The organism is Micromonospora sp. WMMD723 (genome assembly GCF_049863385.1).
In the GTDB taxonomy this organism is placed as follows: Bacteria; Actinomycetota; Actinomycetes; order Mycobacteriales; family Micromonosporaceae; genus Micromonospora; species Micromonospora wenchangensis.
In genome coordinates this window covers 2,581,681-2,807,414 of record NZ_JBMKNR010000001.1, presented here as the reverse complement: position 1 = coordinate 2,807,414, position 225,734 = coordinate 2,581,681, and the positions used below count along the sequence as shown (strand labels likewise).

Sequence of the window (225,734 nt, the reverse complement as noted above, 5' to 3'; positions counted from 1 at the left end):
GCCTTGAGCGACCGCATGACCGTGAGCAGTTCCTCGGTCTCCTGCGGGGTGAGCACGGCGGTCGGCTCGTCGAGGATCAACAGGTCGACGTCGCGGGTGAGCGCCTTGACGATCTCCACCCGCTGCTGGATGCCGACCGGCAGGTCCTCGATCACGGCGTCCGGGTCGACCCGCAGGTTGTACCGCGCGGAGACCTCGGCCACCTCGCGGCGGGCCCGCCGCCGGTCGAGGAAGCCGACGATGCCGCCCCGGACCTGCTCCGCGCCGAGCATGATGTTCTCGGCCACGGTGAAGACCGGCACCAGCATGAAGTGCTGGTGCACCATGCCGATCCCGGCCCGGATCGCGTCCGAGGGGCCCTTCAGCTTCAGCGGCTTTCCGTCGACCAGGATCTCGCCCCCGTCGGGCTGGTAGAGCCCGTAGAGCACGTTCATCAGGGTCGACTTGCCGGCGCCGTTCTCGCCGAGCAGGGCGTGGATCTCTCCAGGCTCCACCGTCAGGTCGATGTGATCGTTGGCGACCAGATCACCGAACCGCTTGGTGATGCCGCGCAGTTCGAGTCTCAGCGCAACCTCCTGGGGTGCGAGCGATGGTGCAGCCTAGCTGCCGGGTCGGCCGGTCACCGGGGTGCCGGCCGACCGGTGCGCGGACCGGCCGCCCCGACGCCCGTGGGGTTGCCCACGTACGCCGGGACGGCCGGTCGTCATGCCTGGTGCCCGCCGGCCGCCGCTGCCGATGATCCCATCGCGGCGGCCGACGCGGCGGTCACTTGGTCGGCTGGGCCTTCGAGGTGACCGTGATGGTGCCGGCGGCGATGTCCGCCTTGAGCTTCTCGACCTCGGCCTTGAGGTCCGCCGGGACCTTGCTGTCGAAGTCGTGGTACGGGGCGATCGAGACACCGTTGTTGGCCAGGTTGCCGACGAAGCCCGGGGTGGCGGCGAGCTTCTCGCCACCGGCGGCCTTGAGCACGGCGTCCTTGACGGCGTCCGGGATGTTCTTGACCACGGTGGTCAGCAGCGCCGCGCAGTCCGGGGTGCTCTCGCAGCCGTCGACGTCGACCCACACGACCGAGTACTTGCCGCCCGACGCCTTCGCCGCGGCGGTGGTGCCGAGGCCCGCGCCACCGGCGACCGGCATGACGATGTCCGCGCCCTGGGCGACCAGCGCGTCGGAGACCTTCTTGCCCTCGTCCTGCTTGGCGAAGTCGTTGGTGAAGGAGCCCTTCTGGGTCTCCTTGTTCCAGCCGAGCACCTGGACGTTCTTGCTCTTGGTCTTGTTGTAGTGCGCCACGCCGTCGGCGAAGCCGTCCATGAAGATGGTCACGGGCGGGATCGGCAGGCCACCGTAGGTGCCGACCTTGCCGCTCTTGCTCATCCCGGCGGCCAGGTAACCGGCCTGGAAGGCGGCCTGGGCGGTGTCGAACTGCATCGGGTAGACGTTCGCCGTGGCCGGGTTCGCGTCCACGATGCCGAACTGCTGGTTCGGGTTGGCGGCGGCGATCTTCTTGGTGGCGTCCGACATCAGGCCACCGACGGCCAGGATGAAGTCGCACTTCTGGTTGACGTACCCGGTCAGGTTGACCTCGTAGTCCGCCTCGGCCTTCGACGCGACGTACTTGATGTCGATGTTGTCGTTGGCCTTCTTGGCCTCCTCCAGGCCCTTCCAGGCGGAGGTGTTGAACGACTTGTCGTCGATGCCGCCGACGTCGGTCACCATGCAGGCGCTGTACTTCTTGTCGCCGCTGCCACCGGCGTTGTTGTCGTCGTCCGGCGCCTCACCACACGCGGCAGCACCCAGCACGAGCCCACCCGCCGCGATGGCAGAGGCGATCCGCATCCCACGCACAGAGCGCAAGACGTCTCCTTCCATTGCTCACCGCCTCGTGCGGTGGCAGCCCTTGAACCGACGAGCGTTGTGCCGCCGGCATCCCACGTTACGGACGGGAGCGTAGCCCGACGTCCACCCACCGGCCGCCAATCGTGCACGACTGTTGAACGCTCGTTATCCCGGCGTAACCCTCGGGTGGGGCACATCACTCAGCATGCCGGTTCCGGCGGGCCAGGTGCGGCGAACGTCCCGTTCCCGGCGACCCCGACGGCTACCGCCAGAACACCGCCACAGCGGCCGTGACCAGGGTCAACCCGATGATCGCCAGGAAATGGCCACGGGCCACCTGCGCCCGCTTCCGGGAGAAGAAGACCATGACGAAGATGAGCAGGGCCAGCACCAACTTGGTAACAAGCTTCGCGGGGGCCGGCTCGTCGCCGTCGCGCAGCGGCGCGGACAGGCCCACGCCGGTCAGCAACTGGATCACCGAGCCCCAGAGCATGGCCGCGTTGATCCGCAGCCGGCCGCTGACGTACTGGGCGACGGCACCGCCGAGCAGCAGCGCGAACCCGATCAGATGGACATAGAGAAGGACCAGTCGGAGAGCTTCCACGCCGGCCATCCTCCCCCATCAACGACAGTTTGTAGTAGGTGGCCCGCCGGCTGAGTTCAATCCGTGATCTCGCCGTCCCCGCCGACGGGCCGCCCGTCAGAGCCGCCAGACCTGGAAGGTCGGGCCGTCACCGGGCAGGGTGATCCCGCCGTCGGGGGCGGACCGCAGGGCCGGGGCACCCCCGTGGAGGTTCTCCCCCGTCGGGCCGGAACCGGTGGCCGGCAGGCCGGTCAGCCGCACCGGCGGGCCGGCCGCCCGGCGGGCCAGCACCAGCACCGCGCCGGTGGTCGCCTCGCGCAGGAAGACGAGCGTGTCGGCGTCGACGTACACCCAGCGCAGGCCGCCGTGCCGCAGCTCCGGGGTGTCCCGGCGCAGCGCCAGCAGCGCCCGGTAGGCGGCGAAGGTGCCGGCGTCGCGTTGCTGCGGCCGGTGCCACGGCATCGGGGTACGCGAGGACTCGCCGTTGCCGCCGGTCAGGCCCCACTCGTCACCGGCGAAGACCACCGGGGTGCCGGGCAGGGTGACGAGCAGCCCGGCGGCCACCTCCTGCCGGGCGGCGTCGCCGACCACGGTGCGGATGCGGGCCGAGTCGTGCGAGCCGAGCAGCTGCCACGAGTGGACGTACGACCGCCAGGAGACCAGCGACCGGAAGCTGTCCATGGTGGCGAGCACCGCGTGCGCGTCCCGCCGCCGCACCCCGCCCGGCGTGCCGAGGAAGTTCGGCAGCGGCACCTGGTCCCCGGCGTCCCCGGGCCCGGTGCGCAGCCAGGACCAGACCGGGTCGGTGAAGCCGACGTAGTTCATCGTGCCGTGCCAGCCGTCGCGGTCCAGGTCACCGGTGTGGTCGTGACCGTGCTCGGCGAGCAGCAGCCCGTCGGCCCGGGTCTGCGCGACCACCTCGCGCAGCAGCCGCGCCACCTCGTGGGTGTACGCGTCCGCGCCCCGCCGGCCGGTCATGTTGGCCACGTCGACCCGCCACCCGTCCAGCCCGTACGGCGGGCGCAGCCAGCGGCGCAGCAGCGAGTCCGGGTCGGTGGCGAAGCGGCGGCGCAGCTCGGCGCTGCCCCAGTTCAGCTTCGGCAGCGACCGCACCCCGTTCCACGACTCGTACGTCGGCTCCCCGCCACCGGTCGGCACGTCGAAGTAGTACAGCTCCCGTTCGGGGGCGTCGGCGTCGGCCCGGGCGCGGGTGAACCACTCGTGCGCGTCACCGGTGTGGTTGCTGGTGATGTCGCCGATCAGCCGCCAGCCCCGGGCCCGGACGGCGTCGGCCAGCCGGACCAGCGCCGCGTCGCCGCCGAGCAGCGGGTCGACGGTGTCGAAGCCGGCGGCGTCGTAGCGGTGGTTGGAGCGGGCCGGGAAGATCGGCGTCAGGTAGACGGTGTTGACGCCGAGCCGGTCCAGGTGGTCGAGGCGTTCGGTGATGCCGTCGAGGTCGCCGCCGTAGAACTGGCGGGGGGTCTGCGGGCCGTACCCGATGACCGGGGTGTCCCAGTCGCACGGGACGGCCCAGTCCGGCGGGGTGCGCCCGTCGGCGGCGGCGGACCGGGCGAACCGGTCGGGGAAGATCTGGTAGACCAGCGCGTCGCGGGCCCAGGCCGGCGGCGGGGCGTGGCTGACCAGCCTGAAGTCGCCGTGGTCGGGCACGTCGTGGTCGACCTGCCCGGCGGCGTTGAGCCAGCGGTAGCCGGTCGTCCCGGTGAGCATGAACCGGTAGTTGCTGACCGGGTTGCGGACCTCGACGTCGGCCCGCCACCACACGTCGTGGCCGTCCCGGCGGTCGACGGTGGCCTCGACGAAACGCGGCTCACCGTCGCCGGTGGTCCGGACGTGCACCTGCCGGACGTCGGTGCCCTCGGGCACCCGGACGAAGACCGGCACGGTCTGACCGAGGGTGGGTTCCTGCTCGGGCACGTACAGCGCGGAGCCGTCGTGGTGCGGTGACAGGGACATGGCTGCCTTCCGATTCATCCCTTGACGGCCCCGGCGGTGAGGCCGGAGACGATGTAGCGCTGGAGGAGCTGGAAGACCAGCACGGTGGGGATCGCGGTGAGCAGGGTGCCCGCCGCGAAGATGCCGAAGTTGTTGTTCCGCTCCCCCGCCACCAGGCCGAACATGCCGACCGCGAGGGTCTTGGACCCGGTGTCGGTGAGGAACACGTTGGCGATCATGAATTCGTTGATCGTGCCGATGAACGACAGCAGCGCGGTCACCGCCAGGATCGGCGCCACCAACGGCAGCATGATCCGGAAGAAGACCTGTGCGTGGCTGGCGCCGTCCATCGTGGCCGACTCGTCCAGCTCGCGGGGCAGGGTGTCGAAGAACCCCTTCATCAGCCAGGTGTTCATGCCCAGCGCGCCGCCCATGTAGAGCAGGAACAGGCCCCACGGGGTGTTGAAGCCGATCGACGGCCACAGGTCGGTGACCCGGGTGAAGATCAGGAAGATCGCCACGATCGCCAGGAACTGCGGGAACATCTGGATCAGCAGCAGGGTCAGCAGCCCGATCCGCCGCCCGGCGAAGCGCATCCGGGAGAACGCGTACGCCGCCAGCGAGGACAGGAAGATCGACGCGAAGCTCGCCCCACCCGCGATGAGCAGCGAGTTGAGGAACCAGCGGCCGAACTCCGTCCGCTCGAACAGGTCACCGAAGTTCGCCAGTGACGCCCCGGTGGGCAGCAGCTCGGTCGACGAGAGGGTGCCGAGCGGGTTGAGCGCGGCGGAGAGCACGAACAGGATCGGGAAGAGGCTGAACGCCACCGCCAGCACGCCGACCGCGTGCCGCCAGCCGACCTGGGTGAACCACCGGCCCGGGCGTCGAGCGCCGGGTACCGCGGCACCCGGCCGACCGGCGCGCGGCCCGGCGGCATCCGACCGGACGGCGGGCGCGGCGGCGTTTGGACGGGTCGTCACGAGTAGACCTCCTCCTGCTGGCGGGTGCGCCGGAAGCTGACCGCCGAGACCGTGGCCACGATCGCGAAGATGAAGATCGACACCGCGGCGGCCAGGCCGAACTCGGCGCCCTGCGCGCCGAAGGCCAGCCGGTAGGTGTACGTGATCAGCAGGTCGGTGGCCCCGTTCGTCGGGTTGTCCGGCGCGAACGGGCCACCCTCGGTGGTCAACCAGATCGCGTTGATGTTGTTGAAGTTGTACGCGAACGACGCGATCAGCAGTGGCGAGAGCGCGACCAGCAGCAGCGGCAGGGTGACCGCCCGGAACGACTGCCAGGGCGACGCGCCGTCGACCGAGGTGGCCTCGGTCAGCTCCTTGGGGATCGCCTGGAGCGCGCCCGTGGTCACCAGGAACATGTACGGGTACCCGAGCCAGAGCTGCACCAGCAGCACCGCCAGCCGGGCCGACCAGGCCTCGCCGAACCAGTCGACACCGAGCCCGAACAGGTTGTTGACCAGGCCGAAGTCGGTGTTGAACATGTCCCGCCAGACCAGCAGCATGGCGAACGACGGCATCGCGTACGGCAGGATCAGGAAGACCCGGTAGAGGTTGGTGCCCCGCATCCGGGGCGAGTGCAGGGCCAGCGCGATCGCCATGCCCAGTAAGAAGGTGAACCCGGTGGAGCCGATCGCGAAGGCGAAGTTCCACAGCAGGGTGCCGAAGAACGGGCCGGAGATGTTCGGGTCGGTGAGCACCCGGGCGAAGTTCTTGAAGCCCACCCCGACCTGCCAGCCCTGGGCGAGCCGCTCGCCGTCGGCGGCGACGAAGGCACCGGTGTCCGGGTCGGCCGTCCAGGTCCTGCCGGTCTCGCCGTCGGTGACGCAGTCGCAGCCCCGGTCGTACGCCCGGACGGCCTTGCCCTCGTAGGCGCGGGACAGGCCGTTGGAGCGCACCGCACCCCCGGAGGTCGGCACCACCAGGGCGGTGATCTCCTCGCTGCGGACGCTGGCCTGGCCGACGTTGAGCACGGTGTAGCCCTTGGCGGCGGTGACCCGGCCGCTGCCGGCGACGGTCACGTCGGCGGCGTCGAGCGGGCGCAGCCCGTCGGCGTCCCCGGCGGAGACCCGGCCGGTCCCCGGGTCGGTGAGCAGGAAGACCAGCGGCCCGGTGGCCGGGTCGCCGGTGGTGGCGATGGCGAGGGCGTACTCGGCGGAGCCGGGGACCTGCTTGACCGAGGAGGTCTCGATGGCGACGATCGCGTCGTCCTTGGAGCCCCGGTGGCCGTCGCCGAAGTTCGTGAACGCGGTGCTCGCGGTGTAGAGCACCGGGAAGACCTGGAAGGCGATCAGGAAGATCGTTCCCGGCACCAGGTATTTCGCCGGGATGTGCCGGCGGGTCAGGTAGAGGTAGCACAGACCGACGGTGGTGACCGCCAGGACGGCGAGACCGACCCAGAGCCGGGCGGCGACGAGCGGGAAGGCCGCCCAGATCGCGATCCCGGCCACCAGGCCGAGCAGGACCACCTTGACGGCGAGACCGGTCGCGGTGATCGGCGCGTGGCGCGCGGTACGGGAGGTTTCCGGGGGCCCGGAACGCGCAGGCCCCCGGCCCGGGGCCTGCGGGGCAGGTCCCGGGCCGGACAGCGTGCTCATTACTTGATCTGACCCGAGATCGTCTTGCCGGCGGCGGTGACGGTCTTCGCCGGGTCGGCGCCACCGATGACGGCGGCCTCGGCCTTGCCGAACGGGTCCCAGATCGCGGCCATGGCCGGGATCGCCGGCAGCACCTGGCCGTCCTTGCCCGCCTCGGAGAACTTGGCCAGATCCGGGTCGGTGCCCTTGACCTGGTCGAACGCGGCGGTCAGCGCCGGCGGGCGGGGCTCGGCCTGGTAGAGCGCCACGGCCAGTTCGGGGGTGGTGACGTAGTTGGTGACGAACTCCTGGGCCAGCGCCTTGTTCTTGCCCTTGGCGGCGACGTAGAACGCCTGGACGCCGACGAACGGCTGGGCCGGCTTGCCACCGGCGAAGCCGGGGACCGGGGAGATGTCGTAGGAGATGCCTGCCTTCTTGGCGTCGGCGATCGCCCACGGGCCGGAGACCAGGAAGGCGCACTTCTTACCGGTGAAGGTGGCGATCGAGTTCTCGCCGGTGATGGAGCGCTTGAGCGCGCCGTCACCCTTCTCGCCGAGCTTGCCGATCTTCGTGAACGCCTCGATCGACTCCGGCTTGCCCACGCCCAGGTCCTTCGGGTCGTAGTCGCCGTTGGCGGCGGTGCCGAAGAGGTAGCCGCCGGCCGAGGTGTACAGCGGGTAGATGTGGTACGCGTCGCCGTTCTGTCCGGACTGGAGGCAGAGGATCTCGCTGGCCTTCTTGTCGGCCTTGAGCTTCTTGCCGGTGGCGACCAGGTCCTCGATCGTCTTGGGCGCCTCGGGGGCCAGCGCGGTGTTGCGGATCAACGCGACGTTCTCGGTGGCGTAGGGGACGCCGTAGAGCTGCCCGTTGAAGGTGACCGCCTTGATCGCGGTCTCGTTGAAGCCGGACTTCTGCTCGGCGGCGAGCTGCACCGGGTCGATCGCCCCGTTCTGCACGAGGTTGCCGATCCAGTCGTGCGCGCCGACCACCACGTCCGGGCCGCTGCCCTGCTGGGAGGCGGTGACGAAGTTGGTCTGGAGGTCCTTGGAGACGGCCTGCACCTCGACGGTGACGCCGTTCTCCTGGCCGAACTTCTCGGCGAACGGCTTGAGCGCCGCGGTCCGCTTGTCGTCCGCCCAGATGACGAGCTTGCCGCTCGCGGCCGGGGAGGTGGCCTTGGCCGCCGGTTCGTCCTTGCTGTTGCCGCCGCCGCAACCCGAGGCGGCGAGCGCCAGGCCGAGAACGGTGACCACACCCGCGGTACGGATGCGCATCGGTACTCCTGTCGTCATGACGGGTCGCCGGGGGACGGGCGACCACACCGGGGAAACACTGAAAGTTCTTGCTGACCGACGCCGGGCAGGCCGCGTCGCTGCTGTCACGTGTTGCCGGGACGTTAGCAAGAGGTTGCATGCAATGGAAGGGCTTGCAGAGGCGTACGCAAGAACTTGCCCGTGAGCTAGAGTGCCGCCATGCGCGCTCGACTGTCCGACATCGCCCAACAGGCCGAAGTCAGCGAGGCCACGGTGTCGCGGGTGCTCAACGACCGCCCCGGTGTGGCCCCCGAGACCCGCCAGGCCGTACTGACCGCCCTCGACGTGCTCGGCTACGAGCGTCCGGCCCGGCTGCGCAAGCGCAGCGCCGGCCTGGTCGGGCTGGTGGTGCCGGAGCTGGACAATCCCATCTTCCCGGCGTTCGCCCAGGTCATCGAGTCGACGCTGGCCCAGAGCGGGTTCACCCCCGTGCTGTGCACCCAGACCCCGGGCGGGGTCACCGAGGACGAGTACGTGGAGATGCTGCTCGACCGGCAGGTCTCCGGCATCGTCTTCGTCTCCGGCCTGCACGCCGACACGGCCGCCAACCACGACCGGTACCGCGCGCTGATCGCCCGGCCGCTGCCGGTCGTCATGATCAACGGGTACGCCCCGGGCATCGCCGCGCCCTTCGTCTCCTGCGACGACCGGGAGGCCACCGAGCTGGCCGTGGCGCACCTGGTCGCGCTCGGGCACCGGCGGATCGGCCTGATCACCGGGCCGGACCGGTTCGTGCCGGTGCAGCGTCGGGTGGCCGGCTTCCGGGCCGCGATGACCCGGCTCGGCACCACCGGCGGCGACCTGGACGCGCTCGCCGAGCTGTCGCTGTTCGGCGTCGAGGGCGGCGAGGCCGCCGCCGGCCGGCTGATCGAGCGCGGGGTCACCGGGATCGTCTGCGGCTCCGACCTGATGGCGCTCGGCGCGGTCCGGGCCGCCCGGCAGCGCGGCATGTCCGTGCCGGGCGACCTGTCGGTGGTCGGCTACGACGACTCGCCGCTGATGGCCTTCACCGACCCGCCGCTGACCACCATGCGGCAGCCGGTGGCCGCGATGGCGGTGGCCGCGGTCCGCGCCCTGGTCGACGAGATCAACGGGCACGCCGCGCCACACTCGGAGTACCTGTTCCGCCCGGAGCTGGTGGTCCGCGGATCGACCGCGGTCGTCCGACAGGCGGACGCCGGCCGGCAGCGCCCGGTGCCGCCCGCCCTCGCCGTCCCCGCCTGACCCGCTGCCGCCTGCCGGCCCGCGCTCCCCGTCGACCGGGTCCGCCTCCCGTGGACCGCACGCGTCCACGAAAAACCTGCCCCGGCTACCGGTGACGGACGTCATTTCTTGCGCAAGCCGTGCTTGACTCTTGCAGCATTCGGCCGGCATTCTCTCCACACCCGCGTCCGTCACCCACCGCCGCGCGGGCGCCGCCGTCCCGCCACAGAACGGGGATCTCCGCCCATGACCGCCACCGACCCCACGCCGCTGGCCTCCGACGACGACTGGTGGCGCGCCGCGGTCGTCTACCAGGTGTACGTCCGCAGCTTCGCCGACTCCGACGGTGACGGCGTCGGCGACCTCGGGGGCATCCGGCAGCGGCTGCCCTACCTGCGCGACCTCGGGGTCGACGCGCTCTGGCTCACCCCGTTCTACACCTCGCCGCAGATCGACGCCGGCTACGACGTGGCCGACTACCGCGACGTCGACCCGCTCTTCGGCGACCTCGCCGACTTCGACGCCATGATCACCGATGCGCACGCGTTGGGCCTGCGGATCATCGTGGACCTGGTGCCCAACCACACCTCCAGCGCGCACCCGTGGTTCACCGCCGCCCTCGCCGCCGGCCCCGGCTCCCCCGAGCGGGAGCGTTACCTGTTCGCCGACGGCCGGGGCGTCGACGGCGAACAGCCCCCCAACGACTGGGAGAGCATCTTCGGCGGCCCCGCCTGGACCCGGCTGCCCGACGGCCAGTGGTACCTGCACCTGTTCGACCCGGCCCAACCTGACCTGAACTGGCGGCACCCGCAGGTACGCGCCGAGTTCGAAGACGTCCTCCGCTTCTGGCTCGACCGGGGCGTCGACGGGTTCCGGATCGACGTGGCCCACGGGATGATCAAGGCCGAGGGGCTGCCGGACGTCGGCTTCAGCTCGATGACCACCGGCCGCCGCCAGTCGGAGCTGCTCGGCAAGGGCCGGCTGCCCTACTTCGACCAGGACGAGGTGCACGACATCTACCGCGCCTGGCGGCCCATCCTGGACAGCTACCCCGGCGGCCGGATGGCGGTGGCCGAGGCGTGGGCGGAGACCCCGCAGCGGCTCGCCCGCTACATCGGCCCGGACGAGCTGCACCAGGCGTTCAGCTTCGACTTCCTCGACGCCACCTGGTCGGCCGACTCGTTCCGCAAGGTGATCGACACCGCGCTGGCCGAGGCGACGATCGTCGGTGCGCCGACCACCTGGGTGCTGTCCAACCACGACCGGCAGCGGCACGTCACCCGCTACGGCGACGGCGAGGTCGGCCTGCGCCGGGCCCGGGCCGCCGCCCTGCTGATGCTGGCCCTGCCCGGCTCCACCTACCTCTACCAGGGTGAGGAACTGGGCCTGCCGGAGGTGCTGGACCTGCCCGACGCGCTCCGGCAGGACCCGGCGTTCCTGCGGACCGGGGAGAGCCGCGACGGCTGCCGGGTGCCGGTCCCGTGGGGCGGCGAGCTGCCCCCGTACGGCTTCGGGCCGCAGGGCAGCGAGCTGAGCTGGCTGCCGGCCCCGGCCACCTGGCGGGCCCTCTCGGTGGCCGCCCAGACCGGAACGCCCGGCTCGACGCTGGAGCTGTACCGGGCCGCGCTGCGGGTCCGGCGCACGCACCCGGCGCTGTCGGCCACCGCCGGCCCGGTGCTCTGGCAGCAGACCGGGCCGGGGGTGCTGGCGTTCCGCCGCGACGGCGACGCCGCCTCCCTGACCTGCGTGGTCAACCTCAGCGGCGCCCCGGTCCGGATCGACGGGTACGGCCGCCCCCTGGTGGCCAGCGCCGACCTCACCGAGCAGGACGCCGGACACGTCCTGCCGGTGGACGCAGCCGCGTGGTTCGAACGGCGCTGAGCCGGGTAACCCGCCTTTGACCTGGTCGTCCGTTGTGCCCCGCGCCGACGGGCGGCTGGGCTGCCGACCCCTTGTGGTGGGGGGTGAAGGTGGCACCGGCGTCCCGGGAGGTCCGCTTCCCGGGGTGCCGGTGCACCACCGCGTACCGACGTCGCCCGACCCGTCACCGCCCGCGCAGCAGCCCCGCGATCCGCCCGAACGCCGCCCGCACCTGCGCCTCGGTCGGTACGGGCGGCGGCTGCGGCCGGTCGGGCCCGGTGACCGCCTCGTCCTCCTGCTCGTCGAGGACGTCGTGCTCGTCAAGAACGTCCTGCTCGTCGAGGACGTCGTCGAAGTCCCCGTAGAGGTCGGCCGCCTCGATCCGGGCCTCCTCGTCGGCGGCGGCACGCCGGGACGCGGCGATCTCGCCCCGGATCTCCTCGGCCGACAGCGCCGGCACCAGCGGCTCGACCACCGCCATGAACCGTTCGTCGGCCACCACCGCCTCGGCCAGGGCCAGCGCGTGCGGTCGCTCGTACGGGCCGCAGACCACCGGTTCCCACTCGGCCGGATCGGCGAGCGGGCCGAACGTGATGATCCAGGGCAGGGTGATCAGCGGCGAGTCGTCCGGCAGGTCCAGCGTCACGAGTGCGCCCACCGGCTCATCATGTCGGCCCGACCCCGAACGTGGGCAGCATTCGCCTCAACCCGTGGTGACCCGACTCAGCAGCGGCGGAGGCGACCGACCGGTCCTGACGTCGTGCCGCCTCGGATCAGCGCGCGTTCAGGCTGAGCATGAGATTCTCGTCGGCATTGTGGATCGCGAGCAGTTCGAACCGGGTGGACTGCCGAATATGATCACTCGGAGCGGAGAAATCCGCCTTCAGTAGCCAGTCGAGCGTCGCCGTGCGCTCCTTGGCAGTGAGGACCGGACCGAGGCAACCCTCGACCAGGTTCTTCAACAGAAGCCGCTGCACGGAACCACGGAGCTTCACCCTGCAGAAGATGTGCGCCACTTCGTTCCGGCGGTACTTGTCCGGCTGACCGACCGCAGCCGCCAGCTCGTCCCGCGTGCCCGGCAAGGTCACATTGACGATGCGCAGCGCGCCGTCGACCGTGACCGGGCCGGACCAACGCTCGACCCAGGCGTCCGTGACCTTGGCCGGGGTGATGCCGGCGAACGCCGGAACGGGTCCGGTACGGGTGGCGGTGGGGGTCGGTGGCGGCAGGGGTTCGCCCCTGTCTCCCTGCGTGCCGGGGGGACGCTGGGGGGCCGCGCTCCTGTCGCGCCACACCACGGCGGTCAGGATTAGGGCCAACACCACGACAGGCACCGTCAACAAGAGCCACCTTCTTGAGGTCTTCGACGTCGTCCCGCCATCCGCCGGGACCGATCCGGCTTCCCGTTCGAACTCGTTCACTATTGTGCCCCCCGTGTCACATTTAATCGGCAATGATGCCACCACACATTGCCAGCCATCATGGATGAATAGCCGCACAATGAACATTTGTCAATATTGCGCATTCAGATCGACCTCTGCAACTATCAAAGTCGCGGCAATCGCCGCAGATATCCACGGGGAGGATTACTTGAGAAAGCTGCGAACAGCGACGCTGGCCGCACTGACCTGCGTGGGCCTTGTCGCAACCCTGTCACCGACAGCACCTGCGGCAGCCGCGAGCTGCAGCCGGAACGGATGCAATGGCAAGATGGCGTCCGCCAATGGGTGCATCACCGGCGCCTATGCCATCTCCAGCTTCAGCCGCGTGGACGGAAATGATCCGGACGGCACCGTGGCGCACGGCGACCTCTACTATTCACCAGCCTGCGGCGCAATGTGGGGCGACTACACTGCCACCTATTTTGCCGACGGTTCCACCGTTCGCCTGGACTGGCAGCCCACGTACGGTGGCCTGACGCAGACAGCGGCCTCACTGAGCGTGAACGGTAGCGGCAACTACGTCACCAAGATGTTCAGCTGGGAGTACTCGCTGCAACTGTGCGCGTCGTCGCCATCGGGCAACCCGGAAGGCAATGAAACCTGCACCGCATGGCGATGACCACTTATCCGGCATGGCAACACCCTGCCAACGACAGACGCTTTTTTGAAACGGGGGAAGTTGAAAAGAACCAGTAGGAAAACATGTGCGGCCATAGCCGTACTGGTCGCCCTCGCCGGCACCGCGAATGCGGCGCCAGCTGCGGCGCAGGGGCGGCCGGCCGGAGCCTCCGCCACAGATCCGTCAGCGGTCCGCGACCCCGACACAGCACTCGGGAGGAACTGGTCCGCCTCCTCTGACGTCCTGGTCACCGGGGTGGGCGACAGTAACGGCTTCCACCTCTATATCGCCCGGGAACGCAACGCCTTCGCCTGGTCCACGTTGGCCACCCTGTCGGCCTCGTCGCTGGACATGGGTCCGTGGATGGGTGAGACCTGCGTGACCGGCTCCGGCCGTTACGCGGTAGCGGTGTTCGCGCCGAAGATGGCGGCCAACAAGCCCAATCTGGTGCGGGCCGGAGGGATCGCCGCAGTGGTCGACATCGCCAGCGGCAAGTCGACCACCGTGGCGACAGGTTTGCAGCTGGCCTACTTCAACCCCGCTTGCGGACCGGACGACCGGGTACTGCTCACCCGTGCGGTCGGGGAGGACATGCAACTGACCGATCTGCTCACCGTGGATGCGGCCGCTCACCGGGTCACCCGCACCCGGCGGATCGCGGCCCAGCTCACCACACCGGCGCCGTCGGCCGACGGCGACTACGGCATCGCCCGGGGACATCTGGTGAAGGTCGACCCGACCGGGGCACTCACCGAGGTGGCCCGCCCGGCCGGTCCGGTCTCCACTCTTCGCGGCACCGCGCGCAGCGGCGTCGATCTGGTCGCCATCTCGGGCGAGCGGGCCGTGGCCCAGCGGTACCAGGCAGACCGGCTCCGGACCGTCGTCGTCGGCGGCAAGGGTCACCTGCAGCTGATGGGCCAGGCAGGCGGACGGAACGTGCTCGTCGGCACCGCACCCGCCCCCGACCGCAGTTGGCCGGATCTGACGGTGATCAGATCGGACCGTCAAGTCCGAGCCGTCTCCGCACGGGGTCACCTGTTGGCCGAGGACGTCGCCACCGCACAGGGCCAGCAGGCGATACGCGCACCTTTGTCGCCCGCAGACCGGGCCGACGCCGGCCGGGTACAGGTGGCAGTCCAGGCGACCGCCAGCGGCCGCCGCTCCACCGTCACCTTCGACACCTCCCGGACAGCGCCTCGGCTCGATGCGATACCGACCCGCGCGGCGGCCGCGCCGACCGCGAGCGCACCGGCCGTCGACCCGACGATCTCGAGCCCGAAGTGCGCCGTCCGGCGCAACGACCCGAAGGTTCAGGCGCAGCAGGCAAGCGCCGGCATGGTCGAATGGGCGGTGGACCGGGCGGTACACGGGACCCTCACCACCTCCCGTCCGGCCAACTACCTGAAGTCAGGGTTGCCCTCCTACAGCCCGCAAGGGCTGTTCCCGAGGCGTGCGGTGGCCGGCGGCGGTGAAGTGCCGGCACAGCTCATGCTGGGCATCCTGGCCCAGGAGACGAACCTCTCCCAGGCCTCCTGGCACGCCGTCCCCGGCGACCTGGGCAACCCGCTGATCGCCGACTACTACGGCAACGCCGGAGCCAGTATCGACGTCATCAACTACCCGAAGGCCGACTGCGGGTACGGCATCGGCCAGGTGACCACGGGAATGAGCGTCGGCGACACGGTCTACAGCCGCAACCAGCAAATCGCGATCTCAGTCGACTACGCGGCGAACATCGCCGCCGGGCTCAACATCCTGATCGACAAGTGGAACCAGATCTACAACGAACCGCTCGGTCGGAGCACCCTCAACAACAACGATCCCACCTGGATCGAGAACTGGTTCCTTGCCGTCTGGGCGTACAACAGCGGCTATCACCCGAGTAGCGAGGCCAGCAGCAACAACGGCCGATGGGGTATCGGTTGGCTGAACAACCCGGCCAATCCGACCTACGACCCGGCCCGGGCGGGATTCCTGCGGAACTCGTACGCCGATGCAGAGACGCCGGGCCACTGGTCGTACCCGGAACGCATCATGGGCTGGGTGGAAACCCCGCAGCTGAAGGGCTACCCGATCGCCACGGAGGCGTACGCCCAGCCGACATACGGTGCCAAATCTCCGACCTACCCGGGCCGCTTCACCAAGGTGCTGTCGCTGCCGGGCATCTACACGTTCTGCTCGCCGACCATCAACAACTGCACCCCGAACACCGCGAGTCCGTGCCCGGCCGACAGTGAGGCCTGCTGGTGGCACGGCAGTGCCAGCTTCGCCAACTGCATCGCCGCGGCATGTGCGAAGGAAAAGCTGACCTACGGCTCGACGTCCGCAGAGCCGGGGGTACAGCGGGTCTACGACCGGGACTGCTCGGTCTTCACCGGCAACTCCGATCCGGACAAGGACGCCACCCGTAAGAGCAGCATCGTGTACACCACGATCGAATCGTCACAGTACGCGCTGGGCTGCACCAGCGACCCGAACGACGGCAAGTTCACCCTCCGTGCCGGTTCGCCGACGGGCAGCACGAACGCCCTCTACGCGGACATTGACCTACATCAACTGGGTGCCGGCTACCAGGGGCACATGTGGTTCAGTCACGTCTATCCGACGGTCAACGGAAGCGCCAACCCCAAGCACAACCTGGTCGGCGCCTGGACACCTAACCTGGACCTGCAACCGGGAGAGCGGATGCGCTTCGACATCGTCGCGCACCTGCCCAGCCATGGGGGCGAGTACGAGAACGCAGAATACGTCATCCGCGGCGGCAACGACGGCAGCGAGTACACCTGCGAACTGGATCAGGGCACCGGGCTGCCCGGGATCAACGGTCACGACAAGTGGGTTTACCTGGGTGCCTACAATCTGGGCCGTGGATCGTATGTGCTGCTGAACAATTCAGGGCCCGGCACCAACGTCGACATCGCCTGGGACGCCATGGCGTTCGTCCCCATTGCCAACCGCACCGGCCACGATTGCAAGGATCCCTACTAGCAGCGCCGGCATCGGACCGACCAGCCGATGCGCAATGTCAGCAAGCGCCCCCGGTGACGAGTACCGCGTCACCGGGGGCGTTTACCCTGTACTCGGCCCGGTTCTGTCAGGGTGTGTCCAGGGCGGCACGGACCAGGGCCAACGCGCGGTCCGGCGGCACGCCCAGCCGGGTCGCCTCCTCGGCGTAGCGGGCCGCCGCCCGCTGCAACCGGTCGACCGCGTCGTCCCGGCCCGGGGCGACGAAGCTGCCGTGCCGGCCCCGGGTCTGCACCAGCCCGGCCGACTCCAGCTCCCGGTAGGCGCGGGCCACCGTGTTCACCGCCAACCCCAGCTCGGCGGCGAACTGCCGGACCGGGGCCAGCCGGGTGCCCACCGCCAGCCGGCCGTCGCCGATCATCGCGGCGAGCTGCGCCCGCACCTGCTCGTACGGGGGCACCGGAGAGCCCGGATCGATCTCGACAGACATCAGCCCGCCCCTCCCGGCGTACCCGGATCGGTCTCGGTGTCGACGTCGGCCTCGACGTTGACCTGCCGCATCACCGCCCCCTCCGACAGGTCCACCACCCGGCCGTGCCGGCTGGTGGCGGCCAGCGCCGCACCGAAGAGCACCAACTGGTTGAGCAGGTAGAGGTAGAGCAGCACGGCCACCGCACCGGCCACCACGGCGTACGCCGGGTTGCGCTCCGTCCGCACGATGTAGAACCGGCCGACCGTGTTGAGCAGGGTGATCCCGACCGCGACCAGCAGCACCACCGGGCGCAGCCGGCGGCGGCTCATCCGCAGCCGGGGCACCGCCACCAGCAGCGCCGTCGCCAGCACCGCGTTGACCAGCACGCTGAGCACCGCGCTGATGGTGGTCAGCCCCACCGAGCCGGTGGCCCGCAGCAGGAACCGCAGCACCGACTCCAGCGCGTCCACCGCCGCCACCGAGATGCCCAGCATGACGAAGACCAGCAGCAGCACCCCCAGGTCCACCAGCCGGCGGACCACCAGGTTGCCCGGCTGCTGGTTGAAGCCGTACATCAGCCGCTGCGACGACCGGATCGCCTCCACCCAGCCGATCCCGGTGAAGAACAGGATGACCAGGCCCACCACGCCCACCGCGTTGCTGCTCTCGGCGATCTGCTGCGGGTCGAGGAAGGGCAGGTTGTCCCGCAGGAACTCCGCCACCGCGTCGGAGACCTCGTCGTTGTCCTCCAGGATCGCCCCGAAGACCGAGTAGGCGACCAGGGCGAGGGCGAACACGGCGAAGAACCCGTAGTAGGCGATGGCGGCGGCCAGCCGGCCGCCCAGCACCTCGCCGTAGAGGTCGACCGCCCGCCAGAGGTGGTCGAGCCGGGGCCACCGGTGCCGGGCCACGGTGAACCGGCGGTCGATGCCGGCCGTCCAGCGGCCCCACGCGTCCACCACGTCATCCTCGCCGATCTGTCGTCACCGGTGCCGGCCAACCGGCGGTCGGCGGGAGCGGGTGCCGGCCACCAGCGTGCCACCGGCGGGTGAGGTGCCGCACCGGGGGCCCCTCGCCCGACCACGGGACGGGTCAGCCGCCGAGCCGGAAGTCCCGGCGCGGCTGCCACCGGGTCGCGCCGCTGTGCGAGAAGAGGGTGAAGCCCTCCACCTCGAACACCGCCGAGAAGTCGGCGAGATCCTCGTACGCCCGGTCCAACGCCTCCGGGGCGACGTCCTGCGCCACCGTGACGTGCGGGTGGTACGGGAAGCGCAGCTCCCGGTGCAGGTGCGGGGCGGCGCTGATAGCGGCGGCGAGCAGCTCGCACTCGCTGATCCCGGCCGCGACGGCGACGAAGACCACCTGGGTCACCGGCCGGAACGTGCCGGTGCCCCGCAGGTGCAGGGTGAACGGCAGGTGGGCGGCGGCCACCTGCGCCAGGTGCGCCTCGACCGGCTCCAACGCGGCCAGGGGGATCTCGGTCGGGCCGAGCAGGGTCACGTGCGCGGGGACGACCTGCGGGTCACCCGTCTGCATCCGGCGTCGGGTCAGCAGCCCACCCCACGGCTCCGGGATGTCCACCGCGATCCCGATCTGGATGGTGTCGCCGGCCACCGGTATCCCGTCGCTGCGATCCACGCTCCGCGCCACCCCTCCGGCCATCGTCTCGACCCGTACCGCCGACCCGCCCACCGTTACGCCACGGGGGCCGAGGCCAGGAACCCGACCCGCTCGTACGCTGTGCGCAGCGTCGGCACGGTCACCGCGCGGGCCTTCTCCACCCCGACGGCGAGCAGCTTGTCGAGCTGCGCGGGGTCGTCGAGGTAGGCCCGGGTGCGTTCCTGGATCGGGGTGACGAACTCGCGGACCACCTCGCCCAGCTCCTTCTTGAGATCGCCGTAGCCCCGGCCCGCGTACGCCGCCACCAGGTCGTCGATGCTCCGGCCGGACAGGGCGGAGTGGATCGTGAGCAGGTTGGACACCCCGGGCTTGGTCTCGGTGTCGAAGACGATCTCCCGGCCGGTGTCGGTGACCGCCGAGCGGATCTTCTTGGCCGAGCGGGCCGGGTCCTCCAGCAGGTCGATGATGCCGGCCGGGGAGGACGACGACTTCGACATCTTCGCCGTCGGCTCCTGGAGGTCGGTGATCTTGGCAGTGTCCTTCACGATGTGCGGAGCGGGCACCGTGAAGGTCGGCCCGAACAGCGAGTTGAACCGCTGGGCCAGATCCCGGGAGAGCTCCAGGTGCTGCCGCTGGTCCTCGCCGACCGGCACCGCGTCGGCCTGGTAGAGCAGGATGTCGGCGGCCTGGAGGATCGGGTACGTGAACAGGCCGACGCTGGAGCGGTCACTGCCCTGCTTCTGCGACTTGTCCTTGAACTGGGTCATCCGGCTCGCCTCACCGAACCCGGTGATGCAGCCCAGCACCCACGCCAACTGCGCGTGCTCGGGCACCTGCGACTGGACGAACAGGGCGCTGCGCTCCGGGTCGATGCCGACCGCGAGGAGCTGCGCGGCGGCCACCCGGGTGCGTTGGCGCAGCACCGCCGGATCGTGCCCGGCGGTGATCGCGTGCAGGTCGACCACGCAGTAGAACGCCTCGTGGGTGTCCTGCAACGCCACCCAGTGCCGCACCGCGCCCAGGTAGTTGCCGAGGTGGAACGAGTCGGCCGTCGGCTGGATGCCGGAGAAGACGCGGGGGCGGGCGGGAGCGTCGGACATGCCGGCAATTCTGTCAGCAACCCCGGGCGTCCGTCATGACGGGCCGGCGGGTCGACTCGCCGCCGGTCGGGCCGGGGCGGTGACCTCGCGTACCGACGCCTGCGCGACGTCGGCCGGTACCGCGGCAGCGGCGGCCTCCCGGCGCGGCTCCGGCAGGCGGGCGGCGGACACCGCGACCCGGGACACCCGACGCCCGTCGAGGGCGAGCACCCGCAACAGCCACCCGTCGGCCGGGGACGGCTCGTCTCCCGGGGTGACCGGCACCTCGTCACCGGCCACCGGGAGCCGGCCGAGCGCCGCCATCACGTACCCGCCGACCGTCTCGTAGGGGCCGGCGGGCAGCGGCACCCCGGTCCGCTCGGCGAAGTCGGCCAGGTTGAGCCGACCGTCGACCACGGCGGGCAGGCCCGCCGACGCCGGCTCGGGTGGGCCGGCGTACTCGTCGTGGATCTCCCCGACCAGTTCCTCGATCAGATCCTCGCAGGTCACGATGCCGGCGGTGCCGCCGTACTCGTCGACCACCACGGCGAGGTGGTGGCCCTCGCGGCGCATCTCGGTCAGCGCGGCGAGCACCCGCTTGCTGCCGGGCAGCCGCTTGACCTCCCGGCTCAGCCGGCCCACCGTCGTCGCCGGGTCCAAATCGGGGCGGAGCAGCACGTCCCGCAGGTGCACGAAGCCGACCACGTCGTCGTGGGTGCCGTCGACCACCGGGTACCTGGTGTGCGGGTCGATCCGGACCAGCCGTTCGGCCTCGGCGAGGGTCAGCCCGGCGGCGAGGAAGACCACCTCGGTGCGGGGCATCATCACCTCGCGCACCAGGCTGGCCCCGGCGACCAGCACCTCGTCGATGATCCGCCGTTCGTCCGGGTCGAGGACGGTGTTCGCGGCGACCAGGTCGCGCAGCTCGTGCTCGCTGATCCGTTCCCGGCCGGCGGCGGGGCTGGCCCCGAGCAGGTCGGTGACGAGCCGGGTCGCACCGTCGGCGGCCCGGACGACCAGCCGCGCGACACTACGGGCCACCGGCCCGGGTACGCGCCGGCTCCGCCCCGGCGCGCGTCTCCGGGGCCCGGGACCACCCGCTTCCCGCATGGAAGTGATGGTAGGGCCGGCGGACCCGACCGGTGGGCAATGTGCGGATCTGTTCAATCATGAACGTTCATGATGGAATAAGGGTGACCCCGCGACGCACAGCGCGGCGACAGCACCCGGCCGTAGGGTGATCACGAACGGCCGCAGCGGGCGCGGCCCAGGCAGGAGGACCGACGTGAAACTGCTCGTCACCGGCGGTGCCGGGTACATCGGCAGCGTGGTGACCCGGATGCTGCTCGACGCCGGCCACCGGGTGACCGTCCTGGACGACCTGCGCACCGGGCACCGGGCGGCGCTGGCCCCCGACGCCACCCACGTCGAGCTGCCCGTGCACGAGGCCGCACAGGTGCTCACCCCCGACGCCGGCTTCGACGGGGTGCTGCACTTCGCCGCGCTGATCGCCGCCGGCGAGTCGATGGTCCACCCCGAGCGCTACTGGCACGCCAACACGGTCAGCTCGATCGCCCTGGTCGACGCCGTCCGGGCCGCCCGGGTGCCGCGCCTGGTCTTCTCCTCCACCGCCGCCGTCTACGGCAACCCGGTCGAGCTGCCGATCCCGGAGACCGCCGTCAAGGCCCCCACCAACACGTACGGCGCCACCAAGCTCGCCGTCGACCTGGTGCTCACCTCCGAGGCGACCGCACACGACCTCGCCGCCGTGTCGCTGCGCTACTTCAACGTCGCCGGGGCGTACCTGCGCGACGGCCTCGCCATCGGCGAACGGCACGACCCGGAGACCCACCTCATCCCCATCGCCCTCGACGTCGCCGCCGGCCGCCGGGAGAAACTCCAACTCTTCGGCGACGACTACCCCACCGTCGACGGCACCTGCGTGCGCGACTACATCCACGTGGCGGACCTGGCCCGCGCCCACCTGCTGGCGCTCACCGCCGCCGTGCCCGGCCGGCACCGCATCTACAACCTCGGCAACGGCAGCGGCTTCACCAACCGGCAGGTCGTCGACGTGGTCCGCGAGGTCACCGGCCACCCGGTGCCGGTCGAGACCGCCCCCCGCCGCGAGGGCGACCCGGCCGAACTCGTCGCCTCCTCGGCGCTGGCCCGCCAGGAACTGGGCTGGGTGCCCGAGAAACCCACCCTCACCGACATGGTCGGCGACGCCTGGGCGTTCTACCGCGCGCACGTGCTGGAGCAGTCGTGACGGGCCGCCCGGACGTCGCCGACCGCGCCACCGCCGGCTTCACCTCCGGGTACGACGCGACGCCCGCCGGACGCTGGGCGGCACCCGGACGGGTCAACCTGATCGGCGAGCACACCGACTACAACGACGGATTCGTGCTCCCCTTCGCCCTGCCGCTGCGTACCGTGGTCGCCGCCGACCCGCAGCCCGGCGAACACTGGACGGTCCGCTCGGAGATCGCCGACCGGCCCGTCGACTTCGGGGCCGCCGAGGCCGACACCCCCGGCCGGGTCACCGGCTGGGGCGGCTACGTCGCCGGGGTGGTCTGGGCCCTGCGCGAGGCCGGGTACGCCGTCCCCGGTGCCCGGCTGGCCATCGCCTCGGACGTGCCGCTCGGCTCCGGGCTCTCCTCGTCGGCGGCCCTGGAGGCGGCGGTGCTCGCCGCCCTGGCCGACCTGGGCGGGCTGGACCTGCCCGCCGAGCGCCGGCCCCGGCTGGCCCAACGCGCCGAGAACGGCTACGTCGGTGCGCCGACAGGCATCATGGACCAGTCGGCGGTGATCCGCTGCCGCGCCGGCCACGCCCTGTTCCTCGACTGCCGGGACGAGTCCGTCGACCACGTCCCGTTCGACCTGGACGCCGCCGGCCTGGCCATCCTGGTGATCGACAGTCGTGCGCCGCACCGGCACGCCGACGGCGAGTACGCCTCCCGCCGCGCCGCCTGCGAACGGGCCGCCGACCTGCTCGGCGTGCCCGCCCTGCGCGACGTGCCGGTCGCCGACCTCGACGCCGCACTGGCGCGGCTACCCGACGACGAGACCCGACGCCGGGTCCGGCACGTGGTCACCGAGAACCAGCGGGTACTCGACACCGTCGCCCTGCTGCGCGCCGGCCGGGTCGCCGAGATCGGGTCACTGCTGACCGCGTCGCACGCCTCCATGCGGGACGACTTCGCGATCACCGTCCCCGAGGTCGACACCGCCGTCGAGGCGGCACTCGCGGCCGGCGCGCTCGGCGCCCGGATGACCGGCGGCGGCTTCGGCGGCTGCGTCCTCGCCCTGGTCGAGGCGGCGGCTGCGGAACCGGTGGCGGCAGCCGTCCGGGCCGCCTACGCCGAACGCGGCTTCACCGCCCCCGACACCCTCACCGTTCTCCCCGCCCCCGGCGCCACCCGCCTCCCCTGACCCGCCACCCCGGTCCTGGTCCGCTCCCGGTCCGGCCTGCCCCGGTCCGGCCTGCCCGGGTCCCGCTCCTGCGCCGGTGATCAAGAGGTTTGCGTCAATCCGCCAGCGAAACCTGACGCAAATCTCTTGATCACCGAGAGCCGACGGGGCGAGGCAGGCCGGGCGGCGGGAGGAGAAAGGGAGGGAGGTGGGTCAGGCGGTGTCGACGATCATGCCGGCGGCCACGGTGCGGTTCGTAGCCTCGTCGATGATGATGAAGCCGCCCGTGGTGCGGTTACGCCGGTACTCGTCGGCCAACAGCGGGACGGTGGTCCGCAGCCGCACCCGGCCGATCTCGTTGAGCCGCAGCTCGCTGGCCGTCTCGTCGCGGTGCAGCGTGTTGACGTCGAGGCGGTAGTAGAGGCCGCGCACGATCGTCCGCGCCGAACGCGTGGTGTGCTTGATCGTGTACTTGCCGCCGACCTGAAGCGGGCGGGTCTCGTCCATCCAGCAGACCATCGCCTCGATGTCCTGCGAGACGGTCGGGGCGTTGTTCGGCCGGCAGATCATGTCGCCGCGCGAGATGTCGATCTCGTCGTCGAGGCGGACGGTGACCGACATCGGGGGGAACGCCTCGTCGACGGGGCCGTCGGCGGTGTCGATGGCGGCGATCCGGCTGGTGAACCCCGAGGGCAGGACCATCACCTCGTCGCCGGGCTTGAGCACGCCGGAGGCGACCTGCCCGGCGTAGCCCCGGTAGTCGGTGACCGTGGTCGACTGCGGGCGGATCACGTACTGCACCGGGAACCGTACGTCGACCAGGTTGCGGTCCGAGGCGATGTGCACCCGCTCCAGGTGGTGCAGCAGCGACGGCCCGTCATACCACGGCATGTTCTCCGACCGGGTGACGATGTTGTCGCCGCGCAGCGCCGAGATCGGCACCACCGTCAGGTCCGGCGCGTCGAGCTTGGCCGCGAAGGCGGTGAACTCGTCGGCGATGCGTTCGAAGACCTCCTGGGAGAAGTCGACCAGGTCCATCTTGTTGACGCACAGCACCAGGTGCGGCACCCGCAGCAGCGAGCACAGGAACGCGTGCCGCCGCGACTGCTCCACCAGCCCCTTACGCGCGTCCACCAGGATCAACGCCAGATCGGCGGTGGACGCCCCCGTCACCATGTTGCGGGTGTACTGGGTGTGCCCGGGGGTGTCGGCGATGATGAACTTGCGCCGGGGCGTGGCGAAGTACCGGTACGCCACGTCGATGGTGATGCCCTGTTCCCGTTCGGCCCGCAGGCCGTCGGTGAGCAACGCCAGGTTGGTGTACTCGTCGCCCCGGGCCGCGCTGACCGCCTCCACCGCGGCCAACTGGTCGGTGAACAACGACTTCGTGTCGTACAGCAACCGACCGATCAGGGTCGACTTGCCGTCGTCCACACTGCCCGCCGTGGCGAACCGCAACAGGTCCATCGGCCGGGCCTCGACCTCGGGCGACACCGTTTCGGTGCTCATCAGAAGTAGCCCTCCCGCTTGCGGTCCTCCATGGCGGCCTCGCTGACCCGGTCGTCGCCCCGGGTGGCACCCCGCTCGGTGATCCGCGTCGCGGCCACCTCGTCGATCACCTTCTCCACCGTGTCGGCGTCCGAACGCACCGCCGCCGTGCACGACGCGTCGCCCACCGTCCGGTACCGCACCCGGGCCTTGAACTGCTGCTCACCGGCCCGGGGCCGGAAGAACTCGTTGACGGCGTAGAGCATGCCGTCGCGTTCGATCACCTCACGGTCGTGCGCGTAGTAGATCGACGGCAACGGCACCCGCTCCCGCGCGATGTAGTGCCAGATGTCCAACTCGGTCCAGTTCGACAACGGGAACACCCGGATCGACTCACCCGGATGATGCCGACCGTTGTACAACGACCACAACTCCGGCCGCTGGTTCTTCGGATCCCACTGCCCGAACTCGTCCCGGAACGAGAACACCCGCTCCTTCGCCCGCGCCTTCTCCTCGTCCCGCCGCGCCCCACCGAACAACGCGTCGAACCGGTGCTTCTCCACCGCGTCCAACAACACAGGCGTCTGGATCCGGTTCCGCATCCCGTCACCCGACTCACGGACCGTTCCGGCCGCCAGGGCGTCGGGCACGCTCGCCACCACGAGGTGCAGACCAAGCTCCGCGACCCGCTGGTCGCGGTAGTCGAGCACCTCGGGGAAGTTGTGCCCGGTGTCCACGTGCATCACCGGGAACGGGATGTTGGCCGGGGCGAACGCCTTCTGCGCCAGCCGCAACATCACGATCGAGTCCTTGCCGCCGGAGAAGAGCAGCACCGGCCGCTCCATCTCGGCGACCACCTCACGCATCACGAAGATGCTCTCCGCCTCCAACTCGTCGAGGTGGGAGACCTGGTAGAAGCGGCCGGGGGCGGTCATGCCACGGGCTCGATCGGCGCGGATCCGTACATGGATTCCAGACCTTTCCGGTCGGACAAATCAAAAACAGCGCTCAGGTTACCCGGAATGCCTCTGCAGCGCTGCAAGCAACCGGCTGGCGAGATCCTTGCGGCAGACCAGCAGGTCAGGCAGGCGCGGATCCGCCTCGTTGTATCTCAGCGCAGAACCGTCGATTCGGGAAGCGTGCAGTCCGGTGGCCGTCGCCACAGCGATCGGCGCCGCCGAGTCCCACTCGTACTGGCCACCCGCGTGGATGTAGGCGTCCACGTCACCTGTCACCACCGCCGCGATCTTCGCCCCCGCCGAACCCATCGGCACCAACTGGGCGCCCACGTCCTCGGCCAGCGCGGTCAGGAACGCCGGCGGCCGGCTCCGGCTCGCCGCCAACCGCAGCGTACGGTCGCCCGTCGTGGCCGCCTCCACCGTCATCGGCGGGTACGCCGGCGGGTAGTCCGTGCCCAGCACCCGGTGCTGTGCCGGCAACCCCACCGCCCCCGCCACCAGACCGTGCGGCGTCGGCGCGTTACGCGCCCAGAGCGCCACGTGCACCGCCCAGTCGGCGCGCCCCTCCTCGGAGAACTCCCGGGTGCCGTCCAACGGGTCGATGATCCACACCCGGTCGGCGGTCAGCCGGGACACCCCACCCGCGGTGTCCACCAGCCGCGACCCCTCGTCCTCCTCGGAGAGGACCGCGTCACCGGGCCGCCACTTCGCCAGCTCGCTGCGGATCAGGTCGTGCGAGACCTTGTCCCCGGCCGACTTCAACGCCGCCGCGTCCGCGAACCCCATCTCGGCGCGCAGCTCCAGCAGGGCCTGCCCGGCCCGGTCCGCCAACCAGCGGGCGAACGCGCCGTCGATCATCGGAGGACTGCCCACGAACTCGCTCCCGTCGCCTACCACGGCCCGCGCGCGGTCGCGCCACGCCAGAACGCGCAGACTACCGCCAACGCGGGCGCGCCACGAGTACGCCCCCGCGCCTCAGACCCCGTGGTACGCGTTCTGGGTCGGCTCGACCCCCTTGGTGACCACCGACTCCACCACGTCAGCGGCCCGGTCCACCAGAAACTCCAACTCCTTGCGCTCCGCGGTGCTGAAATCCGACAGCACGAAATCCGCCGGATCCTGCCGCCCCGGCGGCCGGCCGATGCCGAACCGCACCCGCACGTAGTCCTTCGTCCCCAGCGACTTCGACATCGACCGCAGACCGTTGTGCCCGCCCTCGCCGCCGCCCAGCTTCACCCGCAACTGCCCGTACGGGATGTCCAGCTCGTCGTGCACCGCGATCACCCGTTCGGCCGGGATCTTGTGGAACTGCGCCAGCGCGGCCACCGGCCCACCCGACAGGTTCATGTACGTCTGCGGCTTGAGCAGCACCAGCTTCGGCCCACCGAAACCGATCCGCCCCTCGGCGACGTCCGCCACCACCCGCTTGTAGCGCCCGAACCGCCCACCCAGCCGTACCGCGAGCAACTCGGCGACCATGAAGCCGACGTTGTGCCGGTTCCCGGCGTACTCCCGACCCGGATTACCCAGGCCGACCACCAGCCACGGCCCCGTCTCGTCCGTCACGTCCCGTACCCTCCGCTCGCCGTCTGCGCGCGCCGACCGTGCCCCGATACGCCGGCAGGCGCCCCCCGCGACGGGAGCGCCTGCCGTGAACGATGCGACCGGTCAGGCCTCGGTCTTCGCCTCGGTGCTCTCCTCGCCCTCGGCGGCCGGAGCCTCGGCACCCTCGGCGGACTCCGCACCCTCGGCCTCCTCGGCCTCCGCAGCCGGGGTCTCGACCTCCGGCAGGGTGGCCTCCAGCTGCTCCGCGGTCGGAGCGGCGGTCACCGAGGCGACCGTCTGCTCCGCGTCGGCGGCCAGTTCGACACCCGAGGGCAGCTCGACGTCGGCGGCGGTGACCTGACTGCCGGCCTCCAGGCCCTCGATCGACGCCTCCAGGTGGTCCGGCACCTTGGTGGCGTCGGCGGTCACCGAAAGGGTGTCGTGGTCGTGCACGATCAGGGTGTCCCGTGCGGCCTCACCGGTCAGCTGGACCGGGACCTCGACGGTGACCTTCTCGCCCCGACGGACCAGCAGCAGGTCCACGTGCTCGAAGCTGTCCCGGATCGGGTCACGCTGGATCGCCTTCGGCAGCGCCAGCACCTGGGTGCCGTCACTGACCTCGATCGCGAAGAGCTGGTTGGCGCCGCCCTTACGGATCGCGGCGGCGAACTCCCGCGCCGGGAGCGCGATGTGCTTGGGCTTCTCGCCGTGACCGTACAGCACGGCGGGCACCTTGCCGGCCCGACGGGTACGACGGGCACCACCCTTGCCGAACTCCGTACGGGGCTCGGCGCTGATCTTTACCTCGGACACGGGAAAACTCCTGATGCTAACGCTACGGCGGCTTGTCGTCTGGCGGTGCTGGGGCGAGGGGCTCGCTTGGGGCTCATGCGTCATGAACGACTGCCCGGAGCACCGCGTCGATGACGGTGCCTCCGTGCGGCGCTCGATCAGCGGCCCGCCGGGCACCCTCGCCGTGGCAACCGCACCAGTCTACCCGAGGTCTTTCCGCGCCTTCCGGCAGTCCCCGCCATGCGCTACCGCCCCGCGCGTCGGACCCGGCGACGCCGGGCCGGTCGCACCCCGACCGGCCCGCGCGTGCCCCGGGACGGGCGTCAGCTCAGGCCACCGAAGAGGGTGGTCACCGACCCGTCGTCGAAGACCTCCCGGATCGCCCGCGCCAGCAACGGCGCGATCGACAGCACGGTGAGCTTGTCCAACTGCTTCTCCGCCGGCAGCGGCAGCGTGTTCGTCACCACCACCTCGGTGATCGGGCTGTTCTTCAACCGCTCCGTCGCCGGGTCGGACAGCAGGGCGTGGGTGGAGGCCACCACGATCTCCGCCGCACCGGACTCCTTGAGGATGTCCGCCGCCTTGGTGATCGTCCCACCGGTGTCGATCATGTCGTCGACGATCAGGCAGACCCGGCCCTCGACCTCACCGACCACCCGGTTCGCCACCACCTGGTTGGGCTTCAACGGGTCGCGGGTCTTGTGGATGAACGCCAACGGACAACCACCGAGGCGGTCCGTCCACCGCTCCGCCACCCGCACCCGGCCCGAGTCCGGCGCCACCACCGTCATCGGCCGACCGGCGAACTTGTGCTCCACGTACTCGGCGAGGATGTCCATCGCGAACAGGTGGTCCACCGGGCCGTCGAAGAAGCCCTGGATCTGCGCGGTGTGCAGGTCGACGGTGAGGATGCGGTTCGCCCCCGCCGTCTTGAGCAGGTCGGCCACGAGCCGCGCCGAGATCGGCTCCCGACCGCGGTGCTTCTTGTCCTGCCGGGAGTACGGGTAGAACGGCAGGACCACGGTGATCCGCTTCGCCGAACCCCGCTTCAGCGCATCGATCATGATCAGGGTCTCCATGACCCAGGTGTTGACCCCGTGCGTGACGGACTGCACCACGAAGGCGTCCGAACCACGCACCGAGTCCCGGAACCGTACGAAGATCTCACCGTTGGCGAACTCGTACGCGTCGGAAGGGGTCGGCGCTACACCGAGCACCTCACCGATCTCCTTGGCCAACTCCGGAAAGCCACGTCCGGAAAAGAGCATCAGGCTCTTGCGGTTTTCGGCGACGATGCTGCCCATGGGCCCGTCTGCTCCCGTTGGTCGGTGGTGCCCGGCGGCGGTGGGCCGGGGCTGCTCGGTTGCAGTATGCCCCGACCACGGCGACCCTCACACCGTCTCGGCACCCCCGTGGATTGCCTCACCTTCACTTGCCGACGCCGGCCCACCCGACGCATCCTCACCGGCCGTCCGGGCCTGCTCGGCAGCCCGCGCGGAGACCGTGCCCGGCCGGTTACGCAGCACCCACCCCTCGATGTTGCGCTGCGGCGCCCGGGTCACCCCCAACGCCCCCGGCGGCACGTTCTGACTCAACGCGCTACCCGCCGCCACGTACGCTCCCGCGCCCACCTCGACCGGCGCGATCAGGTTGGTGTCACAGCCGACGAACGCACCGTCACCGACCACCGTGCGGTGCTTGTTCACCCCGTCGTAGTTCACGAAGATCGTCGCCGCGCCGATGTTCGCCTTCGCGCCGATCGTCGCGTCCCCCACGTACGACAGGTGCGGCACCTTCGCGCCCGGCCCGACCTCGGAGTTCTTCACCTCGACGAACGTGCCCACCTTCGCCTTCTCGGCCAGCCGCGCCGCCGGCCGCAGGTAGGCGTACGGGCCGACGCTCGCCCCCGCGCCCACCTCGGCGCCGGTGGCGTGGCTGCGCAGCACGGTCGCCGCCGGGCCCACCACCGTGTCGATCAACGTGACGTCCGGCCCGACCACCGCCTCGGCCCCCACCACCGTGGTCCCCCGCAACTGGGTGTTCTGGTCGAGCACCGCGTCCCGTTCGACGGTGGCGGTCACGTCGATCCAGGTGGTCGCCGGGTCCAGGATCGTCACCCCGGTCCGCATCCACGCCTCGTTGACCCGGTCGCGCAGCAGCCGGCGCAGCCCGGCCAACTCCACCCGGTCGTTGCAGCCCAGGGTCTCGACGTGGTCGGCGGCCACGTGCACCCCCACCGGCTCGCCGGCCGAGACGAGCAGCCCGAAGACGTCGGTGAGGTACTCCTCGCCCTGGTCGTTGTCGGTGGAGAGCTTGCCCAGCGCGGCCCGCAGCCGGGCCAGGTCGAAGGCGTAGATGCCGGCGTTGATCTCCCGTAGCGCCCGCTGGGCGGGGCTCGCGTCACGCTCCTCGACGATCTGCTCCAGCCGGCCGGCGGTGTCCCGCACGATCCGGCCCAGGCCGGTCGGGTCGGGCACCTCGGCGGCGAGGACCGTGGCCGCCGCGCCCTCACCCTCGTGCGCCGCGACCAGCGCGTCCACCGTCTCGGTGCGCAGCAGCGGCACGTCCCCGTTGATCACCACGACGGTGCCGGTGGCCTCCGGCACCGCGTCCAGCGCGATCCGTACGGCGTGCCCGGTGCCGAGCTGCTCGGCCTGGAGCACCGCCGTGGCGTCCGGGGCGACCTCGGCCAGGTGGGCGCGGACCTGCTCGGCCCCGTGCCCGACCACCACCACCGTCCGGTCCGCGCGCAACGGCCCGGCCGCGGCCAGCACGTGACCGAGCAGCGTCCGGCCGAGCAGTGGGTGCAGCACCTTGGGCAGCGCCGACTTCATCCGCTTGCCCTCCCCCGCGGCGAGCACGACGACGGTACGGCGGTGGGGCTGGGACACGGGTGGGCTCCCGTCGGGGAAGGTGACAGTCTCGCCGCCATGCTAACCAGACTGCGGGGACACTTCGCCCCTTACCCCGATCAGGGAGGAGGTGACGGACGGCTCGGCCGCCAGGGTTCGAACCTGAAACACGGGTACCAAAGACCCGGGTGTTGCCAATTACACCACGGCCGAATGTGACGCAAGACAGCTTAGCGCCTCCCCCGGGCGACCCCCACCCCTATGTGATCGCTCCGGTGAGTGCCGCGACGACACCCTCGATCTTCCAGTACAACTCCCGGCTCTTCGGCACGTCGACCACGAGGCAGCCGTGGTAACTCTCGCCGGTGTTGTGCCGCGTCGTCGGCTGATGGCGCTTGAGGGTGGGCCGCCGGAACCGGTCCGGTGGCAGATCCAGGGTTTCGGCCCACCAGCGCTGCGCCGCCGCCGCATCGGCCGACTCGTGGATGCTCACCCGGTAGGTGGGCACGTCCCGTTCGACCCCGCAGGCGGCGAGGAAGCGCAGGAACAGCCGGAGCAGCCCGGCATCGGTGTTGACGAACTGCACGTGGTCGTGACGACGCCAGGGCTTGGACTTGGTGCCCTCGCACCAGTAGAGGGCCGCGCCGAGCAGCAGCACCTCGCGGTCGGCGAGTCGCCCCACCGTCTCCCGCATCCGGCTGTGCACCTCGGCCTGCGCGGCGTCACGTGTCGCGCGGTGCGTCGCCCACCGGTCGTCGTTCATCGCCCTGGCCCGCGCCCGCCGTCGCGCGGCGACCTCCTCGTCCGGGTCGAGGGGGAGGTGGCGTACCCAGAGGTAGGCGGTGGACTTCGCGACGCCCAACCGGGCCGCGATGTCGCCGACCGAGCGGCCCTCGCCGCGCAGTGCCACCGCCGCCGCGCGCAGGTCGTCACGCGCGGCGGGTCGTCGGGTGCGGGCCGGGGGCGCACCGTCGCGCAGCCGGCGCACCTCGGCGGCCGTCGGATCGGTCATGGCCGGCAGGTTAAGACACCCGTATGACACTTGACTCATTCACGTGCGCCACTATTCACTCCACTGTGGCCGGACCGTAGGTTACGGTGACGTAGGCGTATCCGACCGCTGCGAGGTGCCATGTCGACCACCCTGCGGGACGCCGGTGCCGCCGGCCCGAAGCCGCTCACCCAGGGCCCCCAGTCGCGGGGCATCCTGATCGCCCTCTGGGCGTTCGTGGTGGTGCCGTTCCTGGCCCTGCTCGCCGCCGTGCCGGTGGCCTGGGGTGGCTGGCTGCACCCGACCGACGTGCTCGTCGCGGCCCTCTGGTACGTGGTGTCCGGGCTCGGCATCACCGTGGGTTACCACAGGTACTTCACCCACGGCGCGTTCAAGGCCCGCCGCCCGGTCCGGGTGGCCCTGGCGGTCGCCGGGTCGTTCGCGGTGCAGGGCGAGATCATCCAGTGGGTGGCCGACCACCGGCGGCACCACGCCTTCGCCGACCTCGACGGGGACCCGCACTCCCCCTGGCGGTACGGCGAGAGCGTGCGGGGCCTGGCCAAGGGGCTGTTCCACGCGCACCTGGGGTGGTTGTTCGGCCGGGAGCTGTCCAACCGGGAACGGTTCGCGCCGGATCTGCTCGCCGACCCGGACACCCGCCGGGTGGACCGGCTCTCGCCGCTGCTGGTGGCCGTCTCGCTGCTCGGCCCGGCGCTGATGGGCGGGCTGCTGACCTGGTCGTGGTCCGGCGCGCTGAGCGCGTTCTTCTGGGGCGGGCTGGTCCGGATCGCCCTGTTGCACCACGTGACCTGGGCGATCAACTCGGTCTGCCACGTCTACGGTGAGCGTCCGTTCGCGATGCGGCCGGGCGACCGGGCGGCCAACTTCTGGCCGCTGGCCCTGCTGTCGTTCGGGGAGAGCTGGCACAACCTGCACCACGCCGAGCCGACGAGCGCCCGGCACGGGGTGCTGCGTGGGCAGTGGGACCCGTCGGCCCGGGTGATCTGGTTGCTGGAGCGGGCCGGCGCGGTGCACGACGTGCGGTGGCCGAGGCCGGAACGGGTGGCGGCGAAGCGGGTGCGGGAGCCGCTGCCGCGTTGAACCCGGCGGTGCCCCGGGGCGTCACCTGGCAGGATGGCCGGGTGACCGAGACAGACGGGCACGACCGGAGCATTCCACGACAGGGCGTCACCGAGCGCCGGCGAGGTGACGAGATGGGGCAGCCCCCGGCTGGGGAGAACACCGGCACACGACGGGCCGTGCCGGCGGCGGGCGCGAAGCCGGCCGCACGGGTACGGATGTCGGCCGCGCAGCGGCGCGAGCAGTTGATCGCGATCGGCCGGGAGGTGTTCGCCGAGAAGGGCTTCGACGCGACCTCGATCGAGGAGGTGGCGGCACGGGCGCGGGTCTCCAAGCCGGTGATCTACGAGCACTTCGGCGGCAAGGAGGGCCTGTACGCGGTGGTCGTCGACCGGGAGGTGCGGGCCCTGCTGGACCGGATCGCCGCGGCGTTGACCGCCGGTCATCCGCGGGAGTTGCTGGAGCAGGCGGCGCTGGCGCTGCTGGGCTACATCGAGGAGGAGACCAGCGGGTTCCGGGTGCTGGTGCGGGAGTCGCCGTTGATGTCGGCGGCCGGCAACTTCAGCAGCGTGATGAACGACGTGGCGCACCAGGTGGAGCACATCCTGGGTGCCGAGTTCTCCAGCCGGGGTTACGACCCGAAGCTGGCCGAGCTGTACTCCCAGGCGCTGGTGGGGATGGTGGCGTTGACCGGGCGCTGGTGGTTGGAGGTCCGCCAGCCGGGCAAGGAGACGGTGGCGGCGCACCTGGTGAACCTGGCCTGGAACGGGTTGTCGCACCTGGAGGCGGCGCCGGGCCTGATCACCGTGCGTCCGGGCGGCTGAGCGGCGGGTCAGCGGGCCGGGTGGAGCCGGTCGGCGCGTTCCCGGGCTGCGTGCTCGTCGGTGCCGATCTTGTCGTAGAGGCCGGTGGCGAGGAGCAGCAGGCCGAACAGCAGCGAGACGATCACCGTCGACATCGAGAAGTTGAGGATGTTGGCGCGGGTCTGGAGCACGCTCATCATCGCGATGCCGGTGACCATGAAGACCACCCCGGCGGTGAGGTTCATGATGTGCCCGAGGTTGCCGCGCCGGGACGCCCCGATGATCAGGACGACCCCGAAGACGACCGAGACCAGCGAGAACGCCAGGTTGGTACGCAGGCCCAGGGCCCAGTGGCTGCCCCGGGCGAACAGCGGTTCACCCCAGGTCTGTACGACGCCGAACGCGCCGAAGACCAGGATGTAGAGGCCGACGAGGCCGGCGAAGACCCGGTACAGCGGGCGGGCCGGGTGGTTGACCGGAAAGTGCGCCATGGCCCCTCCTGCGCGGACGACGTGTCGGGACGATTGTCTCCCGTCGCGTCGTCCGGCGGGGGCGAAACGCCGGGCACCCGGCCCACCCCGCGGGCCGGGTCAGAGCACCAGGCGGGCCTTCTGCCAGGCTTCCTTCTCGTCCTCGGTGCCGACCTTGCCGTACATGCCGACCATCAGCAGGACGAGGCTGAGGGTCATCAGCACGATCACCGTGAGGATGCTGAAGTTGACCACGTTGGCGTCGGTCTGGAGGAAGGCCAGGCCGGCGAGGCTGATCACCATCAGGGTGTAGGCCAGCCACTGGTTGATCGCCACGTCGAGGTTGCGGCCGATCACCGTGCCGACCAGGATGACCACCCCGAACAGCACGGACAGCAGCGAGAACCCGAGGTTGGTGCCCTGGCCGAGGACCTTGGTGTCGTCCTGGGCGAAGAAGTCGTTGCCGGCGCTGGCGATGACGCCGAGCGCGCCGAAGACCACGAGGTAGAGACCGATGAGCCCGCCGATCGCCCGGTAGACCGGCCGCGCGGGGTGGTTGACGGGGGTGTGGGCCATGACTGTGTCTCCAACGCCGTTCGGGTGAGGGTCGCCGACGATTGTCCCGTACGGCGGGGTGTGACGCCGCACACGGGGTCGTCCCTGGTCTACAGGGGCGGGATCTCGTCGGCGAGGGTCAGCCAGGTCTCCTCGGTCCGTTCCCGTTCGGCGCGTACCTCCTTGAGCTGCGCGTCGAGGTCGGCGACCCGGGCGTAGTCGGTGGCGTGCGTGGCGAGCTGGTCGAGGAGGGTGGCCTCCTTCTGGTCGAGCTTGCCGATCTGCCGTTCCAGCCGGGTCAGCTCCTTGCGGGCCTGCCGGGCCTCGGCGGCGGACATGCCTCCCGTGGCCGGGGACTCGGGGCTTTCGGCGGGGGCGGTCGTGGTGCGGGCCGGACCCGGGCCGGCGGCGCGGGCCAGGTACTCGTCGACGCCGCCGGGCAGGTGCACCAGCCGGCCGTCGCCGAACATCCCGTACGCGGCGTCGGTGACCCGTTCGATCAGGTACCGGTCGTGGCTGGCCACGATGATCGTGCCGGGCCAGGAGTCGAGCAGGTCCTCCAGGGCGGCGAGGGTGTCGGTGTCCAGGTCGTTGGTGGGCTCGTCGAAGAGCAGCACGTTGGGTTCACCGGCGAGCAGCCGGAGCATCTGCAGGCGACGGCGTTCCCCACCGGAGAGGTCGCCCACCGGGGTCCAGAGCCGCCGGTCGTCGAAGCCGAACACCTCGGCGAGCTGGGCGGCGGAGATCTCCCGGTCGCCGAGCTGCACCCGGCGGGCGACCTCCTCGACGGCTTCCAGGACGCGCAGGTGGCCGGGGAGTTCGGCGAGTTCCTGGGAGAGGAACGCCGGCTTGACGGTGGACCCGGTGTGGAAGCGGCCGCCGTCGGCGCGGGTGATGCCGGCGAGCAGCCGCAGCAGGGTGGTCTTGCCGGCCCCGTTGCGCCCGAGGATGGCGATCCGGTCGCCGGGGCCGACCTGCCAGGTGGTGTCGTGCAGGATCTCCTTGGGACCGGCGTGCAGCCGGACGTGCTCCAGGTCGTACACCTGCTTGCCGAGCCGGGCGGTCGCCATCCGCTGCAACGACATGGTGTCGCGCGGCGGCGGCACGTCGTCGATGAGCGCGTTGGCCGCGTCGATGCGGAACTTCGGCTTGGAGGTGCGGGCGGGCGGGCCGCGCCGCAGCCAGGCGATCTCCTTGCGGAGCAGGTTCTGCCGGCGGGCCTCGGTGGCGGCGGCGACCCGTTCCCGTTCGGCGCGGGCCAGCGTCCAGGCGGCGAAGCCGCCCTCGTAGGCCCGGACGGTCTGGTCGGCGACCTCCCAGGTGGTGGTGCAGACCGCGTCGAGGAACCACCTGTCGTGGGTGACCACGACGAGCGCGCCCCGGCGGCCGACGAGGTGCCGGGCGAGCCAGTCGACGCCGCCGACGTCGAGGTGGTTGGTGGGCTCGTCGAGGATGAGCAGGTCGGATTCGCGGACCAGCAGGGCGGCCAGCGCCACCCGGCGGCGCTCGCCGCCGGACATCGGGCCGACCGGCTGGTCGAGGCCGAGGTGGGGCATGCCGAGGCCGTCGAGGATGGCGCGTACCCCGGCGTCGCCGGCCCACTCGTGTTCGGCGCCCATCCCCTCGGCGAGCCAGGCGGTGCCGAGCACCACGTCCCGGACGGTGGCCTCGGGGGTCAGGGTGAGGGCCTGCGGCAGCCAGAGCACCCGCAGGTCGCGGCGGTGGGTGACCCGGCCGTCGTCGGGGTCCTCCTGCTTGGTGAGCATCCGCAGCAGGGTGGACTTGCCGGCGCCGTTGAGGCCGACCACGCCGATCCGGTCGGCGTCGTCGAGGCCGAGCGAGACGTCGGTGAGCAGCGGCCCGGCGGCGCCGTACCCCTTGGACACCCGGTCCAGGTTGACGATGTTGGCCACGGTCCCACCTTTCATGATCAAGGCGTCCCGGTGCCGGCGGGCACCTCGGGACGCCTGGGGCAAGGGTACGCGGACATCCGCGCCGCCCCACCCGCCCGTGCCGCAACCGGGGCCGGGCCGCCCCGGACAGCAGGTCGAGGCACGTTGATCACCTCATCGGGGCCGATGGTGCGGGTTCCCGGTCGCCGGATACCGCAACCCCCGCCCACGGGAGTCGATCTCCACCCGGGGAGAGCTCAGCCGACGCGGGCCCCGGGCACCGGGCCGTGGGCGACCCGGGTCTCCCGGCACACCCCGGTGGCCTGCACCTCGGTGGCGATCCGCTGCGCGTCGGCGGCGTCGCGGGCGAGGAAGACGCAGGTCGGACCGGAGCCGGAGACGATCCCGGCGAGCGCGCCGGCGGCCTCCCCGGCCTTCAACGTGTCGGCCAGGGCCGGGCGCATCGACAGGGCGGCGTCCTGCAGGTCGTTGCCGAGACAGCCGGCGAGCACCCGGGGGTCGCGTTGGCGCAGCGCGCCGAGCAGGCCGTCGGTGCTGCCCAGCGGGGTGCCGGCGGTGCCGGCGGCGCGCAGCCGGTCGAGTTCCCGGTAGGCGGCGGGGGTGGACAGGCCGCCGTCGGCGACGGCCACCACCCAGTGCCAGGAGGTGGGGCGGGCCAGCACCGGGCTGACCGCCTCGCCCCGGCCGGTGCCCAGCGCGGTGCCGCCGTGGATCAGGAACGGCACGTCGGAGCCGAGGTCGGCGGCGATCCCGGCCAGCTCGTCGCGGGACAACCCGGTGCCCCACAGGGCGTCACAGGCGACCAGTGCGGCGGCGGCGTCGGCGCTGCCCCCGGCCAGCCCACCGGCGAGCGGGATCTGCTTGCGCAGGTGCAGCCGGGCGTGCGGCAGCACCCCGGCGTAGCCGGCGAGGGCGTGGGCGGCACGGATGGCCAGGTTGGAGTCGTCCAGGGCCAGTTCGCCGGCGCCCTCGCCCTCCATGGTCAGGGTGAGGGTGTCGCCCCGACGGGCGGTCAACTCGTCGTAGATCGAGATCGCGTGGTAGACGGTGTTCAGCTCGTGGTAGCCGTCCCGACGCAGCGGGCCCACCCCCAGATGCAGGTTGACCTTCGCGGGCACCCGGACCCGCACCGGGCCACTGCTGCCCCGGCGCTGGTCGTCATCGTCGTCCGGTCGCCATGCCTCGGTCACCGGGTGACGTCCCACCGGCACGGGCGGATGTCGAACGGCATCTCCACGATCAGCTCCTCGGCGGCGTCGGCGGCCGGCGGCGTACCGGCCGGCAACCAGGTCGTACGCGCAGGTGCGGCGTGTCCCTCGGCGGGCACGGCGTCAGCCTACTGTGCGGTGGCGGCGACGGTCGGAGCCGACGCGGCGATCGCGGCGAACTGCTCCACGGTGAGTGACTCCCCGCGTGCGCCCGGGTCGACCCCGGCGGCGGTGAGCGCCGCGGCGGCCCGGTCGGGGCTGCCCGCCCAACCCGCCAACGCGGCCCGCAACGTCTTGCGGCGCTGGGCGAACGCGGCGTCGACCACGGCGAAGACCGCCTGCCGGGGCACGTCGTCGCGGGGTGGTTCGCGGCGGGTGAACGCGACCAGTCCGGAGTCGACGTTCGGCACCGGCCAGAACACGTTCGGTGGCACCCGACCGGCGGCGCGGGATCGGGCGTACCAGGCGAGCTTGACCGACGGGATGCCGTACACCTTGGAGCCGGGGCCGGCGACCAGCCGGTCGGCGACCTCCTTCTGCACCATCACCAGGCCGTGCCGCAGGGTGGGCAGCTCAGCGAGCAGGTGCAGCACCACCGGGACGGCGACGTTGTAGGGCAGGTTCGCCACCAGCGCGGTGGGCGGCGGATCGGCCAGGGCGGCGGCGGTGATCCGCAACGCGTCGGCCCGGTGCACGGTGAGCCGGGCGGCGTCCGGGCCGGCGTGGGTGGCGGCGGTCTGCGGCAGCGCGCCGGCCAGCACCGGGTCGATCTCCACCGCGTGCAGGTGTGCGGCGGCCGGCAGCAGGGCCAGGGTGAGCGAGCCGAGGCCGGGGCCGACCTCCAACGCCACGTCGTCTCCGGTGAGCCCGGCGGCGGTGACGATCCGGCGGACGGTGTTCGAGTCGTGCACGAAGTTCTGGCCGAGCTTCTTGGTCGGGTTGACGCCGAGGCGCGCGGCGAGTTCCCGGATCTCCGCCGGGCCGAGCAGGCCGGTCACGCCCCGAAGCGTAGTCGCGGGTCGCGGGTCGGTCACCACGGCCCGAAGACCCGGTCGCCGGTGGCGGAGATGGCGGCGCACAGCTCGTCGAGGTCGGCCCCGGTGGTCTCGGCCAACGACCGGACCGTCAGCGGGATCAGGTACGACGCGTTGGGCCGGCCCCGGTGCGGCATCGGGGTCAGGTAGGGCGCGTCGGTCTCGACGAGGATCTGGTCGATCGGGGTGAGCGCGGCGGCCTCGCGCAAAGCGGTGGCGCTGCCGAAGGTGACCGTGCCGGCGAAGCTGAGCAGGTGGCCCCGGCGGACGCACTCGCGGGCGAAGTCGGCGTCGCCGGAGAAGCAGTGCAGCACCACCGTGTCCGGGGCACCCTCGTCGTCGAGGATGCGCAGCACGTCGGCGTGGGCGTCGCGGTCGTGGATGACCAGGGCCTTGCCGTACCGCTTGGCGATGGCGATGTGGGCCCGGAAGCTCTCCTCCTGGGCGGCCCGGCCGTCGTCGCCGGTGCGGAAGAAGTCCATCCCGGTCTCGCCGACGCCCCGGACCCGGTCGCGGGCGGCCAGCTTCTCGATCTCGCGCAGCGCGGCGTCCAGGTCGGCCAGCCGGGGTGCCTCGTTGGGGTGCAGCGCCACGGTGGCGAGCACCGCCGGGTGCCGGTCGGCGACGTCGGCGCCCCAGCGGGACGAGTCGACGTCCACGCCGACCTGCACGAGCCGGTCCACGCCGACGGCGGCGGCCACCTCGATCGCGGCGGCCACCGGGTCGGCGGCGTCGCCCCCGCCGGGCACGCCGGCCTCGCTGACGGTGATGTCGAGGTGGGTGTGGCTGTCCAGCACGGGGCGGGGCAGCGGCGGCGGGGCGGGCGGGAACTCGCCGGCCCGGCGGGCGGCACGCTGCTTGCGGGATTCGGTCCGTTCGGTCATCGCGGCCAGCATCACACACCGGAGGCGACCGGGGGCACCGACCCGTGCGGGGTGGGGTGTTCCCGGGCGGCCACCGGACGTTCACCGGGGTGGAACCTGGCCGGCCTAGTCTCGCCCGGATGAGCGTCACCGATCGGGCCAGCGGCGCGGCCTCCGGGCGGACCGCGTTGCGTGTGACGTACGGCGGGGTGGTCCACCCGGCGGAGGAGCTGGCCCGGGGCGCGGCCTACGAACTGTTCAGCGCCGAGGCGGCACCCGGTTTCGAGTGGGCGCCCCGGCCGGGTGTCAGCTGGCCCTGGCGGCGGTTCGTGCACGTGACCGAGGTCACCGAGGTGAGCGGGGGCGGCCCGCCGGTCGAGGAGCCGGAGGCGGCGCTGCTGATGCCGGTGCACCGCGACCGGGGCTGGTCGTACGTGCACCAGCTCAGCCAGCAGCCGACGGCGGCCGGCGATCCGACGCTGGCCGCGGTGCGCGCCTCGGCGGTGCTGCGGCGCGGCACCCGGATGGTCAAGGTGCTCTCCGCCCGGCAGCTCGCCGGGTACGTGCGGGGGTGGCTGCCGCACGGGTTCTGCTACCGCGAGCACGACGTGGCGCACCTGCGCACGCCGGCCGCGCTGGCGGTGCTGCGCGGCGACGGCACCGGTGGCGACGGCACCGAGGTCGGGTACGCGCTGCGCTGGCGGGCCGCCGACCCGGGCGACTACGACGTGCCGGTCGGCGGGGCGCACCGGGGCCTGCTGGAGCTGCCGCCCCGGGACCGGCTGGGCCCCCCGGTGCTGGGTACGGGGTTCGTGCCGAGTTCGGCGCAGTTGATCCCGGAGTTCGTCACCCGGGACTTCGCCGACCTGCCGATGCCCGCCAACGCCAGCCTGCTGGCGTACACCCCGGACGGGGCCGAGGTGGTGCTCTACAGCTACCAGGCGGAGCAGCGGGGCTGGTTGCGGATGGTGGGCCCGCAGTGGCGGCACCTGCTGGCGGCGGTGCCGGGGCTCTCCCCCGACCAGGAGTACGTGCCGACCGGTGAGGTGCCGCGGTCGACGCAGCTGGTCGGCGGGTTGGCCGGCGGCGAGTACGAGGCGGTGGCGGACCTGCCGGGCGGGTTCCGGGTGCTGGCGATGACCCGGGCGGCCCGCTATCCGGTGGAGTCGGTCGGCCGGCGGCTGCGGCGCGCCCGGTGGCGGGGCGTGGCGTGCCTGGTGCTCCGGGAGGAGGCGGGCTGGCTGCGGTTGCGTCTGCGGCAGCCCGATCCGGACGGGGTACACGACACCGGGGCACAGTGCCACGAACGGGGCGTGTACGAGACGTGGGCGCCGGTCGCCGAGGTGACCGACGACCGGGTGGTGGATCTGCCGTACGCGCTGTGAAGGCATGACGGTGGCCGGCCGGGGAAAGCGCGACGGGTCCGACACCGACGGATCAGGAGAAGAGCATGCCCTTCATCACCGTGGGTACGGAGAACTCCGCCCCGATCGACCTGTACTACGAGGATCACGGGCAGGGTCAGCCGATCGTGCTGATCCACGGCTTCCCGTTCAACGGGGCGACCTGGGAGAAGATGTCGGGTCCGCTGCTCGCGGCCGGGTACCGGGTGATCACCTACGACCGGCGGGGCTTCGGCAGCTCGGCCCAGCCGGCCATGGGCTACGACTACGACACCTTCTCAGCCGACCTCGACGTGCTGATGACCGAGTTGGACCTGCGTAACGCGATCCTGGTGGGCCACTCGATGGGCACCGGCGAGGTGACCCGCTACCTCGGCACGTACGGGTCCGGCCGGGTGGACCGGGCGGTGCTGATGGCGCCGCTGGCGCCGTACCTGTTGCAGACGGCTGACAACCCGGAGGGCGTCGAGAAGAGCCTCTTCGACGGGTTCCAGCAGGCGATCCTCGCGGACCGGTTCGCCTACCTGACCCAGTTCTGCGACGCGTTCTTCAACTACAGCGAGAACCGGGGCCGGTGGGTCAGCGAGGAGGCGTACCGGGCGCACTGGCAGATCGGCGCGCAGGCGTCGGCGAAGGGCACCCACGACTCGGTGGAGGCCTGGCAGACCGACTTCCGGGGCGACGTGCCGAACATGGACGTCCCGGTGCTGATCATCCAGGGCGACAAGGACAACGTGCTGCCGTTTGCGAAGACGGGTCAGCGGTTGGCGTCGATGCTGCCCAACGGCACGCTGGTCACCCTGAAGGGGGCGCCGCACGGTATCCCGTGGACGCACCCGACCGAGGTGAACCGGGCGCTGATGGAGTTCATCGGCGCGCCGGCGATGGCCCGCGCCTGACGTACCGCGCACTGCGGCCCCGGGGGGTTCCCCCGGGGCCGCCCGCGTCGGGTCAGCTCTCCAGCCTGGCGAGTTCCTCGTCGACGATCGACGGGTCGAGCTTGCGGAAGACCGGCTTCGGCGCGGCGAGCGGCCGGCCGGCCGGCAACGGTACGGACTCCCAGCGCGCGCCGACGGTGTAGTCCCCGGTGAGCACCGGGTAGCCGGGCCCACCGTCGAGGTCGTCGACCTCCTGCAGCACCGGCATCGGGGCGTGCACGCCGGTGCCGCCGAGCAGTTCGTGGATCTTTTGCGCCGAGTGCGGCAGGAACGGCGTGAGCAGCGTGTTGGCGTCGCTGACCACCTGGAGGGCGACGTGCAGGATGGTGCCCATCCGGGGCTTGTCCGCCTCGGTCTTGAGCTTCCACGGGGCCTGCTCGGACAGGTAGCGGTTGGCCTCGGCGACGACCTTCATGGCCTCGCCGATGGCCTGCTTCTGCCGGTGCCGGGCGATCAGGTCGCCCACCGTGGCGAAACCGGCGCGGGCCACCGCGAGCAGCGCCTCGTCGGCTTCGGTGAGCCCGGCCGGGTCGACCGGGGGGATCGCGCCGAAGTTCTTCGCCGCCATGGAGACCGACCGGTTGACCAGGTTGCCCCAGCCGGCGACGAGTTCGTCGTTGTTGCGGCGGAGGAACTCGGCCCAGGTGAAGTCGGTGTCGTTGCTCTCCGGGCCGGCGACGGCGATGAAGTAGCGCAGCGCGTCGGCGTCGTAGCGTTCCAGGAAGTCGCGGACGTAGATGACCACCTTGCGGGAGGAGGAGAACTTGCGTCCCTCCATGGTCAGGTACTCGCTGGAGACGACCTCGGTGGGCAGGTTGAGTCGGCCGAGGTCGCCGGGCTGACCGTCGCGGCTGCCCGCCCCGGAGTAGCCGCCGAGCAGCGCCGGCCAGATCACCGAGTGGAAGACGATGTTGTCCTTGCCCATGAAGTAGTAGCCCGGGGAGTCCTTGCCCTCCCCGTCGGCCGACCACCACTTCCGCCACGCGTCCGGGTCGCCGGTGCGCCGGGCCCACTCGATGGACGCGGAGAGGTAGCCGATCACCGCGTCGAACCAGACGTAGATCCGCTTGTCGCCGCGCTCCTGCCAGCCCTCCAGCGGAATCGGCACGCCCCATTCGAGGTCCCGGGTGATGGCCCGGGGCTGGAGGTCGTCGAGCAGGTTGCGGGAGAAGCGCAGCACGTTGGGCCGCCAGCCCTCCCGGGTGTCCAGCCACTGGCGCAGCGCGTCGGCGAGGGCGGGCAGGTCGAGGAAGAAGTGCTCGGTCTCGACGAACTCCGGCGTCTCGCCGTTGATCTTGGACTTGGGGTTGATCAGGTCGATCGGGTCGAGCTGGTTGCCGCAGTTGTCGCACTGGTCGCCACGGGCGCTGTCGTAGCCGCAGATCGGGCAGGTGCCCTCGATGTAGCGGTCGGGCAGGGTCCGCCCGGTGGACGGGGAGATCGCCCCGGTGGTGACCTTCGGGACGATGTAGCCGTTGCGGTACAGCCCGGTGAACAGCTCCTGCACCACCGCGTAGTGGTTGCGGGTGGTGGTGCGGGTGAACAGGTCGTACGACAGGCCCAGCGCCAGCAGGTCCTCGGCGATCACCCGGTTGTACCGGTCGGCCAGCTCGCGCGGGGTGACCCCCTCGGCGTCGGCCTGCACCTGGATCGGGGTGCCGTGCTCGTCGGTGCCCGAGACCATGAGCACGTCGTGACCGGCCATCCGCATGTACCGGGCGAAGACGTCGGAGGGTACGCCGAAGCCGGACACGTGGCCGATGTGGCGCGGACCGTTGGCGTAGGGCCAGGCGACCGCGGCGAGAACGTGACTCATGACCAGCAAGCCTAGTGACCCGGGTCGGCGGCCGGCGAACCAATAGGGTCACCGCGCCACGCCGACGTCGAATCGCCGTTGCCGGGAATTGCCCACCGACACGCGGAGTCAGCTCACGGACACCGAACGCCACCCGGTGTCCAATGGCTGACGTGACGGGCAGACGATCGGGGCACGACGAGTCGACGGCGGGCACCCGGCGACCACGCCCCGGCCCCGGGGACGCTCCGCCGGCACGCGGCTCGGCCGTCGCGCCGCAGCCACGCCCCGGTCCCGGCCCGGACGACGCGGCCGTGGAGGTCGAGCCGACGACGGGCGCGCCGGTCGACGCGGTGCCCCGGCGGGTGCCGGTCCGCCAGCCACGGGCCCTCCGGCGGGCCGGGGAGAAGCCTGACGACGACGGGTTCTTCTGGGCGCCGATCGAACAGGTGCACTGGGACGGCACCCCGCTGCGCAAGGAACCGAAGCAGCGGCTGCGGACCCCGCGCCGACGTCGCCCCGCCCGCACCCCCGTCCCACCGGACCCGATCCGGGGGCTCGCCGTGCTGCTGGCGTTGAGCCTGGTCGCGGCGTTCTTCGCCTGGGTGAGCGCGGGGCCGCTCTGGCTGGCCGTCGGGCATTCCACGGCGGGGACGGCGGTGGTCACCGACTGCTCGGGCGGTGGGCTGACCCAGCGCTGCCGGGGCATCTTCACCGCCGACGCCGACCGGTTCCGCACCCACGGGGTACGGGTCAGCGGGGTGCCGGCCGAACGCACCGCCGCCGGCTCGACCCTGCCGGCGCGGGTGACCGGACCGGACGCGGACACCGCGTACGCCGACACCGGGGTGGGCCGGCACCTGCGCTGGCTGCTCGGCCTGCTGGCGGTGGCCGGCTGCGCGGCGGGGATCGTCAGGTGGACCGGGGCGACCCGGCTGGCCGACCCCCGGCAGCGCCGTTGGGCGACCGGCGGCGGCTACGCCGGACCGGTGCTGATCACCCTGGGTTTCCTGGTCGCCGCCTGGTGAGCGCCGGCCCGGCCTACCGGTGCACGACGGCGTAGACGTCCCGGCGACGCAGCCCGTACCCGGTGGCGACGTCGCTGATCGCGTCCCGGCGGGACATCCCGGTGGCCTCCCGCTCGGCCACCTGGGCCCGCAGGGTGTCGTCGTCGGGGCGTTCGGCGGGGGTCTGCGGCGCTCCGGCGACGACGAGGGTGATCTCGCCGCGCGGTTCCTCCTGCGCGGCCCAGTCGGCCAGCTCGCCGAGCGGCCGGCGGACGACCTCCTCGTAGGTCTTGGTCAGTTCCCGGCACAGCGCGGCCGGCCGGTCCGCGCCGAACGTGGCGGCCAGGTCGGTCAGCGCGGCGGCGATCCGGTGCGGGGCCTCGAAGAGGACGAGGGTGCGGGGTTCGGTGGCGAGGGCGCGCAGCCGGGCCCGCCGGCCGCCGGGTGAGCGGGGCAGGAAACCCTCGAAGCAGAACCGGTCGCAGGGCAGCCCGGACAGGGCCAGGGCGGTGGTGACGGCGCTCGGGCCGGGGGCCGCGGTGACCGGCACCCCGGCGTCGAGGGCGGCGGTGACCAGCCGGTAGCCGGGGTCGGAGACGCTGGGCATGCCGCCGTCGGTGACCAGGGCGACCAGGTAACCCTCCCGGAGCACGTCGACCAGTTCCGGGGTACGCCGCTCCTCGTTGCCCTCGAAGTAGGAGACGATCCGCCCCTCGACGGTGACGTCGAGGTCGCGGGCGAGCCGGGCGAGCCGGCGGGTGTCCTCGGCGGCGACCACGTCGGCGGTGGCGAGGACGTCGCGCAGCCGGGCGGACGCGTCGGCGGGGTTGCCCAGCGGCGCGCCGAGCAGAATCAGGCGCCCAATCTCGGACATTTCACCCACGTGGCGCGCTCCTTCATCGATACTCGTACCAATCTCGGGGACGACGGGCGCCACCGGGCACCTTCGCAGCCTACGATCGCCGGGTGACGAGTGCGTCGACAGCACAGAGTGCGAGCGCGGACCGGACCGACCCGGAGGCACCCCCTCCCGAGGCCGGAGGGGGCGGCGTGCCGGCGATCGTCAGGCGACGACTCGCCACCGTCGAGTCCCGGCTCGACGTGAACTCGTGGATCGCCACCGCCGTCGTGGTGACGATCGCCGCCGTCCTGCGGCTGCTCGGGCTCAGCAGCCCCAAGGGCAAGATCTTCGACGAGATCTACTACGCCCGTGACGGCTACGGCCTGATCGACAAGGGCGTCGAGTGGAACTACAAGGACAACGGCCCGTCGTACGTGGTCCACCCGCCGCTGGGCAAGTGGCTGATCGGGCTCGGCGAGTGGGCCTTCGGCTACCAGGACGCGGAGACCAACATCTCCGTGCCGGGCCACCTGATGACCACCGCCCCGGAGTTCGGCTGGCGGATCGCCTCGGCGGTGGCCGGCATCCTCACGGTGCTGATGATCACCCGCATCGCCCGCCGGTTGTTCCGTTCCACCACGCTCGGCTGCGCCGCCGGCCTGCTGCTCGCCCTGGACGGCTTCCACCTGGTGCTCTCCCGCACCGCGCTGCTCGACATCTTCCTGCCGCTGTTCATCCTGGCCGCCTTCGGCGCGCTGGTGCTCGACCGGGACGCCCGCCGACGGCGCTGGGCCCACGCGCTCGACGCCGGCCTCGACCCGACCGCAGCCGGCCGGGCCGGTCGCCCCGCCGGCGGCTGGCGGAACTGGCCCTGGTGGCGGCTGCTCGCCGGGGCGCTGCTCGGGTGCGCGTGCGCGGTGAAGTGGAGCGCGATCTGGTTCGTGCCGGCCTTCGGGCTGCTGGTCCTGCTCTGGGAGGTCGGCCTGCGCCGGTCGGTCGGGGTCCGCCGGCCGTGGCGCGACACGCTCCTGGACGAGCTGCCCTGGCTGGTGCTCGCCGGGGTGCTGGTGATCGGCACCTACCTGGCCACCTGGTCGGGGTGGCTGCTCTCCGACGAGGGTTACTACCGGATCGCGTCCCGGTACCCGAACGTGCCGGGGCTCAGCGACACCCCCGTCATCGGCGCGCTGACCAACCTGTTCCAGTACCACAAGGCGGCGTTCGAGTTCCACACCGGCCTGGAGACCGCGCACAAGTACCAGTCGTGGCCCTGGCAGTGGCTGCTGCTCGGCCGGCCGGTGGCGTTCCACTGGTCCGGCGACGGCGCGTGTGGCGCACCCACCTGCGCGTCGGAGATCCTGCTGCTGGGCACGCCGCTGCTCTGGTGGTCGTTCCTGCCGGCCCTGGCCGCCACGCTCTGGCTCGGCATCGCGCGCCGCGACTGGCGGGCCGGGGCGTTCCTGGTGGCCGTGGCCGCCGGCCTGCTGCCCTGGTTCTGGTACGCCCTCGACGGCCGGACGATGTTCTCCTTCTACGCCGCCCCGGCGCTGCCGTTCCTGGTGCTGAGCGTGGTGTACGTGCTCGGCGCGATCGCCACCCCCGCCGTCGGAGAGCGCGCCGCCCCGGCCGGTCGGGTCGGCACCGCACCGGACGATGCGGCGCGCGACGGCACGGGACCGGACGGCGGCACACCGGACACCGGCGAGCCCGCCGAGCCGAAGGCCACCGTGGTCGTCGCGGAGGCTGACGCGGCGGCGGCGGAACAGCTCGCCGACCGGCGACTGGTCGGCGGGGTCATCGTCGGCGCGTACGTGCTGCTGGTGGCGCTCTGTTTCGCCTACTTCTACCCGATCTTCGTGGGCAACATCCTGCCCTACGACGACTGGTCCGCCCGGATGTGGCTGGACGGCCGCTGGATCTGACCGCCCCCGCACCCGCCGCCCGCCCCACCGCCCTGCCGCCGCCCGGATCCCGAACCCCGGCGGCGGGAGCCGGTGGGGCGGACGTCGTTGAGGGCACCCCGCCCGTCGATGCTCCCCAGTGGAGGCGACGCGGGTTGCCGGCATGACCCGGGGCCGGGTGGAGGGAGCAGGAGCGACGCCGGCAGGGGCGCGTAGGGGGCCACGCTGACGGGGCGGAGGCGTGGGCGGTGGGGATCGACGACGCCGGGAGGTGTCCCATGCGTGTGCCGGGACAAAAGGGCGCGCCCCGATCGCCTGCCACGGGGGAAGCGGGCGATTGGGGCGCGCAAGGAGAGCTTAACCACGTTGTGCCACCGGCACAACGGGTCGACTTGGGTCAGATTTCCGACCGATGCATCGCGCGGCAAATGGTTTACATCTAGCATCTAACGGACGGTCATCGCCCCCTCCCGGGCGACGGGCCGGAGGGTCGAACGACCACCCGGCGTGCCGACCGGGCAATCCCGTGGTCGAGACTCCCGCCGCCACACCCCGGTGGGGCTCCACTGTGGATCTCACTACACTTCGCCCGGTGATCAACACGAGACGACGATCGACGGCCGTCCTGATCGGAGTGTTGGCGGCGACCACGCTGACCGGCCCCGCACCCGCCCACGCCGAAGGCGAGGAGCCCGCCGAGCCGCCCAAGGTCGAGCTGGTGCTCGACGTGAGCGGCTCGATGCGGGCCAACGACATCGACGGACGCAGCCGGATCTCCGTCGCCCAGCAGGCGTTCAACGAGGTGGTCGACGCGCTGCCCGAGGAGACCCAGCTCGGCATCCGGGTGCTCGGCGCGACCTACCGGGGCAAGGACAAGAAACAGGGCTGCCTGGACACCCAGCAGATCGTGCCGGTCGGTCCGGTCGACCGGACGGCGGCCAAGGCGGCCGTGGCGACGCTGCGACCGACCGGCTTCACCCCGGTCGGGCTGGCCCTGCGGTCCGCCGCCAGGGACCTCGGCACCGGTACGACCGCCCGCCGGATCGTGCTGATCACCGACGGCGAGGACACCTGCGCCCCGCCCGACCCGTGCGAGGTGGCCCGGGAACTGGCCGCACAGGGCACCAAGCTGGTGGTCGACACGCTCGGCCTGGCCCCGGACGAGAAGGTCCGCCGGCAACTGCTCTGCATCGCCACCGCCACCGGCGGCACCTACACGGCGGCACAGAGCGCCGACGAGCTGACCGGCCGGATCAAGCAGCTCGTCGAACGGGCGAAGGACACCTACACCGCCGCCCCGACCGTCGTCACCGGGCGGGGCGAGTGCGCGGACGCGCCACTGCTCGCCCCCGGCGTCTACGCCGACCGGGAGGCGTTCTCCGAGCACCGGTGGTACCGGGTGCCCGTCCGGCCGGGCCAGGAGTTGCGCGCGTCGGTCAGCGTGGCGCTCGACCGCCCGGTGAACCCCGACCACGCCGTGCTGCTGCGGGCCACCGCCACCGACGGGCGGGAACTGGTCCGGGGCGTCGACGCCGGCAGTGGCCGTACCGACGTGGTGTCGGCGGGGCTGCGCTGGTCGCAGACGGAGGACGGGGCGTCGCCGAGCCCGTCGGCGACCGACACGCCGGTGCCGGCCACCACCGTCTGCCTGGTGGTCAGCAACGCGTTCGCGCCGCGTCCGGGAACCCGGGCCGAACCCGGCATGCCGGTCGAGCTGACCATCGACGTGGTCGCCTCGTCACCCGCACCGGCCGCGCCGGACCTGGGGCGCGGCTGGGTGCTGCTGCTCCTGCTCACCCTGGCCGGCCTGGTCACCGGCCTGGTCGTCGGACTGCTCACCCGCTGGTGGGTGGCGACGTGGAGGACGAACTGATGCGTACCCCGATCATCCGGGGCGGCGCGGCGCTGGCCGCCGCCGGCCTGACCCTGCTCGCCGCCCCGGCCCCGGCCACGGCCGCGCCCACCCCCTCCCCCGGGGCCACCCCGGTCACCCGGGCCGGGACGTCGTTCCTGACCGCCACCGGCATCACGGCCGGCCAACCGGTCCGGGTCGACGCCTCCACCGGCGACTTCCTGTACTGGTCGTTCCCCGCCTCGGCCGGGCAACGGCATGAGATCGCCGCGACGGTGTCGCTGCCCAAGGCCCGCACCGGCGCGTCCACCTGGACGGTGGAGGTGTTCGACGGGCTGCGCCGCCGGCAGGCGTGCACGGCCGGGGCGCAGACCCCGACGGTGGCCGCCTCGGCGGGCAGCGTGGCGCTGGGCTGCACGCTGCGGCAGGTGCGCTCGTGGGCGGAACCGTGGTCGGCCGACCCGCTGCCGGGCACCTACTACGTCCGGCTGTCGGTGACCGACCTGCCCGAGGCCGACCTGGGACAGCCGGTCGACGTCGAACTGCTGCTCTCGGCGCAGGGCGGGGGTTCCCGCGACGACGGCGAGCTGAAGGCGCCGCTGGTGCCGAACACCCGGGCCGGTGCGGTGCTGACCGGCGATCCGGCGGCGGCCCCCGCCGAGGCCGACGACGACTGGTTCGACGGCGACTGGCTGCCCGCGCTCGGCTCACGCTGGGCGTGGAGCACCGTCGGTGGCGCGCTCGCCGCCGTCGCCGGGGTGGTCGGTTTCGCGCTGACCCGCCGGCCCCGCCGCCCCTGACCCACCCGGTGCCCGGTCCCGTCGGGCGTGGCCGTCGCCGCGCCGGAGGGGACCGGGCCGCCACGGGACCCTGCCGTGTCGCCCGGTTGCGGTACGTTCACCAGCCATGGCCGTTGGTCCGCGCACCGGGCGGACCGGGCGTGGTCGTACCGGAAAGGGGTGGGTTGATGCGTGACCTGCTGCCGGCGGCCGTCTCGGTGGCGGTCGCCGGGACCGCCGACTGGGTCGGTGAGCTGCTCCCGGAGGAACGGGCCGGGCTGGGCGAGCGGGCGGTGGAGCGCCGACGGCGGGACTTCACCGCCGGTCGGGTCTGTGCCCGACGGGCGATGACCGCGCTCGGCCTGCCGGCCACGCCCGTCCCCACCGCGCCGAGCCGGGCACCGGTCTGGCCGGCCGGGTTGATCGGCACCATCACCCACACCCGGGACTACTGCGCCGCCGCGGTCGCCCGCAGCAGCGACCTGCGCGCGGTCGGCATGGACGCCGAACGGCAGCGCGACCTCGACCCGGGGGTACACCGGATGATCCTGCACCCCGAGGAGAAGGACCGGCTGGCCCGGCTCCCCGGCGGGGTGAGCTGGCCGATCGTGGTGTTCAGCGCCAAGGAGACCGTCTACAAGGTCTGGCATCCGGTGGTGGGCTCCTGGTTGGACTTCCTGGACGCCACCGTCGACCTGGACCCGGACTCGGGGGTCTTCACCGCCCGGATCTCCCCGGCCCGGGTGTCGGCGGCCACCGTGGCGGACCCGCCCACCGTGGTCACCGGCCGGTTCGCGGTCGAGGACGACCTGGTCCGTACGGCGGCCGTGCTGCACCTGCCCTGACCCGTTGCCGCCACCCCAGCTTCCCCGAGTGCCGACCGTCGAACGAGGAGTACGGTGAACCAGCCCCAGCCCCCCTACGGGCCCCAGGACCCGCACCAGCCGCCCCCCGGGCAGTACTACCCGGTCGACCCGACCGCTGCGCCACCCCCGGTCCCCGACCCGCCCTACTCCGACCCGTACGCCCCGCCGTCACCGTACGCGCCGCCGCCGGTGTCGGGGGCGCCGCAGCCGTCGTACGAGCCCGGGGGCACGCCGCCGGTCTCCGGTGCGGGCTATCCGCCGGTGTCGGGCGCGGGCTATCCGCCGGTGTCGGGCGGGGGTTACCCGCCGCCGCCCGGCGGGGGTTACCCGCCGCCGCCCGGCGGGGGCTATCCGCCGCCGCCGGGCGGGCCCGGCTATCCGTTGGGTCCGGCGAAGCCGGCCGGCTCGTCGGCCAGGAACGTCTGGATCGTCGTCGGCCTGGTGGTCGCCCTGGTGGTGCTGCTCTGCTGCGGCGGCATCATCGCCCTGATGGTCGTCGGGGGCAAGCAGTCCGACGACGCGGGCCGGGAGTACCGGCCCTCGGTGCCCACCCCCGGTGTCACGGCGGCGCCGGGGCTGCCCGGTGACCCACCGTCGGCGGCGCCGTCGTCCACCGACCAGGCGTTCAACCTCAGGGCCGGCCAGACGCTGGTGATCAGCGACGACGACGGCACCATCGAGATCACCCTGCGGAGCTTCAGCACCTCGACCAAGGGCTGCCGCTCGTTCGCGCCGCCGCCCAACAAGGGCATGTACCTGATCGCCGACGTCACCGCCACGGTGACCAAGGGCACCTCGTCGATCAACCCGTTCTACTTCCAGTGGGTGGCCGACGACGGGACCACGGTCAACGGCCTGGCCGGCGCGTTCTCCGGCTGCGGCGGCGACCTGCTCGACTCGGGCAGCGGCATCCCGGCCGGCAGCAAGCGTGCCGGCTCGGTGGTGTTCGACGTGGCTGACAAGAACGGCGTGGTCGAGTACCAGCACAAGTTCAAGGCGGCCGGTTCCTGGAAGCCCTGAGCACCGATCCGTCCGACGGGCCGGCCCCCTGCCAGGGGGTCGGCCCGTCGGCGTCGTGAGGGCCGGGATCGCTGCCGTGCCTTGAATCGGGTCCGGCACCGGCGGATGCTTGACGCATCGACCCACAGCGATCGATTTGGAGGTGGGGGATGCGTCGTCTCTCGCTCGTCGCCCTGACCCTGGCCGTCACCCTGCTGCCGGCGACCCCGGCCGCCGCGTACGCCGGCGTCGACCACCCGGCTGCCGCCGACCCCGGCGTCAGCGGCCCACCGGCCGCGGCGGGGCTGGCACAGGTACGCACCGTCGGCACCGCGTGGGGCCCGGACCCGACGACCGGGCGGCCGACGCTCACCGTCGACGACACCGTCGCACCGGAGCAGCTACACGCGCTGCGCGCCCTCGCCGCCCGGGAGGGCGCGGACGTGCGCCGCGAACCCGGCCGGCTGCGCCTGCTCATCGCCGGTGGACAGAGCATCTACGGTGGCGGTGCCAAGTGCTCACTGGGCGCGAACGTGCACAGCGGCAGCACGTACTACTTCCTCACCGCCGGCCACTGCACCGCCACCGCCACCACCTGGTACGCCGACAGCGGTCAGACGACCGCGCTGGGCACCCGGACCGGCAGCAGCTTCCCGGTCAACGACTACGGCCTGGTCCGCTACACCGGCAGGGTCAGCCACCCGAGCGCCGTCTACACCTATCCGGGGCTGCTCACCCTCAACGGCGTCGGCACCGCGTACGTCGGGCAGGCCGTCTGCCGCAGCGGTTCCACCACCGGCGTGCGGTGCGGCACCGTCACCGCCCTCAACCAGACGGTCAACTATGCCGAGGGCAGCGTGTCCGGGCTGATCCGCACCAACATCTGCGCCGAGCCGGGCGACAGCGGCGGCCCGCTCTACGTCGCCGCGACCGGGGTGATCATCGGCATCCTCTCCGGCGGCAGCGGCAACTGCACCAGCGGGGGCAGCACCTACTACCAGCCGGTCGCCGAGATCCTGGCCGCCTACGGCGTCACCCTCCCCTGAGCGGCCCCGTCGACCCGGGTTACATGATCAAGGGCGGGCCTCCCGCTCGGAGACCCGCCCTTGATCATGAACTTCCTGGTGGAGCTGTGGGGATTCGAACCCCAGACCCCCTCGATGCGAACGAGGTGCGCTACCAGACTGCGCCACAGCCCCTCCGCCGGTGGACCGGCTTCGGTCCCACCCGGCTTTCACCGGGCGGGCCGGCGCCAAGACTAACAGCCCACCCGCCTCCCGGGCGAATCACCCCTCCCGCCGCGCCCACCGACGATCCGCCCGCGCCCGTGGGCCCAGGTAGCGGCATCAGACCGCCCGGAAGCCACTGTTTCGGCCCAGGCGGGTCGACCACCGGGACGCCCGGCCAGGCGGGGCACCCGGGCGGGGTCAGCGGGGGTCGCGGCCGGACTGGTAGGGGCGGCCACGCAGGCCGCCGGAGCGGCGGTAGGACACCGAGCCGCCCCCGCTGGCCGCCGCCGGCAGATCGGTCGGCCGGTCCAGGCCCATCGCGGTACGGCGTACCGCCTCGCGTTGCGCGGCGAGACGGCGCTGCGCCTCCCGGCGGGCCGCCGCCCGACGGGCCTGCTCCCGGCGTACCTCGGCCTGCCGGGCGGCCAACCAGGCGGCCTCCCGGGCCCGGATCCGTCGCCGCCGACGCTCGGCCAGCGCCCGCCGCCGCAGGTGTACGACGTACACCGCGAGTAGCGTGGCGGTGACCGAGAAGCTGATCCAGAAGCCGGGGCTGACCACGACCACGCCGACCAGCTCGACGAAGTTGAGCAGCAGCAGCGCGGCGAGCACCCGACGCCGCCGGTAGACGGCCGGGGTGTGGTGCCGGGGCGGACGGCGGCGGGCCTGCCGGGCGGCGGGCGGCACGGCCCGCAGGCGACCCGACCGACGCGTGGCGGGCGGGGTGGCGCGGCGGGCCGGCGGCGCGGAGACGGGAACGCCGAGGTTCCCGGTGGCGGCGTCCTCGGCCAGGGTGACCACGAGCGCCCGGGGCTGGTTGACCGGCCGCCGGCCGGGGACAGTACGACGCCGCCGACGGCGCTGGAGCACCCGCGCCGTCGACTGCGCCCGCTCCGCCACCAGCCGCTCGGTGGCGTCGTACCGGCGGACCAGGGCCGGCGCGAGGGCGAGCAGACCGGCGGCGGCGAGGACGGCGAGGAGCACCGAGGTCGGCACCCTCACCCCTCCCGTCACCGAATTCGGGGCAACCGCCGGTCGACAGCAGGATCTTCCCCGAAATCTCGCCCTGGGCGCAGATCCTGCGGCCGGGCAGCGCTTGCCGCAGCTTGCAGTTACTTGAGGTTACGGGCCACCGACCGGGATGCCGACACGCCGCGCCGCATCCCACGCGTGGGACGGTTCACCCGGCGTCGTGACGCATCCGGTGCCAGCGGGCCAGCAGACCGCCCTCGGCGGCCACCTCCTCGCTGGTCATCGCATATCCGATGTGGTCACGCCAGGCCCCGTCGATGTGCATGTAGCGGACGTGGTACGCCTCCTCGCGGAAGCCCAGCTTCTCCACCACCCGCCGGGACGGCTTGTTCTCCGGCCGGATGTTCACCTCGACCCGGTGCAGTCCACCCGGGCCGAACGCGTGGTCGACGGCGAGCGCCATCGCGGTGGGGATCACCCCGCGCCCGGCCACCCGAGAGTCCACCCAGTAGCCGACGTACCCGGAGCAGAACGCCCGCCGGACGATGTTGCCCACGTTCAGGTGCCCCACCAACTGCTCCCGGCCGTCCTCACGCAGGCAGACCGCGAACGGCATCCCCTCGCCGGTACGCGCCGAGCGCCGCTGGTCGGCATGCACGTAACGGAACGCGGCAGGCGAATTCGTCTCGTCCCAACTGCCCGGCAGGTGCGACTCCCAGGGCGCCAACCAGGCCTGGTTCGCCCGGCGCACCGACGACCAGGCGCCGGCGTCGGAACGGCGGTACGGCCGCAACACCACCGGACCGTCCATCAGCACCACAGGCCATCCCGGTGCCCGCCCGAACCAGCTCACCGCGCCGACCTCCCGTCCGCCACCGGGGCGTCGGCACGCCCGGACCGGCTCACCGCCGCCGGTCCAGCAGCAGCACGTCCACGGTGGAACCGGCCGCCGCCGTGGTCACCCGCTCGCCGAGCACCATCAGGCCGTTCGCCTCGGCCAGCCCGGACAGGGTGTACGGCCCACCGCTGAGCGGCTGCACCGTGTAGCCCCCGCCGCGCCGCTCGGCCACGTGCGCGGGGCGGAACTCCCGCAGCCCGCCGGGCGACGAGATGGTCTCCAGCAGGTGCGCCCGGACGCTCGGCCGGAACACCGGCTCCGCGCCGGCCAGCAGCTGGATCGCCGGCCGGGCCAGCACCTCGAAACCGATCAACGCCGCACCGGGCTCACCGGGAAGACACACCACCGGCACCTCCTCGGCGCCGACGGTACCGAACCCGAGGGCAGTGCCGGGGTACAGCGCCACATCGGTGAAGGTCACCGGCCCGGCCCGGCCACCCTCCCGACGGGACAGGATCCGCCGGACCATGTCGCCGGGGCCGGTGCCGGTGCCGCCGGTGGTGATGATCAGATCGGCCCGCAGGGTCTGGTCCTCCAGCAGGCCGCGCAACCCCTCCGGGTCGTCGTCGCAGATCCCCACCCGGTACGCCAGCGCGCCCACCTCGGCGGCGGCGGCGGTCAACGCGTGCGAGTTGGCGTCCACCACCTGACCGGGCTGGCTGCCCCGGCCCACGTCGACCAGCTCGTCACCGGTGGCCACGATGACCACCCGGGGGCTGGGCCGGACCACCACGTGCCCGATGCCGGTGGCGGCGAACACGGCCACCAGCGCCGGGGCGACGTAGGTGCCGGCGCGGGCGAGGACGGTGCCGGCGGGCAGTTCCTCACCGGCGCGGCGGACGCCGTACCCCCGCTTGGGGGTACGGAAGATCTCCACCGCGGCCATGCCCTGGTCGGTCCACTCCACCGGCACCACCACGTCGGCGGCGATCGGCATGGGCGCACCGGCGGCCACCGAGAAGCACGAGCCGGGGGTGAGCCGGACCGGTCGCCAACTCGCCGCCCCCAGGTCACCGACCACGTTGAGGCGTACCGGACGGCCCGGCCCCTGGGTGGGGACCGGGCCGTACCCGACGAGGTCCTCCCAGCGCGCGGCGTACCCGTCCACCGCCGCCTGGTCGAAGGCGGGGAACGAGTGCGGGGCGACGACGTCGGACGCGAGGACGTTGCCGTACGCCTGGGTGAGGTCGAGGTCGAGCGGAGGCAGCGCGCGCAACCTGCGCAGCACGCTGCCCAGGTAGTCGGCGAGCGGCGTCAACTCGTTCGCGGCCGCCTCGGCGTCGGCCGTCGAGGTCATGTACCGGAGCCGCCCGCCGCGTCGCGTACCCCGTTGAGGACCGCCGCCGTGACCGTCTCGTCGCCGTTGTTGACGAACTCGGTCAGCCAGGCGCGGAACTCGGTGCCGAGGTCCTCCCGCTCGGCGGCGATCTGCACGACTGTCTGGAGGTAGCCCAGCGGCATGCCGGTGTCGTAGCGGGTGCCCCGGTAGACGATCGCGTGCACCGGCACCCCCTCGCTACGCAGCAGTTCCATCGCGTCGGTCAACTGGATCTCCCCGCCGCTGCCCGGTTCGGTACGCCGGATCGCGTCGAAGATCCGCCCCGGCAGCACGTACCGGCCGAGGACGGCCAGGTTGCTCGGGGCGTCCTCCGGTTGGGGCTTCTCCACCATGCCGGTGACCTTCACGACCTCGCCGATGTCGGTCAGCTCGGCCCCGGCCGGCTCGACCGAGGCGATGCCGTACCGCTTGGTCTCGGCCGGGTCGACCTCGAAGAAGGCCAGCACCACCCCGCCGGTACGGGCCTGGAGCTCCAACATGGCCGGCAGCAGCGGCTCGGACGGCTTGACGAACTCGTCGCCGAGGAGCACCGCGAAGGGCTGGTCGCCGACGTGCGACTCGGCGTACCCGACGGCGTGGCCGAGGCCGAGCTGCTCCGGCTGGCGGCAGGTGTAGATCTCGGCCAGCTCGCTGGGGCGCTTGACCGCGGCGAGCCGGTCCGCGTCGCCCTTGGCCTCCAGCCGGGCCTCCAGGTCGGGGCGACGGTCGAAGTGGTCCACCATCGACGTCTTGCCCCGCCCGGTGATCAGCAGCACGTCACCGATGCCGGCCTGGGCGGCCTCCTCGACGATGTACTGGAGCACCGGTCGGTCGATCACCGGCAGCAGCTCCTTGGGCACCGCCTTCGTGGCCGGCAGGAACCGGGTGGCCAGGCCGGCGGCCGGGATCACGGCCTTGACCGCGCGGGCGCGACCGGTCGCGGCGGTCGTTGAGGGGTTCGCTGAGTGCTCCGACATGCCGCGAGACTATCGGCCACGGCTCTGCCGCGGCGGGTGAGGACCGGAAGACGCGCCGCCCGGCTGCGTCACACCGGGAGCGCCGACGGCGTGCCGACCCGTCGACCCGTCGGCCGGCAGGTCGTCGACGGGACCCCGGTCGGGGGACGGCCGGTGGGCGGGCGGCCGGTCGACGGGGGGCGGCCCGGCGCGGGGCAGGCCGTCGTCCGGGCTGGTCGCGCCCGCCGGTACGGCGATCCCGGCGGCCGGACCGTCCCCGGGCGGGGCCGGGCGGGGCCGGGCGGTCGCCACCCGGTAGCCGTCGCGACCGGCACCCTTGGCCGCGTACAACGCCTCGTCGGCGGCGTCCAGCACCTCCACACCGGTGCTGGCGTGGTCGGGATAGACGGCGATGCCGATGGAGACCGACACCGCGATCGTCGTCGGCGCTCCCGCGTGGCCCGGCACCACGACCGGCGTGTCCCGCACCGCCGCGCCCAACCGCTCGGCCACGGTCGCCGCGCCCCGGGCGTCGGTCTCCGGCAGCAGCACCACGAACTCCTCGCCGCCCTGCCGGAAGGCGAGATCCACCTCGCGGATCTCGCCGCGCACCCGGCGGGCGAACTCGGCGAGCACCGCGTCCCCGGCGGCGTGCCCGTAACTGTCGTTGACGGTCTTGAAGCGGTCCAGGTCGAGGACGAGGATGCTGAGCATCCGACCGAACCGGCTGGCCCGCTCCACCTCCCGACGCAACGACTCACGCAGGTAGCGGTAGTTCCACAGCCCGGTCAACGGGTCGGTCAGCGACAGCCGCTGCGCCTCCTCGTGCACCCGGACGTTCTCCACCGCCACCGCCGCGTGCCCGGCGAAGGTCCGCAGGGTGGCCAGGTCGTCGTCGTCGAACTCGTCGCCGCCCAGCCGGTCGTAGAGGACCAGCACGCCGACCGCCGGCTCCCGACCGGTGGCGTCCCCGCCGGGTGCGGTGAACGGCACCGCCACGTACGTCTCGCACCACGGTTCGCCGGGCGGCGTCGCCCCGGGCGACACCCGGCCCCGCTGCGGTTCGCCGGTGGCGGCGACCGCACCGGCCACCCCCGCGCCGACCGGCACCCGCAGCTCCTCCGGTTCGGTGCCCGCCGGGCAGCGCCCGGCCAGCCCCTCGGCGCACTGCCCGACGAGCGTCGCCCCGTCGTCGCGCAGCAGCACCGCCCCGGCCCGCGCCCCGGTCGCCGCGATGGCGCTGTGCAGGATCACCCGCAGGATGCGTTGCAGGTCGTGGGTGCTGGCCAGGGTGTCCCCGAGCACCCCGAGATGCCCGCGCAACTGGTCCCGGCTGCTGGTCAGCGCGGTCACGTACCCCGCGGTCTCCCGGATCATCCGGTTGAACGCGGCGGCGAGCCGGCCGATCTCGTCCCGGCTGCGCACCGGCACCCGGGTGGTCAGGTCGCCCCGGGCCACCCGGTCCACCGCCCCGGCCAGCTCCACCAGCGGCCGGGTGGTGACCCGGGCCAGCCGCCACGCGGTCAGCACCGCCAGCACGGCGGCCAGCAGCACCGCCCCGACCAGCGCCGCCGGCAGACCCGACGGCCGCTCACCGGCGACCGAGAGCACCAGCGGCAGCGGCTGCCCGGGGGCCGGTCCGAGCCGCCTGACGTACCGGCCGTCGGGGGTCGCGGTGACCCGGTCGCCGTCGAGGGAGCCGGCGGCGGCGAGCACCGCGTCGCGTACCCGACGGGTCTCGGTGGTGTGGGTGATCCGGTCGGGGCCGTCGGCGTCGTCGAGCAGGGTGACCGCGACACCGGTCGCGGCGGCCAGCCGGGCCACGAACGCCGGGTCGACCACCTCGGCGGCGGCCACCGTGCCGAGCGGCGTGCCGGCCGGGTCGCGCAGGTCCACCCGGGCGCTCAGCGCCCGCACCGGCCCGCCGCTGCGGGCCGTTCCCGTGCAGTCCCGCCAGGGGGTCGCCGGTCCGCCCGGAGTGGCGTACGTGGTGCCGCCGGCCACGTCGGTGACCAGCACGGCGGCGGCCAGGCCCCGGCTGACCACCTGACCGGCCGCGCCCGCCCGGGTCGCCGGGTCGGGGCGCAGGGCCACCGCGTCGGCGGCGGCCCGCAACTGCTGGCAGAGCGCGTCGATCGAGGTACGCACGGCGGACGCGGCCAGGCCGAGGCGCTCGGTGGACCGGCTGCGGTCCACCGTCGACAGTGTGGTGCCGACGAAGACCGCGCCGAGCAGCACCGGACCGAGCACCACCGTGAGGAAGGCCGCCGTCAACCGCCCGCGTAGCGTCAACGCTGTCCCCCCGGAAGTTCCAGGCCCGTTCCTGCGATGCTGACACAGAGCAACCGCGTTGACAGCGTTGCGTCAGGAGTGTTGCGTGCCCGATTTTTCTGATGAAGCGGAAGCCGTCCACGCGGCGAAACGCGAGACGCGGGTCGCGCTGCTCGCCCGCCGTCGGGCGCTCACCGCCCCCCGGCGGGCCGCCGCCGCGGCGCGCGTCCAGGCGGAGCTGACCGCGCTGGTACGCCGGCTGCGGCCGGCCCGGATGACCGGGTACGTGCCGGTCGGCTCCGAGCCGGGCGGTCCCGACCTGCCCGACGTGCTGCGGGCCGCCCTGCCGGCCGGGGCGGAACTGCTGCTGCCGGTGCTGTGCGACGACCTCGACCTGGACTGGGCCGCGTACGCCGGGCCGGGCACCCTGGTCGCCGCCGGCCGGGGCATGCGCGAGCCGGACGGCCCCCGGCTCGGCCGGACGGCGATCGTCGGAGCCACCCTGGTGGTGGTGCCCGCGGTGGCGGTGGACCGGCACGGTCTGCGGTTGGGGCGGGGCGGCGGCTCCTACGACCGGGCCCTGGCCCGGGTGCCGGCGGCCACCCTGACCGTGGCGCTGCTGCACGACGGCGAACTGCTCCCGGCGCTGCCCGCCCAGCCGCACGACCGGGCGGTGGGCGCCGCGCTCACCCCGGCGGACGGGCTCCTCGCGCTTCCGGTGCCCGACTCCGTTGATCATTCGATGGGTTGACGCTGCGGGCCGGGGACGCCCGGTGGACGGAGGACGATCACGTCCGCTGGACGAACCCGGGTCCGATGACGCACCATTGGCACTCGAATACGTCGAGTGCCAACCGGCCGTACCAGATCCGGAGGAGAACGTGCCCACGTACCAGTACGCCTGCACCGCGTGCGGCCACCAGCTCGAGGCGGTGCAGTCGTTCTCCGACGAGCCGCTGACCGAGTGCCCCACGTGCGAGGGGCGGCTGCGCAAGGTCTTCAACTCGGTCGGGGTCGTGTTCAAGGGCTCCGGCTTCTACCGCACCGACTCCCGGGCCTCCGGCAGCGAGGGCAAGAGCGGCGGGGCGAAGCCGGCGAAGTCGGAGGGTTCCTCGTCCGGCGGAGACTCCTCGGGTTCCGGCTCGTCGTCCAACTCGGGTTCGTCGTCCGGCTCGGGCGGGTCCTCGTCGTCCGGCTCGGGTTCGGCATCCGGCTCGGGCGGGTCCCCGTCGTCCGGCTCGTCCAGCTCCACCAAGTCCCCCGCCACCAGCACCTCCTCCTGACCCCCGCCCCGCCTCCCGCACCCGCCCCCGCAAGCCCGCACCCCCGCCAGCCCGGGTTGATCAAGAGGTTTGCGTCAAGTGGATCTCGGCGGATGACGCAAACCTCTTGATCACCACCCCGGGGCGGGGGTGGGTCGAGCGGGGAGTGGGGGTGGTTGGGTGGGTGGGTGGGGTTTTCCACAGGGGGAGCCGTTGTCCACAGGTTGTGGACGACGGCTCGTGAGGGGTGTGGTTTCCGCCTAGCCTGCTGAGCCGGGAGGTCATCGGGGCATCCCGGTGGACGGGCGGAGGTGGGTCATGGCGGCCAGGGGCACGGGCGGCGACGGCTCGCTACGACCGTTCCGCCGGCCGCGTCGGCCGGGTGGGGCGACCCTGCTGCGCACGGTACTGGTCGCCGTCCTGCTGGGGCTGGCGGTGATCGTCCTGGACGCCGGCCGACCCGCCCCCACCACACCGGGCACCAGCGCGTCGGCCGCCGACGGGGTCGCCACCCCGCACGGGCAGGACGCCGGCCGGTCCGCTCCGGCCCGTGATCGAGCCGCCGACGGGGAGACTCCGGCCGCGCTGCCGCTGCCGAGCGGCTTCGTCGGAGTGCCCGTCCGCCTGGCCGAGCCGGCCGCCCTCGCGGTCCTGCGCCCCGGCGCGCGGGTCGACCTGCTCGTGCTCCCGGCGGGACGCAACGCCGGTGAGACGGTCCTGTTGGCAGCCGACGCGCTGGTGCTCGACGTGGTGGGTGGGAACGCGGTCGACGGCTCGTCCGCGCTCTACCTGGCGGTCCGACCCGACCAGGCCCAGCGCTCGGTCGGCCAGCCGGAGGGTAGCCGCTTCAGCGTCGTCATCCGGGGATGATCCACTCGTCGGGCGCGGTTCGGGGCGCGCAGCGGGGCCGATGTTGCGGCATCGCCCACCCCGGATACCGCAACATCGGCACCAATGAGTGGATCTTGCCGGCGATCGCGCCGGTCGGGCGGCCCCGGGGTCAACTCCAGTGCGGGGGACGCTCGGCGAGCAGCCAGTCGTCGTTGCCGCCCCGGCGCTCACCCCAACCGAAGTCGGTGTCGTCGGTGGTCTGCTCGGGCAGCACCACGAAGTCGTCGCTGAGGTCGACCGTACGGTCGTCGTCGCCGGGCACGCCATGCCCGGCCGGGTCCTCGGGGCTCACGATCGGCAACACTACCCCGCGCCGGCCCCACCCCGGCGCACCGCCGAAGGCCCTTCTCCGGCACCCACCCGGAGACCAGCGGGCGGGAGGCAGCCGACCGCACCGCCACCAGCGCCGGGGACACCGGTCGACGACCGCCGCGTCGGACCGGCCGACGGGCTCCTCACGTTGGTAGCGTCGGACGGCGTGACGACGCCCAGCGGTGCCAGCCCCGAGGACGAGTACTGGCGACGCCCGCCCACCCCCTCCCCCACCGGACCGCCGCCCCCGTCGGGCGAAGCGGGTACGGCGGAACAGACGGACCCCGCCCCGCCATCCGCTTCCTCCGCCCAGCCGCACCCGCCCGTCGCGGACCGGTCGAGTGAGGCCGGCACGACAGAGACAGAGTCCGTAGCCGGCTCGGAAGGCGCAGCCGCCCAACCCGGCCCGACGCCCGGCCAGCCCGCTCCGGGCGTGCCGTCCGATGCGGGACCCGGCCCGGGGCCGTCCGGACCGACGGCAGGCCCGGGGGCACCGGGAACGGATGAGCCCTCACCCAGGACAGGCGGGCCGGTACCGCAATCGGGCGGGCCGGTACCGCAATCGGGCGGGCCGCCACCGGGAACGGGCAGGGCGGCATCAGGCCCGGGAGGGACGGGCGCGGGACAGGCGGGGACGGCTGGTTACGCCGGGCCACCGCCGACCACGCCCCCGCCACCGGGCTGGCGTCCCCCCGTACACCTGGCGGCGACCCCGGCCCGCACCCTGCCGGCGCAGGACATGGAGGCGATGGACGCCGCGGAGCAGCAGGCGCAACGGATCACCTGGAGCGTCGGCGCGGTGGTCGGGGTCGTCCTGCTGGTGCTGCTCTGCCTGCTCTGCTCCCGGGCGCTGTTCTGACCGCCGCCCGACGGGGGTCACCGGTCAGAACGTGTTGCTCCACACCGAGGCGGCACCGCTGTCCCCGGTGAGATAGACGTAGACCAGGGCGAACACGGCCAGCACCACGGTGATCGCGGTCAGCACCCAGGTCGTCCAGGCGGGCAGGTCCGGGGTACGCACCCGGTTGCTGGTCACCGCCAGCAGCAGCAACGCCGCCACGGCCAGGCCGATGGTGAACCACTGCAGCGTCTCGCCGTACTCGGAGTGCTCGTGGATCTTGGCGAGCAGCTCGGGCGAGTAGCCCTTCGCCCGCAGCGCCGCCTCGAAGGCCTCCCCCGACTCGGTCGCCACCCAGGCGAGGACCGGGGTGACCACGGCCAGGATCGCCACCGCCCAGTCGAGGCGGGGCCGCCAGCGGGGCACCAACCCGTACGCGCTGGCGAGCAGCGCGAGCAGCGGCACGAAGACCACCACGGCGTGGACCACCAGGACGTGACCGGGCAGACCGTTGATCTCCTTGAACACCGACACCTCCGAGCGTGGAATGCGGGTTGCGGCAGACAGCGTACGTCGCGACCTGCCCCGTAGGCGTACACGCGGCGAAGGCCGCTCCGGTTCATCCCGCCCGGCGGTACCCCGGGCAGCGCCCCGACGGCCGGCGGTTCCCGGCCGGGCGTGGCACTGTTGACGGGTGGACACCGACGATCTCGGCCTCTTCGGTCCCGGTTCGGTCACCTGGAAGGTGCACGACGAGCCGATCCTGATCGTCGCCGGCCTGCGTTCCCTCTACCTCCAGGCCCTGCACCCCCGGGCGATGGCCGGGGTGGCCCAGAACAGCAACTACCGGTCGGACGCCTGGGGCCGGCTGGTACGCACCGGCACGTACGTCGACACGGTCGTCTACGGCACCACCGCCGAGGCCGAGCGGGCCGGCCGGCGGTTGCGGGCCCTGCACGGCCGGCTGCGCGCCACCGACCTGTTCACCGGGGAGCGGTTCCGGATCGACGAGCCGGACCTGCTGCGCTGGGTGCACGTCACCGAGGTCGAGTCGTTCGTCGGCACCGCCCGCCGGGCCGGTCTGTCGCTGACCGACGCCGAGGTGGACGGGTACTACGCCGAGCAGCGGCGGGCCGCCGCGCTGGTGGGGCTGGACCCGGCCGGGGTGCCCGGTAGCGCCGCCGAGGTGGCCGAGTACTACCGGGCGGTCCGGCCCGAGTTGCGGATGACGAAGGAGGCGGCGGAGACCGCGCTGTTCCTGACCGCCCCGCCGATCCCGTGGAAACTCAACCGACCGGCCCGCCTCGGGCTGAGCCTGGGGCCGCCACGCTGGGCGTACTTCGGGGTGGCCGGCACGGCGCTCGGGCTGCTGCCACCGTGGGCGTTGCGGCTCTACGGCGGCCTGGGGCTGCCCACCACCGCGCTGTCGGCCGACCTGAGCGTCCGGACGCTGCGGCTGGCCCTGACGGCGCTGCCCCGCAACTGGCGGGAGAGCCCGATCCAGCAGGCGGCGAAGGACCGTGCCGCCCGCCTCACCGTCGCCGCCTGACCGCCCCGGACGGGCCGCCCCGACGCGGGAGGCCGGTCAGTCGGCCTGCGGAGCGGCGGGACGGTCGATCGCCGACCACGGCTCCCGGCCGGGGGTCTGCGCGCCGACCGGGCAGGTACGGCGGTAGTCGCACCAGCCGCAGCGGGGCCCGGCCACGGTGGGGAACGCCTCGTCCGGGTCGGCCCCCTCGGTGACCGCCCGCTCGGCGGCCATGATGTCCCGCGCGGTGTCCTCGGCGCGGCTGAGCTGCCGGGCCAGCGACTCCTCGCTGTGGTCGTGCCCGGCGACGGTGCCGGTCGGCAGGTGGTGCAGCTCCACCCGGCGGCAGGGCCGGCGGAACGTCCGCTCGGCGGCGTACGCGTAGAGGGCGAGCGCCTGCGAGCCGCGTGCGTCGTCGGCGTCCAGCCCGGTACGGCCGGTCTTGTAGTCGACGATGACCAGTTCGGGGCCGTCCGGGCCGGGACGGGAGTCGATCCGGTCGGCCCGCCCGTTGAAGGCCAGCACTGCCGTCTTGACGGCGACCACCCGTTCCACGCCCAGCGGGTCGTCGCCGGGGTCGAGGGTCGCGACGTAGCCCTCCAGCCAGCCCAGCGCCCGCTGGTAGGCTGCGCGTTCCTGCTCGTCGTCGCGGTAGCCCTCGCGGACCCAGGTGCCCTTGAGCAGGGCGGGCAGCGCCTCGGGACGCCGCCGGTCGGCGGGCAGCGCATACCAGTTCTTCAGGGCGGTGTGCACGCTCGCGCCGAGCGAGTTGTGTGCCCACGGCGGGCCCTTGGGCGGGGCCGGTCGGTCGAGGTAAGCGTAGCGGTAGCGCCGGGGGCAGTCGGCGTACGCGCCGAGTTTGCTGGGTGTGCAGGTGAAGAGCCGTTCGGGCATGCCGGCGAAGCCGAGTTGCTCGGGCTGGCCGGAGCGGGGCCGGGGGGTGCCGGCGGAGGAGGCTCGTCGCACCCCCGTGATCCTGCCAGCCCGGTACGACAGCCCGACGGCGGCACGACGACGGGTCAGCCCATGTTCACGTACTGGGTGACGAAGGCGGCCACCGCGTCGGCGATGAGCTGCACGGCGATGGCGGCCAGCAGCAGGCCGGCGATCCGGGTCAGCACCTCGATGCCGCCCGGCCGGAGGATCTTGACGATCCCGCCGGAGAACCGCAGCACCACCCAGACCGCCAGCATCACCGCGACGATCGCGGCGGCGATCGCCGAGACCTGCCCGACGCCCTCGGACTGCTGCACGAACAGCATGGTCGCCACGATCGCGCCGGGCCCGGCCAGCAGCGGGGTGCCCAGCGGCACCAGGGCGATGTTGGAGGTGGCCTGCTGGCTGGGGTCGTCGGCCTTGCCGGTGAGCAGTTCCAGCGCCACCAGGATCAGCAGCAGGCCGCCGGCCGCCTGCAACGCCGGCAGGTCGACGTGCAGGTAGGCGAGGAGGGTCTGGCCCGCGACGGCGAAGACCACGATGACGCCGAGCGCCAACGCGACCGCCTGCCAGGCGGCCCGGTTACGGTCACGGGCCGGCAGCGGGCCGGTCAGGGCGAGGAAGATCGGCATCATGCCCGGCGGGTCGACGATGACCAGCAGGGTCACGAAGACCTCACCGAAGAGCTTGAGATCCACCGGACGAGGGTAGCGGTGCCGCTGGCAGGCGAAACGCGGATCAGCCGGAAGCGACGCCGGTCACTCCGGAGGACCCCGCGACGATCCGCTCGTACGCCTCCACGGCGGTGGTGTGCGCGCCCAGCCGGACGCTCTTGTGGCTACCGTGGAAGTCCGACGAGCCGGTGACCAGCAGGCCCAGGTCGGCGGCGAGCCCCCGGACGTGCGCCGCCTCGGCGGGGGTGTGGTCCTCGTGGTCGGCCTCCAGGCCGGCGAGCCCCGCGTCGGCCAGCTCGGCGAGCAGCGCGTCGGGGACGATCCGCCCCCGCCGGCTGGCCCGGGGGTGGGCGAACACCGGCACGCCGCCGGCCGCCCGGACCAGTTCCACGGCCCGGAACACGTCGATGTCCTCCTTGGGTAGCCGGTACCGCTGCCCCAGCCACTGCGGGCCGAACGCCTCGGTGGTGGTGGCGACCAGGCCGGCCCGGATCAGCGCGGCGGCGATGTGCGGGCGACCGACCGTGCCCCCGTCGGCGGCGGTCAGGATCTCCGGCCAGCTCACGTCGATCCCGTCGGCGCGCAGCAGCTCGACGATCCGTTCCCCGCGTGCCTCCCGGGCCTGGCGTACCCGGACCAGCTCGGCGACCAGCTCGGGGTGTTCCGGGTCGAACAGGTACGCCAGCAGGTGCAGCGGGAGCGCCGGTCGGGCGCCCTGCCAGCGGCAGGACAGTTCCGCGCCCCGGACGAGGCTGAGCCCGGCCGGCAACGCGTCGACCGCCGCCGCCCACCCGGCGGTGGTGTCGTGGTCGGTGATCGCCACGACGTCCAACCCGGCGTCGGCGGCGGCCCGGACCAGTTCGGCCGGGCCCAGCGTGCCGTCGCTGGCGGTGGAGTGGGCGTGCAGGTCGATCAGCGGGCGCGCGGGCATGATCCCGACGCTACCCGGGCAGGTCACCCCGGGTCGGTGCCGGTCACCAGCACCGGTCGGACGCCGTCGGCGACCCCGGCGACCGGGGTCGAGGTGGCCCGCTGGCCCGCCAGCGCCTCGGCGGGGCGCAGCCGGACCAGCGCGCCGTCCGGGTCGACGTACCCCGCCGTCCGGGCGTCCGTCCAGGTCACCACGCCGTCGATCATCGGGCCGGCGGTCCGCGACGGCGCGGCGGTGCCGGTCAGGTCGACCAGGACCGCGCCGTCCACCCCGGCGACCCGGCCGTTGACCAGCAGCCAGCGCCCGTCGGGAGAGACCGCACCCCGGCCGTCGTCGGCGGGCGTCGGTGCTCCCCGGGTGGTGGCCGGGGTGAGGTCGGGGTCGAGCACGGCCAGGCCGCTCCGGGCCCCGGCAGGCACCCGGGCGACCAACCGGCCGTCCGGCATGGTCCCGTAGACGTCGAGGACGTCCGGGGCGACGGGCCCGGGTGACCCGCCGGGCGTCGGCCGCCACCACCGGTGGCCGCCTGCGGAACCGGCGCGCAGCAGCACCCGGTCGCCGACGAACCGGACCGGCACCGCGTCGGCGGGTGGTCCGGTCACGAGGGCGATGAGTTGACCGGCGACGATCACGGCGGCGAAGAGCCGGCCGTCGTCACGCCAGGCCACCTGCCGGCCGTCGGGCGACAGGGCGATCTCGTCCGCCCCGGCGAGCAACGCCCGGGGCTCACCCCCGGCGGGCACCACCCAGAGGGTACGGCCGGCCGCGGTGACCGCCCCGGTCAGCAGCCAGCCGCCGTGGTCGGGCAGCCGTTGCGCGCGTTCGACCGGCCCGACGCCCAGCTCGTACCGTTGCCCGGCGGCGGTGACCAGGGTGCCGGCGACGACCAGGTCGACCGCGCCGTCGGCGGGTTGCTGCGGCGGGGCGGGCGCGACCGGCCCGGCGGACAGGCTGGCCACCCCGCGCGGGTCGCCGAGCACCACGGTCGGCGTGGTGGGGCGGTCCGCCTGCCCGCCGAGCTGGCTCATCCCCCCGGTGGCCAGGGCGGTCACCACGCCGGCCAGGGCGAGCCCGGTGACCGTACGCCGTCGTCGCGCCCGCCGGGCCCGCCCGAGCGCCACCCCGGCCGGGTCGGCGGGCAGCCGGTGCGGTACGGCGACCCGCTGGACGAGGGTCTCCCGCAGCGCCTGCTCCAGCGGGTCGTCGTGCGTCACGGCGAATGGACGCCCGGGGGCACCGGTCTGGTTGTCCGACCGGGGTGAGGAGGGTTTCATCGGCTCTCCGCAGCGACCGCGGTGGTCGGGTTCGGTCGGGTGCCCGCGCCGACCGGCTGGGCCGTCGGCGGGTCGTCGCCGGTCCCGGCGGGTGCCACTCCCGGTGGGGAGACGCCGACCCGGGTGGGCGGCACAGCGGCGAGGGCGGGTGGCGGGCCGGTGCGGTCGGGGGCGGGCAGCACCCCGGCATGCTCCGCAGCGGGCAACCTGGTCGCCTCCACCGGCGGGCCGGTGCGGGTGGCGCGCCGCTCCCCACCGACCGGGGTCCGGCCCGGCGCGGGTGCCCGGGTTGCGCCGGTGGCCCGGTCGGGCGTCGGCGTACGGGCGGCGAGGGAGGGCCGGGCGGTGGTGGTCGGGCGGGCCGTCGGGACGCCCGGGGTGGGGCGGCCGGTCGGGTCGGCGGCGAGGTCGTCCAGCCCTTCGGCGGCGAGCCGGCGGCGCAGGGTGTTCAGGGCGCGCGACGTCTGGCTCTTCACCGTGCCGGGGGAGATCTCCAGCAGGGCCGCCGTCTGGGCCTCGGACAGGTCCTCGTAGTAGCGCAGCACCAGCACCGCCCGCTGCCGGGCCGGCAGCATGCGCAGGTGTCGCCAGAGGGCGTCCCGGTCGAGCTGCTGCTCGATCTCGTCCACCCCGGCCCGCTCGGGCAGCACCTCGGTGGGGCGCTCACCGTGCCATCGACGCCGCCACCAACTGGTGGACGTGTTGACCATCACCCGTCGGGCGTACGGCTCGACCGCCTCGATCCCGCCCAACCGCCGCCAGGCCAGGTACGTCTTGGTCAGCGCGGTCTGGAGCAGGTCCTCGGCGGTGGCCCAGTCCCCGGCGAGCAGGTACGCGGTACGCAGCAGGGCGCCGGAGCGCGCCGCGACGAAGTCGCGGAACTCGTCCTCCAGCGGATCCCGGTCGGCCACCGCTCACCTCCGCACCCCGTCCTGTCTGGCAGGCTGTCACGCCGGACAGGGTCCGGTCGACGGCGGAAGGTGGGCAGTTCACCCGACGTACGGACGAAAACCTTCAGGCGCCGTCGTCGGCCTTCGCCTCGTCGGCCTCCTTGCCCAACCGGGCCTCGACCGCCTGCGGCTCGTACATCTCCTCGACGACCCGCAGGTAGAGCTCGTTCGGGTTGGGCAGATTCTTGATCTCCCGTAGCGCCTGCTCCTGGCCGGCGGACTCCAGCACGAAGGTGCCGTAGTTGAGGGCCCGACCGGTGGGGGTCTGCTCGTACTTCATGTCGGTGACCCGGGCCAGCGGCATCATGGCGACCTTGCGGGTGACGATGCCGTTGACCACCATGACCCGCTTGTTGGTCAGGATGAACCGGTCGTACCACCAGTCGGCGACCTTCCACGCGACCCAGCCCATCACCGCGAACCAGAGCAGCACGGCGATGGTGGTGAGGGCGCCGACGTCCTGCCCGGCGAGGAAGCCGGAGAGGTAGCCGAGGATGAAGGTGGCCGCCACCCCGATGACGATCGGGGTGCCGAGGTGGATCCAGTGCCGCTTCCACTCACCCCGGTAGCGCTCGGTGGGGAAGAGGTAGCGGGCGACCAGGGAGCTGGGCTCGTCCTCCAGGGGGAGCACCCGGCGGGGTGTCATGCCCTGGGCGTCGGACCGCAGGCCGGCCAGTTCCTCTTCGGAGATGACCGGCTGCTGGTAGCCCGCCTCCGGGTCACGGACCCAGGTCCGCCCCTGTCCGCCGAATCCCGGGGCGTCGCCGTAGCCGGCGTCGTCCGAGAAGGACGGTCCGCCGGTGGGTCCCGCACCGGACCCGTAGGCCGGCCCGTCGTCGGGTCGGTACCTCGGGATCGGCTCGGTGTCCCGCTCCCGGCGGTCCCGGCCGGGATCGTCCGGGTCGAACGGGGGTCCGGAGGGGCTGCCCATCGGGGGTTAGGCGACGAGGCTCGTGAAGAAGTCGCCGAAGCCCTGGGCGATGTCCACGATGCCACCGCCGAGCGACTTGAAGACGTCCGCTGCCGAGTTTGGCCGGTAGGCAACGAAGAAGATCAAGAATGCGATACCGGCCCAGGTGAGGACCTTCTTGACCATAGCGGGCCATCCTCTCGCGCGGCGCCGGGTCCGTTTACCGCAGCGGCACCCAGAGTATCAGCATGATGTCGTAGCGTGAATATCTGCGTCCCATCTCCGACTCACCCGGAGGACCGTCAGGCCCCTCCGTGCAGGTACGGGGATGGAGCGCCGTACACGAGCTCGGGCGGAGTCCACTCGGTGAGGTCGTGCAGGACGACATCTTCCGCGAGGAGGTGACCCGCGCTCGCCGGCCAGGCTATCGCATGGAGCCACATTCCCCGAGCCTCACCGGCGTACGCGCTTCGATCCGTTGCCGAATTGATTAACCACAGTGGAGTCGGATGACCGCCCACCCTGATCCGCGCCGGCTCGACATGCTCGGGGTGACCAGGGCCGGGACCGGGCCCGGCCAGCACCTCCGTCAACTCTGGACCGGGGTCCGGGCCGGCCACCCCGGCGAACCGGGTGCCCAGTCCCACCCCCGGCTCCTCGGCCACCAGGACCAGTTCGGCCGGTCCACCACCGAGCGGCGCCGGCCCGGCGCACGCGACGGCCGTGGCGCGGACGCCACCGGCCTCGTCACCGGCCCAGGCCACCCCGGTCACCGTCCAGCCGGACGGCAGCGGCCACGGGCACCACAGCGGCAGCGCGGGCCGCTGCGGGTCACTCTCGGCGGCCACCCGGTCCACCACGCTCGCCACGATGTCGGCGTCGATGTGCTCGGGCACGTGCAGCGGGGCGACCGGTCCGCACCTGACGCACCGCGACTCACCGTGCATCAGGTCCGGTGGGCGTACCTGACCCGCACACCTCGGACAACTCACCACGACACTCACATCCCCACCGTGGCCCGGCGACGCGTCGGCGTCAAGCCGCCGCCACGGACGTGCCGCCCTTTTCCCCACCTCAGCGCCCGTGCCGCGAATTCCTGCGGTCGGTGGTGGGGTGCGGGTCGGGCGGGTAGGGGTCAGGCGGGCGGGGCGGCGGCGTGGGCGCGTACCCAGGCGTGCATGGCGATGCCGCTGGCCACCCCGGCGTTGATCGACCGGGTCGAGCCGTACTGGGCGATCGAGAAGAGCTGGTCGCAGGCGGTACGGGCGGCGGCGGACAGCCCCGGCCCCTCCTGGCCGAAGAGCAGCACGCAGCGCCGGGGCAGGGTGGTGGTCTCCAACGGCCGGCTACCGGGCAGGTTGTCGATGCCGACCACCGGCAGCTCCCGCCCGGCGGCCCAGCCGACGAACTCCTCGATCGTCGGATGGTGCCGGACGTGCTGGTACCGGTCGGTGACCATGGCGCCCCGACGGTTCCACCGGCGCAACCCGACGATGTGCACCTCGGCGGCGAGGAAGGCGTTGGCGTTGCGGACCACCGTGCCGATGTTGAAGTCGTGCTGCCAGTTCTCGATGGCCACGTGGAACTCGTGCCGCCGGGTGTCCAGGTCGGCCACGACGGCCTCCCGCCGCCAGTAACGGTAGCGGTCCACCACGTTGCGCCGGTCGCCGGCGGCGAGCAGCTCCGGGTCGTAGCGCGGGTCGTCCGGCGGGTCGCCCGGCCACGGTCCGACACCCACGTCGAGCTGGTCCTCGGTCACGGTTCCAAGAGGGTACGGCCCGCCGCGGCGGGCCGCGTGCGCCACCCCGACCGGTGTCCTCCGGGGCGCCCGCCCGGGTCCGCCGGACCGTCGCGCCCTCACCGCCCGCGCAGGCCCAACGCGTCGCCGAGGCGGTCCAGGAACCGCTGGTCGATGGGGTCGGGGACACCGGTGCGGCAGACCCGGACCGCCACCGACTCCACCCACTGCCGGTACGCGGCGGAGTCCGCGGGGTCGGCCCGGCGGCGCAGCACCCGGACGGCGGCCCGGCAGGCCGGCGGCAGGTCCGCCGGGCCGCAGGGCCCGCGGACCGCAGCGGTCGCGCCGTCGTGCCGGGCGTAGATCGCGGCGACCACGGCGCGGACGAGGTCGCTGTCGGAGGCTCGGCCGGCGGCGAGCGCGTCCAGCCCGACGAGGCCGGCGGTGACGTCCCGGGGCGGGCGACCGGGACCGGGTGAGGCGGCGGCCACCAGCACCCGACCGGGCAGGGTGGTGAGCAGGTCCCACTCGGTGGCGGAGTAGACGGCGGTGGTCAGCGGTGCGGCACGCCGTCCGGCAGAGGGCGGCTCTCCGGCGAGGGAGTGGCTCATCAGGACCTCCGCCGTCAGCATAAGCCCGCCGGACGGGTGGCGGGCTCGTCCCGGCGCGATCCGCGCCCGCCCGCCACCGGGGTCGCGGTACGGGCACCCGCGTGTCGCCGTCTGGTAGCGGTGGGCACGACTCGGCATGCCTTACCGGCGGTCGACCCGACCTGCCTTACCGCTGGTTAAGGAGACACCGGGCGGCGGGTGACGGCGAAATGTCACTCCCGGGCCCACCCGGGGGGAGACGCAATGAGCGGCGGGGCCCTCCCCGGCACCCGCCGCCCACGCTCTGATGTCGAAGATTCTGCCCCACCGCGACGATGAACGGACAGAGACGGAGGTCACATTTATCTTTTCGTAACAATACTCAGAGTCACTAACGATCAACGAGAGAGCGATCTCCGCAGGTGAAGTAGTACCTTGTCAGGCGACAAGTTGACGCATGTTGGCTGCTCCGGGCGGCGATCTCCCTGGAAACGCTCCCATCACGGGCCGTCACGCAAATGCGTCGTGCAAGTGCAATCCGCACGCGCGCATCGACAGATGCAGCTCGATGAGCGTGATCGGCGCTTCCCGGTGGCCGGTTTCGGCGCCTCCCACCCGGGAATTTGCCGGGGTACCACCTGGTTCTACCGGACGGAAAAAGCAATCCGCGCTGATCGGAGAGTCCAATGGCAACCGTTGAGCTGACCACGGCCAACTTCGACGAGGTGACCGAGAGCAGCGGCATCGTGCTGGTCGACTTCTGGGCCGAGTGGTGTGGCCCGTGCAAGCGGTTCGCCCCGGTCTACGAGCGCTCGTCGGAGAAGCACCCCGACATCACCTTCGGCAAGGTCGACACCGAGGCGCAGCAGGAGCTGGGCGCCAAGTTCGACATCCGCTCGATCCCCACGATCATGGCGATCCGGGACGGCGTGATCGTCTTCGCCCAGCCCGGCGCGCTGCCCGAGTCGGCCCTGGAGAACCTGATCGAGCAGGTCCAGGCGCTGGACATGGACGACGTCCGCAAGCAGCTCGCCAACCACCAGCACTGACCACCGCCGCCGGCGGTCGGGCCCGACGGCCCGACCGCCGGCGCTTCACTTGCGCCACGCTCGCACACATGTTCGAATGAACGGCATGCGCTGGGACCACCTCTCCGCTCCCCCGGAGGAGGAGCGTCCCGACCGGGCAGCGCCAGCGACGCCACCCCTGCCGCTGGCGCTGCCCGGAGCGGTCACCCGCACGTTCGACACCCCCGACTTCGCCGGCATGACCTTCTACGAGGTGCAGGCCAAGTCGATCATCAACCGGGTGCCGGGCGGGTCGCAGGTGCCGTTCAGTTGGACGATCAACCCGTACCGGGGCTGCACCCACGCCTGCGTCTACTGCTTCGCCCGCAACTCGCACACCTACCTCGACCTCGACGCGGGCGCGGACTTCGACCGCAAGGTGATCGTCAAGGTCAACGCCGGGGAGCTGGTCCGCCGTGAGCTGGCCGCACCGCGCTGGCGCGGCGCGGCCATCGCGATGGGCACCAACGTCGACTGCTACCAGCGCGCCGAGGGCCGCTACCGGCTGCTGCCGCCGATCCTCACGGCACTGCGGGACTTCGCCAACCCGTTCTCGATCCTCACCAAGGGCACGCTGATCCTGCGCGACCTGCCGCTGCTGCGTCAGGCCGCCGAGGTCACCCGGGTCAGCCTGTCGTTCTCGGTGGCCTTCGTCGACGAGGCCCTGTGGCGGGCGGTGGAGCCGGGCACCCCGAGCCCGCGCCGCCGGCTCGACGCGGTCCGCCGGCTCACCGACGCCGGCTTCGAGGTGGGGGTGCTGATGGCGCCGATCCTGCCCGGCCTCTGCGACGACGACGCGTCGATCGACGCCACCCTCGCGGCCATCGCCGCCGCCGGTGCCACCAGCGTCACCCCGCTGGCCCTGCACCTGCGCCCCGGTGCCCGCCAGTGGTACGCGCACTGGCTCGGCCGGGAGTTCCCGCACCTGGTCCCCCGCTACCGCGAGCTGTACCGGTCCGGGGCCTACCCGCCGCAGGCGTACCAGCGGGAGCTGACCGCCCGGGTGCGGATCGCGGCCCGCCGGCACGGCCTGCACCGCAGCGAGCCCGGCGACACCCGCCGCATGCCGACCCCACCGCCCGCACCCGCCCCCGAACAGCTCGCCCTGCTCTGAGCGGGCCGGTCGGGCACCTGCGGCGTACGGGCAGAGCCGGGCCCCGGCAGCCGGGCCCACCCGCCCGGAATCGGGCTAGGCTCGGCGGATGCGGACCGCACAGCAGCTCCTCGCCGACTCCGCCGTGATCGCCGTCGTGGGCGCGTCCCGCGACCCGGGCAAGGCCGCACACCGGGTGCCGGCGCAGATGCAGCGGTACGGCTGGCGGATCATTCCGGTCAACCCGACCGTCGACGAGTTGTTCGGCGAGCGGGCGTACCCGTCGCTCGCCGACATCGCGCACCCGGTGGACCTGGTGAACGTCTTCCGCCCGGCCCGCGACGCCGTCGAGGTGGTCCGACAGGCGGCGGCGATCGGCGCGCCGGCGGTCTGGCTCCAGCTCGGCATCGTCTCCGCCGAGGCGCGGCGGATCGCCGAAGCGGCAGGCATGGACTACGTCGAGGACCGCTGCCTGATCGTCGAGCGGGCCGCCGCCGGCCTGTCCCGGCTTCCCTGACCGGTCCCCGACCCGCCCCGACGAGGTGACCCGGCGTCAACCGGGTGAAAAGCCGCACCGCGCGCCGGTAGCGTCCGCTGGAGAGAGGCCACTGACCTGCGGCGGAGGGCGGGCACCGTGAATACGCCACCGGGCGAGCCGGAGCAGCCGCCGTCACCGTACGAGTCACCCGGCGAGCCGGCCACCCCGCCCGCACCCGTCCCACCGGAGGGACCGTGGAGCCCGGCTGCGCCCGAGCCGTCGGCGTGGGCCCGACCATCCGAGCCGTCCCCCCGGGCGCAGCAGTCCGAACCGTCAACCCCGCAACGGCCGGCGGAGGCGGGTCCGGCCGGTGGGTCCCCGGGCATCGGTCAGCCGGGCGGGTCGGCCCCTCCGCCCGGGGCACCCGGCTGGACCGGTCCACCGTCGGGCGAACAGCCGGCCGCCACGCCGCCGGGCGGACCGGCGTGGGAACAGCCACCGGCCTGGGAACAGCCGCCCCACGGCGGGCCGGCCTGGGAACAGCAGCCGTGGGGGAAGCAGCCGGGCGAACAGCGGTGGGGCCACCCACCACCCGGGCCGTACGGACCACCGGGTGGCGGCGGGACCAACGTGCTGGCGATCCTGTCCCTGGTGTTCGCCATCGTCTTCGCACCGGCCGGCATAGTCCTCGGCCACCTGGCGAAACGGCAGATCCGTCGGACCGGCGAGGAGGGCGACCAACTCGCCACCTGGGGGCTGGTGCTCAGCTACGCGTTCACCGCGATCGGGGTGCTCGTCTGCTGCGGCTGGCTCGCCCTCGTCGTGGTGGCCGGCGTCGGCAGCAGCACCGGCACCGGTTACTGATCAGCGGAACTGCGCCTCCCGGACGCTGTTGCCGCCGTCCACCACCAGCATCTGCCCGGTGATGTACGACGCCGCCGGCGAGCAGAGGAAGCTGATCGCGGCGGCCACCTCGTCGGGGGTGCCGGGGCGGCCGACCGGGGTGCCGAGCCCCTGCTTGATCTCCGCCATCGTGGAGGCCGCCGTGTAGATGGTGCCGGGGGCCACCGCGTTCACCGTCACCCCGTCGGCGATCATCTCCATCGCCAGGGCCCGGGTCAGCCCGACCACCCCCGCCTTGGCCGCCGCGTACGCCGCCTCGGTGGGCAGGGCGTTGACCGGCCCGGCGGTGGCCGAGAGGTTGACGATCCGCCCCCAGCCCCGCTCGGCCATCCCGCTGATGAAGGCCCGGCTGCACAGGAACGCCGTGGTCAGGTTCCGGTCGATCTCGCCGCGCCACTCGTCGTAGCTGAGCTGGGCCACCGGGCGGAGCACCTCGGGGCTGGCCCGGCTGGCCAGGCCGGCGTTGTTGACCAGCACCTCGACGTCACCGAGCTGTTCGGCGACCGCGTCGGCGAGCGCGCCGACCTCCGACTCGTCGGTCAGGTCGGCGACGAAACCGGTCACGCCCAGCTCACCGGCCCGCTCGTGGATGCGCCGGGTGGTGGAGACGATCGCCACCCGGGCGCCCAGGTCGGCCAGTCGACGGGCGGTGGCGTACCCGATGCCGTCGGCGCTGCCCGCGCCGGTGACCAGGGCGACCCGGCCGTCCAGCCGCATGGTCACCGGGTCCGGCAGCGGCACCGGCTCGTCCTGGCCGGGTTGGCTGCCACCGGTGGTGGCGCGGGTACGCCGGGCCAGGCCGGGGCGGCTCACGTCCCGCCTCGGTCGGCTGCCGGATCGGTCGGCCCCACGCGCGTCGATAGCCATGCCGGCATCCTGCCCGCTCGGCCGGGTGCGGGCAACGAGCCACCACGGGGCCGACCTCGCCACTGTGTGGTCCTGGCTACCCTGACGGCGCACCTACATGCGACGGAGAAGATCAGATGACCTATCCCCCGCCCTCCGACGGCTGGTCGGACCCGGCCTGGTCGGCCCAGCAGCCCGACCCGACACTGCAGGCCGACGGCCCGCCGATCTCGTCCCCACCGGTCGCCAAGGACCCGTACGCCCCGGCCGACCCGTACGCGGGCGCGCCGGGCATCCCCGCCCAGGCCGCCCCGGTCGACCCGTACGCCGCCGCTGCCGCCTACCCGCAGCCCGGCTACCCGCAGCCGATGGGATACGCCGGTTACGGCGGTTACCAGCCCCCGCCGCCGCAGAACGGCCTCGCCATCGCCTCGATGATCGTCTCGATCATCGGCGCGATCGGGCTGTGCGGTTACGGGCTCGGCGGCTACATCGGCCTCATCGGCGCGATCCTCGGCCACGTGGCCCGGCGGCAGATCCGGGAACGGGGGGAGGGCGGCGCGGGCTTCGCCACCGCCGGCATCGTCGTCGGGTGGATCTCCACCGTCATCGCGGTGCTGGCCACCATCGCCATGGTGGTCTTCTTCGTCTGGCTGGCCAACCAGGAGTCGACGACCGGCTACGGCACCTCGTACTGAGCGGTGGGGCCGCCCCGGGCACCCTGGGCGGCCCACCCGGTCACCCGCACGTGACGAGAAGCCGACGGCCCCCGTGGACGTGGTGACTCCACGGTAACCTCGTGCCGTGACCGGGGTGGATGGACCTGTGGAAGACGTCGCCGGGCGGCGGACCGTGGTGGTGACCGGGGCCAGTTCGGGCATCGGCCTGGCCGCCGCGGTGGCGCTGGCCCGGCGCGGCGACCGGGTGGCGCTGGTCGGCCGGGACCCGGCCCGCCTTCAGGCCGCCGGTGACCGGGTACGCGAGGCGTCCGGCGAACGCCCCGAACTGTTCCGCGCCGACTTCGCCGTGCTCGACGACGTACGCGGGCTCGCCGAGCGGCTGCGGGCGGCGTACGACCGGATCGACGTGCTGGCGAACAACGCCGGGGCGATCGTGTTGCAGCCGCTCAGCACGGTCGACGGGTTCGAACTGTCGATCCAGGCCAACCACCTGGCCCCGTTCCTGCTGAGCAACCTGCTGGTCGACCGGGTCGGCCGGCTGGTGGTGACCGCCTCCGGCGCGCACCGCAGCGGGACCCTCGACCCGGACGATCTCAACGCCGCGCTGCGCCGCTACCGGCCGATGCGCGCGTACGGCACCAGCAAGCAGGCCAACATCCTGTTCGCCGCCGAGGCTGCCCGGCGCTGGCCCGACGTGTCGGCGTACTCGTTCCATCCGGGGGTGGTGCGGACCCGGTTCGGCGCGGACAGCCGGCTGGTCGCCCTCGGCATGCGGGTGATGCCGTTCCGCAGCCCGGAGAAGGGCGCGGAGACGCTGGTCTGGCTGGCCAACCAGCCGGCGTCCCGGCTGGTCGACGGTGGCTACTACGCCGACCGGCGGCTGCGCCGGCCCTGGCCGCGCGCCACCGACCCGGCGCTTGCCGCGCGCCTCTGGGCCGCCAGCGCCGCCGCCGTCGGCCTCGACACCTGACCAGGCCCCACACTGACTGTTCCGGCCCGGGACCGACGTGGCCATCGCGGGATGCTCGGGCACCCCTGCGCCCGCACCCGATCGAGTCACCGCGTCAGGCCGACGATGGCGGCCAGCCGGGTCACGCCGGCCGCCGCCGGGCCGCTGCGGGCGATCTCGGCGATCACGGTACGGGCGTACGGCCGGTGACGGACCTCGGCAGGGGCGGTGATGTCAGCATCAAGGAGGGTATGCCCGGCGGCAGCGAGGTTGCCGGGCCGAAGGTAGGCGCGGGCGGCATCGATGAGGTGGGCAGCCCGGTGCTCAGCCGGTAGTTGAGGCCAGTCGGCACGAACGAGCAGGCCCTGCGGAGACACCCTGCTCTGTGGAGATCTGTTGCTGCTGGAGCGACAACAAATCTCCACGATCCTGATGTTCTCCTTGGCGGCCCCGGCGACGCATTGCTCGACGGTCAGCCGGGGACCTGTTCGCGGCTTGCTCGGCAGGTGCCGGCGGTCGCTACAGTCGGGTCATGGCGCGTCACGGGCGGGTTGCGTATCCGGTGGCACTGCTGACCCTGGCCGTCGTCGGATTCATCGCGGATCTGCCGGTCTGGCAGGCGGCATTCGTCGGGGCGGCAGCGATGACGCCGATCCTCCTTGTCGACCTCATCCTGACGTATGAGAGCAGGAGCGCATGATCGGGCATGGGCGGTGATCGAAGTCGCCGCCACCCAACCGGACCGCGAACCGTGACGTGACGGCGACCGCCCTGCGCCGCCGGAGTCACCCTCACTCGACGACGTGGACGGGGACGGTGGTGACCACCACGCCGGGCAGGGCGCGCAGGGCCCGGCGCAGCCGTTGGCCGGTACGGCTGTGCAGCAGGCGGTGCCCCGGCCGGCGCAGCACCACCTCCGGCACCACCACGGTCAGCACCAGTTCCGGCGCGGCGGCCCGCAGCGCCTCCAGGTAGTGCGCCAGCGGCCCGACCACCGCCCGGTACGGCGAGACGATCGTCTCCAGCCGGACGTGGTCCCCCCAGGCCCGCCACTGCTCCCGGAACCGGTCCGCCTCGGCGTCCTCCGGGGCGAGGTGCACCGCCAGCGTCGGCCGGCCCAGCGACACCGCGTACGCCAGGGCGCGCATCGAGGCGCGGTTGAGGCGTACCACCGGGACCACCACCAGGTGGCGCAGCTCCTGCGGCAGCTCCTCGCCCTCGACGGGCCGGGACGTCGGCGCGCCCGACGGCCCGGCTGCGGGCCCACGACCGGCGGCCCCGGCGTCCGGGGGTGGGGGGCGCAGGGCCAGGGCGGCGTGCAGGGTGCGGTAGTGCCTGTGGATCCGGTCGAAGAGCAGCACCAGCAGCGGTACGGCGACCACCACCGCCCAGGCGCCCTCGGTGAACTTCGCCACCGCCGCGGTGAGCAGCACCAGGCCGGACAGGATCGCGCCCACCCCGTTGACCAGCGCCCGCCGCTGCCAGCCGTCACCCCGGTGCCGCCGCCAGTGCACCACCATGCCGCTCTGCGACAGGGTGAAGGCGAGGAACACCCCCACCGCGTACAACGGGATCAGCTTCTCGGTGTGGCCCCCGAACGCCACGAACACCACGATCGCCGTCGCGGCCAGCGCGACCAGGCCGTTGCCGAAAGCCAACCGGTCGCCCAGGTGCAGGAAGCGGCGGGGCGCGTGACCGGCGCGGGCCATGAAGAACAGCAACCGGGGAAAGTCGTTGAACGCGGTGTTCGCGGCCAGCAGCAGGATCAGCGCGGTGGTCACCTGGACGACGGCGTACCACGGGCCGGTGGGGAAGGTGACCCGGGCGAGCTGGGACAGCAGCGTCTCGCCGGGGCGGGGCACCAGGCCGGCCAGGTGGATCAGCAGGGTCAGCCCGGCGAACAGGACCACCAGCATCGCCACCATCCAGGTCAGCGTGGTGCGCGCGTTGCGCCACTCCGGCGTCCGGAACGCCGGGACCGCGTTGGAGACCGCCTCGATGCCGGTCATCGACACCGCCCCGGAGGCGAACGCCCGCAGCACCAGCAGCAGCCCCAGCCCCTGGGTCGCCGGCACCACCGGCGGGGCCACCGGCGCGAAACCCCGGCCCGCCGCCCGCAGGTAGCCGACCACGAGCAACCCCAGCACGGCGGCCACGAAGGCGTACGTGGGCAGGACGAAGAGGTTGCCGGCGGCGCGTACCCCGCGCAGGTTGCCGGCGAGCAGCAGCAGGATCACCAGCACCCCGAGCGGCACGGCGAACGGCGTCAGCCCCGGCAGCGCCGAGGTGATCGCGTGCACGCCCGCCGCGATCGACACCGACACGGTCAGCACGTAGTCGAGCATCAGCCCGGCGGCGGCGGTCAGCCCCGCCCCGACCCCCAGGTTGTCCCCCGCCACCAGGTACGACCCGGCCCCGTGCGGGTACGCCGGGATGGTCTGCCGGTACGAGATCCCGACGGCCACCATCAGCAGCACCAGCCCGGCCGACAGGGGCAGCGCCAGGCCCAGCGCCCCGCTGCCGGCAAGCACCAGCACGGTCAGCAACGCCTCCGGCCCGTACGCGACCGAGCTGAGCAGATCGGAGGAGAGCACCGGCAGGGCCACCAGTTTGCGCATCCGCTCGTGCAGTACGGCGGCGCTGGCCAGTGGTGGGCCGAGGAGCACCCGGCGGACCCGGCCCAGCCGTCGGCCGAGGGGGGAGTCCGGCTGGTCGGCCCGTTCGGCGGCGACCAGCCCGTCCCGTCCGGCCGGTGCCCCAGGTGCCGGCCGGAACAGCGCGATCGGGGCCAGCCGGCTGAACCGGCCCGGGGTGGGGCGGTTCCGGTAGCGGTCCAGGGTCGGGTCGACCGGCAGGGCGGGCGGCGCGCCGACGCGCCAGTGCGCGCCGACCCGGCGCAGGGCGTCCACCTCCGCCGGCGTGAGCGGCGGGAACTCGGCCGACGGGGTGACCACGGTGCCGCCGCGGTCGTCGTCCGCGCTGCGCCCCGCCATCGCCCCACCTCCCCCCGCACTCTCACGTGCGGACGGGTCCCGTGCCCGCCGTTCGGACGGAATAGCGACGAACGGACCTGCGGTGGCCGGGCGGGCGGTCAGGGTGCCGGTGGGGCGGCGTCGGCGGGCAGCGCCGCCGGGGTGGCACGCCGGCCCGTACGGGCACCGCCGAGCACCACCACGACCACCCCGGCGAGCAGCAGCGCCAACCCGGGCAGCGCGGACGGGCGGGGCAGTTGCCCCAGCCAGGCCCAGGCGATCAGCGCCGCGCCGGGGGCCTCCAGCAGGATCAGCACGCTGATCGTGGTCGCCGACACCCGGCGCAACGCGTGGTTGAACATCGAGTGGCCGAGCAGTTGGGCCCCGACGACCAGCCCGACGATCGCCACCCAGGTGCTGGTGCCCCAGCCGTGCAGGCGTACCCCGGTGACCAGGCAGACCAGCAGCAGGATCGCCGCGCACACGCCGTAGCAGATGGTGGTGTACGTGGCGGTGCTGATGGTGGCGCGGGCGCGTTCACCGAACGCGGTGTAGACGGCGGCGAACATCCCGCCGACGACCGCGAGCAGGTCACCGGCGAGGGCCCGGCCGGAGACCCCGACGTCCGCGCCGGTCGCCAGCACCGCGCCGGTCACCGCCACCCCGATGCCGACCCAGACGGGGTACGACAAGCGCCGGCCCTGCCAGCGGGCGATCAGCCCCTGCCAGACCGGTTGGGTGGCGCCCAGTGCGGTGGCCGCCGCGACCGAGGTGAGCTGGGCGCTCGGCATCCAGGTGGCGAAGTGCGCGGCCAGCGCCACCCCGGACAGCACGCAGTACCAGCCCTCGCGGCGGCCCGCCCCCACGGTCAGGGCACGCAGTTCGGCGCGGCGGCGGGCCAGCGTGAACGGGGCGAGCACGGTGACCGCGAGCAGGTTCCGCCAGCACGCCACGGCCAGCGCCGGTGCCGCCGCGAAGGCGATCAGCGGGGCCGACGACGAGACCGACGCGACGGCGAGCGCGAGGACGCCGACGGTGAGCGGGTCGACGGGCGGACGCGGCGGCGGTGCGGCGGAGGACACGGTGGGTCATCCTCACACGGGCGGCGGCGCTCAGGTGGACACCGGGCGCGGGTCGGCGCGGTCGGGCGGTGAGCCGGTGGGGCGCGGGTCGGCGCGGGCGGGCAGTGAGCCGGTGGGGCGCTGGTCAGCGGTGCCCGGCGGCGACGGCCGGTGGGTCAGCGGCGGCGCACCCGGTGCAGGCGGAACGGCTTGCGGGTGGCGCGGACCACGGCCGCGCCCCGGGGTTCGGCGGCCAGCGAGGTGTCGGGCAGGGCAGCCCCGGCGTCCGGCGCGCCGTCCGGGGCGAGCCGGGTCAGCGCGCAGCCGTCGGCCGCCCAGCGGGCCACCAGGTCGGCGGTCGGGCCGGAGGCGTTGAGCCGCTTCGCCGCCACCAGCGGCGCGGAGGTCTCCCACTCCGGGCTGCCCGGAGCCAGCCGGGTCACCCGCGCCGGCCAGGTCACGATGCGCCCGCCGTGGTCGCCGCGCAGGGTCACCCGGGCGGTGCCGGCGTCCGCCAGCCCCGGCGCGGTCTGCTCCCCCGGCCCACTGACCACGAACAACGACCCCTCCAGGGGTACGCACCACAGCGCGACCGCCGGCCCGTCGCCGACCCCCACCCAGGCCACGGCGGCCTTCTTGATCGCCTCGTCGACCAGTGGCGTCGACCGGGAGGCGTCCACCTCGTCCGTCACACCCGCATCCTCTCGCAGCTACCACCCGGACGGCACCCGACCGCCACCGCCGGCCCGGACGGTGACGGTGCCGGCCCGGTCACCCGACGAACGGCGGGACGATGATCTCGCCCCGGGCGACCGGCATCACCTGACCGGTCACCGTCGTGCCGACCACCGTCCCGTCCTCGGCGGTCACCGTGCAGGCCAGGGCGGACGGGCGGCCGATCTCCACGCCCTGCCGGACGGCGTACCCGCTGCGGCCGACGCCGGGGAGCAGGCCGCTGGCGACCAGCCACACGCCCAGCCCCAGGGCGGCCGAGCCGGTGGCCGGGTCCTCGGGCACCCCGAGCCCCGGCACGAAGACCCGGGCGTGGGCGGTGCGCGTGTCGGCGTCCCAGGAGAACACGCTGACGTGCTCCACCCCGTACCGCTGCGCGGCGGCCGTGTTGACCCGGGCGCGGGCCACCGCGTCGGGGTGCACCGGCAGGTAGGGGAACTCCAGTCCGCAACCGGCCACCCGGGGGGCCGGTCCGGCATGGTCGGCCGCGGTGAGCCCGGCCATCTCCAGCAGCGGCTCCGGGTCGAGTTCCGGCCCGAGGGTGGGGGTGCCGCCGGTCAGGGTGGCACCGGTCGCGGTCACCTCGATCGGCAGCACCCCGGCGTGGCACTCCTGGCTGACCGACCCGGCGGGGAACAGGCCCCGGCGGCTGGCGGTGACCGCCGCGCCGACGCTGGGGTGACCGGCGAAGGGCAGTTCCCCGGTCGGGGTGAAGATCCGGGCCCGGTAGGTGGCACCCACCTGGGTCGGCGGCAGCACGAACACCGTCTCCGACAGGTTGAACTCCATCGCCAGCACCTGCATCTGCTCGGTGGCCAGCGCTTCGGCGCCGAACACCACGGCCAGGGGGTTGCCGGCGAACGGGCGGTCGGTGAAGACGTCCACGATCTCGTAGCCCAGGGTCGACATGGTGATAAACACTAGGCGCTTAGGCTGGTGGCCGTGAGCACGCCGAACCGGGTCTACATCGCTCGACTCGCCGGAGTCGCCGTCTTCGACCCGAACGGCGACCAGGTGGGGCGGGTCCGCGACGCGGTCGCCCGGATCCGGCCGACCCAGCGTCCACCCGAGGTGGTGGGGCTGGTGGCCGAGATGCCGATGCGCCGCCGGATCTTCCTGTCCATCAACCGGATCACCTCCATCGACGCCGACGCGGTCGTCCTCGGCAGCGGCACCCTCAACCTGCGCCGCTTCTCCAAACGCCCCAACGAGCTGCTCGTCCTCCAGGAACTGCTGGACCGGCGGGTGCAGCTCGACCCGGGCGGCCAGCCCGGCGCGGTGGTGGACGTGGCGATGGAGTGCAGCCGGGGTGGCGAGTGGTCGCTGTCCCGGGTCGCCGTCCGCGAGCAGACCAGCCGGTTGACCCGCCGTGGCCACCTGCACCAGGTGGACTGGGACCGGGTACGCGGGCTGAGCGGCCTCGCCGACAACCGGGGTACGGCCAACCTGTTGGCCGTACTGGAGGACATGCGCCCCGCCGACCTGGCCAACGCGCTGCAGGATCTGCCCGACGCCCGGCGCAACGAGGTCGCGGCGGCCCTCGACGACGAACGTCTCGCCGACGTGCTCGGCGAGCTGCCCGAACGCGACCAGGTGGAGATCCTCGCCGCGCTGGACCGGGAACGAGCCGCCGACGTACTGGAGGAGATGGACCCGGACGACGCCGCCGACCTGCTCAACGAGCTGCCCCCGCCGGAGCAGGACGTGCTGCTGGACCTGATGGAGCCGGACGAGGCCGACCCGGTCCGTCAGCTGCTCAAGTACACCTCCGGTACGGCGGGCAGCGTGATGACCTCCGAGCCGGTGATCCTGCCGCCGGACGCCACGGTCGCCGAGGCGCTGGCCCGGATCAGGGAGGAGCAGCTCTCCCCGGCGATCGCCGCGCAGGTCTTCGTGACCCGTGCCCCGATGACCACACCGACCGGCCGCTACCTGGGCATCGTGCACTTCCAGCGGCTGCTGCGCGAGCCCCCGGCCGACCTGCTCGGCGGGGTGGTGATCAACGACATCGACCCGCTGCGGCCGACCACCCCGCTGCCGGAGATAACCCGCCGGATGGCCACCTACGACCTGGTGGCGATGCCGGTGGTCGACCGGAACAACCGGCTGGTCGGCGCGGTCACCGTCGACGACGTGCTCGACCACTCGCTGCCCCGGGACTGGCGGGACCGCGACGCCGTGTCCGCCCCGGGCGCGGACGAGGCGGAGCCGGACACCACGCCGGTAGGCGGTGACTCCGATGGCTGAGCAGCGGCGGACCGAGCGGTTGGACCAGCCGCGTGAGCCCCGGGGCGTCAAGCTGCCCCGGTTCGACCCGGAGGCGTTCGGCCGCTGGTCGGAGGGGATCGCCCGGGGCATGGGCACGGCGAACTTCATCGTCTACATGACGGTGGTGATCGCGCTGTGGTTCGGCTGGAACACCCTGGCCCCGGCGGACCTGCGCTTCGACCCGTACACGTTCACGTTCCTGACCCTGGTGCTGTCGTTGCAGGCGTCGTACGCGGCCCCGCTGATCCTGCTCGCGCAGAACCGGCAGACCGACCGGGACCGGGTGGCGCTGGAGGAGGACCGTCGCCGGGCGACGATGCAGAAGGCGGACACCGAGTACCTGGCCCGGGAGGTGGCCGCGCTGCGGATCGCCCTGGGCGAGGTGGCGACCCGGGACTTCCTCCGCTCGGAGCTGGCCCGGCTGGCCGAGGAGCTGGACGCGGCGGCGCAGCGGCGGCAGAAGCGGGAGTTGCGGCAGCCGGAGCGACCGGGCGGGCGGGGTGAGGGGCGGTCCGGTGGGGGCGAACCACCGCTCGACGAGCCGCGCGACGATCTGGACGGCGACTACGTGCGCGACGGCCGCCGCCCGGAGAACTGAGCGGGCCGGGGTGACGTACGTGATCGTCCGGTTTTGTCCGGTAGGGCGGGGCGGCCCCGGCCGGTCGATCGATTCGCTCACACCCGGCCCCGCTGTTGGCGGACGCCCCGGCCGCCCGACGTAGCATTGCCCGCATGTCAGCTCCCGTCAGCACCCTCTCCGACGCGATCCAGGCCGCGCTGGCCACCGTCAACGACCCGGAGATCCGTCGGCCCATCACCGACCTCGGCATGGTCCGTTCCGCCGAGATCGGCGAGGACGGCGTGGTCCGGGTCGGGTTGCTGCTCACCGTGGCCGGCTGCCCGCTGAAGGACAAGCTGCGCGGGGACATCACCGCCGCCGTCGGCGCGGTGCCCGGGGTGAGCGGCGTGGAGATCGAGTTCGGGGTGATGAGCCCGGAGCAGCGGCAGGAGCTGCAGGGCAAGCTGCGTGGCGGAGCCGCCACCGACGAGCCGGTCATCCCGTTCGCCCAGCCGGGCTCCCGTACCCGGGTCTACGCGGTGGCCAGCGGCAAGGGCGGCGTCGGCAAGTCCAGCGTCACGGTCAACCTGGCCGCCGCGCTGGCCGCCCGGGGCCTGTCCGTCGGCGTGGTCGACGCCGACATCTACGGCCACTCGGTGCCCCGGATGCTCGGCGCGGAGGGCAAGCCGACCCGGGTGGAAGACATGATCATGCCGCCGCAGGCGAACGGTGTGAAGGTCATCTCGATCGGTATGTTCACCCCGGGCAACGCGGCGGTGGTGTGGCGCGGCCCGATGCTGCACCGGGCGTTGCAGCAGTTCCTGGGCGACGTCTACTGGGGTGAGCTGGACGTCCTCCTGCTCGACCTGCCCCCGGGCACCGGCGACATCGCCATCTCCGTCGCCCAGCTGCTACCCAACGCCGAGATCCTGGTGATCACCACTCCGCAGGCGGCGGCCGCCGAGGTCGCCGAGCGGGCCGGCGCGATCTCGTTGCAGACCCACCAGCGGATCGTCGGCGTCATCGAGAACATGTCCTGGCTGGAGCTGCCCGACGGGTCCCGGATGGAGGTCTTCGGTGCCGGTGGCGGCCAGGAGGTGGCCGATTCGCTGAGCCGGACGATCGGCGCGCAGGTGCCGTTGCTGGGCCAGATCCCGATGGACAGCCGGGTCCGGGAGGGCGGCGACGCCGGCACCCCGATCGTGCTGTCCGCGCCGGACGCGCCCGCCGCGAAGGCGCTGCACCAGGTGGCCGACCGGCTGGCGGTACGCCGCGAGTCGCTGCTCGGCAAGTCGCTGGGCCTCAAGCCCGCCGGGCGCTGACCGCCGGCCCGCGCCACGGGCCTGATCCAGTCCTCCGGGCCCGCGCCACGGGCCTGATCCACTCACGTGAGCCGATGATGCGGTATCCCCGACAGGGGATACCGCATTTGGCGTTCCATTGCGACAGCCCGTCCGGCGGTGGCCCAGACCGGACGCGGGTCAGGTGGCGTCGTCGTAGCTGGGGCGGGGGGCCGGGGCGGGCGCGGAGGCGGTGCTCGTCGCGGTGCCCTTACGGGCGGCGGCCCTCGGGTCGATCCGGTCGGCGACACCCTTGAGTTCCTCGTGCACCCCGGTGACGTCCGCCCGCAGGTCGTCGTAGACGCTCTGGAGGGGCTTGCGGATCGCCTGCTCGTCCTCCTCGCTGAGCAGGTGCTTGCGGATGAACGCCTTCGGGTGGAGGTCCTCCAGCTGGATGTCGGTGCCCAGCTCACGGCTCAGGTCGCCGGTGGCGTTGCGGGCCATCGCGCGCAGGTTGCGCACCAGCCGCAGACCGTCGCTGATGACGTTGGGCAGCCGGTCCCCGAAGATCAGCAGTGCCAGGAGCAGCAGGACGCCGATCTCCCACCAGTTCAGGTTGTCGAGCACCGCAGGGCCTCCTCGTCACGTCGACCCCAGCGTACGCACGTCAGGGCCTGGTCCGGGAGGGGGTGAACGGCCCTCACTTGGCGTCCGCGGCGAGCGTCACCGAGGCGTTCTGCCGGGTCGACCCGCGCCGGTACTCCACGGTCACCACCGACCCGGGGGCGAACTTGCGGACCAGGGCGATCAGGTCGGTCGGCTCGTTCATCGGCCGGCCGTTGAGCCGGAGCACGACGTCCCCGGCCTTCAGCCCGGCCCCGGCGGCCGGTCCGGCCGGTTCCACGGCCGCCAGGCGCACCCCCACGCCGGCCCGGGTGGCCGTGCCGGTGCCGGCGACCTGGGCCCCGATCACGGTACGACGGGCCTTGCCCGTGCCGATGATGTCCTGGGTGATCCTTTTCGCCTGGTTGATCGGAATGGCGAAGGCGAGCCCGATGTTCCCCGCCTCCTGCCCCTCCGCCACCAGCGACTTGATCGTCGAGTTCACCCCGATCACCCGACCGGCCGAGTCGACCAGCGGGCCACCCGAGTTGCCGTGGTTGACCGCCGCGTCGGTCTGGATCGCCGCGTAGTAGCGGACCGGCCCACCCGGCTCCCCCGCCTGCATGGTGCGGTCCAGCGCGCTGATGATGCCGGCGGTGACCGTGTTCGCCAGGGACAGCGGCGAACCGATGGCCAGCACCGGGTCACCCACCGCGAGCGCATCGGAGTCACCGAACTCGATCGGCCGCAACCCCGTACGGCTCACCTTGATCACCGCGATGTCCGACTCCGGGTCCTGCCCGACCACCGTCGCCGCAGAGCTGCTGCCGTCGTTGAAGGTCACCGACGCCCGGCCGGTGCCGTCGGCGACCACGTGGTCGTTGGTGACCACGTAGCCGTCGGCGCTGACGATGAACCCGGACCCCTCGCTGGTGCCGGCCGGACCGGCCACCCGGATCGTCACCACGCTGGGCAGGACCCGGCCGGCGACCCCGGCCAGCGAGTCCGGGCGACGCTGGGCCAGCGCGGGCCCCTCGGCCGGGCCGGCCCCCAGGGTGACCCCGCCGCCGACACCGCCACGCACCGCGAAGGCGTACCCGAGGGCACCGCCCAGGGTGCCGGCGAGCAACGCGACGATCAGCGGGACGAGCAGCAGCTGGCGCAGCCGCGGCCGGCCGGGCGCGTCCGGGTCGGTGACCGGCTCCGGCGCGGCACCGGTGGCCGGCGCGCCCGGCAACACGACCGCCGCCGGGGCGTACGGGTCCCGCCAGGGGTCGGCGAGCGCGTCCGACCACCACGGCGAAGCCGACCCGCCGTACGGCGCAGCCGACCCGCCGTACGGCGTCGTCGGGGCCGTCTGCGGCGGACCGGGCGGCGGCCCCGCCGAACCCGGAGTCCCGCCGGGCGCTCGCCACTCCCAGCCGTCGGTCACGTCGGTGCCTCCCACTCGTCCCCCGGTGCCCCGGACCACGACCGGGGGTGGCGGTCACGGCGCAGGGGGCACCCCGTCCAGGATTGCACGGATGCGCCGGGCGGAGTCAGCTCTTGTCCGCCCGCACCCGTCCACCGCCCGGCTCCGCGCCACCCGGACCGGTACGCCTGCCCCGTCCACGCCGACGCCGCCGCGCCACCCGGGCCGGCACGGGTGGACTCGCGGCCGAAGGAGCCTCGCCTCTAGGCTCATAGCGCCCACCCGCTCCGCACACCATCGCCACCGCCCGGAGGTGTCCCATCGCCACGGTCGCCAGTTCCGGCAGCCCGACGGCGCAGTCGTTGCAGTTCGCCGAGTCGTACGTCGGCGAGGACATCGTGCTGGCCACCGCCCGCAGCCTCGCCCGGGAGGTCGGCCTCGACGCGGTCACCCCCGGCGCCGGGGCGGCGCTGCGCCTGCTCGCCGCCGCCGGCAACGCCCGCGCGGTGGTGGAGATCGGCACCGGCACCGGGGTCAGCGGGGTGTGGCTGCTGCGCGGCATGCGCGCCGACGGGGTGCTCACCACCATCGACGTCGAGGTCGAGCACCAGCGGATCGCCCGGCGGATCTTCGTCGAGGCGGGCTTTCCGTCCGGCCGTACCCGGATCATCACCGGCCGGGCACTGGACGTGCTGCCCCGGCTCGCCGACGGCGCGTACGACCTGATCTTCGTCGACGGCGAGACGACCGGCTCGGCCGCGTACGTCGACGCCGCCCTGCGGCTGCTGCGCCCCGGTGGGGTGCTCGCCCTCAACGGCGGCTTCGCCGGTGGCCGGATCGGTGACCCGGCCGCCCGGGACGCCGAGACGGTGACCATGCGGGAGACGGTCAAGGCGATCCGGGAGGCCGAGCAGTGGATTCCGGCCCTGCTCCCGGTCGGTCACGGCCTGCTGGCCGCGGTCAAGTGCTGACCACGACCGGGCGCTGACCGGCGGCCGGGCGCTGACCGGCGGCCGGGTGCCGGCCACGGCCGGGTGCCGACCGCGTCGGGACGCGGGACGGGCACCCGGCCCGGCGGCCGCTCAGTCCAGCGTCGCCAGCCAGCGCAGCAGGCCCCGCACGCCCCAGCCGGTCGCGCCCCGGGTCAGCTCGGCGTCGTCGCCGTCGGCCCAGGACGGCGCGGACATGTCGATGTGCAGCCAGCGGTCCCGCAGCTCGCCGGTGAACTCGCGCAGGTAGAGCGCGGCCATCACGGAGCCGGCCCCCCGGTCCGGGGAACTGTGCCGGTCGGCCAGGTCGCTGCCGAGGTGTTCGAGGTAGTCGGCGGGCAGCGGCATCCGCCAGGCCGCCTCGCCCGCGTCGGCGACGGCGGCCAGCACGGCGGCGGCCAGCACGTCGTTGTCGCTGTACAGCGCGCCGGTCCGCTTGCCCAGCGCCACCGCGTTCGCGCCGGTCAGGGTGGCCAGGTCGATCAGCAGGTCGGGACGGAGTTCCCGGGCCGCGTAACCGAGCGCGTCGGCGAGCACCAGCCGCCCCTCGGCGTCGGAGTTGGTGCTCTCGCTCGTCGTCCCGTCGTAGTGCCTGATGACGTCGCCGGGGCGGAACGCCGACCCGCTGACCATGTTCTCGGCCAGCGGGGTCAGGGCGGTGACCCGCACGGGCAGCCGCAACGCCGCAGCGCCCAGGGTGGCCGCGACCACCGCCGCCGCGCCGGCCATGTCCTTGCGCATCAGCTTCATCGCCGGCACCGGCTTGATCGAGATGCCACCGGTGTCGAAGGTGATCCCCTTGCCGACCAGGACGACGTGCTGCCGGGCGTCGGCGGGCCGCCAGTCCAACTCGACCAGGCGGGGGCCGCTGGCCGAGCCGGCACCGACGGCGAGGATGCCGCCGAAGCCCTCGTCCGCCAGCTCCTGCGGCCCGCGTACCCGCAGGTGCAGGTCGGGGTGGTCGGCGGCGGCGTCGGCGACCTGGGCGGCGAACCACTGCGGGGTCTTCACCGCCGAGGGGGTGTTGGTCAGGTCCCGGGCGAGGCGGGTCATCGCGGCGGTCGTCCGGGCCGTCTCGACGGCCTTGGCGTACGCCTGCGGCGTGGCGGTCAGCAGGGTCACCCCGGTCAGCGCGGGCGTCGTCCCCGCCTCGGTCAGCCGGAACCGGTACGAGGCGAGCAGCAGCCCCTCGACGACGGCCCGGACGACCCCGGCGGACGCGTCGATCGGCACCGCCAACGTGACATGTGTCTCAGCTACGGCAGCGCGGGCCAGGGCGGCCCCGGCCGTCCGCCAGGCCCGTTCCCCGCCGTCGCCCACACCGAGCAGCAGCAGCCGGGCCGGGGAACCACCGGGGCGGAGCTGGGTCAGCGTCTCGCCCGCCCGCCCGGTCAGCCGGGTCACCGGCAGCAGCTCCCGCGCCTGCGCCAGCACCTCGTCGGTGGGTGGCGACGCGGTGGCGACCAGCGCCGGCGCGGCGTCGTCCGGGTCGGTGGCGGCGCGGACGGGCAGGACGAGGACGTCCGGCCCGTCGGGGGTGGCGGCGAGACTGATGGCGAGCACGCTGGACCGTACCTCCGGGGAAGTTGGCGGTGCGGGACCTCGACGACCCGCTGGGGACAGACGAAGTCCCTGAGTCACCGGCGGTGCCGGTGACCCAGGGACCAGAAACCTTCCGCGCGGCACCGCGCGGAGCGTCGGCCGATCAGCCGGCAGCCGCCTTCAGCGCGTCACCGAGTGCGTTGGCCTCGTCGGGAGTCATCTCGACGACGAGCCGGCCACCGCCCTCCAGCGGGACCCGCATGACGATGCCCCGACCCTCCTTGGTGACTTCCAGCGGACCGTCGCCCGTCCGCGGCTTCATCGCCGCCATGTTGTCTCCCCTCAGACCTATACATCAGGGTCGGTGTACTGCCCCACAGCCACTTCGTGTCGACCACCCGCAAGGTACGCGGGGGCGTCGACCACGATTTTCCCTGATGAACACCGCCGGACCCAAACCGGAGCAGCATTGATGTAACAGCATCTAGCTTATCTTGAGAAGGCCTGTCACAATGTGCGGTCATGCAGGCACGGTCGGCACTCTTCGACCTGTACGGCGACCATCTCCGCACGCGGGGTGGGCGCGCACCGGTCGCCGCCCTGGTGAAGTTGCTGGCCCCGCTCGGCGTCGCCCCGCCGGCCGTCCGGACCGCCGTGTCCCGGATGGTGCGCCAGGGCTGGCTGGAGCCCCTGCGGCTCGCCTCCGGCCCCGGATATTCGATCACACCGAAGGCGGTCCGTCGGCTCGACGAGGCCGCCGCCCGGATCTACCGCACCGGCCGGATCACCTGGGACGGGCGTTTCGACCTGCTCGTCCTGTCCACCCCGACCGCCCGGCGCGACCGCCAGCGGCTCGCCGCCAACCTCAGCTTCCTCGGCTACGGCACCCTCGACGAGCACACCTGGGTGGCGACCCGGGCCAGCGAGGACGTCGACCTGCTGCTGGAGGAGGCCGGGGTGCGCTACGAGCGGTTCACCGCCGCGCACGCCGCCGGCACCCCCGGGGCGATGGGCGTGGTCCGTCGCGCCTGGGACCTCGGCGAGATCGGGCACGCCTACGAACGGTTCGTCGCCGAGCAGCGCGCCCAACTCGCCGGGGTGACCGTGCGCAGTGGCGACGAGGAGGCGTACGCGGCCCGGTTCCGGCTGGTGCACGCGTGGCGTACCTTCCTGTTCCAGGACCCTCAACTCCCTCCGGCACTGCTCCCCGAACGCTGGCCCGGCACCGCCGCCGCCAGCTTCTTCGACCGGCACGCCGCCCGGCTCCGGCCGGCCGCCGACCGGTACGTCGAGCAGTGCCTCGACGCCGGCAACCGGGTCCCCCGACAGAAGGGCCGTTAGAGACGTGACCGAGCCACTGCTCGTCGACCGCACCGATGGCGTGGTCACCCTGACCATGAACCGCCCCACCGCGATGAACGCCCTCGACGTGGCGCTCAAGGAGGCGCTGCGGGACGCGCTGGCCGCGCTGGAGACCGACAGGTCCTGCCGGGCGGTGGTGCTGGCCGGGTCGGGCGGCTCGTTCAGCGCCGGCCAGGACCTGCGCGAGCACGTGCAGGTGCTGGAGTCGCCGGGCCGCGACCCGCTGGACACCGTCCGGGCGCACTACAACCCGATCGCCGCCCGGCTGGCCAACCTGCCCAAGCCGGTGGTCGCCGCCGTCCGGGGCATGGCCGCCGGGGCGGGCGCCTCGCTGGCGTTCCTTGCCGACTTCCGCATCGGCGGGCCGAAGACGAAGTTCCTGATGGCCTTCGCCGGGGTGGGCCTGGCCGCCGACACCGGGGCGTCCTGGACGCTGCCCCGGCTGGTCGGCCACGCCAAGGCCGTCGAGCTGCTGATGCTCGCCGAGCCGGTCGCCGCCGACGAGGCGTGCCGGCTGGGCCTGCTCACCCGGCTGGTCGACGACGACGAGCAGGTGCTGCCCACCGCGCACGAGCTGGCCGCCCGGCTCGCCGCCGGCCCGACCGTCGCGTACGGGGCGATCAAGCGGCAGCTCTCCATCGCCGACGCGGGCACCCTCGCCGACGCCCTCTCCGCCGAGGCGCAGGCCCAGTCGATCTGCGGGGGCACCGCCGACCACCGGGCCGCCACCATCGCCTTCGTCAACAAGCAGAAGCCGGTCTTCCAGGGCAGCTGAGCCGGGTGGGCCGCCCGGCCGCACGCGCGAGGACATGCCGGCCGTCAGCGGGCCACGTACCCGCCGTCGATGGGCACCGTGTGACCGGTGATCCAGGCCGCGTCGTCGGAGCAGAGGAAGAGCACCACGCCGGCCACGTCGTCCGGGCTGGGGATGCCGGGTTTCGGGTTGAACGACTCCATCCGGGCCCGCATCTCCGCCGGGTCCGGCGCGCTGTCGATGAAGTGCTCCACCAGCGGGGTCATCACCACCGTGGGGGCGACCGCGTTGACCCGGATGTTGCGGGCCGCGTACTCCACCGCCGCCGACCGGGTCAGCCCGACGATGCCGGCCTTGGTGAAGGTGTACGGGGAGATGTTCTCCTGCGCCGCCAGGCCGGTGGTGGACGAGGTGTTGACGATCGCGCCCCCACCACCGCGCAGCATCGCCTCGATGCCGTACTTGAGCACGTGGAACACGCCGTCGCCGTTGATCCGCCGGACCTTCTGCCAGTTCTCCACGTCCATCTCGTGCAGGGGCTGCTGCCGGCCGTCGATACCGGCGTTGTTGAAGATCAGGTCGATCCGGCCGTAGCGCCGCACCGTTTCGGCGACACCCTGCTCCACCGCGTCGGCGTCACCGGTGTCGACGGTGACCGCGAGGGCGTCGGGCAGGTCGGCGGCGAGCCGCTCGGCACCCTCGGTGTTGATGTCGGCGACCACCACCCGGGCCCCCTCGGCGGCGAACCGCCTGGCGGTGGCCTCGCCGAGCCCGGAGGCACCACCGGTGACGAATGCGACCTTGTCCTGGAACCGCATCGGCCCTCCCTCGACCGGCCGACCGGGCGTCGGCACCGGTGCGCCATACCCGGTGGGCGGGCGGCTAGTCGTCCTCCTCCGGGTCCTGGTTGGCCTCGACGCCCAGCACGAACGCCTGCATGGCCAGTTCGTCGCCGCTGGGCGAGACGAACGCGGGCAGCTCGGCCGGGCCCAGCTCCTGCACGTACGACCAGAAGAGCCGGACCGCCTCGGCCCGCGACTCGGCCTCGATCGGCAGGTCGAGGCTGACCAGCCAGGTCCGGCGCGACGGCGGCGGGCCGAGCCGGTCGACCAGCTCCCGGTAGGTGCCCGGGTCGAGCGGGGTGACCGGGCCGGCGACGGCCACCTGCCCGGCCGGCACCGGCGCGTCGAACGACCGCCGGGTGTAGGTCACCAGCAGCGCCCGCCCGTCGTGGCGGGCCACCCGGCCCAGCGCCACCAGCCGGGGCGGCCCGTCGGCCAGCACCGCCACCCGGTCACCGGGACGCGGGGCGGGCCCACCGGCCGGGACGGCCAGCTCCAGGGTCTCGTGGTGGACGAGGCGCTCGGCGTCGTGCCGCCCGGCCGGCAGCAGCACCGCCCAGGCGTCGCCGTCCGGCCCGCCGTCGACGTCCGTCGGGCCGGTGCTGCGGTGGTCGGTCACGGTCATGCCCCCATCTGATCACGGGCCACGGCGGTGCCGGCGTGGCAGCCCGCGAGATGGTCGTCGACCATGCCGGTGGCCTGCATCAGCGCGTACGCCGTGGTGGGGCCGACGAAGCGGAAGCCCTGCTTCTTGAGCACCTTGGCCAGCGCGACGGACTCCGGGGTCGACGCCGGCACCTCGGCGAACGACCCGAGCCGGGCCGGCCGGGGCGGCGGCGCGTACGACCAGAGCAGCGCGGAGAGCCCGTCGGGCAGGGTCAGCGCGGCACGGGCGTTGGCGATCGCCGCCTCGATCTTGGCGCGGTTACGGACGATGCCCGCGTCGGCGAGCAGCCGGGTCACGTCCGCGTCGCCGAAGGCGGCGACCCGCTCGATCCGGAAGCCGGCGAAGGCGAGCCGGAACGCCTCGCGTTTGCGCAGGATGGTCAGCCAGGACAGCCCGGACTGGAACGCCTCCAGGGTGAGCCGTTCGTAGAGGGCATCGTCGCCGCGCAGCGGGCGGCCCCACTCGGTGTCGTGGTAGATCGCGTAGTCCGGAGTGCTCGCCCCCCAGGCACAGCGGGGCAGGCCGTCGGGGCCGGTCACCAGGTCAGTCACCCGTCACACGCTAGGCCAGGGCCCTGACACGCGGCGTCGGGGCCGGGGTGGCGCGGCCCGACCGATCCCGCTCCGCAGCGTCAGCGGGTGGACGGGCGGGGCAGCCGGCCGGACTCGACCAGGCGGGCGAAGCGTTTCAGGGCCAGGGTCAGGCTGGCCTTGGAGCCCGGCCAGAGCAGCGGCCAGGCGACCCGGCCGGCCGCACCGCCGGGCAGGTGGAACCACTCGTGCCAGACCACCTGGGTGCGGTCGTCGGCCAGTGGGGTGCAGCGCAGCACCCCCGGACCGCGCAGGAGCCGGCCGCAGTGCACCACGCCCACCTCGTAGGGGGCGTCGACCCGGACCACCCGCATCTCGTCGCGCAGGGCCGCCGGGCCGAGCGCGGTGACCGCCTCGATGAGGCTGCCCTCGCCGCCGTCGCCCTCGACCACCCGGACCCGGGTCAGCGGGATCCAGTCGGACTGCCCCTCCCAGTCGGTCAGCGCGGCGAAGACCCGCTCGGCGGGGGCGTCGACGATCACCGTGGCGGTGAACTCGCCGGCCCCGGGCTGGGCCGCCTCGTCGGCCAACCCGCCGCCCGCCGGGTCCGGTCCGGTCACACCGGCTCCGAGCGGACCGCCGCGCCACCGGGACGCTCGGCGTCGGTCTTCCCGGCCGGCTCCCCCGCCCGGTCGTCCCCGGGACGGTCGCCGGTCGGGGTGGCGTCGCCGGTGGCGTCAGCGGACGGATCGGCGTCGGCGGCCGGGCGGACACCGGCGGTCGCCGGCTCCGTCGGCGCGGCCCCGGTGGTCGGCCCGTCCGGGTCGGCGGGCACGTCGGCGGGCGTCGGGGAGGCGTCGGACGCGGTGCTCGCGGCCTCCTCCCGGGTGCGGCGCAGCGCGTCGGCGTCGGCGGTACGACCCTCCCGCAGCGCGAGGATCTCGGCCTCCAACACCCCGATCAGCTCGGTCTTGTACCCGATGTCGTAGCCGGCCCGGCGCATCGCCTGGTCGACCTGGTCCATCCGGTAGCCGCGCAGGGCGGTGTCGAAGCGCAGCGCGCCGACGTCGGACTCCCGCAGCGGGCGACCGCCCGGCAGCGGGACGGCTCTGCCGTCGGGCTCGGAGGGCGCGAGGCCGTCCCGACCCGAGATCAGCACCGTCACGCCGAACACGACCGCCGCCACGGTCAACGCGACGACCAGAATGAGCAGAGTCTGACCCATGCAGAGATCGTGGCACGGGGACACCCTCCGGAGCGACCCCAACCACCATCATCGTCACCGATCTTTCGGCCGGGACGGCCCGGCGACGGGCCGGGTCGTCGGGGTCGTACCGCCCCGGGGGCGGGTCGGGCGACCGGATAGCGTCGGCGTCGGCCGGGTCGTCCGGCCGGTGACCTGCGGGAGGCGGAATTGGCCGGGGCGCTGCGACTCGGGGGGCGGAGCTTCGCCCCGGGCGAGCCGGTGGTGATGGCGATCGTCAACCGGACGCCGGATTCGTTCTTCGACCGGGGGGCGACCTTCGCCCAGGACAGCGCCCTGCGCGCGGTGGAGCGGGCGGTCACCGAGGGCGCGGAGATCATCGACATCGGCGGGGTGAAGGCCGGGCCGGGCGACGAGGTCGACGTGGCCGAGGAGATCCGCCGGACGGTGGACACGATCGCCGCCGTCCGGGCCGCGTTCCCCGAGGTGGTCATCTCGATCGACACCTGGCGGGCCGAGGTGGCGGTGGAGGCGGTGGCGGCCGGCGCGGACCTGCTCAACGACACCTGGTCCGGGGCCGATCCGGCGCTCGCCCGGGTGGCCGCCGAGACCGGCGTGGGGCTGGTCTGCTCCCACGCCGGTGGGCTGACGCCCCGGACCCGGCCGCACCGGGCCGCCTTCACCGACGTGGTCGCCGACGTGGTCGCGACGGTGACCGGGCTCGCCGAACGCGCGGTGTCCCTGGGGGTACGCCCCGACGGCATCCTGATCGACCCGGCGCACGACTTCGGCAAGAACACCAGGCACTCGTTGGAGATCACCCGCAGGTTGGCCGAGCTGGCCGGCACCGGCTGGCCGCTGCTGGTGGCGTTGTCGAACAAGGACTTCATCGGCGAGACGCTGGACCTGCCGGTGCCGGAGCGGTTGGAGGGCACCCTGGCCGCGACGGCGGTGTCGGCCTGGCTCGGCGCGCGGGTGTTCCGCGCCCACCAGGTGCTGCCCACCCGGCGGGTGCTGGACATGGTGGCCTCGATCCGGGGCGACCGGCCGCCGACGCTCACCCGCCGCGGCCTGGCCTGAGACCGGTCACCGGGTGACCCGACCCGGTGCGGTGGTCAGGCCGGTGCGGTGGTCGCCCCCGGCCCGGCCGGCACGGTGGTCAGGTCCAGTGCAGGATGCGCTTGCGCCAGGCGTAGAGGATGCCGAGCGCGACCACGGCCACGAAGACGCCCATCTCGGCGACGGTCACCGCGCCGAACCCGGGCCGGTCGAAGACCATCGCCCAGGGGAAGAGGAAGACCGCCTCGACGGCGAAGAGCACGTAGAGGTACGCGTACACGTAGTAGCGGATCTGCATCTGCGCCCAGTCGCCGCCGACCGGGTCGAGGCCGCACTCGTAGCCGGCGCGCTTGCCGACCGGGTCGGCCGGCCGGCGGGGACGTAACACCCGGTTGGCCGAGAACGCCGTAACGAAGAAGAGGACGGCAGCGAGCAGCAGCAGCCCGAGCGTCGCGTACGAGCCCAGGTAACCGGTCACGGTGGCTCAGCCTACCGGGCGGCGGGCCGCACCGGAGGAGGCGAGGGCGGCCCGGCCGTCACCGAACATTTTCCGCTGGTACTAGTGCCCCGCCGCAACTGTTACCGAATAATGAACTCTCACCCAGGGTCACGGAGGTCAGATGCCCGGCGTGGACGCGCGTACCGTCCGGCGGTCCCTCGCCCGGCGTACCCCCGCTCTGGTCGCGGCGACCCTGGCGACCGGGCTGGCGGTCGCGCTCGGGGTGACACCGGGGCTGGCGGCCCCACCCACGGTGACCCGGACGGTGACCGACCCGACCGACGCCGGGACGCCGGGCGGCGACCCGACCGACCCGACCACGCCCCCGGTCGAGCCGACGGCGACCGGGGCCGGCCCGACCAGCGCGCCGCCGACGCTGCCGCCGGACCCGGAGCCGACCACCGCCGCCCCGGAGCCGACCGGCACCCCACCGGCGACCAGCGCACCCCCGCCGACGGCCACCACCGCGCCGCCCGCCCGGCCGCCGCTATCCGCCCGACCCACCCGCCCCGGCCAGCCGGGCGGCGACCGGGTCGGGGTCCGGGTGGGCACCGGCGACGTGACCCTGGACGACGGTTACTGGGCGGCCGGCAGCACGGTCACCGCGCTGCGGGTCACCGTCACCAACACCGGGGCCGTGCCGGCCCGGCTGCGGCTGGCCTACACGTTGCCGGCCGGGCTCACCGACGCCGGTACGCCGGGCTGCGCGGCCGGCGGGGACGGCGGATGGCACTGCGGCGAGTGGGCCACCGCGCCGGGCGACCGGTTCGACAGCATGATCCGGGTACGGGTCAGCGGCACCGCCTGGCGGCAGATGCCCCTCAGCGGCGCGGTACGGGTCACCGCGACCGGTCCGGACGGCGGCACCGGGCAGGACGACGAGGGGTTCGCGGTGCTCTTCCCGCCCGGCCCGCCGGTGCCCGGGATAGTGCTCGACGCCGACGAGGTGGCCTTCGACATCAGCGGCGGACCCACCGTGCTGACGGCCCACCTGGGCAACACCGGCCGGGTGCCGGCCGCCGGGCGGGTCGAGGTGGCGCTGCCGGAGGGGGTCAGCGTGCTGGACCCGCCGGCCGGCTGTGCGCCGCTGGCTCCGACGCGTACCCGCTGCGACCTCGGTGTGCTGCCGGCGGGGCGGACGCAGCCGCTGCGGTTCACGGTCGCCGCCACCCCGGACGCCCAGCGCGAGGCCCCGCTGGCCGGGGCGCTGACCGGCCGGTTGACCCCGGAGAGCGGGCCGGCCCGGCAGGTCCAGATGAGTTTCCGGATCACCGCCGCCGCCGCGCTGACCACCCCGCCGGTGGGCACGCCCGCGCCGACCGGTTCGCAGGGGTTGATCGCGGCGCAGGGCGGGACGGTTGCGCTGAGCGGGATGTCCTCCGCCCAGCGGACCGCGCTCGCGCTGATCACGATCTCCGTCCTGCTGGTGGTGCTGGCCCTCGTGCTGGCGACCGGTGCGCTGCGCCGACGCTCCGCCGAGGTGGCGGGGGACCTGCCGCCGACGGGGCGGTCGACCCGACCTGCCGGGGGTCGGGGCAGGTGGAGGGGGCCGTCCGGGCGGTCGCGGTGATATCGATTACGGCGTGCACCGCAAATCGCCGCATAGCCGTACAGATTTCGCCGACCCGGTTCCCAGGTGTCGGACCTCCACCAAGGATGCCCTAAGCCCTGGACGTAGGCTCGGAGGCGAGAGATGACAGCGGTCCGGCCCGCCACGGGCGGACCGGGCGCAGCGGCGCATCAGGGAGGTCGCGTGGCCGGGCAAGGCGAGGTCACCATCATGTGCAGCCGCACGCGCGGCGGGGCCGAGCGAAGCGAGGTGCAGGCGTGACCAAGCAGATCCGTCAGTTGGACCGGGTGGTGATCCGGTTTGCTGGTGACTCGGGTGACGGGATGCAGTTGACGGGGGACAGGTTCACCTCGGAGACGGCGCAGTTGGGTAATGACATTTCGACGTTGCCGAATTTCCCGGCGGAGATTCGGGCGCCTGCGGGAACTCTGCCGGGGGTGTCGAGTTTCCAGGTGCATTTCGCGGATTATGACATTCTGACGCCGGGGGACGCGCCGAATGTGTTGGTCGCGATGAATCCGGCGGCGTTGAAGGCGAATCTGGGTGATCTGCGTCGGGGTGCGGACATCATCGTGAACACTGATGAGTTCACGCGCCGGAACCTGGTGAAGGTCGGCTATGCCGTCAGCCCGTTGGAGGACGGCACGCTGGACGGTTTCGTGGTGCATCCGGTGGCGTTGACGTCGATGACGGTCGGGGCGTTGGCGGAGTTGTCGGTGTCGAAGAAGGACGCCGAGCGGGCGAAGAACATGTTCGCGTTGGGGTTGTTGTCGTGGATGTACTCGCGTCCGTACGAGTCGACGTTGCGGTTCCTGGAGCGGAAGTTCGTCAAGCGGCCGGATCTGGTCGCGGCGAACATCGCGGCGTTCAAGGCGGGCTGGAACTACGGCGAGACCACCGATTCGTTCTCGGTGCGGTACGAGGTGAAACCGGCGAAGATGGTGCCGGGTACCTACCGCAACATCACCGGTAACGCCGCTTTGTCGTTGGGGTTGGTCGCGGCGGGGGTGCGGTCGGGTCTGCCGGTGTTCCTCGGCGCGTATCCGATCACCCCGGCGTCGGACATCCTGCACGAGTTGTCGAAACACAAGCGGCTCGGTGTGGTCACGATGCAGGCCGAGGACGAGATCGCCGCGGTCGGCGCGGCGTTGGGCGCCTCCTACGGCGGCGCGTTGGGGGTGACCACGACCAGCGGTCCGGGTGTGGCGTTGAAGTCCGAGACGATCTCCCTGGCCGTCGCCCTGGAGTTGCCGTTGGTGATCGTGGACGTGCAGCGTGCCGGTCCGTCGACGGGTCTGCCCACGAAGACCGAACAGGCCGACCTGAACATGGCGTTGCACGGCCGTCACGGTGAGGCCCCGGTCGCGGTGATCGCGGCGAAGTCACCGTCGGACTGTTTCCACGCCGCGCTCGAAGCCGCCCGGATCGCCCTGACCTACCGCACCCCGGTGATCCTGTTGTCGGACAACTACGTCGCCAACGGCTCCGAACCGTGGCTGCTACCCGACGTCGACGCCCTGCCCGACCTGCGCGTGGACTTCGCCACCGCCCCCAACGGCGACGACGGCGTCACGTTCCTGCCCTACCTGCGTGACCCGGGCACCCTGGCCCGTCCCTGGGCCGTGCCGGGCACCCCCGGTCTGGAACACCGCATCGGTGGCCTGGAGAAAGCCGACAAGACCGGCGACATCTCCTACGACCCGGCCAACCACGACTACATGGTCCGCACCCGCGCCGCCCGCATCCAGGCCATCGACGTGCCCGACCTCGACGTCGACGACCCCGACGGCACCGCCCGGACCCTCGTGCTCGGCTGGGGCTCCACCTACGGCCCGATCGGCGCCGCCTGCCGCACCCTGCGCCACCGCGGCCAACCCATCGCCCAGGCCCACCTACGCCACCTCAACCCCCTGCCCGGCAACCTCGGCGACGTCCTTTCCGCCTACGACCGGGTCGTCATCCCCGAGATGAACCTCGGCCAACTCGCCCAGGTCATCCGCGCCCGATACCTGATCGACGCGATCACCTACAACCAGGTCCGCGGCCTACCCTTCACCGCCGCCGAACTGGAGACGATGCTGGAAGAGGTCTGCAAAAATGCCTGAACCCGTCGCCCTGAAACTCACCGGGAAAGACTTCAAATCCGACCAGGAAGTCCGCTGGTGCCCCGGCTGCGGCGACTACGCCATCCTCGCCGCCGTCCAACAGTTCATGCCCGAGTTGAACATCCCCCGCGCCAACACCGTGTTCATCTCCGGCATCGGCTGCTCATCCCGCTTCCCCTACTACATGAACACCTACGGGATGCACTCCATCCACGGCCGCGCCCCCGCCATCGCCACCGGACTGTCCGTCACCCGCCCCGACCTGTCCGTCTGGGTCGTCACCGGCGACGGCGACGCCCTGTCCATCGGCGGTAACCACCTCATCCACGCCCTACGCCGCAACGTCAACCTCAAGATCCTGCTGTTCAACAACCGCATCTACGGCCTCACCAAAGGCCAGTACTCCCCCACCAGCGAAACCGGCAAAATCACCAAATCCACCCCCGCCGGATCCGCCGACGCCCCCTTCAACCCCCTGTCCCTCGCCCTCGGCGCCGAAGCCACCTTCGTCGCCCGCACCATCGACTCCGACCGCAAACACCTCCAAACCGTCCTACGCGCCGCCGCCGAACACCACGGCACCGCCTTCGTCGAGATCTACCAAAACTGCAACATCTTCAACGACGGCGCCTTCGACCAACTCAAACAACCCGACACCCGCGACGACTACCTGATCCGCCTCGAACACGGCCAACCCATCACCTTCGGCCGCGACCAGCAACACTGCGTCGTACACCCACCCCACGGCTTCGGCCTCGACATCCGCGACACCGCCACCACCCCACCCGAAGACATCGTCATCCACGACGCCACCATCACCGACCCCGCCTACGCCTTCGCCCTGTCCCGCCTCCCCCAACCCGACCTCCGCAACACCCCCATCGGCATCCTCCGCCAAACCCAACGCCCCACCTACGACACCACCGTCCAACACCAGATCACCACCGCCCGAAACACCACCACCGACACCCCCGAACAACAACTCACCACCCTCCTGCACACAGGCGACACCTGGACGATCAGCTAGTCGACCGAGCAGGGCGACGTGGCCGTGCCCCGGGGTCGGGGCACGGCCACGTCGGCGTCGGCGGACCGCCGGGGGCGGTGTGCAGGCCCGGGAAGGCGGTACGGGCCGAGATCGGTCAGGAGGGGGTGGCGGTGGCGGTGGGGCGGTCGTCGCGGACGTGCACCAGCATGTCGCCGGTCTCGATCACCGCGCCGGCCTTGTCCGCCAGGGTGACCACCTTGCCCCGGCGCACCAGGGCGATGACCAGGGACTCCAGCTCGCGGGGGGACTTGCCTACCTCGTGCCGCTCGGCGGAACGCATCGCCAACGCCATGCCCTGCCCGGGGGTGAGCAGATCCTCCACCACGTCGATCAGGGGCGGCGCGGAGGTCGAGAGACCGAGCAGCCGACCCGCGGTCGCCGAGGACACGATCACGTGGTGCGCGCCGCTCTGCCGCAGCAGCGGGGCGTTCTCGGCCTCCCGTACGGCGGCGATGATGCGTACCTGACCGGCGGTGAGCTGCCGGGTGGTCAGCGCCACCAGCACCGAGGCGTCGTCGCTGTCGGTGGCGATGATGACCGCCTTGGCGTTGCGGACGTGCGCCTCCTCCAGCACCGACGAGCGGGTGGCGGAGCCCTCGATGGCGACCAGTCCGGCCGAGGTGGCCTGCCGCAACGCCGTCCCGTTGCGCTCCACCACCACGATCCGGGACTTGTCCAACCCGTTCTCCAGCAGGGCGGAGACCGCGCTGCGACCCTTGGTGCCGTAGCCGCAGATGATGACGTGGTCCTTCACGGTTCTCCTCCACCGCCCCAGCCGACGGCCGGTCCGGTACTGCTCGGTCAGGACTTCCAGGGTGGTGCCGACCAGGATGATCAGGAAGATCACCCGGGCCGGGGTGATGAACAGGACGTTCACCAACCGGGCGGACTGGTCGTACGGGGTGATGTCGCCGTACCCGGTGGTGGAGAGGGTGACCACCGCGTAGTAGAAGCAGTCGAGCAGGGTCAGCCCGTTCTCGTCCACGTCGCGGTAGCCGCCACGGTCCAGGTAGACCACGGCGACGGTGAGCAGGACCAGGCCGAGGGCGGCGGCCAGGCGGAGACTCAACGCGCTGAGCGGACCCCGCCGCTGCGCCGGGAAATGGATCACCGTCGGTCCTGCTCTCCCCGGGTCGCCTGCACGAGCACAACATAGCGGTTGGCAGGCGGATCGACCGGGCGGGTCGCCGACCCTACCTGCGGTGAACGACCTCTCACCCTCTCGGCGGGCGGTGCCGGGCCCGGGAAACCGGCATGATGGGAGGGTCCCGGGACACCGGCCACGAGGAGGCCCGCATGTCGCTGCTGCGTCGGGTGATCGGCGGCGTGCTGCGCCGGGTACGCCTGCGTCAGGGCCGCACCCTGCGCGAGGTGGCCGCCGCGGCCGGGGTGTCCCTGCCCTACCTCTCCGAGGTCGAGCGGGGGCGGAAGGAAGCCTCCTCCGAGGTGCTGGCGGCGATCTGCCGGGCGCTCGGGATCAACCTGTCCGACCTGCTCGAAGAGGCCCGCGACGAGCTGCGCCGGGTCGAGCGCCGGGTGCCCGTGCCGCCGGGCGGCAGCCTGGCCCGGCTGGACCGGGTGCCGACCGCCCGCCGCGACGGCACCGCCGCCCACCTGTCGGTCGGTCGGCCCACCGTCGGGTTCGGCCGCCCGGACGGCGGCGTGCCGTCGGGGGTCGGGGGTGCCGGGTTCCCGGTGCCGGGGGTCGCCACGGCCGTCCGGGTGGTCGCCGTGGCGTCGGCCGCCCGCCCCGCTGCGCGTACCCCCAGGGTGCCGGCGCGGCGGTGGGCCCGGACGGGCCGGCGGCGGCTGCCGGTCAGGTAGGCCGGCCGGATTCTGCCGACGGCGGATCTGCCGGCGGCAGAAAGGCTGGGGCGGTGACCGCCCGGCGGCGCAGGCTGGACCCGCCGGTTCCCGGGGCGGGGTGAGGTCGCCCGCCCGCCGGCGACGCGGAGGGTGGTCACCATGATCGGGTACGACGTGCGCATGCTGGACGGCGGTCAGCCGGCCTTCGGCGACCAGGTCTTCGAGCGGCTGCTGCGCGAACGCATCATCTTCCTGGGCACCGAGGTCACCGACGCCTCGGCCAACCAGATCTGCGCGCAGATCCTGCTGCTCGCCGCCGAGGACAGCGAGCGGGACATCTACCTCTACATCAACTCGCCTGGTGGTTCGGTCAGCGCCGGCATGGCCGTCTACGACACCATGCGGTACGTCCGCAACGACGTGGCCACCCTGGCTTTGGGGCTGGCCGGGTCGATGGGGCAGTTCCTGCTCTGCGCGGGGGCCGCCGGGAAGCGGTTCGCCCTGCCGCACGCGCGGATCATGATGCACCAGCCCTCCGGGGGGATGGGCGGCACCGCCGCCGACATCACCATCCAGGCGGAGAACATGCTGCACGTGAAGCGGACGATGCAGGAGCTGATCGCCCGGCACAGCGGGCGCACCCTCGACGAGATCCAGGCCGACTGGGACCGGGACCGGTGGTTCACCGCCGAGCAGGCCCGGGAGTACGGCCTGATCGACGAGGTGCTCACCCGGGTCGACCAGCTTGCCGGCTGACCGTCGCCGGTCGGGGGTATCGCGTGCCGACGGCCGGCGGCCGTCGTCCGTGCGTCGGGTCGGGGTCCCGGCGGAGGTCCGCCGGGACCCCGCGCGCTGCCGGTGGCCCGCCGGGGCGGACGGCCGTGAGCCCACCGCGTCCACAGCCGTCGGACCCGCCCCCTCGCTCGGGTCCGACACCCGCCGGTCGCACCGCGGCGGACGCTCGTCGATGCGGCAGAGCGTCAGCGGTACGCGACTTCCCGCGCGGGCCAATACAGCAGGGCGCATTTCCCACAAATATCGTGGCATCGATGCGGCTCGCCGGCCACCGCTACCGGGAGGCGGGCCGGCGACGGCCCGGACCACCGGCGTGGCCGTGACCACGAGAGAGGTTCACCCGTCGACGGTCAACACCACCTTGCCCAGGGCCCGCCGCCCCTCCAGGTCGGCGTGCGCGACAGCCGCCTGCGCCAGCGGGTACGTCGACACCAACGGACGCCACCAGCCCCGACCACCCAACTCCACCGACCGGGCCGCCAACCCGGCGATCCCGCCCGGCCGGTCACGCAGCCGCTGCCCGAGCCACCCGACGGTCAGGCTGCGCCCCACCAGATCCGCCGTGTCGACCCGGGTCGGCTCCCCCGCCGACCAGCCGAACATCACGAACCGGCCGCCCGCCGCCGTCGCCTCCAGGGCGGCCCGGCCCACCGCCCCACCGACCCCGTCGTACACCAGGGTCGGCCCGCCGACCCGTGCCCGGAGCAGGTCCGTCCAGTCCGGCCGGTCGTAGTCGACCACCACCACGTCCGCACCCAGCTCACCGAGCCGGGCCGTCCGGCGGGCACCCCGGGCCGCGGCGACCACCGTCGCGCCGGCCGTCCGGGCCGCCTGCACCAGCAGCCAGCCCATCCCCCCGGCCGCCGACAGCACCAGCACCACGTCGTCCGCCGTCGGCGGCTCCGTCTCGACGACACCGAGGGCGGTCCGGCCCGTCCCGACCAGCGCCACCGCGTCGGCGAACGTCATCTGCTCCGGTACGACGAACAGCGACTCGACCGCGGTCACCGCCTGCTCGGCGTACCCGCCGGGGACCATGCCGAGGTGGGCGACGACCCGCCGGCCCCGCCACGCCCCGTCGACCCCGGCCCCGACCAGGTCGACCGTGCCGGCGACCTCCCGGCCCGGCACCGTCGGCAGCGCCGGCAGCGACAGCGGGCCACCCGCCTCGCCCCGGCGCAGCGCGGTGTCGAGCAGATGGACCCCGCTGGCCGCCACCGCGATGCGCACCTGCCCGGGGCCGGGTGCCAGGTCGGGCAGGTCGTCGAGGACGAGGTTGGTGGCAGGTCCGAACTCGTGAAGGCGAATCGCACGCATGCCCCCATCCGACAACCTGCACCGGACGTGAGGTCAAGAACCGGGTGCGGGTCGACGGTCAGGCGCAGGGCCCGGCGGTGAGGTGGTCGGTGAGCGCGGTGAACTGCGCCCGGGTCAGGTACGACGGGTTGGCCGCCTGCGGCTGGCGGAACACCTCCAGGCCGGCCAGCCGGGGATCGGCGCGCAACCGGTCCCGGTGCAGCCGACGGGGTACGGGCAGCACGGTCAGGTCCAGCGGCACCGTCCAGGGCGCCCCGGGCTCCCCGCCGGGCACCGGCTCACCGGTGAGCCGGCCGACCCCCCAGACGCCGTAGGGCAACCGTCCCCGGCTGCCGCTGGCCCAGAACACCACGGGCTGGCCCGCCCGCATCAGCCGGGCCCGGTAGCCGGGGCGGACGCACCAGCCCGTCACCCGGGGATCCCGGGCGAACCGGCCGGCGAGGTCGACCAGGTCGGCGTTGCCCTTGATCAGCCAGGCGCCCAGGTCGTCGTGGGTCACCCGCCGCCCGTCGGCGCGTCCGTCCGGCACGTCCAGCCCTCCCGAGCGTCAGATCAGCCCCTCCCGGACCGCGTACGCTACCGCGTGCGTGCGGTTGCGGAGCTGGAACCGGCTGGTGATGTCGTGCAGCACGTTCTTGACGGTCCGCTCCGAGTAGCTCAACCGGGTCGCCACCTCCCGGGTGTCCATCCCGTCGGCCACCAGCCGCAGGATCTCGCTCTCCCGCACCGAGAGCCCGTTGACGTCGATGCCGCGCGGGGCGAGCACCGTCTGCTGGAGCCGGGTCACCTGCTTGACCAGCAGCCCGAGCACCTCCGGGGGCATCGCCGCGCCACCGGAGGCGGTGCTGACCACGAGCTGGGCCAGCCGGTGGCCGGTCGCCTCGGTGCGCGAGGCGAGGGCGCGTACCCCCAGCTCCACGGCGGGGATCAGCGCCGAGTCCGACTCGACGGCCGCGACCAGCACGAACCGCCGGCAGCCCAGCCGGCGTACGGCCCGGAGCACGTCGAGCGTGCCGTGGTCGAGGGTGTCGGCGGCGACCACGCCGACGGTCTCGGCGGTGATCATCTGCGCGGGCACGACCTCGATCTCGGCCCGGCCCCGCAGCGCCGCGGTGATGCCGGCCGTGGAGATCGGGTCGGGGGTACGGATGTAGGTCTGGGCACGTCCGTTCATGGCGGTTCCTTAGCTTCCGGGCTGAGTCGAGCGTCAGCTGCCAGGCTGCCGTTCAGCAGGGGGACAGATCGGTGGTCCGGAGGCCGGTGCCGTGCGGTTCCGTGACCGGGGCAAGTCGCTTCGCCGAGGTGGACACCGGCCGACGGGTGGTGGCGGTGTCCGTCGTCCACGGTAGAGACGGCGGTCGGCCGGGCACTGGAGGCCGACTGGACGCCGTCGAATCGACATCCTTGCCGGGCGACAACGTTTTGAGCTGCTCAAATACACGACCGTCCAAAAGCGAGCCGCCGGAGCACCGGCAGAACCGGCAGAACCGTTGCCCCGGCGGGCGACCACTGCTGCCCGATCGGCAGGTTTCGACGGCGTTTCACCCGGTGAATGAGTGTGGAAGATCATGGTCATCCGACCGGTCAACCGGCAGAATCATGTGCTGGCCGCGCTGGTGGGAAGGACGCGCAGCCATGACAGGGAGGCCGGTCGATGGCCGACGGCGGTGCTGAGATCCGACGACGACGACTGGGTGCCGGGTTGACCCAGGAGCAGCTGGCCGAACGGGCAGGAATCAGTGTCCGGGCGGTGCGCGACATCGAACAGGGCCGGGTCCGCAACCCCCGGGCCGAATCCCTCCGACGCATCGCCGACGCCGTCGGGTTGCCCCACCCGCAGCCACCCGGCCCCGCGCCACCCACCGTCGCGCCGGCACCCACCCTCCGCATCGACGTGCTCGGCCCGCTGCGCATCCAGGTCGGGGCCGAACCGGTCGCGCTCGGCGCCAACCGGCAACGGATGCTGCTCGGCCTGCTCGCCCTGCACCCGGACACGATCGTGTCCCGCCACGAGATCGTCGACGTGCTCTGGGGCCACGACCCGCCGGACAGCTGCCTCAACCTCGTCCACACCTACGTCGCCCGGCTGCGCCGGGTGCTGGACCGGCCCGGGAACACCGGCACCACCATCACCCACGTCGGTGGCGGCTACCGGCTCCGGGTCGACCCCACCCAGCTCGACCTGAGCGAGTTCGCCACCGTGATCGAACGCGCCGAGGGCAGCGTCGCGGGCGACCTGGCCAGCCTGGACCGGCTGGCCGGCGCACTGGCGCTGTGGCGCGGGCCGGTCCTGGCCGACGCGGCGGCGAGCCTGGCCCAGCACCCCACCGCCGTCGCCCTGAACCGACGCCGCATCGCCACCGCCGTCACCTACGCGACGCTCGCCGTCGACCTGGGACTGCCCGACCGGGCCGTCCGGGAGCTGCACGCGGTGGCCCGCCACGAACCCCTGCACGAACAGGTGCACGCCCGGCTCATGCTCGCCCTCGCCGCCTGCGGCCAGCAGGCCCGCGCGCTGACCCTGCACCGCAAGCTGCGGGACCGCCTCGCCGAGCAGCTCGGCGTGGAACCCGGCCCGGAACTGCGCGAGGCACAGCTACGCATCCTGCGCCAGGACCTGCCCCGGGTGGTCGCCCTCCCGGCCGCCGGTGACGCCCCGGCCGTACGCCCCGGGGCCGCACCGCACCGGCCCGAGGCGTCGCCGCCGGCCCGCCCGCCCAGCCACCGCCCGCCGGCACAACTGCCCCCCGACGTCGCCTACTTCACCGGACGCGACACCCAGCTGGCCGCGCTCGACGCGCTGCTGGCCGGGGAGACGGCGACCCGGGGGCCGGTGGTCATCTCCGCCATCACCGGGATGGCCGGGGTCGGCAAGACCGCCCTGGCGGTGCACTGGGCGCACCAGGCTCGTCGGCACTTCCCCGACGGGCAGCTCTACGTCAACCTGCGCGGCTACGCGACGGCCAGCCCGGTACGCCAGGAGGAGGCCCTGGCCGGGTTCCTGCACGCGCTCGGGGTGCCGGCCGAGCAGGTGCCGGTCGACGCCGGGCAGGCCGCCGCGCTGCTGCGTACCATGCTGGACGGTCGCCGGATGCTGGTGGTGCTGGACAATGCCGCCAGCGCCGACCAGGTACGCCCGCTGCTGCCGGGCAGCGCCGGCTGCCTGGCGTTGATCACCAGCCGGGACCGGCTCAGCGGGCTCGTCGCGGTCGACGGCGCGCGCCGCATCGACCTCGACGTGCTCACCGCCGCCGAGGCGGGCACCCTGCTCACCCGGATCATCCCCACCGATCGGATCGCCCGCGCCACCGAGATCGCCGAGCTGGCGACGGTCTGCGCCCGGCTGCCGCTGGCCCTGCGGATCGCCGCCGCCAACCTGATCGACCAGCCCGACCAGTCGATCAGCGCGCACACCGCCCGGCTGACCGCCGGCAACCAGCTCGCCGACCTGCGTATCGAGGGCGACGACCAGGCGGCCGTCCGGGCGGCGTTCGACCTGTCGTACGCCGCCCTGCCCACCCCGGCACGGCGGCTGTTCCGGCTGCTGGGCACGGCACCCGGGACGGACGTCACGGTGGCCGCCGCCGCCGCGCTGGCCGGGATCGACGAGCCGGTGGCCGCCCGCGAGCTGGACCGGCTCGCCGCCGCGCACCTCGTCGGGCAGGTGGCCCCCGGCCGGTACACGTTCCACGACCTGCTGCGGCTCTACGCCCGGGAACGGGCCACCGCCGAGGACCCCGGGCCGGAGCTGCGGGCCGCCACCCGGCGGCTGTACGGCTGGTACCGGCAGCGCACCGAGGCCGCCGCCGTCGCCGTCTACCCGCACCTGGTGCGGTTGCCGCCCGACGGGACCGCACCGGCCGCCGGGGGGTCGCCGTTCCCCACCTCCGCCGGGGCGATGGCCTGGCTGGAGGCGGAGCACACCAACCTGATGCGGGTGATCGCGCACGCCGCCGAACCCGACGCCGACCCGGCCGCCTGGCGGATCCCGGACGCGCTGCGCGGCTACTTCCAGTTCCGCCCGCACAGCGACGGACTGGTCGCCGCGACCAGCGCGCTGCGCGCCGCGCAGCAGGCCGGCGACCACGCCGGCGAGGCCGCGAGCCGGCTCGGGCTGGCCAGCCTGCACCTGCGTCGCGGCGAGTACGCGGTGGGCCTGTCCCACGCGACCGCGATGATCGACGCGGCGCACCGGGCGGCCTGGCCGGAGGGCCTGGCGGCGGCGTACGGCACCTGCGGACTGGTGCACCTGCGGGCCGGTCGGCTGGCCGAGGGGGCCGAGCTGACCCGGCTCGCGGTCAGCATCCACGAACGTCTCGGCGGCCCGGAACGGCTCAGCACCAGCCTCGGCAACCTCGGGGTGATCTACCGGGACATGGGACGGCTCCGCGAGGCCGCCGAGGTGTTCCGGCAGGCGTTGACGTTGACCCGCAGCACCGGGATGTTGATGAGCACCGGGATCAGCCTGAGCAACCTGGGCGAGGTGCAGCACGCCCTCGGCCAGCACGACGAGGCCCTCGACCACCTGCGGGAGGCGCTGGAGCTGAGCCGGCGCACCGGCTACCGGCCGACCGAGACGGAGAGCCTGCGCCGGCTGGCGGCGCTGCGCGCGCAGGGCGGTGACCTGGGCCCGGCGACCGAACTGGCCAACGCCGCGCTGGCCCTCGCCGATCTGATCGGCGACCCCGCCCAGCAGGCCGCCGCCCGTAACGTGCTGGGCGCGATCCACCTGCGCAACGGCAATCCGGCTGCGACCACCGAACACCGGCGGGCGCTCGACCTCGCCCGCGCCGGTGGGGCCCGGGGTGAGGAGGTCGAGGCGCTGATCGGGCTGGCCGAGGTGCACCGGGACACCGATCCGACGGAGGCGGTCGCGCTGGCCCGGCAGGCCCGCGCGGTGGCCCGCGCCGCCGGCTACCGGGTGTGGGAGGGGCACGCGCTGATGGTGGCGGCCGAGGCGCTGCGGGCCACCGGCCCGGTGACCGCCGCCCGGACCGCCGAGGAGGCGTTGGCGACCCACCGGGAGACCGGTCACCTGCTCGGCCAGGTCCGCGCGCTGCGGCTGCTGGTCGCGCTCGGCGCGGACGGCGGCGTCGACGCGGCCGCGCAGGCGACGTACCGGCGGGAGATCGCCGAGTTGTCCCGGCGGCTGCGGCCCGCCCGGGACGAGGACCTGCCGGTCAGCCCGTGACGGTGAACCGGCGGCGGCTCTCGTCGTCCAGCGGGGTCAGGGTCGGTCGGCCGGCGGAGTCCACGTCGAACGCCAGCCGACCCTCGACCGGGGCGGTCTCGTCCTGGTGCGAGACGTGCCAGCCGATCCGGAGTCGCGGTGCGCGGTCGTCGCCGCCCGGTTCCCAGTCGGGGGTGAGCACCAGCCGGGTCCACGCTCCGGTGCTGTTGCGCACCGCCTGCGGACCGGGCCCGCCGTCGGCCCCGGACACCAGGAGCGCGACCTGTAGCAGGCCGGTGTGCCGCCGTCCCCGGTGCCACAGCACCGGCCACGCCTCCCGGTTGGCCGTCGGGTCGTCGCCGTAGTAGGCGTCGACGTGCGCGTCGCCGCCCTCGGGCAGCCGGTGGGCGTCGCCGCCCTCGGACGGCTGGTGGGCGAGGCCGCCCTCGGGCGGCCGGTGGGCGGTGCCTCGGTCGATGCCGGCCGGGGCGACCAGGTAACGGTGCATGGTGAACCGGAACCCCAGCAGCAGCCGGACGACGCCACCGGCCCGCCCCGGCCCCCGGTCGGCCCGGTAGGCCAGCAGCAACGCACCGGGTTCCGGGGTTGCCGGGTCCAGCATCGCCGTCCGCTGCTCACCTGCCGCGTCGCGGACCGTCAGCGTCCGCGGGCCGTCCAGCCCGTCGAAGCCGGTCACCACGACGGTGTCGTCGGCGTACGGCGTCAGCCGGGACGCGGCCGGCTCGGCCGGGGCGGCGGTGAGCCCGGTCGCGTGCCACACCGGGCGGGCCCCGCCGGGTCGCCGGGCGTCGGCCGGGGGCACCGGCGGCCGGTCGTGCACCCCGGCGTCGACAGGCGTGACGAGGAAGTGGGTCCGGGTCTCCAGGGACCGGTCGGCCACCTCGAAGAGCCCGTCGCTGTGCACCAGGAACGACCCCACCTCGTCGTGTTCCGGGGTCAGCGGCACCCCGTCGACGATGGTCCGCTCGTGGTGCACCCGGTAGCCGACCCGGACCGCCGGCATCGTCCCGTGGCCGGCCTCCAGCCGGGCGGTGAACACCAGCGAACCCACCTCGTTGAACTTGTTGAACGGGTTGCGGCCGGCCGTGACGGCGTGCGGCGACACGCTCAGGTCGGCGACGCCCCAGCAGGGGAAGGACGCCAACGCGGCCCGCCGGGACGACGCCGGGCCGGCCCCGACGTCGGCGGGCACGTAGTCGAACGTGGTGAACCGGACCAGCAGGTCCACGCAGACCCGCTTCGGGCCGGTCGGTCCGCCCCGCCGACGCAGGTAGCGCAGCCAGTACGAGTGCCGCCGCCGCTGCTCGCCCCGGACCATCGCGGTGCCGGCGAGGTAGGGCTGCGCCGGGGTGACCAGGTCCCGCAGCGTCGCCTGCTCGGGGAAGCCGGCGCCGGCGAAGCCGGTCACCCTGAAGGCGTCGCCCACCGGTGGGTCGGGCCGGTAGCCGACCAGCCGCATCCGACTCGGCACGGTGTCCTCCGCTCAGTTCGTCACGGTCAGGTGCCGGTAGGTCTGCTCGTCGCCGAAGCGGACCAGCGGCCCGCCGGAGGCGTCCACGGTGATCAGGAACGCGCCGCCGAGCGGGGTGCCGGGGCCCACAGCCGGGGCCACCGCCACCTCCGACCAGCGGACGAGCAGGCCCGGCACGTCGCCATCCGGGCCGTCGTACCACTCGGGGACGAACCGCAGCCGTGAGCCGAGCGTCCCGGGCGGGCCGGGGTCGGCGTCGTCGGGCAGCGGGCGCAGTGACACGTCGGCGAACCCCGGGTGCCGGCGGCCGTGGTGGAAGACCACGGCGTCGGCGAACTCGTTCGACTCGACCAGGTACGAGCAGGTGAGCAGGCGCAACGCGAGGCGGGCCCGGACCCGGCCGGCCCGTGGGCCCTCGGCCGGGTCGCCGGGCCGGGCGTACTCCACGATCATGCCGTCGTCCCGGATGTCGACGCCCATCGACGCGCGGTACCAGCGCGGATGCCCCTCGTGCCACACGTCGATCTGCGGCGGGCCGGCGATCCGCTCGAATCCCTGCACCTCGACCGCGCCCCGGCGGGCCCGGCCGGTCAGCACCCGCATGGCGGTCACCGGCGGTGGGGAGGTGACGCCTGTCGCCCGGTAGACGGTGAGGCTGCGGGTGGGCGGCGGGTCGGCTCCGACCAGCGGCCGCCCGTGCACCGCGCCGCTGACCGGGACCAGCCGCCACGACGAGGGCCCGGACGCCGGTTCCAGCGTGACCGCGCCGTCGCTGTGCACGGTCAGCGCCCCGGTCTCCTCGTGGCCCGGGGCGACCGCCGGGCCGAGCACCTGGTTCTCCGCGTGCCGGACCCGGTACCCGATCCGGATCGCCGGCACCGGGGCACCGGTGCCGGCAGCGGGGGCGAGCACCATCGTCGGCTCGAAGACGAGGTGGCCGGGGTCGTTGAACTTGTTGAACGGGTTCCGGCCGCCGACGCCGGTGTCGCGCAGCGCGATGCTGAGATCCTCGATCCCCCACAGGCCCGGCGGTGGTGCCGCCGACCGGGGCGAGTACCGGTCGGTGCGGGGGCGGGGCTGGTAGGGGAAGGTGCCGAACCGGATCAGGAACTCCGCCGCGACCAGCTTGCGGCCCCCCGGCCCCCGGTGGCGGTAGCGCAGCCAGTAGCAGTGCCGGCGGGTCCGGGTGCCCCGGTCCAGCCACACCGCGCCGTCGAACTCGTCGGGCCACAGGTCGTCGGCGGGGAACTCCCCGACCGGCAGGCCGGCGTCCCGGAAGCCGGTCACGGCGAACCGGTTGCCGGACAGCTCCTCCGGCTCGTACTCGATGCTGGTCACGTGGTGACGTCCCTGCTCGACCGGTCGGCGGGCCCCGGGCACGACGATGGCCGGTCGGTCCATCGGGCCCGCCGGTGGCGGGCCGGGAGCCGCCGGTGGGGCGGTCCCGGCCCGGCACCGGTCGGGTCACACCAGGTCGTACTCGCGGGCCAGGTACTGGAACCTCTCGACGGTCAGCACCGTGGCCAGGACCCGCTGGTCGGCCACCGAAAGGTCGTCCACCTCGTCGTCGACCACCCGGTCGAGCACCTGCCGGGCGGTCTCCGGGTCGAGGTCGGCCAGTGGTTCCGGCGTCGGCCCGACCGGCTCGACCTGGTCGGCCGGCCCGACCTGGTCGCCGGGTTCCGGTTGCCCGCCGGGGTACGCCGACGCGTCCGGCCCGTGGTCCTGCTGGTGGTAGCCGTGCTGGTCGTAGCCGTGCTGGTGGTAGCCGTGCTGGTCGTAGCCGTGCTGGTGGTCGTGGTCCTGCTGGTCGTAGGACTGCCCGGACTGGTCGTAGCCGTGCTGCTCGTAGCCGTGCTCGTCGTGGGACTGCCCGTCCTGGTGGTAGCCGTCCTGGTCGGCGGCCTGGTGCGCGGCGGCGATCCAGTTCTGGGTCACCGAGTCGATCACCCGGGCCATCTCCGTCGCCGGCTCACCCAGCTCGTCGACGGCGAAGATCTGCACCGGCGGGAAGGCGCCGGCGTGGTGGTAGACGGTGTCGTAGAAGTCGGCCAGCCAGCCGTTGCGCTGGTACCAGCCGGGGTCGCCCCAGCCCTGCCCGAGCAGGTCCGGCACCTGCTCCCAGCCGGCGTCCGGCTGCTCGGCGAGGATGCCGTGCGCGCTGACCGCCGCCCAGCACAGGTAGGCGTACGCGTCGTCGAGGCCGGCCGGGCCGGTGGTGTCGAAGGTCTCCGGATAGTTCATCGGTCGTCTCCCGCTCAGCCCGTGACGGTGAAGTACTTGTTGCTGTCGGCGTCGAGCAGGCGGAGCACCGGGCTGCCGGACGGATCGGTCCCGAGGCGGAACCGCCCCTTGTTGCTGTGCTGGCGGCTCCGCCCGTCCGCGCCGGCGTGCTCGGCCGTCCAGTCGATGCGGAGCTGCACCCCGACCTGCCCCGGCACCTCCTCGACGTACGGCCCGAAGAACAGCGTCGACTCCTCGTGGTGCCGGTTCTTGACCGCGTCGACGTCGTACCGCCGACCCTCCTCGCCGACCACCACCGGATCGCCGTGCCCCACCTCCAGCACCCGCAGCGAGACGTTGCGGAAGGCGGTGTAGCGGACCCCGCCCACGTAGACGATCTGCCGGTGGCCGTCGTCGGGTGCGGTGACGTACGGGACCATGGTGAACCGCAGCAGCAGCAATGTTCGGATCTTGGTGCGGACCTTCCGGCCCAGCACGGCACCGTCGCGGACGTACTCCAGCCGCAGCGACGCCTCGTGCCCCTCGTCGTCCGCCGCCGTGGCGACCACCGGCGGCTGACCGTCGTTGAGGACGGTGACGGTGTTCGGGCCGTCCATCCGCTCGAAGCCGATCACCTTCATGCCCTTGTGCTCGTGCGGGTCGAGCATCCGGCCACCGCGGTCGATCCCACCCAGCTCGATGCGTTGGGCCTTGAGCATGCCGGTCGTGACCGGCTGACCGTCCTCGCCCTCCGGCACGGCCCGGGTCGGGCGGTCGTGCACGCTGCCGCTGAGCGGGGTGATCCGGAAGTGCTTCTCGGTCCGTCCCTCCCCCGGGTTGATCTCGAAGCTGCCGTTGCTGTGCACCAGGAACGCGCCGACGTCGTTGTGGCTCAATCCGAGTGGCGCGCCGAGCAGGTTCTTCGCCTGGTGCTGCACCCGGTAGTTGATCCGCAGGTGGGGCATGCCGCCGTTGACGGCCGCCACCTCGAAGGTCAGGCTGCCGGACTCGTTGAACTTGTTGAACGGGTTGCGCCCCCGGCCGGTCGCCAGCAGCGACACGCTCAGGTCGGTGATCCCCCAGAGCGGGTAGTCGCGCAGGATCGCCCGCTCCTGCGCGGTCGGGCCACCCTCACCGTCCTTCGGTACGTAGTCGAAGGTCGTGAAGCGCACCAGCAGCTCCACGCAGACCCGCTTCTTGTCGGTGACCCCGATGCCCCGGCGCAGGTAGCGCAGCCAGTAGACGTGCTGCCGGGACTGACCGCCCTGGACCATGACGAGCTGGCCGTGGGCGATCGGCACCGGTGAGATCAACTGGTTCAGCGGCAGCTCGGTCCGGAACCCGGCGTTGCTGAACCCGTTGACCTGGAACACCCCGTCCGTCAGGCCCTTGGCCTGCCCCTGCGCGAACCCGATCATGTTCGCGGTGGTGTTCAGGGCGATGGCGACTTCTGTCACGGATACACCTCCGACGTGGGACCGTCGGGCCGGTCGGCCGACGGTGGTGGTGGTTGTCGGGTGCCGCCGCCGGGGCCCGGTGCCCCGACGTCACCCGCTGCCCGGCGACCGCTCACTCCCGGGCGAAGAACTCGAACTCGCTGACCGTCACGTCGGTGCCCTTCTCGGCCCGGTGCACGTCGGTGACCTGGATCTGCACGGTGGTGACCCCGTCGGCCCCGTCGAGGGTCAACGTCTGGGGCTCCCCGGTGTCCTCGACGGTGAGGGTGTCCGACCGGTTGGTGGAGTAGACCAGGTGCAGGGTCATCGGCCGGTGGGTCGCGGTGTAGTCCTCGGCCGTGCCGGCGGTCACGATCAGCCGCTCCAGGTCGACCTCCGCCGCGAAGCGCAGGGTGACCGTCGGCGGTTTCTCCTTGTCCCAGCGCACCTGCCAGTGCGTGTTGCGGTACTGGTCGACGCTCAACTCCGGCCCGTGGTCGCGGACCGACGCGCCGCCGGTCACCTGCACCGGCCGGACCGCCACGAACCGGGGGTTGATCTTCCGGTCGGCCCAGTCCCGCGCCCCGGTCACCGGCCCGGAGACCGCCCCGTTGATCCGTTCCCGCAGCGGCGGATAGATCAGGTAGGCCACTCCGATCGCGAAGAGCAGCACCGCGGCGACCGCGTTCGACCGCTGGTAGATCGCGTGCAGCACGCCACCGACCCCACCGGGTCGGCCGCCGCCGGGCGTCCCGGGCCGGGTCCCGGCCGCGGTGACCCGGGGGCCACGGCGCGGCAGCAGGCGCTGCCACCAGCGTCGACGCACCACCTGGGCGGTCCGCAGCGAGTCGCCGCACCGGCTGCAGAACCGGCGGGTCGGCGCGTTGCCCTCGCCGCACTCGCCGCAGATCAGGTCACCGGGCTGCCGTCGCCTGGTGGACGCCTTCGCGCCGACGGTGGCCACCCGGGGCCGGACCGCCTGCGGGGCGACCTCCTCGGGCTCGACTGTCGCGGCGGCGGTGGCCCGGGAGCCGACCCGCCCGCCGGTGGCCGGCGCGCCGGGCAGCACGGAGTCGACCGACCCGTCGGCGGCGACCAGGGCGCTGGTGTGCGGCGCGGCACGCGTGTCGCGCCGGGGCGGGGACGCCGGATTCCTCGGAGCGGTCGGCAGCTTCGCCCCGGCCACCCCGGGCGGCGGGGGCGGTAGCCGGCGCGGCGACCCGACGGCGCCGGTCGGGGCGGTGTCCGGCGGACCGGCCGGCGTGTCCTCGGCCGGCGACGACGTCCCGCCGGCCGCCGGGTCCATTCCGGACGGGCCGGTACGGGCAACCGGCGGCACGGTGCGGGCCGCCCGGTCCGGCAGCCGGGCCGCCGGTACCCCCGGCGGCGGCGGTGGCAGCCGGCGTGGCGGCGGCGACACCGGTGCCGGAGCGCCGTCGGGTGCAACCGTCGCGGCCGGCCCGCCGGCGGCGGCGGACCCGGCAGGCGACGTTCCCGGCGGCGCGGACCGGACCTCCGGCGGACCGGACCCCGGCGGACCCGGCCGCGCCCCGGGCGGACCGGACCGGACGCCCGGCGGCGTCGTCCCCGGCGGGCCGGGACGCACCCCGGGCGGCACGGCACCGGCCGGCCCCACCCCGGGCGGACCCGGCCGTGCCCCCGGCAGACCCGCCCCGGGCGGACCCGGGCGCGTCCCCGCCGGACCCACCCCGGGCGGACCCGGCCGTGCCCCCGGCGGACCCATCCCCGGTGGCCCCGGGCGCACCCCGGGCGGACCGGGACGCAGACCCGGTGGGCCGCCGGGCAGGCCGGACGCTCCCCGGCCCGTCCCCTCGCCGACCCGCACCACACCCTCGTTGACAGGTGAACCGCCCGGCGCGGGCGCGATCACCCCGGCGATACGTTGCAGCAGCGTCGGCTTCTGCCGAAGCTCCTGCTCCGCCTCCCGGACCGTCTCGACCGGGATCTTCGGCACGGTCTTCTCGCCGGTCCACTCCAGGAAGCTGCCGCAGGACCCGCAGAAGGTGTCCGCGTCACCGTTGTGGTTGCCGCACTCACGACAGATGATCACGGTCGAGCACCTCCAGGGTCGTCGTCACGTGCGCCGGTACGACCGCGCGGCACAGCTCGTCGAGGGCGTGCCGGGCCACGGCCGCCGGGTCGTCCACCCGCACCCGCACGTGCACCCGGGCCGGTGGCAGCGAGTCCGGCAGCGGCTCCGGCCGGGTCGACCAGGACACCCCGGTCGAGTCGAGGACCTCCACCTCGCCGCCGGTGGCCAGCTCCAGGGCCATCCGCAGCCCGGCGACCGTCCCGCGCAGCCGGTGCGCGGCGGCCGCGCCGGCCACCATCGCGCGCTGCCGCCCGACCGGCCAGTTCTCGTCGAGCTGGGCACCGACCCAGTGGCCGAGCCAGAGCAGGAAGTCAGGCGGGGTCAGCGCCGGGTCCAGGTAGGCGTCGAGACAGTCGAGGGTGGACACCACCGGCGCGAGCACCTCGTCCAGCCCCTCGGTCCAGCGCACCAGCAGGTCGTCCTCCTGCAACAGGGCGGGCAGGAAACCGGCGATCGGGTACGGCATCGCCACGTCGACCGGGCCGCGCATCAGTGCTCCTCCACCCGGAGCTGATGGTCGAAGGAGAAGACCAGGCTGTCCGGCTCCAGGTCGATCCGGCCGGCCTCGGTGCCCCGCTCGCCGGTCACCGGGTTCGCGGTGAACAGCCGCAGGTCCTCCACCAGCTCCACCCCGCGTACCCGCTGCAACACGGCGAAGAGTTCCCCGGCCTGCACCGGACGCCCGAACGGCCAGCCCCGACCGTCCGGGCCACCGCCGGCCAGCGGGCTGAGGAAGCCGTACAGGGCGGCCAGGCCCTCCTCGCGGACCCGCTCGACGACGACCCGGGGCCGGGCGACGACCCGGGCCACCACGGTCACGCCCCGGTAGCGGGGCGGCTCGACGACCACCCGGGTGCCGATCAGCCGGGTGGCGTCCAGCCGCCCGGCCACCCGGGCGAGGCTCGACTCGGCCGGGATCAGGTCCTCCAGCCGCAGCCGCCCGTCCTGCGCGGGTGCCGCCGGCACCACCAGCAGCCGGGCCACCGGCGGGCCGTCCCCGTTGCTCGGCACGCAGCGGACCCGGGCCAGTTCCGGGGCGGCCTCCCGGGCCAGCACCTCGTGGTCCTCGGCGGTCACCGCGCGACTGCGGCTGCGCAGGGTCAGCGGGCCCCGGCGGCGGGCCTCGTCCAGCGTCTCGCCGTCCACGCCGCCGCTGGCCGGGTGCCGGTTCTCCACCCCGGCGACGTACGGGATCGAGGTCCGCAGCGCGGTGACCGCGCCGACGCCGACGTTGCCCCGGCTGCCGCCGCCGACCGCGTAGCGGCGCAGCCGCAGCCGACCGCCCCGGGGCGGCACCGCGCCGTAGCGGCGCAACGTGCCGTCGGGTTGCCGGACGGCCGGGCCGAACACCACCTCACCGGCCACCCCGTCGAGCAGGAAGTGCCGGTCCTCGGGGCCGCTGCCGGCGAAGTGCTCGACCGGCGACCACCGCTGCCAGCCGTCGTCGGAACTGACCTCCAGCACCGGGTCGCCGAAGCCGGCCAGCACCGGCCGGCGGGTCAGCGTGAACCGCTGACCGGGCACCCCCTCGGAGTCACCGATTTCCTCGTCGTCCACCAGGTCGGCGTGCACCGCGCCGGTGGTGCCGCCGACGGTGTTCGCGGCCAGCCCGAGGACCACCGGGGAGGCGCTGTAGCCGGGCTGCCCCTCCTGCGGGGTGACCACCCGGGCCCGCAGCCAACCGGCCAGTTCCCCGTCGACCAGGGTCGCCTGGTGTCCGGCGGGCACGTGCAGCAGGATCGCGCCGGGCCGGTTCAACGCCCCGGTCTCGTCCAGCCCGACCTCGCAGTCGAGCCAGCCGTCGGCGCCGCGCGCCTCCCAGCGCAGCGGCGGGTGCAGCGGGTTGACCCCGACGCCGTCGACGCGTCCCTCGAACTCCAGCCGCACCGCGCAGCCGCCGACCGCCCGGTCCAGCCCGATCAGCAGTTCGTCGCCGGGCTGCGGCACCGGGGAGAACGCGGCCACCGGACCGCCCAGTTCCAGGGCGCCGGTCTGGTCGGTGACCCCGTCGGCGGTCCGGACCCGCAGCCGGGTCAACGCGCACGGCGGCACGGTGAGGTCGGCGAGGGTGGCGAAGACCAGCGGGTCCCCGCCGTCGCCTACGGTCACCGCCCGCGTCCCCGCCGGCACGACCTGGGTGGCGCGGGCCGGGGTGGACAGCCAGAAGGTCAGCGTGGTCCGGGCGGCCGTGGGCGGCACCAGGCGTACGCCGATCAGCTCCAGGAACTTCACGTAGAGCCGGTCGGGCACCCGGTTGAGCCGGTAGATGAGCTGGTCGGTCAGCGACGCGAACGTCTCGATCAGGGTGATCCCCGGGTCGGCCGGGTGCAGGTCGGTCCACTCCGGGCAGCGGTCGGCGATCAACCGGCGGGCGTCACCGACCAGGTCGTCGAAGCCCCGGTCGTCGAGGTCGGGGGCGGGCAGCGCCATCAGCCGAGCACCCCCGTACCGGTCAGTTCCCGGTCGCCGGGCAGGGTCCGCAGGTTGAGCCCGAGGGTGCCGGGCTCGTCGGTGTCGCGTACCCGGTAGCGGATCTCGATGTGCAGCAGCCCGTCGCCGCCGGCCGGGTCCTCGGTGACGGTGACGTCGTCGATCTCGGCCCGGGTCTCCCAGCGTTCCAGGGCGGCCCGCACCTCCACCGCCACCGCCCGACGGGTCTGCCCGGTGACCGGCTCGAAGACGAAGTCGCGCAGCCGGGAGCCGAACTCCGGCCGCATCGGACGCTCCCCCGGGTAGGTCGCCAGGATCACGCACATCGCCTGCTCCAGCAGGGCGGTGCCGCTGATCGTGGCGAGTCGACCGTTGGGCTGCACCCGCAGCGGAAAGGCACACCCGGTGCCGATGACGTCGGCCTGCATGGCACTCCTCAGTTGAGCTGGATGGGTTTGCCCTTGATGGCGGTCGACGCGGTGCCGCTGATGTTGACCTGCGTACCGCTGATGTCGACCGTCTTGCCCTTGAGCTTCAGGCTGGTGCCGCCGTCGAGGGTGAGGCTGCCGCCCGGACCGGCCTTGATCTCGACGGCGGTCTGTCCGGTGCACTCGATCAGCAACTTGCCGGGTTTGTCGGGCGCACAGCGCAGGGTCACCGTGCCGGCCACCTGGTCCATCGCCAGCGACAGCTTGTCGCCCCTGGTGCCGAGCACCACGTCGGCGGCGGTCGGCTGCCCCTTGCCGCCGGGTGGCACCTCGTCGTGGAAGACCAGCCGGCTGCCCGACGGCGACAGCAGGCCGCGCCGGATGACCGAACTGGTCTGCCCCACCGACTTCACCCCGCTCGCCCCCGGCTTCGTCGACGACGTCTGCCCGCCGTCCAGGCCGTAGCCGGTGTGCCGGCTGGGCAGGCTGCCGAGCACGTACGGGCGGCGTACGTCGCCGAACTCGAACGCGACGAGCACCTGGTCGCCCGGCTCCGGCACGAAGAACGCGCCACCGGTCGGGCCGGCGAAGAGCTGCCCCACCGGCGCCCAGTCGGTCTCGTGGTCCGGCGACAGCCAGGGCAGCGCCAGGGTGACCCGGCCCAGGTTCTGCGGGTCCTTGACGTTGCTGACCACTCCGCAGACCACCCCGTCGATCCGGGCCGGGCCGCCCGGGTCACCGCCGCCGCCGACGTTCGCCAACCCGAGCAGCGAGCGGTCCTGCGTCCCGCCGACGGTGAACTCGGTGCGGTAGCCCTCCCCGGCCTCGTCGAAGACGTGCCGGGCGGCGCTGAGCGTCCAGGTGCCGGCGAACGGTGCGGGCACCCCGTCGACCTTGACCGCCGTGCCGGCGACCAGCCGGGCGTCGCCCAGCGCCTCCCCCTCCGCCTCGGCGAACCCGCCACCGATGCTGGCGGCGAGCCCCTTCGCGACCTGGGTGACCGCGCCGTCGGCCCGGCCGGGCACGGGCAGCCCCCGGCCGACCAGGACGTGCGCGCGGGGTCCGGGGGCCGGCCCGACGTCACCGACCGCGCTGTTGCCGGCCCGGGGCGGTGCCGTCGCGCCCCGGGGGACGAACGTGTCGGCGGCGGCGGTCGGCGTCCGGCCGGCCAGGCTCACCCCGTCGGCGGTGGTCGCGGTGCGGCTCGCCACCGTCGTCGCGGCGACCGGGTCCCAGGCGCGCACCTCGACCTCGGGGGCGAGGTTGCCGGCGCTGACCCGGGGCAGGAAGCGGCGCAGGTTGCCCCGGAAGGTCAGCGGCACCGGGCTGCCGGCCCGACGGGCGGTGGCCGCCCGGCGGAAGTGGAACCGGTCCCCGTCGGCGCCGATCTCGTAGCCGATCTCCCGGGCGCGGGCGCTGAGGAACTCCCAGTCGGTCTGGGCGACCTGGGAGAGGTGGGCCAGCCGGCCGCTGGTGGCGTCGATCGTGCCGACCGACAGCTTCGCGGCGGTCGCCACCTGCCGGGCGACGTCGGCATCGGACTGGTTGAGGAAGGTACGCGTCCGCCGTACCCGGTGCAGCCGGTGGTCGTGGGTGTAGCCGCGCACCACCACGTGGGCGCTGAGGTCCACGAAGTGCCCCTCCACGGCGGTCACCTCGCCGCTGATCAGCCGGTGCTCGGCCGAGCCGTCCCCGGTCGGGCCGAAGACCTGCACGGCGGTGCCCAGCTCCAGTCCGGCCGTGCGCAGCACGCTGCCGTCCAGGTCGGCGAAGGTCAGCTCGAACATGTCCGGCAGGGCGGCCTGGGTGTCCACCACCACCCGTACCAGCTGGTCGGCGGCGGCCGTCGGCAGCGCCCGGCCGGCGGTGCCGACGGTGACCCGGGGGCGCAGGGTCGCCGTACCCCAGAGCAGGCCGTGCCGGTCGATCGCGGTCATCGCCGCGCCCCGACGGACGCGCCCCTGGCCTGCGCCCGCATCGGGTCGTCGAGCCCGCTGGCCAGCGCCCGCTGCCGCCACTGCGCCGGGTCGGTCCGCACCGACCGGGTGGGCACCGGGCCACCCCGCTTGGGGAAGATCTCCCCCTCGATGACGATCAGGTCCAGGGTGGCCTGGGCCCGCACCGGCTGCCCGTCACCGTCGAACCGGGTCAGGTTGACGTTCAGCGTGCTCAGGTTGACCGCCATCGACAGCTTTCCCCAGGTGAACGTCAGCCGGGGCAGTTCGATGCTGGACGCGGTGCGACTCTGTTCGTCGACGCTCGGCGGGCCGGAGAAGGCGATCAGCTTCTGCACGTCCTGGGCCACCCCGGCACCGACCAGCAGCACCTCGCCGGCCATCACCCGCAGCGCGGTGTCGGAGGTGAGTTCCACCCCCCGGCCCCGGCCGACGAGCTGGGAGGCCCGGGAGGAACGGGTGATGCCCATCTTCGCCGGGTTGTAGGAGAACGTGACCCGGCCCAGCGACGGCGACGACAGGGTGGCCGTCTCCGCCTTGGCCTGCAGGTCGGGGAAGAACCCCTCGTGCACCAGCTCCAGCCGTTCCACCGCGACCTGGTTGCTGTCCGAGGAGAGGTCCGGGCCCGTCCACGACGACGGCCGTACGCCGTAGAGCAGCCAACTGGTGGCCGGTTCGCCGTCGGCGTCGAGCAGGGTGATCCGGGCGGTCGTCCGGGTGTCGTCGCCGGTGCCGTCCTGCCACGAACGCAGCACCCCGACCAGCCACTGTTGCAGTTGCGCGGAACTCTCCCGGTGCACCGCCCGTTCCAGCACGATCGGGGCGTAGCTGACCTCGCCGGGCAGGTGGTACTGGCCGACGTAGTCGCCGGTCACCCGGACCACCTCGGGCCGGAAGTCCGCCCGCAGGCCCCGGCAGGAACGCCACAGCCCGATCGGGACGTCACCGATGGTCACCTGGAAGCGCATCGCCAGGCCGAGCTTGAGGGTCCGCTTGACCCCCGGCCCGTCGCGGAACATCTGGAGCAGGCCGCCTGCGGCGAGCCCCTGCGCGGTCTGGCTCGGGTCGCCCAGCATCCCGCCGAGCTGGCCTGCGGAGACGGCGGCCATCAGAGCGAGAACTTCACGTCGTCGTGCAGGAAGCCGGTGTGCGCCAGTTCCAGCGTCTCGACCGCCACCCCGCTGTGGCTCGGGTCGAGTTCCGACACCGACCAGCCGACCGGGAAGAAGTGCTTCAGGTCCCAGCCGACGATCTTCAGGCCGACGCTGTCGACGAGCTGGATCGTGCCGCTGAGCGGGCGGTACCGGTTGGCCTGCTGGCAGAGCCACTCCTGGACGACCTGCGAGTCGAAGCAGACCGCCCGGCTGAGCCGGATCCGGCTGTAGGTCGGCTCGCCCACGTACGTGAAGACGTCGTTGCTGTCCCCGGCCCGGTACTCGCAGACCTGCCAGGTCACCCCCAACCCGGAGACCCGGGACCAGGAGCCGAGGTTGTACCGCTCGTCGTCGATGACCACGAGGTACCTGTGGTTGACGCCGGTGACCTCGAAGAAGCCGCCCATCAAGCGGGCCGCGGTGGAAAGACCGCCTGCCATCGTTTCGCCCTCCTCGTCGTCTCGTCCTGGCCCGCGTCCGTGCGGTCGTGCCACCTGCCGTGCGTCCTGCCACCTGCCGTGCCTCGTGCCACCTGCCGTGCGTCCTGCCACCTGCCGTGCCTCGTGCCACCTGCCGTGCGTCGTGCCGCCCGGCGTGCTCAGCGGAACTGGGTCAGCCGCCCGCTGCGCTCCCGGTCGACCAGCAGCTCCTGCCGCAGCCGTCCGCGTAACCGCCCGTACAGGCGGCCGGCCAGTTCCTCCAGGTCGTCGGGGTTCTCCAGGTCGACCGGCCGGCCCGACGACCGGTCCGGCACCCGGCCGGCCTCCCGGTCGAGCCGGGCCGCCGTGGCCCGTCCCCCGTCGGCCACCGTGCGCAGCTCGGCCCGGAGCCGGTCGACCGCGTCGCGTACCTCGGCGATCCGGCCCGCGCTGCGGTCGATCGCGGGTGCCGCCGTCGCGGCGGCCACCTCGGCCCGCAGCGCGTCCGGCGGCGGCCCGGCCGCCGCCGGCTGGTCGGCGTCCTGCTGCTGGTCGAGTTCGCCCCGCACCAGCGCCCGCAGGTCGTCGAGGGTGGCCGCCGGGGTGTCCATCGCCGCCCGCTGGAGCGGGTGCGCGGCGGCCGGCGGGCCGGTCGGCGCGGCCGGGGGTACGCCTCCCGCACCGGGCTTCGCCTGCCAGGTCAGCCCGCCGCCGGGGGTGGTCCCCCAGATGCCGGCGGCACCCGCAGGTGTCGGCGCGACACCTCCGTCGGCCGGCGGCGCGACAGGTGGCAGCGGGCCTCCGACACCCGGCCCGCCGCCGTCGCCGAAGGCGTGCTCGGCGGCGAGCGCCCGCGCCTCCAGGTCCCGGCCGGTGCCGCTCGACTCGGCCGGCGGTGTCGCCCCGAACGCCCGCTGCTGCACCACGTGGGCCAGCTCGTGGGCGAGCAGCGCGCGGGCGGGCGGCGCGTCCAGCGGCCCGACCGACGCCGGCAGCAGCACCTCGCCGCCCCGGGTCGCCGCCCGTGCTCCGGCCTGCTGCACCGCCTCCGTGGCCGCCGCGCCCCGCCACACCGGCACGGCGGCGACGTCCACGCCGTACCGCTGCCGGAAGCCGTCCACCAGGGCGGCCGGCACCTGTTCCGGCAGCTCGGGGTCGCCCACCGCAGCGGGCGGCGGTGCCGCGCGGTGCGTCAGCGACCCGGTCCGGTCCACCGTGGTCGGCGTCGGACCCGGCCGTCCGTCCGCCACCACCGGCGCGGCCGTGACGACCCCCACGGGGTACGCCGGGACCTGCACGTCGCCGGGTGGCACGGCCGTCAGCCGGTCGACCCGCCCGGCCGACCCCGCCGACGGTACGGGTGGGTGCGTAACGCCGGGCGGCACCGTTTCCGCCGGTCCCCGGCCGGCCGACGGCTCCTGCCCGGCCCGGCCGTGCTCCCGGTCCACTCCCGACGGAGTCCCGGCCGGCGTGGACTGCTCCGGACGCCGGGTGAGGAAGAAGGACGACGGCGGGGACACCGGCGCGGGGCGGTAGGTGTCGTGCCCCGCCGGCGGGACGGTCCGATCGTCCCCGGTGTCGTGCGCCGCCGCCGGACCCGGCCGCTCGGTCGCGATGTCGTGCCCCGGTTCCGGCGGGCCCTCCGACGCCGGCCGCTCGGCAGGGTCCGTGACCGGCCGGCTCCCGGACGCCGGCCACTGGTCAGGGTCCGGGAGTGGCCGGCGTCCGGACGCCGACCGCCCGGCGGGGTCAGCGACCGACCGGTTCCCGGACCCCGGCCAGTCGGCCGGGTCCGCGCGCCGGATCGGTGCCGTGGCACCTGCGGTCACGCCGTCCGGAGTCCCTCCGGCCGGGTGCGCCGGCGGTGCGGCTTCCGATCCGGCCACGTCGAAGGTCCCGCCCCGGTGGCCCCCCGGCACGGTCGAACGCGCCGGGTGCTCCGGGCGGTCCTGCCCGCCGCCCGGCGGCCGGTCCTGCCCGCCGCCCGGCGAGCCGTCCCGCCGACGGTCGACGGGGGCGTCCCGGTCGCCGCCGGTGGCCTCGTCCGGACCGATCCGGCTGGCCGGTTCGGGCTGGTCCCGGGTGGTGGACCCGGCTTCCTGGGAGGCGTGTCCGGCGAGCCGCCCCGGGGCAGCGGTGGGCGGGGCGGTCGTGCCACCCGAATCGACCGACCCGTGTTCCACCGGCGCGGCCGGCTCCGGTGCCGGTCGGGCGGTCGCCGGTCGGGCGGTGCGGCCCCGCCGTCCGGCGAAGGCGACCTCGACCGGGCGCACCTCACCGGCCGACGGCGGGGTCCCCTCCGGATCGCTCCGACCGTCGTGACCGGGGGCTTCGGTGGCCGTGCCCCGGCCGGTGGCCGGCTGGGCCGGCCGGGCACGCCCGCCGCCGGCCGACGCCCGGGACTCCTCGGCGGCCCGGGTGGCCTCCGCCGCCAGGTAGGCGACCTCGAATCCCGGCGGCGGCCAGACCTGCGCGGTGGGCAGACCGGCAGCGGCGAACTGGGCTGCCGTCCGGGCGGCTGTGGCATCCTCCCCGGCCCCGTCGGATCGCCCGGCGGACGGTGGTCGCAGCGGATTCTCCGGCCCACCCGTCGAACCCGGTGCCGGCAAGGCACCCTCCCTGTTCGCCGCCCCGCTCGGGCCACGCGGCACTGTCGAACGCTGGTCTACGGCCTCACCACCTGCCACGTTCCACCCCGGCTCCGGCGGCGAACCGCCCCACCGGGTCGGATCGGGTGGCGACGGCATCCCGGTCGCCGGGCCGGCAACCGGTTGCGGGACTCCCGGCAGGTGGCCGCCCGACCAGGGAACCCGCGACGCGTCGTCCCCGGTCAGCGGTGCCTCGTACGCCACCGGGCCGACCGGCCACCCGGCACCCGGACCGGCCGCTGCCGGCCACACCGGAGCGGGTGACGTCCACCCGGGCGGATCGGTCGGCGGGCGGTGGTTCGCAGCGGTGTCGTACCGGATCGGGGTCGGGTCGGTGACCGCCGCCGGTCCGACGGACGGCGCAGAGGGCACCGGGGTCGGGCCGGGGAACGGGCGGGCCGGGTGAGCGGCCGTCGGCGGCCACGACGGGTCGTCCGTGGCCGTCCCCGGCTGCGGGATGGTCACCATCGCCGAGGCGGGTGCCACGGTCAGCAGGGGCAGACTCGGCAGGACCGGGTGCCGGCCGGTGGGCACCGGCGACGCGACCGGACCAGACGACGCGACCGGAGCGGGTGCCCCGACCGTCCGGCGGCGACGCGGCCAGAACGGCTGTCCGGGCCGTAACGACCAGGCCATGCCCACCTCCTTCAGATTCCGGTACGGGTGTGCGGCGTCGGGCCGCCGGGGCTGGGTCGGGCTCCGTCCGGTCAGCCGCCGGCCAGGTCCACCGCGAAGCGCCCCCCGCAGCGGGGGCAGGCCACCTCGGCCCCGGTGTGCCCCTGCTGGTTGATCCGCCGGTAGAGGTCCTGGAGGAAGGCCAGGTCGGAGGCGAAGAGGTGCTCGATCACGTCGACGTCGACGGCCCGCACCCCGCCGATGCGGGTGACCGTCCGGGCGAGCAGCAGGACGCTGAGGAACGCCGGATTCTGGCGTACCCGGGGATCGCCCTGGGGGGTGATCTCGTCGCGGGCGGTGGCCAGCCGCATGGTGCCCTCGCGGTGCACCCCGCCCCGGTCGTCGACCAGCCCGCGCGGCAGCACGAACGGGTACTCGGTCCGCAGGCCCGCCGCCGGTGCGGTGGCGGGCTCGGCGAGGCTAGATCCGCGCATTGAAGTCGAACAGGTCGTCGCACATCAGCGTGACCGTCTGGTAGACGATGTCGGTGGCCCCGGCCTTGACCCCGCTGACCTCCACCCGCGACGGCCAGGCGTTGGTCATCATGTACGTCAGCCGGGCGTCGCCGTTGAGGTCGTCACCGGGGCCGTAGAGCTTCAGGGCGCAGTCCCGGTAGGCGTCGTACATCATGTTGCGCACCTTCTGGTGCCAGAGCCACAGGTCGCCGTTGAGGTCGAGGCCCCGCTTGAGGGTGACCGTCGGCGGCTTGGTCCGACCGAAGTGCCGGGAGAAGATCGGCCCGGTCGTGCCGGCGGCCATGTACTCCGCGTTCTCCACCTCGCTGCTGATCCCGACCAGCTCGGCGAAGTTGATCGCCGACATGCCCGGCACCTCCAGCCGGAAGACGGCGGCACTGATGATCTGGGTGTTCTGCTTCGGGTCCTGGGTACCCTGACCGGCCATGCTCGTTTCTCCTGGTCTCGTCGTCGCTCAGGTCGGTTGCTCGCCGCCGGGGCCGGTCAGTCGCCGGAGCCCTGGGAGAGCTGGGAGAGTCGGAACACCACGAACTCGGCCGGCTTGACCGGGGCGATGCCGATGTCGACGGTGAGGATGCCGGCGTCGAGGTTCTCCGGCGGGTTGTTCTCGGCGTCGCACTTGACGAAGAACGCCTCGGACCAGGTGTCGCCCATCAGCGCGCCGCTGCGCCAGACCCGGCGCAGGAACATCGTGATGACCCGGCGCACCGCGTCCCAGAGGCGCGGGTCGTTGGGCTCGAAGACCACCCAGTTGGTGCCGAGCAGGATCGACTTCTCGATCCAGTTGAACAGCCGCCGGACGTTGAGGTAGCGCCACTCGGCGTCGCTGGACAGGGTCCGCGCGCCCCAGATCCGGATGCCCTGCCCGGGGAAGGCCCTGATGCAGTTGACCCCGATCGGGTTGAGCTGGTCGTGTTCGCCCTTGGTCAGCCCGCTCTCCAGGGCGAGCGCACCCCGGATGATCTCGTTGGCGGGTGCCTTGTGGACGCCCCGGGTGTCGTCGTTGCGGGCCCACACCCCGGCGACGTGCCCGCTGGGCGGCATGAACACCGCCCGGCCCTGCGCCGGGTCCATCACCTTGACCCAGGGCCAGTAGAGGGTGGCGTACTTGGAGTCGTAGCCGGCGACGTCCATCCGCCACTCCCTGAGGCGCTGCGGGTGCAGGCCGGGCGGCGGGTCGAGGATGGCCACCCGGTCACCCATCAGCTCGCAGTGCGCGATCATCGCCAGCTGGACGGCCTTGAACGCCTCGTCGTCGATGGCCCCCTGCTGGTGGGCGGCGGCCAGGTCGGGGACGCAGAGCATGGTGATGTCCTCGATCGCCTCCAGCCCGGCGAAGCCGGTCCGGTCACTGACGTCGCCGACGTAGTCCTCGGCGCGTACCCGCAGGTCGCCGGTGCCGGTCGTGGTGGCCGGCAGCGCGGGCGCGGCGAGGGTGATCTCGGCGCCGCGTCGGGGCGGGGCGAGGGTCGCGCCCTTCGCCTCCTCGATCTGGATCAGCTTGGACTGCTGGCGGACGGCGGTGACCACGTTGCCCGCGCCGCGCTTGGTGGTCAGGTTGTCAAGCGTCTCGACCGGTTTGCCGGCCTGCTTGACGACGAGCTTGAACGCGTCGTCGCCGCCCTCGGAGGCGTCGGCGACCTCGACCGAGAGGTCCTGGCCGGCCGGGCCGGGCAGCGCCGCCCGGACGGTGAAGGAGAGCCGGCCGTTGTCGCCGGCCGCCGGTACGGCAGCGGCGGCGTACGACTCACCGGCGGCTTCGTCGGCGGCGGAGTCCGCGCCGGCACCACCCACCCGGACCACGTACGCGGAGCCGCCCCCGTTGAGGAAGTAGCCGTAGACCGACAGCGGCAGGAAGCTGCCCGCCACGAAACCACCGAAGGTGCGGGTGTACTGCGTCCAGTTCGTGATCAGCGTGGGCTCGTCGACCGGCCCCTTCTCGGCGAAGCCGACGAACGCGGCGACGGCCGTCCCGACCGCCTCGATCGGCCTCGACCCGGAGGAAACCTCCTCCACGTAGACGCCCGGCGACAGATACGTCGGCATCGAACCTCCTGTACGACGGTGTGATGGGGCCGAGCCTGCCAAGGCCGACCGGCCGTCAGGGTTGCCCGCCGGGACGCCGCCGGGGTAGGCACCACTGCCCCCAAGGGCAACCGATCCGCCCCGACGGCCTGCCCGGCCGCCGCCCGCGCTCCCGTTCGGGCAGCCGGCAGGGTGGACGGATGATCTGGGATGTCGACCTGTCGGTCCGGGCCTGGTTGGGCCACTACCTGCCGGCGGACGTGCCTGTCGTCTTCGACCCGCCGGACCGGTGCGCGCAGCGTGCCGACGGTGACCTGGTCTCGGCGTTCCTGCTGGACGTCGAGGAGGACTCGGCGGGCGTCTCGGCGACCTGGGACGAGCTGCGCGACGCCGACGGCCAGCTCGTCGGGCGTCGACCGCCGGGCCGCCGGTACCGGTTCAGCTACCTGTTGACCGCCTGGGCGGCCGACACCGAGCGGGAGCACCGGCTGCTGGGTGACCTGCTGGTGGGCTGCGCGAGCTGCACCGCCCTGCCCTCGGGGTTCCTGACCGGGGCGGTGGCCCGCGCCAACCAGCCGGTGGTGGTGCGCAGCGCGCCCCGGCGGGAGGGGGACGCCGGTTCCGCCTGGGTGGGCTACGGCGGGACCGCCCGGACCGGGTTGCACCTGCAACTGCTCGTGCCGTTCGTGCCCGAGACGCAGACCGACCTGGCCCCGCCGCCGCGTGAGGTCAGCGTCAACAGCGGCGGCGGTCGACCCGCCGGCCCCGGCGGGGTGGCGGGCCGCCGGCCGAGGGGCGGGATCAGCGAGCCGCGCTGACGGCCCGCTGCCCGATCAGGCGTTCCGCTGCCCGTTCAGGTAGCCACGGCTGCCCCTTGGTGTTCCTCGTTCGTGGTTCTGCCGGTCCCGCCCGCGCGGCGAGACTGCCGGCATGAGTGTCGCTGTGGGACTTGTCGAGACCGACCTCACCGTCGCCGCGGGCGGCACGGTCGGCTGCACCGTCCGGGTGCGTAACACCGCTGCCGTCGTCGACCAGTTCACCCTGGACGTGGTCGGCGACGCCGCACCGTGGGCCGAGGTCGAGCCGGCGACGATGAACCTGCTGCCCGGCACCGAGCAGGAGGCGCGGGTGACGTTCACGCCGCCGCGTGCGGCGACCGTGCCGGCCGGCGGCGTCGACTTCGGGGTACGGGTGCGGGGGCGGGAGAACCCCGAGGGTTCGGTGGTGGAGGAGGGCACCGTCACCGTGCAGCCCTTCGTGGAGCTGGCGACGGAGCTGGTGCCCCGGACCTCCCAGGCGCGGCGCGCCGCCCGGCACCAGTTGGTGATCGACAACACCGGCAACGTCGAGACCACGGTCGAGGTGCTGCCCGCCGACCCGGACCGCCTGCTGACGTTCCGGGTGCTGCCGGCCGCGCCGGTGCTGCGGCCGGGCACGGCCACGTTCGTGAAGCTGCGGGTACGCCCCCGCAAGCGGTTCCTGCTCGGCCCGGACCGCAACCTGCCGTTCCAGGTGGCGGTGACCCGTCCCGACGCCGAGCCGATCACCAGCGACGGCCTGCTGGTGCAACGGTCCGTCCTGCCGGCCTGGTCGCCCCGGGTGGTGCTGGTGGCCGCCGCGGTGGCGGTGGCCCTGGTGGGGCTCTGGTTCGCGGTGCTCAAACCCACCGTGCAGTCCACCGCGAAGGAGGCCGCCCAGGTGGAGACCAAGGAGTTGTCCCAGGAGGTCGCCGAGGTGAAGACCCAGGCCAGCGAGGCGGCGGAGACCGCCGAGAAGGCCGAGAAGGTGGCCATCGTCGCGGCCGGCGCCAGCCCGAAACCGAGCGCGGCCCCGAGCCCGACCACCGAAACCGGGAAGGGCAACGGCACCGGGCCGGGTGCCCAGGGCGGGACGCTCGACAACGCCGACCCGGAGACCGCCGCCGACTTCCGGGTGGCCACCAGCGCGTCGCCGACCACCGCCAACGAGTTCACCCTCTCCACCTACCGGCCGGCCGAGAAGAAGGTGCTCTGGGTGACCGACATCGTGCTGCAGAACCCGCACGGCGACGCCGGCCTGCTCCAGGTACGGCGGGGCGACACGGTGCTGCTGGAGACCGGCCTGAACAACTTCCGGGACCTGGACTACCACTTCGTCCAGCCGCTGCGGTTCTCCGCCGGCCAGCCGGTGACGGTCGCGGTGAAGTGCGCGAACCCGGGCACCACGGCGTGCACCCCGGCCGCGTACTTCGCCGGTCAGCTCGTGCCGGTCGCCCCCGCCCCGAGCCCCTCCCCCAGCCGATGAGCGACCAGCACGCCGCCGCCCGGCGGGCCCCCGGCCCGCGCCCCGCCGGCCCGACCGACACCGCCGGCCCGACCGACACCGCCGACCCGGCTGACACCCCCCGTCCGGCCGACACCGTCCACCCCGGACCGGTCCGCGCGGCGGTCCGCTCCCGCGACCCGATCTCCCAGGCCGGGGTGACGGCCCAGCTCGGCACCGTCGGACCGGACGAACCCGCAGGGGCGCGGCCGGTCGTGGTGGCCGGCCCCGACGACGAACCGGACATCCTGGTGATCGTCGCCGACACGGTGGACGGGTGGCTGCTGGCCCAGCTCGACGCGTTGACCGGGCGGCCGTCCCCCCGACCGGTGCTGGTGGTGGGGCAGCTCGACGACACCGCCGGCCTGCAGGCGATCGAGGCGGGCGGCCTGAGCCTGGTACGCCGTTCGGAGAGCACCGCCACCCTGCTGCGCGACGTGGTCCGGGCCGCCGCCCGGGGCGAGGCGAGGCTCCCCACCGACCTGCTCAGCTCGCTGCTGACCCGGGTCGGCCGGGCACAACGGCAGGTGTTGGCGCCCCGGGGGTTGACCATCCTGCCGCTGTCCCCCCGCCAGCTCGCCGTGCTCCGGATGATCGCCGCCGGGGCGGACATCGCGACGATCGCCCGGGAGCTGTCCTACTCGGAACGCAGCATCAAGAACATCGTGCACGAGATCACCACCCAGCTCGGTGTCCGTAACCGCACCCAGGCGGTCGCGCACGCCATCCGCGAGGGGCTGATCTGATCCCGTCCCGTCGCTCAGGGGGAGGTTGTCATCGTGGGCGTACCCGCGGCGAAGCTCGGTGACAAGGTGGTCGGCACCGACACGCACATCATCATGGTTCCCTCACCGACCGGGCCGGTGCCGACACCCACCCCGATGCCCTTCGCCGGGACGATCGCCAACGGGTGCAGCACCGACGTGCTGATCGAGGGCAAGCCGGCCGCCGTCGTCGGCAGCGTCGCGGTGAACGCCCCGCCGCACGTGCCGACCGGTGGGCCGTTCCAGACGCCGCCGAACAACCAGGGCACGATCGTCGCCGGCAGCCCACTGGTGCTGATCAACGGCAAGCCGGCGGCCCGGCACGGCGACAAGGTCAACACCTGCAACGACCCGGCTCCGCTGCCGGCCGGCAGCATCGTCGCCACCGGTCAGGTGCTGGTCGGCTGACCGGGCCGCGTGCCCCGGGCGACCCCGGCGGGGGTGGTCGCGGTCCGGTGCGCCCCGGCCGTGGCCCGGATCGGTGCTCCGGTGCGCCCGGGCGGGTGGGCCGGTCAGCGGCGGCGGGTGAAGGGCCCCGGCTGGCCGGTCGCCGACTGCACCAGGAAACTGCCGCTGGTCACCTGGCCCACCGACGGCACCGAGGCGAGCGCGGCCCGGGGGCCGGCGAGCCCCTCCTCGAAGACCACCATCGGCACCGCGAACCGGCCGGACGCGTCGGCGACCGCCGTCACCGTGCCGGTGCCGTCGACCCAGCCGACCAGCACCTCGGCACCCGCCGGGAAGCCCTGGCCGAGCGCGGTGACCACCTGGCCGGGACGGCCGACGCCCGGGTTGAACTGCAACGTCGGGCTGCGGCCCGAGACGCTCAGCGCCAGCGACTGGGCGGCGACCCCGCCGGTGTCGGTGGCGCTGGCCAGGCTGAGCGTCGACGTGGCCGCACCGATCGCCCGGGGGGTGGCGGTGAGCGCCATCGTGCAGGACCCGGCGACGGCCAGCACCCCGGCGCAGGTGGAGCCGGTGACCGCGAAGACCGCCGGGAGGGGTTGTTCGGCGAGGGCGGCGGCCACGGTCAGCGGGTAGTCGCCGATGTTGGTGAGGGTCACCGTCCGGGCCGCCGAGGGCACCCCGAGCGGGGCCTCCCCGAGGTCGACCGTGGCGGCGTCGGAGTGCAGCACCGGTACGTCGGGTGCCGCGCCGCTGACGGTCACGGTCAGCCGTTCCGGCTCGCCCTGCACGATGCCGTCCACTGACACGTCGAGCCGGCAGGCGTACTCGCCGTTGCGGGCTGCGGGGTCGACCGCGACGGCGACGGTGAGGTCGACGGTGCCGCCGCTGTCGACGGTCTGCTCGGCCGGGGTGACGGAGGCCGTGAGCTGCGGGTCGCAGTCGGTGACGTGCGCGGCGACGGTGCTCTGGATGGCGCGGATGCCGGCCAGGATGGCGTTGGAGACCTCGGACGGGCCGGCGGCGTTGAGCAGCACGCCCCCGGTCTGCCTGGTGATCTCGGTGTACTGCCCGGTCTGGTCGAGGGAGTAGCTGCCCGGGTTGCCGACGTCCACGGCCACCACCCGTACGCCCCGGGTGGTCAGCGCCCCGATGGTACCGGCGAGGTCGTGGCCGACGCTCGGGTCGTGCGACGGCGCGTCCCCGAAGATCACCACGATCGGGCTGCTCTCGGTGCGCAGGCTGACCGCTCCGGCGGCGACGGCATGCAGGGCGTTCAGGCCGGCCTCCGGGTCGTCGCCCCCGCCGCCGGCGGTCCAGACGTTCACCGCGTCCTGCACCTCGGACGGCACGGCCGTCAGGTCCCGGTCGAGCCGGAAGACGAACTCGTCGCCCTCGTCCCGGAACTCGGCGACCGCGAACCGGGCGTCGGGTTGGACGCCGCTGATGTCGTCGACGATCCGCTTCGCGTTGACCCGGACGTCGTTCAGCGCCGCCTGCATGCTGCCGGTCGTGTCGGCGAGCAGCACCACGTCGGGCCGGGGCGGGATGGTCGCGGTGGTCACCGTGCGGGTGACCACCGCCGAGCCACCGGGGGTCAGCCCGAGGGTCGTCCCGGCGGGTTCGCCGACCAGGGGGGCGACGCCGTCGCCCACGCTGATCCGCAACGCCGGGCCGCCGGCCGGTCGCGGTGCCGCGAGGAACTCGGCGTACGCGGCCGGCGGTGCACCGGCCACCAGGAGTGCCAGCACGGCGATCGCCGACGCGGCGCGCAGGGACCGGGACGCTGAGGCTGCCATGGTGGACAGTGAACGCGGCCCGTCCGGGTCGACCGCGACCGTGTGGGAAGTCCTGCGGGCAGTCCCGCCTGCCCGTTCGGGCACCGCCCCGACGCCCCCGCCGGCGGTCACCCTACTGCGGGCGGGCCGACAGCACCCGCACGTCCAGCCCGCCGGAGCAACGCCGGACGACCGCCGCCACGCTCTGCTCGTGGCTGGTCCGCACCGGGTCGACGGTGAAGTACGCCTTGCGGCCCCGGCCGTGGCGCACCACGTAGCTCTCGGCCGTGCCACCGGCCCACGGGTCCCCGAACGTCTTGAGCACGTTGTAGATCGGGGTGTCCATGTCGCTCTCGTCGGTGTAGAACATCACCAGGTCCTTGAACTGCACGTAGTGCGCGTACGCCCCGTCGTCGGTCAGGGTCGCGATGATCCCGGTGTTGTGCGCGTTGAGGGCCGAGTCGATCGTCACCGTGATGAAGACGTACTGCGGGAAGACGTGGATGGTCACCCGGTCGTCCCGGTACATGCGGGGCATCCGGTTCATCGCCCTCCCGATCATGGTGGCGAGTTCGTCCACGTCCACCCCCCACGGGCCGACGAGGGCCTGGGTCTGCGCCCAGGAGTAGTGGCCGGCCAGGTTGGAGTTGGCCTCCGGGTTCAGCGTGAAGGCCACCCCGATCTTGAACTCGCCGTGCTGCCACTCCGGCGCGTCCTCCCCCTCCACCAGCGGCTCCGCGAACCGGACCGACTTCTCCGGGGCGGGGGGTGCCACCAGGTCGTCGTCGGACGCGATGTGGCCGAACGCCCGGTCGTAGCCGGAGTAGTCGTAGCTCTCCTCCTCGCTCTCCCGGTCGCTCTCCTCCTCCTCCTTGCCCCGGCCCTGGTGCCGGAGCGCCTCCTCGGCGAGGGCCTGGCAGGACGCCACGAAGGCGGGCATCACCTCGGGGACGGACAGCGCCATGACCGCGGCCTGCTGCACCTCCTCCCGCCAGAGCGCGAACAGCTGCTCGTCGTCGCGCAGCAGCTCGGCCAGCGTGGCGAAGTCGTCGTCGTCCCGGAGTTCGACAGGCACGTCCGGGAACCGTCGGGCAGTCTCCGCCAGCGCGGTGCCCATCGCCCAGTCGTCCCACGGCCGGGGCAGTTGGCGCTCGAACGTGTCCAGCGTCGCCCGCACGTCGTCGCCGTGCCGGTAGGTGACCAGCAGGTACTCCAGGCTGCGGATCAGGTCGTGGCGGTCCGGGTGCATCTGCTCGATCCACCTGCCGAACATCCGGGTGCCGTAGTCGCCGTCGAGAACGGTGGCGAACTCGACAAGCTGGAAGTAGTCCGGGCTCTGCGTGGCATCGTCCCAGTAGTTCTCTTGCCAGGTCATGACCGCTCTTTTCGGATCGGCGACAGTCGACCCGGCCACCCTGTCCCGACCCCGGCCGCCGCGGTACGCGGGCACCGGCCGTCTTAGGGGCAGTCCCCCCTGCCCCCGGGGGCAAGCCCACCCGGGGCCGGCGCGGTGGCCGGTCGTCGTCGGGGTCGAGCGCGACGACGGTACGCCCGGCCGTGGGCAGCACCGCCCGGAGCCCGTGACCGAGTGTCCACCCCGGATGACGGGGAACGTGGTGACAGGCCAACATTCGTCCATGCGATTCGCTGTCCCGCACCACCTGCCCGGCCGGCTCCTCCGCGCACCGTGGTGGGAACGGTCCGTCGCCGTGCTCGGCCTGCTGCTGCTCGTCGACAGCTTCCTCCCCTGGTACCGGTTGAGCTGGACGGTCAGCCGGTACGGCAGCGGGCAGGAGACCCACCACGTCAACACGGCCACGGCATGGCACAGCTCATCGGCCTGGTCGCTGGCCGTGCTCCTCGGCGTCACCGCGGCGGTCGGCCATCTCACCTGCGGCACCGCCACCACCAGGTGGCGGACGCGGCTGCGCTGGCTGTTTCTGCTCACCGCGACGACGGGTCTGCTCGTGGCAACCGTCTCCTGGCTGGCGATCCCGTCGGTGGACGCGCCGGGCGGGTACGGCTTCGTCGCGGCGGACGAGGTCACGGGCGGGGTCCGGCTCGGCGACATCGTGCGTGACCGGCTCTACGGCAGGGAGGTGAACGTCGCCTGGGGCTTCTACCTCGCGGTGTTCCTCATGATGGCGCTGGTGCTGCTCATGCTCCAGGACGTCGTCCGGCGGGCCGACCGCCACGCTGCCGCCGTAACCGGATAGGGCGACCGCCCTGCGCTGGCGTTCGCCGTGCGGACGGTTCGGCCTTCCCACCGGCATCGACGACCGGGGAACGGTCGGGCTGGAGAAGCGGTCACGAAACCGGGAAGATTGACTGCAAGCGATCAGTAGCGCACGTGGTGACCCCGCGACCGGCAGGTCGACGCGCTCTTGACTCCGGGCTCCGGGAGGTACGGTGACCAGTTTGTCATTCGGGCCACGGTTGCGGGAGCTGCGCCGGGCGGCCGGGCTGACGATGGAGGAGCTGGCCGAGGCGTCCGGGGTGAGCGGGCGGGCCATCAGCGACATGGAGCGTGGGCGCAGCCGCGCACCCCAGGCCCGGACACTGGCCGCGCTGGCCGACGCGCTGAGCCTCGGTGCCGCCGACCGAGCCGCCCTGGTCGAGCTGGCACGTTCGGGGCGCTCGGAGAGCAAGGCCGGACGTCCCCGGGTCGGTGAGCTGCCGCGCGAGGTCAGCGACTTCGTCGGTCGGGAGCCGGAGCTGGAGTTGCTCCGCCGGCACGCCGCAACCGCGTCCGACCGCCCGACACCGGTGGTGGTGGTGCACGGCCAGGCCGGGCTGGGCAAGACCGCGTTCGCGGTCCGCGCAGCCGGTCGACTGGGGGACAGGTTCCCCGACGGCACGATCTTCGTGGACCTCCGGGGCACCGACGCGACACCGATGGCGGTCGGCGAGGCGTTGCGACGGCTGTTGCGGGCGCTGACGGTCGACCCGCGCGACATCGCCGACGACGAGGTGGAGCGGGCCAGCCAGTTGCGCGCGATCCTGCGGACGCGGTGCTGCCTGCTCGTGCTCGACAACGCGGCGCACGAGGCCCAGGTGCGTCCGCTGTTACCGGGCGCGGGGGCGGGCATGGTGCTGGTGACCAGCCGCCGCGCTCTGGGCGGTCTGGAGGGGGTGCTGCGGATCGGGCTGACGCCGTTGGCGACCGCGGAGGCAGCCGACCTGCTACGGGCGATCGTGCGGGACGCCTCGGACAGGGCCGCCGACGAGGAGGTCGCGTCGGTTGCCCGGTTGTGCGGCAATCTGCCGCTGGCGTTGCGGATCGCGGGGACCCGGCTGGCCAGCCGGCCAGGGTGGACCATGGGGCATCTGGCGGAGCGGCTGTCGGACACGGATCGGCGGCTGGCCAACCTGGCGGCGGGCGACCTGGGCGTGGAGCCCGCGTTCATGCTGTCGTACGCCCACCTGTCGGTGTCCGCGAAGGCGACGTTCCGGCGGTTGGCGCACGTACCGGGAGTGGACTTCGCCGCCCCGCTGGCCGCGGTGCTGATCGGAACCGGGGCGGCACCCACCCGGGCCGACGTCTTCGCCGCCGAGGACCACCTGGACGAGCTGGTCGAGCTGGGCCTGTTGCAGTCCGCGGGGGAGGTGCGATACCGCTTCCACGACCTGATCCGGCTGTTCGCCGGCGAGCGGTTGCGAGCCGAGGAGCCGCCGGAGGGCCGGGCGGCGACCCACCGTCGGATGGTCGACTGGTTGTTGGAGACCGCGATCGTCGCCGGCAGGTGGTTCGAACCAGGGTTCGGCGCGCCACCGGAGGACTGGCACGGACTTGTCGCCCTCGACACCGCGGAGCAGGCGCAGGTCTGGTTGCAGGTCGAGCGGGACAACTGGCTGGAGGCCCTGCGGAGGGCGGCTACGGCGGGGGCGCACCAGCGGGTGGTCGACGTGGCCGAGGCGATGGTCTGGTATTCGGACCGGACGATCGACTGGGGGCACTGGTCCGAGGTGTACGACCTGTCCCGGACCGCCGCCGCCCGGCTGCCCGACCGTCGGCGGCAGATCACCCACCTCAACTACGCCGCCTGGGCGACCAGCACCTGCGAGAAGCGCCACGAGGAGAGCGCGGCGCTGGCGATGGACGCCTACCGGCTCGCCGGGGAGCTCGGCGACCTGGCGGAACAGTCCAACGCGCTCTGGTACGCGGGCGAGGCGTGGTCCTTTGCCGGGAACCCGGTGGACGCCCTGTGGGCCTACTGCCGCGCGCAGGAACTGGCCGACGCCGTCGACAGCCACGACAGGTACGTCCAGATCGGTATCGGGCTCGGACGCGCGCTCAACGAACTCGGCAGGTTCGACGAGGCGCTCAACGAGTTCCGGGAGGTGCTGCGGGAGATCGACAGCCGTCCGGTCGGGCCGGCGCCAGCGCTGGTGGCCCGGATGTCGGCCCGGATCCACATGGCCAGGACCCTGGCCGACGCGCGCCGTTGGGAGGCGGCGCTGGACGAGGCGTCCCGCGCCCTGCCGCTGGCCGTCGAGTTCGGCGGGCTCAGCCCGATCGGGCAGGCGCACCTGACGTTGGGTCGGGCGCATGCCGCCCTCGGTGCCACCGACGAGGCCCGGGACCATCTGACCCGGGCGGTCACGCTGCTGGAGGAGGGGAAGGCCATCCGCGCAGCGATCGCCCTGGCGCGGACGGAACTGGCGGCACTCGACCGCTGAGCTGCCCGGACGTGGACCAGGTTCTGCGTAATGTTCTGCATGGTTCCCGCCCGTCGCCGCTGGTTGCATAGGCGTACCGGCTGATCCCCCGGGACACGGGAGACCTCCACCGGATGCCGGCGATGCCGCCCGGCAGGTATGCGAACGCACCGCAACCCGCGCCTACCGAAGGGAAACACCATGCCCGTCTCCGTCAGCCGCCGGTCCCTGTTGATCGGTGCCACGATCGTGGCCGCCACCGCGGCGACCACCGTCCCCGCCGCCTCCGCCGCGACGTCCCACCCGAAACCCACTGTCGTCCTCGTGCACGGCGCGTTCGCCGACGCGTCCGGGTGGGCCGAGGTGACCCGCAAGCTGCAGCGTGACGGCTATCCGGTGCTCGCTCCGGCCAACCCGCTGCGCGGGGTGGAAGCCGATTCCGCCTACCTGTCCAGCGTCCTGCAGACGGTTCCCGGCCCGATCGTGCTGGTCGGCCACTCCTACGGCGGCTTCGTGATCACCAACGCCGCGACCGGCAACCCGAACGTCAAGGCCCTCGTCTACGTCGCCGCGTTCGCCCCGGACCAGGGTGACACGGTGTTCACGCTGCAGACCAGATTCCCGGGCAGCAAGCTGGGCCAGGACGCGCTGGACATCCGGCCGTACCCGCTGCCCGACGGGAGCACGAGCTACGACGGGTACGTCAAGGCGGCCGTGTTCCGGGACGTCTTCGCCGGGGACCTGCCGGCCACCACCACCGCGACCATGGCCGCCAGCCAGCGACCGAGCGACGTGCACACCCTGGAGCAGCCCGCCGGGCCGGCGGCGTGGAAGACCATCCCGTCCTGGTTCCTGATCGCCCGCAACGACAACCTCATCCCCACCGACGCCCAGCGGTTCATGGCCGACCGCGCCGGCGGCCACCGGGTCGAGGTCAACGCCTCCCACGTCGCGATGATCTCCAAGCCCGGCGTGTGCGCGGACCTCATCAGGGCCGCCGCCCGCGCCACCACCCGCTGACTTGAGCGACGGCCGGCGACACCCTCTCGCCCCACTAACCGATCGCCCACTCCGCACCGGCGGGCCGCCCGCGGAACGCCACCGGTCCCGACAGGAGCAGATACCATGAGCTACATCACCGCTACGGACGGCGCGCAGATCTTCTTCAAGGACTGGGGCGCGGGTCGCCCGGTTGTCCTCTCCCACGGTTGGCCGCTGAACTCCGACAGCTGGGAGGCCCAGATGCTCACCCTGGCCGGCCAGGGATACCGGGTCATCGCCCACGACCGGCGTGGCCACGGCCGCTCCACCCAGACCTGGCACGGCAACGAGATGAACACGTACGCCGACGACCTCGCCACCCTGATCGACACCCTCGACCTGCGTGCGGCCACCCTGGTCGGGTTCTCCACCGGCGGCGGTGAGGTCGCCCGCTACCTCGGCCGGCACGGCAGCGCCCGCGTCGCACAGGCCGTCCTGGTCTCAGCCGTCCCCCCGTTCATGCTGCGCACCGCCGACAACCCCGACGGCGTACCGGTCGACGTGTTCGACGCGATCCGCGCCGGGTCGCTCGCCGACCGTTCGCAGCTCTACCGGGATCTCGCCGACGGTCCCTTCTTCGGCCACAACCGGCCCGGGGCGGACGTCTCCCAGGGCATCCGGGACGCCTTCTGGCTGCAGAGCATGCAGGCCGGCCACCGCAACGCCTACGAGTGCATCGCCGCGTTCTCCGCCACGGACTTCCGCCCCGACCTCGACGCCTTCGACATCCCGACCCTGGTCATCCACGGCGACGACGACCAGATCGTGCCGTTCGAGGTCGGTGGCAGAGCCTCGGCCGCCCGGATCAGGGACGCCGAACTCACGGTCTACCCGGGTGCTCCGCACGGCATCACCGACACCCACCCCGAGCAGCTCGGTGCCGACCTGCTCGCCTTCCTCGACCGGCACGTCGACTGACCGCGTCAGCCGACGGAAAGGAAACCGCCATGAACAGCAAGCCGGACACCATCGTCCTGGTCCACGGTTTCTGGGTGACCCCGCGTTCCTGGGAACACTGGAAGGCCCGCTACGAGAGCCAGGGCTACCGGGTCCTCACGCCCGCCTACCCCGGCTTCGAGGTCGAGGTCGAGGCGCTCAACGCCGATCCGTCGCCTGTCGAACGGGTGACCGTGCCGCAGATCATCGCGCACCTCGAAGACCTCATCGCGCAGCTGGCCACCCCACCGATCCTGATCGGTCACTCCGCTGGTGGCGCGTTCACCCAGGTCCTGCTCGACCACGGGTACGGGGCGGCGGGCGTGGCGATCAACTCCGCCCCCACCGAGGGCGTCACGATCGTCCCGTTGTCGCAGATCCGGTCGACGTTCCCGGTGCTGAACAATCCGGCCAACCGGCACCGGGCGATCGGGCTCACCCACGACCAGTGGCACTACGCCTTCACCAACACCTTCGACGAGGCGGCATCCCGGGCGCTGTACGAGCGGTACCACGTGCCGGCGTCGGGGGCGATCCTGTGGGGCAGCGTGCTGGCGAACTTCCAGCCCGGTCACCAGGACGTCTGGGTCGACTACCACAACGACAGGCGGGGCCCGCTGCTCTTCATCTCCGGCGAGAAGGACCACCTGATGCCGCCGTCGATCCAGCGGTCCAACGCCAGGCACTACAAGTCCGACACCCTCACCGAGGTCGTCGAGTTCCCCGACCGGGCCCACCTGCTCCCCGCCCAGCAGGGCTGGGAGGAGGTCGCCGACTACGCGCTGAACTGGGCGGTCCAGCACGCCACCCCCACCGGGGTCCGCTGAGCGTCCGCCGGTGGGGCAGCCCGTCCGCCGGGCCACCGGCGCACGATCACGCCGTCGACCGGCCGCAACGATGAACACCCGTGTGACGCCGCATCCCGACCGGGGTGCGGCGTCGCCCCGGCACCCGGAGGGGCCCTCATGACCGACGTACGCATCACCCACATCGGCGGGCCGACCACCCTGATCGAGGTCGAGGGGTGGCGGCTGCTCACCGATCCGACCTTCGACCCGGCCGGCGGCAGGTACGACTTCGGCTGGGGCACCAGCTCCCGGAAGCTGACCGGCCCCGCGATCCCCCCGGGCGACCTTCCCCCGATCGACGCGGTGCTGCTCACCCACGACCACCACGGGGACAACCTCGACGACGCCGGCCGGAGGTTGCTCCCGACGGCCGGCACCGTGATCACCACCAGCAGCGCAGCGGGACGCCTCGACTGTCCCGCCCGTGGTCTCGCCGTCTGGGCGACCACCCGACTCGAAGCTCCGGACCGGCCGACCATCGAGGTCACCGCCACGCCGGCCCGACACGGTCCGCCGTTGAGCCGTCCCGTCGTCGGCGACGTGACCGGATTCGCGCTGCGCTGGGCCGGCCAGGAGCACGGCGTCCTCTGGGTCACCGGCGACACCGTGCTGCACCGCGGCGTACGCCACGTCGCCGACCGCCTCAGCGTCGGCACCACCCTGCTGCACCTGGGCGGCGTCCGGTTCCCGGCCACCGGTCCCCTTCGTTACACGATGACCGCCCGGCAGGGCGCCGACCTGTGCCGCCTGGTCGGAGCGCACACCGTCATCCCGGTGCACTACGAGGGCTGGGGACACTTCCAGGACAGCCGCGACGCCATCGAACGCGCCTTCAGCAGGGCCCCCGACGACGTCCGGCACAGCATCCGTTGGCTGTCCATCGGCGCGCCGACCACCATCACCGTGTGAACACCTCCGACGGCGAGGTGATCGTCGGTCATGTGCGCGGTGCGTGCCCCGCGCTGGCGTTCGCCGTGGGCCCGTCCGGTCAGAACGTGGGGCGGCGGATCCGCCAGAAGACCAGGGCCAGCAACAGCACGGCCAGCCCGACGAACGTGACGGTCTCGATGGCCTGGAAGGCCCAGTAGCGTTCGATGGGTTGGTAGACAGCCCAGCGTCGGACGCCGTGGTCGTGGAGGTAGATGGCGGGGTCACCGCCCCCCTCCCGCGCCCTCCCCTCCATGATCACGGCTTCGAGACCGGTGATGTGGCGGCCGTCGGCGTCGACGAACCCCTGGTCGAGGATCATGTCCCGGGCGTTGGTCGTGCCGTCGGTGAGGTCGCCCGCTCCCGGTACGAATGCCTGGACGCTGGTGACCGGCGTGCGGAAGTGCGGGCGGATCCAGCCGGCGATGGTGACGCGTACGGCCAGGAACGCCACGAATGCCACGGCGGCGGCCGGCAGGCTGCGGCGCAGCACCGGTCCGGCGGCGACGCCCAGCGCGAACGCGAACAGGGTGTGCGCCATGGGCACGACCCCGGTCAGGTCGAAGCCGGTGATGTCGAACCCGCCCAGCAGGTCGAGGGGCTGCCGGTACCAGGCGACCACCGCGGACAGTCCGGCGGCGAGAAGGACGCTGACGGTGCCGAGCACCAGGATCTTGACGGTCAGCCAGCGCCGGCGGGGCACCGCCTGGGTCCAGGCCAGCTGCCAGGTGCCCGCCTCCAGTTCCCGGGCGAGCAGCGGCGCGCCGAGGAAACCGCCGATCGCGTACGGGACGAAGTTGAGCAGGATCAGCACGGTGGTGCTGTAGCCGTGGTCCTGTTGGAGCCGGGCCAGTGCGGACCGGCAGCCCTCGTCCAGCGGTGGCGCCAGGCAGTGGGCCGGACCCATCGGGAACAGGGCGTGCATCGGCCGGCCGAGGACGATCAGCGCCACGGCGACGACGCCGACGAAGACCGTCAGTGCCAGGACCTCGGTACGGTGCTGACGCCACATCATCCAGGTCATGCGGCCCGCTCCCGGTCTTCGGCGTCGAGGTCGGCGGGTCGGCGCAGGTAGGCCAGCACGAGCTCGTCCAGCCCGACGGGGTTCGCCTGCCAGCCGGGGATGACAGGCGTCGCCGCCTGGCGTACCAGCATGGTGGTGTGCCGGTCGCTGTGCCTGACCTCGATCACCGACGGGTCGCGGTGGTCCGTCCCGACCCGCGGACCGACGAGCAGCCGGTGTTCGGCCAGCAGCGACTCGATGTCGCCGGCGAGCACGACCCGGCCGTGGTTGATCACCACGAGGTGGTCGCAGACCCGTTCCAGTTCGTGGAGGGCGTGGGAGGAGAACAGCACGGTCAGTTGGCTGTCGGCGACCGCGCCCATCAGGGTCCGCTGGAACTCCTGCCGGGCCAGCGGATCCAGGCTGGACAGTGGCTCGTCCAAGACCAGCAGGTCGGGTCGCTTGGCCAGCGCCAGCGTGAGCGCCACCTGGGACTGCTGCCCGCCGGAGAGCGCGCCGGCGCGGGCGTGCAGCGGGATGCCCAGCCGGGTCAGGCGTCGCGCGGCCAGCTCGTGGTCGAAGCGCACGTTGCAGGAGCGACCGAAGCGCAGCAGGTCCGCCACGGTGAACTGGCGGTAGAGCGGGTGGTCCTGCGCGAGGAAGCCGATGCGGGTCAGGGCCCGCACGCTGTTGGTGGCGGGCGACTCGCCGAGCACCTCGACCGAGCCGGTGGTGGGCGTGAGCAGTCCGACCGCCAGGCGCAGCAGCGTGGTCTTGCCGGCGCCGTTCGGTCCGACCAGGGCGCTGACGCGGCCGGGGGGCAGCTCCAGGGTGCAGTCGCGCAGGGCCCAGCCTTTGCGGTACCGCTTGCCGAGGTTCTGCGTACGCAGCGCGGGTTGGGTCGTCATGCTGACTCCGCATTCGTCCTGGTCCCGTGGTGGACGCTGGCGAACAGGGCGGCGATCGCCTGGTCGTCCAGCCCTGCGGCGTACGCCCTCCGTAGCCAGGTCTGCAGGCCCCCCCGCAGGGAGGTGTAGGTGGCCGGGGGCACCGCAGCCGGCAGCGTGTCGGTGACGAACGTGCCGTGTCCCGGCCGGCCGGTGACGAGGTTCTCCTGCTCCAGTTGGCGGTATGCCTTCGCCACCGTGTTCGGATTGATGGCCAGCGACTCGACGACCTCCCGGATCAGTGGCAGGCGGTCACCGGGGCGGAGGAAGCCCAGCAGGACCGCCTGCTGCACCTGCTGGACCAGCTGCAGGTACGGCGGCACGCCGGAGCCGGTGTCGAGCCGGAAGTGGAACATCACACCCTCCTGTTTTACTAGGAGAATAGTAAAGCGACAAAGCTCGCCCGCCGTCAAGCCGCGCCTTCGTGTCCACGAGCCACCCTGCTGATGACAAAGTCATCCGAAATCGTTGACGGTGTCATCTCGATTGCCTACGCTAACTGTGATGACGCTGTCATCTTGCGGCGCCGGGGCCCTCGGCCTGCCGGAATCGACATCCGCACCCAGGCCAGGGGCGTCACGCGATCACCGAGGAGCATCAATGAAAATCTTTCTTACTGGTGGATCGGGCTTCGCCGGGGGAGCGATCCTCCGGCGGCTGGTCGAGGACGGGCACACGGTGCACGCGCTCGCCCGGTCCACGGCCGCCGCCGACGCGATCACCTCGGCCGGCGGGCTCCCGGTCAGCGGTGACCTGTCGGACCTGGTCACGTCCGGCAGTGGGCCCGGATGGCCACCGATCCTCGGCGAGGTCGACGCCGTCGTGCACTCGGCGGCCTTCATGGCCTTCTGGGGACCCGACCAGGTTTTCGTCGACCGCAACCTGCTGCCGACCCGGGCCCTCTACCAGGCCGCCGTGGACGCACAGGTCAAGCGATTCGTCCTGGTGTCCGCAGCCAGTGTCTCCACCGGCACCAACCACGACCACACCGTCGACGAGAACTCCGACACGGGCACGGCGAACATCGCCTACAGCCGGGTGAAGCTCCGCACCGAGCAGGAACTGCTCGTCCTGCCGCACGGGAACACCTCGCTGGTCGTCGTCCGGCCGCCGTTCCTGTGGGGCCGCGGCATGACCCACACCCTGCAGGGATTCGTCGACTCCGTCGAAGCCGGCCGGTTCTCCTGGATCGACGGCGGGCGGCACATGGTCGACTTCTGCCACGTCGACAACCTCGCCCACATCATCACGCTGGCACTCGACCGCGGGGATCACGGTCTGGTCTGCTACGTCACCGACGGCAGCCCCCGCCCCGCCCGTGACTTCTTCACCCCTCTGCTGGCCACCCGTGGCATCGACGTCAGCGCGGCCAACAGCGTTCCCCGGGCGGTCGCCTCGCCGCTGGCCACGCTCATGCAGACCGCCGCGAAAGCGCGTCGCCGCACCACCGCACCACCGCTCACCCCGTGGATCGTCTCGTTCATGGGCCGCGACCGCGTCTACGACATCACCCGGGCACGACGTCGGCTGGGCTACCAGCCGGTGATCACCGTGGACGAAGGACTCCGGCAGATGGCGCACTCCCCCACCCTGGGCCGCTGAACCTCGCGCCTACACCGCCCACCAGCGAAAAAATCCCCATGAGTCAGTTCACCGTGGTCGACCAGACGTCGAAGGTGCGCCGAGTCACGTTCGCCAGTCCGCCGTTCAACCTGATCGGCGCGGACACCGTGGCAGAACTGCTCGACCTCGTCGACCGTCTGAGCGGTGAGGAACAGGTCAGCGTCGTCATCTTCGACAGTGCGACGCCGGGGTTCCTCCTCAACCACGTCGACAGCGACCAGATCCCGGCCCTCGCGGCCATGGCCGGCAGCGGACGCCTGCCCGGGTTCGTCGAACTCGGCATGCGCCTGGCCGCCGCGCCGTTCGTCAGCATCGCGTCGATCCGAGGACGTACCCGTGGCGGCGGCGCGGAGTACACCGCCGCCTTCGACCTGCGCTACGCCAGCCGGGAACAGGCGATCTTCTGCCAGCCCGAGGTCGGCTTCGGTCTGCTCCCCGGTGCCGGCGGCACCGAACGACTGACCCACCTCCTCGGCCGTGACCGGGCCCTGGAGGTGCTCCTGACCGGTCAGGACTACGACGCGGACCGCGCCGCACAGTACGGCTGGGTCACCCGGGCGATTCCCGACGCCGACCTCGACGACGTCGTCGACGCAGTGGCCCGGCGTATCGCCAGCTTCGACAAGCGCGCCGTCACGGCGGTCAAAACCCAGGTGAACCGCGCCACCCTGCCGCCGGAGGAGCACCTGCTGGCGTCGTTCGCCGAGTCCGCCCGATCCACCACGGGACCTGGTGTCGAGGCTCGCCGGCGGGCCGTCGGCGCACTCGTCGCCCGGATCGGGATCGACGACCTCGAACGGAACCTGGGCCAGCACCTCGCGTCGCTCGCCGAACAGCCGTAGCAACCTCAGGAGCCGGTAGCCACGACCCCTCGCCCACGGTCGGCAAAGGCGTCCTGACCCGGCCATAGGATGAGCGGATGATCCGGGCTGAAACCGCCGCCGCGACACGCCAGGCCCTGCTCGAAGCGGCGGCCGAGCTGCTCGACCACGGCGGCCTCGAAGCCGTGACCCTCCGTGCCGTCGGGGCACGGGCAGGGGTCACCCGCGGAGCCCCCTACCGGCACTTCCCGGACAAGGAACACCTCATGATCGCGGTCGGCAGCGATGCCTGGGACGAACTCGGTCAACGAATCGGCGCCATCCATCGAGACCCCGAGCTCACACCTGCCGCAAAGCTGCGGGCCCTCCTCGCCGCTTTCATCAACCTCGCCCGCCGCCAACCCCATCTCTACCGCCTGATGTTCAGCAGCCCCGCCAGCGATCCCACCGCGTTCGCCCGGGCCGCCCAACCCACCCAGGACGAATCCCTTCGGGTAGTCGCCGCCGTGACCGGCGAACACCACGCCCGCCGGTACGCCGCCCTCCTGCTCGCCAGTGCCGACGGCATCGCCGGCATGGAACTCACCGGCCAGCTCGCCGGCGACAAGTGGCAGACCACCGCCGAAGAGCTGATCGACACCCTCGTCACCATGGTCGCCGCTCAAACCCGCGGAAGCGCCACGGAAGCGGCCGACGGTTCCTGACACGGTTGCCGAGCCTTCGCCACCGCCCGTGGCCGTCGGGCTCATGCGGCCTCACATCCGGGATCTCAGTACGTCGAACTCGCAGCCTGGCGAGGACGGGTCGAATCCGTGTTCGATCAGCCAGCGGGACGCCAGCAGGCTACGCAGCGACCACCAGGCGCGAATCACGTCCCGGTCGACGTCGACACCGTAACCGGCGAGGAGATCGTCGAGCCGTTCCGCGTGCCCGAGGGTCAGCACGGCCAGGTCGTACAGTGCGTCGCCGGGCGCCGCCTCGGACCAGTCGATCACCCCGGTGACCTCGTCGCCGTCGGTGAAGATGTGGGTGATCTGCAGGTCGCCGTGCATGAACACCGGCGTCCACGGCCGGATCGCCGCCTCGGCTATCGCGCGGTTGCGGTCGACCAGGTCGGCCGGCAGGACGCCGCTGTCGACGAGCCAGGCACATTCGCGATCGAGTTCCGCGTCCAGCCCGACGAGCTTCCTGCCGACCCACGGCGGCGGTGGCGCGTCGTGCAGCCTCCGGATCGCAGCGCCCGCCGCAGCCCACGCCGCCGGTGACGCGGACGACGGCTCGCCGAGACAGCCGAGTGCCTGGCCGGGGACGGCGGCGATCGCGAGGACGGGCGGCCTGCGCCACAGGACCTCCGGGGTCGGGACGGGCGCCAGCCGCATCGCCTCGACTTCGACATCGATGCGCGCCTGGTCGCTGTCGACCTTCAGGAACACGTCGCCGACGCGCAGGGTCGCGCGCTCGCGATGGGCGACGACGACCGAGACCTCCTCCACGCCGGCCATTATCGCGGGCTGGTCAGCTACGCCACTGCGGGTTACCACGTGCGAGTCGGATGCGGTACGTCGTGCAGGCAAGCGACCTGATCGACTCGCGCATGTCGGCATGATCACGCGCGGCGGAGGCCGTCGTCGTCGGTATGACGGCAGGGTGCGCGCCCCCTGGGGAAACGCTCCGCGCTCCTCCGGCGGCGACGCCGAAGGTGGGTGCACAGACGGGACGTCGTTGATCTTCGATGATGTGCGCGGCGTGTGCTCGCCAGCGGATGCCACCCCGGGTCAACCGGTACGAACGCGGGTGACCACAGCCGTTCGCGGCCGCAACCGGGGGTTCGTGTGCTCGGGGTGTGGTCCTGGGCTGGGCGAACGGGGGTCCGGGTGCTGTAGGTGGTGCGTGGGACAGTCCCTGCCACCCCAGGTGGACCCGCAGGTCGCTAGACTAGGCGCTCGCGCCCTCGTAGCTCAGGGGATAGAGCATCGGTTTCCTAAACCGTGTGTCGCAGGTTCGAATCCTGCCGGGGGCACCAGGCCACAGCCGTGGCTCCGAAGTCAGCTAGCCCTGCCCGGTCCTCTCATTGGCCCAGTGAACCGTCAGGTGGCCGGTGCCGTCCGCGTACTCCTGGCCGCAGGAGTAGCGTGATTCCACCCCGGCGATCACCACGGCACCATCGACCTCGATAGCGGGTCGTCCAGCCCCGTTCTGGCCGATGACAAACTGTTCGTCCAGGAACCGGACCGCAGTTGGTGTGGTGGCCTTCTGTTCTTCCAGCGCCTTCCCGATGACCTTTTGGTGGCACCATCGCACTCCATCGCGTGCGTGCGCTTCGCGGCGTGAGTCGACGGCCAGCAGAGTCGCCGCCACCGTGACCGCGACCACAAGCGCCAGTCCGGCCAGCTTCAGTACCAGCGGCAGCCAACGCGCGGGTCGGGTATGGGCTGTTGCGGCATTCCCGTAAGTCACACAATGAAACTACGCGGGATTGGCGCCATGATCAATGGATAGCTCGCCGCGCCATCCACGTGCCGGCAGCCTTCAACTCCGACGGTCAACGGCGGGCACGAAGGATCCCCACCTTCTTCGGCCTGCCTTGTCACGTCCTTGTCGGCCGGAACTTTAGTCCTTTCCACATGCCGGTGCGGGCTGCGGTGATCGCACCACGGGTGATGGCGACCGCAGCTACGGAAGCTGGGGTTTCCGAGCAGATGCCGCCGTGCTCACACTTCCGGGATCGCGTGTAACAGCCGGGGCAACTCCAGGGGAGGAATCAGTCCTCCACGACGGGATGAAGCGGCGACAGGAACGGGTCGAGGCGTTCGGTTATGCCACCCCGCGCCATGACGTGGACCAGGAACGCGTTCGGTCCGGGGGTATCACGCAGTTCCTCATCCCTTTCGTAAAGGAGGCCATAGGACCCCGGCAGTCGTCGGGCCACGAACTCGAGCACCTGGCGCATCCCGGCCGCCTCGTCGCGACGTCGGTTCGCTCCCCCGTGCAGGATCAGGTGGTGATCCCCGTTGAGTACCATCACCTCCGCCGAGACATTCGTCGGGACGTTCAGCTCGGCCATCATCTCGTTCAGCTCGTCGATGACGGCACCGAGTTGGCCGGTGTCCGACTCCTCGGTGTTCTGCGCGAGGTGGAACCATCCGTGGAACTCGTACACGTCACCCTCCGAGCGGTCTGGCATCGATGACGTACCGAACACCGCACACCGCTCAGCGCAACTCGACCGGGTATGTCGAGCCCTGGCGCTGACGGGGCCGTCGGGCGACGACTGGTCGTCGACGAGCGACCCGATCCTGCGGGCCGTGTTCAGCTTCCACCGAGGACTACCCTCGCCACTTCTCGGCCGGTCGGCAACCACTGGCCGTTCTGCCGTAGATCCGCTTCCCGTCCGGACCCGCATAGCAGTGCTCCAGCTCGTCTTCGGCCTGGAACAGCGGACGCCTGTCGATCTCCGTTCCGGTGGCGTCGTAGCTGACCAGTTCAGGGGCGTCACCGGCGCTGAGTCGGGCGTCGCTGGTCATCAGGCCGAACGCGCCTCGCGAGAGTCGTGCTGTGGTGGTGTGGCCGTCGCCGTGGTCGAGGACGAGGCGGTGGACGCGGCTGCCGACCCGGCCGCTGACGCTGACGTCCCCGCCGTCGGCCTCGGTGGAGGTCAGCAGCAGCCGCTGCACCGGCCCGGGCAGCAGCTCACCGTGCGGCCACGGCTCGGCGGTGCCCCCGCCGGACTCCCGGGCCGTACCCGCCCACTCCACGTCGCAGGTGGCGTAGCCGACGTCGTTCATGAACAACACCAGCGCGCGGCCGCCCCGCTCCGTGCCCACCGCCAGGTCGGCCAGGGACACCGGGACGGGTGGTTCCTGCGGGTCCCGCTGGGTCTGTCGTTGCGGGGAGTTCCACTGCAGGCACCGTTCGGCCGCCCTCCGCAGCGACGGCGACAACTCCCCGGCTCCCATGGCGAGCACCTGCACCGTCGAGCCCTCCGGCCGGTCCGACACCACCGCCACGGCACCGGACGCCACGACCAGCAGTGCCGCCACCGCCACGGCGGCCCGCAGTCGCGGGGTACGCGCCGGAGGCGGGCTCACGGAGTCGAGGATCCGGGCCCGCATCGCGAGCGACGCACCCGGCGGCAGATCCCGTTCCCCGGGCAGATCGAGAATGTCGTTCACCGTGTCCCCTCCTGGATCTCCTTCGGCAGCAGACGGGCCAGCCGGCTGCGGGCACGACTGACCCGGGACCGCACCGCCACCTCGCTGATGCCCAACACCGCTGCCGCGTCCGGGTACGACACGCCCGACCACAGGCACAACGCCACCGCCTCCCGCTCGGCCGGTGGCAGCCGGCGGACCACCGCAAGGACCTCGGTCATCCGCCGCTCGTCGTCGAGCCGCGCGGAAACCTCGTCGGCGAGGTCACCATCGGTGGGCCGCTCCCCCGGCAGCCGGCGCAGCAGCGCCAGCCACCGGCGCGCCGACCGCCACTCCGAGCGCACCGCGTTGGTGGTGACGACCAGCAACCACGGCAACGCCGAACCGTCGACCAGTCGGGCGTCACGCCGACGGCGCCACGCGACGAGGAACGTCGCCTGGGTGACGTCCTCGGCCGTCGACCACGAACCGGTCAGCCGGAACGCGTGGTTGTAGACCGGGCGGGAGTACCGGTCGAAGAGCCGACCGAATGCCCACTCGTCACCGGCGGCGATCGAGGACCACAGTTCCTCGTCCGACGGCCGTACCTGATGCCTCACAGCACACTATGGCCGTCCACGCCGACTGTGTTGCATCGCGGCGGCGGACTGCGGATCCGGATGTGTCGTCGGGAGCGACGTCCGAGCGGCTGCCGGCGTGGGATCCGGGCTGCTGGGGGAAAACCACCAGGCCGGGCCGGGTGGTTGCCGGCTTCTGACCGCCGAGCGTGTTACCTACCGTCGATCTCGTGATCGAACTACTGGAGTTGACCAAGAGTTACGGGGGCCGGGTCGCCGTGAACGGGCTGACCGTCCGGGTCCAGCCGGGCGTGGTGACCGGGTTCCTCGGCCCGAACGGGTCCGGCAAGTCGACGACGATGCGGATGATCCTCGGGCTGGATGCTCCGGACCGTGGGGAGGCGCTGATCGGCGGGGTGCCGTACGCGAACCTGACGTGGCCGTTGCGGTCGGTCGGCGCGCTCCTCGACGCCGGGGCGTTCCATCCCGGCCGCAGCGGCTACGCACACCTGGCCGCGCTTGCCGCCAGCAACGACATCAGGCGTTCGCGGGTCGACCAGGTGTTGCGCCTCGTGGGTCTGTCGGACGCGGCGAAGCGGCGCACCGGCACCTACTCGCTCGGCATGCGCCAGCGGCTCGGCGTGGCGGTGGCGCTGCTGGGCGACCCGGGGGTCCTGCTGCTCGACGAGCCGGTCAACGGGCTGGACCCGGAGGGCATCCGTTGGATCCGGAGCCTGCTGCGCGCCCTGGCCGCCGAGGGCCGGACGGTGTTCGTGTCCAGTCACCTGATCGCCGAGATGGCGCTGACCGCGGACCGGCTGGTGGTCATCGGCCGGGGCGAACTGCTGGCGGAGACCACCGTCGCCGAACTCGCCGGCCGCCACGACACGCTGGAGGACGCGTTCTTCCGGCTCACCTCGCAGTCCACCGACTACCGCGGCACGGAGGTGTCATGAACGGCTACGGATTCCGGCAGGTGGCCCGGATGGAGTGGATCAAGCTGAGCAGCGTCCGGTCGACGTGGTGGCTGACGGTCGCGACGGTGCTGTCGATGGCGGCGACCGGGGTGGGGGTGGGCCTCGGCTACCGGTCCCACACGCCGGTCGCCACCACCGCCCAGATCCTGAACAACAGTCTCAGCGGTGCCATCCTGGCCCAACTGTTCCTGGGTGTGCTCGGCGTCCTGCTGGTGACCGGCGAGTACGGCACCGGGCAGATCCGGTCGACGTTCGCCGCCGTGCCGCGGCGTCGGACCGTCCTGGCGGCGAAGGCCGCCGTGTGTGGTGGCGCGGCTCTCGCCGTGGGCATGACCGGGACGTCCGCCGGCTACCTGGGCGGGCAGCTCGCGATCCGCGGCACCGCCATCCCGACCGCTTCCCTCGGGGACCCGGCGGTCCTGCGGGCGGTCCTGCTGACCGGCGGCTATCTGGCCGCCACCGCGCTGATCGGGGTGGGTGTCGGGGCGTTGGTACGGCACTCGGGGGCCGCGATCGGGACGTTGTTCGCGCTGATGTTCGTCCCCACGATCGTGGTCGGGCTGTTCGGCGAGCACGGCGTCGTCGTCGGACGCTTCGTGCCGCTGCTGATGCTGCTCAACTCGGTGGCGGTGCTCTCGCCCGGGTCCGGGCTGTTCACCGGGTGGGTCAGCGTGCTGCTGATGTGCGGGTACGCGGCGGTGGCGATCGGGTGTGGTGGCGTCCTGCTCCGCTCCCGGGATGCGTGACCCACGGGCCGACGACGGCGGGGCCGGCCACGACCGGGCCGGTCGCAACGGTGCAGGCCGCAGCGCGGTCATCGGCCAGAATGGGCCGATGACCGCGCTGCGCGCACCGTTCAGCGGACCGGTCCTGCGTCAGGCCGTGTTCTGCCTGGTCGGGGTGCTCAGCGCGGTCGCGGTCCTGGCCGTACCGATGCTCGTGCCCGCCGTGGGTGCCCTCGTCCTGTGGGCCACCGGGGCCATGTCCCGTGAGCCCGCCCCCACCGTCGCGCCGCTGTTCCTGGTGCTGTTCCCGCTCACCGTCGGGCTGCTGGTCGTGCTGGCCGCCCCGGTCGGGCGCGCGACGGGAGCGGTGCACCGCCGGTTCGCGTCCCGGCTGCTCGGCGTACCCGTGCAGGCTCCGCCACCCCGGCCGTCGCGGCGGCCCGGTGCGCTGGTCACCGACGGACCGGGCTGGCGGGCCTGCGGGTACGCCCTGCTCAAGGTGCCGCTGGCCGTTCCGCAGGGCTACGGCCTGTTCTGTTACGTGTTCGGGCCGGTCAACCTCAGCTACCCGCTGTGGTGGCCGCTGTTCCGCAACCATCCGCCCGGCACCCGCCTCGGGCCGGTGTGGGCGCTGACCCCGTTCGGCCCCATCGGGGCGCGGACGATCGCCGGCACGTTCCTCATCGCGGCGGCCGGTCTCGCCATGCTCCTGGTGGCACCGACGCTGCTGCGGATCGGTACCACCGCGGACCTGGCCGCGATGCGGTGGCTGCTCGGCCCGCGTCGGCTCGCCGAACGGGTGCGGCAGCTCCAGGTCAGCCGGGCCCAGGCCATCGACGACGCGGCCACGATGATGCGCCGGCTGGAACGGGACCTGCACGACGGCGCGCAGATCCGGCTGGCGACGCTGGCCATGAACCTCGGCATGGCCACCGAGAAGCTCGGTGTCGACGGCCCGCCGCCCGACCTCGTGCAGGCCCGCGAGCTGGTCGCCCTCGCCCACCGTGGCGCGAAGGACGCCCTCGCCGACCTGCGCGACCTGGTACGCGGCATCCACCCGCCGGCGCTCGACAACGGCCTCGGCGACGCGTTGGCGACCCTCGCCTCCAGCAGCGCGCTCCCGGTCACGGTGACGGTCGAGCTGCCTGACCGGCCGGCGCCGGCGATCGAGACGATCGTCTACTTCTGCGCGGCCGAACTGCTCGCCAACGCGGCGAAGCACAGCCACGCGACCCGGGTCCGGCTCGGTGTCGTCGGCACCGGTCGGAGTCTGACGCTCGGGGTCACCGACGACGGCACCGGCGGCGCGGACCCGGACGGCCCCGGCCTGACCGGGCTGGCCCGCCGCATCACCGTCGTGGACGGCCGGATGCGGGTGCACAGCCCGGCCGGCGGGCCCACCCGGGTCGAGATCGAGCTACCCACACAGGTGTGAAACGGAGGCGACGGCATGCGGGTGGTGATCGCGGAGGACGCCGCGATGATGCGCGAGGGGTTGGTCCGGCTGCTCACCGACCGTGGCTTCGAGGTGTGCGCGGCGGTGGCCGACGCGGACTCGTTACGGTCGGCCGTCGCCGACGCCCTGCCGGACGTCGCCGTGGTCGACATCCGGATGCCGCCGACGCACACCGACGAGGGGCTGCGCGCCGCGATCGACATCCGCCGTGACCATCCCGGTGTCGGGGTACTGGTGTTCTCCCAGTACGTCGAGACCCGCTACGCGACCCGCCTGCTCACCGACCGGCCCAGCGGGGTCGGCTACCTGCTCAAGGACCGGGTCGCCGACGTCGCCGACTTCGTGGCGGCGCTGACCCGGGTGGCGGCCGGCGGCACCGCGCTCGATCCGGAGGTGGTCGGTCACCTGATGCGGGCCGGGCGGGACGTGGCGGGGCTGGCGTCGCTGACCCCCCGCGAGCGTGCGGTGCTCTCGGCGATGGCCGAGGGCCGGTCCAACGCCGGTATCGCGGCGGCGCTCGCCATCACCCCCGGGGTGGTGGAGAAGCACGTGGCGAACATCTTCGCGAAGCTCGGGCTGCCGGCCTCGGACGGCGACAACCGCCGGGTGCTGGCCGTCCTGCGTCACCTCGGCGGCTGACCCTGCCCGGTCCGACGCCGGCCGGCGTGCGTGCCCGTCGGCCGGCGACCGACACGAACGCCGGCCGGCAACCGACAGGGCTGCCGGCCGGCGGCCGAGGGGCCACCGGCCGGCGGGGTGGGTCGCGGGTCAGGGGATGAAGGTGACGCCGGGCAGTCGTGGCGACGGACCGTCCAGCAGGTGCCCGTCCCGGTCGCGCAGCCACCTGTCGAAGAAGGCGGTGACCAGGGTCTCCTGGGTCCGGACGGCGCGGGCCGGGTCGATGGTGCCGATGGTCCCGGTGACGAAGCTGTCGGGCAGGCCGAGTTGCCTGGCGATCTGCGGGAGCAACGGTACGACGTCCTTGTAGGCGTCCTCGCTGGGCGCGCCGTCGAGCCGCAGGTCGACCCGCCAGCCGGTGCTGTTGTCCCACAGCATCCGCCAGGACGGCGTCTGCCGGTGGTCGGTGCCGGCGTCACCGACGAACATGAACGGCCGGTCCAGGCCGGTACGGGTCACCGGCCACAACCGGAGGGCGTCCGGGACGATGGGTGACTCGATGCTGCCGTCCATGTCGATCGCGGCCCTGATCCGGGGGTCCTCGCTCATCACCTGCAGAGCGGTGATCCCGCCCGCCGAGACGCCGAACATGCCGGTCCGGCGCAGGTCCAGGCCGCCCGCCACGCCCCGGGGCAACGGTCGGCCCTCCGCGTCGGGGTTCACGCCCCGGTGCAGGGCCGCCAGCTGGTCGAGTACGAAGCGGATGTCCGCGACCCGGGTGTCGAACACGCGGGCCGCGAGTCGCTGGAAGTCGTCGGGCTGCTGCGCCTGCTCGAAGAGCTGCGGCAACACGGTGGTGAGGACCCGGCCGTCGGGGAACTCCACCTCGGACGTCTCGTAGGTGTGGTCGATGGTCACCACCACGTACCCCCGGCTGGCCAGGTCCTGCACCAGGGTGGTGTTCCAGGTCCGTGGATCGCCGGCCCCGGGGGAGTACAACACCACCGGGAACGGTCGCCCGTGCCGCGCCATCGGCGCACCCCGGTGACCGCTGGTCCCGGTGGCGGCGAAGTCCACCGCGCCGGCCGGTATGCCGTACAGGCTGACCCCGACCCCGTCGGCGCTGCCGAAGTGGGCCGCCGCGCCGGGCAGCATGTGGGGTGCCCGGGGGAAGCGGGCCACGTCGGTGGCCGGGTACCAGAGGCTGACCATCAGCTCGCGGGAGGCCGGGGTGGTCGCCCACGGGTCGGTGCGGGAGCGGTCGACCAGGTGCAGGTCGACCGTGCCCACCGGGTAGGGCCCGGTCGGCGTCGGCAGTCTCAGCCGGGCCGGCCCGTCGCCTCCCTTCAGGGTCGACGGCGCGACGGTGCCGAAGGCGAAGGTGGGTGCCGCGTTCGTCAGGGTCAGACAGCCGGCGACCAACGCGGCGAACAGGGCTGTGCGGATTCCTCGTGCCATGAGCGGGCTCCTCGGGAAACCGGGGCTGCGCCTGGCGGCCGCCCTCGGTCGTTCCCACGCTAGGAGCGCGACGGGGCCGGTAGAAGGCGGCTTCCACCCGCACCGGTCCCGGGGATAACCCCCGGGACCACCCGCGACCTGCGGTCCGACCGGGCGGGGCACACTGGGGCCGTGGAACGTCACGAGTTCGGCGTCGCGGTGCGCCAGTTGCGGGAGAGCACGACGCCGGCGACGGTCGGGCTGCCGGTCGGCCGGCGGCGGGTGCAGGGGCTGCGGCGGGAGGAACTCGGCGACCTGGCGGGCATGTCGGCGGACTACGTTCGCCGGCTGGAGCAGGGGCGCAGCCACCCGTCGGCCGGGGTGGTGCAGGCCATCGCCCGTGCCCTGCGCGTCGGGCGGGCGGAGTACGAGCGGCTCTGCGCGCTGGCCGGGTACGCCGCCGCCGACGGGCGGGTGCCGAACGAGATCGGTCCGGGCGCGATGCGGCTGCTGGAACGGTTCACCGACACCCCGATGTTCGTCTCCGACGCGGCGATGAACCTGGTCGCCGTGAACAACGCGTTCCTGGCCCTGGGGCACTGGGACCTCACCGGGGACCCGTGGGAGTGGAACGTCGCCTGGCGTACGTTCTGCGACCCGTTCCTGGGTTTCCGGCAGTCGGCGGCCGAGGCGACCGATCACGAGGCGGTCCTCGTCGCCCGCCTGCGCAGCGCCGTGTTGCGCTACCCGGCCGACGCCTCCCTCGCCGCGTTGGTGGACGAGATGCGTAGCCGCAGCGGCCTGTTCGACACCCTGTGGCGTACGCCGCGACCGGTGGTCGCCTACGAGAGCAGCGCCGCGTTCGTCCATCCGGACGGTGGCGTCGTCACGCTCGTCGGGAGCCTGCTCACCATCCCGGGCGACGATCTGTCGGCCCTGATGCTCACCGCGGCACCGCGGTCGGTCGATGCGGCACGCCTCGCCGAGATCGTCGACGACGCCGGTGGGCCGGGCATCGTCAGGGTGGGCCAACCTGGCCCAGGCTGACCGCGCCGGTTCCTGCCAGATTGGGTGACGCATCCGGCGACCGCGGATCCGGCGGCTGCCTCCGGGCGACTCCGGTGACGGCGGACCGGATGCCCTGGCGACGTCGAGCGATGCCGCACCCGTGTTCCGCCGAACGATCGCAACCCGTCGGCGGCGTCCACCCGAAGGTAGGTCCAGCAATGAAGGCAGTGCGTTTCCACGAGTTCGGTGGCCCCGAGGTGCTGCGTTACGAGGACGTGGAGCAGCCGACCCCCGGCGTCGGCCAGGTCCGCGTCCGCGTCGCCGCGACGTCGTTCAACGGGGTCGACGGCAACATCCGGGCGGGCTACATGCAGGGCCCGATCCCGGTCGAGCTGCCCCACACCCCCGGCCTCGACGTCGCCGGCACGGTCGACGCGGTCGGCGACGGTGTGACCGACGTCGCGGTCGGCGACCGGGTCATCGGCTTCCTGCCGATGACGGGCACCGGAGCGGCGGCGGAGTACGTGATCGCCCCGGCGGAGATCCTGACGGGGGCGCCCAGGAACATTCCGCTGGCCGACGCGGCGGCGCTTCCGCTGGTGGGCCTGACGGCGTGGCAGGCACTGTTCGACCACGGCAGGCTGACCGCCGGCCAGCGGGTGCTGGTCAACGGGGCCGGGGGTGCGGTCGGCGGCTACGCGGTGCAGCTGGCGAAGGAGGCCGGTGCCCGGGTGATCGCCACCGCCAGCCCCCGCAGCGCCGACCGGGTCCGGGCCGCCGGGGCCGACGAGGTGATCGACCACACCGGCACCGACGTGGCGGCTGCGGTGACCGAGCCGGTCGACCTGGTGCTCAACCTCGCCCCGGTCGCCCCGGAGCGGCTCGCCGCGCTGGTCCCGCTGATCCGTGACGGCGGGGCCCTGGTCAACACCACCGTCTGGATGCCGGCCCCCGCCGACGAGGCGCGTGGCGTACGCGGCATCGACCTGTTCGTCCGCAGTGACGCCGACCAGCTCGCCGACCTGGCGGCGCGGGTCGGCACCGGCGAGTTGCGGGTCGAGGTCACCCGCCGGGTGGCGCTGGCCGACCTGCCCGCTCTGCACGCCCAGGCCGGCGCGGGTGAGTTGTCCGGTAAGACCGTCGTCCTCGTGCCTGCGGCCTGACCTGCTCCCGGCAGGGTCGGTCAGGTAGTCGACGCCGCCATCGCCGGCGTCGACGCCCGGTGGTGGCGGCCGGGGTACCCGGGTGAGCTACCGACCGGCGGAGGCGTCGGCGGGCGGCTCGGTGAAGTAGTCGCGGAGCACGGCGATCCGCCCGGCGCGGAGTCGGAAGATCTGCACGAGCGACATCGTCGTCTGCTGCCCGTCCGGCCCGTCGAAGGCGACGTCGATCTCGGCGATGAACACGTCGGGGTCCGGGGTGTCGTGCAGGAGGTGGGCGGAGCGCGCCTGGTTCACCGTGCCCTGGTGGGTCGGAAGCTGATGGTAGGCGCTGGTCCCGGCCCGGATCGCCGCCCGGCCGACCAGCCGACCGTGCAGCGGATGGCCGGCGGGAGCCAGCGGTGCTTCGTACACGCCGTCCTCGGTGAACAGCGCGGCGATCGCATCCGGGTCCCGGGTGACCGCCCCGGCGTAGACGTACCGTTGGAAGATTTCCTGGTGTGTGAGGTCCACTCTCCAGTCTAGCCCGCGGACGAGCCGGACCGGGGGACGCCGAACGGCGACGGCCCGACGCGGAAGGGTTTCTCCGCGTCGGGCCGTCGCCGTCGGAGGGGATCAGCTGGCCGCGCAGGTGGCGGTCGCACCGGGACCGGTGCCGTTGCCCTGGAAGCCGAAGTTGGTCGACTGCCCGGCACCGACCTGCCCGTTGTAGCTCACGTTGGTGAACCGGACGGTCCCGCTGGTGCCGCTGGACTGTGCGCTCCAGGTGCTGGTGACGCTGGCACCGCCGGGCAGGTTGATGCTGACGTTCCAGCCGTTGAGGGCGGTGGCACCGGCGGTGACCGTCACGCTCGCCGTGAAGCCACCGTTCCACTGGTTGACCACCACCGACGCGGTGCAGCCGTTGCCGGCCGGCGGCGGCGTGGTGGGGGGCGCCGTGGTGGGCGGCGGGGTCGTCGGCGGAGCCGTGGTGGGCGGCGGCGTGGTCGGCGGGGTCGTCACGGGCGGGTTGGGTGCGCCGTTGGCCAGGCTGAAGGCCAGGTCCGGCTGGAACGAGCCGGCGGTGTAGCGGCAACCGTCGGCCTCGCCCGGCGGCTTCACCCAGAGGTACGCGTCGATGTTGTTGTCGCCGGTGTTGGTCGTCGGGTACTGCCCGATGCGACGGTCGGTGTTGTCGTCGCCGCACCAGTCACCGCTGGCACCGCCGTTGCGGCTGGTGTCGATGACCTGGCGCTTGCCCGAGATGCCCATGCCGTTGAGGGCGTTGATGACGTTCCGGCCGAAGCTCGCCTCGCTGGAGGTGGGGTTGAAGTTCGACACGTTGGTGAAGAAGCCGTCGGCGTACTGCACGCCGGCCGCCCGCAGGCGGTTGGCCGTCTCGCTGGGGCTGTTCCAGGTGGAGTGACCGCCGTCGAGGTAGACCTTGGCGTTGGGGTTGGCCGCCTTGAGGGTCCGGGTGGCCGTCGAGATCGCCTGGTTACGGGCGTTGATCTCGTTGCTGTTCAGGCAGGTCAGCAGGGCGAGCGAGTCGGTCTCCAGGATGATGATGACCGTCTGGTTGCCCAGCCCCCGGGCGAAGTTCGACACCCAGGTCTGGTACTGGTTGAGGTCGGGCGCGCCCCCGGCGCTGGCCCCGCCGCAGTCCCGGTTGGTGATCTCGTAGATGGAGAGCACCGGGATCTGCCGCGCGGAGTTGGCGGCGCCGACGAACGACGCGGCCTCGGACTGCGCGGTCGACGGGTTGAAGTTGGCGAACCACCGGGCCTGCGGCTGGCTGGCGATCTTGTCGCGGATGACGCCGACGCGCGAGTCGCCGGGGTTGGCGGCGACCCAGCGGACGACGGCAGTGGTCGGGTCGCGGTAGAGCGGTCCGGATATCGTCCCGGCGGAGGCGGTGCCGCCGGCGAGGCAGACGCCGGCGGCGGTGACGCCCGCGACGGCCGCCACACTGAAGGCCGCCACCGATCTGCGGCGGAGCGAGGAGAGGGTAGCCACGACGTGTTGCCTCCTGATCACATAGATGTTTCTACATGGGAGCGTTCCCACGACGGTAGCCGAGGCGTGCGCCGCTGCCAAGACGTACGGCCCACCCTTTAGGCATCGACCAACTTCGAGGGATGGGTGGGCCGGACGGCAGCGTACCGCCGGTGCGGGGGCGCGGCGACCGGAACAGGAGGCGGCGACGCGCCCAGCGGGTCACGGTGTGTGCACCCGGTCGACCTTCACGGTGAGCAGGACCCGCTGCTGCCCACCACCACCGAAGCCGGGATAGGGGCGACCGAGGTACTTGCGGGACAGTTCGTCGATGTGCTCGCGGGCACCGGCGGTGGAGATGTCCACCACGCTGCCACGCAACGCCCAGTACCGGGCCGGGGCGGCGGGGTCGGCGACGCCGATGGCGACCCGCGGATCGCGTCGAACGTTGCGGGTCTTCTGGTGGGTGTCCACGGTGTTGACGAGCACGTGCTCGCCGTCGGTGCCCACCCAGGTCTGGGAGATCTGCGGTGACCCGTCGGGCATGAGCGTGGTCACGAAGCAGATCGCCCTGCCGTGCAGGACCGCGACCAGGTCGTCGGGGAGAGCAGTCATGGGCTGCGCCTTCATCTCGGGGTGTGGTGGTAGAGCCGGTCGATGACCGACTCCTGCGGCGGGTCGTCGGACAGGTCGGCACCGCGCAGGCCCGCCAGGGCGATCCGCAGCGCACGCCGCCACAACGGCGGGGCGAAGGTGCGGGAGGCGTCCATGACGCTGCCCACCCCGACACGGCCACGTCACCCCGACCCGGCGACGTCACCCCGACACGGCGACAGCGGCACCGCCGTCGTGCGCGGTGCCGCTGTCGCCGGGGCGGCGGCCGGTCCCGATCCCTGCCGGGTGCCGCCCCGCCCGAGGGGGCAGTTCTCCGTTACGGCCGCAGGGCCTGCGCGGCCGGGGTCCAGGTCGACTCGTTCCTGACGTCGGCGACCCTGATCCCCTTGGCGACCTTCTCCAGCTCGGCCAGCGGCAGCTTGTTGCCCAGGCCCATCCCGCTGACCTGGAGGACGACCGTGCCGTCGGCGTTCCAGATGTTGCAGAAGCCGCCGCCTGCTGCGTCGTCACCCGGGACCCGCCGGTCCGAGCCGGGGTAGCACTTCGTCACTCCCGGCTCCGGGGACTGGTTCGAGCTGCCGGCCGGCGTGACGAAGATGTGGAAGCCGTCCTTGATGCCGTTCTCGGCCTGGTCGTAGGGCGCGGTCAGGCCCGAGGTGGGCGCGGCCGGCCGGGTGTACGTCGCGCCGCCGTAGTCACCGGCGCGGGCCGCGGCGATGCCGCTGAGGCCGGGCATGGCGTGCGTGCCCGACTGCAACGGGCGGTAGCCGCCCGGCACGTAGCCCACGGTGAACGGCACCGTGGCCGGCTTCGGCCGGCTGGGCTTCAGGCCACCGACCAGACCGCCCAGGTCCTGGAAGCTGGGCGAGGCCACGGAGCTGGAGATGGAAGTCACGGCCGCCCACGCGTCGGGGGCGTACTCCCAGGCGAGCAGCTTGTTGCCCTCGTCGACCGGCTTGCTCGGGTCGAGGCCGACCGGCAGGGTCGCCTGCACGGCCCGGTGCCCGGCCACGGTGACCTTCCGGCCGTTCCTGATCCCGGCCGGGTCGAAGACGCCCGGCCGGTAGACGGTCAGGTACGCCCACAGGCTGGGCTTGCCCCCGGTGGCCCGCTTCTTCTGCTCGATGGGGTCGCCGCCCGCCTCGATCTCGTCGGCCGTGACCGGCTTGTCGTTCGAGACGTGGCCGTCGGAGTAGACCGAGGCGATCTGGTAGCCGACCGACGCGACGATCGGGTCCTGCACGTGCAGCGGGCCCGCGTCGTACCCCTTGAAGGTGAAGGTGAACGGCGGGGCGTCGGACCAGCGGGCCTCGGCGGGGCCGGCGGCCGCCGCACCCGCCGAGGGGGGCGCGGCGGTGGTGTCCCGCCCGGCGCCCAGGGTCGGCAGCGCGAACGCGCCGGCGACCGCGACCACGACCAGGCCGGCCGCGCCCGCCGAGGCGAACCCGGCCCGGCGACGCCGCTGCGCCCGCCGGCCCGCCGCGACGATGTCGTCGGCGGTACGGGTCATCGGTGGCTCCTGACCGGTCACCGCGTCCACGAATTCATGCAACTGCACTGGTCCACTCCTCGATCGAATTACCGGTGAGATTGATGCGTTCGGCGGCGAGCGACTCGCGCAACTTCGCCAGGCCCCGGGAGACCTGGCTCTTGGCGGTGCCCACCGTGCAGTCGAGGACGCCGGCCGTGTCCTCCAGGCTCAGGCCCAGGTAGTGCCGGAGCACGACGGCGGCCCGCTGCCGGGCCGGTACGGCATCGAGCGCGGCCCGCAGGCGCATCCGCTCGTCGGTCGCGTCGGCCGGGTCCCGCAGCGCGACGTCCGGCATGGCGTCACCGGACGAGCGCTCCCGCCGCCACGGCCGCCGGGTCTCGTCGACCGCCGCCCGGTAGACCATGGTCTTGACGTAGAGATCGGGCCGTTCCAGCTTCCGCCAGCGGGGATAGAGCTTGACCAGGGCGTTGGCCACGGCGTCCTCCGCCGCGTGCCAGTCACCGCAGGTCATGTACGCCAGCTTGCGCAACGACGCCATCTGGGACGTCACGAACTCGCGGAACGCCTGTTCGTCTTCGGCTCTCACGTCGGCTGCCTCCTTGTGCCGGAGGTAGAACGGGACCACCGGCCCGGGGAGTTGCACGGCCCGGTCAAGTAGTTGCCGGATCACCGTGTGCGACGATCTCCCGGCCGGGTAGGGCCAGGCATACCCGCAACGCTACGACCAGTGGGCTGGGTCGGACGGCGTCGCCCTGACAGGGTTCGACCATGACCCCGGACGTACCCCTGCACCTGGCGGCGGCGCTGCGCCGACGCGACCACCTGCTCTCCCCGTGGCCGTGGCGGGCGCTGGCCTACCTCGCCACCACCCTGCCGGTCGCCGCTCCCCTGTCGATCGGGCTGCTCGTCGTCGGCGCGCCCCTGATGGCCGTCCTCAACACGGTGCGGCAGGACCGCCCGGTCGAGCTGCCCATCGTCGTGTTCCTCACCGTCGTCGCCCTGCTGGTGCTCGCGTCGGCTCCGGTCGTCAGCCTCGCGGTGGCCGTGGTCGAGCGGTGGCGGCTGCGCCTGGTCGACCCGCGACCGCTGCACCGCCCCCGGTTCACAGGTCTGGCGGCCCGCTACACCAGCGCCGCGGCCTGGCGGGAGGTCGGTCACACCTTCCTGCTGGGCGGGCTCGTGCCGCTGGCGTACTGGCTGTTGTTCATGCTCGTGCTGCTCGACGCGACGCTGATCGCCAGCCCCTGGCTGGCCAGCGGCAACGACCCGGTCATCGTGGTCTGGAGCACGATCGACACCCCCCACCAGGCGATCCCGTACGCGGCCGTGGGCGTCCTGTGTGTCCCGGCGCTGGTGTACCTGGCCGTCCTGCTCGCCGCCGGCCAGGCGACGGCGACCCGTTGGCTGCTCGACGGGTCCGCCGACACCACGGCGCTGCGGGAGGTCACCCGCTCCCGGGCCCGACTGGTCGACGCGTACGAGGCCGAACGTCGCCGCATCGAGCGGGACGTGCACGACGGCGCGCAGCCCCGGCTGACCAGTCTCACCCTCCAGCTCGGCCTGGCCCGGCTGGACGTGCCCGACGACTCCCCCGCCGCCCGGCCGTTGGCCGTCGCGCACGAGCAGGCCAAGGGGCTGATGGTCACGCTCCGGCAGATCGTGCAGGGCATCCGCCCGCAGCACCTCACCGAACTCGGCCTGGCCGGTGCCGTCCGGGAACTGGCCGGGGCGGCCACCATCCCGGTCGACGTCCACGCCGACCTCGGGCAGCCGCTGCCGGAGGTGGTCGAGACCACCGCCTACTTCGTGGTGTCCGAGTCCCTGGGCAACGTGGCCCGGCACGCCCACGCGGGCCGGGCCGAGGTGCGGCTGACCCGGTCCGCCGGCAGTCTCGTGGTGGAGATCGAGGACGACGGGTGCGGCGACGCCGACCCGGCCCGGGGCAGCGGACTGACCGGGCTCGCCGACCGGGTCGCCGCCGTCGACGGCCGGCTGCTGCTGTACAGCCCGCCCGGCGGGCCTACCCTGGTGCGGGTGGAGCTGCCGTGCCCCCGGTGACCCGGGTCGTGCTCGCCGAGGACGAGGTGCTCCTGCGGGAGGGCATGATCGGCCTGCTGACCCGGTTCGACTTCGCGGTGGTCGCCGCCGTCGGCTCCGCCCCGGAGCTGCTGGACGCGGTCGACGCGCACGAACCGGACCTGGTGGTGACCGACATCCGGATGCCGCCGCAGCACCGCGACGACGGGCTACGGGCCGCCGTCACCGCCCGCGCCGCGCGCCCGCACCTCGCGGTGGTGGTCCTCAGCCAGCACGTGCAGGCCGGGTACGCCGCGGCGCTGCTCGACAGCGGGGACCGCCGTCGGGTCGGCTACCTGCTCAAGGACCGGGTCGCCGACGTCGCCGAGTTCGCCGCGACCCTGCGTCGGGTCACCGACGGCGGCACGGCCATCGACCCCGACGTGGTACGGCACCTGCTGCACCGCCCCCGCGACCCGCTCGCCGCCCTGTCCGCCCGGGAGCGGGAGGTGCTGGTGCTGCTGGCCGAGGGGCACTCCAACGCGGCGATCGCGGCCCGGCTGCACGTCACCGAGGCGGCGATCGGCAAGCACGTCGGCAACATCCTGGCCAAGCTCGACCTGCCGCCCAGCGACGACACCAACCGCCGGGTGCTCGCCGTCCTCACCTACCTGCGGACCGGCCCCGGCCGGTAGCCGGGGCGGGGTCGGGCACCGGCAGGTCCACCACCCGGGTCGCCCAGCGGGCCAGCAGCGCCGGATCGTGGGTGATCAGCAGCACGCCCGCGCGGTGCCGACGCTGGTAGTCGGTGACGACGGCGGCGACGTGGGCCTGGGTGGAGGCGTCGAGCATGGCGGTGGCCTCGTCGCAGAGCAGGTGGTCGGGGCGGTGCACGAGGGCGCGGGCCAGGCAGGCACGTTGCAACTGCCCGTCGCTGACCGCGTGCGGACGCCGGGTGAGCAGGTCGGGGGTGAGCCCGACGAGGTCGGCCAGCTCGGCCGTCCGGGCGGTCACCTGCCCGGCCGGCGTCCCGGTGGCGCGCAGCGGTTCGGCGATCAGGTCGGCCAGGCTCAACCGGGGGTCGCTGGCGGCGCGGGGGCTCTGGAACAGGATCGCCACCCGGGTCCGGACGGCGGCGGGCAGCCGGTGCCGGACCCCGGTGACGGGTTCGCCGTCGAGGGTGATCCGGCCGCCGTCCAGGGCGTGCAGGAAGGCCAGCACCCGGGCGAGGGTGGACTTGCCGCTGCCGGAGGGGCCACGCAGACCGACCGTCTCACCGGGAGCGACGTGCAGGTCGACGCGGTCGAGGACGCGCTGCCGGCCGTAGTGGACGGTGACCTGGTGCGCGGCGAGCCCGGCGGGCGCGGTCGGTCGGGTGCCGGTCGGGTCGTCGGCAGTGGTCGTCATGCCGGGGCTCCGGGGGTCAGCGGGTGGTGGCAGGCGACCTGCCCGGTGCCGGCGGCCGTCGGGCGGGGCGGGGTACGGCAGGTGTCGGTGGCCCGGGGGCAGCGGGGGGCGAACGCGCAGCCGGCGGGCAGGTCGGTGAGCATCGGCGGGTGACCGGGCACCGGGGTGAACGCCCGGTCGGGCAGGGCGTCGAGCAGCCCGGCGGTGTAGGGGTGGGCGGGCCTGTCGAACAGCTCCGGGGTGGGCCGGTGTTCGACGACGCGGCTGGCGTACATGACGGCGACGGTGTCGGCGACGCGGCGGGCGGCGGCGAGGTCGTGGGTGATGAGCAGGACGGCGGCCCCGGCGTCGCAGCGGCGGCGCAGCAGGTCCAGGGTGTGCTCCACCAGCGGCCGGTCGAGGCCGCTGGTGGGTTCGTCGGCGAGCAGCAGCGACGGGTCGGGGGCCAGCGCCAGGGCGGTGGCCAGCCGCTGGGCCATCCCCCCGGACAGCTCGTGCGGGTACCGGTCGAGGTCGGCGGGGTGCAGGCCGACGTCGGCGGCGGCCCGCTCGGCGGCGTCGGCGACGCCGCGGCGGGGGTGCCCGTGGGCGCGCAGGGTCTCCTCCAGCAGCCGCCGGCCGGTGCGCACCGGGGTGAGGGCGGTGGCCGGGCTCTGCGGGACGAGGCCGACGACCCGGCCCCGGACGTGCCGGGCGAGGTGCCGTTCGCCAGCCGCGACCAGGTCGACCGGGGTGCCGTCCGCCGGGTGCAGGTGGGCGTGCCCGGTGACGGTGGCGTTGCGGGGCAGCAGGCCGAGCAGGGCGTGCGCGAGGACGGACTTGCCGCAGCCCGACTCGCCGACCACGGCCAGCAGCTCGCCGGCGTGCAGGTCGAGGCGCAGGTCGGTGACGGCGTGCACGACGGCGTCGGGAAGCCGGAACCGGACGGTCAGCCCGTCGACGGTCAGCAACGCCGGCCGGCGGCCGGCGGCGGTGGGCGCGGTGCTGGGGGCGCTCGCGGTCACAGCTGCAACTCCGCCCGTACGCGGGGGTCGAGGCGGTCCCGCCAGCGGCCGGTGAGCACGGCCAGGGCGAGGGTGACGGCGACCAGCGCGAGGCCGGGGACGATGCTGGCCCACCACGCGCCGGTGAGCAGGGACCGCTGACCGTCGTTGATCATGTTGCCGATGGAGGCGAGGTGCGGCGGCAGGCCCAGGCCGAGGAAGGACAGCGCGGTCTCGTGCCAGACGGCGTGCGGCACCATCAGCGTGGTCGCCAGCGCGAGCCGGGGCAGCACGTGCGGCAGCAGGTGCCGGATGAGCACCCGGGCCCGGCCCGCCCCGCCGGAGATCGCGGCGTCGACGAACGGCCGGGACCGCAGGCTGAGCAGTTCGGAGCGGACGATCCGGGCGGTGGAGAGCCAGTGCGTCAACGCGATCGAGGCGACGACCGCGCCGAGGCTCGGCCGCAGCATCGCCACGATGAAGATGCCCAGCAGCAGGTGCGGCAGGGCGGCGACGGTGTCGACGACCCGCATCAGCACCCGGTCGACGCGCCCGCCGACGCTGCCGGCGACCGCGCCGACGAGACCACCGATGACGGTGGCGACCAGCGCGGCGACCACCCCGACGAGCAGCGACACGCGCAGCCCGTAGAGGCTGCGCAGGGCCACGTCCCGGCCCAGGTCGTCGGTGCCGGCCAGGTGCCCGGGCGAGGGCGCGAGCCGGGTCCGGGCGAGGTCGACGGCACTCTGGTCCAGCGGCCACAGCAGGGGGGCGAGCAGGCAGGCGACGACCGCGACGACGAGCACGGCGGCGGCCACCCCCGCGCCGGCCCGTCCACCCCGCAGCAGGATGGCCGGCCGGCGCGGCGGCAGGCGTCGGGCGGGCGGGGCGGCCGGTGGTCGGGCGAGGTCAGTCATCGAGACGTACCCGGGGGTCGGCGGCGGCGTAGCCGAGGTCGGTGGCCAGGTTCGCGGCCAGCACCACCACGGTGGTGGCCAGGGTGGTGGCGGCCAGCAGCGGGAAGTCGGCGCCCAACGCCGCCTCGACGGTGACCGCACCGAGGCCGGGCAGCGAGAACACGGTCTCCACCAGCACCGCGCCGCCGACGAGTTCAGGCAGGTGGGTGCCGACCAGGGTGAGGAAGGGCAGCAGCGCGGTGCGCAGCGCGTGGCCGAACAGGACGGTACGGCCGGGCAGCCCCCGGGCGCGGGCGGCCAGCACGTGGTCGTCGCGCAGGCTCTCGGCGACGGCGTCCCTGACGAACAGCACGAACCACGGGGCCTGGGAGATCGCCAGCACGGCCACCGGCAGCACCAGGTGCCGGGCCACGTCGGCCGGGTCGGTGCCGGTCGCGGTGATGTCGGTGAGCCCACCGGCGGGCAGCCAGCCCAGGGTGAGGGCGAACACGGCGATCGCGGCCAGCCCGATCCAGAACACCGGCATCGACTGCACGGCGTACGCGACGGACCGCAGGGCGCGGTCGAAGACGCCACCGCGCCGGTACGCCGCCAGGGTGCCCAGCAGCACGCTGGCCACCAGGACGAGGGCGAGGGCCAGGCCGACGAGCAGCAGGGTCCAGCCGGCGCGGGCGGCCAGCACCGAGGTGACCGGCTCGTGGCGGCTGGTGGACCAGCCGAGGTCGCCGCGCAGCAGGTTGCCCACCCAGCGGGCGTACTGCACCGGCAGCGGGTCGTCGACGCCCCAGTTCGCGCGGAGCTGCGCGAGGTTCTCCTCGCTGGTGGTGAAGGCCGCCGCGCCCGCGTACTGCTGCGCCGGGTCGATCGGGGAGGCAGCGCCGAGGGCGAACATGCCCATGCTGGTCGCGGCGAGCACCGGTACGGCGACCAGCAGCCGGCGGCGGATCATGACCCCGGCCCCGGCCAGCCGTCGACGATGGACCGGCGGCGGTGCCGGTGCCGTCACGACGTCTTCTCCCAGGTGTGCACGTTCCACCAGAGGCTGTTGGCGACGTCGTGTTCGTGCGGCTCGACCCGGGGCGTCACCCCGGTCACGGTGTCGCGCACCACGTAGGTGTGTTGCAGGTAGGTGAGGAACACCCACGGCACGTCGGCGGCGAGCTGCTTCTGGAAGGTGGCGTACGCGGCCCGTCGGGCGGCCGGGTCGGTGGTGTCCCGGCCGGCCTGCAGGGCGGCGTCGACGGTGGCGGACCGGTAGGAGCCGGGGTTGAAGAAGCCCTGCCCGGCGAAGGCGGAACCGAACAGCTTGAACGAGACGAAGTCCGGGTCGTACGGGGTGCCGTACCCCATGACCAGCGCGTCGGTCTTCATCCGGGGGGTGATCGCGTCCCAGGTGAGGCCCTGCGGGGTGACCGCGACACCGATCTTCCTGGCGTCGGCGGTGAACGCCAGGGCCAGTTCCTTGCGCAGGCTGTCGGTGGCCGGGTACATCAGCGTGAACGCGGCCTGCCGCCCGGCTTTGGCGCGGATGCCGTCCGGGCCCGGGGTCCAGCCGGCGGCGTCGAGGATCGCGGTGGCGGCGGCCCGGTCGGCGGTGGGCCGCCCGGTGACCGACGGCTCGGCGAACTCGGAGGTGGGCGGCACCGGGCCGAACGCCGGCTCCCCCGCCCCGCCGAGCACCCCGGTCACCATGGCCTGCCGGTCCACCGCCGCGTGCAACGCCCGGCGGACCGCCAGGTCGCCCAGGACGGGGTTGCCCATCGGCAGCATCACGCCCCGGTAGTCGGCGGTGGGGACCTTGCGTACCTGCTGACCGGCCTGGCCGTCGAATGCGGTCGCCAGCTTCGGCGGCAGTTCGGCCGCGTCGAACTCGCCGGCCCGCATCCGCTGGGCGCGGACGTTGTCGTCGGCGACGAACGCCACCACCACGCCCGGGTTCGCCGGTTTGCCACCCCAGTACCGCTCGTTCGCCGCCAGCACCAGCCGGTCCCCCGGCGTCCAGGACGTCATCCGGTACGGCCCGGTGCCGATCGGCCTGCGGTTGAACTCCGCCGTGTTGACGTCCTGCCCCTCGAACGCCTTCGCCGGCACGATGCCCAGCGCCAGCCGCTGCACGAACGGCGCGTACGGGTGCTTCAGGGTGAACACCACGGTGCCCGGGTCGGGGGCGGCGACGGAGGCGAGCATGTCGAGGTCGGAGCGGAGCGTGGAGTCGACCTTCGGGTCCAGCACCGCCTGGTAGGTGAAGACGACGTCCCGGGCGGTGAGCGGGCTGCCGTCGTGGAACAGCACCCCCTCGCGCAGGGTCGCCGTGACCGTCCGGCCGTCCGCCGACACCGTCGGCAGTTCCCGCGCCAGGGCCGGCACGAGCTGGTTGCGGGCGTCCCGGGCGACCAGCCCGTCGAAGATCAGCGACGCGCCGTCGGGGCCGTAGTTGAGCACCGGGTTGAGGGTGTCGGGCTCACCCGCGGTGGCCACCACGACCGGGCCGTCGCCGGTGCGGCCGGTCGACGACGGCGTCGGGGACGCGCAGCCGGCGACGACGGCCAGGGCGATGCCGAGCAACGCCGGCAGGCGTACGGACCGGGACGTGACGTGCTCCGGGGAGATTCCGTCCGTGCGCTTGGGCCCCACCGGCAGCTCCCTCGGGTCGTGGATCGACGCAGCGGCGGGCACTCGGGCCAGGTGGGATCATCGCAGGCCCGGGTACCCGCCACTGCTGCCACTATCGCGTAATTGCCAGTTCTTGGCAATAAGACCCGCCGCGCCCACCCGTTCGACAGGCCCGCGACACCGACCGGACCCGGAACGGACGGCGGGCCCGGAGCCGAGGCGGCTCCGGGCCCTGAGGCGTCCGTGGTCAGGAGATGGCGCAGGTGACGTTGCCGGGCGGCGGGGTGCCGTTGCCGGTGGCGGTGAACCCGAAGGTGGTCGAGCCGTTGGGCGCGAGCGCGCCGTTGTAGGCGGCGTTGCGGACGGTGACGTTGCCGGTGGTGCCGGTATTGACGCCGTTCCAGACGCTGCTGATCGCCTGGCCGCTGCCCAGGCTCAGGCCCACGGCCCAGCCGGTGATCGCGCCGGAGCTGGTGTTGGCCACGGTGACCTCGCCCTGGAAACCGCCGGGCCAGCTGTTGACCGCCTTGTAGGTGGCGGTGCAGCCGCCGGGCCCGCTGGTGGGCGGCGGGGTGGTCGGCGGAGGCGTGGTCGGCGGGGCGGTGGTGGGCGGCGGGGTCGTCGGCGGAGCGGTCGTCGGCGGGGGCGTGGTCGGCGGCGTGGTGGACTGGAACTGGCTGAAGAAGCGCCAGATCTCGCCCGAGGTCCAGGTCCGCGAGTCGTTGGGGGTGCCCGACCCGTCGACCGGGCTGGGGGTGTGGTCACCGTCGAACGCGGCCCACTGCACCGGGAAGCCGGAACGGCAGCCCGAGTAGACGGTGGTGATGTGGGTGAAGGTGTTGAGACCCGGCTCGCGCGGGCTCTGCGCGGTGCACCCGTTGTTCCGGACGAACGTGTCGCGCAGCGACCGACCCATCGAGATGTTCAGCACGCTGTCGTGGGTGCCGTGGATGCCGAAGTACGGCACCGGCTGGGTGCCGCCGTTGCAGCCGCTGAGCTGGGCACCGGACAGCACGGCGACCGCACGCACGACGGTGGGCCGGGCACAGGCCACCGCGTAGCTCATCGCGCCGCCGTAGCTCCAGCCCAGCACGAACCGCTGGGTGGTGTCCACGCACAGGTCGTTCTCGACCTGCCGGAGGATGTCGTCGAAGAGGGTCAGGTCCCGGCCGTTGGTGTTGGCCCAACCCGCGTCGATGCCCTGCGGGGCGACGAAGATGGTGCTGTTGTTGGACAGCGGCAGCAGGCCGTAGTAGCCGGCCGAGGAGACGTTCTGCGCCGAGCCGTTCAACCAGTGGAAGCCGACCACCAGCCGGTACTGGCGGTTGCGGTCGTAGCCGTCCGGCAGCCGCAGGATGTAGCTGCGGTTCTGCCCGCTGCTGGTGATCGTGCGCGTCCCGTTGCTCAACGTGGGGGCCTTGCCGCAGCCCGCCGTCGCCGCGAGGGTGCCGTTCGTCGCCGCCTCCGCCGTCGCGGAGAGACCGCCGTTCAGCGCGCCGCCGACGGTCGCCGCGAGCAGGACGGCCGCGGCGGCGATGGTCGGGAGTAGGTGTCTGTGTCTGACCATTGCTTGGCTCCTTGCCATGGGTCTGGTGTCCCGGTGGTGATACGCGGAGTCGACCCGGCGCTGGCCGGCGGGGACGGCAGGATGCGGTGGACACTCGCACCCCGTCTCCTCGCCCGGGTGGGGCGACTCGGGTGGGCGGACGCGCCCGTTCGGCGCGGACGGCACGACGGCTCGGTGGAGCGGCCCGGATCTGGTCGTCGACCGGCAGGGCGGCGCGAGGGGTGCCCTCGTGTGCCGCTGCCAACGGACTCCGACGACGGGAGACGTGCCCTTCGCTCCCGGCCGAAAGATAGCAGGTTATCGATAACATGCTCAACCGGACGGGCGGCGTCAGCTGCGGGCGCATCCTCGACCGATCCGTCGGCGGCGGGGGCTGACCTGCGCCGGGACGGGCCGACCGGCCCCGCGACCGGCAGCCGACGTCGAAACTATCGGAGGTGTCGGCTCGTAACTTTCTGGAGCCGGCCGGTCGACTGATGTGACCGTTAACGGCGACGGACAGCCGGGCGCGGGCCACCCGGCTGTCCGCTGCGACACCAGCCCGGTCGGGAGGACGCCCGACCGGGCGGCGGGGTCCGGACCGGTGGCCGGACCCCGCCGCCGGCCCGGCTCAGATGCTGGCGAGCGCCTCGGTCGGCGGCAGGGCGGCGGCCCGCATCGACGGGTAGACGCCGGCCACCACGCCCACCACCGCCGCACCGCCCAGCCCGGCCAACGTCGAGGCGAGCGGGACCACCACCGGCCACTGGTGGTACGCGGCGTAGCCGGCGGTGACGGCCAGCCCGAGCAGCGTCCCGACGACCCCGCCCAGCGACGCCAGGGCCACCGACTCGGTGAGGAACTGGCCACGGATCTGCCCCCGGTGGGCGCCGAGCGCACGCCGCAGACCGATCTCGGCCCGTCGTTCCAGCACCGAGATGACCATCGTGTTGGCCACCCCGATCCCACCCACCAGCAGCGCCACCGCCGCCAGGGCCAGAAACAGCGCCGAGAAGGCGTTCTCGGTGGCGCGCTTCGCGGCCAGCGCGTCGGAGGGGCGGCTGACCAGCACGTCGGCCGGGCTCTGCGGGTTGACCGTCTCGGGCAGCACCGCCCGGACCTGCTCCACCGCCGGCTCCAGCGACCGGACGTAGAGCACCGTGGGATGCCCGTCGAAGCCCAGCTCGGACTGCGCGGCCGGCCAGCCGACCAGCACCGACCTGTCGATGTCCGGCAGCAGCGGGACGGCGGCCAGGATGCCGACCACGGTGAACCACCTGTCGCCGATCATCACCTGCTGGCCGGGCCCGTCCCCGGCGGGCACGTCGCGCACGCCCAGCCGGGCCGCCGCGACCGCGCCGAGCACCACGGTGGGGAAGCGCGCCGTCGCCGGGGTGAGCCAGCTTCCGTGCTGGACCCGGGCGTTGATGATCGGGAGCAGGTCGAGCTGGCTGGCCAGCACCGTCAGGCCGGAGCCGTCCTCGGGGTCGGTACGGTCGGAGCGGCGGACCAGCCGGTGGGTGTTGGCGACCGCGCTGATGCTGGTCACCGGGCCCACCCGCCGGACCATGGCGGTCGACTCCTTCGGCAGCAGCGCCGGCGGGTCCTGGTCGGGCAGCGCCCGCACCTCCAGCATGTTGGTGCCGAGCGCGGACAGTTCCCGCATGAGCTGGGCCTGGCTGGAGGCCGGGATGCCGGTCACCACGATCATGGTGGCGATCCCGATGGCGATGCCGAGCGCCGACAGCGCGGCCCGGGTGCGCCGGGTACGGATGCCGAGCAGCCCCAGCCCGAGCAGGTCGGTCACGGCCAGCCGGACCGGCCGGGCGGCCTCGCGGGCCGTACCCGGATGCGCCCGGTGCGGCGTACCCCCGGTGGTGGGTGTGCTCATCGGGGCGTCACCACCCGGCCGGAGTCGGCGACCAGGTGGCCGTCGCGCAGCTCCACCCGGCGGGGCAGGCGGGCGGCGATGTCCCGGTCGTGGGTGATCACGGCGATGGTGGTCCCCTCGGCGTGCAGCCGGTACAGCAGTTCCAGGACGGCCTGGCCGGTACGGGTGTCCAGCGCGCCGGTGGGTTCGTCGGCGAGCAGCAGCGCGGGCTGGTGGACCAGGGCGCGGGCGATCGCCACCCGCTGCCGTTCCCCGCCGGAGAGCTGGTGCGGCAGGTGGGTGACGCGGTGCGCCAGGCCGACCCGGTCCAGCGCCGCGAGGGCCAGCGGCCGGCGGTCCCGGCGGGGCACCCCGGCGTAGAGCAGGCCGGTGGCGACGTTCTCGGCTGCGGTGAGCCCGGCGGTGAGGTGGAACTGCTGGAAGACGAAGCCCAGCCAGCGCCCGCGCAGCGCGGACAACTGCCGGTCGGAGAGCCCGGCCACGTCGAGGCCGCCGAGATGCACCGTGCCGGAGGTCGGCCGGTCCAGCGTGCCCATGATGTGCAGCAGGGTCGACTTGCCGGAGCCGGACGGGCCGACGATGGCCAGCATCTCGCCCTCGGTGATGTCGAGCGAGACGCCGGCGAGGGCGGTGACCCCACCCGGGTAGCGCATGGCGGCGTCGCGTACGGCCAGCACGGTCACGAGGCGGTCACCACCGCGAGATCCTCGGTGATCCCGTCGCCGGAGACCTCGACCATGCCCTTGGCGAACATGCCGGTGGTGACGGCGACGAACCGTCCACCGTCGGCCAGTTGCAGCGCGTAGCCGCCCTCACTGAGCGCCACCAGCGCGCCGACCGGTACGGCGAGGACGCCCTCCCGGGTCTCGCCGGCCAGGTCGACCTGCACGTCGGCGGCGTCGATCCCGGTCAGGTCGTCGTCCACGGTCACCGTGACGGCCCGCTTCGGCGTGCCGGTCGGGCCGGAGTCGTCCTGGGTGACGGCGGTGGCGACCGCCGAGACGGTGCCGTCGACGGTCTTGTCGCCCGGCAGCGTGACCGTCACCCGGTCGCCCCGCTGGATGGTGCCGGCCTCGGCCACCTCGGCCTGGACGGTGATCACCTTCGCGGTCGGGGTGACGGTCAACAGCGGCGTCTCGGCGGGGTCCCCGCGCAGCGCGGTGACGGCGTCGACCCGGACCGCGCCGGGCAGCACGGCCACGTCGCCGACGGCGATCCGGCCGGTCACCGGCAGTTCGGCGTCCTGCTGCCAGCGCTTGATGGCCCGCATCAGCGAGCCGGTCAGCACCCCCTCGCCCTTGCGGACGACGACCCGGGCCGGGGCGGCGGCCGTCGGCGTGGGTGCCGCCGCGCCCTGCCCGGAGGTGCCCCTGTCCTGCTCCGGTGCCGCCTGCTGCCCGGTGGGCGGGGTGGAGGTGGCGGGCTTCACCGGCCGGGAGACCTTCTCCCCCGGCACGGGCTGGTAGCCGATCTCGTACCCCAGCGCCTTGAGGTTGGTGGCGACGACCCGCACGTCGCGGCCGACCGTGCCGGGTTCGGCCAGGTCGCGGTAGAGCGGCAGGCCGCCGTAGAACAGCGGCACCGGCTGGTCGTCGATCCGGTAGAGCTGCCTGCCCCGGGTCACCGTCGCGCCGGCCGGGGGCAGCCAGGTGACCGTCCCGCTCCGGCCACCCTTCACCGGTTCCGCCCGCCCGTATCCGAGGGTGCCGGTCAGCGACACGGTGGTGGCGAGGTCGGTCCGTACGACGGTGGTGGTCTGCACCGGGACCGGCGGGTTCCCGCCGGCCGTGGCCGGAGCACGGTGGACGGACCAGACGACGCCGCTGGCGACGACCGCCACCACCAGGGTCAGCACGGCCGGGACGACGACGCGTCGACCGGTACGGCGCGGTGGGCTCTGCGCTGGTGACTGTTCTGTTGACACACCGCGAGCATGGCGACGGTTCTTCAGAAACCTGTCAGGTCCGCCGAATCCACACGGGTTCCTGACATCACGCCCCGATCGTGGGCAGCATGTCGCACACGTTCCTCACCATGGTCCGCTTCGCCGTACCGGCGCTGGTGGTCGGTTGTCTGCTCGCCGGTTGTTCCGCCGCACCGACCGACGACCGGGCCGACGGCTCGCGGGTGGCCTCGGTGCAGAGCCCGACCACCCGCGCCACCGGTCCCGCCGACGTCGAGGACCGGCGTCCGGTGATCCCCCTCGACGCCACCAACGACGAGATCGAGGCCCTGCGGGCGGCCTGGGGACGGTGTGTGGCGAAGGAGGGCGGACCCGGCTACGAGGACGGCCGGAGCGTGATCTGGAAGGAGAGCCAGAACGACCCGAAGGCGAAGCGGGTCCGGGCGGCCTGCCGGTCGACGGAGCCGGAGTTCTTCGAGGAGCGCCAGAAGCGTACGGACAACGCGGCGTTCCGCGACAACCAGCGCGAGTGGTACCAGTGCGCCGAGCAGGCCGGTTACCGGTTGACCGCGCCCGACGAGGACGGCGAGTTCGGCATCACCGAGGTCGGCCCGAACGGTGACTTCCAGTCGCCCAAGATGACGGCGTGCCGGCGGGAGGCGTTCCGGCGGTGACCTGGGCGTCGGGCGATCCACCTGCACGACATCCACCTTTCGGCTGGCGATCTGCAATCCGTTCGGGTAACGTCGCGTCCAACAAATGGACTACATGACGCGGTGACCGTTCCCGTGATCGTGACCCTGCGACAGCGCGCAGCCCGTCCGCGTGCTCCGGCGTCAGCCGATGTGTCGCCTCCGATCAGCGGGCACCTGCGGAAGGTCCAGCATGCTCAGCACCTCCGAACCGGCTCTCGACCCGACCAGCACCGCCGACGAACTGGTGGCCACGATGGCCGCCCTGCCGGCCGACGATCCGCGTCGCCCGGCGCTGCGGACCCGGGCCATCGAGGCGTGGCTGCCGCTCGCCCGGCACCTGGCCCGCCGCTACACCGGGCGCGGCGTCCAGGACGACGACCTCATCCAGACCGCGGCCCTCGGGCTGATCAAGGCGGTCGACCACTTCGACCCGGCCCGGGGCGTCGCCTTCACCGGGTACGCCATCCCCACCGTCATCGGCGAGATCAAGCGGTACTTCCGGGACCGCACCTGGTCGGTCCGGGTCCCCCGCCGGCTCCAGGAGCTGCGCCTGGCGATCAGCGAGGCGAACGGCACCCTCGCCCACACGCTGGGGCGCTCGCCGACCGTCGCCGACATCGCCGGCTACCTCGACCTGTCCGAGGAGACCGTCCTGGAGGGCCTGGAGGGGGCCCGCGCCTACCGGGCGACCTCGCTGTCCACCCCCATCGGCACCGACACCGGCATGGAACTCGCCGACACCCTCGGCGCCGACGACCACGACCTCGAACTCGTCGAGATCCACGTCGCCCTCGCCCCCGCCCTCGCCGCCCTGCCGGAACGCGAACGGCTGATCCTGACCCTGCGGTTCCACGGCAACCTGACCCAGTCGGAGATCGCCGACCGGGTCGGCATCTCCCAGATGCACGTCTCCCGGCTGATCAGCCGGGCGCTGGCCACCCTGCGCGGCCGGCTCGCCGCCGGGTGAGTACGGCTGGCCACCACGGGTAATCCGCGCCCATGGCGCGCTACACGAAACCCGAGCTGCGCGAGCAGCTCAAGGAGGAGATCCGGGCCGGCGACCGGGGCGGACGACCGGGGCAGTGGTCGGCGCGCAAGTCGCAACTGCTGACCCGCGAGTACCAGCAGCGCGGCGGCGGCTACCAGGGCCCGCGGGACGAGCGGCAGCAGTCCCTGCGCCGCTGGGGCGACCAGAGGTGGCGGACCAGGCAGGGCACCACCCGGGCCCGGCACGACGGTGAGACCGACAGGTACCTGCCCGACAAGGCGTGGAAGCAGCTCTCCCCGCAGCAGCAACGGGCCACCGACGCGCGCAAGCGCCGGGCGTCGACCTCCGGTCGGCAGTACGTGGCCAACACCGGCCCGGCCCGACGCGCACGCCGCGACGCGACCTCGGGTGGTTCGCTGACCGAGCTGACCGTGGCCGAGGCGACGAAGCGCGTCCGCGATCTCGACACCGCACAACTACGGGCCGCCCTGCGGGCCGAACGCCGGGGCAGGGGCCGTAAGACGCTCATCAGTCGGCTGGAGTCCGCGCTGGCCCGCCGCTGACCGGACCGGGTCCGCCCGCGTCGGTCGGGCCACCGCCCGGTCGCCGGGCCGCTCGCCCGTGAGGCGGCTGGCACCGGGAGTGCATATGCTCGACGGGTGGAGGACAGCGAGCAGATCGTGCTGGCCGAGATGCTGCAGTCGGCCGAGGACGCCGCGCCGGTCGAGGCGGTCGAGGCGGTCACCGGGGCCATCGCCTCGGCACTGAACGCGCTCGGCGTCGCCCTGCTGATCGCCGATCTCAGCGGCCGGGCCCTGGTCCGGCTGACCCATCAGCCGGGCGTCGCCGGGCCGGGCCGCCTCCACGGCGAGGAACTCGCCGAGGTGCTGCCCTTCGACGGCGGCCCCTACGAGCAGGCGGTCCGCCACCAGGTCCCCCAGGTGCTGGCCGGTGACGACCGGTGGACGCTGCTCGCCCCGGTCACCGAACGCGGCGAGGCCATCGGGCTGCTGGAGATCGACCTGCCCGACGAGCCGGACACCGAGGTGATCGAGCGGGTCGCCCGTACGGCGCACGCGTTGGCGTTCGTGGTGATCGCCAACCGGCGGCACACCGACCTGTTCGAGTGGGGGCAGCGCAGCACCCCGTTCACCCTCTCGGCCGAGATCCAGCGACGACTGCTGCCCTCCTCGTTCACCTGCGAGGCCGGGGCGTTCGCCCTGTCCGGCTGGTTGGAGCCGGCCGCCAGCGTGGGCGGGGACACCTTCGACTACAGCGTGGCCCGGGACGTGCTGCACCTGAGCGTCACCGACGCGATGGGCCACGGGGTCGCCAGTGCGCTGACCGCCACCCTCGGGGTGGGCAGCCTGCGCAACACCCGCCGCCGGGGGCTGGGCCTCACCGGGCAGGCCGAGGAGGCCAACCGCGCCATCGCCGCACACGCCAACGTCCGTGGCGCGTACGTGACGGCGGTGCTGGGCCGCATCGAGTTGTCCACCGGGCGCTGCGAGCTGCTCAACGCCGGGCACGTCCCGCCGATGCTGGTCCGCGACGGCCGGAGCACGGTGCTGGAGCTGCCCGGCAACTTTCCGTTGGGCATGTTCCCCGAGGCGGGGTTCCGCAGCGGGGAGGTCGTCCTGCGGCCCGGTGACCGGCTGGTCGTGGTGACCGACGGGATGCGCGAACGCAACGCCGCCGATCTCGACCTGCCCGCCGCCCTGCACGACATCGCGTCGTTGCACCCCCGCGAGGCGGTCCGGGCGCTGTCGGACGCGGTGCTGGCCACCGCCGGCCCCGAGCTGGCCGACGACGCCACCCTGATGATCATCGACTGGTACGGCGGCCACGGGCCGCGCCGCAGCACCGCCGGCGCGGACACCGACCGCGCCAGCGCCCCGTCCGGCTGAGGACGCTCACGCCACCGGGGCCGCCGCCTCGGCGTCGCGTACCGTGTCGAAGACCGCGATGACCTGGTCGACCGAGGTGATCGACAACACCGTGCGGACCGACCGGCGCACCCCGGCCAGCCCCAGCCAGCCGCCGCGTTCCCGCAGCTCACGATAGGCGACCACCAGCGCGCCGAGGCCGCTGGAGTCCATGAAGCCGACGCCGGCCAGGTCGACCACCACCACCCGGGCGCCACCCTCGATCACCTCGCGTAACCGTTCCCGCAGCTGGGGGGTGGTGCTCATGTCGAGGTCGCCGGCGACTTCGACCACCGTGCCGGCCCCCTCCCGGCGGGTCGACAGCGTGAATTCCACCCGAACCCCCTTCGTCGAGGCGTACCGGACATCCGGTGACGCGGTACCTCGTACCCACGGTGCCAGAAACCGAACATGAGCGCTCGGAGACGTCCGCCGGGTGTCCGGGTACGGGTGGCCACTCGACGGTTGGCGTAAGGACCGGGGCGGCGGCTCCTACGACTGTCGTGACCTGCGTGAGCGCCCGGGAGCAATTGCGGACGGCTTGCCGCGCAAACGCGTACATAACTCACATGGATGTCTTGACCAGCACCGCACGGTCGGTACGGTCCTTACTCACGCGACGCGTTTCTCCCGATGTGGACGTCGCGGCTGGTCTTCGATCGGAAGGCGACACATGACAACTCCCCCAACCACCAGGGCACGCCGGGGTCGACGGACCCTCGGCCTGATAGCCGCAGGGCTGCTGCTGGCCGGTGCGCTCCCCGGCACCGCGTCGGCGGCGGACCCCGATCCGCGCGTCGGCCTCGGCGGCGGCTGGCTCGACGCGCAGTCCGCGATCAGCAACCTGGAACACGTCGCGCACCGCGACAAGGCCGCCGGGTTCGTCGACCCGACGAACCCAGGCAACGGCGGGTACTACAACTCGGATCTCGCCTTCGGTGGCCGGTACGCCTTCCAGGGCAACTACAACGGGTTCACCATCGTCGACATCGCCGACCCGGCCGAGCCGACGCTGGTCACCAGCGTCGTGTGCCCCGGCGGGCAGGGCGACCTCTCGGTGCAGGGCAACCTGCTGTTCATGTCGGTCGAGGAGAGCCGGGGTCGGGTCGACTGCGGCACCAACCCCAACGTCGGCACCCGGTTCCAGGGGGTGCGGGTCTTCGACATCAGCGACGTCCGCAGCCCGGTGCAGGTGGCCGCCGTCCAACTCTGCCGTGGCTCGCACACGCACTCCGTGGTGACCGACCCCCGCGACGCCGACAACGTCTACGTCTACGTCTCCGGCACCACCTCGGTCCGCCCGGCGACCACGATGGAGGGTTGCAACAACAACGCCGCCGACGGGGAGAACCCGTCGCGGTGGCGGATCGACGTCATCAAGGTGCCGGTGGCCGCGCCGCAGAACGCCGCCGTGGTGAACCAGCCGAGGCTGTTCCAGGACCCGGTCACCGGTCGGGTCGACGGCCTCCAGAACGGCCCGGTCACGCCCCGGCACCCGTCCGGGTCGACCTGGTCGCCGACGCCGAACACCAACGCCTGCCACGACATCACCGCGTACCCGGAGATCGGGCTGGCGGCCGGCGCGTGCCAGGGCAACGGCATCCTGATCGACATCTCCGACCCGGCGAACCCGAAGCGGATCGACGAGGTCGCCGACCCGAACTTCGCGTACTGGCACTCGGCGACGTTCAACAACGACGGCACCAAGGTGATCTTCACCGACGAGTGGGGCGGTGGCAGCGGCGCACGCTGCCGCGACACCGACCAGCCGCAGTGGGGTGCCAATGCCATCTTCGACATCGTCGACAGGAAGATGACCTTCGCCAGCTACTACAAGCTGCCGGTGCCGCAGTCGCTGCAGGAGAACTGCGTCGCGCACAACGGCTCGCTGATCCCGGTGCCCGGCCGCGACGTCATGATGCAGGCCTGGTACCAGGGCGGCATCTCGGTGTTCGACTTCACCGACTCGAAGAACCCGCGCGAGATCGCATACTTCGACCGGGGCCCGGTCAACCCGAACGCGCTCGTGCTGGGCGGCTTCTGGTCGGCGTACTGGTACAACGGCAACCTGTACGGCAACGAGATCGCCCGCGGCTTCGACGTGTTCGCGCTGAAGCCCAGCGCCCACCTGTCGGCGGCCGAGATCGAGGCCGCCGCCCAGGTGAAGCTCGCCGGGTTCAACGCCCAGGGGCAACCGAAGATCAGTTGGACGCCGAGCTTCGCGCTCGTCCGCGCATACCACGACCAGGGGGTACGGGCCGGCACGATCGACCCGGCGTTGAGCGCGGAGGTCGACACGACCCTGGGCCGGGCCAGCGGGTTCGCCGCCGAGGGCAAGCGGTTCGCCGCCGAGGCGCAACTGCGCACGCTCGCCGACCGGCTGGACGCCGCAGCGTACGGGACGCTCCGCCAGGCCGTGGTGGACCTCGCGGACACCTTCAACCCCCGGGTCTCCGCCACGGTGGGCCCGGCCGAGCCGACCGGTAACAACGGCTGGTACACCGGTGCCGTCACGCTCACCCTGACCGGCCTGATCCCCGGCATGTGGACCGGCCAGTACTCCGTCGACGACGGCGCAACCTGGGTGGACGTTCCGGCCAGCGGCGTCGCGACGATCAGCGCCGAGGTCAGGGGTCCGGTGCGGTACCGGGCGGTCGACGCGGCCGGCAACACCTCCCGGCAGGGCAGCCAGTGGCTCAAGATCGACCGGACCGCCCCCGAGGTGCAGGTGTCCGGGCTGACCGACGGCACGGCGTACGGTGACTCCGGCACGGTGACGGTGGACTGGACGGTCACCGACACCGGCTCCGGGCCCGGCATCAACCCGGACAGCGCACTGCTGGACGGCAAGCGGGTCGCCCGTGGGGCGACGGTCACCCTGTCCGGCCTCCCGCTGGGCAACCACACCCTGACGGTGACCGCGAAGGACAAGGCCGGCAACACCACCAACCGGTCCGTCACGTTCACCACCACCACGTCCTTCGCCGACCTGCAGGCCCTCGTCGACGGTTACCGGTCCGCCGGCACCGTCAGCGCGGGCAACGCCGACAAGCTGACCACCAGCCTCGGCAAGGCCGGCGCGGCGGCCTCCGCAGGCCAGCCGGCGGAGGCGGTCGGGCACCTGACCGCCTTCCTCGACCAGGCCGGCGCGCTCAACGCCATCGGGGCGCGCACCCTGCTGGTCCGCGACGCACGCGCGCTGATCGACCAGCTCGACGGGTAACCCGACCGGTCCGACGGACCGGCGGGTCGTGCAGAACCGGGGCCTGCCCAGCGTCGCTGGGCAGGCCCCGGCCGCTCCCGGCTCCCTATGACGAGCCGAAGCCGCCCACGGAGGCCGACCCCGGCCCTACGCGGGCCAGGCCGGGGGTGCAGCCGGGCCTGCGCCGGGCGGGGCGGTGACTCAGCCCAGCTTGGCCAGCATCTGCTGCATGCGCTGGATCTCGATGCCCTGGTCGGCGTTGACCTCGCGGGCGAACTGGTCGCTCGCCGGTTCCAGGCCACCGCCGGCGGCGTACAACTGCTCCACCATGGTCAGTGCGCCCTGGTGGTGGCGGATCATCGCGGTGAGGAAGAGCCTGTCGAACTCCGTCCCGCGCGCCCGCTTGAGCTGCTCGAACTGGGCGGCGGTGAGCATCCCCGGCATGAGCGCGTCGTGCGCCGCCCCGTCGTGGCCGCCGGCGGCCGGCACGTTGCGCTCGGCGAGCCAGGTACGCATCCGGGCGATCTCGTCGCCCTGTGACACCTCGATCCGCTTGGCCAGCAGCGTCACGTCGGGGCTGGTGGTGCGCCCGGCCAGCAGCGCGGTCATCGCCAGGGCCTGGGTGTGGTGCGGGATCATGCCCTGCACGAACCGGCTGTCGGCGGCGGTGAACCCGGGCGGTGAGACCTGCGACAGGTCGGTGCCGGACAGTTGCCGGCCCGGCTGCCCGGGTGCGCCGGGCTGCACCACCCGCGACGACGTCGGCGGTTGGTACGCCGGGTCGTCCCGGCCGGCCCAGACGGCGACACCCACCGCCGTGGCGAGGACGGCCGTGGCGACCACACCGGAAACGACCACGCGACGGGGCAGCGGCACGGTTCACCTACCAGTCCTGGCTTGAGCTGCGCGGATTCCATGGGCATAGTGCCTCACCCCCGACCCCGGCGACCAGCCCACGAGCAGGTGGATCCGACCCGCACACCGCGACTTTTGCTCAAACATCGAAAAGTTTCCCCGAATCGATTCAAAGTGTTAGTGTCTGCGATCAATCTTCGGTGTGACGCGTGCCATACCGAACTGCCATCGGGAGAAAGTGGCGCGGTCCCCCGGCCGGGCCCACCACCACTGGAGGCACCATGACCACCCCGCACCGGCGGCGCAGATCCGCGCTCGTGGCCGCCGGCACCGCCCTGGCGACCGTCCTCGCCACCGGGTCCGTCACCCCGGCCACCGCCGCCCCCGCCGCCGATCTACCACCCCAGGAACCCGGCGTCACCCTGCGCACGTACGACATGGGCACCCCGCTGTCGGCGCTGTGCACCCTCAAGCCCGCCCAGACGCCCAACGTCGACAAGCTGATGCCGCAGGTCAACTGGAGCAGCACCGACGACTTCGGGCTCGCCGACCGGTTCGTCAGCCACGTCACCGGCAACCTCGCCGCACCCGTCGACGGCGCCTACGCCTTCCGCCTCACCAGCGACGACGGCTCCCGGCTGAGCATCGGCGACACCGTCGTCGTCGACCACGACGGGCTGCACGGCGAGACGGCCAAGGAGGGGACGACCACCCTCACCGCCGGCCGGCACCCGCTGCGCATCGAGCACTTCGACGACGGCGGCGGCCAGGTGCTCCGGCTGGAATGGCGTCCACCGGGCAGCGCCGACTTCACCCTCGTGCCGACCTCCGCGCTGAGCACCGACGCCGGGGTCGTCCGGGTCACCGCGCCCGGCTGGAAGTACTGCGAGGGGGCCACCGACTCGGCCGGCGACGGCCTGCCGCTCGACCGGGTGCACCCCGGCTACACCCTCACCGACCTGCGCCCCGACGGGTTCCGGCCGCAGGTCACCGGGATGGCGTTCCGGCCCGACGGCGCGCTCGTGCTGAGCACCTGGGGCGGCACCGACAACGCCACCGGCGAGATCTGGGTGGCCGAGGGCGCGACCGACGCGACCGGCCCCGACCAGGTCACCTACCGCCGGTTCGCCGACGGGCTGCGCGAGCCGCAGGGCGTCGCCGTGGTCGACGGCACCGTCTACGTCAGCCAGAAGCACGAACTGACCGCGCTGCGCGACACCGACGACGACGGCGTCGCCGACGACCGGCGTACGGTCGCCACCTGGCCGTGGGGCGGCAACTTCCACGAGTTCGCGTTCGGCCTGCTCTACCGGGACGGGTTCTTCCACCTCAACCTGTCGGTCGCGATCAACCAGGGCGGCGCCACCACCGTGCCGCAACCCGCGCCGAACCGGGGCACCTCGATCAGGGTCAACGCCCGGACCGGCAAGATCACGTATGTGGCCGGCGGGCTGCGTACCCCGAACGGGATCGGCTGGGGGCCGCGCGGCGAGGTTTTCGTCACCGACAACCAGGGCGGCTGGCTGCCCGCGTCCAAGCTGGTCCAGATCCAGCAGGGGGCGTTCTTCAACCACTACACCAGCCCCGACGGGCCGTTCGACGACAAGGCGGTGACCCGGCCGATCGTCTGGCTCCCGCAGAACGAGATCGGCAACTCCCCGTCCAGCCCGGTGCTGTTGACCCAGGGCCCGTACGCCGGACAGGTCGTCGTCGGCGACGTCACCTACGGCGGCCTGCAACGGGTGTACCTCGACGAGGTCGAGGGGCAGTACCAGGGGGCGGTGTTCCGGCACACGCAGGGCCTGGAGGCCGGCGTCAACGAGGTCACCCTCGGCCCCGACGGCGCGCTCTACACCGGTGGCGTCGGAGCGGGCGGCAACTGGGGCCAGGAGGGCAAACTCAGCTACGGGCTGCAGAAGCTCACCCCCAACGGCACCTCGACCTTCGAGGTCAAGCAGATGCGGGCCACCGCCAACGGGTTCGACCTGGAGTACACCGAGCCGGTCTCGGCCGAGACCGCCGCCCGGCTCGCCGAGGCGTACCAGGTGACGCAGTGGCGCTACGGGGCGACCAGCCAGTACGGCGGCCCCAAGCTCGACCTGGAGAAGCTCACCGTGACCAGGGCGGTGCTGGCGGCCAACGGTCGCACCGTCCGGCTGCGCATCCCCGGTCTCAAGGAGAACCGGGTGGTGCACGTCCGCTCGCCGCGCCCGTTCTCCGCCGCCGACGGTGAGCAGCTGTGGAACACCGAGGCCTGGTACACCCTCAACGAGATCCCCGGCCGGGTGTCCCAGCCGCAGACCTTCTTCGAGGCCGAGGAGGGCCGCACCGTCGGCGTCGGGATGGCCACCGACCACGCCGCCTACTCCGGTGCCGGCTTCGCCGCCGGGTTCGCCGACGACGGCTCGTCGACCCGGATCTCCGTCGACGTCCCCGAGGCCGGCAACCACGACCTGGCGATGCGCTACAGCAACGGCCCCAACCCGTTCTCCGGCCCGAAGCAGCTCAGCCTGTACGTCAACGGCAAGCGGATCGGACAGACCGTCTTCCCGTCCACCGTCACCTGGGAGGAGTGGGGCACGGTCACCACGAAGGCGCACCTGCGCCGGGGCCGCAACATCGTCGAGTACCGCAAGGAGAGCGCGGACTCCGGGCACGTCAACCTCGACGTGCTCGCCGTCCGGCCACGCGGGGAACGGATCACCCTGTTCGACGGCGGTGACCTCACCGAGTGGCAGCACACCGACGGGCGCGAACCGGAGTGGACGCTCGACGGCAACACCATGACCGTACGCGGCGGCGACCTGCGTACCGTGCAGGCCTTCGGCGACTTCCGGCTGCACGTCGAGTTCAACCTGCCGCTCTACCCGCCGGAGGTGACCGGCCAGCAGCGCGCCAACAGCGGGGTCTACCTCCAGGACCGCTACGAGATCCAGGTGCTCGACTCGTTCGGCGTCGACCCGCCGCAGAACAACGACGCCGCCGCCATCTACACCCAGAAGGCGCCCGACGTGAACGCGGCCCGACCGCCGCAGACCTGGCAGACGTACGACATCGAGTACCGCCAGGCCCGCTACGACGCGGCCGGGAACAAGGTGGCGAACCCCCGGGTGACCGTGGTGTGGAACGGCGTCACCGTGCACGACGACGTGGAGATCCTCGGCCCGACCGGCGGCAGCCGGCCCGAGGGCCCGGCGGCCGGCGCGATCCGGCTCCAGGACCACGGAAACCCTGTTCAGTACCGCAACATCTGGGTCAAGCCGCTGGACGGGTGATCCCGCCGCCGGCAGGGATACGGCCGGGACCGCCGTGGCGGTCCCGGCCGCTTCGCGTCGCAGGTCGGCCGGCCGTCGCCGTGTGCGTGGACCGCCCGAAGCTGCCGGGAGCCCCGCGTCGACGGTACCGTCCTGATCGGACAGTAGGAGAGGACGACCGAAGGGGCGAGCCATGACGTCGGCGTGGCTACCCGCTCCCATCGGGATCGATGCCGACCGCTGGGTGACCCGGTCGGGCTGCCACACGGTGCTCGTCGTGACCCACACCCTCGCGAGCTGCCACCGGTTACTCGACGTCATCGGGTACGTCGAGAGCGACCCCCGGGTGCAGGTGGTCTTCACCATCGCCCCGGACGTCTTCAACCACCGGGTGGAACAGCTCCTCGACGGGCTCGGCGCGCTCGTCCTGCCCTGGCAGCAGGCCGTCCGGGAACGCTTCGACCTCGGCCTCGCCGCCGCCCACGGCGGACTGCACCAACTCCACGCGCCCCTGCTGCTGCTGGCCCACGGAGCCGGGCGCAGCAAGCGGGTGCGTTCCGGCCCGACCGCTGGACCGGCACCCGCCGACCGCCCCGTCTACGGTCTCGACGCGCAACGGCTCACCCACGACGGACGGGTGCTCCCGGCGGCTCTCGCCCTCTCCCACGATTACGAGGTGGAGGTGCTGCGACGGCAGTGCCCGCAGGCGCTCGGGACGGCGGTGGTCGTCGGTGACCCCTGCGTCGACCGGCTCGTCGCCAGCCTGCCCCGCCGCCCGGACTACCGGCGGGCCATGGGGCTGGACGAAAACCAGGAACTCGTGGTGGTCGCCTCCACCTGGGGCCCGGACGGCAGCTTCGGACGTTGGCCCGACCTGCTACCGCAGGTGATGGCACAGCTCCCGGCCGAGCGCTACCGGGTCGCCGCGCTGCTGCACCCGGCGATCTGGGCCGCCCACGGGCACCGCCAGATCCGCGCCTGGCTCCGGAGCTGCCTCGACGCCGGGCTACTGCTGCCCGGACCGAGCGAGGACTGGCGGGCCCCGGTGGTCGCCGCCGACCACGTCATCGGTGACCACGGCTCCGTCCCCGCCTACGCCGCCGCCGTCGGACGTCGGACCCTGGTGCTCCCCGCCCCGGGGCCGACGCCCGCCCCCGGTACGCCGCAACATCTGCTCGCCCCTCCACGCGCCCCGGCTGGACCCGCACCGGCCGCTGCTGCCCCAGCTCGCTCTCACCGGCGGGATCGACCCGGCAGCGGTGCTGGGCGCGTTGACCGCCCGCCCGGGCGACGCCGCGGTGCTGCTGCGGCGCACCATGTACCGCCTGCTCCAGCTCACCGAGCCCGACCGGCCCCAGCGGACCGACCCGGTGCCGGTGCCCCGCCCGAGCGACCGGGACACCGACCCGGCCGGGTGACCCCGTCGTCCGGTGCCGGGCCAGCCGGCCACCGCCCCGCGCCACGGCCGCTCACCCCTCCCGCGTCGGGTCCCCGGGCAGGTGGGGCAGTGGGGTACGCGGCGGACGCCACTCCAGCAGCAGCGCCGTCGCGTCGTCGTCGAGCTGCCCCTCCTGGTAGGCGACCACCGCGCGCACCAGCCGGCGCATCGTCTCCGGGGTGGCCAACTGGTCGTTGAGCGCCCGGTCGACGAAGTCGACGAGCCGCTTCAACCCGAACCGCTCCCCGTCGCCGCCCCGCGCGTCGGTGATGCCGTCGGTGTAGGCGAGGATGCGGTCCCCGGGGTGCAGCTCCTCCTCGTACACCTCGGGACGCCGGGTCGCCAGGTGGCCCAGGCCGAGCGGGAGCGCGGTCGGGCCCGGCAGCTCCCGGATCGCCTTGCCGTCGCGCAGCAGCAGGGCGCCCGGGTGACCGGCGTTGATCACCCGGAGCCGGCCGGTGCTCGGCTCCAGCTCGATGAGGAGCGCCGTGGCGAACAGGTGCGGGTGCTCCGAACGTACCCATTTGTCGATGCTGAGGGCCGTGTCGACCAGGTCGAGGCCGCACCGGCGGGCGTTGCGGTAGGCGCTGACCACGAGTGAGGCCAGGGTGCTGGCCTTGATGCCGTGCCCGCAGGTGTCGAACAGCCCCACGCTGAGCACGTCGCCGTTGAGCGCGTAGTCGAAGACGTCGCCGCCGACGTCGTAGCACGGTTCGAGGATGGTGGTGAGCACCATGTCGTCGGTGGCGAAGGTCAGTGGCGGCAGCAGCCCCCACAGGATCTCGGCGGCGACCTGCATGGGCAGCCGCCGTCGCAGCCGCTCGACCACGTCACCGTACGGTCGGCGGTTCACCACCAGTTGCCCGACGCAGGTCGCCAGTTCCCGCGCCGGCCCGTCCAACGCACGGTCACCGGCGGCCGGTGAGACGATCTCCAGGACGCCCATCCGTTCGCACCCGACCAGCAGCGGAACCCAGATCCGGTCCGGGTTGTCGGTCGCCCGCTGCACGTCGAGACCGGTGAACGCCCTACCCGCGAGGGTCGTCTCGATCGACAGGCTCTCCCGGACGGGCCCGGCGCCGAGCAGCGGCACCAGGCTGGCCTGCTGGTAGTCCGCCAGGTAGATCACGATCTCGGTGGCGTCCACGGCCGGCGCGACCCGGTTCACCAGCATCGGCAGGTCGTCCGGCCCACCGCGGGGTGCGGCGAGTTGGAGCCAACGCACCGCGTCACCCGCGTCGAGCAACCTGAACCTCCCCCACGTCTCCCCCACCGTAGGAGGCGCACGGGAAACCCGCCACCACCTGATTCGGGGGCACGGCGGACAGGAAGAATGACGGTGGCGGACATCTCCGTTCCGCGCGAACCGAGGAGGCAGGGTCGTGGTCGTCGCAGGGCTCGTCCTGGCCGGCATCGCCGGCCTCATCCACGTCTACATCTTCTACCTGGAGTCCGTCGTCTGGACCAGTGCACGGGCCCGCGCGGTCTTCGGCACCAGCCGCGAGGAGGCGGAGGTCACCCGGCAGCTCGCCTTCAACCAGGGCTTCTACAACCTCTTCCTGGCGGTCGCGGTGGTCGTCGGCATCGTCGCGTACGCCGTGGGCGCGCACCCGGTCGGCGCGACCCTGGTCTTCGTCGGCGCGGGGTCGATGGTCGCCGCCGGTCTGGTGCTGCTGGTCTCGGCACCGTCGAAGGCCAGCGCCGCACTCAAGCAGCTCGTCCCCCCGCTGCTCGCCGTCGTCGCCCTGGCGATCGGCCTCAGCCTCGGCTAAGACCGGTGGGCCACGCCCCGGCGCGGAAACCCGGTCGGGCCGCGCCGGTCAGGGGCGGTAGCGGTAGCCCATGCCCGGCTCGGTGATCAGGTGCCGGGGCCGGGCCGGGTCGTCCTCCAGCTTGCGCCGCAACTGCGCCAGGTACTGCCGCAGGTAGTTGGTCTCCTGCTGGTACTCCGGCCCCCACACCTCGTGCAGGAGCTGGCGTTGGCTGATCAGCTTCCCGGGGTGGCGCAGCAGCCGTTCCAGCACCGCCCACTGGGTGGGGGTGAGCCGGATCTCGGTGCCGTCGTCCCGGGTGACGGTACGGGTGGCGAGGTCGACGGTGTGCCGTCCCACCCGGGCGGTGGCCGTCGCGTCGACGGGTGAGGCGAGGCGGCGGGTGACGGCACGGATGCGGGCGAGGAGTTCGTCCACCCCGAACGGCTTGGTCACATAGTCGTCGGCACCGGCGTCGAGGGCGGCGACCTTGTCCGCGCTGCCGGCCCGCCCGGAGAGCACGATGATCGGGATCGTGGTCCAGCCACGCAGGCCCCGGATGACCTCCACGCCGTCGAGGTCGGGCAGGCCCAGGTCGAGCACCACCAGGTCCGGCGGGTGGCCGGCGGCGGCCTTCAGCGCGGCCGTACCGGTGTCGGCGACCTCGACGTCGTACCCCCGGGCGCGCAGGTTGATCCGCAGCGCGCGGAGGATCTGTGGTTCGTCGTCGACGACCAGGATGCGGGTCACCGGTCCGGCCTCTCGTCGGCGGCGGGTAGCCGCAGCACCATGGTCAGCCCCCCACCGGGGGTGGTCTCCGGGGTGATGCTGCCACCCATCGCCTCGGCCAGCCCCCGGGACAGGGCCAGCCCCAGCCCCACCCCGGTCTGGTTGTCCCGGTCGCCGAGCCGCTGGAACGGCAGGAAGACGTGTTCCCAACGGTCCTCGGGGATACCGGGCCCGGTGTCGATGATCCGCAGCTCCACCTGCCCGGCGTGGGCGCTGGCGGTGATCGTGGGGGGCCGGCCGGCCGGGCTGTGCCGCAGCGCGTTGGCGACGACGTTGACCAGCACCCGTTCCAGCAGACCCGGGTCGGCGTCGACCGCCGGCAGGTCGGCCGGGATGTCGGTGCGCACCTCGGCGGCGGCCGGCCCCAGCTCGTCCAGGGCCAGCGGTACGGCGTCCTCCAGGCCGACCGCGGTGCGGGTGACGCCCAGCGCGCCGGCCTGCAACCGGCTCATGTCGAGCAGGTTCGCCACCAGCCGGCCGAGCCGGTCCAGTGACTCGTCGGCGGTGGCGAGCAGTTCGGCCCGGTCCTCCGGGTCGAACTCGACGTCGGGGCTGCGCAGGCTACTCACCGCCGCCTTCGCCGACGCCAGCGGCGTACGCAGGTCGTGGCTGACGGCGGCGAGCAGCGCGGTGCGCAACCGGTCGGCCTCGGCGAGCGGCCGGGCGGTGGCGGCCTCCTCGGCGAGCCGTTCCTGGCGCAGCGCGACGGCGGCCTGCGCGGCGAACGCCTCGACGATGCGCCGGTCGGCGGCCTCCAGCCGACGGCCGCTGAGCACCACGGTCAGCCGCTCGTCGACCGGCACCGTGGTCTCCCCCGCGCCGGGGCTGCCGGCGGGGTCCACCCCGACGCTGGCGACCCGACGCCACACGTCCTCCTCGTGGGCCCGGCCGGGCCGCCCCTGGGCGTCGGGGGCGAGTTCGAGCACGCTGACCGCGCGCAGCGCGAAGGTCTCCCGCAGCCGGTCCAGCAGCGCCGGCAGCGGTCGCTCGCCGCGTAGCACGCTGCCGGCGACGGTGGCCAGGGTCTGCGCGTCGGCGGCGGCGCGGGCCGCTTCCCGGGTACGCCGGGCGGCCACGTCCACCACCCCGCTCACCGCGACCGCGACCGCGACGAAGACGCCCAGCGCGAGCAGGTTGTCCGCCTCGGCGATGGTCAGCGTGCGGTACGGCGGGGTGAAGAACCAGTTCAGCAGCAGCGATCCGCCGAGCGCGGCGACCAGCGCCGGCCACAGCCCACCGACCAGCGCCACCCCGACCACCCCGGCCAGGAAGATCAGGATGTCGTTGGTCAGGGTGAGGTCCGGCAGCACCGACAGCAGCAGGGTCAGCAGGGGCAGGCCCAGCCCGGCGAGCGCGAACCCGAGCAGTCGACGTCGCCGGGACAGCGCCGCCGGGACCGCCGCCCCGCGCCGGCCCCGCCCGGCCTGCGGGTGGGTCACCAGGTGCACGTCGATCGCCCCGGAGCGGGCCGTGGTGGTGACGCCGACACCCCGGGCGAACAGGTGGGCGAACCGGCCGCGCCGGCTCGCGCCGAGCACCAGTTGGGTGGCGTTGACGCCCCGGGCGAAGTCGAGCAGGGCGGCCGGGACGTCTGCGCCGAGCACCTGGTGGTAGCTGCCGCCGAGGCTCTCCACCAGGACCCGCTGCCGGGCGAGCTGGGCCGGGTCCGCCCCGGCCAGCCCGTCGTTGCGGGCCACGTGCACGGCGAGCAGGTCGGCACCCTTGCTCCGGGCGGCGATCCGGGCGGCCCGGCGGATCAGCGTCTCCCCCTCCGGGCCGCCGGTGAGGGCGACGACGACCCGTTCCCGGGCCTCCCAGGTGGCGGAGATGCCCTGCTGGGCCCGGTACCGGTCGAGCTGGTCGTCGACCTTGTCGGCCAGCCAGAGCAGGGCCAGCTCGCGCAGCGCGGTGAGGTTGCCGACCCGGAAGTAGTTGCCCAGCGCGGCGTCGATCCGGTCGGGTCGGTAGATGTTGCCGTGCGCCATCCGCCGGCGCAGCGCCTCCGGGGTCATGTCGACCAGTTCGACCTGCTCGGCGGCGCGGACCACGGCGTCCGGGACGGTCTCCCGCTGGGTGGTGCCGGTGATCCGGGCGACCACGTCGTTGAGCGACTCCAGGTGCTGCACGTTGACCGTCGACAGCACCGAGATGCCCGCGTCGAGCAGTTCCTGGACGTCCTGCCAGCGTTTCTGGTGCCGGGAGCCGGGCACGTTGGTGTGCGCCAGTTCGTCGACGACGACCAGCTCCGGGCGGCGGGCCAGCACGGCGTCGAGGTCCAGCTCGGTGAAGTCGGTGCCCCGGTAGCGCAGCGGGCGGCGGGGCAGCACCTCCAGGTCGCCGATCATCGCGGCGGTCTGCGGCCGGCCGTGCGTCTCCACCAGGCCGACCACCACGTCGGTGCCGCGCTCCGCCCGCCGCCGGGCCTCCTCCAGCATCGCGTACGTCTTGCCGACCCCGGGGGCGGCACCCAGGTAGATGCGCAGTTCACCTCGTGGCACGCGTCCATCCTCCCGCCGTGCGTACCGCCCCGGGGCGCGACCGCCGGGCCGGCACCCCGGGCGGGGGTGCCGGCGGCGGGGGTCAGCGGGCGGGTAGGTTCCGGTCCAGGGCCAGGTTGAGTTCCAGCACGTTCACCGCGGGGGCGCCCATGAAGCCGAGCGTGCGTCCGGTGGTGTGTTCGGCGACCAGCCGCCGCACCACCGCCGGGTCCACGCCCCGCTCCCGCGCCACCCGGGCCACCTGGATCGCGGCGTACGCGGGACTGATGTGCGGGTCGAGGCCGCTGCCGCTGGCGGTGACCGCGTCGGCGGGGACGGCGGGGTGCTCCGGCGCGTCCCCCCGGACCGGGGTGACCAGTCCACCGGCGGCCCGGTAGTCCTCCCCGGGCTGCGCCAGCTCCACCGGCACCCCCTGCCAGGAGGGGACGAACGGGGTGGCCGGGGCGGTCTGGTTGACGCTGACCACCCGGGTGATCCGGCCGGTCAGCCCGTCGGCGCGGAACACGGCCAGCACCGCGCCCACCCCGTCGGGCGTGCAGTACGGTCGCCGCCCGTCGACGCCGTCGAGCAGGCCGACCGCCCGGCTGCGCGCGCAGACCTGGCTGAGCAGGCTCCGGGTCGACTGTCGCGGGTCGACGGCGAGGGTGTCCACCACGCTCTCCGGGCCGAGGTTCGAGGCCCCGGAGGCGGTCGGGTCGTAGCCGTCGCCGGCCGCCGACGGGCGGGACTGGAAGTAGCGCGGGACGGGGTTGCCGTCGGCGTCGGTGAAGGACTGCCCGATCAGGGCGCTGCCGACGGCCCGGCCGTCCACGGTCAGCAGCGATCCGTCGGCCCTCGCGTCGAGGCCGGGGAGCCGGCCGGCGGCGACCAGGGCGAGCGGGTAGGCGACGCCGAGCAGCGCGGTGAACACGAGCAGGGCGCGCAGGGCGGCGAGGTGTCGGGCGAGCCAGGCGGGTAGACGCATCACGAGATCCCCGGGACGTACTGGACGAGCAGGTCGATGAGCTTGATGCCGACGAACGGCGCGACGAGGCCGCCGAGGCCGTAGACCAGCAGGTTGCGGCCGAGCAGTGTCGACGCGGCGGCCGGCCGGTACCGCACGCCGCGCAGCGCCAGCGGGATGAGCGCGACGATGACCAGGGCGTTGAAGATCACCGCGGCGAGGATCGCCGACTCGGGACTGCCCAGCCGCATCACGTTGAGCCGGTCCAGGCCCGGGTAGAGGCCGGCGAACATGGCCGGGATGATCGCGAAGTACTTCGCCACGTCGTTGGCGATGCTGAACGTGGTCAGCGCGCCCCGGGTGATCAGCAACTGCTTGCCGATCTCGACGATCTCGATCAGTTTCGTCGGGTCGGAGTCCAGGTCGACCATGTTGCCGGCCTCCTTCGCCGCCGACGTGCCGGTGTTCATCGCGACGCCGACGTCGGCCTGGGCCAGGGCCGGGGCGTCGTTGGTGCCGTCCCCGGTCATCGCGACCAGCCGGCCGCCCTCCTGCTCCCGGCGGATCAGGGCCAGCTTGTCCTCCGGGGTGGCCTCGGCGAGGAAGTCGTCCACCCCGGCCTCGTCGGCGATCGCCTGCGCGGTACGCGGGTTGTCGCCGGTGATCATCACGGTCCGGATGCCCATCCGGCGCAGCTCGGCGAACCGCTCCCGCATCCCGGTCTTCACCACGTCCCTGAGGTGGATGACGCCGAGCGTGCGGGCGGGTTCCCCGGCGACGTGTTCGGCCACCACCAGCGGGGTGCCGCCGTGTCCGCTGATCCCGTCGACGATCCGGTCGACCTGCCCGTCCGGGTGGCCGCCGTGCTCGCGTACCCAGGCCAGCACCGCCGTCGCCGCGCCCTTGCGGACCCTGCGGGCCGGTGCGTCGGGTGGCGTCAGGTCGACGCCGCTCATCCGGGTCTGCGCGGTGAACGGCACGAAGTCGGCGTACGGCAGCGGGTCCTGCTCCGGCGCACCCGGGTCGAACTCCCGCCCGGCCAGCGACACCACCGACCGTCCCTCGGGCGTCTCGTCGGCGAGGCTGGACGCCCGCGCGGCGGCGGCCACCTCGCCGGTGGTGACCCCGTCAACCGGCAGGAACGCGGTGGCCTGCCGGTTGCCCAGGGTGATCGTGCCGGTCTTGTCGAGCAGCAGGGTGCTGACGTCCCCCGCCGCCTCCACCGCCCGGCCGCTCATCGCGAGCACGTTGCGCTGCACGAGGCGGTCCATGCCGGCGATGCCGATCGCCGACAGCAGCGCCCCGATGGTGGTGGGGATCAGGCAGACCAGCAGGGACACCAGCACCACCCCGGTCACCCCGGTGCCGGTGACCGCCCCGGTGTCCGGGGCGGCGCTCTGCCAGCCCCTGGCGGAGATCGCCAACGGTTGGAGGGTCACCACGGCCAGCAGGAAGATCAGGGTGAGCGCGGCGAGCAGGATGTTCAGCGCGATCTCGTTCGGGGTCTTCTGCCGGGCGGCTCCCTCGACCAGGGCGATCATCCGGTCGATGAAGCTCTCCCCCGGCCGCTGGGTGATCCGCACGACGATCCGGTCCGACAGCACCCGGGTGCCGCCGGTGACGGCGCAACGGTCGCCGCCGGACTCCCGGATCACCGGGGCGGACTCGCCGGTGATCGCGGACTCGTCGACGCTGGCGATGCCCTCGACGACGTCGCCGTCGCCGGGGATGATCCCGCCGGCGCTCACCAGGACGACGTCCCCCTGCCGCAGTTCCGGCGCCGGCACCGCCTCGTCGGTGTAGGTGTCGGCGCGGGCACCCGGTGCCCAGCCGACCAGCCGGGTGGCGACGGTGTCCTGCCGGGCCCGGCGCAGCGTGGCGGCCTGCGCCCTGCCCCGGCCCTCGGCGACCGCCTCGGCGAGGTTGGCGAAGATCACGGTGAGCCAGAGCCAGCCGGTGATCGCCCAGCCGAACACCGACGGGTCGGCGACCGCCAGGACGGTGGTGAAGGCCGCGCCGATCGCCACGATCAGCAGCACCGGGCTGCGCCACAGGGTGCGCGGGTCGAGTTTGCGCAGCGCCCCGGGCAGGGACCCGGCCAGTTGCCGGGGGTCGAGCAGGCCGCCACCGGCCCGGCGGGCGGGGGTGTCGACGGCCGGGGTGTCGACGGCCGGCCGGTCGTCGTCGGTGGTCACGGACGCGACGGACATGTCCTCGTTCCTCATCCGGGTCACAGCCCTTCGGCCAGCGGGCCGAGCGCGAGCGCGGGTAGGTAGGTGAGCGCCACCAGGATCACCGTGACGCCGACGACCATCCCGACGAAGAGCGGTCGGTGCGTCGGCAGGGTGCCCTCGGAGGCGGGGACGGGCGCCTGGCGGGCGAGCGAGCCGGCCAGGGCGAGCACGAAGATGATCGGCAGGAACCGGCCGAGCAGCATGCACAGGCCCAGCGCGGTGTTCCACCACGCGGTGTTCACGGTGATCCCGGCGAACGCCGAGCCGTTGTTGTTGCTCGCCGAGGTGAACGCGTAGAGCACCTCGGTCAGGCCGTGCGGGCCGGTGTTCAGCGCGGTCGCGTCGTTGCCGGTGGCGAAGGCGGAGGCGGTGCCGGTCAGCACCAGGGCCGGAGTGACCAGGAAGTACAGCGAGGCGAAGGTGATCTCCCGGGTGCCGATCTTCTTACCCAGGTACTCCGGGGTCCGGCCGACCATCAGCCCGGCGACGAACACCGTGATCACCGCGAGCACCAGCAGCCCGTACAGGCCGGCACCGACACCGCCGGGGGCGACCTCGCCGAGCATCATGTTGCCCAGCGTCATCATCCCGCCCAGCGCGGTGTACGAGTCGTGGAACGAGTTGACCGCACCGGTCGAGGTCAGCGTGGTGACCGCCCCGAACGTCGCCGAGTCCGACACGTCGAAGCGGACCTCCTTGCCCTCCAGCGCCGCGCCGACCGCCTGTGGCACGGTGCCGTGCCCGGCCAGCTCGAACCCGATGGTGAGGGCGACGCTGCCGAGCGCCAGGACGGCCATCACCGCGACGACGGCGTAGCCCTGCCGCTGCTGGCCGACCATCCGGCCGAGGACCCGGGGCAGGCTGAACGGGATCAGCAGGATCAGGAACAGCTCGATCCAGTTCGTCCAGGCGGTGGGGTTCTCGAACGGGTGGGCGCTGTTGGCGTTGTAGAAGCCACCGCCGTTGGTGCCCAACTCCTTGATCACCTCCTGGCTGGCCACCGGGCCGCCGGGGAGGCTCTGGCCGCCGCCGGTCAGGGTGGTCACGTCGGTGCCGGCGGAGAGGTTCTGCACCACTCCGCCGAGCATCAGCACCAGCGCGCCGAGCACCGCGACCGGCAGCAGCACCCGCAGCACGATCCGCACCAGGTCGACCCAGAAGTTGCCCACCTCGCCGGTGCGGCTGCGGGCGAAGCCCCGGATCAGGGCCACCGCCACGGCGATGCCCACCGCGGCGGAGACGAAGTTCTGCACCGCCAGGCCGGCCATCTGCACCAGGTGCCCCATGGTCGACTCGCCCGAATACCACTGCCAGTTCGTGTTGGTCACGAAGGACACCGCGGTGTTCCAGGCCCCGTGCGGGACCACCGGGTCGAAGCCCAGCGACAACCACAGGTGGTTCTGCCACCGTTGGAGGGCGTAGAGGAACAGGACCGAGACGGCGGAGAAGGCGAGCACGCTGCGGGCGTAGACGCCCCACGACTGTTCGGCGGCCGGGTTCACCCCGACCAGCCGGAACACCCCACGCTCCAGCCGGGACCGGCGGGTGCCGGTGACCGACCGGTACAGGTGGTCACCGAACGGGCGGTACGCGACGACGAGCGCCACCACCAGGGACGACACGAAGACGACGCCGGCTGTCCCCGTGGTCATCAGAACCGCTCCGGGAACAGCAGCGCGACGACCATGAACACACCCAGACCGATCGCCAGCACCAGGCCGACGGCGTTGACGGCGTTCACCGCTTCTCCACGCCCCTCACCACGAGGGTGAGCGCCGCGAACAGCACCACCGTCACCAGCACGAACACCACGTCAGACACGCGGACTCCCCCAACCGGACGGGTACGCGTGACCGCTTCCCGGCCACGCCGGGCAATCACAACGCGCCGTCGCCCGCGGGGGCAGGGTCCATAACGCGACCGTGACGGGGGGCCACGGTTTCTTGACGTGTTCTTCACGCCGGCCACCGTCGCGGTGACGGCGGTCACGGTAGGGCCGGTCCGCGCCCCGCCACGGGGCCGGGCCGGGTCAGCGGCGGATGGCCCGCCGGATCGACTCGGGCACCCGACGGGCCACCGCCCGTCGCAGCCGGAAGCGCAGGCTGCCCAGGTGCGGCACGGCGACCGGCCGGGCCCCGTCGGTCGCGCAGCGGAACGCCACCGGGAGTACGGCGTCCTCGGTCCAGCCGCAGCAGGTGACCCGGGCCTTGAGGTCCCAGGTGCCCCTGCTCCGGCCGCCGTTGAGGGCACCGACGTCGAGGCGGGCGGTGCCCCGCTGGACCAGCCGCAGCTCGCCGTCGGCCGTCGGGACCAGCTCCACCGTGCCGGTGACCGGCACGAAGAACTCCTCCCGGGTGTCGCGCTGCCGGGCGATCACGTCGAGCTTGGACTGCTTGATCCGGGCGGTGGCGTCCCGCAGGTCGGCCGGGACGTCGTCCACCGGCACCACCAGCAGCCGCTGCTCGCCGTCGGCGGTGAGGGTGAGCGGCCGGTCGCCGAAGGACAGCTCGGCGGTGAGGGTGACGCTCAGGGTGCCGCCGTCCTGCTCGATCCGCTGCACGGTGGGCACCGCCCGGACGGCCGCCTCCCACTCGGCGAGCCGGCGCAGGTCCGGGGTGCGGCCCTGCTCGATGAGCCGGGTGATGATCCGTTGCAGCGGCGGCAGGCCGGCCGCGACGCCCGGGGCGAACCGGTCCCGGATCGTCCGCTGCGCCTCGCCGACCAGCTGGTCCACCCACTCGGTGGGGGCGTCGAGCAGCCGCCGGCCGCGCACCCGGGACACCATCTCGTTGCGCAGCCAGCGCCGGTGCAGCCGGTCGCGCAGCGGGCCGGGCTCGGTGTGCGCGTCGACGATGTCGAGCGCCTCGCGCAGGTTGACGAAGTAGCCGGCCGGCTCCAGCGCGGTGGCCGTGACGTTGCCGGCGTCGACCCGCCGCTGGTGGTGGTAGCAGACGTAGTCGGCCAGCACGCAGGTGCGCTTGGACAGGAAGTATGCCCGGGTGACGAAGACGTGGTCCTCCAGCCGACGCTTGCCCTCGGGGAACCGCAGGCCGTGCTCGACGAGGAAGGAGCGCCGGAACAGCTTGTGCGCGGTGAGGCTGTCGATCAGGGGCGCGTTCTCCAGAGTGGCGTCGAACCGGTTGCGCCGGAACAGCTCACGCGGCACCGAACGGCGGTGCCCGGCCATCTTGCCGACCACCAGGTCGGCGTCGTGCTCGGTGGCGCAGGCGTGGAGGCGTTCCAGCGCCTGCTCGCCGAACCAGTCGTCGTCGTCGGCGAAGAAGACGTACTCGCCCCGGGCGTGTTCGACGCCGAGGTTGCGCGGACGCGACGGCCAGCCGGAGTTGTCGATGTGCAGCACCCGGAAGTGCGGGTGGGCGGCGGCCAGCTCGTCGAGGCGGGGGCCGGTCGAGTCGGTCGAGCCGTCGTCGACGAACATGACCTCGAACTCGTCGGCGGACAACGACTGGCCCAGCAACGAGGTGACGAGCTTCTCGATGTGCGGCCCGGAGTTGTACGCCGGGACCACGACGGTCACCTTGGGGGTCTTCGTACTGGCGGTCATGGCTCTTCCTGAGGCGGTCCGTGAGCCGGCGCGGGGATGCGCCCAACCGTGCGGACGGGCACCCGCTCCCGGGGCGTTCCGTCGCCGACATGGCCCGTTCAGTTTGCGGACTTTACGCGACCGCTGGGGCGGATGCAGGCCCCGAATCGGATGATTTCTTCGATCCCCGACGGGACGCCGGAACCCCACCCGCCGCTGCCTGGCAGACCACCCTCGACAGTGGCCCGAAGCACACCCCGCGCGTCGCTGACGGTTGGCCCGGCGTGGCGTGGCGTGGCGTGGCGACGAATCCCCGACACCGGGAGCGGGCATAGCGGGCCGCTACGCAGGGTAAACCGGGATCATGGCACAGCTTCTCACCTCGCCGCCCCCGCCGCAGGCCGCCGAGTTGCGCCGGTGGGAACTGGCCGACCCCGCCGACCTGCGTGCCCTGCGCGCCTCCCTGCACGAGGCCCTCACCGGTGAGCGGCTCCTCGACGGTCAACGGATGGACGAGGTCCCCGAGTTGATCGTCCTGGTAGCCACCGAACTCGCCACAAACGCCCTCAAACACGGCATTCCGCCGACCATCGTCCGGTTGCTTGCCGTCGACGACTCGCTCATCCTCGACGTGGCCGACCACGACCTCAGCACCATCCCCGAACTGGCCGACACCCGCCCGATGGGTGCCGGAGGCCGGGGGCTCCAGATCGCCATGGCCGTCTCGCTCAAGGTCGGCTGGTACGCCACCGACCGCACCAAGAACATCTGGGCGTCCTTCCCCCGCCGGTGACCGGACGGCGCGCCGGGGCGACGCGCGCTTGATCGACTCAACGGGGCCGATGATGCGCCTCCGCCCGCCCGGGACAGCGCATCGTCGGCCCACCCGGGGTCGATCAACACCCGCCCGAGGGCCGGGCTCAGTCGTCGGAGGGGATCGGGTCGTCGTACTCGCCGGCCGGGCCGGTCAGCAGGGTGCCGCCCACCATCGGCCAGGCGTTCGGCCGGCAGCCGTGCAGGCCGAGGGTCTGCTGCTGCATCACCGGGGCCGGCCCGCCCGCCGCCGGACACCGTTCGTGCCCCCGGCCCAGCCGGTGCCCCACCTCGTGGTTGAGTACGTACGCCCGGTAGGTGCCGAGATCACCCCGGAAGTCGGGAACGCCCCGGGCCCAGCGCGCCACGTTGATCACCACCCGGTCGCCGCTGCGGCAGGAGGTGTACCGATCGGAGGTGTCCCCGCACAACTCCCCCCGGGTGACCGGGGTGGTCAGCAGCACGGTGAAGTCGGCCGGGGTGTCGCCGCCGACCCGTTGCAGCCGCCACCGGCCGTCGGCGGTCCAGCCCCGGCGGTTGGCGAGCACCACCGCCACCTCCCGCCCGAACCGCTCCGGGTCGACGTCGTCGATGCCGCCCTCCACCGCCACCCGGTAGCGCAGGAGCTGCCCCCCGCTCCCGGCCACCGCACCCTGCGCGGTCGCCGTCCGCCAGGTACCGGTCCCCCGCTGCGGGTAGCGCAGCGCCGCCGGGGCGGGCCTGGCGGCGGGAGGCGCGGCGGAGGAGAGCGGGGCGGTCGCCTGCTCCCCGGGCGGCACCGGCGGCACCGCCGCGTTGGCCGGCCGGAGCGGCTCCCGCCGTACGTCGCCGACGAGGGCGCCCAGGTCGACGCCCTGCCGCTGGGCCACCACCGCACCACCGGCGGCCAGCGCGGCCACCACCAGCACCGCCGTCAGGACGCCGGCCGGGGTCACACCCCGCCGTCGTCCCCGGTGCCGGCCGCGGTCGACGGACTCGCTCACCGTCAGGGTGCTCACCGTTCGCCTCCTGCGTCCACCCGGGTCCACTCCGGGCAGGAGTACGGGCGCGGGCGACGAACGGATGAGTGACGGGCAGGGGCAATCCGGGCCCGGGTACCGTTGCCGGGCAGACACTCCCGACGATCCGGACACCATCCGGCCGTCGTCCCCCAGGAAGGACCACAGGTGCCGGACGCCGACGCCCTCATCACCGCCGCCGTCGCGGCGGTGCGCGGCACCGACGTACGCGACGCGGAGCGGAAGCTGGACCGGCTGGTGGTCGGCAGCGCCCCGGCGCGGGCCGGCGACGACGGCGGCCGGGACGTCCCCGCCGGACCGGCGGCGGTGGACGCCGCGCTGCTGCGCCGGCTCGTCGCCGCCGTGCACCGGCTCTGGTCCCGGGGCTGGCAGCCGGTCGACGTGGCCCGGATCGTGGCCCGCCGGCTCGGCACCCGCCCCGGCCGGCTGGTCGTCGACGCGCTCGCCGCCGACCGGGCGGCCCAGCCCGGCCCGGTGCCCCAGTGGTGGGACGACCAGTTGACCGACCTGGATGCCCGGGTCCGCTGGGACGACGACGCGGGCTGGCTGGGCGGATGGGCGGCCCGCGAGGGCACGGACCGGATCGCCGCCCTGCGTGACGCGGTCGAGGTGCTGGCACTGCTGGCCGGCCTGCCGCCGGTCGCGGTGCTGCGCCCACCGCCAGGCGGCGTCGGTGCCACGGCCGTGACCGGACCACCCGGGCCGTCCGGCTCCCGCGTCCTCGACCGGGTACGCGCGCTGCTGGCCAAGGCGGAGTCCACCACCTTCCCCGCCGAGGCGGAGGCGTTCACCGGGAAGGCGCAGGAGTTGATCGCCCGGCACAGCCTGGAACAGGCGCTGGTCGAGTCGACGGCCGCCCACCCGGACCAGCCCGGCGGGGTCCGGATCAGCACCGACGCCCCGTACGCGGGCGCGAAGGCGCTGCTGGTGCAGGAGGTGGCGGCGGCGAACCGGTGCGAGTCGGTCTGGTCCGACGATCTCGGCTTCGCCACCGTGCTCGGCTTCCCCGCCGACCTGGAGGCGGTCGAACTGCTGCACACCTCACTGCTGGTGCAGGCCACCGCCGCGATGCTGCGCGGCCGGCGGGAACGACGCGGCGGCGGGCGGCGGACCAGGGCGTACGACGAGGCTTTCCTGCACGCCTTCGCCAGCCGCATCGGTGAGCGGCTGCGGGCCGCGACCGACGCGGCGGACCGGCAGGCGGCGCGGGACACCGGGGCGGACCGCCTACTGCCGGTACTCGCGGCCCGCTCCGGGGCGGTACGGGAGCGGATGGACGCCCTCTTCCCCGGTGTCACCCGGGCCCGACTGACCGTGCGGGACGCCGAGGGCTGGCAGTCCGGCACCTCGGCCGCCGACCGGGCCTCGCTGGCCGGCGGCACGTCGCCGTCGCGCCCGCTGCCCGGTCGACGCTGAGCTGCCCGGTCGACGCCGAGCCGTCGCGGCAGGGTTCCGACGGCCGTGACGCCGGCTCAGACGTGGCAGTCGCGGGTGAGTCGGGGCGGGATGTCGACGAAGTCGGCGCCCATCCAGCTCGCCGGGCTCTTGGCCGCCGCCCCGGCGTCGATCTTCGTGGCGGTCTCCTCGACCAGCTTCCTGATCCGGTCGTCGCGCGCCTTGCGGGCCTGCGCGCGGACGTCGTCGGCGAGCCGGCTCAGCCGACCCTTGAGCTTGCCGTTGAGCTGTTCCGGGGTGAGTTCCTCCCGGGTGGCGTCGGCCGAGTCGGCGGCGATCTGCCGGCTGCCGTCGATGATCAGTTGGTCGACGGCGCGGCAGACCTGGGCGGTGTTCGCGGCGGTGCCGGCGGTCGGACCGGTGCTCTCCGGGGCGGTGGTGGCCGTCGCCTCCGGGGTGGGTTCGCCGGTGGTGGCGGTGGCCGACGGGCCTGGTGCGGCGTCGGTGCCGCTTTCACCGTCCGAGCAGCCGGCGGCGAGGACGGCGAGGACGGCGAGGGTGAGTGCGGTGGCGGAGCGGCGATGCATCGACTTTCCCCGTTCGGTGTGACGGCCGTACCGCGACACGATGCCGCACGGGCGGGCGGGAAATCGAATCGGCGGGCACCGGCGGGCCCGGACACGCGTCACGCCGGCCCGACGGGGTCGGTCCGGCGTGACGGTGGTGCGGTTCAGCTCTTGAAGGCGTCCTTGACCTTCTCGGCTGCCTGCTTGAGGCTGGACTTGGCCTGGTCGTTGCGGCCCTCGGCCTCAAGGCGCTCGTTGTCGGTCGCCCGGCCAACGCCTTCCTTGATCTTGCCGGCGGTGTTCTCGGTCGTGTTGCCGATCTTGTCGTCGAACCCCATGAGAGCCTCCCGATGTGAGCATGTCGTTCCAACGACCATCAACTACCCCCACCCCCCATCCCCAAAACACCCCCGCCACCGGCCCCAGCCCGATGACCAAGAGGTTTGCGTCACCAGCGAGCCGGCCGGTGACGCAAACCTCTTGATCAACTCGGCTGTCCGGAGTGGGGGGTGGCGGTGGAGAAGCGGCGCAGGCGGAGGCTGTTGGCCACCACGAAGACCGACGAGAATGCCATCGCCGCCCCCGCGATCATCGGGTTGAGCAGCCCGGCGGCGGCCAACGGGAGGGCGGCCACGTTGTAGGCGAACGCCCAGAACAGGTTCCCCTTGATCACCGCGAGGGTGCGCCGGGAGAGCCGGATCGCGTCCACCGCGGCCCTCAGGTCGCCCCGGACCAGGGTCAGGTCGGACGCCTCGATCGCCACGTCGGTGCCGGTGCCCATGGCCAGTCCCAGGTCGGCCTGGGCCAGGGCGGCGGCGTCGTTGATCCCGTCACCGACCATCGCGACCGTGTGGCCCTGCTCCTGGAGCCGGCGCACCACGTCGACCTTGTCGGTTGGCAGCACCTCGGCGGTGACCCGGTCGATGCCGACCTCGGCGGCCACCGCCTGCGCGACCGTGGCGTTGTCCCCGGTGAGCAGCACCGGGGTCAGGCCCAGGGCCCGCAGCCCGGCGACCGCCTCCCGGCTGGTGGGTCGGACCACGTCGGCGACCGCGAGGACCCCCCGCGCCCGCCCGGACCAGCCCGCCACCACCGCCGTACGCCCGGCGGCCTCCGCCTCGGCCACCGCCCGGACCACCTCCTCCGGTACGTCCAGGCCCCGCTGGCGCAGCAGCCCCGGCCGCCCGACGACGAGGTCGTGGCCGTCGACGGTGCCGGTGACGCCGAGCCCCTCGGTGGCGGCGAACCCGCTGACCGGGGGCAGTTCCCCGGCCCCGGCGGCACCGGCGGCCACGGCGCGGGCGATCGGGTGCTCCGAGCCGGCCTCCACCGCCCCGGCGAGCCGGAGCAGTTCGCCGCGGTCCTGCCCCTCGGCGGGGCGGACGTCGACCAGGGTCATCCGGCCGGTGGTGACCGTGCCGGTCTTGTCCAGCACCACCGTGTCGACCTGCCGGGTGGACTCCAGCACCTCCGGCCCCTTGATCAGGATGCCGAGCTGGGCGCCCCGCCCGGTGCCGACCAGCAGCGCGGTCGGGGTGGCCAGGCCGAGCGCGCACGGGCAGGCGATGATCAGCACGGCCACCGCGGCGGTGAAGGCGGCGGTGGGGCCGGCTCCGGCGCCCAGCCACCAGCCCAGGGTGCCGACGGCCAGTGCGATGACGACCGGCACGAAGATCCCGGAGATCCGGTCGGCCAGCCGCTGCACGGCGGCCTTGCCGGTCTGCGCCGCCTCCACCAGCCGGGCCATCTGGGCGAGCTGGGTGTCCGCGCCGACCCGGGTGGCGGTGACGACCAGCCGGCCGCCCGCGTTGACGGTGGCACCGGCCACCGTGTCGCCGGGCCCCACCTCGACCGGCACGGACTCACCGGTGAGCATGCTGGCGTCGACCGCCGAGGTGCCCTCCTCGACCCGCCCGTCGGTGGCGATCTTCTCGCCGGGCCGGACCACGAACCGGTCGCCCACGACGAGCTGGTCGACCGGAACCCGGGTCTCCGTGCCGCCCCGCAGCACGGCGACGTCGCGCGCGCCGAGTTCGAGCAGGGCGCGCAGGGCCGCCCCGGCGGTGCGCTTGGACCGGGCCTCGAAGTAGCGGCCGGCGAGCAGGAACACGGTCACCCCGGCGGCGGTCTCCAGGTAGATGTTGCCGGCCCCGCCGGTGCGGACGATGTCCAGCCGGAACGGGTGGGTCATCCCGGGCATCCCGGCGTCACCGAGGAAGAGCGCCCAGAGCGACCAGCCGAACGCGGCCAGGGTGCCGAGCGACACCAGGGTGTCCATGGTCGCCGCGCCGTGCCGCAGGTTGGTCCAGGCGGCCCGGTGGAACGGCAGCCCGCCGTACGCGACCACCGGGGCGGCCAGGGTCAGCGACAGCCACTGCCAGTTGGTGAACTGCCAGGCCGGCACCATCGCCAGCACGATCACCGGCAGGGTGAGCACGGCCGACACCCGCAGCCGGGTCCGCAGGGCGTCCAACTCGTCGACCGGCGCACCGGCCGGTCGGGTCCCGGCGGGGGCGGGCGGCGGGGGGACGACGGCGGTGTAGCCGGTCTTCTCGACGGTGGCGATCAGGTCGTCCGGGGTGACCCCGTCGGCGTACCGCACGGTGGCCTTCTCGGTGGCGTAGTTGACGCTCGCCTCGACGCCGTCGAGCCGGTTGAGCTTCTTCTCGATCCGGGCGGCGCAGGAGGCGCAGGTCATCCCGCCGATGGCCAGCTCGATCAGGTGGGGGGCGGTGGGCAGGTTCTGCGTGTTCGGGGTCATCGCGGCGCCTCCGGTCAACCGTGGGTGTGACCGGCCCCGCCGGTGACGGTCGGCGTCGGGTCGGTGGTGGGCTCGGGCACGGTGGTGCTGGGAGCGGGGTCCGGGGTGTGCGTGGGGCCGTGGCGGGTCCCGGCGGGCGGGGCGACGGGGCCGGTCAGCTGGCCGACCCCGTACGCCGCGCCGAACACCACCGCGAGGGCCAGGGCGAAACCGCCGAGCCTGGTCGGTGTGTTCATCGGTCGCCCCGGACCGTCACGCCTCGACGAGGTCGTAGCCGGCCTCGTCGACGGCGGCCCGCACGGACGCGGTGTCCAGCGGGCGGTCGCTGGTGACGGCGACCCGGCCGGAGGCCAGGTCGACCTGGACGTCGGTGACGCCGTCGAGGGCACCCACCTCGGCACTCACCGCGCTGACGCAGTGCCCGCAGGTCATGCCCGTCACCTGGTAGTTCGTGATCATGCGGCTCTCCCCTCCATTCGTCCAACATACCCCCCAGGGGTACTTTGCACTGCGACCGTAGCACACCCCCCGGGGGTACGCTATCGTGGTCGTCATGACCACACCGAGCACCCCGGTCCGGGGCTACACCGCCAGCAAGGACCAGCTGCTCGCGCGGCTGCGCCGCGTGGAGGGGCAGGTCCGGGGCATCGAGAAGATGGTCGACGACGACCGGTACTGCATCGACGTGCTCACCCAGATCTCCGCCGTCCAGGCGGCCCTGGACAAGGTCGCCCTCGGGCTGCTCGACGGCCACGCCCGGCACTGCATGCACGAGGGGGCCGCCGAGGGCCGCGCCGACGAGATGGCCGCCGAGATGATGGCCGCCGTCGGCCGCCTGATGAAACGCGGCTGACCCGCCGAGGGGGACGCACACGGGCGGACCGGTCGGGACCGGTCCGCCCGTACCCGGGTCAGCGCCGGGCGAGGATCTTCCGCATGGTGTCGATCTCGTCCTGCTGGCTGGCGACGATCTGCTGCGCCATGGCCCGCGCCCCGGTGTGCCGACCGTCCGCCAGCTCCTGCCGGGCCATGGTGACCGCCCCCTCGTGGTGCGCGATCATCAGACCGAGGAAGAGACGGTCGAAGTCCCGACCGGTCGCCCCCTCCAGCCGGGCCAGGTCGGTGTCGGACATCATCCCCGGCATGCCGTGATCCATCCCGGGCAGGTGACCGCCGGCCGGACTGCCGGCCGGGACGGGTCGCCCCCAGGCGGTGAGCCAGCCGGTCAGGGTGGCGATCTCCGGGGCCTGGGCCGCCCGGATCCGTTCGGCCAACCGGGTGACCTCCGGATCGGCGGCCCGGCTCCCGGCCAGCTCCGACATCCGTACCGCCTGCTGGTGGTGCGGGATCATCATCTGGGCGAACATCACGTCGGCCGGGTCGACCCCGGCGGGGGCGGAGGCGGCCGGGGCGGCACCTGCGGCCGGGCGGCCGTGGCCGCCGTCGGTGGAATGGTCGCCGCCGCAGGCGGACAGGGCGACGACGGTGCTGAGCGCGACGCCGGCCAGGGTGGCACGGCACGCGCGACGACGAGTGGACACGGGCAGACCTTTCGGTACGACGGAGACGGACGCGGGACGCGGCGGAGCCACGTCGGGGCGTCCTATCTGCGCAGTACCGACACCGTGGCGAGGCGGAGCCCGAGCGGGCGGGGTGGCGGGGCGCGCGGCTCCCGGGGCCGCGACGGCGGACGGGACACCCCGGCCGGCCTGGACCGCACGCCGAAGAGCAGCACCAGCACCGTCACGGTGAGCGCGCCGAGCACCGCCAGGCAGACGCCCCACGCCGTCGAGGGGCCGTCGGGCGAACCGCCGGGCAACGCCGCCACGCACCCGTCGGCACATCCCCCGACGGCCGGCACCGGCTCGCGGAGGGACGACCGGTCGACCGGGGCGTCGTGCCCGGCGGTGGACCGGTGCGGGCCACCCGTCGCGGTGTCCTGGCTGGCGGGGTGACCCCCGGCGAGGTGCGTGTCGTGGCCGAGGGTGTGCATCGCGGCGAGCCCCAGCAGCGTGCCGACGAGCAGGAGCAGCCGCAGCCACCGCCCGGTCGTCGTCGCCGTACCCGCCCGCCGCACGGCTCCACGCTAGCCGTCCGGGCCGCCCGGCGGGCCGGTACGGGTGGGTCGGCGCGCGTCGGGCCCGACCCGCGTCGCCGCCACCCCTCGACCTACCGTGGGCAGGGCGAACCGGGCGGGCGGGCCGGGGTGGTGGCTACCATCGTCCGACGACGACCCGCCGCCCGTGGTGAACCGGATGGCCGGCTGACACGTATCCCGTCCCGGATCGTTGGGAGAACTCGCACGCATGGGCGCCGACCACACCCGTCCCGCTCCGTCCACCCCGCCGCGGGTGCGGCGGCTCCTCGTCATGACGGTGGTGCCGCTCATCGTGGTCACGGTGATCGCCACGCTGGTGCTCTGGCCCGGCGCGACCCCGAAGATCGACCAGGGCGAGCAGGTGCCCCGCCACCACGGCACGGTGACCCGGGTGGTGACCGAGCCGTGCCCGCCCGCGCCGCAGACCCCCGACGGCCCCTCCGGGGTGGCCGACGGGCCGTGCGGGACGGTGACCGTCGCCGTCGAGCAGGGGCCGGACGCGGGCCGTGAGGTGCAGACGCCGGTGCCGTCGGGGCCGGGAGCGCCGACGGTGGCGGTCGGCGACGAGGTGGTGCTCGTCGCGCTGGCCGACCCGAGCGATCCGTCGGCGAGCAGCTACCACATCGCCGAGCACCAGCGGGGCATGCCGCTGCTCTGGCTGGTCGCCCTGTTCGCGGCGGCGATCGTGGCATTCGGCCGGCTACGCGGGCTGGCCGCCCTGGCCGGTCTCGGGGCCAGCTTCGCCATCCTGTTGACCTTCGTGGTGCCGGGCATCTCCGCCGGGGGCGCGCCGCTGCCGATCGCGGTCACCGGCGCCGCGTTGATCATGTTCGTGGTGCTGTACCTGACCCACGGGATCACCGCGCAGACCTCGGTGGCGGTGCTGGGCACGTTGGGCAGCCTGGTGCTGACCGGCGTGCTGGGCACGCTGGCCACCGCCGCCACCCACCTGACCGGGTACGGCAGCGAGGAGGCCACCACGCTGTCGATGTACCAGCGTGACGTGGACCTGCACGGCCTGCTGCTGGCCGGGATCATCATCGGTTCGCTCGGTGTCCTGGACGACGTCACGGTCACCCAGGCAGCCACCGTCACCGAGCTGGCGCACGCCAACCCGGGGCTGTCGAGGTTGCAGCTCTACCGGGCGGCGACCCGGGTCGGCCGGGCGCACATCGCGTCCACGGTCAACACGATCGTGCTGGCGTACGCGGGCGCGTCGCTGCCGTTGCTGCTCCTGCTCACCGCCGACAGCCGCCCGGTGAGCCAGATCCTCACCAGCGAGTTCCTGGCCCAGGAGATCGTCCGTAGCGCGGTGGCGACCCTCGGCCTGGTGGCGGCGGTGCCGCTGACCACCGGGTTGGCCGCGCTGGTCGTGACCGCCGGGCGGGGACCGGCCGACGCCGGTACGGCCGGGCCGCCACCCACCCCACGTCCCACCCCCGACCGTGCCGAGGCGTTGGAGGCGTTGAGCGCGCCCCGGCACGGTGCACCGTCCACCCCGGCCCCCGCACGGTGGCCGGACCCGGAAAGGAGCACGGACACCGCATGGTGACACTGCGCTGCGTGACCGGAGGCGAGGTCGCGGCTGTCGGTCGCGTCACTGATTACCCCTCGCTATCGGGAAAATACTCATTTGGTCGGGTTGCGGGCGTAGATCCCCGGTACGACTCTCGGGTAACCTCGCTGCCGGTCACCGCCGAAGGCGCCCACCGGCGCCAGCGGTGCCACCGCCCAATCGCCGTACGGCGAGCCGGGGAACCGAGCACCTGGGGTGAATCCGCGCCAGCGGTAGGGGCCACTTCCGTCCCGAACCCGTCAGCTAACCCGGTCGGCGGTCGACGGAAGGGAAAACTGTGACGGCACCCCTACGCCGCTGGTTGACGCCGGCAGTGGCCGTACTCGCCGCCCTGGCGATCGTCGCCGGACCGGCCGCCGCCCCCGCGACGGCCGCGCCCAACGCGCCCACCCCCTCGGGGCACGAGGAGGACGACGAGCCGAAGCTCCTCACCGACGTCATCGAGGCCACCAACCGGGAGTATTCGGCGGCGAAGACCCGGCTGGAGAAGTCCAAGAAGCGCCAGCTCGAATACGCCATCGAGGTGGAGAAGGCGGAGCAGGAGCTGGCGGCGCTGGCCCCGCAGGTCACCGAGATCGCCGCCCAGTCGTACCGGACCGGTCGGGTCGGCGCGGTCGCCGCGCTGCTGGAGAGCGACGCGCCTGACGCCTTCGTCCGCCGGGCCGCCGCCCTGGACGAGCTGAACATGGTCAACGCCGGCAAGCTGGCCGAGGTCAACAAGGTCAAGACCCGGGCCGAGCAGGCCAAGCTCGCCGTCGACGCCGAGGTCCGGGAGCAGCAGAAGCAGACCAACCTGATGGCCAAGAAGAAGACCGAGGCCGACAAGGCGCTGGCCCTGGTCGGCGGCCGGGGCTTCACCGGCGGCCTGGTCGACGCGACGTCCCCGGTGGCCCGCGTCGCCCCCGGCCAGACCGCCGACGGCGATTGGCGTGGCGAGTCGTGCAGCGAGAACGACCCGACCACGTCCGGCTGCATCACCCCGCGCACGCTGCACATGTACAAGGAGGTCAAGCGGGCCGGGTTCAACCGGTTCGTCGGCTGCTACCGCCCCGGTGGGCCGTGGGAGCACCCCAAGGGCAGGGCGTGCGACTGGTCGTTGCAGAAGAGCGGGTTCAGCCCGTGGCACAACAACGACACCCGGATGTACGGCAACAACCTCGCCGCGTTCCTGATCCGCAACTCGGACCGGCTGGGCATCTACTACGTGATCTGGAACCGGCAGATCTGGTTCCCGGCCAACGGCTGGAGTTCGTACTCGGGACCGTCCGACCACACCGACCACGTCCACGTGTCACTGCTGTAGCGACCGTGTTCGACACCACGGCGGCGATGGTGCGGTGTCCGGGTCCCTGGACGCCGCGCCACCGGCCCCGATGAGTTGTTCGGGCCACGCACGACGAAGGCCGCCCGGCTGAGCCGGGCGGCCTTCGTCGTGACCGGTGCGGGTCAGGAGGCGACGGGTGCCGACGCGGCACCGGCCGGCACGGCCGGTGCGGGCACCGCGGCGGCGGGCTCGGACAGCACGGCGGCGGGCTCGGGGGCCGGGGCGACCTGGTGGACCTCGCCGGCGGCGAGGCGGTAGGACATGCCGACCACCGCGCACCGACCGGCGACCACCTCGGCGGCGATCACCGGCGAGTTGCCGAGCAGCACCTCGACGGTCTGCGCGATGTGGATGTCGACGATCCCGTCGATGTCGTGCACCCCCTGCTGGGCCGCGCGACGCAGGCTCGGCCCGACGGCGGCGACCACCGAGTAGAGGTGCCCCGGGGGCTGGGTGCCGGTGCGGGCCGTGTCCCGGGCCGCCTGCACCGCACCGCAGGAGTCGTGCCCGAGGACCACCACCAGCGGGGTGCCGAGCACCGTGACCGCGTACTCGACGCTGCCGAGCACCTCGGGCCCGGCGGTGTGCCCGGCGGTCCGGACCACGAAGAGGTCACCGAGACCCCGGTCGAAGATGATCTCGGCGGCGAGCCGGGAGTCGGAGCAGCCGACGATGACGGCGAAGGGATGCTGACCGTCGGCGACGGCGGCGCGGTGCCCGGCGTCCTGGTTGGGATGACGGGGCACACCGGCGACGAACCGCCGGTTGCCGGCCTGCAACTCGGCCAACGCCTGGGTCGGAGTGATCGGGGCCATTGCCTCACCTCGGTCCGGAATCGCACCTGGTCACGCCGGCCGGCGGCGACGACGGCCGTGTCCCCACGGTCACACGCAGCTAAAGGTACGTCAAGATTTCGTGATACACGTTTCAGGCGTCGGTCGGCGCGGTGTCGACGGCGTGTCGGAGCCGGGGCGCGCACCGGACCGGCGGGCGACCCCGCAGGCTCGACCCGGCCGACCGGCGCGGCCCGTCGGGGCGGCCGACGACGGGTCTCCCAGGTACGGGCCATACCATGACCGGCATGGCGACAGGCGGCACGGGGAGCACCCGGAACTGGACGTTCCTCACCAACCACGGCCATGTGCTGCTCGCCATCGCCCGGAACCCCACCGCCCGCCTCCGCGACGTCGCCGACGAGGTCGGGGTGACCGAACGGGCCGCCCAGGCGATCGTCGCCGACCTGGAGGCCGGCGGCTACCTGCGGCGTACCCGGGTCGGCCGGCGCAACGAGTACACGCTCAACCCGAGCGGCCACTTCCGGCACCCCGCCGAGGCCGACCGCCAGGTCGGCGCCCTGCTCGCCCTGTTCAGCCCCGACCCGGCCGACGCCGGGTCCTGAGCCGCCGGGCCCGGACGCCGACGGCCCGCCCCGGCGGGGACGGGCCGTCGCGGGTGGAGGGTCAGCAGAAGCTGCCCGCTCCGCCGCCACCGTCCTGCCGGGTGGTGCGGAAGTCGCACAGGTCGTAGCCGTTGGCGGTGAGCACCGCCTTCGCCGCCGCCGTCTGCGCCCCGGTCAGCGCCGGCTCCCGGGAGAGGACGAAGCCGGTGCTGCGGTCCGGGTCGCCGACGACCGCCCACCGGTAGCCGGAATCGAGCCCGATCACCACGTAGTTCGGCCCACCCAGGTAGATCCACCTACCGCCGAGCTTGAGGAAGGACACGGTCAACGCCGAGTCGGCCGGCGGGTTCTCACTGCGGGCCCGCCCGGTGACCGCGCTGGTGGTGCCCACGATGGTGCGGCAGGCGTTGCGGACCCCGATGGTGCCGTCGGGCTGGACGTCGTACCGCGCCGTCACGTTCTTGTAGCACTGGATCTCGAAGATCGCCGGGATGGCGGCGATCTGGTACCAGTCACCCGCGTAGCGCTCGACGTCGACGTCGGCCACCGGGGTGAGCGGTCCGGTGTCGACGGCGGTCGGCGCGGCCTGCGCGGGTGCGGCGGTGGCCAGCACCGCCGCGGCGGCGACCGCGACAGCCGCGACGGCCTGACGGCGTACTCCCATGGTGTCTCCTCCGGTCTGTCGGTCCGGCGCGACGGACGTCACGCCGACCGCGGAATTGCCCGGACCCACCGGCCGGAAACTGTAGGCATTCTCATTCCTGTCAATGCATCCGGACGCAGGCCAACGGCCGTATCCCTGGTGGGAACAGTCCGTCCACACGGCACACCGTGGCCCGACTCACTCCTCCGGTCGGGTCACCGCCGCTGCGCGGACGGCCGGTCGGGGATAGGTTGGACGGGTGATCCGCGTAGCCCCCACCCCGCCGGTCTGGGTGTCGAGGCTGCGCGACCTGACCCGGCTGGCGGTCACCGCGCTGGTGCTCGCCGCCGGCCTCGGCGGGTTCCTCGCCGTCACCGGCGGCCCGGCCGCCGTCGCCGCCCGACCGTCCGTGGTGACCTCGCGGGTGGCGACGCTGCCCGCCGACGCCCGACCGACCGACGACCGGGCCGACGCCCGGCCCGGTGACGAACGGCCCGCCGACGGGTCGCTGCGCCCCCAGTCGCCGACGCCCGCCGCCGAGGCCGCCACCCGGCCCGTCGCGCCGGCCGCCGGGGCGACGCCGGACCCGGTCCGGGACGCCACCGGTCGACGCGGCCCGCCCCGGAGCTGAGCCGCGCGGCACCTGCGCCGCCCGTCCCGGCCACGACCGGGCCCCTGCCGACCGCAGCCCCGGGATGTCCGGCCGGCCCGACCGCGATCCGGACAGGTCCGGTCCGGCAGATCCGGTCGACCGAACCGGTCCGCCCGTCGCAGGACGCGCCGCACAGCTCCCCCGCCCGCTGCCGGGCCCCCGTCCGTCCACATCGTTGTCCACCGTGAGGTGTTGGTGATGCAGACCGTCTTCTCCGCCGTCCTGCCCGATGTCCCCGCCGCCGCCGCGATCTGGCTGATCCTGCTCGCCCTCGCCGCCGTCGCCGTCGCGGCCCTGGTGGTCCGGCCCGGCCGGCTCCGGCTGGCGGTGGCCGGCCGGTTCCGCGACGCCGCCCTGCCCGACGACCCGGAACGGGCCGAGCAGGACCGGGAGCACACCCGGTACGCCGAGGAGGTCGCCGTGGCGGCCGACCGGGCCGGCACCACGGCGAGCCGGTTGCGGGCCGAGTGGCTCGCCACCCAGGACGAGGTCGAGTCGGCCTGGACCGCCCTGGAGGCGGCCGAGGCGCACCTGCGCCGGCTCGCCGCCGCCGCGGTCATGCCCCTGCCGCACACCGGTCAGACCCCCGCCGAGTACGCCGACCGGGAACGCTGGCTGCACCGGGCCGCCGAGGCGGCGCACCGGCGCGGTGAGCTGTCGGACGCGCAGCTCGCCGACGCCCTCGCCCACCGGGCCGGCTGGGACCCGCGCCGGCACCCGGTGGAGCAGGAACTCGTGCTGCGCCGCGCGACCCGGGACCACCTGGCGGCCCGGCACCGGGCAGCGGTCGCCCGGGAGCAGGCGGCCTGGCGGGCCGCCGACCTGGCCGGCGCGGCGGCCCGCAGCCTGCGCGACGAGGCGTTCGCCGCGCGGGAGCGCCGCCCGGAGCGGGCCGAGTCGGTGCTGCCGATGCCGGAGGCCCCCCGCTCGGCGGCGGACACCACCCGGGAGAACCCGGTCGTGGCGCGCGGCCGGGCCGCCGTCCCCGCCTACTGACCCACCTCCACGACCTGGCCCGCTTCACGACGGCGACGCCGCCGACGCCGGGGGTGCACAGCCGGTGACGCCGGACGCGCACAGCCGGTGACGGCGGCGCGTCGCCTACCGGACAGCGGCGCGGTGGGCGGCGCTGGACTAGCGTTGCGGGCATGTCCCGGGAGATGTGGGCGCTCGTCGTCGTCGGCGCGATCCTGGCGCTGGCGACACTGGTCGGCGCGGTCCTGCTGGCGGTGCGGGTGGTGCGCACCCGACGGCTGCTCGGCACCCTCGGGGTGAGCGGCAAGGTGGCGTTCTACGGTGCGCTGATCTACACGATCTGCCCGGTCGACCTGCTGCCCGACCCGATCTACCTGGACGACATGGGCGTGCTGGCCGGGGCGTTGATCTACCTGACCCGGCTGGCCCACCGCCGCCGGGCCGCCGGCCGCAGCCTGCCCGGTCAACCCGGCCGCACGGGTGTCCCGCCCGGCCCGGGCCAGTCCCGCCAGATCGTGTCATGATCGGGGCCGAGCCGGGGCCACGCCGGCCCTGGGACGGGGGACGGACATGGCCGGCAGGCATCGGTTGGACCCGTACGACGAGCGGGTCCTCACGTTCTGCCGTGAGCGGCACCTGGCCACGCTGACCACCCTGCGGCCCGACGGCACGCCGCACGTCGTACCGGTCGGGCTGACCTACGATCCGGCGGCCGGGCTGGCCCGGGTGATCACGTCCGCCGGTTCGGCGAAGGCCCGGTACGTCGCCGCCGCCGGTGCGGCGGGGGTCCCCGTGGCGGCGTGCCACCTCGACGGCCGCTGGTGGCTGACCGTCGAGGGCCGGGCGGTGCTGCGGACCGACGCCGCAGCGGTGGCCGAGGCCGAACGCCGGTACGCCGAGCGCTACCGCCCGCCGCGCCCGAACCCGGAGCGGGTGGTCATCGAGATCGGCGTGACCCGGCTGCTCGGCTCCCTCCCGCCGCTGACGTCCGAACAGGACCGACCCGGCGCGACGGACCGACCGGCGCGACGGACGGGTCGCTGACCGTCGCCAGCGGGCGGGGCCGACAGGTGGTGGCTCATCGACGGTGATGGGTTCGGAGGGCCGGCGATGGGTACAGGCCCCGCCAGGAGCCGATCCGTCCGCAACCGGTAAGGGGCACCGAGATGAGCGACCCACAGGCCACCACGGCTCAGGACGTGGTGGACGTCCTGACCGCCGACCACCACGAGATCGAGGCGATCTTCGTGGAGCTGGAGAACCCGCAGGGCACCGCCGAGCACCGCCGCCGGCTGGCCGACGTGCTGATCGCCGAACTGGTCCGGCACGCGGTCGCCGAGGAGATGTACGTCTACCCGACCGCCCGCCGGGCCCTGCCCGACGGCGACCAGCTCGCCGAACACGAGATCGCCGAACACGCCGCCGCCGAGCGGACGCTGAAGGAACTGGAGCCGTTGGACCCGTCCGACGCCCGCTTCGAGCCGCTGATCAGCCACCTGGCGAAGACCATCAGGCACCACGTACGAGAGGAGGAGTCGGAGCTGTTCCCCCGACTGCGGGCCGCGGTCGCCCACGAGGAGCTGGTGGAGCTGGCCGACCGGGTGGTGACGGCGAAGGGGCACCTGCCGACCCGCCCGCATCCCGGCGCACCGGACCACCCACCGGCGAACCGGCTGCTCAACCCCGGTACCGGGCTGATCGACCGAATCAGGGACACGCTGAGCGGGCGACCGACCAACCGGGCCGAGCTGCACGACGGGCAGGACTGACCGTCGCCGGTGGTCACCTGCGGGCACCCCGCCCGAGGTGACCACCGCGTCCGGTCACGGCTCCGGGGCCACCCGGCTGCCGTCCGCCGCGTCGGACACCACGATCGCCTCCATCGGGCAGGACTCGGCGGCGTCCAGCACCGCCTCCGCCGGGTCGATCCGTTCGGCCACCGGCCGGGACAACCCCCCGTCCACGAGGACGAAGTGGGCCGGGGCGTAACTCGCGCAGATCCCCGCCCCGATGCACCGGGTCGGGTCCACGTGCACCCGCCAGCCGCTGTCCCCCATCTGCTCCACCGTTCCTTTCGCTACCAGTTCACGGGCAACGCCGTCAGACCCCGGACGAGCAGGCCGCTCTTCCAGGTCAGTGCCGCCGGGGGCACCGCCAGCCGCAGGCCCGGGGTGCGGGTCAACAGCGTCTCCAGGACCACCTGGAGTTCCATCCGGGCCAGTTGGGCCCCGATGCAGTGGTGCGGGCCGTGACCGAAGGCGAGGTGCGGGTTCGTCTCCCGGTCGAGGACGAGCCGGTCGGCGTCGGGGAAGACGGTCTCGTCCCGGTTGGCCGAGGGGATGGAGACCAGCACCGGTTCCCCGGCGCGGACCAGCACCCCACCGAGTTCGACGTCCGTCAGGGCGTACCGGGCGAACGCGGAGGTCGCGCCGAGCGGGATGAACCGCAGCAGTTCCTCCACGGCGGAGGGCACCAGGGACGGCTCGTCGAGCAGCCGCTGCCAGACGTCGGGCTCGGTGAGCAGGACGTAGACCAGGTTGGGGATCTGGGTCACGGTGGTCTCGTGGCCGGCGGCCAGCAGGCCCGCCGCCAGACGTACCATCTCGTCCTCGGTGAGCCGGTCGGCGTTCTCGTCGCGGGCCCGGACCATCGCCCCGATCAGGTCGTCGGTGGGGGTCACCCGCCGCTTCGCGATCAGCCCCGCCATGTACGACAGCAGTTGGTCGAGGTAGCTCTCGGCCACCTCCGGCCGCAGCGAGGTGGTCGACACGATCGCCTCGGACCAGGTGTGGAACCGGTCCTGGTCGGCGACCGGCACCCCGAGCAGGTCGCAGATCACCCGGATCGGCAGCGGGGTGGCGAGGTGGGCGACCAGGTCGGCCGGTGACCCGGCGGCGATCATGCCGGCGACGAGTTCGTCGGCCAGTTCCCGGGTGCGTGGGCGCAGTTCCTCGACCCGCCGGGCGGTGAACGCCTTGGCCGCCAGCCGCCGCAGCCGGCTGTGCTCGGGCGGGTCCATCCCGAGGATGCCGGACTCCCGCTGGTAGGGGACGCTGCGCGGCTCGTCCCGTCCGACGGCGGCGGCCCGGCTGAACCGCGGATCACCCAGCACGGTCCGCACGTCCGCGTGCCGGGTGGCCAGCCAGGCCGGCTCCCCGAACGGGAGTCGCACCCGGACCAGCGGTTCGTCGCGGCGCAGCCCGGCGTAGCGGGGGTCGACGTCGAGCCGGTGCGGATCGCTGAACGGATACGGCCGGGCCTGTGTGGCGTGCGTTGTCTCGGTCACCGGGGATGCTCCCTCTCGTCGACGGCCCGCGGGCTCGCGCGCCGACCCACTCCACACGACTCCACGGTGAGTCATGCCCCGAATGCGGATAGTAGCGAGAGTCCTCGATGGTTACCAGAGGTGATCAGCCCTTGACACGACACTGCCGGGCCACCCCGTTCGGGGTGGCCCGGCAGCGGGAAACCGGTCAGCGGCCCTGGTCGCCCTCACCGGTGTGCGCCTGGGCCGCGTCGACACCCTTGTCGATCTGCTCGTCGTACCTGCCGCCGGTCCGCTTGTCGGCGTAGTCGCCGGCCTTGTCCAGGCCCTGGTCGACCTGCTTGTCGTGCTTGTCCGCGAAGTCCTTGGCCTTGTTCAGGAAGTCACTCATGATGTCCCCTCCTCGTTCGCTGTCTGCTGCGTTCCCCCACCACCCGGGCGCAAACCCCGCAGCGCACCGTGGCGCGGCCGCGGTGGGCGGACCGGGGTGTCGTCCTGCCGGCGGCACCGTCCGGAAACGACCGTCCTGAACGGAACCGGGCCGCCGGCGCGGCGTTGAGCCACCGGGTGTCGCGGCCGACCCGGTCGGGTATCGACCCCGCCGAGACCGAGGAGGAACCGACGTGGTCGACGACGGTGCCGGGCGGACGCCCGAGGTGACGGCTGCGGGTGCCCGCCCCAGCCCACGGCATGCCTGGGCGGCGCTGCCCTGGCTGGTCCGCACGGCGGTGGTGTGGAGCGCCTGCCTGGTGGTCGTGGTGTTCGGCTGCTACCTGCTGGGCCGGGTGGCGGTGCTGCTCGCGCCACTGGCGATCGCGGTGGCGGTCACCCTCTTCCTCACCGCGCTGCTCGACCCGGTGCTGCTGGCCCTGCGCCGGCTGCGGGTTCCGGCCGCGCTCGCCGCGCTGCTGAGCGTCCTGCTGCTGCTCGGGGTGCTGGTCGGGGTGGGGGTGCTGGTGTGGAACCTGACGGCCGCCCAGTTCGGCGAGCTGAGCCAGCAGCTCGACGAGGGGCTGCAACGTTCCCGCGACTTCGTCACCGGGACCCTGCCGGTCAGTGACGCCCAACTCGACAAGCTGATCGGGCAGGTCCGCGACGGGCTGGGCGGCAGCGCCCCCGACCCGGTCGGCGGGGCCCGTACGGCGGCCGAGGCACTCGGCTCCACCCTGCTCGCCCTGGTGTTGCTGTTCTTCCTGCTCAAGGACGGCCGGTCGATGTGGCACTGGGTGCTGCGCCGGATGACCGGGCCGAACCGTACGGTGGCCGCCGAGGCGGGCCGGGTCGGTTGGCGCACCCTCGGCTCGTACAGCCGGGGCACGATGGTCATCGCGGCCATCGACGCGATCGGGATCGGGCTGGCGCTGGTGCTGCTCGGGGTGCCGTTGGCGCTGCCCCTGGCACTGATCACCTTCCTCGGCGGTTTCGTGCCGATCATCGGGGCGACGGTGGCCGGCGCGGTGGCCGTCCTGGTGGCGTTGGCCGCGAACGGGCCGACCACGGCGCTGCTGGTACTGGCCGCGGTGATCGCCGTCCAGCAGGTCGAGGGCAACCTGCTGGAACCGTTGATCATGAAGCGGCAGGTGCAGTTGCACCCGGCGGTGATCCTGGTGGTGGTCACGGCGGGCACGCTGATCGCCGGCATCGCCGGGGCCTTCGTCTCGGTACCGATCGCGGCGGTCGCCTACCGGGTGGTCGACACCGTCCAGCGGCACCGGGAGCAGGTCGCCCCGACCCCGCCGGCCGACCGCCCCCACCACCGCGGCGAGAAACCCCCCGCCGCCCCAGCCTGAGGCCGCCGGCCCGCCCAGCGCCCCGGACGCATGCTCCCGGTCGTCGCTGGGGAGGCGATGTTGCGGCATCCGGGCCCTCGGACACCGCAACATCGCCCCCCTAGCCTCCCGTCCCCGCCGGCCCGGCCCGGCCCGGTCAGGCGGGGACGGGGAGATGGTGGGTGAACCATCCGGCGGCGGCGTCGGTCACCTGGTCGAGCGTGCCGGGCTCCTCGAACAGGTGACCGGCGCCGGGCACCACGCGCAGTTCGTGCGGGGCGGCGAGCACCTCGGCGGCCTGCTCGTTCACCGTGATCACCTGATCGTCGAGGCCGCCCACCAACAGCAGCGTCGGAGCGCGTACCCCGGACAGGGCGGGGCCGGCCAGATCCGGCCGGCCGCCCCGGGACACCACGGCGGCGACCCGCTGCGGGCGGGCAGCGGCGGCCACCAGGGCGGCGGCGGCCCCGGTGCTCGCCCCGAACAGGCCGACCGGCAGCCGGCCCAGCGTGGGTTCGGCGGCGAGCCAGTCGAAGGTGCCGGTGAGCCGGTCGGCCAGCAGGTCGATGTCGAAGCGCCACTGTGCGGTCCGGGCGTCGACCTCGTCCTCCTCGGCGGTGAGCAGATCCACCAGCACGGTCACCAGCCGGCGACGCTGCAGCCCCCGGGCCACCGCCACGTTGCGCGGGCTGTGCCGGGAACTGCCGCTGCCGTGGGCGAAGAGCACCACCCCCGTCGCGTCGTCCGGCCCGTCGACGTCCGCCGGCAGCCTGACCTCCCCCAGCGACACCGTCGCCTCGGCGCGTATCCCCATGGTGGTTGCCCCTTCCCGCTCGCCGGCCGGTGGCGGTTACCCGCCCGGGGGCCGCTCTCACCCGTTGCCTTGACACCGGCGACAAGGTCTAGCGTGACGCCGGGAGACGCCGCCGGGGAGGTCGGGATGCTGATCGGCGAACTGGCGCAGCGGGCCGGGACGAGCACCCGCACGCTGCGGTACTACGAGACGCACGGGTTGGTCCGGCCGCGCCGCTCGGCCAACGGCTACCGGGTGTACGACGAGGCCGAACTGCGGGTGGTGCACGAGATCCGGGCGCTGCTGGCGGTCGGCTTCGGCCTCGACGACATCCGGCCCTTCGTGGCCTGCCTGCGGGCCGGCCACGCCTCCGGGGACGTCTGCCCCGACTCGGTGGCGGTGCTTCGCCGCAAGCTGGCCGAGGTGGACGCCTACCTCGACCGGCTCGGCACGGTCCGCCGCCGGCTGCACGACCAGCTCGCCCAGGCCATCGCACAACGGGAGGAAACATGCCTCAGGACACGGCAGCGCACCGGTTGACCGCCGTCACCGACGCCACCTTCGCCGACACGGTGCTGGCCGCCGACCGGCCGGTGGTGGTCGACTTCTGGGCCGACTGGTGCCCGCCCTGCGTCGGCACCTCCCGGCACCTCGCCGAGTTGGCCGGGGAGTTCGGCGACCGGCTGCGGGTGGTCGCCCTGGACACCGACGCGAACCCGGACACCACCCGGGCGTACGGGGTGATGTCGCTGCCCACCATGCTGGTGTTCGTCGGCGGGCAGGTGGCCGGCTCGATCGTCGGCGCCCGCCCGAAGAACCACCTGCGCCTCGCCTTCGCCCGCCACCTCGACACCTGACGCCACCCGCGCCCGGCGGCGGTTTGCGGGGGTTTCCGGCGGGAACACGCGCGGGACACCGGCGCAGCCGCGCCGCGCACGGATCACGAGGTTCGCCATGGCCAAGCGGAAGGCACGTCAGCAGACCCGGACCATCGAGCAGGACCGCCCCGAACCGGACGTCGGGCACGAGCCCGACTGGGCGGACGAGGCGGCGCAGGCGCGTACCCCCGAGGACCCTCG

At 73.4% G+C, this 225,734-nt stretch carries 219 protein-coding genes, 3 tRNA genes, 1 pseudogene and 1 riboswitch (2 of these 224 only partly in view); of the genes and pseudogenes, 86 read left to right on the top strand and 137 right to left on the bottom strand.

All coding sequences use genetic code 11. The features are described from left to right. From ACN261_RS12845 to ACN261_RS12815, 7 genes are all read right to left on the bottom strand, one after another. A protein-coding gene (locus ACN261_RS12845; protein ID WP_425853589.1) for an ATP-binding cassette domain-containing protein crosses the window boundary here: on the bottom strand, window positions 1-506 show its 5' portion. It extends 1,042 nt beyond the left edge of the window; the window shows 506 of its 1,548 coding nt (coding positions 1-506); its start codon is at window positions 504-506; its stop codon lies beyond the left edge, outside the window. Between the two features lie 259 nt (window positions 507-765). Further along, entirely contained in the window at window positions 766-1,836 is a 1,071-nt protein-coding gene (locus tag ACN261_RS12840; protein ID WP_204927530.1) for a BMP family lipoprotein, read from the bottom strand. A 262-nt stretch (window positions 1,837-2,098) separates the two neighbouring features. Next, window positions 2,099-2,440 (bottom strand): hypothetical protein, encoded by a 342-nt coding sequence (locus ACN261_RS12835; RefSeq protein ID WP_145917841.1) that lies wholly within the window; start codon window positions 2,438-2,440, stop codon window positions 2,099-2,101. Window positions 2,441-2,536: 96 nt separating this feature from the next. Then, complete coding sequence (locus ACN261_RS12830) at window positions 2,537-4,393, bottom strand: glycoside hydrolase family 13 protein (protein WP_425850213.1); 1,857 nt, start codon at window positions 4,391-4,393, stop codon at window positions 2,537-2,539. Window positions 4,394-4,407: 14 nt separating this feature from the next. Continuing rightward, entirely contained in the window at window positions 4,408-5,208 is an 801-nt protein-coding gene (locus tag ACN261_RS12825) for a sugar ABC transporter permease (RefSeq protein ID WP_421486993.1), read from the bottom strand. 140 nt (window positions 5,209-5,348) lie between these two features. Then, window positions 5,349-6,983, bottom strand: coding sequence for an ABC transporter permease subunit (locus ACN261_RS12820; RefSeq protein ID WP_421485446.1), 1,635 nt, complete (start codon window positions 6,981-6,983; stop codon window positions 5,349-5,351). After that, window positions 6,983-8,236 (bottom strand): sugar ABC transporter substrate-binding protein, encoded by a 1,254-nt coding sequence (locus ACN261_RS12815; RefSeq protein WP_421485444.1) that lies wholly within the window; start codon window positions 8,234-8,236, stop codon window positions 6,983-6,985. The genes ACN261_RS12820 and ACN261_RS12815 overlap by 1 nt, the downstream gene beginning before the upstream one ends. A gap of 198 nt (window positions 8,237-8,434) precedes the next feature. Between ACN261_RS12815 and ACN261_RS12810 the strand changes: the two genes are divergently transcribed. Together ACN261_RS12810 and ACN261_RS12805 are read left to right on the top strand one after the other, a co-directional pair. Continuing rightward, complete coding sequence (locus tag ACN261_RS12810) at window positions 8,435-9,499, top strand: LacI family DNA-binding transcriptional regulator (RefSeq protein WP_421485442.1); 1,065 nt, start codon at window positions 8,435-8,437, stop codon at window positions 9,497-9,499. Window positions 9,500-9,724: 225 nt separating this feature from the next. Continuing rightward, window positions 9,725-11,359 carry a glycoside hydrolase family 13 protein gene (locus tag ACN261_RS12805; RefSeq protein ID WP_425850211.1) on the top strand — a complete coding sequence of 545 codons (1,635 nt, stop codon included), beginning with the start codon at window positions 9,725-9,727 and terminating at the stop codon, window positions 11,357-11,359. A gap of 163 nt (window positions 11,360-11,522) precedes the next feature. Here ACN261_RS12805 and ACN261_RS12800 read toward each other — a convergent pair whose 3' ends face one another. Next, window positions 11,523-11,996, bottom strand: a complete 474-nt coding sequence (locus tag ACN261_RS12800; protein WP_425850209.1) for a hypothetical protein — start codon at window positions 11,994-11,996, stop codon at window positions 11,523-11,525. A gap of 115 nt (window positions 11,997-12,111) precedes the next feature. Continuing rightward, window positions 12,112-12,759 (bottom strand): hypothetical protein, encoded by a 648-nt coding sequence (locus tag ACN261_RS12795; RefSeq protein WP_421485437.1) that lies wholly within the window; start codon window positions 12,757-12,759, stop codon window positions 12,112-12,114. A 13-nt stretch (window positions 12,760-12,772) separates the two neighbouring features. Here ACN261_RS12795 and ACN261_RS12790 point away from each other — a divergent pair, with 13 nt between their 5' ends. Together ACN261_RS12790 and ACN261_RS12785 are read left to right on the top strand one after the other, a co-directional pair. Then, a complete protein-coding gene (locus ACN261_RS12790; protein WP_425850207.1) occupies window positions 12,773-13,399 on the top strand; it encodes a hypothetical protein in 627 nt (208 codons plus the stop codon). Window positions 13,400-13,654: 255 nt separating this feature from the next. Further along, window positions 13,655-16,387, top strand: coding sequence for a hypothetical protein (locus ACN261_RS12785; protein ID WP_421485434.1), 2,733 nt, complete (start codon window positions 13,655-13,657; stop codon window positions 16,385-16,387). 106 nt (window positions 16,388-16,493) lie between these two features. Here ACN261_RS12785 and ACN261_RS12780 read toward each other — a convergent pair whose 3' ends face one another. The 5 genes from ACN261_RS12780 to ACN261_RS12760 all read right to left on the bottom strand — a co-directional run bounded on the left by ACN261_RS12780 (window position 16,494) and on the right by ACN261_RS12760 (window position 20,644). After that, entirely contained in the window at window positions 16,494-16,853 is a 360-nt protein-coding gene (locus ACN261_RS12780; protein WP_421485432.1) for a GntR family transcriptional regulator, read from the bottom strand. Further along, on the bottom strand, window positions 16,853-17,764 hold the full coding sequence (locus tag ACN261_RS12775; RefSeq protein WP_302746607.1) for a YihY/virulence factor BrkB family protein: 912 nt from the start codon (window positions 17,762-17,764) through the stop codon (window positions 16,853-16,855). The genes ACN261_RS12780 and ACN261_RS12775 overlap by 1 nt, the downstream gene beginning before the upstream one ends. Before the next feature lie 163 nt (window positions 17,765-17,927). Then, window positions 17,928-18,497 carry a 2'-5' RNA ligase family protein gene (locus tag ACN261_RS12770; RefSeq protein WP_421486992.1) on the bottom strand — a complete coding sequence of 190 codons (570 nt, stop codon included), beginning with the start codon at window positions 18,495-18,497 and terminating at the stop codon, window positions 17,928-17,930. 32 nt (window positions 18,498-18,529) lie between these two features. Then, a complete protein-coding gene (trpS, locus tag ACN261_RS12765; protein WP_421485431.1) occupies window positions 18,530-19,555 on the bottom strand; it encodes a tryptophan--tRNA ligase in 1,026 nt (341 codons plus the stop codon). A gap of 33 nt (window positions 19,556-19,588) precedes the next feature. Then, window positions 19,589-20,644, bottom strand: a complete 1,056-nt coding sequence (locus ACN261_RS12760) for a hemolysin family protein (RefSeq protein ID WP_425850205.1) — start codon at window positions 20,642-20,644, stop codon at window positions 19,589-19,591. A 229-nt stretch (window positions 20,645-20,873) separates the two neighbouring features. Here ACN261_RS12760 and galE point away from each other — a divergent pair, with 229 nt between their 5' ends. Together galE and galK are read left to right on the top strand one after the other, a co-directional pair. Further along, a complete protein-coding gene (galE, locus tag ACN261_RS12755; RefSeq protein ID WP_421486991.1) occupies window positions 20,874-21,803 on the top strand; it encodes a UDP-glucose 4-epimerase GalE in 930 nt (309 codons plus the stop codon). Continuing rightward, window positions 21,800-22,966 (top strand): galactokinase, encoded by a 1,167-nt coding sequence (galK, locus tag ACN261_RS12750; protein ID WP_425850203.1) that lies wholly within the window; start codon window positions 21,800-21,802, stop codon window positions 22,964-22,966. Before galE ends, galK begins: the two co-directional genes overlap by 4 nt. A 192-nt stretch (window positions 22,967-23,158) precedes the next feature. On the opposite strand, the gene cysN is transcribed toward galK, so the two are convergent. The 9 genes from cysN to ACN261_RS12705 form a co-directional block, all read right to left on the bottom strand. Continuing rightward, window positions 23,159-24,454 (bottom strand): sulfate adenylyltransferase subunit CysN, encoded by a 1,296-nt coding sequence (cysN, locus tag ACN261_RS12745; protein WP_204927406.1) that lies wholly within the window; start codon window positions 24,452-24,454, stop codon window positions 23,159-23,161. Beyond that, window positions 24,454-25,368, bottom strand: coding sequence for a sulfate adenylyltransferase subunit CysD (gene cysD, locus ACN261_RS12740; protein WP_281900649.1), 915 nt, complete (start codon window positions 25,366-25,368; stop codon window positions 24,454-24,456). The genes cysN and cysD overlap by 1 nt, the downstream gene beginning before the upstream one ends. 78 nt (window positions 25,369-25,446) lie before the next feature. Then, on the bottom strand, window positions 25,447-26,250 hold the full coding sequence (locus ACN261_RS12735; RefSeq protein WP_145922560.1) for a 3'(2'),5'-bisphosphate nucleotidase CysQ: 804 nt from the start codon (window positions 26,248-26,250) through the stop codon (window positions 25,447-25,449). Window positions 26,251-26,367: 117 nt separating this feature from the next. Then, window positions 26,368-26,958, bottom strand: coding sequence for an aminoacyl-tRNA hydrolase (gene pth / locus ACN261_RS12730; RefSeq protein WP_204927404.1), 591 nt, complete (start codon window positions 26,956-26,958; stop codon window positions 26,368-26,370). Between the two features lie 102 nt (window positions 26,959-27,060). Beyond that, window positions 27,061-27,750: a 50S ribosomal protein L25/general stress protein Ctc gene (locus tag ACN261_RS12725; RefSeq protein ID WP_425850200.1), complete on the bottom strand. Its 690-nt coding sequence runs from the start codon at window positions 27,748-27,750 to the stop codon at window positions 27,061-27,063. 302 nt (window positions 27,751-28,052) lie between these two features. Then, complete coding sequence (locus tag ACN261_RS12720) at window positions 28,053-29,033, bottom strand: ribose-phosphate diphosphokinase (protein WP_363657353.1); 981 nt, start codon at window positions 29,031-29,033, stop codon at window positions 28,053-28,055. Window positions 29,034-29,120: 87 nt separating this feature from the next. Next, on the bottom strand, window positions 29,121-30,620 hold the full coding sequence (gene glmU / locus ACN261_RS12715; RefSeq protein ID WP_421485428.1) for a bifunctional UDP-N-acetylglucosamine diphosphorylase/glucosamine-1-phosphate N-acetyltransferase GlmU: 1,500 nt from the start codon (window positions 30,618-30,620) through the stop codon (window positions 29,121-29,123). 102 nt (window positions 30,621-30,722) lie between these two features. Continuing rightward, window positions 30,723-30,794: transfer RNA gene (locus ACN261_RS12710), tRNA-Gln, on the bottom strand. 46 nt (window positions 30,795-30,840) lie between these two features. Then, the gene (locus ACN261_RS12705) at window positions 30,841-31,593 is read right to left on the bottom strand and encodes a helix-turn-helix domain-containing protein (RefSeq protein WP_421485427.1); all 753 of its coding nucleotides are present in this window, start codon (window positions 31,591-31,593) and stop codon (window positions 30,841-30,843) included. 120 nt (window positions 31,594-31,713) lie between these two features. Here ACN261_RS12705 and ACN261_RS12700 point away from each other — a divergent pair, with 120 nt between their 5' ends. Then, entirely contained in the window at window positions 31,714-32,673 is a 960-nt protein-coding gene (locus ACN261_RS12700; RefSeq protein WP_421485425.1) for an acyl-CoA desaturase, read from the top strand. 113 nt (window positions 32,674-32,786) lie between these two features. After that, the gene (locus ACN261_RS12695) at window positions 32,787-33,476 is read left to right on the top strand and encodes a TetR family transcriptional regulator (protein ID WP_421486990.1); all 690 of its coding nucleotides are present in this window, start codon (window positions 32,787-32,789) and stop codon (window positions 33,474-33,476) included. Window positions 33,477-33,484: 8 nt separating this feature from the next. Here ACN261_RS12695 and ACN261_RS12690 read toward each other — a convergent pair whose 3' ends face one another. The 7 genes from ACN261_RS12690 to ACN261_RS12660 form a co-directional block, all read right to left on the bottom strand. Then, entirely contained in the window at window positions 33,485-33,946 is a 462-nt protein-coding gene (locus ACN261_RS12690; protein ID WP_421485423.1) for a DUF4383 domain-containing protein, read from the bottom strand. A gap of 99 nt (window positions 33,947-34,045) precedes the next feature. After that, window positions 34,046-34,501: a DUF4383 domain-containing protein gene (locus tag ACN261_RS12685; protein WP_421485421.1), complete on the bottom strand. Its 456-nt coding sequence runs from the start codon at window positions 34,499-34,501 to the stop codon at window positions 34,046-34,048. Window positions 34,502-34,590: 89 nt separating this feature from the next. Next, the gene (locus ACN261_RS12680; RefSeq protein WP_421485419.1) at window positions 34,591-36,393 is read right to left on the bottom strand and encodes an ABC-F family ATP-binding cassette domain-containing protein; all 1,803 of its coding nucleotides are present in this window, start codon (window positions 36,391-36,393) and stop codon (window positions 34,591-34,593) included. A 236-nt stretch (window positions 36,394-36,629) separates the two neighbouring features. After that, complete coding sequence (locus ACN261_RS12675) at window positions 36,630-37,583, bottom strand: 4-(cytidine 5'-diphospho)-2-C-methyl-D-erythritol kinase (protein WP_425850194.1); 954 nt, start codon at window positions 37,581-37,583, stop codon at window positions 36,630-36,632. Then, a complete protein-coding gene (locus tag ACN261_RS12670) occupies window positions 37,580-37,720 on the bottom strand; it encodes a hypothetical protein (protein ID WP_158224271.1) in 141 nt (46 codons plus the stop codon). Before ACN261_RS12670 ends, ACN261_RS12675 begins: the two co-directional genes overlap by 4 nt. A gap of 9 nt (window positions 37,721-37,729) precedes the next feature. Continuing rightward, on the bottom strand, window positions 37,730-38,599 hold the full coding sequence (rsmA, locus tag ACN261_RS12665) for a 16S rRNA (adenine(1518)-N(6)/adenine(1519)-N(6))-dimethyltransferase RsmA (protein WP_425850191.1): 870 nt from the start codon (window positions 38,597-38,599) through the stop codon (window positions 37,730-37,732). Between the two features lie 32 nt (window positions 38,600-38,631). Then, on the bottom strand, window positions 38,632-39,531 hold the full coding sequence (locus tag ACN261_RS12660) for a TatD family hydrolase (RefSeq protein ID WP_425850188.1): 900 nt from the start codon (window positions 39,529-39,531) through the stop codon (window positions 38,632-38,634). Between the two features lie 107 nt (window positions 39,532-39,638). Here ACN261_RS12660 and ACN261_RS12655 point away from each other — a divergent pair, with 107 nt between their 5' ends. Together ACN261_RS12655 and ACN261_RS12650 are read left to right on the top strand one after the other, a co-directional pair. Beyond that, window positions 39,639-40,883 carry a hypothetical protein gene (locus ACN261_RS12655; RefSeq protein ID WP_425850187.1) on the top strand — a complete coding sequence of 415 codons (1,245 nt, stop codon included), beginning with the start codon at window positions 39,639-39,641 and terminating at the stop codon, window positions 40,881-40,883. A 65-nt stretch (window positions 40,884-40,948) separates the two neighbouring features. Further along, entirely contained in the window at window positions 40,949-41,800 is an 852-nt protein-coding gene (locus ACN261_RS12650; RefSeq protein WP_425850184.1) for an alpha/beta fold hydrolase, read from the top strand. A 52-nt stretch (window positions 41,801-41,852) separates the two neighbouring features. On the opposite strand, the gene metG is transcribed toward ACN261_RS12650, so the two are convergent. Beyond that, a complete protein-coding gene (gene metG / locus ACN261_RS12645; RefSeq protein WP_421485411.1) occupies window positions 41,853-43,655 on the bottom strand; it encodes a methionine--tRNA ligase in 1,803 nt (600 codons plus the stop codon). Window positions 43,656-43,798: 143 nt separating this feature from the next. Between metG and ACN261_RS12640 the strand changes: the two genes are divergently transcribed. Further along, window positions 43,799-44,662 carry a hypothetical protein gene (locus ACN261_RS12640; protein ID WP_425850183.1) on the top strand — a complete coding sequence of 288 codons (864 nt, stop codon included), beginning with the start codon at window positions 43,799-43,801 and terminating at the stop codon, window positions 44,660-44,662. A 13-nt stretch (window positions 44,663-44,675) separates the two neighbouring features. On the opposite strand, the gene rsmI is transcribed toward ACN261_RS12640, so the two are convergent. Further along, entirely contained in the window at window positions 44,676-45,515 is an 840-nt protein-coding gene (rsmI, locus tag ACN261_RS12635) for a 16S rRNA (cytidine(1402)-2'-O)-methyltransferase (protein ID WP_425850180.1), read from the bottom strand. 92 nt (window positions 45,516-45,607) lie between these two features. On the opposite strand from rsmI, the gene ACN261_RS12630 reads away from it, so the two are divergent. The 6 genes from ACN261_RS12630 to ACN261_RS12605 all read left to right on the top strand — a co-directional run bounded on the left by ACN261_RS12630 (window position 45,608) and on the right by ACN261_RS12605 (window position 52,925). Next, window positions 45,608-47,404, top strand: a complete 1,797-nt coding sequence (locus ACN261_RS12630; protein ID WP_425850179.1) for a dolichyl-phosphate-mannose--protein mannosyltransferase — start codon at window positions 45,608-45,610, stop codon at window positions 47,402-47,404. A gap of 571 nt (window positions 47,405-47,975) precedes the next feature. Further along, complete coding sequence (locus ACN261_RS12625; protein ID WP_421485405.1) at window positions 47,976-49,256, top strand: VWA domain-containing protein; 1,281 nt, start codon at window positions 47,976-47,978, stop codon at window positions 49,254-49,256. Beyond that, window positions 49,256-50,035, top strand: coding sequence for a peptidase (locus ACN261_RS12620; protein ID WP_421486989.1), 780 nt, complete (start codon window positions 49,256-49,258; stop codon window positions 50,033-50,035). Before ACN261_RS12625 ends, ACN261_RS12620 begins: the two co-directional genes overlap by 1 nt. Window positions 50,036-50,202: 167 nt before the next feature. Further along, window positions 50,203-50,859 (top strand): 4'-phosphopantetheinyl transferase family protein, encoded by a 657-nt coding sequence (locus ACN261_RS12615; protein WP_421485404.1) that lies wholly within the window; start codon window positions 50,203-50,205, stop codon window positions 50,857-50,859. A 54-nt stretch (window positions 50,860-50,913) separates the two neighbouring features. Next, the gene (locus tag ACN261_RS12610; protein WP_425850175.1) at window positions 50,914-51,900 is read left to right on the top strand and encodes a hypothetical protein; all 987 of its coding nucleotides are present in this window, start codon (window positions 50,914-50,916) and stop codon (window positions 51,898-51,900) included. 149 nt (window positions 51,901-52,049) lie between these two features. Then, window positions 52,050-52,925: a S1 family peptidase gene (locus ACN261_RS12605; RefSeq protein ID WP_425850173.1), complete on the top strand. Its 876-nt coding sequence runs from the start codon at window positions 52,050-52,052 to the stop codon at window positions 52,923-52,925. 76 nt (window positions 52,926-53,001) lie between these two features. On the opposite strand, the gene ACN261_RS12600 is transcribed toward ACN261_RS12605, so the two are convergent. The 6 genes from ACN261_RS12600 to ACN261_RS12575 all read right to left on the bottom strand — a co-directional run bounded on the left by ACN261_RS12600 (window position 53,002) and on the right by ACN261_RS12575 (window position 59,544). Next, a tRNA-Ala gene (locus tag ACN261_RS12600) sits at window positions 53,002-53,078 on the bottom strand. A 228-nt stretch (window positions 53,079-53,306) separates the two neighbouring features. Then, window positions 53,307-54,110 (bottom strand): hypothetical protein, encoded by an 804-nt coding sequence (locus ACN261_RS12595; protein WP_425850171.1) that lies wholly within the window; start codon window positions 54,108-54,110, stop codon window positions 53,307-53,309. Window positions 54,111-54,288: 178 nt separating this feature from the next. Continuing rightward, window positions 54,289-54,891 carry a GNAT family N-acetyltransferase gene (locus ACN261_RS12590; RefSeq protein WP_421486988.1) on the bottom strand — a complete coding sequence of 201 codons (603 nt, stop codon included), beginning with the start codon at window positions 54,889-54,891 and terminating at the stop codon, window positions 54,289-54,291. A gap of 91 nt (window positions 54,892-54,982) precedes the next feature. After that, entirely contained in the window at window positions 54,983-56,275 is a 1,293-nt protein-coding gene (gene glp / locus ACN261_RS12585) for a molybdopterin molybdotransferase MoeA (protein WP_204927381.1), read from the bottom strand. After that, window positions 56,272-57,273 carry a UTP--glucose-1-phosphate uridylyltransferase gene (locus ACN261_RS12580; protein WP_421485398.1) on the bottom strand — a complete coding sequence of 334 codons (1,002 nt, stop codon included), beginning with the start codon at window positions 57,271-57,273 and terminating at the stop codon, window positions 56,272-56,274. Before ACN261_RS12580 ends, glp begins: the two co-directional genes overlap by 4 nt. A 9-nt stretch (window positions 57,274-57,282) precedes the next feature. Then, a complete protein-coding gene (locus tag ACN261_RS12575) occupies window positions 57,283-59,544 on the bottom strand; it encodes a diguanylate cyclase (RefSeq protein WP_421485396.1) in 2,262 nt (753 codons plus the stop codon). Window positions 59,545-59,629: 85 nt separating this feature from the next. Here ACN261_RS12575 and ACN261_RS12570 point away from each other — a divergent pair, with 85 nt between their 5' ends. Together ACN261_RS12570 and ACN261_RS12565 are read left to right on the top strand one after the other, a co-directional pair. After that, entirely contained in the window at window positions 59,630-60,274 is a 645-nt protein-coding gene (locus tag ACN261_RS12570) for a 5-formyltetrahydrofolate cyclo-ligase (protein WP_425850167.1), read from the top strand. A gap of 22 nt (window positions 60,275-60,296) precedes the next feature. Beyond that, a pseudogene (locus tag ACN261_RS12565) lies at window positions 60,297-60,497 on the top strand (FmdB family zinc ribbon protein); the annotation flags it as partial. 62 nt (window positions 60,498-60,559) lie between these two features. Here the strand turns inward: ACN261_RS12565 and ACN261_RS12560 are convergent. Then, window positions 60,560-60,790, bottom strand: coding sequence for a hypothetical protein (locus tag ACN261_RS12560; RefSeq protein WP_425853675.1), 231 nt, complete (start codon window positions 60,788-60,790; stop codon window positions 60,560-60,562). Window positions 60,791-61,103: 313 nt separating this feature from the next. Between ACN261_RS12560 and ACN261_RS12555 the strand changes: the two genes are divergently transcribed. Further along, window positions 61,104-61,655, top strand: coding sequence for a flagellar biosynthesis protein FlgA (locus ACN261_RS12555; RefSeq protein WP_421485392.1), 552 nt, complete (start codon window positions 61,104-61,106; stop codon window positions 61,653-61,655). A gap of 130 nt (window positions 61,656-61,785) precedes the next feature. Here the strand turns inward: ACN261_RS12555 and ACN261_RS12550 are convergent, their stop codons facing one another. Together ACN261_RS12550 and ACN261_RS12545 are read right to left on the bottom strand one after the other, a co-directional pair. Beyond that, on the bottom strand, window positions 61,786-61,968 hold the full coding sequence (locus tag ACN261_RS12550; protein WP_309236914.1) for a hypothetical protein: 183 nt from the start codon (window positions 61,966-61,968) through the stop codon (window positions 61,786-61,788). A 903-nt stretch (window positions 61,969-62,871) separates the two neighbouring features. Continuing rightward, window positions 62,872-63,354, bottom strand: a complete 483-nt coding sequence (locus tag ACN261_RS12545) for a DUF2231 domain-containing protein (protein ID WP_421485391.1) — start codon at window positions 63,352-63,354, stop codon at window positions 62,872-62,874. A 166-nt stretch (window positions 63,355-63,520) separates the two neighbouring features. On the opposite strand from ACN261_RS12545, the gene ACN261_RS12540 reads away from it, so the two are divergent. Next, entirely contained in the window at window positions 63,521-64,375 is an 855-nt protein-coding gene (locus tag ACN261_RS12540) for an oxygenase MpaB family protein (protein WP_425850165.1), read from the top strand. A 36-nt stretch (window positions 64,376-64,411) separates the two neighbouring features. Here the strand turns inward: ACN261_RS12540 and ACN261_RS12535 are convergent, their stop codons facing one another. From ACN261_RS12535 to ACN261_RS12490, 10 genes are all read right to left on the bottom strand, one after another. Beyond that, window positions 64,412-65,248: a RecB family exonuclease gene (locus ACN261_RS12535; protein WP_421486987.1), complete on the bottom strand. Its 837-nt coding sequence runs from the start codon at window positions 65,246-65,248 to the stop codon at window positions 64,412-64,414. A 125-nt stretch (window positions 65,249-65,373) separates the two neighbouring features. After that, window positions 65,374-65,988, bottom strand: a complete 615-nt coding sequence (locus ACN261_RS12530) for a MarC family protein (protein ID WP_421485387.1) — start codon at window positions 65,986-65,988, stop codon at window positions 65,374-65,376. A 40-nt stretch (window positions 65,989-66,028) separates the two neighbouring features. Next, a complete protein-coding gene (locus tag ACN261_RS12525; RefSeq protein WP_421485385.1) occupies window positions 66,029-66,895 on the bottom strand; it encodes a PHP domain-containing protein in 867 nt (288 codons plus the stop codon). 23 nt (window positions 66,896-66,918) lie between these two features. Next, complete coding sequence (locus ACN261_RS12520; RefSeq protein ID WP_425850163.1) at window positions 66,919-68,109, bottom strand: hypothetical protein; 1,191 nt, start codon at window positions 68,107-68,109, stop codon at window positions 66,919-66,921. Between the two features lie 56 nt (window positions 68,110-68,165). Next, window positions 68,166-69,080 (bottom strand): SigE family RNA polymerase sigma factor, encoded by a 915-nt coding sequence (locus ACN261_RS12515; RefSeq protein ID WP_425850161.1) that lies wholly within the window; start codon window positions 69,078-69,080, stop codon window positions 68,166-68,168. 103 nt (window positions 69,081-69,183) lie between these two features. Continuing rightward, entirely contained in the window at window positions 69,184-70,050 is an 867-nt protein-coding gene (locus tag ACN261_RS12510) for a PH domain-containing protein (protein WP_421485380.1), read from the bottom strand. 6 nt (window positions 70,051-70,056) lie between these two features. Continuing rightward, window positions 70,057-70,215, bottom strand: a complete 159-nt coding sequence (locus tag ACN261_RS12505; protein ID WP_165942702.1) for a hypothetical protein — start codon at window positions 70,213-70,215, stop codon at window positions 70,057-70,059. Between the two features lie 116 nt (window positions 70,216-70,331). Next, window positions 70,332-71,033 (bottom strand): DUF6758 family protein, encoded by a 702-nt coding sequence (locus ACN261_RS12500; protein ID WP_307821490.1) that lies wholly within the window; start codon window positions 71,031-71,033, stop codon window positions 70,332-70,334. Between the two features lie 131 nt (window positions 71,034-71,164). Beyond that, on the bottom strand, window positions 71,165-71,788 hold the full coding sequence (locus ACN261_RS12495) for a TrmH family RNA methyltransferase (protein ID WP_421485378.1): 624 nt from the start codon (window positions 71,786-71,788) through the stop codon (window positions 71,165-71,167). A gap of 98 nt (window positions 71,789-71,886) precedes the next feature. Then, complete coding sequence (locus ACN261_RS12490) at window positions 71,887-72,378, bottom strand: hypothetical protein (RefSeq protein ID WP_421485376.1); 492 nt, start codon at window positions 72,376-72,378, stop codon at window positions 71,887-71,889. A gap of 665 nt (window positions 72,379-73,043) precedes the next feature. On the opposite strand from ACN261_RS12490, the gene trxA reads away from it, so the two are divergent. The 4 genes from trxA (at window position 73,044) to ACN261_RS12470 (ending at window position 75,859) form a co-directional block, all read left to right on the top strand. Further along, complete coding sequence (gene trxA, locus ACN261_RS12485) at window positions 73,044-73,406, top strand: thioredoxin (RefSeq protein WP_088647038.1); 363 nt, start codon at window positions 73,044-73,046, stop codon at window positions 73,404-73,406. 85 nt (window positions 73,407-73,491) lie between these two features. Then, window positions 73,492-74,538 (top strand): Rv2578c family radical SAM protein, encoded by a 1,047-nt coding sequence (locus tag ACN261_RS12480; protein ID WP_421485374.1) that lies wholly within the window; start codon window positions 73,492-73,494, stop codon window positions 74,536-74,538. Between the two features lie 88 nt (window positions 74,539-74,626). After that, window positions 74,627-75,034, top strand: coding sequence for a CoA-binding protein (locus ACN261_RS12475; protein WP_204927368.1), 408 nt, complete (start codon window positions 74,627-74,629; stop codon window positions 75,032-75,034). A 591-nt stretch (window positions 75,035-75,625) separates the two neighbouring features. Beyond that, entirely contained in the window at window positions 75,626-75,859 is a 234-nt protein-coding gene (locus ACN261_RS12470; RefSeq protein ID WP_420116766.1) for a DUF4190 domain-containing protein, read from the top strand. Here ACN261_RS12470 and ACN261_RS12465 read toward each other — a convergent pair whose 3' ends face one another. Beyond that, the gene (locus ACN261_RS12465) at window positions 75,860-76,696 is read right to left on the bottom strand and encodes an SDR family NAD(P)-dependent oxidoreductase (protein ID WP_194823078.1); all 837 of its coding nucleotides are present in this window, start codon (window positions 76,694-76,696) and stop codon (window positions 75,860-75,862) included. Between the two features lie 185 nt (window positions 76,697-76,881). Here ACN261_RS12465 and ACN261_RS12460 point away from each other — a divergent pair, with 185 nt between their 5' ends. Both ACN261_RS12460 and ACN261_RS12455 read left to right on the top strand, forming a co-directional pair. Continuing rightward, window positions 76,882-77,442 (top strand): DUF4190 domain-containing protein, encoded by a 561-nt coding sequence (locus ACN261_RS12460; RefSeq protein ID WP_421485372.1) that lies wholly within the window; start codon window positions 76,882-76,884, stop codon window positions 77,440-77,442. Window positions 77,443-77,569: 127 nt separating this feature from the next. Further along, window positions 77,570-78,394, top strand: coding sequence for an SDR family NAD(P)-dependent oxidoreductase (locus ACN261_RS12455; RefSeq protein ID WP_421486986.1), 825 nt, complete (start codon window positions 77,570-77,572; stop codon window positions 78,392-78,394). An 86-nt stretch (window positions 78,395-78,480) separates the two neighbouring features. Here ACN261_RS12455 and ACN261_RS12450 read toward each other — a convergent pair whose 3' ends face one another. Next, window positions 78,481-78,750, bottom strand: coding sequence for a hypothetical protein (locus tag ACN261_RS12450; RefSeq protein WP_421485370.1), 270 nt, complete (start codon window positions 78,748-78,750; stop codon window positions 78,481-78,483). A gap of 155 nt (window positions 78,751-78,905) precedes the next feature. Here ACN261_RS12450 and ACN261_RS12445 point away from each other — a divergent pair, with 155 nt between their 5' ends. After that, entirely contained in the window at window positions 78,906-79,073 is a 168-nt protein-coding gene (locus ACN261_RS12445; protein ID WP_421485369.1) for a hypothetical protein, read from the top strand. Window positions 79,074-79,164: 91 nt separating this feature from the next. On the opposite strand, the gene ACN261_RS12440 is transcribed toward ACN261_RS12445, so the two are convergent. The 4 genes from ACN261_RS12440 to ACN261_RS12425 form a co-directional block, all read right to left on the bottom strand. Continuing rightward, entirely contained in the window at window positions 79,165-81,366 is a 2,202-nt protein-coding gene (locus tag ACN261_RS12440; protein ID WP_421485367.1) for an amino acid permease, read from the bottom strand. 98 nt (window positions 81,367-81,464) lie between these two features. Next, window positions 81,465-82,427, bottom strand: coding sequence for a DMT family transporter (locus tag ACN261_RS12435; protein WP_421485366.1), 963 nt, complete (start codon window positions 82,425-82,427; stop codon window positions 81,465-81,467). A gap of 155 nt (window positions 82,428-82,582) precedes the next feature. Continuing rightward, window positions 82,583-83,116: a hypothetical protein gene (locus tag ACN261_RS12430; protein WP_421486985.1), complete on the bottom strand. Its 534-nt coding sequence runs from the start codon at window positions 83,114-83,116 to the stop codon at window positions 82,583-82,585. Between the two features lie 61 nt (window positions 83,117-83,177). Next, the gene (locus ACN261_RS12425) at window positions 83,178-84,047 is read right to left on the bottom strand and encodes a PhzF family phenazine biosynthesis protein (protein ID WP_421485365.1); all 870 of its coding nucleotides are present in this window, start codon (window positions 84,045-84,047) and stop codon (window positions 83,178-83,180) included. 33 nt (window positions 84,048-84,080) lie between these two features. On the opposite strand from ACN261_RS12425, the gene ACN261_RS12420 reads away from it, so the two are divergent. The 3 genes from ACN261_RS12420 to ACN261_RS12410 all read left to right on the top strand — a co-directional run bounded on the left by ACN261_RS12420 (window position 84,081) and on the right by ACN261_RS12410 (window position 87,287). After that, window positions 84,081-85,385 carry a magnesium transporter MgtE N-terminal domain-containing protein gene (locus ACN261_RS12420; RefSeq protein ID WP_421485363.1) on the top strand — a complete coding sequence of 435 codons (1,305 nt, stop codon included), beginning with the start codon at window positions 84,081-84,083 and terminating at the stop codon, window positions 85,383-85,385. Continuing rightward, the gene (locus ACN261_RS12415) at window positions 85,378-86,004 is read left to right on the top strand and encodes a DUF1003 domain-containing protein (protein ID WP_421485361.1); all 627 of its coding nucleotides are present in this window, start codon (window positions 85,378-85,380) and stop codon (window positions 86,002-86,004) included. The genes ACN261_RS12420 and ACN261_RS12415 overlap by 8 nt, the downstream gene beginning before the upstream one ends. A 134-nt stretch (window positions 86,005-86,138) precedes the next feature. Beyond that, complete coding sequence (locus ACN261_RS12410) at window positions 86,139-87,287, top strand: Mrp/NBP35 family ATP-binding protein (protein WP_204927357.1); 1,149 nt, start codon at window positions 86,139-86,141, stop codon at window positions 87,285-87,287. Window positions 87,288-87,446: 159 nt separating this feature from the next. Here ACN261_RS12410 and ACN261_RS12405 read toward each other — a convergent pair whose 3' ends face one another. Next, a complete protein-coding gene (locus ACN261_RS12405) occupies window positions 87,447-87,872 on the bottom strand; it encodes a preprotein translocase subunit TatB (RefSeq protein WP_204927356.1) in 426 nt (141 codons plus the stop codon). Between the two features lie 73 nt (window positions 87,873-87,945). Beyond that, on the bottom strand, window positions 87,946-89,295 hold the full coding sequence (locus tag ACN261_RS12400; protein WP_421485359.1) for a S1C family serine protease: 1,350 nt from the start codon (window positions 89,293-89,295) through the stop codon (window positions 87,946-87,948). Between the two features lie 326 nt (window positions 89,296-89,621). Here ACN261_RS12400 and ACN261_RS12395 point away from each other — a divergent pair, with 326 nt between their 5' ends. Further along, a complete protein-coding gene (locus tag ACN261_RS12395; RefSeq protein ID WP_204927355.1) occupies window positions 89,622-90,230 on the top strand; it encodes an O-methyltransferase in 609 nt (202 codons plus the stop codon). 111 nt (window positions 90,231-90,341) lie between these two features. On the opposite strand, the gene ACN261_RS12390 is transcribed toward ACN261_RS12395, so the two are convergent. Together ACN261_RS12390 and ACN261_RS12385 are read right to left on the bottom strand one after the other, a co-directional pair. Beyond that, on the bottom strand, window positions 90,342-91,811 hold the full coding sequence (locus ACN261_RS12390) for a leucyl aminopeptidase family protein (protein ID WP_425850152.1): 1,470 nt from the start codon (window positions 91,809-91,811) through the stop codon (window positions 90,342-90,344). A gap of 142 nt (window positions 91,812-91,953) precedes the next feature. Further along, window positions 91,954-92,121: a DUF3117 domain-containing protein gene (locus ACN261_RS12385; RefSeq protein WP_007455245.1), complete on the bottom strand. Its 168-nt coding sequence runs from the start codon at window positions 92,119-92,121 to the stop codon at window positions 91,954-91,956. A gap of 191 nt (window positions 92,122-92,312) precedes the next feature. Between ACN261_RS12385 and ACN261_RS12380 the strand changes: the two genes are divergently transcribed. Together ACN261_RS12380 and ACN261_RS12375 are read left to right on the top strand one after the other, a co-directional pair. Then, on the top strand, window positions 92,313-93,131 hold the full coding sequence (locus ACN261_RS12380; protein ID WP_088647021.1) for a PaaX family transcriptional regulator: 819 nt from the start codon (window positions 92,313-92,315) through the stop codon (window positions 93,129-93,131). Window positions 93,132-93,135: 4 nt separating this feature from the next. Beyond that, complete coding sequence (locus ACN261_RS12375) at window positions 93,136-93,927, top strand: enoyl-CoA hydratase/isomerase family protein (protein ID WP_421485357.1); 792 nt, start codon at window positions 93,136-93,138, stop codon at window positions 93,925-93,927. A 44-nt stretch (window positions 93,928-93,971) separates the two neighbouring features. Here ACN261_RS12375 and ACN261_RS12370 read toward each other — a convergent pair whose 3' ends face one another. From ACN261_RS12370 to ACN261_RS12350, 5 genes are all read right to left on the bottom strand, one after another. Further along, entirely contained in the window at window positions 93,972-94,724 is a 753-nt protein-coding gene (locus ACN261_RS12370; protein ID WP_421485355.1) for an SDR family NAD(P)-dependent oxidoreductase, read from the bottom strand. 64 nt (window positions 94,725-94,788) lie between these two features. Then, window positions 94,789-95,373, bottom strand: a complete 585-nt coding sequence (locus ACN261_RS12365; protein WP_421485353.1) for a hypothetical protein — start codon at window positions 95,371-95,373, stop codon at window positions 94,789-94,791. After that, window positions 95,370-95,966, bottom strand: a complete 597-nt coding sequence (locus tag ACN261_RS12360) for a DNA-3-methyladenine glycosylase I (protein WP_421485351.1) — start codon at window positions 95,964-95,966, stop codon at window positions 95,370-95,372. The genes ACN261_RS12365 and ACN261_RS12360 overlap by 4 nt, the downstream gene beginning before the upstream one ends. 80 nt (window positions 95,967-96,046) lie before the next feature. Further along, window positions 96,047-96,565, bottom strand: coding sequence for an SRPBCC family protein (locus ACN261_RS12355; RefSeq protein ID WP_088647017.1), 519 nt, complete (start codon window positions 96,563-96,565; stop codon window positions 96,047-96,049). Then, the gene (locus ACN261_RS12350) at window positions 96,562-97,170 is read right to left on the bottom strand and encodes a DivIVA domain-containing protein (protein ID WP_425850148.1); all 609 of its coding nucleotides are present in this window, start codon (window positions 97,168-97,170) and stop codon (window positions 96,562-96,564) included. The genes ACN261_RS12355 and ACN261_RS12350 overlap by 4 nt, the downstream gene beginning before the upstream one ends. 189 nt (window positions 97,171-97,359) lie before the next feature. On the opposite strand from ACN261_RS12350, the gene folP reads away from it, so the two are divergent. Continuing rightward, the gene (gene folP, locus ACN261_RS12345; RefSeq protein WP_363657446.1) at window positions 97,360-98,229 is read left to right on the top strand and encodes a dihydropteroate synthase; all 870 of its coding nucleotides are present in this window, start codon (window positions 97,360-97,362) and stop codon (window positions 98,227-98,229) included. Window positions 98,230-98,308: 79 nt separating this feature from the next. Here the strand turns inward: folP and ndhC are convergent, their stop codons facing one another. After that, window positions 98,309-98,686 (bottom strand): NADH-quinone oxidoreductase subunit A, encoded by a 378-nt coding sequence (gene ndhC / locus ACN261_RS12340; RefSeq protein ID WP_088647014.1) that lies wholly within the window; start codon window positions 98,684-98,686, stop codon window positions 98,309-98,311. Window positions 98,687-98,828: 142 nt separating this feature from the next. On the opposite strand from ndhC, the gene ACN261_RS12335 reads away from it, so the two are divergent. From ACN261_RS12335 to ACN261_RS12325, 3 genes are all read left to right on the top strand, one after another. Next, window positions 98,829-100,277, top strand: coding sequence for a hypothetical protein (locus tag ACN261_RS12335; RefSeq protein WP_421485348.1), 1,449 nt, complete (start codon window positions 98,829-98,831; stop codon window positions 100,275-100,277). Between the two features lie 257 nt (window positions 100,278-100,534). After that, entirely contained in the window at window positions 100,535-102,382 is a 1,848-nt protein-coding gene (locus ACN261_RS12330) for a 2-oxoacid:acceptor oxidoreductase subunit alpha (protein ID WP_421485346.1), read from the top strand. After that, the gene (locus tag ACN261_RS12325; RefSeq protein WP_425850143.1) at window positions 102,375-103,409 is read left to right on the top strand and encodes a 2-oxoacid:ferredoxin oxidoreductase subunit beta; all 1,035 of its coding nucleotides are present in this window, start codon (window positions 102,375-102,377) and stop codon (window positions 103,407-103,409) included. Before ACN261_RS12330 ends, ACN261_RS12325 begins: the two co-directional genes overlap by 8 nt. A gap of 115 nt (window positions 103,410-103,524) precedes the next feature. Here ACN261_RS12325 and ACN261_RS12320 read toward each other — a convergent pair whose 3' ends face one another. After that, window positions 103,525-104,541, bottom strand: coding sequence for a potassium channel family protein (locus ACN261_RS12320; protein WP_425850141.1), 1,017 nt, complete (start codon window positions 104,539-104,541; stop codon window positions 103,525-103,527). A 185-nt stretch (window positions 104,542-104,726) separates the two neighbouring features. On the opposite strand from ACN261_RS12320, the gene ACN261_RS12315 reads away from it, so the two are divergent. Together ACN261_RS12315 and ACN261_RS12310 are read left to right on the top strand one after the other, a co-directional pair. Further along, entirely contained in the window at window positions 104,727-105,254 is a 528-nt protein-coding gene (locus ACN261_RS12315; protein WP_421485341.1) for a helix-turn-helix domain-containing protein, read from the top strand. Between the two features lie 141 nt (window positions 105,255-105,395). After that, the gene (locus ACN261_RS12310) at window positions 105,396-105,992 is read left to right on the top strand and encodes an ATP-dependent Clp protease proteolytic subunit (protein ID WP_363658724.1); all 597 of its coding nucleotides are present in this window, start codon (window positions 105,396-105,398) and stop codon (window positions 105,990-105,992) included. 375 nt (window positions 105,993-106,367) lie between these two features. Here the strand turns inward: ACN261_RS12310 and ACN261_RS12305 are convergent, their stop codons facing one another. The 3 genes from ACN261_RS12305 to ACN261_RS12295 are packed head-to-tail and all read right to left on the bottom strand — an operon-like array spanning window position 106,368 to window position 108,522. Then, on the bottom strand, window positions 106,368-107,348 hold the full coding sequence (locus ACN261_RS12305) for a zinc-binding dehydrogenase (RefSeq protein WP_421485339.1): 981 nt from the start codon (window positions 107,346-107,348) through the stop codon (window positions 106,368-106,370). Window positions 107,349-107,406: 58 nt separating this feature from the next. Further along, complete coding sequence (locus ACN261_RS12300; RefSeq protein WP_421485337.1) at window positions 107,407-107,877, bottom strand: EVE domain-containing protein; 471 nt, start codon at window positions 107,875-107,877, stop codon at window positions 107,407-107,409. 18 nt (window positions 107,878-107,895) lie between these two features. After that, window positions 107,896-108,522, bottom strand: coding sequence for a helix-turn-helix transcriptional regulator (locus ACN261_RS12295; RefSeq protein ID WP_088647552.1), 627 nt, complete (start codon window positions 108,520-108,522; stop codon window positions 107,896-107,898). Window positions 108,523-109,002: 480 nt separating this feature from the next. Here ACN261_RS12295 and ACN261_RS12290 point away from each other — a divergent pair, with 480 nt between their 5' ends. Continuing rightward, window positions 109,003-112,539, top strand: coding sequence for a BTAD domain-containing putative transcriptional regulator (locus ACN261_RS12290; protein WP_425850137.1), 3,537 nt, complete (start codon window positions 109,003-109,005; stop codon window positions 112,537-112,539). Here ACN261_RS12290 and ACN261_RS12285 read toward each other — a convergent pair. The 15 genes from ACN261_RS12285 to ACN261_RS12215 all read right to left on the bottom strand — a co-directional run bounded on the left by ACN261_RS12285 (window position 112,529) and on the right by ACN261_RS12215 (window position 132,013). Next, on the bottom strand, window positions 112,529-114,010 hold the full coding sequence (locus tag ACN261_RS12285) for a hypothetical protein (protein ID WP_425850135.1): 1,482 nt from the start codon (window positions 114,008-114,010) through the stop codon (window positions 112,529-112,531). The genes ACN261_RS12290 and ACN261_RS12285 overlap by 11 nt on opposite strands. 12 nt (window positions 114,011-114,022) lie before the next feature. Next, a complete protein-coding gene (locus ACN261_RS12280) occupies window positions 114,023-115,348 on the bottom strand; it encodes a hypothetical protein (RefSeq protein WP_425850134.1) in 1,326 nt (441 codons plus the stop codon). A 126-nt stretch (window positions 115,349-115,474) separates the two neighbouring features. Then, the gene (locus ACN261_RS12275) at window positions 115,475-116,254 is read right to left on the bottom strand and encodes a hypothetical protein (RefSeq protein ID WP_425850131.1); all 780 of its coding nucleotides are present in this window, start codon (window positions 116,252-116,254) and stop codon (window positions 115,475-115,477) included. Window positions 116,255-116,268: 14 nt separating this feature from the next. Continuing rightward, window positions 116,269-117,690 carry a hypothetical protein gene (locus tag ACN261_RS12270; RefSeq protein WP_421485332.1) on the bottom strand — a complete coding sequence of 474 codons (1,422 nt, stop codon included), beginning with the start codon at window positions 117,688-117,690 and terminating at the stop codon, window positions 116,269-116,271. A gap of 112 nt (window positions 117,691-117,802) precedes the next feature. Then, entirely contained in the window at window positions 117,803-119,740 is a 1,938-nt protein-coding gene (locus ACN261_RS12265) for an NADase-type glycan-binding domain-containing protein (RefSeq protein WP_425850129.1), read from the bottom strand. Beyond that, on the bottom strand, window positions 119,724-120,272 hold the full coding sequence (locus ACN261_RS12260; protein ID WP_421485328.1) for a phage tail protein: 549 nt from the start codon (window positions 120,270-120,272) through the stop codon (window positions 119,724-119,726). The genes ACN261_RS12265 and ACN261_RS12260 overlap by 17 nt, the downstream gene beginning before the upstream one ends. After that, complete coding sequence (locus ACN261_RS12255; RefSeq protein WP_421485327.1) at window positions 120,272-122,212, bottom strand: putative baseplate assembly protein; 1,941 nt, start codon at window positions 122,210-122,212, stop codon at window positions 120,272-120,274. Before ACN261_RS12255 ends, ACN261_RS12260 begins: the two co-directional genes overlap by 1 nt. Further along, window positions 122,212-122,640: a GPW/gp25 family protein gene (locus ACN261_RS12250; RefSeq protein ID WP_088643773.1), complete on the bottom strand. Its 429-nt coding sequence runs from the start codon at window positions 122,638-122,640 to the stop codon at window positions 122,212-122,214. The genes ACN261_RS12255 and ACN261_RS12250 overlap by 1 nt, the downstream gene beginning before the upstream one ends. Window positions 122,641-122,648: 8 nt before the next feature. Continuing rightward, window positions 122,649-124,577: a phage baseplate assembly protein V gene (locus tag ACN261_RS12245; protein WP_425850126.1), complete on the bottom strand. Its 1,929-nt coding sequence runs from the start codon at window positions 124,575-124,577 to the stop codon at window positions 122,649-122,651. Further along, window positions 124,574-125,704, bottom strand: coding sequence for a phage tail protein (locus ACN261_RS12240; protein WP_421485324.1), 1,131 nt, complete (start codon window positions 125,702-125,704; stop codon window positions 124,574-124,576). The genes ACN261_RS12245 and ACN261_RS12240 overlap by 4 nt, the downstream gene beginning before the upstream one ends. Then, on the bottom strand, window positions 125,704-126,189 hold the full coding sequence (locus ACN261_RS12235; protein ID WP_088643770.1) for a phage tail protein: 486 nt from the start codon (window positions 126,187-126,189) through the stop codon (window positions 125,704-125,706). The genes ACN261_RS12240 and ACN261_RS12235 overlap by 1 nt, the downstream gene beginning before the upstream one ends. A gap of 158 nt (window positions 126,190-126,347) precedes the next feature. Beyond that, complete coding sequence (locus ACN261_RS12230; protein ID WP_425850123.1) at window positions 126,348-128,777, bottom strand: eCIS core domain-containing protein; 2,430 nt, start codon at window positions 128,775-128,777, stop codon at window positions 126,348-126,350. Window positions 128,778-129,523: 746 nt separating this feature from the next. Next, the gene (locus ACN261_RS12225; protein ID WP_425850120.1) at window positions 129,524-129,925 is read right to left on the bottom strand and encodes a hypothetical protein; all 402 of its coding nucleotides are present in this window, start codon (window positions 129,923-129,925) and stop codon (window positions 129,524-129,526) included. After that, window positions 129,912-130,394: a phage tail protein gene (locus ACN261_RS12220; RefSeq protein ID WP_088643766.1), complete on the bottom strand. Its 483-nt coding sequence runs from the start codon at window positions 130,392-130,394 to the stop codon at window positions 129,912-129,914. Before ACN261_RS12220 ends, ACN261_RS12225 begins: the two co-directional genes overlap by 14 nt. 56 nt (window positions 130,395-130,450) lie before the next feature. After that, window positions 130,451-132,013 (bottom strand): phage tail sheath family protein, encoded by a 1,563-nt coding sequence (locus ACN261_RS12215; RefSeq protein WP_421485320.1) that lies wholly within the window; start codon window positions 132,011-132,013, stop codon window positions 130,451-130,453. Window positions 132,014-132,192: 179 nt separating this feature from the next. On the opposite strand from ACN261_RS12215, the gene ACN261_RS12210 reads away from it, so the two are divergent. The 4 genes from ACN261_RS12210 to ACN261_RS12195 all read left to right on the top strand — a co-directional run bounded on the left by ACN261_RS12210 (window position 132,193) and on the right by ACN261_RS12195 (window position 135,465). Beyond that, the gene (locus ACN261_RS12210) at window positions 132,193-132,810 is read left to right on the top strand and encodes a Pvc16 family protein (RefSeq protein ID WP_204928564.1); all 618 of its coding nucleotides are present in this window, start codon (window positions 132,193-132,195) and stop codon (window positions 132,808-132,810) included. A gap of 112 nt (window positions 132,811-132,922) precedes the next feature. Then, complete coding sequence (locus ACN261_RS12205) at window positions 132,923-134,275, top strand: hypothetical protein (RefSeq protein ID WP_421485317.1); 1,353 nt, start codon at window positions 132,923-132,925, stop codon at window positions 134,273-134,275. Further along, window positions 134,272-135,039 carry a helix-turn-helix transcriptional regulator gene (locus tag ACN261_RS12200; protein ID WP_425850116.1) on the top strand — a complete coding sequence of 256 codons (768 nt, stop codon included), beginning with the start codon at window positions 134,272-134,274 and terminating at the stop codon, window positions 135,037-135,039. The genes ACN261_RS12205 and ACN261_RS12200 overlap by 4 nt, the downstream gene beginning before the upstream one ends. A 33-nt stretch (window positions 135,040-135,072) precedes the next feature. Beyond that, the gene (locus tag ACN261_RS12195; protein ID WP_421485314.1) at window positions 135,073-135,465 is read left to right on the top strand and encodes a PAAR domain-containing protein; all 393 of its coding nucleotides are present in this window, start codon (window positions 135,073-135,075) and stop codon (window positions 135,463-135,465) included. Window positions 135,466-135,569: 104 nt separating this feature from the next. On the opposite strand, the gene ACN261_RS12190 is transcribed toward ACN261_RS12195, so the two are convergent. Then, window positions 135,570-137,261: a choice-of-anchor D domain-containing protein gene (locus ACN261_RS12190; protein ID WP_425850113.1), complete on the bottom strand. Its 1,692-nt coding sequence runs from the start codon at window positions 137,259-137,261 to the stop codon at window positions 135,570-135,572. A 112-nt stretch (window positions 137,262-137,373) separates the two neighbouring features. After that, complete coding sequence (locus ACN261_RS12185) at window positions 137,374-138,615, bottom strand: hypothetical protein (RefSeq protein ID WP_425850110.1); 1,242 nt, start codon at window positions 138,613-138,615, stop codon at window positions 137,374-137,376. A 262-nt stretch (window positions 138,616-138,877) separates the two neighbouring features. Here ACN261_RS12185 and ACN261_RS12180 point away from each other — a divergent pair, with 262 nt between their 5' ends. The 6 genes from ACN261_RS12180 to ACN261_RS12155 all read left to right on the top strand — a co-directional run bounded on the left by ACN261_RS12180 (window position 138,878) and on the right by ACN261_RS12155 (window position 145,633). After that, a complete protein-coding gene (locus ACN261_RS12180; protein WP_425850107.1) occupies window positions 138,878-139,456 on the top strand; it encodes a hypothetical protein in 579 nt (192 codons plus the stop codon). A gap of 193 nt (window positions 139,457-139,649) precedes the next feature. Continuing rightward, window positions 139,650-141,920, top strand: coding sequence for an ATP-binding protein (locus ACN261_RS12175; protein WP_425850106.1), 2,271 nt, complete (start codon window positions 139,650-139,652; stop codon window positions 141,918-141,920). A gap of 180 nt (window positions 141,921-142,100) precedes the next feature. Continuing rightward, window positions 142,101-142,919: an alpha/beta fold hydrolase gene (locus tag ACN261_RS12170; RefSeq protein ID WP_425850103.1), complete on the top strand. Its 819-nt coding sequence runs from the start codon at window positions 142,101-142,103 to the stop codon at window positions 142,917-142,919. Window positions 142,920-143,024: 105 nt separating this feature from the next. Beyond that, the gene (locus ACN261_RS12165) at window positions 143,025-143,858 is read left to right on the top strand and encodes an alpha/beta fold hydrolase (RefSeq protein WP_421485304.1); all 834 of its coding nucleotides are present in this window, start codon (window positions 143,025-143,027) and stop codon (window positions 143,856-143,858) included. Window positions 143,859-143,887: 29 nt separating this feature from the next. Next, window positions 143,888-144,703, top strand: coding sequence for an alpha/beta hydrolase (locus ACN261_RS12160; protein WP_425850101.1), 816 nt, complete (start codon window positions 143,888-143,890; stop codon window positions 144,701-144,703). A 138-nt stretch (window positions 144,704-144,841) separates the two neighbouring features. Next, on the top strand, window positions 144,842-145,633 hold the full coding sequence (locus ACN261_RS12155; RefSeq protein WP_425850099.1) for an MBL fold metallo-hydrolase: 792 nt from the start codon (window positions 144,842-144,844) through the stop codon (window positions 145,631-145,633). 79 nt (window positions 145,634-145,712) lie between these two features. Here the strand turns inward: ACN261_RS12155 and ACN261_RS12150 are convergent, their stop codons facing one another. The 3 genes from ACN261_RS12150 to ACN261_RS12140 are packed head-to-tail and all read right to left on the bottom strand — an operon-like array spanning window position 145,713 to window position 147,957. Beyond that, the gene (locus ACN261_RS12150) at window positions 145,713-146,675 is read right to left on the bottom strand and encodes an ABC transporter permease subunit (RefSeq protein WP_425850096.1); all 963 of its coding nucleotides are present in this window, start codon (window positions 146,673-146,675) and stop codon (window positions 145,713-145,715) included. Further along, on the bottom strand, window positions 146,672-147,562 hold the full coding sequence (locus ACN261_RS12145) for an ABC transporter ATP-binding protein (RefSeq protein ID WP_425850095.1): 891 nt from the start codon (window positions 147,560-147,562) through the stop codon (window positions 146,672-146,674). The genes ACN261_RS12150 and ACN261_RS12145 overlap by 4 nt, the downstream gene beginning before the upstream one ends. Continuing rightward, entirely contained in the window at window positions 147,559-147,957 is a 399-nt protein-coding gene (locus tag ACN261_RS12140) for a GntR family transcriptional regulator (RefSeq protein WP_421485297.1), read from the bottom strand. The genes ACN261_RS12145 and ACN261_RS12140 overlap by 4 nt, the downstream gene beginning before the upstream one ends. Window positions 147,958-148,201: 244 nt before the next feature. Between ACN261_RS12140 and ACN261_RS12135 the strand changes: the two genes are divergently transcribed. From ACN261_RS12135 to ACN261_RS12125, 3 genes are all read left to right on the top strand, one after another. Then, window positions 148,202-149,203, top strand: a complete 1,002-nt coding sequence (locus tag ACN261_RS12135; RefSeq protein WP_425850092.1) for an NAD-dependent epimerase/dehydratase family protein — start codon at window positions 148,202-148,204, stop codon at window positions 149,201-149,203. A 38-nt stretch (window positions 149,204-149,241) separates the two neighbouring features. Next, a complete protein-coding gene (locus tag ACN261_RS12130) occupies window positions 149,242-150,066 on the top strand; it encodes an enoyl-CoA hydratase/isomerase family protein (RefSeq protein WP_425850090.1) in 825 nt (274 codons plus the stop codon). 77 nt (window positions 150,067-150,143) lie between these two features. Further along, window positions 150,144-150,749, top strand: coding sequence for a TetR/AcrR family transcriptional regulator (locus ACN261_RS12125; RefSeq protein WP_425850088.1), 606 nt, complete (start codon window positions 150,144-150,146; stop codon window positions 150,747-150,749). 51 nt (window positions 150,750-150,800) lie between these two features. Here ACN261_RS12125 and ACN261_RS12120 read toward each other — a convergent pair whose 3' ends face one another. Continuing rightward, window positions 150,801-151,547, bottom strand: coding sequence for a phosphotransferase family protein (locus tag ACN261_RS12120; RefSeq protein WP_425850086.1), 747 nt, complete (start codon window positions 151,545-151,547; stop codon window positions 150,801-150,803). 445 nt (window positions 151,548-151,992) lie between these two features. Here ACN261_RS12120 and ACN261_RS12115 point away from each other — a divergent pair. After that, a tRNA-Arg gene (locus tag ACN261_RS12115) sits at window positions 151,993-152,068 on the top strand. Window positions 152,069-152,094: 26 nt separating this feature from the next. Here the strand turns inward: ACN261_RS12115 and ACN261_RS12110 are convergent. The 4 genes from ACN261_RS12110 to ACN261_RS12095 form a co-directional block, all read right to left on the bottom strand. Further along, complete coding sequence (locus ACN261_RS12110) at window positions 152,095-152,502, bottom strand: hypothetical protein (protein WP_421485287.1); 408 nt, start codon at window positions 152,500-152,502, stop codon at window positions 152,095-152,097. 304 nt (window positions 152,503-152,806) lie between these two features. After that, window positions 152,807-153,205 carry an Imm7 family immunity protein gene (locus ACN261_RS12105; protein WP_421485285.1) on the bottom strand — a complete coding sequence of 133 codons (399 nt, stop codon included), beginning with the start codon at window positions 153,203-153,205 and terminating at the stop codon, window positions 152,807-152,809. Window positions 153,206-153,371: 166 nt separating this feature from the next. Further along, window positions 153,372-154,217 (bottom strand): hypothetical protein, encoded by an 846-nt coding sequence (locus ACN261_RS12100; protein ID WP_425850083.1) that lies wholly within the window; start codon window positions 154,215-154,217, stop codon window positions 153,372-153,374. Then, window positions 154,214-154,795, bottom strand: coding sequence for an RNA polymerase sigma factor (locus tag ACN261_RS12095; RefSeq protein ID WP_425850081.1), 582 nt, complete (start codon window positions 154,793-154,795; stop codon window positions 154,214-154,216). Before ACN261_RS12095 ends, ACN261_RS12100 begins: the two co-directional genes overlap by 4 nt. A 188-nt stretch (window positions 154,796-154,983) precedes the next feature. Here ACN261_RS12095 and ACN261_RS12090 point away from each other — a divergent pair, with 188 nt between their 5' ends. From ACN261_RS12090 to ACN261_RS12075, 4 genes are all read left to right on the top strand, one after another. Continuing rightward, window positions 154,984-155,709 carry an ABC transporter ATP-binding protein gene (locus tag ACN261_RS12090; protein WP_421485279.1) on the top strand — a complete coding sequence of 242 codons (726 nt, stop codon included), beginning with the start codon at window positions 154,984-154,986 and terminating at the stop codon, window positions 155,707-155,709. Continuing rightward, window positions 155,706-156,476 carry an ABC transporter permease gene (locus ACN261_RS12085; protein ID WP_421485278.1) on the top strand — a complete coding sequence of 257 codons (771 nt, stop codon included), beginning with the start codon at window positions 155,706-155,708 and terminating at the stop codon, window positions 156,474-156,476. The genes ACN261_RS12090 and ACN261_RS12085 overlap by 4 nt, the downstream gene beginning before the upstream one ends. A gap of 88 nt (window positions 156,477-156,564) precedes the next feature. Continuing rightward, a complete protein-coding gene (locus ACN261_RS12080) occupies window positions 156,565-157,890 on the top strand; it encodes a sensor domain-containing protein (protein WP_425850077.1) in 1,326 nt (441 codons plus the stop codon). Window positions 157,891-157,905: 15 nt separating this feature from the next. Beyond that, the gene (locus ACN261_RS12075) at window positions 157,906-158,550 is read left to right on the top strand and encodes a response regulator transcription factor (RefSeq protein ID WP_363656783.1); all 645 of its coding nucleotides are present in this window, start codon (window positions 157,906-157,908) and stop codon (window positions 158,548-158,550) included. Between the two features lie 129 nt (window positions 158,551-158,679). Here ACN261_RS12075 and ACN261_RS12070 read toward each other — a convergent pair whose 3' ends face one another. Then, entirely contained in the window at window positions 158,680-159,987 is a 1,308-nt protein-coding gene (locus tag ACN261_RS12070) for an alpha/beta hydrolase family protein (protein ID WP_425850074.1), read from the bottom strand. A gap of 171 nt (window positions 159,988-160,158) precedes the next feature. On the opposite strand from ACN261_RS12070, the gene ACN261_RS12065 reads away from it, so the two are divergent. Both ACN261_RS12065 and ACN261_RS12060 read left to right on the top strand, forming a co-directional pair. Further along, window positions 160,159-161,013, top strand: coding sequence for a helix-turn-helix domain-containing protein (locus ACN261_RS12065; RefSeq protein ID WP_421485274.1), 855 nt, complete (start codon window positions 160,159-160,161; stop codon window positions 161,011-161,013). Window positions 161,014-161,192: 179 nt separating this feature from the next. Then, window positions 161,193-162,137, top strand: a complete 945-nt coding sequence (locus ACN261_RS12060) for an NADP-dependent oxidoreductase (protein WP_421485272.1) — start codon at window positions 161,193-161,195, stop codon at window positions 162,135-162,137. Window positions 162,138-162,224: 87 nt separating this feature from the next. Here the strand turns inward: ACN261_RS12060 and ACN261_RS12055 are convergent, their stop codons facing one another. The 6 genes from ACN261_RS12055 to ACN261_RS12030 form a co-directional block, all read right to left on the bottom strand. Next, on the bottom strand, window positions 162,225-162,647 hold the full coding sequence (locus ACN261_RS12055; RefSeq protein WP_421485271.1) for a nuclear transport factor 2 family protein: 423 nt from the start codon (window positions 162,645-162,647) through the stop codon (window positions 162,225-162,227). 102 nt (window positions 162,648-162,749) lie between these two features. After that, entirely contained in the window at window positions 162,750-164,129 is a 1,380-nt protein-coding gene (locus ACN261_RS12050) for a glycoside hydrolase family 6 protein (RefSeq protein WP_421485269.1), read from the bottom strand. Window positions 164,130-164,330: 201 nt separating this feature from the next. Continuing rightward, window positions 164,331-164,723 carry a PPOX class F420-dependent oxidoreductase gene (locus ACN261_RS12045; RefSeq protein WP_425850071.1) on the bottom strand — a complete coding sequence of 131 codons (393 nt, stop codon included), beginning with the start codon at window positions 164,721-164,723 and terminating at the stop codon, window positions 164,331-164,333. A gap of 11 nt (window positions 164,724-164,734) precedes the next feature. Next, window positions 164,735-164,878, bottom strand: coding sequence for a hypothetical protein (locus ACN261_RS12040; protein WP_425850069.1), 144 nt, complete (start codon window positions 164,876-164,878; stop codon window positions 164,735-164,737). A gap of 161 nt (window positions 164,879-165,039) precedes the next feature. Continuing rightward, complete coding sequence (locus ACN261_RS12035) at window positions 165,040-166,281, bottom strand: hypothetical protein (protein WP_425850067.1); 1,242 nt, start codon at window positions 166,279-166,281, stop codon at window positions 165,040-165,042. Further along, entirely contained in the window at window positions 166,268-166,801 is a 534-nt protein-coding gene (locus ACN261_RS12030) for a SigE family RNA polymerase sigma factor (protein ID WP_204925928.1), read from the bottom strand. Before ACN261_RS12030 ends, ACN261_RS12035 begins: the two co-directional genes overlap by 14 nt. Before the next feature lie 182 nt (window positions 166,802-166,983). On the opposite strand from ACN261_RS12030, the gene ACN261_RS12025 reads away from it, so the two are divergent. After that, complete coding sequence (locus tag ACN261_RS12025) at window positions 166,984-168,273, top strand: sensor histidine kinase (protein WP_425850065.1); 1,290 nt, start codon at window positions 166,984-166,986, stop codon at window positions 168,271-168,273. Continuing rightward, the gene (locus tag ACN261_RS12020) at window positions 168,261-168,926 is read left to right on the top strand and encodes a response regulator (RefSeq protein WP_421485260.1); all 666 of its coding nucleotides are present in this window, start codon (window positions 168,261-168,263) and stop codon (window positions 168,924-168,926) included. Before ACN261_RS12025 ends, ACN261_RS12020 begins: the two co-directional genes overlap by 13 nt. Here ACN261_RS12020 and ACN261_RS12015 read toward each other — a convergent pair. From ACN261_RS12015 to ACN261_RS11975, 9 genes are all read right to left on the bottom strand, one after another. Further along, the gene (locus tag ACN261_RS12015; protein WP_425850061.1) at window positions 168,895-169,638 is read right to left on the bottom strand and encodes an ABC transporter ATP-binding protein; all 744 of its coding nucleotides are present in this window, start codon (window positions 169,636-169,638) and stop codon (window positions 168,895-168,897) included. The two genes, ACN261_RS12020 and ACN261_RS12015, sit on opposite strands and share 32 nt — an antisense overlap. Further along, on the bottom strand, window positions 169,635-170,642 hold the full coding sequence (locus ACN261_RS12010) for an ABC transporter ATP-binding protein (protein ID WP_421485257.1): 1,008 nt from the start codon (window positions 170,640-170,642) through the stop codon (window positions 169,635-169,637). The genes ACN261_RS12015 and ACN261_RS12010 overlap by 4 nt, the downstream gene beginning before the upstream one ends. Continuing rightward, window positions 170,639-171,538 carry an ABC transporter permease gene (locus tag ACN261_RS12005; RefSeq protein ID WP_421485255.1) on the bottom strand — a complete coding sequence of 300 codons (900 nt, stop codon included), beginning with the start codon at window positions 171,536-171,538 and terminating at the stop codon, window positions 170,639-170,641. Before ACN261_RS12005 ends, ACN261_RS12010 begins: the two co-directional genes overlap by 4 nt. Further along, the gene (locus tag ACN261_RS12000; protein WP_421485254.1) at window positions 171,531-172,544 is read right to left on the bottom strand and encodes an ABC transporter permease; all 1,014 of its coding nucleotides are present in this window, start codon (window positions 172,542-172,544) and stop codon (window positions 171,531-171,533) included. The genes ACN261_RS12005 and ACN261_RS12000 overlap by 8 nt, the downstream gene beginning before the upstream one ends. After that, window positions 172,541-174,172: an ABC transporter substrate-binding protein gene (locus tag ACN261_RS11995; RefSeq protein WP_425850058.1), complete on the bottom strand. Its 1,632-nt coding sequence runs from the start codon at window positions 174,170-174,172 to the stop codon at window positions 172,541-172,543. Before ACN261_RS11995 ends, ACN261_RS12000 begins: the two co-directional genes overlap by 4 nt. Window positions 174,173-174,398: 226 nt before the next feature. Further along, complete coding sequence (locus ACN261_RS11990; RefSeq protein WP_425850055.1) at window positions 174,399-175,718, bottom strand: cellulose binding domain-containing protein; 1,320 nt, start codon at window positions 175,716-175,718, stop codon at window positions 174,399-174,401. 610 nt (window positions 175,719-176,328) lie between these two features. After that, window positions 176,329-177,588, bottom strand: coding sequence for an ABC transporter permease (locus ACN261_RS11985; RefSeq protein ID WP_421485248.1), 1,260 nt, complete (start codon window positions 177,586-177,588; stop codon window positions 176,329-176,331). Continuing rightward, window positions 177,585-178,241, bottom strand: coding sequence for an ABC transporter ATP-binding protein (locus ACN261_RS11980; protein ID WP_088643779.1), 657 nt, complete (start codon window positions 178,239-178,241; stop codon window positions 177,585-177,587). The genes ACN261_RS11985 and ACN261_RS11980 overlap by 4 nt, the downstream gene beginning before the upstream one ends. 26 nt (window positions 178,242-178,267) lie before the next feature. Beyond that, complete coding sequence (locus tag ACN261_RS11975; protein ID WP_421485247.1) at window positions 178,268-179,512, bottom strand: hypothetical protein; 1,245 nt, start codon at window positions 179,510-179,512, stop codon at window positions 178,268-178,270. Window positions 179,513-179,601: 89 nt separating this feature from the next. Here ACN261_RS11975 and ACN261_RS11970 point away from each other — a divergent pair, with 89 nt between their 5' ends. The 4 genes from ACN261_RS11970 to ACN261_RS11955 all read left to right on the top strand — a co-directional run bounded on the left by ACN261_RS11970 (window position 179,602) and on the right by ACN261_RS11955 (window position 183,081). Beyond that, window positions 179,602-180,165 (top strand): hypothetical protein, encoded by a 564-nt coding sequence (locus ACN261_RS11970; protein WP_425850052.1) that lies wholly within the window; start codon window positions 179,602-179,604, stop codon window positions 180,163-180,165. Window positions 180,166-180,376: 211 nt separating this feature from the next. Beyond that, entirely contained in the window at window positions 180,377-181,153 is a 777-nt protein-coding gene (locus tag ACN261_RS11965) for a SigB/SigF/SigG family RNA polymerase sigma factor (protein WP_421485243.1), read from the top strand. Window positions 181,154-181,185: 32 nt separating this feature from the next. Continuing rightward, on the top strand, window positions 181,186-181,737 hold the full coding sequence (locus ACN261_RS11960) for a hypothetical protein (RefSeq protein ID WP_421485242.1): 552 nt from the start codon (window positions 181,186-181,188) through the stop codon (window positions 181,735-181,737). Between the two features lie 96 nt (window positions 181,738-181,833). Further along, the gene (locus ACN261_RS11955) at window positions 181,834-183,081 is read left to right on the top strand and encodes a PP2C family protein-serine/threonine phosphatase (RefSeq protein WP_421485240.1); all 1,248 of its coding nucleotides are present in this window, start codon (window positions 181,834-181,836) and stop codon (window positions 183,079-183,081) included. A 6-nt stretch (window positions 183,082-183,087) separates the two neighbouring features. Here the strand turns inward: ACN261_RS11955 and ACN261_RS11950 are convergent, their stop codons facing one another. Next, window positions 183,088-183,435: an STAS domain-containing protein gene (locus tag ACN261_RS11950; protein ID WP_421485239.1), complete on the bottom strand. Its 348-nt coding sequence runs from the start codon at window positions 183,433-183,435 to the stop codon at window positions 183,088-183,090. Window positions 183,436-183,772: 337 nt separating this feature from the next. On the opposite strand from ACN261_RS11950, the gene ACN261_RS11945 reads away from it, so the two are divergent. Continuing rightward, window positions 183,773-186,322, top strand: coding sequence for an FIMAH domain-containing protein (locus ACN261_RS11945; protein WP_421485237.1), 2,550 nt, complete (start codon window positions 183,773-183,775; stop codon window positions 186,320-186,322). 180 nt (window positions 186,323-186,502) lie between these two features. Here ACN261_RS11945 and ACN261_RS11940 read toward each other — a convergent pair whose 3' ends face one another. After that, window positions 186,503-187,177: a DUF305 domain-containing protein gene (locus ACN261_RS11940; RefSeq protein WP_421485236.1), complete on the bottom strand. Its 675-nt coding sequence runs from the start codon at window positions 187,175-187,177 to the stop codon at window positions 186,503-186,505. A gap of 260 nt (window positions 187,178-187,437) precedes the next feature. Between ACN261_RS11940 and ACN261_RS11935 the strand changes: the two genes are divergently transcribed. Then, a complete protein-coding gene (locus ACN261_RS11935) occupies window positions 187,438-190,431 on the top strand; it encodes a family 16 glycoside hydrolase (protein WP_425850046.1) in 2,994 nt (997 codons plus the stop codon). Window positions 190,432-190,717: 286 nt separating this feature from the next. Here ACN261_RS11935 and ACN261_RS11930 read toward each other — a convergent pair whose 3' ends face one another. Continuing rightward, window positions 190,718-190,915 (bottom strand): hypothetical protein, encoded by a 198-nt coding sequence (locus ACN261_RS11930; RefSeq protein ID WP_421485234.1) that lies wholly within the window; start codon window positions 190,913-190,915, stop codon window positions 190,718-190,720. A gap of 565 nt (window positions 190,916-191,480) precedes the next feature. Between ACN261_RS11930 and ACN261_RS11925 the strand changes: the two genes are divergently transcribed. Continuing rightward, window positions 191,481-191,828 (top strand): hypothetical protein, encoded by a 348-nt coding sequence (locus ACN261_RS11925; RefSeq protein ID WP_421485233.1) that lies wholly within the window; start codon window positions 191,481-191,483, stop codon window positions 191,826-191,828. Window positions 191,829-191,879: 51 nt separating this feature from the next. On the opposite strand, the gene ACN261_RS11920 is transcribed toward ACN261_RS11925, so the two are convergent. Beyond that, window positions 191,880-193,094 (bottom strand): PP2C family protein-serine/threonine phosphatase, encoded by a 1,215-nt coding sequence (locus ACN261_RS11920; protein WP_425850043.1) that lies wholly within the window; start codon window positions 193,092-193,094, stop codon window positions 191,880-191,882. Between the two features lie 136 nt (window positions 193,095-193,230). On the opposite strand from ACN261_RS11920, the gene ACN261_RS11915 reads away from it, so the two are divergent. After that, a complete protein-coding gene (locus ACN261_RS11915; RefSeq protein ID WP_421485230.1) occupies window positions 193,231-193,620 on the top strand; it encodes a DUF1304 domain-containing protein in 390 nt (129 codons plus the stop codon). 48 nt (window positions 193,621-193,668) lie between these two features. Here ACN261_RS11915 and ACN261_RS11910 read toward each other — a convergent pair whose 3' ends face one another. From ACN261_RS11910 to ACN261_RS11880, 7 genes are all read right to left on the bottom strand, one after another. After that, entirely contained in the window at window positions 193,669-194,349 is a 681-nt protein-coding gene (locus ACN261_RS11910; RefSeq protein ID WP_425850041.1) for a response regulator, read from the bottom strand. Then, window positions 194,346-196,886, bottom strand: a complete 2,541-nt coding sequence (locus tag ACN261_RS11905) for a DUF4118 domain-containing protein (protein ID WP_425850038.1) — start codon at window positions 196,884-196,886, stop codon at window positions 194,346-194,348. The genes ACN261_RS11910 and ACN261_RS11905 overlap by 4 nt, the downstream gene beginning before the upstream one ends. An 82-nt stretch (window positions 196,887-196,968) precedes the next feature. Beyond that, entirely contained in the window at window positions 196,969-197,850 is an 882-nt protein-coding gene (locus tag ACN261_RS11900) for a potassium-transporting ATPase subunit C (protein ID WP_425850036.1), read from the bottom strand. Next, on the bottom strand, window positions 197,850-200,039 hold the full coding sequence (kdpB, locus tag ACN261_RS11895) for a potassium-transporting ATPase subunit KdpB (RefSeq protein WP_425850034.1): 2,190 nt from the start codon (window positions 200,037-200,039) through the stop codon (window positions 197,850-197,852). The genes ACN261_RS11900 and kdpB overlap by 1 nt, the downstream gene beginning before the upstream one ends. Before the next feature lie 20 nt (window positions 200,040-200,059). Continuing rightward, window positions 200,060-201,715, bottom strand: a complete 1,656-nt coding sequence (kdpA, locus tag ACN261_RS11890) for a potassium-transporting ATPase subunit KdpA (protein ID WP_421485221.1) — start codon at window positions 201,713-201,715, stop codon at window positions 200,060-200,062. Then, window positions 201,715-201,804 (bottom strand): K(+)-transporting ATPase subunit F, encoded by a 90-nt coding sequence (gene kdpF / locus ACN261_RS11885; protein WP_067312053.1) that lies wholly within the window; start codon window positions 201,802-201,804, stop codon window positions 201,715-201,717. Before kdpF ends, kdpA begins: the two co-directional genes overlap by 1 nt. A 288-nt stretch (window positions 201,805-202,092) precedes the next feature. Beyond that, a complete protein-coding gene (locus ACN261_RS11880) occupies window positions 202,093-203,628 on the bottom strand; it encodes a glycosyltransferase (protein ID WP_421485219.1) in 1,536 nt (511 codons plus the stop codon). A 343-nt stretch (window positions 203,629-203,971) separates the two neighbouring features. Here ACN261_RS11880 and ACN261_RS11875 point away from each other — a divergent pair, with 343 nt between their 5' ends. Next, window positions 203,972-204,400, top strand: a complete 429-nt coding sequence (locus tag ACN261_RS11875) for an ATP-binding protein (protein WP_421485218.1) — start codon at window positions 203,972-203,974, stop codon at window positions 204,398-204,400. A gap of 127 nt (window positions 204,401-204,527) precedes the next feature. Here ACN261_RS11875 and ACN261_RS11870 read toward each other — a convergent pair whose 3' ends face one another. After that, window positions 204,528-205,418 (bottom strand): DUF3152 domain-containing protein, encoded by an 891-nt coding sequence (locus ACN261_RS11870; protein ID WP_425850030.1) that lies wholly within the window; start codon window positions 205,416-205,418, stop codon window positions 204,528-204,530. Between the two features lie 168 nt (window positions 205,419-205,586). Here ACN261_RS11870 and ACN261_RS11865 point away from each other — a divergent pair, with 168 nt between their 5' ends. Further along, entirely contained in the window at window positions 205,587-206,855 is a 1,269-nt protein-coding gene (locus tag ACN261_RS11865) for a DUF2786 domain-containing protein (RefSeq protein WP_425850027.1), read from the top strand. A gap of 56 nt (window positions 206,856-206,911) precedes the next feature. Here ACN261_RS11865 and ACN261_RS11860 read toward each other — a convergent pair whose 3' ends face one another. From ACN261_RS11860 to ACN261_RS11840, 5 genes are all read right to left on the bottom strand, one after another. Beyond that, window positions 206,912-207,421 carry a hypothetical protein gene (locus ACN261_RS11860; RefSeq protein WP_425850024.1) on the bottom strand — a complete coding sequence of 170 codons (510 nt, stop codon included), beginning with the start codon at window positions 207,419-207,421 and terminating at the stop codon, window positions 206,912-206,914. Between the two features lie 143 nt (window positions 207,422-207,564). Next, entirely contained in the window at window positions 207,565-207,738 is a 174-nt protein-coding gene (locus ACN261_RS11855) for a CsbD family protein (RefSeq protein WP_088643694.1), read from the bottom strand. 146 nt (window positions 207,739-207,884) lie between these two features. Further along, window positions 207,885-210,161: a heavy metal translocating P-type ATPase gene (locus ACN261_RS11850; RefSeq protein WP_425850021.1), complete on the bottom strand. Its 2,277-nt coding sequence runs from the start codon at window positions 210,159-210,161 to the stop codon at window positions 207,885-207,887. 14 nt (window positions 210,162-210,175) lie between these two features. Further along, the gene (locus ACN261_RS11845) at window positions 210,176-210,397 is read right to left on the bottom strand and encodes a hypothetical protein (protein WP_421485210.1); all 222 of its coding nucleotides are present in this window, start codon (window positions 210,395-210,397) and stop codon (window positions 210,176-210,178) included. Window positions 210,398-210,413: 16 nt separating this feature from the next. Beyond that, window positions 210,414-210,620, bottom strand: a complete 207-nt coding sequence (locus tag ACN261_RS11840) for a heavy-metal-associated domain-containing protein (protein ID WP_420116861.1) — start codon at window positions 210,618-210,620, stop codon at window positions 210,414-210,416. Between the two features lie 94 nt (window positions 210,621-210,714). Here ACN261_RS11840 and ACN261_RS11835 point away from each other — a divergent pair, with 94 nt between their 5' ends. Beyond that, window positions 210,715-211,014, top strand: a complete 300-nt coding sequence (locus tag ACN261_RS11835; protein ID WP_091244878.1) for a metal-sensitive transcriptional regulator — start codon at window positions 210,715-210,717, stop codon at window positions 211,012-211,014. A gap of 58 nt (window positions 211,015-211,072) precedes the next feature. On the opposite strand, the gene ACN261_RS11830 is transcribed toward ACN261_RS11835, so the two are convergent. Together ACN261_RS11830 and ACN261_RS11825 are read right to left on the bottom strand one after the other, a co-directional pair. Next, window positions 211,073-211,702: a DUF305 domain-containing protein gene (locus ACN261_RS11830; RefSeq protein ID WP_421485209.1), complete on the bottom strand. Its 630-nt coding sequence runs from the start codon at window positions 211,700-211,702 to the stop codon at window positions 211,073-211,075. A 62-nt stretch (window positions 211,703-211,764) separates the two neighbouring features. Continuing rightward, a complete protein-coding gene (locus ACN261_RS11825; RefSeq protein WP_421485208.1) occupies window positions 211,765-212,238 on the bottom strand; it encodes a hypothetical protein in 474 nt (157 codons plus the stop codon). Window positions 212,239-212,467: 229 nt separating this feature from the next. On the opposite strand from ACN261_RS11825, the gene ACN261_RS11820 reads away from it, so the two are divergent. Together ACN261_RS11820 and ACN261_RS11815 are read left to right on the top strand one after the other, a co-directional pair. Next, the gene (locus tag ACN261_RS11820) at window positions 212,468-213,811 is read left to right on the top strand and encodes a YibE/F family protein (protein WP_421485207.1); all 1,344 of its coding nucleotides are present in this window, start codon (window positions 212,468-212,470) and stop codon (window positions 213,809-213,811) included. Between the two features lie 166 nt (window positions 213,812-213,977). Continuing rightward, a riboswitch (cyclic di-AMP (ydaO/yuaA leader) is annotated at window positions 213,978-214,109 on the top strand. Between the two features lie 3 nt (window positions 214,110-214,112). Beyond that, window positions 214,113-215,138 carry a coiled-coil domain-containing protein gene (locus tag ACN261_RS11815; RefSeq protein ID WP_421485206.1) on the top strand — a complete coding sequence of 342 codons (1,026 nt, stop codon included), beginning with the start codon at window positions 214,113-214,115 and terminating at the stop codon, window positions 215,136-215,138. 143 nt (window positions 215,139-215,281) lie between these two features. Here ACN261_RS11815 and ACN261_RS11810 read toward each other — a convergent pair whose 3' ends face one another. Beyond that, window positions 215,282-215,974, bottom strand: coding sequence for a carbonic anhydrase (locus ACN261_RS11810; protein ID WP_425850014.1), 693 nt, complete (start codon window positions 215,972-215,974; stop codon window positions 215,282-215,284). 257 nt (window positions 215,975-216,231) lie between these two features. On the opposite strand from ACN261_RS11810, the gene ACN261_RS11805 reads away from it, so the two are divergent. Further along, entirely contained in the window at window positions 216,232-216,558 is a 327-nt protein-coding gene (locus ACN261_RS11805) for a helix-turn-helix transcriptional regulator (RefSeq protein ID WP_372444599.1), read from the top strand. Between the two features lie 61 nt (window positions 216,559-216,619). Here the strand turns inward: ACN261_RS11805 and ACN261_RS11800 are convergent, their stop codons facing one another. Further along, on the bottom strand, window positions 216,620-217,222 hold the full coding sequence (locus ACN261_RS11800) for a lipocalin family protein (RefSeq protein WP_421485204.1): 603 nt from the start codon (window positions 217,220-217,222) through the stop codon (window positions 216,620-216,622). A 238-nt stretch (window positions 217,223-217,460) separates the two neighbouring features. On the opposite strand from ACN261_RS11800, the gene ACN261_RS11795 reads away from it, so the two are divergent. From ACN261_RS11795 to ACN261_RS11775, 5 genes are all read left to right on the top strand, one after another. Further along, entirely contained in the window at window positions 217,461-217,832 is a 372-nt protein-coding gene (locus ACN261_RS11795; protein ID WP_425850010.1) for a hypothetical protein, read from the top strand. A gap of 219 nt (window positions 217,833-218,051) precedes the next feature. Then, window positions 218,052-218,849, top strand: coding sequence for a hypothetical protein (locus tag ACN261_RS11790; RefSeq protein ID WP_421485202.1), 798 nt, complete (start codon window positions 218,052-218,054; stop codon window positions 218,847-218,849). Window positions 218,850-219,001: 152 nt separating this feature from the next. After that, window positions 219,002-219,352, top strand: coding sequence for a DUF1232 domain-containing protein (locus ACN261_RS11785; RefSeq protein ID WP_425850008.1), 351 nt, complete (start codon window positions 219,002-219,004; stop codon window positions 219,350-219,352). Between the two features lie 46 nt (window positions 219,353-219,398). Further along, entirely contained in the window at window positions 219,399-219,872 is a 474-nt protein-coding gene (locus tag ACN261_RS11780) for a TIGR03618 family F420-dependent PPOX class oxidoreductase (protein ID WP_421485200.1), read from the top strand. Between the two features lie 122 nt (window positions 219,873-219,994). Beyond that, window positions 219,995-220,597, top strand: a complete 603-nt coding sequence (locus tag ACN261_RS11775) for a hemerythrin domain-containing protein (protein ID WP_421485199.1) — start codon at window positions 219,995-219,997, stop codon at window positions 220,595-220,597. A 54-nt stretch (window positions 220,598-220,651) separates the two neighbouring features. Here ACN261_RS11775 and ACN261_RS11770 read toward each other — a convergent pair whose 3' ends face one another. The 3 genes from ACN261_RS11770 to ACN261_RS11760 form a co-directional block, all read right to left on the bottom strand. Further along, complete coding sequence (locus ACN261_RS11770; protein ID WP_421485198.1) at window positions 220,652-220,885, bottom strand: ferredoxin; 234 nt, start codon at window positions 220,883-220,885, stop codon at window positions 220,652-220,654. A gap of 20 nt (window positions 220,886-220,905) precedes the next feature. Then, window positions 220,906-222,114 carry a cytochrome P450 gene (locus ACN261_RS11765; RefSeq protein ID WP_421485197.1) on the bottom strand — a complete coding sequence of 403 codons (1,209 nt, stop codon included), beginning with the start codon at window positions 222,112-222,114 and terminating at the stop codon, window positions 220,906-220,908. Between the two features lie 187 nt (window positions 222,115-222,301). Further along, window positions 222,302-222,484: an antitoxin gene (locus ACN261_RS11760; RefSeq protein ID WP_204925887.1), complete on the bottom strand. Its 183-nt coding sequence runs from the start codon at window positions 222,482-222,484 to the stop codon at window positions 222,302-222,304. 232 nt (window positions 222,485-222,716) lie between these two features. Between ACN261_RS11760 and ACN261_RS11755 the strand changes: the two genes are divergently transcribed. Then, on the top strand, window positions 222,717-223,883 hold the full coding sequence (locus ACN261_RS11755) for an AI-2E family transporter (RefSeq protein ID WP_421485196.1): 1,167 nt from the start codon (window positions 222,717-222,719) through the stop codon (window positions 223,881-223,883). Between the two features lie 136 nt (window positions 223,884-224,019). Here the strand turns inward: ACN261_RS11755 and ACN261_RS11750 are convergent, their stop codons facing one another. Further along, window positions 224,020-224,676, bottom strand: a complete 657-nt coding sequence (locus ACN261_RS11750; RefSeq protein ID WP_425850004.1) for a dienelactone hydrolase family protein — start codon at window positions 224,674-224,676, stop codon at window positions 224,020-224,022. 126 nt (window positions 224,677-224,802) lie between these two features. Between ACN261_RS11750 and ACN261_RS11745 the strand changes: the two genes are divergently transcribed. From ACN261_RS11745 to ACN261_RS11735, 3 genes are all read left to right on the top strand, one after another. After that, window positions 224,803-225,195 carry a MerR family transcriptional regulator gene (locus ACN261_RS11745; RefSeq protein ID WP_363791450.1) on the top strand — a complete coding sequence of 131 codons (393 nt, stop codon included), beginning with the start codon at window positions 224,803-224,805 and terminating at the stop codon, window positions 225,193-225,195. Next, complete coding sequence (locus tag ACN261_RS11740; protein ID WP_357934089.1) at window positions 225,165-225,512, top strand: thioredoxin family protein; 348 nt, start codon at window positions 225,165-225,167, stop codon at window positions 225,510-225,512. The genes ACN261_RS11745 and ACN261_RS11740 overlap by 31 nt, the downstream gene beginning before the upstream one ends. Before the next feature lie 97 nt (window positions 225,513-225,609). Further along, window positions 225,610-225,734, top strand: partial view of a hypothetical protein gene (locus ACN261_RS11735; protein WP_421485194.1) — the 5' portion only. 55 nt of this gene lie beyond the right edge of the window; only the first 125 of its 180 coding nucleotides appear in the window; the start codon lies at window positions 225,610-225,612; its stop codon lies off the right edge, out of view.

Bases quoted from the DNA above. Each gene is read 5' to 3' on its own strand.
- ACN261_RS11900 (WP_425850036.1), bottom strand. From the start codon at position 197,850: ATGCGTCTACCCGCCTGGCTCGCCCGACACCTCGCCGCCCTGCGCGCC.
- ACN261_RS12425 (WP_421485365.1), bottom strand. From the start codon at position 84,047: ATGTCGACCCTGGGCTACGAGATCGTGGACGTCTTCACCGACCGCCCG.
- ACN261_RS12170 (WP_425850103.1), top strand. From the start codon at position 142,101: ATGCCCGTCTCCGTCAGCCGCCGGTCCCTGTTGATCGGTGCCACGATC.
- ACN261_RS12370 (WP_421485355.1), bottom strand. From the start codon at position 94,724: ATGCGGTTCCAGGACAAGGTCGCATTCGTCACCGGTGGTGCCTCCGGG.
- ACN261_RS12155 (WP_425850099.1), top strand. From the start codon at position 144,842: ATGACCGACGTACGCATCACCCACATCGGCGGGCCGACCACCCTGATC.
- ACN261_RS12310 (WP_363658724.1), top strand. From the start codon at position 105,396: ATGATCGGGTACGACGTGCGCATGCTGGACGGCGGTCAGCCGGCCTTC.
- ACN261_RS11970 (WP_425850052.1), top strand. From the start codon at position 179,602: ATGTCGCACACGTTCCTCACCATGGTCCGCTTCGCCGTACCGGCGCTG.
- ACN261_RS12255 (WP_421485327.1), bottom strand. From the start codon at position 122,212: ATGGCGCTGCCCGCCCCCGACCTCGACGACCGGGGCTTCGACGACCTG.
- ACN261_RS12700 (WP_421485425.1), top strand. From the start codon at position 31,714: ATGTCGACCACCCTGCGGGACGCCGGTGCCGCCGGCCCGAAGCCGCTC.
- ACN261_RS11860 (WP_425850024.1), bottom strand. From the start codon at position 207,421: ATGCATCGCCGCTCCGCCACCGCACTCACCCTCGCCGTCCTCGCCGTC.
- ACN261_RS12260 (WP_421485328.1), bottom strand. From the start codon at position 120,272: ATGCGCGGCCCGGTCGACGTGGCGATGCCGTACCCGATCGCCGGTTTC.
- ACN261_RS11760 (WP_204925887.1), bottom strand. From the start codon at position 222,484: ATGAGTGACTTCCTGAACAAGGCCAAGGACTTCGCGGACAAGCACGAC.
- ACN261_RS11965 (WP_421485243.1), top strand. From the start codon at position 180,377: ATGCTCAGCACCTCCGAACCGGCTCTCGACCCGACCAGCACCGCCGAC.
- ACN261_RS11960 (WP_421485242.1), top strand. From the start codon at position 181,186: ATGGCGCGCTACACGAAACCCGAGCTGCGCGAGCAGCTCAAGGAGGAG.
- ACN261_RS12215 (WP_421485320.1), bottom strand. From the start codon at position 132,013: ATGCCGACGTATCTGTCGCCGGGCGTCTACGTGGAGGAGGTTTCCTCC.
- ACN261_RS12045 (WP_425850071.1), bottom strand. From the start codon at position 164,723: ATGACTGCTCTCCCCGACGACCTGGTCGCGGTCCTGCACGGCAGGGCG.
- ACN261_RS11800 (WP_421485204.1), bottom strand. From the start codon at position 217,222: ATGGGAGTACGCCGTCAGGCCGTCGCGGCTGTCGCGGTCGCCGCCGCG.
- cysN (WP_204927406.1), bottom strand. From the start codon at position 24,454: ATGAGCACCGAAACGGTGTCGCCCGAGGTCGAGGCCCGGCCGATGGAC.
- cysD (WP_281900649.1), bottom strand. From the start codon at position 25,368: ATGACCGCCCCCGGCCGCTTCTACCAGGTCTCCCACCTCGACGAGTTG.
- ACN261_RS11875 (WP_421485218.1), top strand. From the start codon at position 203,972: ATGGCACAGCTTCTCACCTCGCCGCCCCCGCCGCAGGCCGCCGAGTTG.
- ACN261_RS11790 (WP_421485202.1), top strand. From the start codon at position 218,052: ATGCAGACCGTCTTCTCCGCCGTCCTGCCCGATGTCCCCGCCGCCGCC.
- ACN261_RS12005 (WP_421485255.1), bottom strand. From the start codon at position 171,538: ATGACTGACCTCGCCCGACCACCGGCCGCCCCGCCCGCCCGACGCCTG.
- ACN261_RS11810 (WP_425850014.1), bottom strand. From the start codon at position 215,974: ATGGCCCCGATCACTCCGACCCAGGCGTTGGCCGAGTTGCAGGCCGGC.
- ACN261_RS12685 (WP_421485421.1), bottom strand. From the start codon at position 34,501: ATGGCCCACACCCCCGTCAACCACCCCGCGCGGCCGGTCTACCGGGCG.
- ACN261_RS12705 (WP_421485427.1), bottom strand. From the start codon at position 31,593: ATGACCGATCCGACGGCCGCCGAGGTGCGCCGGCTGCGCGACGGTGCG.
- ACN261_RS12200 (WP_425850116.1), top strand. From the start codon at position 134,272: ATGAGCGACCAGCACGCCGCCGCCCGGCGGGCCCCCGGCCCGCGCCCC.
- ACN261_RS11740 (WP_357934089.1), top strand. From the start codon at position 225,165: ATGCCTCAGGACACGGCAGCGCACCGGTTGACCGCCGTCACCGACGCC.
- ACN261_RS12810 (WP_421485442.1), top strand. From the start codon at position 8,435: ATGCGCGCTCGACTGTCCGACATCGCCCAACAGGCCGAAGTCAGCGAG.
- ACN261_RS12440 (WP_421485367.1), bottom strand. From the start codon at position 81,366: ATGGCGGGGCGCAGCGCGGACGACGACCGCGGCGGCACCGTGGTCACC.
- ACN261_RS12350 (WP_425850148.1), bottom strand. From the start codon at position 97,170: ATGGGTCAGACTCTGCTCATTCTGGTCGTCGCGTTGACCGTGGCGGCG.
- ACN261_RS12070 (WP_425850074.1), bottom strand. From the start codon at position 159,987: ATGGCACGAGGAATCCGCACAGCCCTGTTCGCCGCGTTGGTCGCCGGC.
- ACN261_RS12275 (WP_425850131.1), bottom strand. From the start codon at position 116,254: ATGAACTATCCGGAGACCTTCGACACCACCGGCCCGGCCGGCCTCGAC.
- ACN261_RS12365 (WP_421485353.1), bottom strand. From the start codon at position 95,373: ATGACCGTGACCGACCACCGCAGCACCGGCCCGACGGACGTCGACGGC.
- ACN261_RS12305 (WP_421485339.1), bottom strand. From the start codon at position 107,348: ATGCGTGCGATTCGCCTTCACGAGTTCGGACCTGCCACCAACCTCGTC.
- ACN261_RS12480 (WP_421485374.1), top strand. From the start codon at position 73,492: ATGCGCTGGGACCACCTCTCCGCTCCCCCGGAGGAGGAGCGTCCCGAC.
- ACN261_RS11855 (WP_088643694.1), bottom strand. From the start codon at position 207,738: ATGGGGTTCGACGACAAGATCGGCAACACGACCGAGAACACCGCCGGC.
- ACN261_RS12380 (WP_088647021.1), top strand. From the start codon at position 92,313: ATGCAGGCACGGTCGGCACTCTTCGACCTGTACGGCGACCATCTCCGC.
- ACN261_RS11805 (WP_372444599.1), top strand. From the start codon at position 216,232: ATGACCGGCATGGCGACAGGCGGCACGGGGAGCACCCGGAACTGGACG.
- ACN261_RS11770 (WP_421485198.1), bottom strand. From the start codon at position 220,885: ATGGGGGACAGCGGCTGGCGGGTGCACGTGGACCCGACCCGGTGCATC.
- ACN261_RS12690 (WP_421485423.1), bottom strand. From the start codon at position 33,946: ATGGCGCACTTTCCGGTCAACCACCCGGCCCGCCCGCTGTACCGGGTC.
- ACN261_RS12445 (WP_421485369.1), top strand. From the start codon at position 78,906: ATGGCGCGTCACGGGCGGGTTGCGTATCCGGTGGCACTGCTGACCCTG.
- ACN261_RS11785 (WP_425850008.1), top strand. From the start codon at position 219,002: ATGTCCCGGGAGATGTGGGCGCTCGTCGTCGTCGGCGCGATCCTGGCG.
- ACN261_RS12240 (WP_421485324.1), bottom strand. From the start codon at position 125,704: ATGGCCGCCGTCTCCGCAGGCCAGCTCGGCGGGATGCTGGGCGACCCG.
- ACN261_RS11935 (WP_425850046.1), top strand. From the start codon at position 187,438: ATGACCACCCCGCACCGGCGGCGCAGATCCGCGCTCGTGGCCGCCGGC.
- ACN261_RS12210 (WP_204928564.1), top strand. From the start codon at position 132,193: ATGATCTGGGATGTCGACCTGTCGGTCCGGGCCTGGTTGGGCCACTAC.
- ACN261_RS12205 (WP_421485317.1), top strand. From the start codon at position 132,923: ATGAGTGTCGCTGTGGGACTTGTCGAGACCGACCTCACCGTCGCCGCG.
- ACN261_RS12695 (WP_421486990.1), top strand. From the start codon at position 32,787: ATGGGGCAGCCCCCGGCTGGGGAGAACACCGGCACACGACGGGCCGTG.
- ACN261_RS12180 (WP_425850107.1), top strand. From the start codon at position 138,878: ATGCGATTCGCTGTCCCGCACCACCTGCCCGGCCGGCTCCTCCGCGCA.
- ACN261_RS12535 (WP_421486987.1), bottom strand. From the start codon at position 65,248: ATGCCCGAACGGCTCTTCACCTGCACACCCAGCAAACTCGGCGCGTAC.
- ACN261_RS11980 (WP_088643779.1), bottom strand. From the start codon at position 178,241: ATGCGCTACCCGGGTGGGGTCACCGCCCTCGCCGGCGTCTCGCTCGAC.
- ACN261_RS11820 (WP_421485207.1), top strand. From the start codon at position 212,468: ATGGGCGCCGACCACACCCGTCCCGCTCCGTCCACCCCGCCGCGGGTG.
- ACN261_RS11750 (WP_425850004.1), bottom strand. From the start codon at position 224,676: ATGGGGATACGCGCCGAGGCGACGGTGTCGCTGGGGGAGGTCAGGCTG.
- ACN261_RS12250 (WP_088643773.1), bottom strand. From the start codon at position 122,640: ATGCAGGCCGACGTCATCGGCACCGGGTGTGCCTTTCCGCTGCGGGTG.
- ACN261_RS12135 (WP_425850092.1), top strand. From the start codon at position 148,202: ATGAAAATCTTTCTTACTGGTGGATCGGGCTTCGCCGGGGGAGCGATC.
- ACN261_RS12605 (WP_425850173.1), top strand. From the start codon at position 52,050: ATGCGTCGTCTCTCGCTCGTCGCCCTGACCCTGGCCGTCACCCTGCTG.
- ACN261_RS12040 (WP_425850069.1), bottom strand. From the start codon at position 164,878: ATGGACGCCTCCCGCACCTTCGCCCCGCCGTTGTGGCGGCGTGCGCTG.
- ACN261_RS12025 (WP_425850065.1), top strand. From the start codon at position 166,984: ATGACCCCGGACGTACCCCTGCACCTGGCGGCGGCGCTGCGCCGACGC.
- ACN261_RS12140 (WP_421485297.1), bottom strand. From the start codon at position 147,957: ATGTTCCACTTCCGGCTCGACACCGGCTCCGGCGTGCCGCCGTACCTG.
- ACN261_RS12780 (WP_421485432.1), bottom strand. From the start codon at position 16,853: ATGTCTGTCGAGATCGATCCGGGCTCTCCGGTGCCCCCGTACGAGCAG.
- ACN261_RS11835 (WP_091244878.1), top strand. From the start codon at position 210,715: ATGACCACACCGAGCACCCCGGTCCGGGGCTACACCGCCAGCAAGGAC.
- ACN261_RS12325 (WP_425850143.1), top strand. From the start codon at position 102,375: ATGCCTGAACCCGTCGCCCTGAAACTCACCGGGAAAGACTTCAAATCC.
- ACN261_RS12190 (WP_425850113.1), bottom strand. From the start codon at position 137,261: ATGGCAGCCTCAGCGTCCCGGTCCCTGCGCGCCGCGTCGGCGATCGCC.
- trxA (WP_088647038.1), top strand. From the start codon at position 73,044: ATGGCAACCGTTGAGCTGACCACGGCCAACTTCGACGAGGTGACCGAG.
- ACN261_RS12290 (WP_425850137.1), top strand. From the start codon at position 109,003: ATGGCCGACGGCGGTGCTGAGATCCGACGACGACGACTGGGTGCCGGG.
- ACN261_RS12555 (WP_421485392.1), top strand. From the start codon at position 61,104: ATGGCGGCCAGGGGCACGGGCGGCGACGGCTCGCTACGACCGTTCCGC.
- ACN261_RS12410 (WP_204927357.1), top strand. From the start codon at position 86,139: ATGTCAGCTCCCGTCAGCACCCTCTCCGACGCGATCCAGGCCGCGCTG.
- ACN261_RS11880 (WP_421485219.1), bottom strand. From the start codon at position 203,628: ATGACCGCCAGTACGAAGACCCCCAAGGTGACCGTCGTGGTCCCGGCG.
- ACN261_RS12815 (WP_421485444.1), bottom strand. From the start codon at position 8,236: ATGCGCATCCGTACCGCGGGTGTGGTCACCGTTCTCGGCCTGGCGCTC.
- ACN261_RS12760 (WP_425850205.1), bottom strand. From the start codon at position 20,644: ATGCGGGAAGCGGGTGGTCCCGGGCCCCGGAGACGCGCGCCGGGGCGG.
- glp (WP_204927381.1), bottom strand. From the start codon at position 56,275: ATGACCTCGACGGCCGACGCCGAGGCGGCCGCGAACGAGTTGACGCCG.
- ACN261_RS12165 (WP_421485304.1), top strand. From the start codon at position 143,025: ATGAGCTACATCACCGCTACGGACGGCGCGCAGATCTTCTTCAAGGAC.
- trpS (WP_421485431.1), bottom strand. From the start codon at position 19,555: ATGTCCGACGCTCCCGCCCGCCCCCGCGTCTTCTCCGGCATCCAGCCG.
- ACN261_RS12185 (WP_425850110.1), bottom strand. From the start codon at position 138,615: ATGACCTGGCAAGAGAACTACTGGGACGATGCCACGCAGAGCCCGGAC.
- metG (WP_421485411.1), bottom strand. From the start codon at position 43,655: ATGAGTCACGTTCTCGCCGCGGTCGCCTGGCCCTACGCCAACGGTCCG.
- ACN261_RS11850 (WP_425850021.1), bottom strand. From the start codon at position 210,161: ATGACCCCGAACACGCAGAACCTGCCCACCGCCCCCCACCTGATCGAG.
- ACN261_RS12590 (WP_421486988.1), bottom strand. From the start codon at position 54,891: ATGGACGGTCCGGTGGTGTTGCGGCCGTACCGCCGTTCCGACGCCGGC.
- ACN261_RS12580 (WP_421485398.1), bottom strand. From the start codon at position 57,273: ATGTCGGAGCACTCAGCGAACCCCTCAACGACCGCCGCGACCGGTCGC.
- ACN261_RS12015 (WP_425850061.1), bottom strand. From the start codon at position 169,638: ATGACGACCACTGCCGACGACCCGACCGGCACCCGACCGACCGCGCCC.
- ACN261_RS12295 (WP_088647552.1), bottom strand. From the start codon at position 108,522: ATGAACGGACGTGCCCAGACCTACATCCGTACCCCCGACCCGATCTCC.
- ACN261_RS12075 (WP_363656783.1), top strand. From the start codon at position 157,906: ATGCGGGTGGTGATCGCGGAGGACGCCGCGATGATGCGCGAGGGGTTG.
- ACN261_RS12460 (WP_421485372.1), top strand. From the start codon at position 76,882: ATGACCTATCCCCCGCCCTCCGACGGCTGGTCGGACCCGGCCTGGTCG.
- ACN261_RS12770 (WP_421486992.1), bottom strand. From the start codon at position 18,497: ATGGCCGGAGGGGTGGCGCGGAGCGTGGATCGCAGCGACGGGATACCG.
- ACN261_RS12130 (WP_425850090.1), top strand. From the start codon at position 149,242: ATGAGTCAGTTCACCGTGGTCGACCAGACGTCGAAGGTGCGCCGAGTC.
- ACN261_RS12505 (WP_165942702.1), bottom strand. From the start codon at position 70,215: ATGGTCAAGAAGGTCCTCACCTGGGCCGGTATCGCATTCTTGATCTTC.
- ACN261_RS12160 (WP_425850101.1), top strand. From the start codon at position 143,888: ATGAACAGCAAGCCGGACACCATCGTCCTGGTCCACGGTTTCTGGGTG.
- ACN261_RS12490 (WP_421485376.1), bottom strand. From the start codon at position 72,378: ATGAGCCACTCCCTCGCCGGAGAGCCGCCCTCTGCCGGACGGCGTGCC.
- ACN261_RS12235 (WP_088643770.1), bottom strand. From the start codon at position 126,189: ATGGCAGGCGGTCTTTCCACCGCGGCCCGCTTGATGGGCGGCTTCTTC.
- ACN261_RS12145 (WP_425850095.1), bottom strand. From the start codon at position 147,562: ATGACGACCCAACCCGCGCTGCGTACGCAGAACCTCGGCAAGCGGTAC.
- ACN261_RS12335 (WP_421485348.1), top strand. From the start codon at position 98,829: ATGCCCGGCGTGGACGCGCGTACCGTCCGGCGGTCCCTCGCCCGGCGT.
- ACN261_RS12415 (WP_421485361.1), top strand. From the start codon at position 85,378: ATGGCTGAGCAGCGGCGGACCGAGCGGTTGGACCAGCCGCGTGAGCCC.
- ACN261_RS12085 (WP_421485278.1), top strand. From the start codon at position 155,706: ATGAACGGCTACGGATTCCGGCAGGTGGCCCGGATGGAGTGGATCAAG.
- ACN261_RS12125 (WP_425850088.1), top strand. From the start codon at position 150,144: ATGATCCGGGCTGAAACCGCCGCCGCGACACGCCAGGCCCTGCTCGAA.
- ACN261_RS11780 (WP_421485200.1), top strand. From the start codon at position 219,399: ATGGCCGGCAGGCATCGGTTGGACCCGTACGACGAGCGGGTCCTCACG.
- ACN261_RS12315 (WP_421485341.1), top strand. From the start codon at position 104,727: ATGTCGCTGCTGCGTCGGGTGATCGGCGGCGTGCTGCGCCGGGTACGC.
- ACN261_RS11775 (WP_421485199.1), top strand. From the start codon at position 219,995: ATGAGCGACCCACAGGCCACCACGGCTCAGGACGTGGTGGACGTCCTG.
- ACN261_RS12620 (WP_421486989.1), top strand. From the start codon at position 49,256: ATGCGTACCCCGATCATCCGGGGCGGCGCGGCGCTGGCCGCCGCCGGC.
- ACN261_RS12080 (WP_425850077.1), top strand. From the start codon at position 156,565: ATGACCGCGCTGCGCGCACCGTTCAGCGGACCGGTCCTGCGTCAGGCC.
- kdpA (WP_421485221.1), bottom strand. From the start codon at position 201,715: ATGACCACGGGGACAGCCGGCGTCGTCTTCGTGTCGTCCCTGGTGGTG.
- ACN261_RS12245 (WP_425850126.1), bottom strand. From the start codon at position 124,577: ATGACCGCGATCGACCGGCACGGCCTGCTCTGGGGTACGGCGACCCTG.
- ACN261_RS11945 (WP_421485237.1), top strand. From the start codon at position 183,773: ATGACAACTCCCCCAACCACCAGGGCACGCCGGGGTCGACGGACCCTC.
- ACN261_RS12220 (WP_088643766.1), bottom strand. From the start codon at position 130,394: ATGGCCGGTCAGGGTACCCAGGACCCGAAGCAGAACACCCAGATCATC.
- ACN261_RS12525 (WP_421485385.1), bottom strand. From the start codon at position 66,895: ATGCCCGCGCGCCCGCTGATCGACCTGCACGCCCACTCCACCGCCAGC.
- ACN261_RS12615 (WP_421485404.1), top strand. From the start codon at position 50,203: ATGCGTGACCTGCTGCCGGCGGCCGTCTCGGTGGCGGTCGCCGGGACC.
- ACN261_RS12655 (WP_425850187.1), top strand. From the start codon at position 39,639: ATGAGCGTCACCGATCGGGCCAGCGGCGCGGCCTCCGGGCGGACCGCG.
- ACN261_RS12225 (WP_425850120.1), bottom strand. From the start codon at position 129,925: ATGCGCGGATCTAGCCTCGCCGAGCCCGCCACCGCACCGGCGGCGGGC.
- kdpB (WP_425850034.1), bottom strand. From the start codon at position 200,039: ATGTCCGTCGCGTCCGTGACCACCGACGACGACCGGCCGGCCGTCGAC.
- ACN261_RS12640 (WP_425850183.1), top strand. From the start codon at position 43,799: ATGGCTGACGTGACGGGCAGACGATCGGGGCACGACGAGTCGACGGCG.
- ACN261_RS12060 (WP_421485272.1), top strand. From the start codon at position 161,193: ATGAAGGCAGTGCGTTTCCACGAGTTCGGTGGCCCCGAGGTGCTGCGT.
- ACN261_RS12820 (WP_421485446.1), bottom strand. From the start codon at position 6,983: ATGAGCACGCTGTCCGGCCCGGGACCTGCCCCGCAGGCCCCGGGCCGG.
- ACN261_RS12840 (WP_204927530.1), bottom strand. From the start codon at position 1,836: ATGCGGATCGCCTCTGCCATCGCGGCGGGTGGGCTCGTGCTGGGTGCT.
- ACN261_RS12720 (WP_363657353.1), bottom strand. From the start codon at position 29,033: ATGGGCAGCATCGTCGCCGAAAACCGCAAGAGCCTGATGCTCTTTTCC.
- ACN261_RS11985 (WP_421485248.1), bottom strand. From the start codon at position 177,588: ATGAGCACACCCACCACCGGGGGTACGCCGCACCGGGCGCATCCGGGT.
- ACN261_RS12660 (WP_425850188.1), bottom strand. From the start codon at position 39,531: ATGCTGGCCGCGATGACCGAACGGACCGAATCCCGCAAGCAGCGTGCC.
- galE (WP_421486991.1), top strand. From the start codon at position 20,874: ATGCTGCTCGACGCCGGCCACCGGGTGACCGTCCTGGACGACCTGCGC.
- ACN261_RS12120 (WP_425850086.1), bottom strand. From the start codon at position 151,547: ATGGCCGGCGTGGAGGAGGTCTCGGTCGTCGTCGCCCATCGCGAGCGC.
- ACN261_RS11990 (WP_425850055.1), bottom strand. From the start codon at position 175,718: ATGGTCAGACACAGACACCTACTCCCGACCATCGCCGCCGCGGCCGTC.
- ACN261_RS12830 (WP_425850213.1), bottom strand. From the start codon at position 4,393: ATGTCCCTGTCACCGCACCACGACGGCTCCGCGCTGTACGTGCCCGAG.
- ACN261_RS12735 (WP_145922560.1), bottom strand. From the start codon at position 26,250: ATGATCGACGGCGCGTTCGCCCGCTGGTTGGCGGACCGGGCCGGGCAG.
- ACN261_RS12510 (WP_421485380.1), bottom strand. From the start codon at position 70,050: ATGGGCAGCCCCTCCGGACCCCCGTTCGACCCGGACGATCCCGGCCGG.
- ACN261_RS12650 (WP_425850184.1), top strand. From the start codon at position 40,949: ATGCCCTTCATCACCGTGGGTACGGAGAACTCCGCCCCGATCGACCTG.
- ACN261_RS11840 (WP_420116861.1), bottom strand. From the start codon at position 210,620: ATGATCACGAACTACCAGGTGACGGGCATGACCTGCGGGCACTGCGTC.
- ACN261_RS12475 (WP_204927368.1), top strand. From the start codon at position 74,627: ATGCGGACCGCACAGCAGCTCCTCGCCGACTCCGCCGTGATCGCCGTC.
- ACN261_RS12805 (WP_425850211.1), top strand. From the start codon at position 9,725: ATGACCGCCACCGACCCCACGCCGCTGGCCTCCGACGACGACTGGTGG.
- ACN261_RS12150 (WP_425850096.1), bottom strand. From the start codon at position 146,675: ATGACCTGGATGATGTGGCGTCAGCACCGTACCGAGGTCCTGGCACTG.
- ACN261_RS11745 (WP_363791450.1), top strand. From the start codon at position 224,803: ATGCTGATCGGCGAACTGGCGCAGCGGGCCGGGACGAGCACCCGCACG.
- ACN261_RS11845 (WP_421485210.1), bottom strand. From the start codon at position 210,397: ATGAACACACCGACCAGGCTCGGCGGTTTCGCCCTGGCCCTCGCGGTG.
- rsmI (WP_425850180.1), bottom strand. From the start codon at position 45,515: ATGTCCGAGATTGGGCGCCTGATTCTGCTCGGCGCGCCGCTGGGCAAC.
- ACN261_RS12385 (WP_007455245.1), bottom strand. From the start codon at position 92,121: ATGGCGGCGATGAAGCCGCGGACGGGCGACGGTCCGCTGGAAGTCACC.